This window comes from Streptomyces fradiae, assembly GCF_041270065.1.
Classification (GTDB): Bacteria; Actinomycetota; Actinomycetes; order Streptomycetales; family Streptomycetaceae; genus Streptomyces.
The window spans coordinates 3,988,241-4,217,356 of record NZ_CP065958.1 but is presented as its reverse complement, the minus strand read 5'-3'; the positions used below and the strand labels follow the sequence as shown (position 1 = coordinate 4,217,356).

The window sequence follows — 229,116 nt, the reverse complement described above, 5'->3', positions numbered from 1 at the left end:
CCGGCGAGCGGCAGGGAGTGCCCGTGGGCGCCGTGACAGACACCCGCGACCAGCGCGAAGAGCGCGAACAGCAGGAGCACGGCGGAAGCCCGCCGCCCTGCCTCGCGCCCGGCTTCGCGCACAGCCACTCGCTGATCACCCACAGTGTGCGCGACGTTACGCGGCGCGCTCGCCGACCGGCAAAGCGACGAGCACGGTTTTGGCCACCGTTTACTTCGGACGTGCTGCGACTGTGAGCGCACGACGAAGGCCCGGATCCATCATCTGGATCCGGGCCTTCGTGCTACTGAGTAGCGGGGACAGGATTTGAACCTGCGACCTCTGGGTTATGAGCCCAGCGAGCTACCGAGCTGCTCCACCCCGCGTCGGTGAACACAACCTTACGGCATGGTCACCCCGAATCGGAAATCCATATCCGGGCCGCCGCTCTCAGCAGCCGCAGTCCTCGGAGTCGACCGGCGCCGTCAGCGGGTCCGCCGCCTGCTGCGCGGGGCCTTCCCACGTCTCGTACCCGAAGCCCTCGCGCGCCCAGTACTCGAAGCCGCCCAGCATCTCCTTCACCTGGAACCCGAGCTCGGCGAGGGCGAGCGCGGCGCGCGTGGCGCCGTTGCAGCCGGGGCCCCAGCAGTACGTGACGACGGGGACGTCCTTGTCGAGGAGCTGCTCGGCCTGCTCGGCGATGAGCGCGGTCGGCAGGTGGACGGCGCCGGGCACGTGGCCCTGGTCCCAGGAGGCGGTGGACCGGGAGTCGAGGACGACGAAGCCGGGGTCGCCGCCGGTGGCGCGGGCCTCGGCGAGGGCGGAGGCCACGTCGGAGACGTCGGCGTGGAAGGCGAGGCTGGCGGAGAAGTAGGCAGCGGCGGCGGCCGGGGAGGCGGGCGGCGTCCGGAGCACGGGGTTGATCGGCTGCACGGGGTTGACCTGGGGCGTTGTCGTCGTCATGGTCATCAATCTAGGGACGGTGATCATCGTTCTGAAGGGACCATCCACGGCGGTCGGGGGCCTCGGCCGGGGATTCCCGGGTGTTCGGCGACGTGCGGCGCGGATCTCACGTACCGGAACCCGTCACATTCCCGGACGCCGGTCCGTCATGTCGGTGTGGACCACAAAGAAGGGGAAGCGCTGGTGACGGAGAAAGACCTGGATCGGAAAGACCTGGATCAGGATGCGCTGGCGGCACGGTTCGAGGCGGACCGCGGGCATCTGCGGGCGGTCGCGTACCGGATGCTCGGCTCGCTCAGCGAGGCGGAGGACGCCGTCCAGGAGGCCTGGTTCAGGCTCAGCCGCTCCGACGTGAGCGAGGTGCACAACCTCAGCGGCTGGCTGACCACCGTCGTCGGCCGGGTCTGCCTGGACCTGCTGCGCTCCCGCGCCGCCCGGCGCGAGGATCCGCTCGAGTACTACATCCCCGACCCGGTCGTACGGGAGGAGGGCGCCGCCGACCCCGAGCGGGAGGCGCTGCTCGCGGACTCCGTCGGGCTCGCACTCCTTGTCGTCCTGGAGACCCTGGCCCCGGCCGAGCGCCTCGCCTTCGTGCTGCACGACATGTTCGCGGTGTCCTTCGACGAGATCGCCCCCATCGTCGACCGCACCCCGGCCGCCACCCGCCAGCTCGCCAGCCGCGCCCGCCGCCGCGTCCAGGGCGCCACCCCCGCCCCGGCGCCGGACGCGACCAAGCAGCGCGAGGTCGTGAACGCCTTCCTCGCCGCCTCCCAGGCCGGCGACTTCGAGGGCCTGCTCGCCGTCCTCGACCCGGACGTGCTGCTGCGCGTCGACGGCGGCGTCCTGACCGCGGCCGCCACCAAGCTGATCCGCGGCGCCGAGGCGGTCACCGCCCAGGCCCTCACCTTCTCCAAGTTCCGCCACTCCGCCCGCCCGGTCACCGTCAACGGCGCCGCCGGCCTGGTCTCCCTGACGAACGGCGTCCCGGTCGGCCTCATGGCCTTCACCATCGTCGAGGACCGCATCGTCACCATCGACATCGTGGCGGACCCGGAACGCCTGGCGGCACTCGGCGTGCACTGAGCCCCAGGCGCCGGTGGAGCTCGCCCGTGTCAGCCACGGGCTGGAACGCAAAAGCCCCCTGTGTCGGTCTGACGGACCGACACAGGGGGCTCACGGGTAGGCCGTGTGGGACTCGAACCCACAACCAATGGATTAAAAGTCCACTGCTCTGCCAATTGAGCTAACGGCCCGTGGCACGGGCACTCCCGTGCAGCATAGCCGGAGAGCTTCCCGAAACCGATCGGGTATCGGCCCCGGAGCGCCGTGCGGCGCGCCGGGGCCGACGGGATCAGTTCAGGTAGTAGCCGGCGATGTCCGCGATGAGATGGACCGAGCCGGCGTGGTTGTAGAAGGTGACCTTGCCGTCCTTCACCGGGACCACGACCAGGTTCGGAACGGTCTGACCCGCCGTGAAGTTCAGGTTCGAAGCCGCCGCCCGCTGTGTCCCGTACGGATACACGGACACGAAGCTCGCGGACGTCGGACCCGTCGCCGTCACGTTCAGGACGACCGCCGACGCACCGGGGCGGTCGATCTTCAGGTCGACGGTGCCGCCCGCGCCGAGCGCGGCCTGGGGGACGCCGAGGCCGGAGCGGGTGTCCATGAGGCGCTCCGGGGTGACCGGGCGGTATTCGGCGCCGGTGGCGCCCGGCTTGAAGTAGCCGGCGACATCGGCCAGCAGATCGACCGAGCCGGCGTGGTTGTAGAAGGTGACCTTGCCGTCCTTCACCGGGACCACGACCAGGTTCGGAACAGTCTGACCCGCCGTGAAGTTCAGGTTCGAAGCCGCCGCCCGCTGCGTCCCGTACGGATACACCGACACGAAGCTCGCAGACGTCGGACCCGTCGCCGTCACGTTCAGGACCACCGCCGACGCGCCCGGCTCGGTGACGGGAAGGGTGACGGTACCCGCGGGGCCGACCTTCCCCTGGCGGACACCCAGACCGGAGCGGGTGTCCATGAGACGGGCCGGGGTGACCGGGGCGTAGGTGGTGCCGGTGCCGGCGGCCGTGTAGTAGCCGGCGACATCGGCCAGCAGGTCGACGGAGCCGCTCTTGTTGTAGAAGGTGACCTTGCCGTCCTTCACCGGAACCACGACCAGGTTCGGAACAGTCTGACCCGCCGTGAAGTTCAGGTTCGAAGCCGCCGCCCGCTGCGTCCCGTACGGATACACCGACACGAAACTGCCGACCGTCGGAGCGGTGGCCGTCACGTTCAGGACCACCGCCGACACGTTCGTCGCCGGCACGCCGCCGACACCCGTCACCGCCAGGGAGACCGTGGCGCCCGGGCCGACCTTGGCCTTGGGCACGCCGAGGCCGGAGCGGGTGTCCATCAGACGGGTCGGCGTCAGCGGCGCGAACGTGCCGTACGGCGAGGCCAGCGCCCCGCTCAGCAGCATCTCGCCCTGCTCCTGGAGGGCGGCGCCGGAGCCGTCGGCCGGGGTGGCCGTCAGCTTCCAGGTGTACGAGCCGTTGACGGCGAGCGCGCCCGCGTCGTCCTTGCCGTCCCACGCCGCCGCGAGCACGCCGCGCGCCTCGCCCCCGGTCAGGGTGCGCACGACCGTGCCGGTCGACTTGTGGGTCAGGGTCAGCGTCCAGGACGCGGCCGGCTTGGAGAGCCACCAGCGGGGCTGCCAGGACGCGGCGCCACCAGCCACGGTCGCGGCGCCGGTGACGGCGGAGTCGATGATGGAGACCGGCGGCGCGAGGACCCCGGTGTTGACGATGCGGACCTGCTGGTCGGTCCCGGCGTAGGCGACGTGGCCGCCGAAGCGGTCGACGGTCCAGTCCCTGCGGGCCCGGGCCCCCGGGCCGAGGTCGGCGGCGCTCGCCAGCGTCCGCTGCGGCACGTCGGCGGCGGAACCGGAGGCGGGGAGCCCGGCATGGAGGTCGTAGAGGCGCAGACCCGCCTCCTCGTCCTGCCGGACGAGGTAGCCGTCGCCGAGCAGCACGTTGCCGAGGTTGCGGCCGGGGACGTCCATGGTCCGCCCGGTCTGCCGGTCGTAGACGCCGGAGCCCCGCACAGGACCCCAGTCGGCCTCGTCGCAGGACCAGTACACCCAGCGGCCGGCGGCCTGGAGCTGGGCTGGCACGCACGCGTTGCGAGTGGTGAAGGACGGGCCCGCGGCGCCGGACGCCAGCGACTTCGAGCTGATCTTCGGGCTGCCCTTGGCGACGCTCCACAGGGTGGATCCCCACAGCGCGGCGACGCGGTCGGTACGCCGTTCGAGGACGGCCCCGCCACCCGACTTCCGGAATTCGACGACGTACGGGTCCTCGAAACCGGGGGTGATGGCGTTGTCGACCAGGCCGAACCGGCCTGAGAGGTCGGTCAGTTCGGGGCTGCTCATGCCGGTGGCGACGCGGGGCCCCCAGGTGCTCGTCCCGTTCTCGTACAGCACGGTGGCGTTGTCGTACGTGGCATCCCGACGCCCGTGGAAACCGTCGCCGCTCGCCAAGAGCACGGCGCAGCGCCCGGCGATCACGTGGCATTCGCCGTCCTCGCCACGCATCAGCCCGTCCACGGTCGTGCGGACCGGCTGCGGCTGCCCGGCGGCGGTCAGCCAGGTGGAACGGTAGGCGCCGTAGTAGCCGCTCGGCTGGAAGTAGGTGCTGTTCTCGGCCCGGGTGAGGATGCCGCTGCCTAGGGAGAGGCCGTAGATCCGTGCCGGCATGGGCTCGACGGTGGCGAGGCGGCGCGTCTCCACACCGCCGCCGGCGGTCGGTACGAGCCGGTGCACCGCCCAGTCGATGTCGCCCTGCGGCTCGGCGGCCTTCGCCCCGGCGATCAGCGCGCTCCCATCCGGCGCCAGGACGACCTGTTCGTCAGCCAGTTGCAGCACAGGAGGCTCCGGGCCGTCCTCGTCCTCCGCGGGGAGGATCCACACGGACGAACCGCGGTACTCGTTGTTCCCGCGGTTCTGCCGGTTGACGGCGAGGACGGTCGTGCCCACGGTGGCGAAGGTCGCGTCGGACGAGACGAATCCGGACTCCACCGTGCGGATCGGGGTTCCCGGCGCGGCGCGGTCCAGCACGTCGATCTTGGACCGACCGGTACGCAGCCGCAGGATGGTTCCGGCGCCAAGCCGGAACCCGTTTACCTCGAAGGGGTCGTCCTGGGGCTCCGGAAGCGTCTCGGCTGTCCCGTCCGCCAGGTCCACAAGCGCCCAGTTCCCCCACCCCTCGGTGGAGTTCTTGTAGCGGAGCACGAGCGAGCGCGCGTCCCCGTCCTCCACCCCGGTGGGCACGGCCCCCTCTGGTAGACCGGTGACCGGCGTGTCCGTCACCTTCTCAGCCCCGGCCCGCAGCAGGTGGAAGCCGGTGGGGGCGTTCGCCTCGCCGGTACTGGTCAGCACGGTGTCGCCGTAGGTGCCCACGTACACCTGGCCCTCGGGGATCACGATGTCGGCGAAGACCGCGCCCGCGCCCTTCTGGAGGGTCACGTGCGGGGTAGGGGCGGCGGAGTACACGGCGACCGTGTCGGAGCCGTGGCCCCAGTGGGCGCCGTCCGCGATGTGCAACCCCTGGCGCCAGTCCCAGTAGCCGTTCTCGTAGTCGTAGCGGGGCGCCTCGGGCAGGGCGACGGCGAGCGGCGTCGCCGTGCCGGTGGCGTAGTCGATCCACTGGAGGCGGGTGTCGTCCTCCTGTGCCAACAGGTAGCCGGTCTGGCCGGCGTTGAGGATCGAGGTGGCGCGCGGCGAGAAGCGCGGCGCGGCCGGCAGCACGGTGGTCTGCGGCGCCGTGTCGGCGACCGCAGGCGGCGCCGTGATCCCTGCGGACGTCGCCGCCGTGACCGTAGTCAGTGCCAGGACGAGGGCGGCGCGCGTGCGGGTCCGCCGCGCGGGTGCGGTACGAGACAAGAAGGCCCCTCCCCGGGGGTGATCCATCGGTACGGCGGGCACCGAACACGCGTGCGTCACCCATGTGCCCCCGTACGAGACCGTTCCGGCGGCCTGACGGTTGTACGGCGCGGTCGACGGATGTGACGGGAACAGCGAACCCCCGTGGCATCGGGTGCCACGGGGGTTCGTCGTCTGTCAGGTCACGTGTCGGAACACGCGGCCTGGCCGTCAGCCGTTGCGCTTCCAGCGGGGCTTGTCGTCGCGGCGGAAGCCGTTGCGGTCGTCGCGGCGGTGGTCGTCGCGGCGGCCGATGGGGCGCTCGTCGCGGCGGTCGCGGTTGAACGACGGGCGCTCGTCGCGGCGGTCGCGGTTGAAGGGGCGGTCGCTGCCGCGGTGGCCGCCGGAGGGACGGTCGTCGCGGCGGAAGCCGCCTCGGTCGTCGCGACGGTCGAAGTCGCGGCGCTCGTCGCGGTTGAAGGACGGACGGTCGTTGTCGCGACGGAAGCCACCGCGGTCGTTGTCACGACGGTCGCGGTTGAACGACGGACGGTCGTTGTCACGACGGTCCCGGTTGAACGACGGACGGTCGTTGTCCCGGCGGAAACCACCGCGGTCGTTGTCACGACGGTCCCGGTTGAACGACGGACGGTCGTTGTCACGGCGGAAGCCACCGCGGTCGTTGTCACGGCGGTCGTTGTCGCGACGGAACGACGGACGGTCGTTGTCCCGGCGGAAGCCACCGCGGTCGTTGTCACGGCGGAACGGCGGGCGCTCATCGCGACGCTCCTCGCGGCGCTCCGCGTCGCGGCGCTCCTGGCGGGCGCGCTCGGCCTCGGCGGCGGCAGCGGCCGCGGCGAGCTCGGCCTCGGCGGCCTCGGCCACCTCGGCGACGGCGGCGTCCGGGTCCTCGCCGCGCTCGCGGGCGGCGCGGGCGACCAGGCGGTCGGCCTCCTCGCGGAGCTCGACGGCGCGGCGCTGCAGGCGCTCCAGCTGCTTGGTCAGGTCGGCGACCTCGCGCTCGGCCTGCTTGGCGGCGTTGTTCGCGGAGTCGGCCTGGACCTCGGTCAGCGAACGGGCGCCGGTGATCTCGGCGACCTCGGGGTCGAAGGCGCCGGCGCCGCCGACGATGTGGCGCGAGGCGTCGACGCCCGCGTCCTCCATCAGACGGAAGATCTGGCGGCGCTGGTGCGGCAGGGCCAGGGAGACGACCGTGCCGGACTGGCCGGCGCGGGCGGTACGGCCCGAGCGGTGCAGGTAGTCCTTGTGGTCGCCGGCCGGGTCCACGTTGAGGACCAGGTCGATGCCGTCGACGTGGATACCGCGCGCGGCGACATCGGTGGCGACGAGGACGTTGACGTAACCGTCCTTGAAGTCGGCCAGGGTGCGGGTACGCGCGCCCTGGGTCATGCCGCCGTGCAGCGCGTCGGCCTTCACGCCCGACTCGCGCAGCTGCTCGGCGACGCGGTCGGCGCCCAGCTGGGTGCGGACGAAGATGATGGTGCGGCCCTTGCGGGCGGCGATGGCGGCGGTGACCGGGGCCTTGTCCTTCGGCTTCACGACCAGGACGTGGTGGGTCATGGTGGTGACGGCGCCGGCGGACGGGTCGACCTCGTGCGTGATCGGGTTCACCAGGTAGCGCTTGACCAGGCTGTCGATCTCGTTCTCCAGCGTGGCGGAGAACAGCAGGCGCTGGCCGCCGGCCGGCACCTGGTCGAGCAGCTCGGTGACCTCGGGCAGGAAGCCCAGGTCGGCCATCTGGTCGGCCTCGTCGAGGACGGCGACCTGGACCTGCTCCAGGGAGCAGGCGCCGCGGTTGATGATGTCGCGCAGCCGGCCCGGGGTGGCGACGAGGATGTCGACGCCGCGCTCCAGGGCGTAGATCTGGTTGCCCATCGACGTACCGCCGCAGACGACCTTCATACGGAGGCCGAGCACGTCGCCGTACGGCTGGAGGGCGTCCGCGACCTGCATCGCGAGCTCACGGGTCGGGGTGAGGATGACGCCGCGGGGCTTCTTCTTCTCGGTCTGGCCGTCGGCCAGGGTGGCGAGCAGCGGGAGGCCGAAGGAGAGGGTCTTGCCGGAGCCGGTACGGCCGCGGCCGAGGATGTCCTTGCCGGCCAGGGCGTCCGGGATGGTCGCGGCCTGGATCGGGAAGGGGGTCGTCACGCCGTTCTGGGCGAGCTTGCGCACGACGCCCTCGGGGAGACCCAGGTCACCGAAGGTGATCTCCGGGACCTCGGCGGTCTCGTCGGCGTCGGTCGCGCCGGCGTCGGTGTCGGCGTCGAGCTCAGCGTCGAGGTCGAGATCGGTGTCGAGCTCGGCGTCGAGGTCGGCCTCGACGGCCGCGGCCGTGTCGACGATCTCGTCGTTCTCGGGCATGACGGCGTGATCAGAAAAAATGGACATGCGAAATGCGAAACCTTCCGGAGTCTCGGCACGCGCCCGTCAACTCCGTGTTTCGCACTACGGACCGCCTCAATGCGGTCAGCCACGGCAAGGGAGAGTACGCGCCAGTCACGGCGCTCTTCGGTCTTGGCGCCGGGCAAATGGGATCAAACGATCTACCACCATACGCACTCTCCCCCACCCAAGGCAAACCGATCCCCGTCACACCGGTCCGGCCTGCGGCGATGCCTCCGGCTCCTTGGCCCGGCCCGGCCCGTCGGCCGCCCGCATCGCACCCAGATGGGTGTCCGCGCCGGGCGTCGTCGTCGGCGTCTCGGAGACGGTCGGCTCGGGCGTCGGCTCCTGCGTGGGCTCCGGGGTCGGCTCCTGGGTCGGCGAAGGCGTCGGGTCCACCGGCGGCGGGGTCTCCCCGCCCGGCTCGCCCGAGCCGCCGCCCGCCGTCGTGGCGCCCGTCTCCCCGCCCGGCGGCTGCTGCGGCTTCGGCGCCCCGCCGGGGCCCTGCGCGCCCGGCGCACCGGACGGCGTGGCCGACGCGCTCGGCGAGCCGCTCGGCACCGGCGTCTCCGTGGCCTCGCCGTCCGGGTCCGGGCCACTGCGGCCCGTACGGTCGTAACCGCTCCCGCTGTGGCCGCCGGACAGGCCGCCGTCGGCCGCGGTCCCGGCCGCCTCGCCCCGCTTCCCCGCGGACGTGCTGGGCGCCGGCTTCGCCCCGTCGTCGCTCACACTCATACAGCCGCTCAGGCCCGCGCAGGCGGCGACCGCCAGCGCGGCGGCGGCCCATCGAACGGGGGTGGGCAAATGGCGCACGGAGGCACCTCCAGGACATGACAGGCAGGAACGGGACGCTGGTCGAACGCGTTGCCCTGCCCAACTCCCCCGGCGCCGCAAGGGACACGCCCGAAAAGCACCCCTCTCGCCCGGGTACGCGCCAGCCGGCTCCCGCCCGCCTGCCCGGTCCCGGTCCAGTCCGGCCCCGCCCGGTCAGCCGTAGCCGAGCGCGTGCAGCCGCTCGTCGTCGATGCCGAAGTGGTGGGCGATCTCGTGCACGACGGTGATCTCGGTCTCCGCGACCACGTCCTCGCGCGACTCGCACATCCGCAGCGTCGGCCCCATGTAGATCGAGATCCGGTCCGGCAGCACCCCGGCGTACCACTCGCCGCGCTCGGTCAGCGGCGTCCCCTCGTAGAGGCCGAGCAGCTCGGGGTCGTCCGGCGAGGGCTCGTCCTCGACGAACACGGCGACGTTGTCCATCAGCCGGGTCAGTTCGGGCGGGATCCGGTCCAGGGCTTCGGCGACGAGCTCCTCGAACTCCTCGCGCGTCATCTCCAGCACGCGCCCATTCTCCCCCGCCGGGAAACCGTTTTGGCGATAGCGGCTGCCATCCCATATGCTTCTCACGTCCCCGACGCACTGAGAAGTGCGCAGGTGAGCCTCTAGCCCTCATCGTCTAGTGGCCCAGGACGCCGCCCTTTCAAGGCGGTAGCACGGGTTCGAATCCCGTTGGGGGCACGCATGACCGTGTGCGACACTAGTGATCGCGCACAAGCTTGGCTCTGTGGAGCAGTTGGTTAGCTCGCCACCCTGTCAAGGTGGAGGTCGCGGGTTCAAGTCCCGTCAGAGTCGCTGAAGCTGGAAACAGCTTCGTGGCTGGGTAGCTCAGTTGGTACGAGCGATCGCCTGAAAAGCGATAGGTCGCCGGTTCGACCCCGGCCCCAGCCACAACCGGAAGGCCCCGTTCTCGCGAACGGGGCCTTCCTCGTTCCTAGACCTCCTCGATCGCCTCCGCCTTCTCGGCCTTCTCGGCCTTCTCGGCCTCTTCGTCCTGCCGAGTCCCCCGCCGGGCGCGCCACGCGAGCGCGCCCGCCACCACCGCGACCACGGCCGCCAGCAGGGCCCAGTCGGGGACCGAACGGCCGAGGTCGGAGACGCGCTCCTCCACGGCGAAGGAATCGTCGACCGACAGCAGCCCGGGCAACGCGGTCGTGCCGTCGAAGACCAGGAAGAGGGTGCCGAGGGCGATGAAGAAGAAGCCCGAGAGCAGCGAGGTCGAGTGGGCCTCGAAGCGGCCGATACGGATCGGGCGGCCGCGCAGCCAGCGCCGCCGCCCCAGCTCGTAACGCTCCCAGAGCAGCGCGAGCACGAACAGCGGGACGGCCATGCCGAGCGCGTACACGGCGAGCAGCAGACCGCCGTAGACCGGGTTGCCGCCGAGCGCGGCCACGGTGAGGACGCTGCCGAGGATGGGGCCCGCGCAGAAGCCGGCGAGGCCGTAGACCAGGCCCAGGGCGTAGACGGAGAAGGCCGTCGTGGGGCGGATCCGGCCGCTGACCTCGCTCATCCGGCGGGAGGCGAAGCCCAGGCCGAGGATCTGGAGCACGCCGAGGGCCACGATCGTCCAGCCGCCGAGGGCGACCAGGAGATCGCGGTGGCCGTAGAAGAGGCGGCCGGCGAAGGAGCCGGCCGCGCCGAGCGGGACGAGGGTGGTGGCCAGGCCCGCGTAGAAGATCCCGGTCCGGGCCACCAGCTTGGCCCGGGTGTCCATGGAGTACGCGAAGAAGGCGGGCAGCAGCAGGGCGCTGCACGGGCTGAGCAGGGCGAGCAGCCCGCCGAGGAAGGCCGCGAAGTAGCCGATGCCGGAGGTCACTGCTTGCCCTTCTCGGCAGCAGGCTTCTCGGCGGCGGGCTTCTCGGCGGCGGGCTTCTCGGCAGCCGCCTTCGCCGCCGCCTCGATCGCCTGGGTGAAGGCCTCCATGGGCTGGGCGCCGGCGATCGGGCGGCCGTTGATCAGGAAGGACGGGGTCGACGTCGCGCCGATGGAGTAGCCCTGCTCCTGGTCCTTGCTCACCGCCGCGCGGGCCGCCGAACCGTCCGCGTCGCGGGCGAACCGCGCGAGGTCGGCGACCCCGGCCTCCTTCGCGAGGGCGGTCAGGCGCTCCTTGCCGAAGCCCTTCTCCTTGGCCCCCGGCGCGTACGCCGCCTTGTGGAACTCCCAGAACCGGCCCTGCTGCCCGGCCGCCCACGAGGCGCGGGCCGCCGCCTCCGACTCCTCGCCGAAGATCGGGAAGTTGCGCCACTCGATGCGCAGGGTGCCCGCGTCGACGTACTTCTTCACCAGCGCGGGCTCGGTGTCGCGGGCGAACTTCCCGCAGAAGCCGCACTTGAAGTCGGCGTACTCGATGAGCACCACCGGCGCGTCGGCCCGGCCCATCGCGAGCTTGTCGGCGGCGTCCCGGCGGGCGTACGCCTCCAGCTCCGGGTAGACGCCGTCGGCCGGGTCGGCGGACACCTCGGCGACCGCGCCACCGCTGCCGGAGGACGCGGAGGGCGAGGACGGCTTGGTCGTGGCGTACGAGGCGAGGCCGAGCAGCGTCGCGGCGAGCACGACCCCGGCGACGATCACCACGGGCTTGGACTTGCTGGTCTTGGACCTGTTGGCAGCGGACTTCTTGGACTTGCTGGGCTTGGACTTGGGCATGCTGAAGCGCTCCTGAGACGGGAGAAGGGAAAAGGACGGACGGCGAGGAGAGACGCCCGTCTAGACCCGCAGGATCGACAGCTCCATCGGTGACGGCGGTACGAGCTCCGGCGGCGACCGCCCCGCCCGTACGTCCACCACGTCCTGGCCCGCGCCCCAGGCCCCGCACGGCGTCCGCTCCCCCGCGAGCGCCGGCAGCAGCTCGCCGAAGGCGTGCCCGCGCGGCGGTACGGCGGGGGCGGCGGCCCCTTCCTCGGCGCCGTGGCTCTGGCCGCAGCCGGGAGCGGCCGGGCCGGCGAACACCGGGCCCACGGCCACGTGCCCCGCCTCGGGAGCGGCCGCGCTCACCGCCCCGCACACCACGAGCCCGAGCACCAGCCCCGTAAGCCCGGCAAGCGCCGCGAACACCACCAGGGCGCGCGGGACCGGAATGCGGGGCATGCGGAAACCTTTCGGGACGGTGCTGGGCGGTGTGTCCGAAATACTACGCAGAGGCGTGGCGCAGCCCTCGTAAATCGGTTCGCCGCTTCTCTGCCGCAGGTGCGATCCTGGATCCCGTATGTCTACTTCCTTCGCCGCCCTCCAGACCGTCCTGGCCGAGGTCTCGCTGCGGGACTCGCACCGGCTCGGCCGCCGTCTCGAAGGCGCCCGCCGCATCCGCAAGCCCGAGGCCCGCGAGGCCGTCCTGGACGAGATCGCCGTCGAGGCGGCCAAGGCCAAGGAACGCGTCGACGGGCGCGCCTCCCGCGTGCCCCCGGTCACGTACCCCGAACAGCTCCCGGTCTCGCAGAAGAAGGACGAGATCGCCGAGGCGATACGCGACCACCAGGTCGTGATCGTCGCCGGTGAGACCGGCTCCGGCAAGACCACGCAGATCCCGAAGATCTGTCTGGAGCTGGGCCGGGGCGTCCGGGGCATGATCGGGCACACCCAGCCCCGCCGGATCGCCGCCCGCACGGTCGCCGAGCGCGTGGCGGAGGAGCTCCGCACGCCCCTCGGCGAGGCGGTCGGCTGGAAGGTCCGGTTCACCGACCAGGTGAACCCCGACGCGACCTTCGTGAAGCTGATGACGGACGGCATCCTGCTCGCCGAGATCCAGACGGACCGCGAGCTGCGCGCCTACGACACGATCATCATCGACGAGGCCCACGAGCGGTCCCTCAACATCGACTTCCTGCTCGGCTATCTGGCCCAGTTGCTGCCGAAGCGCCCCGACCTCAAGGTCGTGATCACCTCCGCGACCATCGACCCGGAGCGTTTCTCCCGCCACTTCGGCGACGCGCCGATCGTCGAGGTCAGCGGGCGTACGTACCCGGTCGAGGTCCGCTACCGGCCGCTCCTCGAAGAGGACAGCGACGAGGCGGACCGGGACCAGATCACCGCGATCTGCGACGCCGTCGACGAGCTGCAGAAGGAAGGACCGGGCGACGTCCTGGTCTTCCTCTCCGGCGAGCGGGAGATCCGCGACACGGCGGACGCGCTCACCAAGAAGAAGCCCCGCGGCGGAGCCGCTGATGGATGGGGCAACACCGAGATCCTGCCCCTGTACGCCCGGCTGTCGCACGCCGAGCAGCACCGGGTCTTCCAGGCGCACTCCGGCCGCCGGATCGTGCTCGCGACGAACGTCGCGGAGACCTCGCTCACCGTCCCCGGCATCAAGTACGTGATCGACCCGGGCACCGCGCGCATCTCGCGCTACTCGCACCGCACCAAGGTGCAGCGGCTGCCCATCGAGCCGGTCAGCCAGGCCAGCGCCAACCAGCGCAAGGGCCGCTGCGGCCGTACGTCGGACGGCATCTGCATCCGGCTGTACTCGGAGGACGACTTCCTCACCCGCCCCGAGTTCACGGACGCGGAGATCCTCCGTACGAACCTGGCCTCCGTCATCCTCCAGATGACCGCGGCCGGCCTCGGCGACATCGAGAAGTTCCCCTTCATCGACCCGCCGGACCACCGCAACATCCGGGACGGCGTGCAGCTCCTCCAGGAGCTGCACGCCCTGGACCCGGCGCAGAAGGACCCGCGCAAGCGGCTCACGGACACCGGCCGCAAGCTGTCCCAGCTGCCGGTGGACCCGCGGCTCGCCCGGATGGTCCTGGAGGCCGACCGCAACGGCTGTGTCCGCGAGGTCATGGTGATCGCGGCGGCGCTGTCCATCCAGGACCCGCGCGAGCGGCCGTCCGACAAGCAGGCGCAGGCCGACCAGCTGCACGCCCGCTTCAAGGACGAGACCAGCGACTTCCTCGCCTTCCTCAACCTCTGGCGCTACGTCCGCGAGCAGCAGAAGGAGCGCGGATCGTCGTCCTTCCGCCGGATGTGCAAGCAGGAGTACCTGAACTTCCTGCGGATCCGCGAGTGGCAGGACATCTACTCCCAGCTGCGCACGGTCGCCAAGCAGATGGGGATCCACCTCAACGAGGAGGACGCCCCCGAGCAGTCCATCCATGTCTCCCTCCTCTCCGGCCTGCTCTCCCACGTCGGCCTGAAGGACGTGAAGGAGTCCAAGGACGCGACGAAGAGGGACGGCGGCCGGGATCCGAAGCGCGAGGGCGGCGGCGGCCGGAACGAGTACCTCGGCGCCCGCAACGCCAAGTTCGCGATCTTCCCCGGCTCCGCGCTCTTCAAGAAGGCCCCGCGGATGGTCATGTCCGCCGAGCTGGTGGAGACCTCGCGGCTCTGGGCCCGGGTCAACGCGCGGATCGAGCCCGAGTGGGTCGAGCCGCTGGCCCAGCACCTGGTGAAGAAGACGTACAGCGAGCCGCACTGGGAGAAGGACCAGGCCGCGGTCATGGCCTTCGAGAAGGTCACCCTGTACGGCGTGCCGATCGTCGCCGACCGCAAGGTGAACTACGGGCGGATCGACCCCGAGGTCTCCCGCGAGCTGTTCATCCGCAACGCGCTCGTCGAGGGCGACTGGCGCACCCACCACAAGTTCTTCGCCGACAACCGCAAGCTGCTCACCGAGGTCGAGGAGCTGGAGCACCGGGCCCGGCGCCGGGACATCCTGGTCGACGACGAGACGCTCTTCGACTTCTACGACAAGCGGGTGCCCGAACACGTCGTGTCCGGGGCGCACTTCGACTCGTGGTGGAAGCACAAGCGCCACGAGGAGCCGGAGTTCCTGGACTTCGAGCGCGAGATGCTGATCAACGAGAAGGCGGGGGCGGTCACCAAGGCCGACTACCCGGACTCGTGGCGGCAGGGCGCGCTGAAGTTCCGGGTGACCTACCAGTTCGAGCCGGGCGCGGACGCGGACGGCGTGACCGTGCACGTACCGCTCCAGGTGCTCAACCAGGTCACCGACGAAGGCTTCGACTGGCAGATCCCGGGTCTGCGCGAAGAGGTCGTCACGGAGCTCATCCGCTCCCTCCCGAAGCCGATCCGCCGCCACTACGTGCCGGCGCCGAACTTCGCCGGCCGCTTCCTCGACGCCGTCGTGCCCGTGCAGGAGCCGCTGACGGCGGCGCTCGCGCGCGAGCTGCAGCGGATGGTCGGCGTGCCGCTGACGGCCGAGGACTTCGACTGGGCCAAGGTCCCCGAGCACCTCAAGATCACCTTCCGGATCGTCGACGAGCGGCGCCGCAAGCTGGCCGAGGACAAGGACCTGGAGGCGCTGAAGCTGAAGCTGCGCCCGAAGGCCCGTCAGGCGCTCTCCAAGGCCGCCGCGGCGGCCACGGGCGGCCGGGACGGCTCCGGGCCCTCCCTGGAGCGCACGGGCCTGAAGGACTGGACGATCGGGACGCTCACCCGGGTCTTCGAGACCAAGCGGGGCGGGCAGCCGGTCAAGGCCTACCCGGCCCTGGTCGACGAGGGCGACAGCGTCGCCGTGCGACTCTTCGACACCGAGGAGGAGCAGGCGGAGGCGATGTGGCGGGGCACCCGGAAGCTGATCATGCTGAACATCCCGGTGAACCCGGCGAAGTTCGCCTCCGACCGGCTGACCAACCAGCAGAAGCTGGCCCTGTCGGCCAACCCGCACGGCTCGATCCAGGCCCTCTTCGACGACTGCGCCACCGCCGCGGCCGACCGGCTGATCGCGGACCACGGCGGCCCGGTGTGGGACGAGGAGTCCTTCCGGAAGCTGTACGACAAGGTGCGCGCCGATCTGGTGGAGCTGACCGTACGGACGGTGAGCCAGGTCCAGCAGGTGCTTGCCGCCTGGCAGGCCTGCGAGCGGCGTCTGAAGGCCACGAACAGCCCCGCCCTGCTCCGTAACCTCCAGGACGTGCGTACGCAGCTCTCCTGGCTGATGCCGGCCGGTTTCGTGACCCGTACGGGTCTGAAGCGGCTGCCGGACCTGATGCGCTACCTGGTGGCGGCGGACCGGCGGCTGCAGCAGATGCCGACGGGCGTGCAGCGGGACACCACCCGGATGGAGAAGGTGCACGAGATGCTGGACGAGTACGCCTGGCTGCTCGAACAGCTCCCGAAGGGGCGCCCGGTGCCGTCCTCGGTCACGGACATCCGCTGGATGATCGAGGAGCTGCGGGTGAGCTACTTCGCGCACGCGCTCGGCACGGCGCACCCGGTGTCGGACAAGCGGATCGTGAAGGCCATCGACGCGGCCGTGCCGCAGCCCGCCCGGTGAACCCTTGGTGAACCGGTCCGGCCGCCGGTTCGACCGCACCCCCTGACCTGCTGTACTCTTTTCCTCGCAGCCACGGTTCACCGGCTGCAAGGGCTCTGTGGAGCAGTTGGTTAGCTCGCCACCCTGTCAAGGTGGAGGTCGCGGGTTCAAGTCCCGTCAGAGTCGCAGTAGAGAAGAAGGCCCGCACCGATCGGTGCGGGCCTTCTTGCGTTCCCGGGAGCCAGGGACCAAGGTCCCCCCAAGGAGTGACCATCGCCGTGGTGGCGGGCCTCTTGGGGGTGGAAGGCTGTTCTGGGGCAAGGCTTTGACGATGTGACGGGTGTCACTCAATCAGTTTTCGGAACGGCCGAACTTACACCCCTCCTACATGCCTCAGATTTAATATGTGCAATTGCACCCGGTCTACGCGGGTGAACCGGGACATAAAAAGATCGCACCGGACCCGGCGGAGTCCAGTGCGATCGATGACGGGGGACCTGTTGGGGCAGGTCGCGCGTCGGCAGAGCTTGGGGTGAGCGGCCCGGGTTGGGGGACCCGGAAGTGCCCGGTACTGCAGGGTGTTACGGGGTGTTGCGCGTGTCGCGGGCGCCTCAGGCCTCGCTGCGCTGCTGCGGAATGCCCGCCAGCAGGGCGCGGACCTCGGCCTCGCGGTACCGGCGGTGTCCACCCAGGGTGCGGATGGACGTGAGCTTGCCGGCCTTGGCCCAGCGAGTCACCGTCTTCGGGTCCACGCGGAACATGGTCGCAACCTCGGCAGGGGTCAGCAGCGGCTCGGCATCAGGGGTGCGAGCGGTCATGAGCGGCCTCCTCGGGAGAACCGAACCATCTCGGTTCTTTCCTCTAAATTCTGCACCTTGACCCGCCTTGCCCGAAATGGCGGAAGCGGGTCGAGTCGGTTATAGGACGAACGGCTTGTCCTCGGCACTACAACTACACCATCCGTCCAGCCACGTCGGCCAAACCGATGGAATTGCCCTCGCAGGTGTTCATCAGCGGCGGAAGTCGATGGACCATGCCATAACGGACAGTCACGCCACTGTGACGATCAGTCACAGAGCGATCAGGAGTCCTCAGACCCCCCATAGAGTGCAATGTCGAGTGTTCCGCCCATACTTGGACGGAAGGAACCCTCCCCGGACTCCTTGTCCTATTTTGGCACGAGGGTGGGCGATGGGCGCAAGGGTGCGTTAAGTGCTGTCCGTCACGCTTGGGTCAAAGGCCCGGATCGGGACCAACGTCCTACCCCATGGCAGGAGCCGGCGTCCACCGATGAAGATCATTTACATCAGGTCGACATGTCCTGTCGATGATCAATTGGCGAACTGCAGGTTGTGCACGGCCTTCCAGCGCTCCGCGAACCGCCCGTAGGCCTCCTGCGCGCCCGGCCCGTCACCGGCCCGCAGCGCCTCGATCCCGGCCGCCACGTCCGCCGCCGAGCGGTCCGCGTCCAGCGCCTCCGCCGGGAGGACGTGCACCAGACCGCCGTAATCCAGCTCCACCAGGGCCCGCGGATGGAACTCCTCCAGCCAGCGCCCCACCTCGATCAGACTCTCCGTCATCGGGCCCTCCGCGATCGCCGCGCGCAGCGCCTTCAGCGCCCGCGCCAGCCGCCGCCGCGCCTGCACCATCGGCGTCCGGTAACGGAACACCGGCTCGGCACCCTCCCCCGCACCCTCCTCCGCGCCCGCGCCCGCGCCCGGCTCGTACTCCCGCTCCTCGTCCGCGAACAGCGCGAACCAGGCCGGCGGCACCCGCCACACCGTGCTGCGGATCCACGGCCGCGCGTCCGGGTTCCGCTCCAGCCACCGCTCGTGGTCCGCCGCCGCCTGGGCCCGCACCACCGGCGGCAGCATCGCGTCCAGGACCGGCGCCGGCAGCGTGCCGCCCACCAGTTCCTCCATCGCCAGCCAGCCGCGCAGCCGGGTCCGCCACGGACACACCAGGACCACCCCGTCGACCTCCGCCACGAAGGCGTCCGCGCTCTCGTGCACCGGCACCGGGACCGGCGGCACCGGCACCAAGTCCGCCAGCGAGCGGCGCAGTTCGTCCTGGACCCCCGGCGGGTCCGCCCGCCGGGCGTAGCGCGCCCAGTGGCCCCGCTCCGGCTCCGGGAACGCGGCCAGCGGCTCGTACACCCGCAGATAGGCGGCATAGGGGACGAGCACCGAGGAGGGGACCGACATGTCGCAAATCCTTCCACGCGCGTACTCCGCGAGGGGGTGATCCTCAGCACTGCGCCCCTGCTACGGCCAGGTAGGACTTACCCTCATGGCGACCTGGTCCCACCCCCACCCACAGGGGGGACCTTCCGCCGCTTCTTACTTGGGAGTCACCACCGTGACCGATGTGACCGGCGTGCCCGACGTAGTGCACACCCTGTTCCACTCCGCGCAGGGCGGCCACGAGCAAGTCGTGCTGTGCCAGGACCGCACCACGGGCCTCAAGGCCGTCATCGCCCTCCACAACACCGCCCTGGGCCCCGCCCTCGGCGGCACCCGCTTCTACCCGTACGCCACCGAGGCCGAGGCGATCGCCGACGCGCTCAACCTCTCCCGCGGCATGTCGTACAAGAACGCCATGGCCGGTCTCGACCACGGCGGCGGCAAGGCCGTCATCATCGGCGACCCGGAGCAGATCAAGACCGAGGAGCTGCTCCTCGCCTACGGCCGCTTCGTCGCCTCCCTCGGCGGCCGCTACGTGACGGCCTGCGACGTCGGCACCTACGTCGCCGACATGGACGTCGTCGCCCGGACCAACCAGTGGACCACCGGCCGCTCCCCCGAGAACGGCGGCGCCGGCGACTCCTCCGTCCTCACCGCCTTCGGCGTCTTCCAGGGCATGCGCGCCTCCGCGCAGCACCTGTGGGGCGACCCCACCCTGCGCGGCCGCAAGGTCGGCGTCGCGGGTGTCGGCAAGGTCGGCCACTACCTGGTCGAGCACCTGATCGCCGACGGCGCCGAGGTCGTGATCACCGATGTGCGCGAGGAGTCGGTGCGCCGGATCACCGAGAAGTTCCCGCAGATCACCGTGGTCGCCGACACCGACGCGCTGATCCGCGTCGAGGGCCTGGACGTCTACGCCCCGTGCGCCCTGGGCGGCGCGCTCAACGACGCGACCGTCCCGGTGCTCACCGCGACCGTCGTCTGCGGCGCGGCCAACAACCAGCTGGCCCACCCCGGCGTCGAGAAGGACCTGGAGGCGCGCGGCATCCTCTACGCGCCCGACTACGTGGTCAACGCCGGTGGCGTGATCCAGGTCGCCGACGAGCTGCACGGCTTCGACTTCGACCGCTGCAAGGCCAAGGCCACGAAGATCTTCGACACCACCCTGGAGATCTTCGCACGTGCGAAGTCGGATGGAATTCCGCCGGCCGCGGCGGCCGACCGGATCGCCGAGCAGCGGATGGCCGAGGCGCGTCAGGCCTGAGCCTGGCGGGGTTGACCTGGACTTGACAGGTCCGGCCCGTTGATCGATCAAAACGGCGTGGGCGATTCGCGGGGCTTTCGCGAGACTTCGCTCACGCCGTTCGGCGGGTCGGACCTCAAGAAGAGGTTAAAATCGCGATTGACCAGCGAGGACGGGGCACCTCGATGGTTCTGTACCGGGGTATGTGATGCGCGCGGCGTACCGTAGACCGACGGAAACAGGTACCGTTGAAGCCCTACGGACCGGTCTCTCTTTCGAGAGTCCGTTCCGGATCATGAACGCGTGTCAAGACTCTGGGGCCAGAGAGCCCCGTCACCGAGGGGGTCGAGCCATGGGGCGCGGCCGGGCAAAGGCCAAGCAGACCAAGGTCGCCCGCCAGCTGAAGTACAGCAGCGGCGGGACTGACCTGTCGCGTCTGGCCAACGAGCTGGGCGCTTCGACTTCGAGCCAGCCGCCGAATGGCGAGCCGTTCGAGGACGACGACGAGGAAGACGACCCGTACGCGCAGTACGCGGATCTCTACAACACGGACGACGAGGACGAGGACGACGAGTCCGGTCCGGCGTCCACTCAGCGTCGCGCTTGACCTTCTGAACATGGAAACCCGGTCCGGGGCAACCGGACCGGGTTTCTGCGCTGTCCGTGACCGGATGCGGAAGCTGTCCGTGACCGGATACGGAAGAGGCCACGCGGCCAACGGAAAAGGGGCCCCTGAGGGGCCCCTTTTCCGTAACGACTCCTACTTCGCGTAGTCGCCGATCAGCTCGGCGCCCGTCGCCTTGTCGCCGCGCTCGGTGATCTCGCCGGCCACCCACGCGTCGACCCCGCGGTCGGCAAGGGTGGTCAGGGCCGCGTCCACGGACTCGGCGGGGACCACGGCCATCATGCCGACGCCCATGTTCAGGGTCTTCTCCAGCTCCAGGCGCTCCACCTGACCGGCCGTGCCGACCAGGTCGAAGACGGCGCCCGGGGTCCAGGTCGAGCGGTCCACGACGGCGTGCAGGCCGTCCGGGATCACCCGGGCCAGGTTGGCGGCCAGGCCGCCGCCGGTGATGTGGCTGAAGGCGTGCACCTCGGTGGTGCGGGTGAGCGCCAGGCAGTCCAGGGAGTAGATCTTGGTGGGCTCCAGGAGCTCCTCGCCGAGCGTCCGGCCGAACTCCTCGACCTGCTGGTCGAGAGCCATGCCGGCGCGGTCGAAGACCACGTGCCGGACGAGCGAGTACCCGTTGGAGTGAAGACCGGAGGACGCCATCGCGATGACGGCGTCACCCGTACGGATGCGATCCGAGCCGAGCAGCCGGTCGTACTCGACGACGCCCGTGCCGGCGCCGGCGACGTCGAAGTCGTCCGGGCCGAGCAGGCCGGGGTGCTCGGCGGTCTCGCCGCCGACCAGGGCGCAGCCGGCCAGGACACAGCCCTCGGCGATGCCCTTGACGATGGCGGCGACCCGCTCGGGGTGCACCTTGCCGACACAGATGTAGTCCGTCATGAACAGCGGCTCGGCGCCGCTGACCACGATGTCGTCCATGACCATGGCGACCAGGTCGCGGCCGATGGTGTCGTACACGCCCATCTGGCGGGCGATGTCGACCTTCGTGCCCACGCCGTCGGTGGCGGAGGCGAGCAGCGGGCGCTCGTAGCGCTTGAGGGCGGAGGCGTCGAAGTAGCCGGCGAAGCCGCCGAGGCCGCCGAGGACCTCGGGGCGCTGGGTCTTCTTCACCCACTCCTTCATGAGCTCGACGGCGCGGTCGCCCGCTTCGATGTCGACGCCCGCGGACGCGTAGGAGGCACCGGTGGTCTGAGACATGGGGTTCAGAGCTTTCGTGTCGTTACTGCGGTACTGCGGGGGTCTTACGGGCGGCGGAGCGCGTCGGCGGCCGCGGTGGCGGCGGGGCCGGCGGCCAGCTCGGTCTCCAGGAGCTGCTTGCCGAGCAGCTCGGGGTCCGGAAGCTCCATCGGGTACTCGCCGTCGAAGCAGGCCCGGCACAGGTTGGGCTTGGCGATGGTGGTCGCCTCGATCATCCCGTCGAGCGAGATGTACGAGAGCGAGTCCGCGCCGAGCGACGTGCCGATCTCCTCGACCGACATGCCGTTGGCGATCAGCTCCGCGCGGGTGGCGAAGTCGATGCCGAAGAAGCAGGGCCACTTGACCGGCGGGGAGGAGATCCGGATGTGGACCTCGGCGGCGCCGGCCTCGCGGAGCATCCGGACCAGCGCGCGCTGGGTGTTGCCGCGGACGATCGAGTCGTCGACGACCACCAGGCGCTTGCCCTTGATGACTTCCTTGAGGGGGTTCAGCTTCAGCCGGATGCCCAGCTGACGGATGGTCTGCGAGGGCTGAATGAAGGTCCGGCCGACGTAGGCGTTCTTGACCAGGCCGGCGCCGAACGGGATGCCGGAGGCCTCCGCGTAGCCGATCGCGGCCGGGGTGCCGGACTCCGGCGTCGCTATCACCAGGTCGGCCTCGACGGGCGCCTCCTTGGCGAGCCGGCGGCCCATCTCCACGCGGGAGAGGTAGACGTTCCGGCCTGCGATGTCGGTGTCGGGGCGCGCCAGGTACACGTACTCGAAGACACAGCCCTTGGGCTTCGCTTCCGCGAATCGAGAGGTGCGGATGCCGTTCTCGTCGATCGCGATCATCTCGCCCGGCTCGACCTCGCGGACGAAGCTGGCGCCGCAGATGTCGAGGGCGGCGGACTCGGAGGCGACCACCCAGCCGCGCTCCAGCCGGCCGAGCACCAGCGGGCGGATGCCCTGCGGGTCACGGGCCGCGTAGAGGGTGTGCTCGTCCATGAAGACGAGGGAGAAGGCGCCCCGGACCTCGGGGAGGACCTTCGCGGCCGCCTGCTCGATGGTGAGCGGCGTGCCGTCCTCGTCGACCTGGCCCGCGAGCAGCGCGGTGACCAGGTCGGTGTCGTTGGTGGCGGCGACCTGGGTGGACCGGCCCTCCTTCTTGGGGAGGTCGGCGACCATCTCGGCGAGCTGCGCCGTGTTCACCAGGTTGCCGTTGTGGCCGAGCGCGATGGAGCCGTGGGCGGTCGCCCGGAACGTCGGCTGCGCGTTCTCCCACACGGAAGCCCCGGTGGTCGAGTAGCGGGCGTGACCGACCGCGATATGACCTTGAAGGGAACCGAGAGAAGTCTCGTCGAAGACCTGGGAGACAAGTCCCATGTCCTTGAAGACGAGGATCTGGGAGCCGTTGCTCACCGCGATTCCCGCGGATTCCTGACCCCGATGCTGGAGGGCGTAGAGCCCGAAATACGAGAGCTTTGCGACCTCTTCACCCGGAGCCCAGACACCGAAGACGCCACAAGCGTCCTGGGGGCCTTTCTCACCGGGGAGCAGATCGTGATTGAGTCGACCGTCTCCGCGTGGCACGTTTCCGAGTGTAGACGGGCTCGCCCACTGGTCCGAATTGAGGAAATGCGGAGGTGGGGATACTCGTGCGATCGCACGAGGAGATCAACTCCGGCTTGGAGAGGGCTACGAAGCAGGCGGGGTAAGGGATTCCGGCCCACGGGGCTCGGCGAGCGGACGCTCGTACCAGGCCCGGGGCGGTCCCGCGATGTGACGGACGCCGCAGTCCGCGTCCGCTCAGCGGGCGGTCGCGGTCGCCGTGAGGCCCTCGCCCGAGGCGTCGGTGAGGGTCAGCGTTCGGTGGTTCAGCCGATACGAGAGCGGGCCGTCGAGGAGCTCGTACAGCCGCGTCTCAAGGGCCATCTGCGGGCCCGTGCAGATCATCCGGGTGGTCGCCGCCGGGCCCTCGACGGTCAGGGTCCGGGCCTTCTCGTCGACGCGGACGGCGGCGGAGAAGTTGTTGCAGCCCAGGTTGCCGGTGGCCCGGCCGTCGGCGCCGAGGACGAGCCGCGCCTTGGTCCCGCTGCCGGCCGGCAGGGAGGAGGCGGTGCCCTCGCCGTCGTCGCCTCCCGAGACCAGGCCGTCGACCTTCCAGGTGGTGCCGAGCAGCGGTGCGTCCGGCTCGGCGGTCAGCTCCACGCTGTTGCGCCCGTCGGCCGAGGCGAGGACCAGCGAGGTCCCCGACTGCTTCCCCTTGAGCTCGCCGGTGAACGCCTTGAGCAGCGCCGTCTCGAACCGCTGCCGGTCGTCGGGGCAGCCGATGGCCGTGACCGGGCCCGGGGAGACCGTGAGGGTGTCGCCCTTCACGGCGACGTCGGCGCCGAAGCCGTTGCAGCCGGAGGTGCCGTGGGCCTGGCCGTTCTTCTCGAAGTCCAGCTGCGCGCCGGCCGGGGCGACCGAGCGGACGCCGTCCACCGTGGCCGCGGCGATCGTCCACGAGGTGCCCGCGACGGGCAGATCGGGCGAGCCGGCGGCGGCGCCGGGGCCCGTGCCCTGTCCCGTACCGCAGGCGGAGAGGGAGAGAAGGAGGAGCGCGAAGGCGGTTCCGGCGGTTCCGGCGAGGACGCGGGGCTTCTTCATGGCGGTGGGACGGAGGCCGCCGCCCTACGGTTCCGGTCCACGGTTCCGGGTCAGCCCATCAGCGGCAGCAGCCCGCCCAGATCGGCCCGCTCCCCGCTCGCCCGGACCCGCGCCGCGTCCAGCTCCGCCGCCCAGTCCGCCCGCCCGGTCGCCAGCCGCACCCAGGTCAGCGGGTCCGTCTCGATCACGTTCGGCGGGGTGCCCCGGGTGTGCCGGGGGCCCTCGACGCACTGCACCACCGCGTACGGCGGGATGCGCACCTCCACCGCGCCGCCGGGGGCCTTCGCGGCGAGGGTGTCGGCGAGGAGGCGGACGCAGGCGGCGAGCGCCTGCCGGTCGAAGGGGACGTCCGGGACGTCGGGGCCGGTCGCCGCGTTCAGGTCGTCGGTGTGGACGACGAGTTCGACGGTCCGGGTGACCAGGAAGTCGCCGAGCCGCATCGCGCCGAACCGGGTCGGGACGAGCCGCTCGTCCGAGACGCCCGCGATCGCCTCCTCGTACCGCGCGAGCGTCCGCGCGTACAGCTCCGGCAGATCGCCCGTGCCGATCGCCCGGGTGTCCTCGTCGATGCTCCGCGCCGCCGTCGCCGTGGCCAGGGGCCAGTCGACCAGGGCGAGTTCCCGCCGCGCCGGCTCGGGCTCCGTGAGCTTCCGGGCCAGGGACGCGAGCACCATCGTCAGGTGCGCCGCCAGCTCCCGAACCGTCCACTCGCCGAGCCGCGTCGGCCCCTCCAACTGCTCGGGCGTCAGCGCGCTCACCGCCTCCCGTACGTTCCGGAACTGGGCCAGGACGGCCGCCCGGGTCCGGGCGGAGTCGTAGCTGCGGGCGCGCTTCTTGGCAGGTGGCATGGGCAGAGGCTAGCCCCGAGACTGGAAAGGACGGGAGTCACTCGCAGCGAAGGCAGGCGACGGGACCATGACCCATCACGAGCACCCCGATGCCGCGTTGGTACGGCGGGGCTACGAAGCGTTCAGCACCGGAGACATGGAGACGCTCGCCTCCCTGATGACCAGCGACTGCACGCACCACTCGCCCGGCGAGAGCCAGATGTCCGGGCACTTCAAGGGCCGGGACAACGTCCTCGCCCACTACGGACAGCTCATGGAGCTCACCAACGGCACCTTCCGGGTCGAGGTGAAGGGCATCTACCCGGACGGCCGCGGCCATGTCATGTCGGTGCACAAGTGGCACGCCGACGGCACCGACCGGGGCATCGAGATGGAGGGCGGCCTCTTCTTCACCTTGATCGGCGGCAAGATCTCCGACATCGACGAGTGCGTGGCGGACATCGTCGAGTCGGACGCCTTCTGGGGCACGGGCTGACAGCACGGAGCCCCCACCGCGAGGGTGGGGGCTCCGTTCCGTACGGGGATACGGGGACCGATCAGGCCAGCAGGCCCGGGATCGTCGCCTCGTGCGCGGCGCGCAGCTCCTCCAGGGAGGCGCTGAACTCGCCCTGGACCTCCACCGAGTCGCCGTCGACGACGCCGATCCGGGTCGCCGGCAGACCCCGCGCACCGCACATGTCGGTGAAGCGGAGCTCCTCGCTGCGCGGGACGGACACGACCGCGCGGCCGGCCGACTCGCTGAAGAGGAGGGTGAAGGCGTCCAGGCCCTCGGGCACGACCAGGCGCGCGCCGTTGCCGCCGCGCAGGCAGGACTCGACGACCGCCTGGACCAGACCGCCGTCGGACAGGTCGTGGGCCGCGTCGATCATGCCGTCGCGGGAGGCCGAGATCAGGATCTCGCCGAGCAGCTTCTCCCGGTCGAGGTCCACGGCCGGCGGGAGACCGCCGAGGTGCTGGTGGATCACCTCGGACCAGGCCGAGCCGCCGAACTCCTCCTTGGTGTCGCCGAGCAGGTAGAGGAGCTGGCCCTCTTCCGCGAAGGCGATCGGGGTGCGGCGGGTGACGTCGTCGATCACACCGAGGACGGCCACGACGGGCGTCGGGTGGATCGCCACGTCACCGGTCTGGTTGTACAGCGAGACGTTGCCGCCGGTGACCGGGGTGCCCAGCTGGAAGCAGCCGTCCGCGAGACCACGGGTGGCCTCGGCGAACTGCCACATGACGGCCGGGTCCTCGGGCGAGCCGAAGTTCAGGCAGTCGGAGATGGCGAGCGGCTTGGCGCCGGAGGCGGCGACGTTGCGGTACGCCTCCGCGAGCGCGAGCTGGGCGCCGGTGTACGGGTCGAGCTTGGCGTACCGGCCGTTGCCGTCGGTCGCCATGGCCACGCCGAGGTTGGTCTCCTCGTCGATGCGGACCATGCCGGCGTCCTCGGGCTGGGCGAGCACGGTGTTGCCCTGCACGAAGCGGTCGTACTGGTCGGTGATCCAGGACTTGGAGGCCTGGTTCGGGGAGCCGACCAGCTTGAGGACCTGCTCCTTCAGCTCGGCGCCGTCCTGCGGGCGGGCCAGCTTGCCGGCGTCGTCGGCCTGCAGCGCGTCCTGCCACTCCGGGCGGGCGAACGGGCGCTGGTAGACCGGGCCCTCGTGGGCGACGGTGCGCGGCGGGACGTCGACGATCTGCTCGCCGTGCCAGAAGATCTCCAGGCGCTCGCCGTCCGTCACCTCACCGATGACGACCGCGATGACGTCCCACTTCTCGCAGATCTCCAGGAAGCGGTCGACGTACTGCGGCTCGACGATCGCGCACATGCGCTCCTGCGACTCGCTCATGAGGATCTCCTCGGGCGAGAGCGTCGCGTCGCGCAGGTGCACCTTCTCCAGGTCGACCCGCATGCCGCCGGTGCCGGCCGAGGCCAGCTCGGAGGTGGCGCAGGACAGACCGGCGCCGCCGAGGTCCTGGATGCCCGCGACCAGCTTCTCCTGGAAGATCTCCAGGGTGCACTCGATGAGGAGCTTCTCCTGGAACGGGTCGCCGACCTGGACCGCCGGGCGCTTCGTCGGCTTGCTGTCGTCGAAGGTCTCCGAGGCGAGCACGGAGACGCCGCCGATGCCGTCGCCGCCGGTGCGGGCGCCGTAGAGGATGACCTTGTTGCCGGGGCCCGAGGCCTTGGCGAGGTGGATGTCCTCGTGCTTCATGACGCCGATGCAGCCGGCGTTGACCAGCGGGTTGCCCTGGTAGCAGGAGTCGAAGACGACCTCGCCGCCGATGTTGGGCAGGCCCAGGCAGTTGCCGTAGCCGCCGATGCCGGCGACGACACCGGGCAGCACGCGCTTGGTGTCGGGGTGGTCGGCGGCGCCGAAGCGCAGCGGGTCGACCACGGCGACCGGGCGGGCACCCATGGCGAGGATGTCGCGGACGATGCCGCCGACGCCGGTGGCCGCGCCCTGGTAGGGCTCGATGTACGAGGGGTGGTTGTGCGACTCGACCTTGAAGGTGACCGCGTAACCCTGGCCGACGTCGACGACGCCCGCGTTCTCGCCGATGCCGACGAGCATCGCGTCGTTCTGCGGGGCCTTCTCGCCGAACTGCTTCAGGTGGACCTTGCTGCTCTTGTAGGAGCAGTGCTCGGACCACATGACGGAGTACATCGCGAGCTCGGCGCCGGTGGGACGGCGGCCGAGGATCTCGCGGATGCGCGCGTACTCGTCCTCCTTGAGGCCGAGTTCCTTCCAGGGCTGCTCGACGTCGGGCGTCTCGGTGGCGTGCTTGACGGTGTCGAGGCTCATCAGGCGTTGACCAGCTTCTTGAGGATCGAGGTGAAGAAACCGAGACCGTCGGTCTTGCCGGTTCCGATCAGCGGCTCGACGGCGTGCTCGGGGTGCGGCATGAGGCCGACGACGTTGCCCGCGGCGTTGGTGATGCCCGCGATGTCGCGCAGCGAGCCGTTGGGGTTCATGTCCAGGTAGCGGAAGGCCACCCGCCCCTCGGCCTCGAGCTCGTCGAGGGTGCGCTCGTCGGCGACGTACCGGCCGTCCATGTTCTTGAGCGGGACCTCGATCTCCTGGCCCTCGGTGTAGTCCGAGGTCCAGGCGGTCTCCGCGTTCTCCACCCGCAGCTTCTGGTCGCGGCAGATGAAGTGGAGGTGGTTGTTGCGCAGCATGGCACCCGGCAGCAGGTGGGCCTCGGTGAGGATCTGGAAGCCGTTGCAGATGCCGAGGACGGGCATGCCCGCCTTCGCCTGCTCGATGATCGTCTCCATCACCGGCGAGAAGCGGGAGATGGCTCCGGCCCGCAGATAGTCGCCGTAGGAGAAGCCGCCCGCGAGGACCACCGCGTCGACCTGCTTGAGGTCCTTGTCGCGGTGCCACAGCGAGACGGGCTCGGCGCCCGCGAGGCGGGCGGCGCGCAGCGCGTCCTGGTCGTCCAGCGTTCCGGGGAACGTGACGACGCCGATGCGTGCGGTCACGACTCCACCTTCACGGTGAAGTCTTCGATCACGGTGTTGGCAAGGAAGGTTTCGGCCATCTCATGGATGCGGGCGAGGGCGGCCTCGTCGACCGGTCCCTCCACCTCCAGCTCGAAGCGCTTCCCCTGGCGGACGTCGGCGATCCCGTCGAACCCGAGGCGGGGCAGTGCACGCTGCACCGCCTGTCCCTGCGGGTCGAGGATCTCCGGCTTGAGCATGACGTCGACTACGACGCGTGCCACTGGCACTCCCGGTGGTGTGTTGCGTGGGCGGTTCCCTCAGCGTACCTGCCTCCAAATTCTACGCGGGTAGAAGTCTGAAGGATCCTACAAAGGGCAGGGAAACGGCCGGGCCGATGAATTCGGGCGGAATACTCATCGCCACCCGTGACACGCGGAAACAATTGCCTGGGCTTCCCCTGCCGCACCCCTCGCTGTACAAAGGAATGCAGAGGAACGCAATTTTGTCCCCGGATCGCCGTTGCATCGGCATCGCCGCACGTCAAAGCGGTGCCAACCCTCTCAGCCGACACGCGATCCGCAGGAAAGGACCGATATCCGTGGCTCAGCGAGTAGTGGTCACTCTCTTCGACGACATCGACGGCGGAGAAGCGGCGGAAACGGTCGCGTTCGGCCTGGACGGGAAGATGTACGAGATCGACCTGAATCCCGCCAATGCAAAGAAACTGCGCAAGGCCCTCGCCCCCTACCTGGCCGCCGGCCGCACCGTTCGTGCCGCAGGTCACAGGGCCGGCGGGAAATCGGGCGCCCGGACCCCGGCGGTCCCGCTCAAGCACACCGCGCTCGCCCCGGACCCGGCGGCGGTCCGCGCCTGGGCCCAGTCCAACAAGCTGGAGGTCCCCGCGCGCGGCCGGATCCCCAAGCGCATCTACGAGGCGTTCCAGGCGGCGAGCTGACGGCCGGGGGCTCCGCGATGCCGGTCCGGGGGCGGCCCCGGACCCGGATTTGCATTGCACCCCCCATGATCCGCTAGAGTCTGGATCACGCCGAGGGGCGAGGCCGAAAAGCCAAGTCCCACAAGCAGAGCGTGCGGGTGTAGTTCAGTAGTAGAACAGCCCTCTTCCAGAGGGAAGCCGCAGTGTGCGATCCCTGTCACCCGCTCTCTGCATCACGGTTACCAACCACTCCGGTGGATCAGGTACAGTGGTGCACGCACCGCCCGGTGAAAGCCGGTCGGGAGCAATGCGGACGTGGCTCAGTTGGTAGAGCATCACCTTGCCAAGGTGAGGGTCGCGAGTTCGAATCTCGTCGTCCGCTCAGGGAGCGAAGGCCCCGGTTCTCAGGAACCGGGGCCTTCGTCGTATTCCAGGGCTGCCCCGCCGTATGACGCCTGCCGTACGGCACCTGCCCGTATGCCGCCTGCCCTTATGACATTTGTCAGTCGGGGCGATGACAGCGCGCACTGCCGACGGCCCGGCACCGGCCCGAGCCTGGTGTCATGACGAACGTGATCGAGGCGGACGGCCTCCACCGGACCTACTCCGGCGGCTTCGAGGCCGTCGGGGGCATCTCCTTCACCGTGCCGCGCGGCGAGGTCTTCGCGCTGCTCGGCACCAACGGCGCGGGCAAGACCTCCACCGTCGAACTCCTCGAAGGGCTCGCCGCGCCCACCCGCGGCACCGTCCGGGTCCTCGGCCACGACCCGTACCGCGAACGCGCCGCCGTCCGCCCCCGCATCGGGATGATGCTCCAGGAAGGCGGCTTCCCCTCCGACCTCACCGCCACCGAGACCGCGCGGATGTGGGCCGGCTGCACCACCGGCGCCCGCCCCGTCGCCGAGGCCCTGGCCACCGTCGGCCTCACCCACCGGGCCGGCGTCCGCGTCAAGCAGCTCTCCGGCGGCGAGCGGCGCCGGCTCGACCTCGCGCTCGCCCTGATCGGCCGGCCCGAGGTGCTCTTCCTCGACGAGCCCACCACCGGCCTGGACGCCGAGGGCCGCCGCGACACCTGGGAACTGGTGCGCCGGCTGCGCGACGGCGGCACCACCGTCCTCCTCACCACCCACTACCTGGAGGAGGCCGAGAGCCTCGCCGACCGGCTCGCGATCATGCACCGCGGCCGGATCGTCACCGCCGGCACCCCCGCCGAGGTCACCGCCGCCCGCCCGGCCCGGATCCGCTTCCGGCTCCCCGAGGGCGTCCCGGCCGGCCGGCTGCCGCTCGGCCTCAAGGCCGCCGCCGACGGCCCGCGCGTCGAGATCCGTACGTACGAGCTCCAGAACGCGCTCGGCGAACTCCTCCACTGGGCCGCCGCCGAAGACGTCCGGCTCGACGGGCTCGACGCCCGGTCCGCCTCCCTCGAAGAGGCCTTCCTGGAGATCGCCTCCCGCGCCGAGTCCTTCGACGCCACCGACCGTGCCGCCCTGGAAGAGGTCCGATGAACGCCGCGCCGATGAACGCCACCGCCGCCCGCCTGACCGCCCTCGGCCGGGCCGAACTCACCCTCCTCGGGCGCAACCGCAACACCCTCTTCGTCGCGCTGCTCATGCCGGTGCTGATGATCTTCCTGCTGCGTTCCTCGCTCACCGGGCTGAGCGGCGGCCCGGGCGGCGCGGAGCGGCTGCCCATGGGCATCGCCGCGGCCACCCTGGTCGGCGGCACCGGCATGATCCTGATGCTCGTCGTCTATATGAGCCTGGTCTCCACCTACGTCGCCCGCCGCGAGGAGCTCGTCCTCAAGCGGCTGCGCACCGGCGAGGCCCGCGACCCCGAGATCCTGGCCGGCGGCGCGCTCCCGGCCGTCGTCATCGCCCTCGTCCAGTGCGCCGTGCTCAGCGCGCTCGGCCCCGCCGTCCTCGACGTGGCCGCCCCGCGCCGCCCCGACCTGCTGGTCCTGGGCGTGCTCGGCGCCGTACCGCTGCTCGCCGCGCTCGCCGCCCTCACCACCGTGATCACCCGCACCGTCGAGAGCGCCGGCCTGACCACCCTCCCCTTCTTCCTCCTCTCCGCGACGGGCTCGGGCCTGATGGTCCCGGCCGACTCACTGCCCGACCCGGTCGCCGCGGTCTGCTCGCTGCTTCCGCTGAGCGGCGCCATGGAGCTCGTACGGGCCGGCTGGCTCGGCGGCGGGGACGGCAAGGAACTGCTCGGCGCGGCCCTGACGACGGTGGCCTGGATCGTGATCAGCGTGTTTGCTGTGCGGAAGTGGTTCCGCTGGGAACCGCGCCGGTAGGGGACCGGGACTGGGGCCGGGGACAACGAGGGGGGCGGGAGTCGTGTCGAGGCTGACCGGATGGTGGAGCGGGCGCAGCAGCGCGGCCAAGGTCGAGCTGTACACCCGGTGGACCTTCCACACCTTCGCGCCGCTGGAGATCGTCGCGCTCACCAGCCTGCCGATCGGCCGGGCCGCCGACAGCCCGCTCGGCACGGGAGGCGCGGCGACGCTGATCCTGCTGACCTGCGTGCACGCCGTCCTCGGCGCCGTGGTCTCCTCCCGCGCCCTGGACTGGGGCCTCGACCGGCGCGAGCACCCCACCCGGCTCGCCGGCGCGCTGGTCGCGCTGACCTCCGGCGAGGTCGTCGGCACGCTCGTCCTGCTACGAGCCGGGGTGATCCACGACGCGTCGATCGTCGCCGGCGTCTCGGTCGGGCTCGTCAGCTTCACCGTCGGCACCCTGGCGCTCTGCCTCCCCCGGGTGCGCCACATCCTGTACGCGGTCCCCGCGGCCGCGCTCGCCGTCGGCGCCCTGGGCGCACTGTGCGGCATCGGGTTCGGCCCGGCGGCCGGCCTGGCCGTCGGCGTCCTGTTCGGCGGCTACGGACTGGCCGGCGCCTGCGGCTTCTCCGGCTGGCTGGTGCGGATCGTCTGGGAGCTGGAGCGGTCCCGCGAGCTGAAGGCCCGGCTCGCCGTCGCCGAGGAACGGCTCCGCTTCGGACGCGATCTGCACGACGTCATGGGCCGCAACCTCTCGGTGATCGCACTCAAGAGCGAGCTCGCCGTGCAGCTCTCCCGGCGCGGGCGGCCCGAGGCGGCCGTGGACCAGATGACCGAGGTGCAGCGGATCTCCCGGGAGTCGCAGCGCGAGATGCGCGAGGTGGTGCGCGGCTACCGCGCGGCCGACCTGCGGACCGAACTCGAGGGCGCCCGGGGCGTCCTGGCCGCCGCCGGCATCGCCTGCGCCGTCGACGCGCCCGAGCTCGATCTCTCCGCCACGGTGGAGTCGGCCCTCGGGTGGGTGGTCCGGGAGGCCACCACCAACGTGCTGCGGCACGGCGACGCCCGGCACTGCGCGATCACCCTGGGCGAGGCGGCCGGCGCGGTGGTCCTGACCGTGGAGAACGACGGCGCGGATGCCACACCCGCGGGCACCGGGTCCGGGTCCAGGTCCGGGTCCGGGTCCGGGTCCGGCCTCGCCGGGCTCCGCGAACGGCTCGGCGCGGTGGACGGCACCCTGGAGGCCGGCCCGGCGGCCCCGCGCTCCTTCCGCGTCACCGCCCGGGTGCCGCTGCCCGCGCCGCGTATCGAAGAGGAGAGAGTCCTGTGACCGAGGCCGTGACCGAACCGCCCGTCCGTGTCCTGCTCGCCGACGACGAGCATCTGATCCGCGGCGCGCTCGCCGCGCTGCTCGCCCTGGAGGACGATCTCGTGGTCGTCGCCGAGGCGGCCTCCGGCCCCGAGGCGCTCGCGATGGCGCGCGCCCACCGGCCCGATGTCGCGGTGCTCGATCTGCAGATGCCGGGCGCCGACGGTGTGACGGTGGCCACATCGATCCGGGACGAACTCCCGGACTGCCGCACCATGATCGTGACGAGCCACGGGCGTCCCGGGCACCTCAAACGGGCCCTCGCCGCCGGCGTCCGCGGCTTCGTCCCGAAGACGGTCAGCGCCCAGCGGCTGGCCGAGCTGATCCGTACCGTGCACGCCGGAAACCGTTATGTGGACCCGGAGTTGGCGGCCGACGCGATCGCCGCCGGGGACTCCCCGCTGACCGCGCGCGAGGCCGAGGTGCTCGAACTCGCCGCCGACGGAGCACCGGTGACGGAGATCGCCGAGCGCGCCGCGCTGTCCCCCGGGACGGTGCGCAACTACCTCTCCTCCGCCGCCGCGAAACTCGGCGCCGAGAACCGTCACACGGCGGTGCGTCTCGCCCGCGCGAAAGGTTGGGTATAGTTAGCAGCGCGCTACGGCGCATGCGGACGTGGCTCAGTTGGTAGAGCATCACCTTGCCAAGGTGAGGGTCGCGAGTTCGAATCTCGTCGTCCGCTCCATACAGAAAGCCCCCGGTCGATCCGACCGGGGGCTTTCTCGTTGCCCTAGCTCCAGGCCTGGCCGGTGAGGAGCTCGTACGCCTCGGTGTACTTGGCGCGGGTCTTCTCCACGACCTCGGCGGGAAGCGCCGGCGGCGGCTGCTCGCTCTTGCGGTCCCAACCGGAGGCCGGCGAGGTCAGCCAGTTGCGCACGATCTGCTTGTCGTACGAGGGCTGGGCGCGGCCCGGCTGCCACTCGGCGGCCGGCCAGAAGCGCGAGGAGTCCGGGGTGAGGACCTCGTCGGCGAGGACCAGGCGGGCGCCCTCCGGGGTGGACTCGAAGCCGAACTCGAACTTCGTGTCCGCCAGGATGATCCCGCGCTCGCGCGCGATGTCCCGGGCCCGGGAGTAGACGGCGAGGGTCGTCTGGCGCAGCAGCGCGGCGGTCTCGGCGCCGACCTGGCGGGCGACCTCCTCGTACGACACGTTCTCGTCGTGGTCGCCGACGGCGGCCTTGGTCGCCGGGGTGAAGATCGGCGCGGGCAGCTCGGAGCCGTCGACCAGGCCCTCGGGCAGCGCGAGGCCGCAGACCGTGCGGGACTCGTCGTACTCGACCAGGCCGGAACCGGTGAGGTAGCCGCGGGCCACGCACTCGACCGGGACCATGTCCAGCGACTTGCAGATCAGCGTGCGGCCGGCCCAGTCGGCGGGCGCGCCGGCCGGGAGCTCGGTCGACAGGACGTGGTTGGGGGCCAGGTCGGCGAGCTTGTCGAACCACCAGAGCGACAGCTGGGTGAGGACGCGGCCCTTGTCCGGGATCTCGGTGGGCAGCACCCAGTCGTACGCGGACAGGCGGTCGCTCGCCACCATGACGAGGTCGCCCGCCTCGTCGCGGTACAGGTCGCGGACCTTGCCCGTGTGGAGATGGGTCAGGCCCGGGACCTGGACGGGCTCGGGCTTTTCTACGAATCCGGACACGGTTCCTCCGCGTAGGTTGATCCAGGAGCAGCTCCGATTCTCTCGCACGTCGGGGCGGGTCCGGCCGCCGGGCGGTGTGAGCCCGCGCTCAGTCCCCCGTCGTACGAGCGCGTCCGCGCTCAGCCCCGCTCAGTCCCGCTTGCAGATGCGGTCGAGGAGGTTCGCCGTGGCCCGCTGGATCCGGGGGTCCACATGGCCCGGCCGGTCGAGCGCCGGCGACCAGGCGAAGGTGCCCGAGGCGAAGACCCAGGCGCCGGACGGGGCCCGGTAGAGGCTGGTCTCCTGGTGCCGCAGCGCGCCCTCGCCGTCCCGGTAGGGCGAGTGGGCGAGCAGGATGCGGCCCTGGTGCTCGGGGAGCGCGGTGCGCGGGAAGTAGCGGTCGGCCTCGCCCGCGACCAGGCCCGGGATCTCGTCGCCCTCGCCCGCGCCGGTCGCCTCCCAGAGCCAGTGCTCCGCGTTCCGTACGACCATCGGGTGCGGTTCGGGCACCCGGCCCGCGTACTGGATGCCGAGCAGTTGCTGCTCCGGCCGGTCGACCTCCCGCCACAGCGCCGGGCGGCCGGGCCCGCGGCGTTTGCGGCAGGTGAGGAGCCGGTCGGGCGCCCCGGACGGCGAGGGGGCCAGCTCGATCTGCCAGTACATGGTGTTGGCGGACAGGAAGACGAGGGACGTGCCCTGGTCGCGGGCGAGCTCGACGGTCCGGCGCATCGGCACCGACCAGTACTCGTCGTGGCCCGGGAAGACCAGGCCACGGTAGCGACTCGGGTCCACCCGGCCCGCGTGCAGGTCGCGGGTCTCCGCGTACGCCAGGTCGTAGCCGTAGCGCTCGGCCCAGCGGATGAAGTCGTACGCGTGCCCCACGTGCAGCGGCAGGCCCGCACCCGCGTAGGGACGGTCGAAGGAGACGGTGACCGCCGCCTCCTCCTCGCCGAGCAGCCGGCCCTCCTCGTCCCAGGCGTGGTAGAGGCTGGCACCGGTCCTGCCGTCCTCCGGATAGAGGTTGTACGCCTGCCAGGTCACGTCGGGCAGCACGAGCAGCAGGTCCGCCGGGTGCCCGTCGCGGACGGTGAAGGGGATGTGGGAGCGGTAGCCGCCGACGGTGGTGAGCACGGCGACATACGCGCCGATCGACCAGTAGGAAGGGATCTGCAGCCGCCAGGACTGCCACCAGTGGTGGCAGGAGACGGTCCGGTCGGCGGTCAGCGGGGCGGGCTGGACGATCCCGGAGAGCCGCGGGCTGGTGGTGATCTTGGCGGCGCCGTCGCCGCCGTAGTGCCCGATCCGGTAGATGTCGACCGAGAACTGCTGCGGCGGGTCCACGGTGATGTGGAAGTCGAGCGCCTCGCCGGGCGCCACCGCGCCGTTGGAGACGAAGCCCTTGATCTGGCCGTGCGCGTCGTCGGCGGTGCGCGGGCCGCCGAGCCCGCCCCGGGCCAGAGTCTCGTCCGCGTACCACGGGACCATCTGGCCGGTGTCGTCGAAGTAGTTCTCGGAACCGCGCAGCCAGGGCAGCGGGCCCTGCCCGAAGGGATCCGACACGGCGTGCGCGAGCGCGCCGGACTCCCACCGCCTGATCTGCTCCGCTCCCATTGCCGCGCCCCTCCCTCGACTCCCCCGGTCGTCCGGTCCGATCCCGCTCGGTGCCTCTGGTGTCTGCCTGCCGAAGATGCCTCTGTCAGTGCCGGTCTCCAGCACATCACATAACGCACGCACTCCGTCACCCTTCGTCGTGAATTGACGAGAGTGGAAGGCAGCCCTCCGGAGGGGGCGGGTCCAGGTGTACGCCCGGGGGTACGTCCGCGGGCGCGGCCTCAGAGCAGCCGGACCGGCTTCTCCGGGCGCACCCCGGTGCGGTGCAGCCAGGCCCGCAGCGGCTCCGGGTCCCCGTCCTCCACCAGGCAGAGCACCGCCGGCACCAGGTCCGTGCTCCGCTCGCCGCGCACGAGCAGCGCCGGACCGTCCAGCCAGTCCAGACCGGGCGCCGCGTCGGCGGTGTCCACGGCGGCGCAGCAGACCATCGCGGCGACGTGGTCGGCGAGCAGGTCCCGGCCCGTACGGGGCGGCTGGAGCGGGAACAGCGGCAGCGGCCCGTCGGGGCCCTCGTCGACCGGTGCGACCGGCCGCTGCCCCTCCTCGCGGGCCGCCTGCGCGGTCAGCGCGGCGGCCAGCACGTCGGCAGCCTCGGTGCCGGGCGCCCGCTCGGGGGCGAGGTCGGGGTCGAGGTCCGGGTCGAGGGCGTCGGGGTCGAGGTCCGGGTCCAGGGCGTCGGGGGCGTCGAGCGATTCAGGGGCCGGGGCCGGCGCCGCGGCCTGGGTCGTCGTCAGGTGGGCCATGATCCGGGTCAGGGTCGGGGCCTCGGGGGCGTCCTGGTCCCGGCGCGCGGCGGGTCCGCCCGGGGCCGTGGGACCGGACGCCCCGAGCCGGTCGAGGACCTGGTGGAGGCGGGCGGCGTCGGCGCGCCACTTCCGGTCGACGACCTCCTCCGCGTACGCACTCCACTCCACCGGCGCCCAGTCCGGGCCCGGCTCGGCGGGCGCGCCGTGGAAGAGGCGGGCGGCGAGCAGCGAGGTCGCCTCGTCGACCGCGCCCGGCTCCTCCAGGAGGTCGCAGGCGGGCCGCTCGCCGAGCCGGGAGGCGAAACCGTCGGCGAGCCGGTCGCGGCGGGACAGCTCGGTGAGCGCCGACACCACGCCCGCGTCGAGACGCGCGGGCCAGCGGCCCATCCGCCAGGCGGGCAGCGCGACCCGGGTGAGCAGCCGGTCCCAGCCCGCGTAGGCGAGGCCGACCTGCTCCTGGGCGACGATCCGCACCCCGTAGTCCACGGCCTGGGCGCGCTCCGAGCCGGCCGCGGCGACGCCCCGCTCCATCTCGGCGGCGTGCCCGCGGCAGCCGCGCAGCATGATCCGGGCCAGTCGGCCCACGCCCTCCGCGCCGAGCCGGCGCACCGGGTCGAGGCCGGGGCGGCGGGGCACGGCGACGGCCGCGTCAAGGCCGCGCACGAAGCGGCGGGCGGCGGCTATGTCGGGATGCGCGGCCGGGCCCGTACCGGCGACGACCGGCGCGAGCACCGCCCGCAGCTCGGCGACCCGCATCCACCACAGGAACGGCGAGCCGATGACCAGGACGGGCGCCTCGTCGGCCCGCTCCCCACCGCGCGGGTGCGTCCGGTGCGCCGACCGGTGGGCCGGGTGCGAGCGGTCCTCCAGCCAGCTGTCGCAGTCCGGCGTGAGGGCTATCGCGGAGGGCGCGGGCACGCCGAGCCGGTCGGCGAGGTCGCGCACCATCCGGTAGAGGTCGGGGGCCGCGCTCTCGGCGAGCTCCACCGTCGGGGTCACCGCGGGCTTCGAGCGGGCGACGACCAGGGCGACGGCCGCCGCGACGAGCAGCACGACGACGGCGAGGGCGGTCACCACCCAGCGGGCGGTGTCCCAGCCGGGGCCGGTGAAGTGGCCGGTGACCCCGCCCGCGTACAGCACGACGGCGACGGCGGCGGGCAGCACCGCGAGGCCCAGCGCCCTGCCGCGCACGCGGAGCACCGCGAGCGCGCGGGAGCGGGCGGCGCGTGCGCCGAGCTCCTCGCCGGGTGCGGAACCGGTACCGGTCACGCCGTACATCACCCCCTCCTGCCCTGGTCGGGACGGCCCGTTCGGCCCGTGGCGGTGTTGCTCACTCCCCCACTGTGGCACCCGCCACTGACATCGCAAGATCGGAGGGCCAAGTGCCGGAATGCCTTCGCCGCACCCTAGTTGGGGCTTCGGCGGGCGTCATCCGGATGGGCGAGCCGTCACTCGATGGAATGGCTTTGGGCAAAGGTGATGACGGGGGCGCGGCGGTGCGGTTGACTGTGCCGCCGCGCCCCCGAGGCGCCGTGAGGCGCCGGTGCGCCTGGGACGTCAGCCCCGGGCGGCCTTCTCGGCGATGTCCGTACGGTGCTGCGAGCCGTCAAGACGGATTCGGCCGACCGCCGCGTAGGCGCGCTCGCGGGCCTGGGTCAGGTCCGAACCGGTGGCGGTCACCGAGAGCACCCGGCCGCCGGCGCTGACGACGGCGTCGCCGTCCTTCTTCGTCCCCGCGTGCAGCACGTACGCGTGCGGCGCGTCCTGCTCCGCGACCTCGGCCAGGCCCTCGATCGGGTCGCCGGTGCGCGGGGTGCCCGGGTAGTTGTGGGAGGCCACGACCACGGTCACGGCGGCCTCGTCGCGCCAGGCCAGCGGGGCCTGGTCGGCGAGGGTGCCGTTGGCGGAGTGCAGCAGGACACCGGCCAGCGGGGTCTTCAGGCGGGCGAGCACGACCTGGGTCTCGGGGTCGCCGAAGCGCGCGTTGAACTCGATGACCCGCACGCCGCGGCCGGTGATCGCCAGACCCGCGTAGAGGAGGCCGGAGAACGGGGTGCCGCGGCGGCGCAGCTCGTCGACGGTCGGCTGGAGGACGGTCTGCAGGACCTCGTCGACCAGCTTCGGGTCGGCCCACGGCAGCGGCGAGTAGGCGCCCATGCCGCCGGTGTTCGGGCCCTCGTCGCCGTCGAGCGCGCGCTTGAAGTCCTGCGCGGGCTGCAGCGGGAGGACGGTGCTGCCGTCGGTGATGGCGAAGAGGGAGACCTCGGGGCCGTCGAGGTACTCCTCGATGACCACGCGGTCGCAGGCGAGCGCGTGGGCGCGGGCCTGCTCGATGTCCTCGGTCACCACGACGCCCTTGCCGGCCGCGAGACCGTCGTCCTTGACGACGTACGGAGCGCCGAAGGCGTCGAGCGCCTCGTCGATCTCGGCGGGGGTGGTGCAGACGTAGCTGCGGGCGGTGGGCACGCCGGCGCCGGCCATGACGTCCTTGGCGAAGGCCTTGGAGCCCTCCAGCTGCGCCGCCTCCTGGGAGGGGCCGAAGACCGGAATACCGGCGGCGCGCACGGCGTCGGCGACGCCCGCGACGAGCGGGGCCTCCGGGCCGACGACGACGAGCTCGGCACCGAGCTCGGTCGCGAGCGCCGTGACGGCGGCGCCGTCGAGCTGGTCGACGGCGTGCAGCTCGGCGACCTCGGCGATGCCGGCGTTGCCGGGCGCGCAGTGCAGAGCGGTGACGTCGGGATCGAGGGAGAGGGAGCGGCACAGGGCGTGTTCGCGGGCGCCGCCGCCGATGACGAGGACCTTCACGCCAGCCAGGGTAGCCCGCGGCTGACCATGATCTTTGTGCGGGCCGCTGAGCGAGACGCTCCTACTCGTTCGTGTATTCCTCCAGGACGGTGGCCCCGAGCTCGCGCACGATCAGCTCGTGCCCGGACAGCGCGGAGTCCACGAGGTCCGGATCGTCCTCCTCCGGCACGTCGTCCTCGGGCGCCACCGGCGGCGGTCCCTGGGGTACGTGAGCGGGCGCGGGCGCCTGCGGGGCGGGCTGCGGAGCCGACGGTACGGACGCGGGGCCGGGCGCCGCCGCCTGCGGGGCCTGCTGCATCGGCGGCGGAGCCTGTACGGGGGCGGGCGCGGGCGCCTGCGGGCGCACCGGGGCCGGGGCGGACGGGCGGCCACCGCCGAAGCCGGTGGCGGCGGGCGGCGGATTGGCGCCGCCCGAGGGGTCGATGATCGCCTCGATCTTCCAGTGCACGTTGAACTGCTCGGCCAGGGCCGCCTTCAGGACGTCCTCGCTGCCGCTGCTCGCGAAGTTGTCCCGGGCGCCCGCGTTGAGGAAGCCGAGCTGGACGGTGGTGCCGTCGAAGCCCGCGACCTGCGCGTTCTGCGAGAGCAGGATCCAGGTGAAGCGGCGCCGGTTCTTGACCGCCTCCAGGATCTGCGGCCACATGTTCCGCACCTGGGCGGCGCCGGCCGCCATGTCCCCGGAGGGCGCGGCGCCCTGCGGCGCCGGGGCCTGCTGGGGAGCGGGGGCCTGTGCCTGCGGGGCGGGCGCCGCGGGTGCGGCTCCGGGCCAGGCGCCGGGTGCGGCACCGCCACCGGGGCGGGCGGCTCCGGGCCAGGCCCCGGGCTGGGGCTGCTGTTGCGGCTGCTGCTGTACGGGTGCGGGTGCCGGGGCAGGGGCGGGGGCCTGCGGGGCAGGGGCGGGGGCGGGCGGCGGGACATGGGCCTCCGCCGTCGGCACGTACCCCATCTGCGGCGCGGGCGAGGTGGTCGTGAAGACGGCGGCGGGCGGCGCGGCGGCGACCCCGCGCTCCAGCCGGTCGAGGCGCGCCTGCATCGACCGCTCGTCGTCGAAGGCGGCGGGCAGCAGCACGCGCGCGCAGATCAGCTCCAGCTGGAGCCGCGGCGAGGTCGCGCCGCGCATCTCGGTCAGACCCGCGTTCACCAGGTCCGCCGCCCGGCTGAGCTCGGCGGCGCCGAACACGGAGGCCTGCGCCTGCATCCGCTCGATGACGTCGACGGGCGCGTCGACGAGGCCCTTCTCGGCGGCGTCCGGCACGGCGGCCAGGATCACCAGGTCGCGCAACCGCTCCAACAGATCCGCGACGAAGCGCCGCGGGTCGTTGCCGCCCTCGATCACCCGGTCCACGACCTCGAAGGCCGCGGCCCCGTCCCCGGCGGCGAACGCGTCCACCACCGAGTCGAGCAGCGACCCGTCCGTATAACCGAGGAGGGACGTGGCCATGGCATACGTCACACCGTCGTCGGCGGCGCCGGCGAGCAGCTGGTCCATCACGGACATCGAGTCACGCACCGACCCGGCGCCGGCGCGGACCACCAGCGGCAGCACCCCGTCCTCGACCGGGATGCCCTCGCGACCGCAGACCTCGCCCAGGTACTCCCGCAGGGTGCCGGGCGGCACGAGCCGGAAGGGGTAGTGGTGGGTGCGCGAGCGGATCGTCCCGATGACCTTCTCGGGCTCGGTCGTCGCGAAGATGAACTTGAGGTGCTCCGGCGGCTCCTCGACCACCTTCAGCAGGGCGTTGAAGCCCGCCGAGGTGACCATGTGCGCCTCGTCGATGATGTAGATCTTGTAGCGACTGGACGCCGGCCCGAAGAACGCCTTCTCGCGCAGGTCACGGGCGTCGTCCACACCACCGTGCGAGGCCGCGTCGATCTCGATGACGTCGATCGACCCCGGCCCGTTGCGCGCGAGGTCCCGGCACGACTGGCACTCCCCGCACGGCGTCGGGGTGGGACCCTTCTCACAGTTCAGACAGCGCGCCAGGATGCGCGCACTGGTCGTCTTGCCACAGCCGCGCGGCCCGCTGAACAGGTACGCGTGATTGACCCGGTTGTTCCGCAGCGCCTGCTGCAGCGGGTCGGTGACATGCTCCTGCCCGATGACCTCGGCGAAGGACTCGGGGCGGTAGCGGCGGTACAGCGCGAGAGACGACACGTATACGAGGTTATAGGCGCCCACTGACAACCCGAGAACAATCGCCCGCCCGGCCACCTCCGGCCCGGGCCCCGTGTCCGGCCCCCGCCCGGAAACGCAAGCGCCCCCCACGCACCCGCCAGAGCCGACCTACCCTTGCTGCCTTCCGGCCCTGGGGGAGTTCAGTCAGATAGCGCCACGTGAGGGGCTCCGCCCAGAGTACCCGATCCCCACCCCCACCCGTCCCCCACCCTCCCCCACTCCCCGACCTGCACCCTTCCCCCCACCCCCCGCTCCAGATCATGTGCGCGAGCACCCCTCCCGGTCATGTAATGTTCTCCACGGAGGATTCGCCTAGAGGCCTAGGGCGCACGCTTGGAAAGCGTGTTGGGGGCAACCCCTCACGAGTTCGAATCTCGTATCCTCCGCCAGGCCGAAGGCCCGGACCACTGAGTGGTCCGGGCCTTCGGCATGCCCTGGTCTCAGTTTCGGTCTCATCTGCTGCGGACCTCGGGGCCGACGGATGCACACTTCCGGCGCAGAACCAGGAGTATGTTTTATGTAGGCGTACTTCTATTTCTGGAGCCCTCGTAAGCCTGCCGAGATGTTCGACCGGGATTACGAGTGGTCAGCGCTGAGCCGGTTCATCACCGATCCGCAGCCAGGAGCGACTCTGGGCGTGGTTTCTGGGCGCCGCCGCCAGGGCAAGACGTTCCTGCTGGATGCCGCCTGCCGCGCCGCCGGAGGGTTCTACTTCGGTGCGACCGAGGCTGCCGATGCCGAGTCGCTACGGCGGATCAGCGCAGCGCTGACCGCGCACGTCCACCCCGCCAGCCCGTTCCACTTCGCCAATTGGGCAGAAGCCGTCGACGCACTACTCGCGCTCGGCGCAGAGCGGCCCGTCCCCGTGGTGATCGACGAGTTCCCTTACCTCGCCAAGGCCAACCCTGAGCTGCCCTCGATCATCCAAGAGGCGTTGCGGCCGCTGCGTGACCAGCGCACCGGCTCCCGTACTCGGCTGCTGCTGTGCGGCTCGGCGCTGTCCTTCATGGGTCGACTGCTGTCGGGCAGCGCCCCACTGCGCGGACGGGCCGGGCTGGAACTGGTCGTCCGCCCCCTCGACCACCGCCTCGCCGCCGACTTCTGGGGCATCGCCGACCCCCACCTGGCCATGAAAGTGAACGCGATCGTGGGCGGCACTCCTGCCTACCGTCGCGAGTTCGCACGTGGGGACGCACCCACGGGGCCGGACGACTTCGACGACTGGGTGGTCCGCACCGTGCTCAATCCCGAGACCCCGCTGTTCCGCGAGGCCCGCTACCTGCTTGCCGAAGAACCCGACCTCCGGGACACCTCCCTGTACCTTTCCGTCCTGGCCGCCGTCGCCGACGGCAACGCCACCCGCGGGGGCATGGCCGGCTACTTGGAACGCAAGGCGACCGACATCGCGCACCCCATCAACGTGCTGGAAGACGCAGGACTGCTACATCGCGACGCGGACGCCTTTCGCGACAACCGCCCTACATACCGCATCGCCGAGCCACTGATCGGCTTCTACCACGCCATCATGCGCCCGGTATGGGACCAGCTCGAACGCCCCGGCAACGCGGCCCGGGTCTGGCAGGCCAGCCGTCGCCGATTCGTCAGCAACGTCCTCGGACCCCATTTCGAGCAGGTCTGCCGTGACTGGGCGCTACATCACGCCGACCCCGAGCTTCTGGGCGGTCTGCCCGCCCACGTGGGACACGGTGTCGTCCACGACTCCAGGGCCCGCACCGGCTATGAGGTCGACGTGGCAGTCGCCGGAATCGCGGATGGCGTCAAGCCACCACTCCTGGCCATCGGAGAGGCCAAGTGGAACGACACCATGGGCGCTGCCCACATCGAACGCCTCCGGCACATCCGCGGCCTCATCACCCTGGCAGGCCCGCTACGACACCACCAGCACCCGGCTCGTCTGCTTCAGCGGAGCCGGCTTCAACGACAAGGCACGCGCCATCGCCGAGGCCGACCCCAGCGTGCAGCTGATCGACCTGGCAGCCCTCTACGGCCAGATCTGACCCATGCCCTCATCCGCCCCCGTTGCCGCCTCTACACGACCCTCTCTCCGGCGAGCCAGGCTTGGCCCAAGGATGGGCGCCGCGGTCCTCTGGAGCCGCAACACCCATCAACCGCCTGCCCTTGGCCTCGATCACTTCCGAGAGGTTCGCCCAAGTAGCGAATTCATCACGTTCAAGGCCGCCTTCTGACGCTGAGCCTTCCTCGACCACACCGCTGGGCAGACCACCCCGAAGAAGAACAACGAACCCAGGACGAGGCCCGGCGCCGCCGAAATGACAGCGATCGTCTCACTTCCCTGAAAGGCCGCCGCCAAGGGGCCCGCGCTGGTCGCCGCCACGCTCGCCGGCGCAAGCCAGCGTGAGCCGCGCCTGGGAGGCACAGCACCATCCACCGCCTGAGCGGATACACCAGACACAACACTCCCCGTACCCTCGAGCATGTAGTTCTCCGTAGGTTGTCGATGGGGGCTACGCGCAATGACGGCTTCCTGTTGGCGCAGGGAGCCGTCGCTCTTTGCGGAGCTACGGCTCAGCCGGTGACGCAACGATCGCAGACCTCCACAAGCGGGAATCCCGCAGAAAACTCCGCGGGACTCATGTAGTCTCAAGTTTTGGCAGCTCAGGGGCCCTAGACGGACACTGAATGTGAGCTGCATCACGCGCGAGAGAGAGGAAAGTGTGATGCGAATCACCGTGAAAATGTGCCTCGAAGGCTGCCGCTGAGCGGGGACGGCCCCCTGGTGTCCTTCGCTCGCGCCCTTCGCGACGTCAGGGAACGGACGCAGGGCACTGTCGAAATGGCGGTGATCCGAGGCGCGTCACGGACGGCTGTCTACGCGGCCCTGAACGGCAGTCGCCTGCCAAGCGTCCAGACCTTGGACACCATGATCGGAGCCTGGACTGCCGGCGGGGAGGCGGAACTCCAGCGCTGGCGCGAACGGCGTCGTACCACTGAGGAGTCTTTGGCCGAGGTCGCACGACGGAAGGGGGCCGCCACGGCACGCCGAACACCCGAAGAGGAAGATTTCTCGGAGCAGTTGCGCGTGGTGTGGCAGGAGTGCGGCGGTCACTCGACCGAAAGGGTGGCACGGCACTGTGGCCTGAGCGCACGAACCCTCGATTCCTACTTGGAAGGCCGGACGCTACCGAATGCCGCGCGTCTTCGAGAACTCTTCGACGGGCTTTCGGCTGTGCGAGGTGACAGTGAGCCCGCATCGCCGTCGATCCGCGAAGCATTGGTCGGCGAGGCGCTCTTCCGGGCACGCACGGCCCGCAAGGAGGAACGGACACGGGTCCGGCAGTTGGCAAAAGCGCTGCCTGGGGGGCAACCAGTCACCTCGGACACCCCACTTTTCGATGGCTTCGGCGCCGTGCCAGGAGTTCACCTCGGGCAACGGTTCGACAACCGGCGAGCGCTGACCCAGGCCGGCGTGCACCGGCAGCCCATAGCCGGTATCGCCGGCAGTAGGTACCGGGGCGCGGAATCAGTCGTAATCGCTGCCTCTCACCCGGATGACGACCATGGCGACGTGATCATCTACACCGGCGAGGGCGCTCTGGACCCACTGACTGGCCGCCAGACGCACGATCAGGAACTGACTCGGGGAAACGCCGCTCTCTCGACAAGTGCCGCCACGGGCCTCCCTGTTCGGGTGACCCGTCGGATCACGATGGGACCACATGCCGGGGCGTACCGATATGACGGGCTGTACAGAGTCGAGGACTACTGGTCCGAGCAAGGCGCACACGGCTACAGGGTATGGCGCTTCCGCCTCGTCCAGCTCGCAGCAGTGGAGCAACGCGAGGCAGCCCAGCCGGCGCCCACGCCGACGGCGAAAGCGCGCGAGCGCAGCAATCGCCCCCGGTCGATGTCCTCGGTACAGCGCATCGTACGAAGCACCGCAATCGCGAACCTCGTCAAGCGCATTCACGACTACACATGTCAGGTGTGCGGCATCCGTCTCCAGGGTGCGACGGGCGCGTACGCCGAGGCAGCGCACATCCGCCCGCTGGGATTGCCTTACGACGGTCCGGACGCGGTTGAGAACGTGCTCTGTCTTTGCCCCAATCACCACGTGCTCCTTGACCAGGGCATGCTGATCATCAACGACGACCTGAGCGTCGTGAACCGGGCGGACAGCACAGTGCTCGGCCATCTCCGTGAAACCGACAATCACCGGGTCAGCAGGGAGCACCTCGCGCACCACCGAGTCCGCCACGCGCTGCCCAGGGACGAAGGCGCCCAATGATGTCCTGGGTGCGCCAGTGGCCACGGCACTCTGAGGCAGCAGTCCGAGTGCCCAGGCATCGACACTGGAACGCACGTTTGGACAACCCCTCGCAAGTTCGAATCTCGTATCCTCCGCCAGCGCCCAGCAGGGCGTACGAAGGTCCCGACCGCGCCGCGGTCGGGACCTTCGTCATTGCGTGGTTGCAGTCCTGCTTGGTTCCAGTTCCCGTCTATCGCCCGTTGAGGACGGACCGGCACACGTTGCAGTACATGGCGGCGTTCCGCCCGTAGCGCCGCATCAGCTGACCGCAGCCGGCGCACAGCCCGAGCTCCCACGGCGGGCATCCCAGCGCGGCGGAGGCGGCGGCGCGTTCCACGGTGGTGATCGGCATCGGGTCGCGGGAGCGCCGGAGCGGCATGCCGGGAAGTGTGAAGCCGCCGGTCGGCTGGTCGAGGTCACGGATCGGCCGGCCGTCGCTGACGAACCAGTCCTTCTCCCCCGCTCGGCAGCTGCGGTCGATCTCCTGCTCGGCGAAGGTGATCAGGTCGTCCTGCTCTTCGACCGGGGCCGCAGGGAGAGGCATCTTCTCACCGACGAGCTCCTGCCACAGTGCGCGGTCCTCGGCCGAAACCCACATGTGCCGACCGGCCCGGCCGTTCCCTCGGCTCGGCACGTAGACCGGGACGCTCTGGCCCGTAGCGCTCTGCAGGACCAGATCCTCGATGTGGACGGGCTTCCGCTGCGGGAGGCACAGGGCGGGCACGAACCAGTCCGCGTGAATCGCGCCGCAGTGGCCGGCGCCCTCGCTGACGAGGCAGTGGCGCTCGCTGCTCGGCACGCACTTCCAGACTTCGAGGTGCCGGTACCCGCCGCGAATCACCATCTCCTTGCCGTCGGTGATGTCCTTCCACGGCATGTCGTCGACCCGCGCCCACGGAGCCCGGTCGATCAGGGATGCCGTCCGGTCCTTCGCCACCCAGAGCGGGGTGATGCCGTGCTCCACGGCGTTGACCGAGCGCCTGTGCACGCTGCTCGGGCTGAGGTGGTGGTACTGGATCTCCCAGCCGATCCGCATGCCGCCGGGCCCGACGACGACGGCGTCCGAGACGCTGCGCCGGTTGCCGATGGGAACCTCCGCCTCGGCATCCAGGCCGTACCGCCCGGCGGTCTCGACGATCCGCTCCTTGGTGGCCTTGTGCTGGGCACTCTCGGCCGGAGTCGCCTTGTGCGTGATCGGCAGGTGCGAGGCGACGAGCGGTCGCCGGCCGCCCACGCGCCCTCGGCGGATGAACATCCAGGGCGACTTGCCGCCCGACTCCGACAGGCACTCTCGCTTGTCGTGGTGCGCCAGGCATTCGAGCAGTTGCGGGTCGCGCTCGGAGGTGCCTGCGGTGATCTCTTGGAGCAGATCCGGACGGTCTGGGTGACCGAGGTCGGGCAGGGACAGATTGATCTCTATGCCATATCCGGTGTGCCACACCCCATTTGCCATCTCTCAACGGTAAGGAGAACAGCTGACGTTCAACAGGGCACCACCGGGTCCAGCGGGCCACACGGCCGTCGATCAAACCGCTGGCCTGCGTATTCAGCCAGGCAAGTGGAGCCGTTTCCGCAACTACCCGGGCTGGTACGTCTCTTCGGCCGTGGTCCGCCCCAGGAGTCATCGCTGTTGGCAGAAACCCGCCCTGCCGACTCCCGAGGTACGCCACCATCCACACATGGACCAGGGACAAACTCGTGGGTAAGCGCGAACGCCGCCGCAAGCGGGAACGGGCCAACAAGCACCAGTCGCAACAACGAGCAGCTACTCCGCAGCCGATCATCCGGGAATTTCCGGAGGCCGCTCCCCGCATCCGCGTCATGATCAAGCACGACGCTCCCGAAGACGCCCAGAGGATCAGTGCCCTCTACTGGGAGGTCAAGGTCGACGGCACCTGGGCCCGGACTGTGAGCAGCATCGGCGCCACCAGCAACATCGGTGCGGTGGCCGCGGCACACTCTCACGCCATCCTGCTCAACTGCCCTTGCGCGAACTGCTCCGAGCCGATCAGCGTCACCAACCGGTCCTGGGCCAACAAGGTGGGCGGCAAGTACCTGGATGCCGAAGCTCCCTCGTACCTCTGCGGGGATTGCACGGCGATCCAGAGGCGCGAGGAGATCGAACGGCAACAACGCGCCGCTGAACAGAGGCGTGTCGAGCAGGAGCGTGCGCAGCAGGAGAGCGAACGAACCAAGCGCCTGATTGCCGATGCGATCAAGGATGAGGACGGAAAGAGCGAACCAACCGACCCCCTCGCGGTGGACGATCCTCTGGCCCTGGCCCTCTATGTGGCGTTGATCAGCTACGCCACGAGCAACCCGGGCAAGGCACTCCCGAGCCTCACGAGTATCGGTCCCCTGGGGTGGACCGGCGACAGCGAGCAGGACAGGGAACGTCTCCTGGCCCTCTACTACGCCAGCCTGCTCGCCATCGCACCGGAGAGCCCGACGCAGGCGTTCGCTCGTTCTCAGGATGGCGACGGTATTGCCTTCATTTCCACAGAGGTCGCCTGGCGGATCATTGGCGGCCTGGCCGACGCACAGGAACGCGCCGGGGAGATCAAGTACGTCCTCCAGACCCAGCCGGGTCCCCAGGGAGCTGCGGCACGTGATGCCTTCGCCACTCTGGTGGACCGGATGGAAGTCGCGGACGTCGCGGGCTACCTCAACAACCTGCTCACCAAGACGTACGGCTATCCCGAGGTACCCGAAGCGAGGCGCGAGGAGCTCACCGACGTCATCCGAAAGGGCTTCAAGCACGGGTACACCCCTGGTCAGATGATCTGCTTCGCGTGGCGCGCTGCCGACTCCGCCGCGGCCTGGAAGGAGCGCAACCCCCGAATGGGACCGCCGGAGGGGGCATCCGCCTCGGTGACGAGCCTCAACGGAAAGATCGACAAGGCGATCGAGCTGCACCACTCCATCCCCGAGTACCAGACCCCCCGCTGGCACAAAGCACCTCTCGCACTCGGCAGCTTCCGGCGGCTGCACGCCGACATCCGCAGGGTGTACACCCGCGAGGTCATCGATGCGTGTCCCCATTGCGACCACCAGGGCCTCAAGGAAACCGTTCGAACCGAAGCGGGGACGAGGGCCTTGTGGCGCTGCACCCATCCCGTTGAGATCCCAGCTCAACAACAAGGGCCGGAGGAGATGAGCCCCCGGGACGAGACGCCCGACCCTGCCGACGCCTGATCTCGTGGCCGTCGCATTCAGGACGAGTACGCCCCCCGGTGGACCCCCGTACGAACATTTGGAAAGGCGTTCCACCGGGCCGGCCCTGGCAGCCGGGCCTACAGCGCCAGATTCTTGACGAGGCGGGCCGTCCCGTCCGCGTCGACTTGCGGCATCGTTTGGTACCCCTCGCTCTCGTAGAGCGCGATGTTCCGCGTGCTCCGGGCGCCGGTGAAGAGCACCGCCTGGGAGCAGTCCGGTTCGGCGGCGGACTCGGCGGTGCGGAGCAGCCAGCGGCCGAGGCCCTGGCCGCGCAGGTCCGGGGCGACGCAGAGGCGGCCCACGTGCCAGTCGGTGCCGCTGCGTCGGGCCCGGGCCATGCCCAGGAGACGGCCGTCCCGCCAGAGCCCCGTGGCGTGCCAGGTGGCGAGCCAGCCGCGGACCTCCTTCGGCGACTCGTGCAGGGCCCGCACGGCCAGGGTGTCGTTCGCGAGAGCCTCGTCCACCCAGCAGCACCGCTGCAGCACGGTGACCTCGGGCGCGTCGTCGGGGGCCAGCCGCCTCGCGTACGACCCCGCCAGCGGGCCGGGCACGGTCCCAGGCCGTTCGCGCTCGCGCAGCGGACGCAGGGCATGGGCCACCCTCACCAACTCGTCCATGACCCCGTGGGCCGCACGGACGAGAGAAGGGGTGGGGCGGACGTGTCCGTTCTCCGCCACCTCGCTGAGGCGTATCGCGACCGTGGAGCCCAGCGGAACCAGCCGCAGCGTGGTCGCGACCTGCTTGGCGTGCTGCACGGCCCGGGTGCCGGCCGACGTGTTGCCGTAACTGACGAAGCCGATCGGCTTCCAGGCCCATTCCCGGTAGAGGTAGTCCAGCGCGTTCTTCAGCGTCGCCGGCATCCCGGAGTTGTACTCCGGGGTCACGACGACGAATCCGTCCGCGGCGTCCGCCATCGCGCTCCATCGTCGTGTGTGCTCGTGCTGGTACACGCCCGCCGCCGGATGTTCCTCTTCGTCGAGGAACGGCAGGCCGAGGTCGCCGAGGGCCACCGGCACGAGCTCGACGCCGAGTTCCGCGGCACGGGGCGCGAGCGCTCCGACCAGCCACTCTCCGACCGTCGGCCCGAGGGCGCCGGGACGGTTGCTGCACACGAGCACGAGGACACGCAAGCTTTTCGCTTCCATGGAAACGAAATTACTGAGTAGATTGATTACATGTCAATGAAACCGTCGGACCAGACCGCCCCTCACTGGCTGAGCCCGGACGAAGAGCGCGCGTGGCGAGCCTTCCGCCACATGGTCGCCACCGTTCAGGCCGGCACGGCACGGGACCTGGTCGAGGTCGGACTCTCCGAGCCCGACTACGAGGTACTCAGCACCTTGTCGGAACGCCCCGAACACACCGGCTCCCTCCACGAGCAGGCCGCGAAGATGAACTGGTCGCGCAGCCGCCTCTCCCGGCACGCCACCCGCATGGAACAGCGCGGCCTGCTGCGGCGCGAACCTGACCCGGCCGACGGCAGGGGCTGCTTCCTCGTCCTCACCGAACAAGGCCTCGACACCCTCACGACGGCCGCCCCTGCCCACGTCGCCTCGGTACGCCACCACTTCATCGACCGACTCACCTCCGAGGACCTCGCCGCCCTCGAAGAAATCGCCCGGAAAGTGCGGGGCCCCAGGGACTGAACCGGGTCCGCGTCGCCGTTCGGCTCCGGGCTCGAGACCGCTTCACCGCAGGCCAGGCCCCCTACGGGGATCAGGTACGGATCACGGATCCGGTACGGATCACACCGGGCAGGGCCGGTACTCCAGGCTCAGTTCGCGGTCGACGGCGTAGCTGGTGCGCATGGAGGCGTCGGTGACCTTCTCCCAGGAGCCGTACTTCGCGTACAGCTGGTCGGCCGTCGGGCCGAGGGGGTTGCCGTACTTCGCCATGTTGCGCTCCTCCAGGATGCGGACCTCGGCCGGGGTCATGCCGGCGCGGGTGATCTCCTTCGCCTGGTTGCGCATGTCGACGAGCTCGCGGGCGATCTCCTCCTCGGTGGCGCCCGCCGCCCGCATGTCGGCCTCCGTGCGGTGCATGTCCTCCAGGAGCTCGTGGTAGCGGATGCGGGTGCGCTGGGCGTCGACCTTCTCGTCCATCGGCATCACGCGGATGCGGCACACGACCGGGTCGGTGCTGGGACACGGGTCGTCGGCGGCGACGGGCGGGGCGAGCGGGGCGGTGATGATCGAACCGCAGGCCTCGGCGGCGCCCGCCGAGGCCGCGGCCCCGGTGGTGAGCAGGGCGACGGCGGTGACGAACGGTACGAGGACACGACGCGGCAGAGTCGAGGAGAAGCGCATGCGCGCATCCTCGGCAGCCGCGCCGCGCCCGTTCACGCAGGCGCACCGCCGGGGCGGGGTGATCACACCGGTGATCACCCCGGCGAGTGACGACCGCTGGGGGAGGTCCGTGCCGGGAATCCCTTCCGCCCGAGAGTCCTCAGCCCGAGAGTCCTCAGCCCGTGAGTCCTCAGCCCGTGAGTCCTCGGCCCGTGAGTTCGCGCTGGAACTCGTGCGCCTCGTGCGTCGGCAGGTATCCGAGGGCGTCGTTCACGTGCCGCATGTACGGGTTGTTGTCGGCCGTGTCCGTGACGAGCCCGCCGAGCTGCGGCTGCCGCTCGCGGGCGCGCACGATCGAGGCGGCCTTCATCCAGCGGGCAAGCCCGTGGCCGCGGTGCTCGGGGAGTACGGCGGTGCCGTAGTGCTCCCCGTCACCCGTTCCCTCCGCCGGGCTCACGAGCTCGGTGAACCCGACCACCGAACCGTCCGCCTCGGCCACCGCCGCCACCGTGTGCAGCACCTCGCCGCGCCCCTCGACCGCGCCGACCGCCGCCCGTACCCGCTCCAGGTCCCACACCACCGTGCCGTAGTCGATCGTCCCCATCGGCATGTCGTCCATCGCGCGGCGCGAGGCGACGTAGCTCGCCGCCAGGTCGTCCGGCACCATGCCCGCCCACTCCACGAGCCGGTAGCCGGCCGGCGCCTTCGCGACCTCCGCGGCGAGCGCGGGGACATCGGCCTCGGCCAAGGGCAGTCGGGCGTACGTGAGCGTCAGCGCGACCCGGAAGCCGCGCGCCGCGAGGAACGCCGCGCCCGGCGACCCCGCCTCCGCCTGCGCGACAAGACTGCGCCGCCCGGCCTCCCGCGCCGCCGCCACCGCCGCGTCGAGCAGCGCGGTGGCGACGCCCCGCCGCCGCTCGGCCGGATGGACCCGCGCGTCGAACTCGGCGAGGTGCCGCTGCCCCTCCCGCTCGAAGAGCCGCAGGAAGGCGGACCCGGCGGGCGCCCCCTCGGGCCCGTCGGCGAGCCAGGCGAGACGGCGGCCGATGGAGTTCGGCTCGGGGTCGGCGAGGGCGGTGAGGTGTATCGGCACGTCAGCTCCGTAAGCAGATCAAAAACGGGAGGGGGGAGGGAAGAGGTCAGTCGTCGAAGTTGTCGCTGGCCAGGCGCAGCGCCAGCTCCTGGAGGATCGGCTCGGTGGCCGGTACGGCACCGGAGGCGTCATGCGCGTCCGCCACGGCCTCGAACGCGAGGATGAACCCGTTCACGAGCGCGCTCAGCGGCTCCGACAACTGCGCCAGGACCGAAAGCCCGACCTCCTCCGCACTCGCGTCGGCCGGCACCGCGAACTGCCCCGGAATGACCTCGCCCAACAGATCCGAGACCAGGCTCTCGTCGACGCCGCCGCGGAGCGCCGTCAGTGCGGCGATGGCCTTGAGTTTGATCTCGTTCTCGGTCACGCGAGGAGCCTAGGAGCAACCCTGGTGCGGGGCGGCGGAATTCGCGCGACACGCGGGGGTGCGGCTTGTGTTGACGATCCGTTCGTCGGTTCACCAGATGGTGGGAAGGAAACGATCCCGCATTTCACTACGCCGAGTAGTCACCTCAATACTCATCGCGACAAGATCTTCTTGGTGGGTTGAGTTGACTGGAGGACACATGCGCATGCGCAAGTGGGTGTCGGTGGCGATCGCCGCCGGGCTGTTCCTGGGCGGGGTGGGCGGGGCGGTGGCGGATTCGTGGCACACCATTCCGAACGTGCACACCGACGGAGTCGAGTTCAAGGGTGGCTCGTACGTCTTCGAGCCGAAGAGCCGGAACCACGGCGGCTTCCACTTCAAGGGAAGCCTGAGGGACGTCTCGCCGAACGACGGCCACAACGTCTACGTCGAGGTGAAGGTCGAGGCCTACGACTGGAACCGGTTCAAGGGGACCCAGAAGAAGTACGTCTACCTCGACCGGGTCGTCTGGGACGGGGCGGCGCAGTTCACCTCGGAGGCCCGCCTCCGCGTGTGCCGCGACCGCGGCTCACTGCGGCCCGACAACTGCGTTCCCACTTTCCACTACCTCCGACAGGGGAACGGCGAGTCGTGACTGACCTTCTCCGCGCCGAGGGCGTGGATCTCTTCTACGGGGACCACCGGGCCGTCAGCGGCGTCGACTTCGCCTTGCGGCGCGGAGAAGTGGCCGCCGTCATGGGGAGCAGCGGGTCCGGGAAGTCCTCGTTGCTGTACTGCCTCGCCGGGGTGCTCGCGCCGGGTGGGGGGCGGGTGGTGTTCGAGGGGGTGGACCTCGCCGGGCTCGGGGACGAGGAGCTGAGCGCGCTGCGGCGCGAGCGGTTCGGGTTCGTCTTCCAGTACGGGGAGTTGCTGCCGGAGCTGACCGTCGAGGAGAACGCCGCCCTGCCGCTGCGTCTCGCCGGGCAGCGCAAGGCTCCCGCGCACGCGGCGGCCGGGGAGGTCCTTGGACGGCTCGGGATGACCGGGCTGCTGCAGCGCAGGACCTCGCAGCTGTCCGGCGGGCAGAGCCAGCGGGTCGCCGTCGCGCGGGCGCTCGTACACCGGCCGGCCGTGGTGTTCGCCGACGAGCCGACCGGCGCGCTCGACAGTGCCAACGCCACCGCCGTACTGGACGAGTTCCTGCGGCTCGCACGCGATCAGGACACCGCCGTGGTGATCGTGACCCACGACCGTGACGTTGCCGCCCGCGCCGACGTCACGTACGCGATGGTCGACGGGGTCCTGAACTCCGTGGCAGCGGCCGGGCGGTGACCGCGTGAACTCCTTTCTCCTCGGCCTCCGGCTGCTGTGGCGCGGCGGGCACCGGGCCCGCGCCCGGTTCCTCCTCATGACCGCCGGGTGCGCGCTCGGCGTGGCCTGCCTGGCCGCCGTCCTCACCATCCCGACGATCCTCGCCGCCAACGAGGCCCGGGACGCGGCCCGCAGTCTCCGGTACCTCGACCCCCTCGCGCGACCCCGGCCCGTCTCTACCGTCGCCGCCGCGGAACGGGAGGACGCGTACGGCTCCGAGCCGATGTACCGGGTCTTCGTCGCCCGCACCGCGCCGGGCGCGGCCCCCGTGCCCGTACCGCCCGGCCTCGACCGGCTGCCCGCCGCCGGCGAGACCGTCGTCTCGCCCCGCCTGAAGCGGCTCCTCGCCGAACGGCCCGCTCTCGCCGGGCTCGTACCCGGCCGAATCACCGGCGTCATCGGACCCGCCGGGCTCGCCGCACAGGACGACCTCTACGCGTACATCGGCCGCACCCGGGCCCAACTGCCCGCCGACGCCCACCCTCTGGTCTCGTTCGGCAAGGCGTACCCCGACCACGAGGTCGTCGAGCCGTCCACCCTCGACATCCTGCGCTTCACCCTCTCCTGCATCGTCCTGCTCCCCCTCGCCGTCTTCCTCTCCGTCTGCGCCCGGCTCTCCGCCGAGACCCGGGCCCGCCGGCTCGCCGCGCTCCGCCTCGTCGGCCTGAGCGTGAAGGACACCCTGCGGGTCAACGCCGGCGAGACCGTCGCGGCCGCCCTCCTCGGGGCTGTCATCGGGATCGCCGGATACCTCGGCTTCAACCAGGTCATGGCACGGATCGGGCTGCCGGGCCTGCACTGGTTCCCGGCCGACGGACGCCCCGAGGCGACGACGCTCGCCATCTGTCTCGTACTGTGCCCGGCGCTCGCGTGGTTCGTGGGCCGGCGGGCCGCGCGCGAGGCGGCGCTCCGGCCGCTCAACGTCCGCCGCACCGCGCAGCGCAAGCCGCCGCGGAAGTACGGAACGCTGCTCCTGCTCCCCGGCCTCGGCGTCATCGGCGGCTACTGCGTGCTCAGCGTCATCGGCCGCGACCCGAGCGGCGGCGCCGCCTCCAGCCTGCTGATCCCCGGAGCCGTGCTCCTGACCGGCGCCGGCCTCGTACTCGGACTCGCGCCCATCACCGCCTGGCTCGCCCGGCAGCTCGCGGGCCGTGTGCAGTCGCTGCCGCTCGCCCTCGCGATGCGGCGCGCCGAGGTCGAACCCGGCAGCGCGCTGCGGGTCGTCACGGGGCTGGTGCTGCTGGTGTACGCGACCTCGCTCACGCAGGGCGTGCTGGTGGAACTGGACCAGGTGAGCCGGCGCACCGCGCCCGTACAGGAGTACCAGCTGTCGACCGACGAGCTGAGCACGCAGCAGCGCGGTCGGCTGGGGCAGGTGGCCGACCTGCGTGGCCAGGCGCTCGCCACGGATTCGTGGGCACCGGAGGACGGGCAACTCCGGCCCAAGCTCACCGTCATGGTGGCCACGTGTGCCCAACTCGCCGCCTTTGTCGGCTCGTCCAGCGGGTGCGTGGACGGGAAGATGCTGCGCATCGAGGATCCCGACCTCCTTCCCGACCCAGACGCGATCCCGGGGCGCACCTACCCCTTCCGGTTCGGTGAGGGACGCGGCCTCGACATCATGGTGCCGAAGGATGCGACGACGGTGCGCGTCTACCAGCCGTCGGTCGTCGTCGGCGCCGACGTGCTCGTACCGCCCTCGCTCATCGCGCCGTACGGCACGGTCCACGGCACCCTCAGCCTCGCCACCTCCTCCGACCCCGCCACCGTCCGTGCCACCCTCGACGCCATCGGCGCCGTCGCCCCCACCGCGCACGTCGAGCCCGTCGGCATCGTCGTGACCTCGCTCCACCAACTCACCGTCATCCGCAGCCTGCTCGTGTCCGGGATGGTGCTCGGGCTCGTCGTCGGGGTGGCCGCCTTCGTCGTGTCCGTGGCCGATCGGGCGATGGAGCGGCGGGGCCAGGTGGCCGCACTCGCGCTGCTGGGGGCGCGGGGCGGGACGTTGCGGGTGGCGCAGTGTGCGCAGGTGGTGCTGCCGCTCGGGGTGGGGCTCGGGGCGGCGGTCGTGACCGGGTGGCTGGCGGAGTCGAGCTATCTGATCACCGGGGGCGGGGCCGTGCACTGGGACTGGGAGGGGCTGCCGTTGCTCGTGGGGAGCGCCGTCGGGGTGCTGGTGGTGGGCGGGGTGGCCGCGCTGCCCGTCGTGCGGCGGCATGTCGATCCCGAGCACATCCGCCGGGACTGACCACGTCGCAAGGAATCGAAAAAGATCGCGGGCGCGCCGATGACTTCTCGGCGCGCCCGACGTCTACCTCCCTGAAAGCCCCGGGACAGCCCCGGGACAGCCCAGGGGAAGCCCCGACGAGAAGAGGTCGCCTCATGTCCACCACCCCCGCCGCTCCCGCGCCCGCCGTCAAGGGTCCCGCCAGCTACTTCCCCTCCATCGAGAAGAAGTACGGGCGTCCGATCGCCGAGTGGCTGGAGATCGTCGACGGGTCACCGCTCGTCAAGCACATGGAGCTCGTCGGCTGGCTCAAGAGCGAGTACGGGCTCGGGCACGGCCACGCCAACGCCCTCGTCGCGCACGTCCTCGCCGGCCGGAACCGCTAGATCAGCGGCAGCGGCAGCGGCAGTGACAGCCACCGTCGCAGCCGCCGTCGCAGCCGCACGCTCCGTCACGCGCGCCTTCAGGGCCAGCGTCGCCGCCGAGGCGGCCACGCCTGCGACCAGGGCGGTCCACCAGAGGGTGGCGGGGCCCAGGCCGGTGTAGAGGGTGACGCCCAGGGTGAGGGAGCCGAAGCAGGCGACGCCCCAGGTCCAGCTGAAGGCGCCCTGGTAGCGGCCGCGGGCGTGGGCCGGGGCGAGGTTGGCGACGATCGCGGCGCCGATGCCGGCGACCACCACCTCGCCGAGCGACCAGACGACGACCGAGACGGCGAAGCCGGCCGTACCGTCGGCGAGTCCGGTGAGCGCGACGCCGATCGCGACGAGGACGCTGCCCGCGACGTACACCGGGAGTTGCGGCAGCCGGGCGAGCCGCGCGGTGGTGAAGGGCTGGAGCCCGACCACCAGGATCGCGTTGAGGGCCGCCATCGTCCCGTACACCGCGGGCGAGAGGCCGTTGTCGCGGATGGCGAGCGGCAGGGCGACCTCGGTGAGGGAGTAGACGAAGAGCTCGATGCCGAAGAGCGGCAGGAGGAGGACGGCGAGGCGGTCGCGCAGGACGACGCCGTAACCGAGGCCGTCGCCGGCGGGCCGGGGGCCGCGCGGCGGTTCGGTCAGGCGGGCGGAGACCACCACCGCGTACAGCAGCATCGAACCGGCGTCGACGGCGAACAGCAGCCAGTAGCCCTGCGCCGCGAGGAATCCGCCGAGGACGCCCGCGACCGCCGTGCCGATGTTGACGCCCCAGCCGAAGAGGGCGTACGCGCGCTGCCGGCGGTCCGGGTCGACGGCGTCGGCCATCAGCGCGTACGCCGCCGGGGGCACGGCCATGCCGGTGGCGCTGATCAGCAGCGCCGCGGCGGCCATCGTCCACACGCCGGGCGCCATGAACAGCGCGCCCTGCGCCGCGGCCGAGCCGAGCAGGCCGATCAGCATCGTGGGGCGGCGCCCGATGCGGTCGGCGAGGATGCCGCCGACGGCCGGGCCGACCAGGTTGCCGGCGCCGAGCGCGCCGAGGACGTACGTGGTGTCGGTGCCGGTGACCCCGCGCGAGGCGAGGAAGAAGACGAGGAACGGGGTGACGAGATAGCCGAGCCGGTTGATCACCGTGCCGGCGAACAGCGTCCAGACGACGGACGGAAGGTTCCCGAACGACGAGGAGGAGACAGGCTTGGAGGAGGGCATGGGAGGAGCTTGCGGGCGTGGCCCCAGCCCCCTCCAATGATTAAGCTCCAGCCGAATCCATCCACCCATCGGGATCGATCACGGGGGCAGGACGCACGCATGGACTCCGCGCTCAGTTTCTCCGCCGCCGACCTCGCCCAGACCCGCTTCGCCGTCTCCCCCATGTGGGAGGTCGTCACCAGCTTCCGTCTCCTCCGCAACGACAACCCGACGCCGCTCCACCGCAGTTGGGCGGACCAGGTGCGGCCCCGCTTCCAGCGGGCCGGGCTGGACCGCGGGCGCCTCGCCGCGCTCGTACCACCGCACGGCTACCTCGCCGACTTCCTGAACCCCACCCCCGCCGGGCCCTTCCCCACCCTGGAGAGCGAACTCGACGCCATCGGACGCGCACCCGCCGAACAGCTCGCCCGCGACCTGGACATGCTCGGGAGGACGGGGGTTCGCGCCGAACACGTCGACCTCGAACGGCTCCGCGAGGAGATCCTCACCTACTGGGAGATCGCCCTCGCCCCCTACTGGGCCCGCATCCGCGGCCTCCTCGAAGCCGATGTCTTCCACCGCGCCCGCCAGGTCGCCGAGCACGGATCGGCGCGCGTCCTCGGCGAACTCCACGAGACCGTGCGCTGGGACGACGGCACCCTGCGGCTCGTCCGGCGGGCCTGCGCGCTCACCCGCGACCAGGCGGGTTCGGGGCTGCTGCTCATCCCGTCCGCGTTCGCGTGGCCGCGGGTGCTGACCCGCTCGGTGGCCCCGGATCCGCCCCAACTCGCCTATCCGGCACGGGGCATCGGCAACCTGTGGGAGCCGCGCACCACCACGAACGCCACCGAGGCCGTCGCCGGCGTCCTCGGGCGGTCCCGCGCGCTGCTCCTCGCCGAGCTCGACACCCCCGCCTCCACCACCCAGCTCGCCGCCGCCTTCGGCCTGTCGGCGGCCGCGGTGTCCCAGCACCTCACCGCCCTCCGCAACGCCGGGCTCGTCACCGCGCACCGCAGCGGCCGGTCCGTCCTCTACGCCCGCACCGCCGTCGCCGACACGCTGCTCTGCCCCCGGCCGGACACCCAGTTGGAGCCCCGATGACCACTCCTGCCCCTGCCCCTGCCCCTGCCCCTGCCCCTGCCCCTACCTCCGCCTCCGCCTCCGCCTCCTCCGCGAACTGGACCGAGCACGTTCTCGTACGGCGGAGCGCGCGCGAACCCGACGGCGTACGGCTCTCGGTGCGCGACTGGGGCGGCGACGGGCGGCGGCCCTTCCTCCTGCTGCACGGGCTCGCCGGGCACGCCGGCGAATGGGACGGGCTCGCCCGCCGGCTGCGCGCCGACGGGCATCGCGTCCTCGCCCTCGACCAGCGCGGACACGGCGCGAGCGAGCGGCACCCGGCCGATGTCTCGCGCGCCGCGTACGTCGCCGACGTCCTCGCCGTACTCGATCACTTCGCACTCGACGGGACCGTCCTCCTGGGGCAGTCGTACGGCGGCCATGCCGCCCTCCTCACCGCCGGCGGCCCGGCGGCGGAAGCCCCGACCGAAGCCCCGACCGAAGGGCCGACCGAAGGACCGGCCGAAGGGCGGCCGGCCCGACTCGCCGCGGTCGTCCTCGTCGAGGCCGGTCCCGGCGCCGCCGAACCCGGCGTCCTGGACGAGGTCGGGGGCTGGCTGCGGGCCTGGCCGGTGCCGTTCCCGGACCGGGCGGCGGCCGTCGCCCACCTCGGCGGCGGACCCGTAGGGGAAGGCTGGGCCGACGGGCTCGAGCAGCGGGAGGACGGCCTCTGGCCCCGATTCGACCCCGAGGTGATGGTCGCCTCCCTCGCCGAGAACACCCTGCCCACCGGCCGTGCCTGGTGGGAGGAGTGGGCGGCGATCCGCGTGCCCGTCCTCGCCGTGCTCGGCGAGAAGGGGATCATCGGGACGGAGGAGTACGACGAGATGGCGCGGCTCCGACCCGACCGGCTGCGCGGTGTCTGCCTCCCCGGCACCGGCCACGACCTGCACCTGGAACGCCCCGAACTGCTCCACGCCCTCGTGACCGAGTTCCTCGCCGACATCGACGACCTCGACGACCTCGGCGACGTCGACGGCCTCGGCGACGTCGGCGACCTCCCCGAACTCGCTTGCCTTGGAGTGGACTCCAACACCTAGGGTGCGGCGCATGCGCTATCGGGTACTCGGCGGGACCGGGATCGAAGTCAGCACGTACTGCCTCGGCACGATGATGTTCGGGGCCATCGGCAATCGCGACCACGAGGATTGCGAGCGGATCATTCACAGCGCCCTCGACCGGGGCATCAACTTCGTCGACACGGCCGACATGTACTCGTCGGGCGAGGCCGAGGAGATCGTCGGCAAGGCGCTGCGCGACCCGCGGCGCCGCGACGACACCGTCCTCGCCACCAAGGTGTACTTCCCGGTGGGCGGCGAAGGCCCCAACCGGGGCGGCACGTCACGGCGTTGGATCATGCAGGCGGTGGAGAACAGCCTGCGGCGGCTCGGCACCGACCGCATCGACCTCTACCAGGTGCACCGGCCCGACGAGCGCACCGACATCGAGGAGACCCTCGACGTCCTCGGCGACCTCGTCACCCAGGGGAAGATCCGGGCCTTCGGCTGCTCCACCTTCCCCGCCGAACGGATCGTCGAGGCGCACGCCGTCGCCGAGCGGCGCGGCCTGCGCCGCTTCCGCACCGAGCAGCCGCCGTACTCGCTGCTCGCGCGCGGCATCGAGACCTCTGTGCTGCCCGTCGCGCAGCGGTACGGGATGGGCGTGCTGACCTGGTCGCCGCTGGCGTCCGGCTTCCTCACCGGCAAGTACCGCAAGGGCCGGCCGATGGACCTCGGCTCCGGGCGCCCCACGATCAACCCGCAGCGCTTCGACCCGGAGCTGCCGGTCACGGCCGCCAAGCTCGACGCCGTGGAGGAGTTCACGGCGCTCGCCGAGGAGATCGGCTGCACGCTGCCCGAGCTCGCGATCGCCTTCGCGGCGGCGCACCCGGCGGTCACCTCCGTCATCCTCGGGCCGCGCACCCAGGAGCAGTTGGATGGGCTGCTTAAGGGCGCCTCGCTGGTGCTGAGCGACGAGATCCTGGACCGGATCGACGCCATCGTGCCGCCCGGCACCGACGTCTACCGGGCGGACGGCGCTTGGCAGCCGCGCTCCCTCACCGACCCGACGGCACGGCGACGGCCGGCGGGCGAACGCGCCGCAGCCGACTAGGTTCCCGACTAGGTTCCCGAGTGGATCCCCGAGTGGATTCCCGCCCAGGTTCCTCGCCGGGCGCGCCACGCGAGGTCATCCTGGGCCCATGGGAGAGACCACGAGGAGAACGATCGGGCCGGAGGAGCGCCGGGCGCGGCTCGCGGTGCGGCACCGGCTGGCCGGTGCGGCGCGGGCGGGGACGGCGGAGGAGGTCGCCGATTCGCTGGTGGCGCTGCACGCGACGGACGCGGCGACGGTGTTCCTGGCCGTGGGCGCGCGGCTCGCGGACGCGCCCGGCGGGGCCCCGGACCCGGTGGCGGAGGTGGAGCGGGCGCTGTACGGGGAACGCGTCCTCACCCGGATGCACGGCATGCGGCACACCCTCTTCGTCGTGCCGTCCGAGCTCGCCGCCGTCGTCCACTCCTCCTCCACCGACGCCGCCTCCGTCCGCGAACGCACCACGCTCGTCAAGCACTTGACGGCGGGCAGCGACTACGACGCCGCGTGGCTCGCCGAGACCGAGCGGCAGGTCCTGGCCGAGCTGACGGCGCGCGGCGAGGCGACGGGTGCGGAACTCGGGGCGGCCGTACCGCGCTTGCGGGCGCAATACGTGTACGGGGTGGGCACCAACCAGGAGGGGCCGCAGTCGGTCGCGAGCCGGCTGCTGCGGGTGCTCGGGATGGAGGGGCGGATCGCCCGGGGGCGGCCGCAGGGCGGCTGGACGTCGAGCCGGTTCCGCTGGGCGCCGGCCCCGCCGTACGGCGAGATCCCGCGGGACGAGGCGCAGGCGGAGCTCGTACGGCACTGGCTGGCCGCGTACGGTCCGGCGACCGAGGCGGACCTGAAGTGGTGGACGGGCTGGAAGGTCACGGACGTACGGCGGGCCCTGGCGGCGGTCGGAGCGGAACGCGTCGCGCTGGAGGAGGGCACCGGCTTCGTCCTGCCGGACGACCTCGATCCCGTACCGCTATCCGTACCCGTAGGCGTATCGCCGTCGGACGAGCCGTGGGCGGCGCTGCTGCCGGCGCTCGATCCGACGCCGATGGGGTGGCAGTCCCGCGACTGGTACCTGGACCCGGCGCACCGCGCCGCGCTGTTCGACCGGAGCGGGAACATCGGCCCGACGGTGTGGTGGAACGGGCGGATCGTGGGCGGCTGGGCGCAGCGCGCCGACGGCGAGATCGTGTGGCGGCTGTTCACAGGCACCGGCAAGGGCACGGACCTGGGGAAAGATGCAGGGAAAGATGCCGTACGAGCGGTGGAGGCCGAGGCGGCGCGGCTGGCGGCCTGGGTCGGCGAGGTCCGGATCACGCCCCGCTTCCGTACCCCGCTCGAAAAGGAACTGAGCTCTCTGTGACCGTGACCGTGACCGCCACCGACCTGCTCCTGATATCCGCGCAGCGCACCTCCACCGCGCTCCTCCTCACCGAGGCCGCCCGGCGGCGCGGCATGGCGACCCGGGTGCTCGACGGGAGCCGGCCGGCGGACTCCGTCGTACGCCCGGGCGAGGCCGTGCACTGGCACGGCGGGCCGCGGCTCGCCGACCAGGTCGCCCGCCTGCTCGGGTCCGGGCTCGGGCTCGGGCTGCTTGAGCCGTCGGACGGCTGGCTGGCGGGGCTGCCGTGGGAGTTCACGCGGCGCCGGATCACGCTGGAGCCGTTCTCGGCCGTGTACCGCGAGGTGTTCCGGCCGGTGTTCCTGAAGCCGCCGTCGGACAAGTCGTTCCCGCCGGGGGTGTACGGCGACGACCCCGACCGCGGCCTCTCCGACCTCGCGCGCACCGTGCCGCCGCACACGCCGGTCCTCGTCTCGGACCCGGTGACGTTCACGGCCGAGTACCGCCTCTTCGTCCTCGACGGGCGGGTCGTGACCGGGAGCCGTTACGCCGTGTACGGGCGGCTCGACCCCGGCCCCCTCACGCCGGAGGCACAGCGCTTCGGAGAGGAGCTGCTGGCGGCGGTGGGCGACACGTTGCCGAGCGGGGTGGTCGTGGACGTGGGCACGGTGCAGGGCACCGGGTGGGCGGTGGTGGAGGCGAACATGGCGTGGTTCGCCCAGTGCTACGCGGCGGATCCGGATCCCGTCCTCGATGTGGTCCTGCGGGCGGCGGGCCCGCGCGAGCGGGTCGCGGAGCGGGACCGCTCGTTCCTTCGGGTGACATCCCCGACGGGATCGGGCTGACTGGCGTACGGGTGACGAGAAACGCGGCCCGGCTCCGACGTCCCCTGTGAGGGAACCACAGCGCGAGGAACAAGGAGAGCGTCATGAAGTACCTGGTGATGGTGCAGGGCTCGCAGGCCGACTACAACGCGATGAACGGCAAGGCCACGCCCGAGAGCCCGGCGTGGAGCGAGCAGGACCTGAGGGCGATGTTCGCCTACATGAACTCGATCAACGACGACCTCGCGGAGAGCGGCGAGTGGGTCGACGGCCAGGGGCTGGTCGAGCCGGCCAGGACCCGGTTCGTGACCGCCGACTCCGAGGGCCGGCCCGTCGTCACCGACGGACCGTACGGGGAGACGCAGGAGGTGCTCGCGGGCTACTGGGTGGTGGACTGCGCGAGCCTGGACCGGGTCACGGAGATCGCGGCCCGGGTGGCCCAGTGTCCGCAGCCGCCCGGCGCGCCGGAGTACCCGGTGGTGATCCGCCCGATCGACGAGGCGGGCGGCGCCGACATCGGCGCCGCCACGACGTGACCCGGCTCGATCCGTGACGCCCGAAATTCACAACTCCTCCTCAACCGGCGGTTGCGGACGTTACGGTTCCCCCGGGGCGCCTGCCGCATCGGAACTGTCCGGGGGGACACATGCACGAGTTGACCAAGGGAGCCAATGTCGGCCTCGCCGAGCTGAGCGAGGACGCGGGATCGGTGATCGTCGGTCTGAGCTGGAGCAGCGCCTCCGGCGCCGGGGACGCGGATGTGTCCGTCCTGCTTCTGGACGGCGACGGCAAGGTCCGCAGCGACGCCGACTTCTACTTCTACAACCACCCGGCCGCCGAGGACGGCAGCGTGCAGCTGCTCGGCAAGACACCCACCGAGAACGGCAGTGAGGACCGCATCGGGCTCGACCTCACGGCCGTCCCGGACGACGTACGGACCGTGGTCGTCGCGGCGAGCCAGTACGGCGGGGCCCGCTTCGGCGACCTGGACGACCTGCGGATGACGGTCTCGGACCGCTCGGGCGAGGCGCTGCTCGGCTTCTCGATCAGCGACGCCACGGTCGAGACGGCGTTCATCTTCGGCGAGTTGTACCGGCGCAACGAGGAGTGGAAGTTCCGCGCGGTCGGACAGGGTTACGAGACGGGGCTCGCCGGCCTCGCCACCGACTTCGGCATCGACATCCTCGAGGACGAGGCGGACGGCGACGGAGAGGGCGACGTCACAACCGAGGCGGCGGAGACGGGGCCGGAGACGGCGGAGGCCGCCACGGCAGTGGAAACCTCCGGACCGCCCGCACCCTCGGCACCCCCCGCGCCGACCGCGCCCGAAGCCGCACCGCCCGCCGCACCCGACCCCGCTGCCGTATCCGTCCCCGCCCCCGTCCCCGCCCCGCGCCGGCGCCCCCGCACCGCGAAGAAGAAGGTCACCCTCCCCACCACCCCCAAGAAGTCCCTCGCGGAGAACGACGCGTGGAAGCCCGCCCGGCTCTTCCCCGTCCCCTCCTACAAGAGCGACCGGGAGCGGGAGGTACGGGCGACCTCCGTGCTGCTGTCGGTGATGGCGGAGGTGCCGGAGTTCGGGCGGCGGCTCACCGCCGCGTTCGGCGCACCGGCGGGGCGGATGCAGACGTTCACGGAGGTCTCGCTCCCGCACGGGGACACCCCCAGGCGCCCGGACGGCGTGATCCGGGTGGAGCGGGCGGGCAAGCTGTGGACGGCGCTCGTCGAGACGAAGACGAACGGCAATCCGCTCAAGGCCGAGCAGGTCCAGGACTACATGGACATCGCGGCCCGGCGCGGCTACGAGGCCGTGATCACCCTCTCCAACGACGTGGCCCTGGAGGGCACCCCGCTCGTCGACGTCAAGATCGACGGCCGGCGCAAGCACAAGGTGGCGCTCCGGCATCTCTCCTGGGCCGAGGTCGCCCACCAGGCGCAGATGCTGATCCGGCACGAGGGCGTCGGCAACGCGGCACACGCCTGGCTGCTGCAGGAGCTGCTCCACTACCTCCAGCACGAGAACTCGGGCTGCCACGGCTTCCAGAACATGGGCCCCGCCTGGGTCCCCGTTCGCAACGGCATCGACGCCGAGACGCTCTGCCAGGGCGACCCGCAGGCCGTGGAGGTCGTGGAGAGCTGGGAGCGCCTCGTACGCCAGGTGTGTCTGCGGCTCGGCGGCGAGCTCGGGCAGAAGGTGCTGCCCGTGCAGCGGGCCCGGCGGGGCACCGACCCGATGTCGCGGCGCGCGGAGCTCGCGGACCGGCTGTGCGAGGAGGGCCGGCTGAGCGCGGAGGTGCGGATGGACGGCGCGCAGAGCATCCTCACCGTCACCGCCGACCTGCGCACGGGCAAGATTCGCACGTCCGTGGAGGTCGCCGCCCCGGACAGCGGCTATCCGCTGTCCGTCGCCAAGCGGCTCGTCCGGGTCCTGGCCGAGGCTCCGGCGGACCTGCACGTGGAGACCCTGGTGGAGGGCCGGAACGGGCCGCGCGGCACCCTGGAGCGGCTCCGGCCGGAGCCCGGTGACCTGCTGCCGAAGGACGGGGCGGCGATCATCGGATTCCGGCTGTCTCTGTTCAAGGGCATGGGCGCCAGCCGGGGCAGTACGGAGTCCGGGTTCATCCGCAGCGTGGACGACGCCGTGGACCGGTTCCACGGCTCCGTGGTCGCCCATCTCGGCCAGTTCGAGCGCCGCGCCACGCCCACGGCCGCGTCCGCACCCGGGACCGCGCCCGCCGCCCGGGCCTGAAACAGTTCGGCCGCCCCGCGGCCGACCTGTCTCAACCCCGCCTCAGCCCTGCCGGAGCCGGGCCAGGGTCGTGTCCAGGTCCACGGCGCAGGAGGTCGTGCGGTTGTGGGGGAGTTTGGCGAGGAGGGCGGCGAGGCCGCAGGTGTTGGTGAGGGCCGAGAAGACCAGGCCGGCCGCGATCGCCGCCGAGAGGAGCTGGAAGGCGGGGTGGAGGAGGAGGCCGAGGAGGAGGCCCAGGAGGACCAGGGTGCCGGCGGTGAGGCGGACCTGGCGGTCCATGGCCCAGGGGGTACGGGTCGGGGCGGGGCCGGCCGGGTGGGCGAGGGCGTGGCCGCGGGCGGCCCAGCCGGAGGTGCCGCCGGTCAGGTTGGTGGCCGGGATGCCGTGGGCGGCGAGGCGGTCGCAGGCGGTGCGGGAGCGGTTGCCGGACTGGCAGACGATCACGAGCTCGCCGCGGGCCGCCGCCTCCTTGAGGGCGGGGACGGCACGGTCGAGCCGGTCGAGGGGCACGTTGAGGGCGCCGGGGACGTGGCCGCCCGCGTATTCGCCGGGGGTGCGGACGTCGACGACGGTGAGCTCGGCGAGCCGGGCCCGGGTCTGGTCGGCGTCGAGGGAAGCGGGAGTGGGGGTCGGCATGGCAGGTGTCATCCTTGGTCTTCGACGGGACCCCGTGGTGGGGAGTAAATTACCCCCTGGGGTATCTGTTGAGGAGTGGCTGTGGAACTGGATCTCGCGGGCGCCGAGCTGAAGGCCGTGCTGAACCGGCTGCGCCGGGCGCAGGGACAGATCTCCGGGGTGATCCGGATGATCGAGGAAGGCCGCGACTGCGAGGAGGTCGTGACCCAGCTGGCTGCCGCGTCACGGGCGCTCGACCGGGCCGGGTTCGCGATCATCGCGACCGGGCTCCAGCAGTGCCTGACGGACATGGAGAAGGGGCAGAAGAACGGCGAGGACCCCGAGCAGATGCGGGCCCGCCTGGAGAAGCTCTTCCTCTCCCTGGCCTGAGGCCTGAGGCCCACGGCCTGAGCGCCTACACCGCCGCATCCAGCAGCATCAGCGCCGCGACCACCAGCAGCACCGCCCCGAACACCCGGCGCAGCGTGTCCGCCGGGATCCGGGAGGCGAGCCGCCGGCCGTCCCAGGCCGCCAGGACCGCCGCGCCCGTGAACGGGGCGACGACCGCCCAGTCCACCGGCACCGAGCCGCCCGCGCGGGCGAGCAGCGCGACCAGCGCGTTGACCGCGACGACCAGCAGGCTGGTCCCGACCGCCGGACGCATCCGCAGGCCGACGACCTGCACGAGCGCCGGTACGGTCAGGAAGCCGCCGCCCACGCCGAGCACCCCGGTGACGGCGCCGAGCCCGGCGCCCGCACCCGCGACCGCCGGGCCCGAGCGGCGTACGCCCGACTCCCCGGCCGAGGCCGAGCCCGAGGCCGGGGCCGGGGCCCGGCGGACCATCCGTACCGCCGCGATCCCCGCCACCCCCGCGAAGCCGAGGGTGAGCAGCCAGTCCGGCAGCCGCGCCGAGAGCAGTCCGCCCAGTGCCGCCGGCACCAGGCCGGCCGCGGCGAACAGCGCTCCCGTACGCCAGCGGACCTGGCCGTCGCGGGCGTGCCCGTACAGCGCGGTGGCGGCCGTGCCGAGCACGATCACCAGGCTGGCGGTCGCGGCCGCGCCCGGGCTGAAGCCCAGCAGATAGATCAGGGCCGGTACGGCGAGCACGCTGCCGCCGCCACCCAGCGCACCGAGCGCGAGCCCGACCACCGCCCCGGCGGCCAGCGCCGTCAGGGCGGTCAACATCGGTCGGCGGCAGGCGTGTTCACGAACGGCGCGTTGTCGAAGGAGTCGTCGATCGCGACGACCTCGTGACCGGCCGAGGCGAGCAGGGAGGCGGCGAGCGAGGCACGCAGACCGCCCGCGCAGTGCACCCACACCGGCACGCCGAGCGGTATCTCCCGTATGCGGGAGCGCAGTTCGTGCAGCGGGATGTGCCGGGAGCCCTCGACGTACCCGGCGGAGGCCCGCTCGGTGGCCCGGCGCACATCCAACAGGATCGCGCTCGCAGGGAGTTCGACCAGGTCGGCAAAGACGGCTCGGGCCAGCGTCGCCGGCCGCTCCCCGTCCCGTACCCACTCCTCCGGCGTCCCGGTCGCGGCGGCGGCCGGCCGGTCGATGCCGACCCGGACCAGCTCGCGCTGCGCCTTGGCGAGCTGCTCGGGCGACTCGGCGAGCAGGGTGACCGGCTTGCCCCAGGGGATCAGCCAGGCGAGGAGCAGGGCGAGCTGACCGCCGGGGCCCTCGCCCGCCTCGATGTTGTACGAGCCGGCCACGTGCCCCGCGGCGAACGCGACCCGGCTCCGCAGGTCGACCACCCACTCGCCGGCGGCCAGCCGCGCGGCGATCTCGTCGGCGTCGGCGACGGCCGGCGGGGTGAGGTCGACGGGCGTGGCGCCGCCACTGTTGAGCGGGCCCATGTGGGCGTAGTACGCGGGGATGTCGTCGAGCCCGGCGAGCAGGTCGGCGACGAAGGTGTCGACGTCCTTGACGAGGGCCTCGTTGACGGCGGCCTGCTCCCCGATCGTGGTCGGCTCACCGGAAGCATCGGTGGGCACGGCGCCCGCGGCGCACAGGCTGCCGAAGCCGTGGGTGGGCAGGACGGCGGTACGGTCCGGCAGCTCGGCGGCGAGCCGGTGCGCGGAGGCGTGCTGGGCCCGGGCCAGGGCGGCGGTGAGCCGCGGCTCGACCAGGTCGGGCCGGCCGACGGTGCCGATGAGCAGCGAGCCGCCGGTGAACACGGCCACGGCCTCGCCGCCCTCCTCAAGGACGTACGCGGTGTGGTGCGGCGTGTGCCCGGGGGTCGCCACGGCCCGCAGCGCGATCCCCGCGTCGACGGGGAGGACGTCCCCGTCGGTCACGGCCAGCCGCTCGTACGAGACGGGCGCGGCGGCCGGGACGACGTACGCGGCTCCGGTGATCCGGGCGAGCTCGTGGCCGCCGCTCACATAGTCGTTGTGCACATGGGTCTCGACCACATGGGAGATCCGCACACCGCGCTGCGCGGCGGCGGCGATCACCCGGTCGATGTCGCGCGGAGGGTCGATCACGACCGCGGCCGTCCGGCCGCCCGCGAGATAGCTGCGATTGCCGAGACCCGGCACTTCGACGGTGTCCACGAAGAACACGCCGTACTCCTTCCAGGAGCTTCCAGGAACATTTACCCCCCGGGGTATACAAGCGACCCTAACAGAAGTACCCCCGGGGGTATCCATCGACAGGTAAGCGGACATCTATCCGGTTTGCTGGGGGAGGGCGGGTATGCTCGAAGTCAAGGACGTATGCGATGGCCGTACGCGAGGGGGGCGCGCAGGCGGGAAAGGCAGGGAGCGGCGGATGAGCATGACGAGACGGCAGCCCGCGGACGGCAGTGCCGCACCCCTGCTCAACCTGCTGCCGAGCATCGGCGGACCCGCGCCCGAGCGGGCCGACGCCGCCCGCAACCGGCGCAAGATCCTCGACGCCGCCGCCCGGATCGTCGCCGAGCAGGGCCCCGAGTGCGTCACGATGAACCAGGTCGCCCACGCCAGCGGCATCGGCGTCGGCACCGTCTACCGGCGCTTCGGCGACGTCTCCCAGCTGCTGTGGGCGCTGCTCGACGACCGCGAGCGGCAGTTCCAGGAGGCGTATCTGGGCGGCCCGCCGCCGCTCGGCCCCGGCGCGCCCGCCGCCGAACGCCTCGACGCCTTCCTCGACGCCCTGGTCGACCGAGTGGTCGAGCAGCGCGCGATCCTGCTCGCCGCGCAGAGCGCCGCCCCTGTCGCCCGCTACACCAGCGGCGCCTACCTGGCGATGCACACCCACGTCGCCCTGCTGGTGTCCCAGGCCCGGCCCGACACCAACGCCGCCCTCCTCGCGCACCTCCTCCTCGCGCCCTTCTCGCCGAGCCTGATGCACCACCTGTCGGAGGAGCAGCAGCTCTCGGCCGCCGAACTGAAGGCGGGGATACGGCAGTTGCTCAGCCTCCGCGTACCCGGTGGCGAGCCGGCGGCGGCTCCCCCGTCCAGCCCCTGAAACACCCTGGACCCCGCCCGCCGCCCGGCGCCACGATCGAGCCATGAGCAGAGTCAGGAACACCTACCTCGTCCTCCACGGCTTCCAGAACCACCGCCCGCCCGGCCACTGGCAGCACTGGCTGGCCGGCGCCCTCGCCGAGCGCGGGCACGAGGTGCGGTACCCGCAGCTGCCCGAGCCCGACGCGCCGCTCCTCGCGGACTGGCTGGCGGCCCTGGAGGAGCACGGCAAGCGGCCAGCGGGTGAGGGCGAGACCGAGGGCGAGTTCGTCGTGCTCGCGCACAGCCTCGGCGTCCTGCTGTGGCTGCGCGCCGTCGCCGCCGGACGGGCGCCCGAGGCCGACCGGGTGCTGCTCGTCGCGCCCCCGTCGCCGCAGGTCACCGCCGCCATCCCGGAGATCGCCGAGTTCGCGGACGGCCTCGACCTCGATGCCGTACGCACCCTGACCCCGCCCGTGGTGCCGACCCGGCTCGTGTACGGCGACGGCGACCCGTACTGCCCCGAGGGCGCCGACGCCCCCTACGGGATTCCCCTGGGACTCGACCTCGACCACGTACCGGGCGGCGGGCACCTCAACCCCGACCACGGGTACGGCGCGTGGCCGGATGTCCTCTCCTGGTGCGAAAACCCGGCGGTACGGGTGCGCGGCAACCAGTAGCGTCGGCCGAATGGCCACCGCAACGGAACCCTCCCCCCGCCCCCTCTTCCCCGAGCTCGCCCCGTACGACTCCGGCCTGCTCGACGTCGGCGAGGGCCACCGCATCGCCTGGTCCGTCGCCGGCAACCCCGAAGGCAAGCCCGCGCTGATCGTGCACGGCGGCCCCGGCTCCGGCTCCTCGCCGAACGCGCGCCGGGTCTTCGACCCGGCCGTCTACCGGATCGTCCAGTTCGACCAGCGCGGCTGCGGCCGCTCCACCCCGCACGCGAGCGCCCCGGACCCCGACGACCCGGCCGCCGACCTCGCCACCAACACCACCGCCCACCTGGTCGCCGACATGGAGCGGCTGCGCGAGCACCTCGGCGTCGACCGCTGGCTGCTCCACGGCGGCTCCTGGGGATCGACCCTGATCCTGGCCTACGCCGAGGCGCACCCGGAGCGGGTCACCGAGATCGTCATCGCGGCCGTGACGACCACCCGCCGTTCCGAGACCGGCTGGCTGTACGAGGGCGTCGGCCGGTTCTTCCCCGAGGCACACGAGCGCTTCCGCGCGGGCGTCGACCACGCCGAGGACCTGCTCGCCGCCTACGCGGCCCGGATGAACCACCCGGACCCTGCCGTACGGGAGCGGGCCGCGGCCGATTGGTGCGACTGGGAGGACGCCGTCCTGTCCGGCGAGGGCCAGGGCACCCCGTACGCCGACCGGCCCGACGCCGCCCGGCTCGCCATGGTCCGGATCTGCGCGCACTACTTCTCGCAGGGTGCCTTCCTGGAGGAGGGCGCCCTGATCCGCGACGCCCACCGGCTCGCCGGCATCCCCGGGGTCCTCGTGCACGGCCGGCTCGACATGGGCGGGCCCCTGATCAGCGCCTGGGAGCTGGTCAAGGGGTGGCCGGACGCCGAGCTGTACGTGGTGGAGAGCGCCGGACACCTCGGCGGCGCCGAGACCCGTGAGCGGGTCATGGCCGCCCTCGAACGCTTCGCGAAGGGCGCGCCCAAGGGGTGAGCCATCATGCGCGCGCGGCCGTCCCGCCGGATCATCGAAACATGAGCCCCGTGAGCCCCAAGAGCCCCGTGATCCACCTCGCCCAGCAGCCCGACGCCGACGCGCTCCTTGCCCGCTCCCCGCTCGCCGCGCTGGTCGGCATGCTCCTCGACCAGCAGGTGCCCATGGAGTGGGCGTTCTCCGGCCCGTACACGATCGCCACCCGCATGGGCCACGACGACCTCGACGCGCACGAGATCGCCGCCCGCGACCCGGAGGCCTTCGCCGCCCTGCTCTCCGAGAAACCGGCCGTGCACCGCTACCCCGGCTCCATGGCCAAGCGGATCCAGCAGCTGTGCCGCTTCCTCGTCGACGAGTACGGCGGCGACGCGGAGGCGGTCTGGCGGGACGCGGCGAGCGGCAAGGAGCTGCTCGCCCGCCTGGAGGCGCTGCCCGGCTTCGGCAGGCAGAAGGCGCAGATCTTCCTGGCACTGCTCGGCAAGCAGTACGGGGTCGGGCCGAAGGGCTGGCGGGAGGCGGCGGGCCCGTACGGCGAGAAGGACTGCTACCGCTCGGCCGCCGACATCACCGGCCCGGAGTCCCTGGCGAAGGTGCGCGCCCACAAGCAGGAGATGAAGGCCGCCGCCAAGGCCGTCAAGGCGGCCAAGACTCCCAAATCTGCGGAGAACAAGGGGAATTGAGAATTCCCGATGTCAATCCTGTTCGACCTGACAGGAATCGCGTGCGATGTGTTCACAGAGTCCCCCCGGGATCGCTAACTTCCCCTCTACCTCATACGTCGTATGACGCACGTCGTACGCACCGGGAAGGACTTCTGTGAACGCATCCCAGCGCAGAGCCGCCGCAGTTCTGGCCGCCGCCGCACTCGCCACCCCGCTGGTGCTCGCCGCTCCCGCCACCGCCACCCCCGCGCCCGGCGCGGCCGAGGCCAGGGACGCCGCAAGGCTGGCCAAGAAGCTGGTCCGCGAGACGAGCGCCCAGGACGCCTTCAAGCACCTGCAGAAGTTCCAGGCGATAGCCGACTCGGCCGAAGGCAACCGCGCGGCCGGCACCCTGGGCCACGACGCCTCCGCCGCGTACGTCTACACGCAGCTGAAGAAGGCCGGCTACGCCGTCACGTACCAGAAGTTCGACTTCATCTACATCAAGACGCTCGCCGAGAAGGCCGCCGTCGTCACCCCCGCCCCGCGCGACCTGCCGATCAGGGCGATGACGTACACGAAGTCGACCCCGGTCGGCGGCGTCAAGGCCGACCTGGCCGCCGCCCCGGTCGACGCGGACGGCACCACCGGCTGCGAGCCGGGCGACTTCGCCGCCGGCGCGTTCACCGGCAAGATCGCCCTGATCAAGCGCGGCGGCTGCACCTTCGCCGTCAAGCAGGAGAACGCCGCCGCGGCCGGCGCCGTCGGCGCGATCGTCTACAACAACGTCGAGGGCGTGCTCTCCGGCACCCTCGGCGACGCGACCGCCGGGAAGATCCCGACCGGCGGCATCACCCAGGCGGAGGGCGAGAAGCTGGCCGCCGACCTCGCCAAGGGGCCGGTGAACCTCTCCTTCGAGATCCGCCAGTTCCAGGAGAAGCGGTCCACCAACAACGTCATCGCGGAGACCAAGGGCGGCAACGCCGCCAACACCGTGATGCTCGGCGCCCACCTGGACTCCGTCACCGCGGGCCCCGGCATCAACGACAACGGCTCCGGGTCCGCCGGCCTCCTCCAGACCGCCCTGGAGCTCGCCAAGTCCAAGGACAAGGTCCGCAACAAGGTGCGCTTCGCCTGGTGGTCCGCCGAGGAGGTCGGCCTGCTCGGCTCCGACCACTACGTCACCAACCTGAGCTCCCTCGGCAAGAAGGAGATCAAGCTCTACCTCAACTTCGACATGATCGCCTCGCCGAACTACGGACTCTTCGTCTACGACGGCGACGACTCCGACGGCGTCGGCTCGGGGGCCGGCCCCGAGGGCTCCGCCCAGCTGGAGCGCGACATCACGAACTTCATGGACAAGACCGGCGCCCCGCACGAGGGCACCGACTTCACCGGCCGCTCCGACTACGGGCCGTTCGTCGAGGCCGGCATCCCCTCCGGCGGCACCTTCACCGGCGCCGAGGGCATCAAGACCGCGGGCCAGGCCGAGAAGTTCGGCGGCGAGGCGGGCGTCGCGTACGACGTGAACTACCACGCCGCGGGTGACGACATCACGAACATCGACATGACGGCGTTCGACATCAACATCGACGTCATCGCCAACGCCGTGGGCACCTACGCCCACGACATCAGCTCCCTCAAGAAGCCGGTCGTCTCCGTCCCGACGACCGGTGACGCGGGCAGCGGCGGCGGCCTGCACGGCGACCACGACGAGGTCACGGAGTGACCAGCGCCGTCCGTGACTAGCGCCGGCGCTTCGCCGTACCGAAGATCGAGCGGCTGATCTCCCGGCCCAGCTGGGTGCCGACCGATCGCGCGAGCGACTTGAACAGACCGCTCCCGACGACCTGTTGGGCGAGCGAGGGCTCCTCCTTCTGCCGTGATCCGGCCCGAGGAGCCCTCGCCGCTTCCTTCTCCGCCGCGACCCGCTCCGCCGCACGCAGCGCCTCCGCCTCCGCCTCCTGCTGCTCGGCCGTCAGCTTCTCGTACGCCGACTCGCGGTCCACGGCCTCCGCGTACCGCCCGTACAGCGGCGAGCCCTTCACCGCCGCCTCCAGCTCCGCCGCCGGGATCGGCGCCATCAGGGACTGCGGGGCGCGCAGCCGGGTCGCCGCCACCGGGGTCGGGGCGCCCTTCTCGCTGAGGACCGTGATCACCGCCTCGCCCGTACCGAGGCCGGTGAGCACCTCCTCCAGGTCGTACGCCGAGTTCGGGAAGGTCCGTACGGTCGCCTTCAGCGCCTTGGCGTCGTCCGGGGTGAAGGCGCGCAGCGCGTGCTGCACCCGGTTGCCGAGCTGGGCCAGGACGTCACCCGGCACGTCCTTCGGGGTCTGCGTCACGAAGAACACCCCGACGCCCTTGGACCGGATCAGCCGCACCGTCTGCGTGATCGACTCCAGGAACGCCTTCGACGCCCCGTTGAACAGCAGATGCGCCTCGTCGAAGAAGAAGACCAGCTTGGGCTTGTCGACGTCGCCGACCTCCGGCAGGTCCCCGTACAGATCGGCGAGCAGCCACATCAGGAAGGTCGAGAACAGCTGCGGCTTGTCCTGTACGGCGGCCAGTTCGAGTACGGAGACGATGCCGCGCCCGTCGTCCGGCGAGGTGCGCAGGAACTCGGCCGTGTCGAACTCCGGCTCCCCGAAGAACGCGCCCGCGCCCTGCTGCTCGAAGGCGGTGATGGCGCGCAGGATCACCCCGGCCGTCACCGTCGACAGGCCGCCGATCCCCTTCAGTTCGGCCTTGCCGGTGTCGGAGACCAGGAAGGCGACGACGGCCCGCAGGTCCTTCAGATCGACCAGTTCGAGGCCCTTGCTGTCGGCGTAGTGGAAGATCAGGCCGAGGGACTGCTCCTGGGTCTGGTTGAGCTGGAGGACCTTGGAGAGCAGCACCGGGCCGAAGCTGGTGACGGTGGCCCGGATCGGAATCCCGGGGCTCGGGACGGAGCCGGGGCCCGTCCCGCCCAGCCCGTAGAACTCGCAGGGGAAGCCGGTCGCCGCCCACTCCTGGCCGACCTGCCCGGCCCGCTCGCGCACCTTCTCGCCGTCCGCGCCGGGCGCGGAGATCCCGGAGACGTCGCCCTTGATGTCGGCGAGGAAGACGGGCACGCCGTTCGCGGACAGCTGCTCGGCGATCAGCTGGAGCGTCTTCGTCTTGCCGGTGCCGGTCGCGCCGGCGACCAGCCCGTGCCGGTTGAGCATCGGGAGCGGGATGCGGACCTGCGCGTCCGGGTGGCACGTACCGCCCCAGAGCAGCGCGCCCAGATCGAGCGCGGGCCCGTCGAAGGCGTACCCGGCGGCGATCTCCGCCCAGGGCTGTTCGCGCTCGCGCTCGCTCATCAGCTGCTCACGCTCGCTCATCATGTGCCCCTTCGTCACGATTTGTCCCAGCATCGCACCGGGTCCGCGTGGCTGCGCCGGGAGCCGCTTGCCCGGTAGGCTTTCCGTGTGATCTTCAAGCGCATCGGAAACGGCCGGCCGTATCCCGACCACGGCCGGGAAAGCACCCGGCAGTGGGCGGACGTGGCACCGCGCCCGGTCCGCCTCGACCAGCTGGTGACCACCAAGGGCCAGCTGGACCTGGAGACGCTGCTCGCCGAGGACTCGACGTTCTACGGCGACCTCTTCGCGCATGTCGTGAAGTGGCGGGGCGATCTCTATCTGGAGGACGGACTGCACCGCGCGGTCCGAGCCGCGCTCCAGCAGCGGCAGGTGCTGCACGCGCGCGTGCTCGAAATGGACTGAGGCCTGCCCTGCAGGCCGGGCCCGACCCCTCGGGAGCCCTCGGACGCCTCTCGGATGCCTCTCGGATGCCTCTCGGGGGTGATCCTTTCGGGGCCTCTTCGCGCCCATCCGGACGCGATCACATGATCATCCAGTAGGCATCCTCCGCGGGCGGCATTACGCTGCGTTCATGAGCATGCTCACTCCCCCCGGAATGGGCGGAAAGTACCGCATCACGGGGGATGTCTATCCCCGCATGCGCCGCCCCCACCGCCGGCGCAGGATCGTCCTCGGGGCGGCAGCCGCCGTGCTCGTGCTCGGCGCGGCCGGCTGGGGGACGCTGCAGCTCGTCGACGTCTTCTCCGGCGGCGACGAGAAGACCACCAACGCCGCCGGCAAACAGGCCGACTGCAAGGCCGCGCCCAAGGCGAAGCCCACGCCCACGCCGGGCTCGCGGACCGCCGGCGGCGCCCCGCTGCCCAAGCCCGCCCAGATCACGGTCAACGTCTACAACGCGACCCCGCGCGCCGGGCTCGCCAAGACGACCGCGGACGAGCTGAAGAAGCGCGGCTTCGTCATCGGCAAGGTGGGCAACGCGCCGGTCGCCTACGACAAGAAGGTCCCCGGCTCCGCACTGCTGCTCGGCTCCCCCGGGGCCACCAAGGGCGCCTTCTCCGTGGTCGGCACGCAGCTGAAGGCGGCGACGACGAAGGTCGACGCCCGCACCACGGCGGACGTCGACCTGATCATCGGCACGGCCTTCAAGACGCTCGACCCGAAGGCGGCCGCGGACGCGGCGCTCGTCGCGCTCAACAAGCCGAAGCCGGTGCCGGGCCGCTGCTGAGCCCCTAGGGGGCTCAGGGCACTGCCGTACGGCTGCTACTCGGCCGAGCCGTACATGCGGTCGCCCGCGTCGCCGAGGCCCGGCACGATGTAGCCGTGCTCGTTGAGCCGCTCATCGACCGAGGCGGTCACGACGGTCACCGGCGTGCCCGCAAGCTCGCGCTCCATGACCTCGACGCCCTCCGGGGCGGCGAGCAGCACGACCGCGGTCACGTCGTCGGCGCCGCGCTTGATCAGCTCCTGGATGGCCGCGACGAGCGTGCCGCCGGTCGCGAGCATCGGGTCGAGCACGTACACCTGGCGGCCGGACAGGTCCTCCGGCATCCGCGTCGCGTAGGTCGACGCCTCCAGCGTCTCCTCGTTGCGGATCATGCCCAGGAAGCCGACCTCGGCGGTGGGCAGCAGCCGCACCATGCCGTCGAGCATGCCGAGACCGGCCCGCAGGATCGGGACCACCAGCGGCCGCGGGTACGACAGCTTCACGCCGGTCGTCGGCGTCACGGGGGTCTCGATGTCGACCTGCTCGGTCCGCACGTCCCGGGTCGCCTCGTAGGCGAGCAGGGTGACCAGCTCGTCGGCGAGCCGGCGGAAGGTCGCGGAGTCCGTGCGCTTGTCGCGCAGAGTGGTGAGCTTGTGGGCGACCAGCGGGTGGTCGACGACGTGGAGACGCATGCCTCAACAGTAGCCGGGACCTGGCCGAGGACTGGCGTCAACCTGGGCGAGAGGGGGAAGGTGGGGGCTACAGGGACCCGTGTCACGCGGTGGTGGGTGGTGTGTCCATGCCCGACAGACAAGCTGGACCAGCCGGACCGGACGGACCGGATGGACCGGATGGACCGGACAGGCCGGAGACGGACGCGGAGCGCCGCAGGCGCCGCGCGCAGTTCCTGCGCGAGCTGAACGAGGCCAAGGCGCTGCGCGACCGCGTCCAGCCGCGGCGCGCCCGGGCCGCGCGGATGCGGCAGGCGATGCGCATGCGCACCTTCCGCTGGTAGGCCGGTGCCGGCCCGGTGGCGAGAACGGCTCGTACACCACTCGTACGCCACTCGTACGCCCTGGTGGTGGCCGTACGGCGACGGCCCGGTGACCCCCGGGCGGCGGTCACCGTGCGCCCCCTTCGTGCGCCGGGGTCGCACGCCCGCCCGAACCGGGCGTCGTTCAGACTGATGCACGACGCAAGAGCCGAAGACCTCTCCTGACGGCGAGGTTTCTGTCACGATGCCGATTGGGCGGGGCATCAGGAGCGCGCCGCCGGATCATCACACCTCTGATCAGTGGGAGAGTCAGGTGTACTTCGCCGCACTGCTCGCGCGCACCGAAGACGGGTGGGAAGCGAGCGATATCGAGCTCGACAACGTGGAGACGCTGGCGGACCTGGCCGATCTGGCCCGTGAGTCCGCCGCCGACGACGGGGAAACGGTGATCGTCTTCATCGAGCAGGAGGACGCGTGGTTCGGCATCGTCCGCGTCGACGGCGAGGACGACCCCCGGGTCTTCGTCTCGAACGCGGCCGCCGCGGCCCGCTCCTCCTACGGGGAGATCCTCACCTCGGAACTCCTCGGTGACGACGACCGGGACGGCGCGCTCGACGAACTCACCGACCTGGACGGCACCGAGGACGGCGAGCCGGAGCACGAGGACGACGACGAGGACGACGCGGCGGCCACCGCCGGGATCGCCCCGGCCGGCCCGCTCGGCGAGGGCCGGATCCTGGCCGACCTCGGCATGACCGAGCGCGACCTGATCGACCTGACCGAGGACGCCCTCGGCGAGATCGCCGACGCCATCGGCGCCTCGGACATCCTGGAGGCCGTGCGCTAGTGGCGTTCGCGGTACGTGGCCCGGGCGCGGGCGCAGACCCCGTAGGGGACGACTCGGACCCCGTACGGGACCTGAATCCCGTAGGGGGCTCGGATCCCGTACGGAGTCCCGTAGGGGAATCGGATCCCGTACGGGACCCCTGGCGGGAGTCCATGCGGCTCGCCCTCGCCGAGGGCGAGCTGGCCGCGGCGGCCGGTGACGTGCCGGTCGGCGCGGTCGTCCTGGCCCCGGACGGCACGGTCCTCGCCCGCGGCCACAACGAGCGCGAGGCCACCGGCGACCCGACCGCCCACGCGGAGATCCTCGCCCTGCGGCGGGCCGCGGCGGCGACCGGCGAGTGGCGGCTGACCGGCTGCACGCTCGTCGTGACCCTGGAGCCCTGCGTGATGTGCGCGGGCGCGCTCGTCCAGGCGCGGGTCGAACGGGTGGTCTTCGGCGCCTTCGACGAGAAGGCCGGCGCCACCGGCTCCCTCTGGGACCTGGTCCGCGACCGGCGTCTCAACCACCGCCCCGAGGTGATCCACGGCGTCCTGGAGGCGGAGTGCTCGGACCGTCTGACCCGCTTCTTCCGGGACCGCTGACACCGCCCCGTACGCGCCCCGTACCCGGCCTGCGACCTGCCCTCCGACCTGCTGCGGGATACGGATTTCAGTCCACGGCGCCTTTGGGCTAAGCTCTCTCTCGGTAGCGTGTCCGAGCGGCCGAAGGAGCTCGCCTCGAAAGCGAGTGTGGGGAAACTCACCGAGGGTTCAAATCCCTCCGCTACCGCCAGAAAACCTCCCCGAACCGCGGAAACGCGGTTCGGGGAGGTTTTTTCATGCCTCCTCAGCCCTCCTCAGCCCTCCTCATTCCTCGCGGCAGGGCGGGTCGTAGGGCAATCCCGGGACGTACTGGGCCCATTGGGCCGGGGTGAGGACGTCGGTGCTCGCGCAGATCCAACGGGCCGCGGCCTGCGGGTCCGTGGACCAGACCCGTACGGGCAGGCCGGGCCCGCCCGCGGCGAGGGTGCGGCCGTCGGGGGCGAAGGCGAGGGCGGTGACCGGGCCGACGCCGCCGGACAGCGGGCGGGTGAGGGCCGTGGCGTTCGCCGGGTCGGCGAAGCGGACCGCGCCGTCGGCGTCCCCCACCGCGAGCACGCCGCCACCCGGGCCGAAGGCCAGGGACTCCACGTCACCGCCGCCGGTGACGGAGCCACGGGCGACCGGTCGCGCCGGATCGGCGAGGTCCCAGGTGGTGAGGGTGGCGTGGTCGGCCTTGGCGAGCGACCGCCCGTCCGCGGAGAGCGCCAGGACCTGCGGGGCCACCAGGCCAGGGTCGATGCCCGGCACCCGGACGACCGGGGACGGCCCGGTGCCCGTCCACAGCGAGAAGTCGCCGTCGTTGTGCCCGACTCCGATGACGCGCGCGCCGGAGCTGACGGCGAGTGACTCGACCCTGCCGTCACCGGTCTTCAACGGCCGGTCGGACACCGGGTCACCCGCCAGGTCCCACACCGCCACCCCGTCCTTTCCCTGTACGGCGGCGGTGCGCCCGTCAGGACTGAGCGCGGGCGCCCGCTCGCCGGCCTCGACGGCACGTTCTGCGAGCCGCCTGGGCCGGGCGGGGTCGGTGAGGTCCCAGCGGGAGACACGGTCGTCGTCCCATGAGCCCACGGTGAGGGTGCGCCCGTCCGGCCCGAAGGCCAGGGCAGCCACCTCTCCCGTACCGGCGGACAGGGTGCCGACGACCCGGGAGCGACGGGCTGGATCGGTCGGATCGCCGAGGCTCCACAGGCGGACCGTGCCGTCGCCGTCGCCGGTGGCGAGGCGCCGCCCGTCCGGGGCGTAGGCGAGCGTCCGGGTGTCGTACGCGGCGGGTGGGAGACCCGCGTCCGGCAGGCGCCAGAGCATGATGGGCCCGGTGTCCGTGCCGGCGGCCAGGGTGCGCCCATCCGGCGCGAACGCCAGTCCCCGGGCGGAGGACGGGGGCATGGGCAGGGACGGCCGCCCCTTGGGGGCCGCCGGGTCGGCGAAGCTCCACAGGCGTACGGTCCGGGCGGTGTCGGCGACGGCGAGCGTCTGCCCGTCCGGGCTGAAGGCCAGAGAGTTGGCGTCGGGCCCGGCGGTCGGCAGGTAGTAGCGCATCCGCTGCGGTCGGGCGGGGTCGGCGAGGTCCCAGACCCACACCTGGTTGCCGTTGGAGAGCGCGAGATAGCGCCCGTCGGGCCGGTACGCCACCTGGTGGTGCGTGTCCCTCGCGTTCGGCGGTACGAGGGCGGCGGGCGCGCGGTCTGGGTGGGCCAGGTCCCAGATCCGTACGGTGGAGTCGCCGCTGGTCCCGGCAAGAGTGCGGCCGTCCGGGCCGAAGGCCCTGGGGGCGCCGTTCACGGGAAGGGGCGAGCGGGGCAGCAGCACAGGGCGCGCCGGGTCGGTCACGTTCCACGCGAGCATCCGGCCCTGGGGGCTGCTGCCGAAGAGGGTGCGGCCGTCGAGGGCGAAGGCGAGCGTGCCTCCGCCACGGCTGGCCGTGCCGAGCGGCAGCTCGACGCGGACGGGCCGGGCAGGATCGGTGACGTTCCACAGCTCGGCCGAACGCCAGGGGGAGGTGGCGGTGAGGAGTCTGCCGTCCGGACTGAACCCGACCTCGCCCCCGATCCAGCCTTTGAGCGGCATACCGAGCTCTCTGGGCGGCCGGGCCGGATCGGCGACGTCCCATAGCCTGACCACACCCCCGACATCCACCGCGGCGAGCACCCGGCCGTCCGGGCGGAAGGCCGTGTCGAGCACCTGGCGCCGGAACCCGGCCAGCTGCCGCGGCAGCACCGCGTTGGCGTCCGCGTACAGGTTCATCGTCGTGGCCGGCCGCGGCGCCAGCCGGTGCGCCACCAGGTCGAGCCGGACCGCGAGCGCCGGGTCCGCCGTGCGGAGGCCGTCGGCCTGGGCGGTGATGCGGGCGGCGAGCGCGGCGCGCTGTTCCGTCTCGGCCGTGCCGCTCTGGCGCACGGCGAGGAAGGCCGCTGTCCCGGCGACCAGCGCGAGGGCGACCAGGACCGCGACGAGCCGGCGCTGCTTCCGTACCGAACGTCTCCGCAGCCGGACGGAGGCGTTCAGGAAGTCCCGCCGCAGCAGGTCGTCCTCGGCCGGGTCCGACGGCTCGGGCGCCGCCTCCAGGGCCCGGTCGAGCGGCTTGCCCCGGTAGAGCGCGTCGGGCTCGCGGCCGGCGCCGTGCCAGGAGCGGGCGGCGGCGTCGAGGTCCTGGAGGAGCAGGTTGCGGGGCCGGTCGTCGTTGATCCAGCCGTGCAGGGTGGGCCAGGCGGTGAGCAGCGCCTCGTGCGTGAGCGAGACCGTCTCGCGCTCCTGGACCAGGAGCCGGCGCGCGGTGAACGCGGCGAGGACCTCCTCGGCCGCCTCCCGGTCCGGCACCCCGGCGAGCAGCTGGTCGCGACGGATCCGCCGCCGCCCGTCGGCCAGGACGCCGCCGGATCCGACATCGCCGGAGCCGCCACCGTCACGGCCGCCCTCACCGCCGTCCTCGCCGATGGCGACCAGGCCGAGGAAGAGCCGCCGGGCGATGCGCTGGGCGGCCGCGTCGAGCCCCTCGTACACCTGCTCGGCGCTGTTGCCGAGGGCGTGCGCAACCCCACCAGTGCCGGTGTAGCCGGCGACGGTGAGCAGCCGCCCCTGCCGGTTCTGCCAGGTGGCGCGCAGGGCGTGCGCGAGCAGCGGGAGCGCGCCGGGCTCGACGAGGCCGCGGCGGGCGCCGAAGTCGGAGACGAGGAGGTCGACAAGGCCGGGTTCCAGCCGGAGGCCGGCCGCGCGGGCGGGCAGGCGGATGGCGTCGAGGAGTTCCTCGCGGGACAGCGGGCCGAGGAGCAGCTGCCCGTTCTGGACGGCGGCGCGCAGCCAGGGCAGCTCGGCGCAGTGGGCGTAGAAGTCGGCGCGCAGGGCGAGCACGACGAGGGCGAGTGGGGCGGTGTCCCTTCCGCCCGGGTCGGCGAGACGGGCGAGGAGATCGGTGAAGGCCTGTCGTTCGGCGGGGTCGGTGCAGAGGGTGAAGAGTTCCTCGGCCTGGTCGACGACGAGCAGGACGCGCCCGCCGGGGCCGAGCTTCCTCCGTAAGTGCCGGGTGAGCTCACCTAAATCGGCTGAGTCGACGTCCGGGTCCGGGAGGGCGTCGAGTTCCGCGAGCCGGGCGGTCAGTTCCCGTACGGGGTGGGCCGTAGGGGTGACCAGCAGCCGGGGCCAGTGGCGCGCGCCGGGCACCGGGACGCGGGCGCGGTCGAGGTCCTGCCACAGACCGGCCTGGAGCAGCGAGGTCTTGCCGGCGCCGGAGGGGGCGACGACGACCAGCGGGGTGCGGGCGGCATGGCACTCGGCGAGCCGTTCGCAGAGTTCGGTACGCAGCCGGGTGCGGCCGAAGTAGTGGTCGGCCCGGTCGGCGGTGAAGGCGGCGAGTCCGGGGTAGGGGCAGTCGTCATCGGTGACCGGCCCGTCGGTGAGGTGCGTCTCGGAGCCGTCGGGGTCCTGGACGTAGAGGTGGAAGTCGCCCTCGGCGACGTACATGTCGCGGCCGGAGGCGTACGCGCGGGCGGGCTCCCCGCTCCCGTATCCGTACTCGGACTCGTCGTCCTCAGGAGTGCTCGTCACACATCCGCAGCGTAGCCATGCACATGCCATGCATAAAGGGCTGCGCCGGAGGGGTTCGGCCGGGGGGAGCGGCATCGGGGGGACAAGCCGCTCCCCCCGATGAGAACCGTCCCTGCAAGTCCTGCGCCGCAGTCAGGGGGAAGCTCGCGGCGCGGGACCCCGCAGTGAGGGCCGGTTCCTCAGCCCCGCGGATTCCTGCCAGATCCGCCGGGCTCGACATCCATCCTGCGCCTCCGCCACCCTTCCGGGGGTCGGCGAAAGACCCCGATCCACGGGCCCTTGGTCCATAAAGGCCGTGCAAACAACGGCTCGGCTAGACTCGGCGACCGCTCAGGGGCGGCTCTAGGGGAGGGCAGACGGATGGCGCAGGCGAAGAAGATCGCGCTCTATGCGGTCGTGGTCTTTGTGCTGTACACGATCATCACGTCCCCGGCCCGGGCGGCGGACCTCGTCCAGGTAGGGTTCGAGGGAATATCGAGCGCCGCTCAAGGAGTGGGTCAGTTCATGACCGAGCTCGTGAATTAGGAGACGACAGTGATCCGCCATCTGGTCCTCTTCAAGCTCAACGACGGCGTGCAGCGCGACGAGCCGCGCGTCGTCGCCGGCGTCGAGGCCTTCCGCGCCCTCGGTACGCAGATTCCGGAGCTGAAGTTCTGGGAGTGCGACTGGAACATCACCGACCGGCCGATCGCGTACGACTTCGCCATCAATTCCGCCGTCGCCGACCGCGACGCCCTGCAGCGCTACCTGGACCACCCCGCGCACCAGGCGGGCGTGGGCATGTGGCGCGAGTTCTCCACGTGGGTCATCGCCGACTACGAGATCGAGGGCTGACCTCCTCGCCAACGCTTCGCCCCCCATTCGGGCCCCTCGCCGACACCGGCGGGGGGCCCGAATGCTTACCCCGCACGCCCACCCCCAACACGTCGCTATGCGGTGCTTGCACACAGTGGACATGTCTTGTGATGCTATGACCGCTTTTGACGGATGAGTCGACCGAAGTTGACGTGAAGGGGTGGCGTGAACGTGCCGGCCAGTGCAGCGCCTCAAGTCCCGCCCCAGCCCCAGAACGAGGCCGGGCCCGCGGAGACGGCTCCCCACCCCCCGGAACCCCCGCGCCCCCGCCCCCAGAGCACCCGCGGCGCCGACACCCGCGCCCTCACCCAGGTGCTCTTCGGCGAGCTCAAGAAGCTGGAGCCGGGCACCGCCGAGCACCACCGCGTCCGCGGGGCCCTGATCGAGGCCAACCTCCCCCTCGTCCGCTACGCCGCCGCCCGCTTCCGCAGCCGCAACGAGCCGATGGAGGACGTGGTCCAGGTCGGCACCATCGGCCTGATCAACGCGATCGACCGCTTCGACCCGGACCGCGGCGTCCAGTTCCCGACCTTCGCGATGCCGACCGTCGTCGGCGAGATCAAGCGCTACTTCCGGGACAACGTCCGCACCGTCCATGTCCCGCGCCGGCTCCACGAGTTGTGGGTCCAGGTCAACGGCGCCACCGAGGACCTGACCACGGCCCACGGCCGGTCCCCCACCACCGCCGAGATCGCCGAACGCCTCAAGATCGGCGAGGACGAGGTGCTCGCCTGCATCGAGGCCGGCCGCTCCTACCACGCCACCTCCCTGGAGGCGGCCCAGGAGGGCGACGGGCTGCCCGGCCTGCTCGACCGCCTCGGGTACGAGGACCCCGCGCTCGCCGGCGTCGAACACCGCGATCTCGTACGGCATCTGCTCGTCCAGCTCCCCGAGCGCGAGCAGCGGATCCTGATGCTGCGCTACTACAGCAACCTGACCCAGTCTCAGATCAGCCAGGAGCTCGGTGTCTCGCAGATGCACGTGTCAAGGCTCCTCGCCCGCAGCTTCGCCCGATTGAGATCCGCAAATCGGATCGAGGCGTAACCAGAACGGGTAGACCGTTTCCGGGCGGTTTTGCACCATCCCAAATGCCGCACACCCCTTGTTTCCTGCGGATATTCACCGGCGTCATGTCGACAAGTCACTACAGCGCGTTGCCGACATGTGACATTCTGCTGGAACCGCGTTTGGCGCAGCCCCGCCTCCGGTATTCAGGTGGAGGCTGCGTTCCTCAGATGGTCGTGGCCACCACGACCGTCCGCGACCTCAAAGGGGGTGGCATGTCCGCAGAACAGGGCAGCTCGAAGGTGCTCACGCTCACGCCCACGCTCACGCCCATGCCCACGCAGACGACGGCGCCGACCGCCGCCGACCGCTCGACGGCGGAGGGCGTAACGACGGCCGAGGCCACGCCGGACCTGGCGGGCACGACGGAGGTGGCCAGGACGGACGCGACCACGGACGCGACCACGACGGACGTGGCCGCCGACCCGGCCACGGGCTCAACTCCCGTCGCGGAGAACGCCGTCACACAGCCCGCCGTCGCGCCGGAGGCCCTCGACACCCGCACCCTCTCCCGCTCCCTCTTCCTGCGGCTGCGCGCCCTGGACGACGAGGGCGCCGCCGCGGACAGCCCCGAGCGGACCTACGTCCGCGACACCCTCATCGAGCTCAACCTCCCCCTCGTGCGCTACGCGGCGGCCCGCTTCCGCTCCCGCAACGAGCCGATGGAGGACATCGTCCAGGTCGGCACCATCGGCCTGATCAAGGCGATCGACCGCTTCGACTGCGAACGCGGCGTGGAATTCCCGACGTTCGCCATGCCGACCGTCGTCGGCGAGATCAAGCGCTTCTTCCGCGACACCTCGTGGTCGGTGCGCGTGCCGCGCCGGCTCCAGGAGCTGCGGCTCGCCCTCACCAAGGCCAGCGACGAGCTCTCGCAGAAGCTCGACCGCTCCCCGACGGTGCCCGAACTCGCCGCGGTGCTCGGGGTGTCGGAGGAGGACGTGGTCGACGGCCTCGCCGTCGGCAACGCGTACACCGCCTCCTCCCTCGACTCCCCGTCCCCCGAGGACGACGGCGGCGAGGGCTCCCTCGCCGACCGCCTCGGCTACGAGGACACGGCCCTGGAGGGCGTCGAGTACCGCGAGTCGCTGAAGCCGCTGCTCGCCAAACTCCCGCCCCGGGAGCGGCAGATCATCATGCTGCGCTTCTTCGCCAACATGACCCAGTCGCAGATCGGCGAGGAGGTCGGCATCTCGCAGATGCACGTGTCCCGGCTGCTTACGCGGACGCTGGCGCAGCTGCGCGAGGGCCTGATCGCGGACTGAAGTTCCGCGTTTCCCTTCCTCGCTGACACAGGGTCAGACACACTGACGCCATGTGGCGACGGAAGCGACAGCCGGGACTTGTGGTGGTCGCGCTCTGCCTCGGCGGGGCGCTGACCGCGTGCGGCGGCAGCGACGACGGCGAGGGTTACGCGGCGGTCGGCGCCGGCCAGTCCGGCCCCAAGGGCGCGGTGCCGCCCTCCGGCACGGTCACCCTCGTCCCCCTGGACCCGAAGGCCACCGGCCCGGACCTCACCTCCAGCACCTCCCGCCCGTCGCCACGACCGTCGGGCGGCACAGGAAGTCGTACGGGTACGGTGCCGGGCGGTACGGCCACGGCGCCGCCCCCGGTCAGCGGCGCGCCGGCCCCGCCCCGTACCCCGGGAAACCCGGCGACCACGCCCGCGACGCCCGCGAAGCCGCCGACGACGTCAGCGCCGGCCCCCGCGCCGACGACCACGGCGCCGCCGCCCACCAAACCCCCGGCGCCGGCTCCCGAGCCCGCCCTGCTCACGCTCTCCGCGCCCGTACTCACCGACACCGACAAGCGCTGGTGCGAGAACGTCACCCTCACCTTCCGCAACACCGGTGGCACGGCGGCCCGTTCGGGCACGGTCACCTTCGCCACACACGTCATCGGCGCGCTCGGCATCGACTGGGCAACCCTCACGTCGAGCCAGTCACTCCCCGCCCCGATCCAGGCCGGGGCCACCCGCACCCAGACGTACACCGTCTGTGTGGACTCGTGGCGGGTGCCGCTCGGCATGCACGTGGACACGCAGAAGGTCACGGCCGCATGGCAGTGAGCAGCAGCTCCGCGAACTCCTCCGGGTGCTCGACGCAGCCGACGTGCCCGCCAGGGAACTCGATGATCTCCGCCCCGGTCAGCTCCGCGATCCGCCGGGACGGACCGACCAGGGCCTCCTGACCCGCCGACTCCCGCCCGACGCCCAGGATCAACTTCCCGGCGGCGGCGCGCAGCCCGTCGAGGTCGGGTGCGGAGGAGGAGAAGGGGCAGAGCACGTGCTCCAGGAAGACGGGCATGTTGGCCCCCATGCGGGCGGCCATCGGCCGGATGGAGGGCGGCAGTTCGGCCGACTCGTGCTCCCTCTCGGGCTTCCGTCCGTCCGGCGTCTCCGCGAACCGGGCCATGGCCGTCGCGAGCCCCTTCGTACGGTGCAGCTCGCGCACCTCGGCGAAGTGGTCGCGGTACGGGGCGGGGTCGGCGAGCAGCTCCACGAGCGGCGGCTCGTGGGCGACGAGCCGGCGCACCCGGTCGGGCCGGGCGGCGAGCAGCGCGAGGCCGACGATGGCGCCGGAGCTGCTGCCGAAGACGTACGCGGGCTGGTCGGGTGTGACGGCGTCCACGACCGCGAGCGCGTCCGCACCCCACTCCTCGACCCGCTGGTCGGCGAGCGGCCCGTCCAGCGGGCTGCGCGAGAGCCCGCGCTGGTCGTACGAGACCACGGTGTGCCCGGCGTCCGCGAGCTGGTCGGCCATCCCCTCGAACAGCCCGGCGTCGCCCGCGCCGCCGGGGATGAGGAGGAGGACGGGCCCGCTGCCGCGGGATTCGTAGCGGAGGGTGGCGCCGGGCACCTTCACATGGCCGATGTCGTTCATTTCTGGCTCCCCCAGTTCTCGAGTGTGGTGTGCAGGGCGTCGAGCGAGCGCGCCCAGGAGGCGGCGACGGGCCGGGTGTGCTGGAAGCCGCCGCTCAGCTCGATGTGGATGAACCCGTGGAAGGTGGCACGGAGAAGGCGTCCCGCGTCGGTGAGGTCGGGCTCGCCGAGGCCGTAGCCGCGCAACATCCCGTACGTCAGCTCGACCGCCCGCTGGAAGACGGCGGTGTCCTGGACCTCGTCGAGCTCGATCCGCTGCTGGGTGGCCGCGTACCGGCCGGGGTGGGCGAGGGCGTAGTCCCGGTAGGCGTCGGCGAAGCCGACCAGCGCGTCCCGCCCGGAGCGGCCGGCCACGGCGGCGCCGATGGCCTCGTTCATCTCGTGCGAGGCGAGGAGGGCGAGCCGGACGCGCAGATCGCGGAGGTTCTTGATGTGCGAGTACAGGCTCGCGTCCTTGACTCCGAAGCGGCGCGCGAGCGCCGAGACGGTGACCTTCTCGATCCCCCCGGCCTCGTCGGCCAGTTCGGCGGCAGCGCGGACGAGGAGGTCGGGGGTGATTCCGGCTCGGACCATGGCTCGCGGGGGCTCCTTCCTAGGATTCCTAGGAAGAAAGCTAACACCCCTAGGTAAGCGGGGGCACGGGATTTTCCCGGAGTGGATGAAGGTCGGCCTGGTGACGGCGGAGGAGGACGTTCGCGTCGGTCTCCGCGCTCCAGTCGAACCGCTCCCGGGCGGCGGCCCGGGAGACCGCGAGCTCGTCGCACTCGGCGCAGCTCGGAACGGGCGCGGGCGGGCGCATCAGCTCGTACGCCGCGCTCGCCCGCTCGTTCACGGCCCGCACCCCGGCGGTGATCCGCTCGTCCCGCGTGGCCGGCCGCACCTTCTCCGGATCCGCCTGCCACTCCCGCCCGCCTCCGATCGGCCGCAACATCGCGTACGGCCCGGCCGACCCCCGGTACTCCCCCACCTTCCGCGCCACCACGTCATACAGAAAGTCCCCCCGCTCCGGCCCCTCGTACGCGCTGCCGCCGCCGCCCGTGCACCCTGCCATGTCGCCGTTCCTCCCATGACCCACTCGATCACCCGATCGGGCGATTACTCTGTGTGCTCCCAGCGTTGCTCAATGGAGAGGGCGGCCACAACGCTGATCGCGTGGCAAGGGCTGCTGTCACGAGGGGGAGTTCGGATGATCGAGCGGGGCGGGAAGGCGGGCGTGGAGCCCGCGACGACGGCGGAGATGTTCGGCGAACTGCTCAGGCACTACAGGGAGTCAGCGGGCCTGACGCAGGAGGCGTTGGCGCGGCAGGTGCCGTGCGACCGGTCGCAGGTGGCGAAGGTGGAAGCGGCGAAACGGGTGCCGACGGACACGTTCGCGAAGGCGTGCGACAGGGTGCTGGGGACGGGGCAGAAGTTATTCCACCTGTGGGAGCGGATCGACTGGTACCCGGAGGTGCAGCATCCGGACTGGTTCGAGCGGCGGGCGGAGATGGACGCGAAGGCGGTGGCCCTGCACGAGTACCAGGTTGGGGTCATGCCTGGCCTGCTCCAGGCACCGGAGTACGCACATGCCCTGTTCGCTCGCGCCATCAGCGGCGAGGAGTTGGACGAACGCGTACGTGCCAGGTTGAGCCGCCAGCAACGCTTCCTTTCGGAGGACGGCCCGCTGTACACCGTCGTACTGGACGAGAGCTGTCTGCAGACCGTGATCGGTGGGGCCGATGTCATGCGCACCCAGTGCGCCCACCTGCTGCACGTCGGCAGACTCCCCAACGTCTTCGTCCAGGTGGCACCGTTCCAGGACGCGGAACTGCACCGTCCCAACACGTCGATGTCACTGATCAGCCTGTCTGACGGGCACGAATGGATCTACTCGGAATCGCTCGACAGCGGCCACTTCAGCGATGATCCAGCCGCCTTGGCGCGGCACGCCCGGACCTATCATGGGCTGAGGGCTGACGCTCTGTCTGCCCGCGAATCCGCCACGCTGATCAGCGACTTGATGGAAGGGTACGGGCATCATGGAACGGCACGATCTGAGCGCGGCGATCTGGATCAAGAGCAGCTACAGCGGGGACAACGGCGGAAACTGCATCGAAGTCGCCCCCGGATTCCCCGACCTCGTCCCCGTACGTGACAGCAAGGCCCCGGAGGGCCCTGCTGTCGTCTTCGACCGCGCCGCATGGGCGACGTTCGTCCACAGCCTGTGAATCGTCACGCCGCCAGCGCCAGGACGGCGACCGCCGGGGCCATGTAGATCAGCGGGAACGGAACGTGTCCGTACGCGCGGGCGCGGAGGACCGTGATGACCGCGCCCGCGAAGTACAGGACGAGTCCGATCGCGGCGGCGATACCGATCGCCGGGATCGCGTACCCGACGAGGAGCCCCACCGCGCCGGCCAGCTTGGCGGCGCCGAGCAGGTTCCAGGTGGAGCGCGGGACGCCGTACTCCGCGAGCGGTTCGACGACGAACTTCGCCCGGAAGAAGATCGCCGCGCCGGAGAACCCGGCCATGAAGGCGGCGACGGCGGTCACGACGGTGGCGGTGGTGGACATCTCTGGCTCCTCGCTCGTGCGGCGACGGGCGTTTCCCGCGCTCGCACTGCACTGACACCGCTCGGGCGGTACGTGTGACCGCTGACCGCATGAATAACTCTTTGTAGCCACACTCTGAAGGTGTCGCCACTCTGCGTGGTCGCTCGGCCGGGCCGCCCCGGGTGCAGGCGGGCGGTTCCGGATGTGGACTGGGGGCGACCAGTCAGACGTGCGGACCGAGCAACCGTCCGTGCCGAGCGGAGGAACGTACCCGATGGCGTCGAAGCCCAGCATCGTCTTTGCCCATGGCCTGTGGGCCGACGGCTCCTGCTTCAGCAAGGTGATCCCCACCCTCCAGAGCGAGGGCCACGAGGTGATCTCCGCGCAGAACACCCTCGACTCGCTGGAGGGCGAAGTCGACGCCGTCCACCGCGCCCTGGACCGGGTGAGCGGGCCGGCGATCCTCGTCGGGCACTCCTGGGGCGGGTTCGTCATCAGCGCCGCCGGCAACCACGACAAGGTCGCCGGGCTCGTCTACATCGCGGCGCTCAGCCCGGAGGCCGGCGAGAGCGCCCAGGAACAGATCGGCCAGTTCCCCACGCCCGAACTGTTCTCCAACCTCCAGGAGGAGAACGGGCGGATCTGGATCGCCCGGGACGGCATCTCCTACTTCTGCGGGGACCTGTCCCCGGAGGACCAGCAGCTGGTCTGGGCGACCCAGGGCGCCCCTCGCGGGGAGATCCTCGCCGCCACCACCGACAACCCCGCCTGGAAGTCCCACCCCACCTGGTACCTCCTCACCCTCCAGGACCACGCCGTCCACCCCGACCTGCAGCGCTTCGTCTCCCAGCGCATGGGCGCCACCACCGTCGAGGTGAACAGCAGCCACGTCCCGATGCTCTCCCAGCCCAAGGTCGTCCTCGACCTCATCCGCAAGGCGGCCGACGCCGTCGCCGCAGCAGCCTAGGTCTGCCTGCCCCGAGCCCCGGCCCGGCAACTTGAGGCCCTCCGGCCCGAGCCCCCACCAAGCTTCTGGTGCGGCCGCCCTCTCCCCGAGTGTGGCCCCCTCCACCACCGCCTCAAGGGCGCCTCCGGCGTCGCTCCGCGATGGGCTGCGCCCACCCTTGACCCGGCGCCTCCGGGGGCCTTTTCACACTCGGAGGGCGGCCGGGGGCCCGGCCACGCGAAAAGCCCCGGGTATCGGCCGGCCGCCGTAGGCGGATGGCGGGCCGGTGGGTGGGGGCTCGGTTCGCGGTTGGGGTTGTCGGGGATGGCTCGTGGAGGTCAGCCGCTCTCACTGAGCGAACGAAATGAAGTCGCCCACCACGTTCAAGAGCCACGTACGGATCTCCGTCGGAGAGCTGGAACACGAGCACGAAACCCCGGCCGCCCAGCCTCCGGCCAAGGGCCTGCTACGGCGTGCGCTCGGCGGAAGCTGACACCGTACAGCAGGCCGCGCGTTCGCCCGCCCCAAGGCTCCAGTGCCGCCTACGGCCTCCCGATGATGCAAAGTCCGGAATCCCCGGCCAGGTTGGGGCGAGTGAGGCTCGTGTGACTGGTGAGGCGATCCCAGCGCGTTCCCAACCGACTTTGCACGCCGTTCGACACGGCGGCTTCGGAAGCGGCTGGCCTCTCGGGCAGGATCGGTTCCGGTCGGACTCAGGGGTGGGGTGGGGTGACGTGGGCGACTGGCGGACCGATCCGACGTTCGCGATGTGTCGGGCACTGGTGGACGGGGCGGAGCTGTCCTCGTTCGCGGGCGGGCCGTTCGACGTGCGGGCGGTGGTGGCCGGCATCCGGCCCGAGGCCAAGGACGGGTTCCTGCTCGACGAAGTGCCGTGGGAACACTTCCCGCAGGGCCAGCGCGTGAGGGATGCCGTGCGCCAGCTGCATACCGGCGACTCGCCCGTTGAAGCCGGGGCGGGCGTGGTGGGCGGCATGTGTGCCAACGACATGCGGGCCGCAGCCGCGCTCGGCGTGCCGTTCCTGATCCGGATCGCCGCCGACACCGGCCACCCTCGTCGTGTCGACGCTCTTGGCGAGATCTCCTGCCCGGCCCGCGCCCGCTACTTCGGCATCGCCTCTCGCGACGAACTGCTGCTCCATCGCGGCCTCACCCGGTACGACGACCTTTACGACGGCTACGGCGTCGAGGTGAGCGGCTATCCGGCGGGTTGGTCGGTCGCCGCCGCCCGGGCCGCGATCACCGCCGACGCCGCCCTCCTGCAGCCCCTTCTCGACGACCCCGACCCCGCGATCCGGACCCTCGCCGCCTACACCCTGGCCACCGCTGCCGACAGGACGGTCGATCGCGCCTTCCTCGCCCGGTTCGCCGTCGAGCGGGACCCGATCGTCCGCGCCGCCCTCGTCCTCGCCCTCGCCGAATCCGCCCGCTCGCACCCCCACCCGCCGACCACCGCGTGGATGCGAGAGTTGTGGCGGGAACGGGCACAGGTGTCCGAGGTCCGACTGGCCGCCGCGATCGGCTGGCTCTGCCTCACCGATGACCCCGCCCCCGACCACCTGCGCGTGGCGGTCGACGACCTCGCCACCGAGGAGTTGGCCGACGCCATGGAGGTCCTGCCCTGGATGGCCGCAGCCGGCGGGTCCGGGGAGACGGGACTGCGGCGCTGTGTGCGGAAGATGCTTCATCCCGAACAGCCCCATCCCGCGCGGTCCGACGACCCTTGGGCTCCTCGCCCATGAGGAGCGGCTACGGGAAATGCGAAAGGCGAGGAGTCCGCTCCTCGCCATGGTCAACGTATAGCGCACGGGGGGTCTTGCGGCAAGGCCCCCTCGGTGGCGCAGAATCGGCGACCGTTGCTGGTCGGACTGAGGGGGAAGCGGCATGCGAGTGGTGCTGTCGTCGTACGGGTCGCGGGGGGACGTCGAGCCGATGGTGGCGCTGGCGGGGGCGCTGCGGGGGCTGGGGGCCGAGGTGCGGGTGTGTGCGCCGGAGGACGAGGAGTTCGCCGGGCGGCTGGCCGGGGTCGGGGTGGAGTTCGTGCCGGTGCGGTTGTCGATCCGGGCGTTGGTGGCCGGGGCGAACGGCGGGGCGGCGCCGTCGATGACCGAGCGGGTGACGATGGTGGCGGCGGCGCAGTACGAGGCGGTGGCCTTGGCCGGTGAGGGGGCGGACGTGGTGGTCGCGACCGGGCTGTTCCCGGCCGTGGCCGGGGCACGGTCGGCGGCGGGGAAGCTGGGGTTGCGGTACGCATACGTGTCGTACTTCCCCGGCATGCTGCCGTCGCCGCACCACCCGCCGTATCCGCTGCCGGGCCGTCCGCTGCCGGAGGGCGTGACCGACAACCGGACGCTGTGGGAGCTGGACGTCGAGGGGCAGAACGCGGTCTACGGTCCGGGGCTCACCGCCTTCCGCGCGTCGGTCGGGCTGGCTCCGACGGCGAGCGTCCGCGACTACGCGATCGGTGGGCGGCCGCTGCTCGCGGCGGATCCGGTGCTGGGGCCGTGGGAGGTGCCGGCCGAGCTCGATGTCGTACAGACGGGTGCGTGGATCCAGCCGGACGAGCGCCCGCTCCCGGATGATCTGGAGGCGTTCCTGCGGGCCGGGGAGGCGCCGGTGTACGTGGGGTTCGGCAGCATGTCGATGCAGGGGTCGGCCGACGCGGCGCGGGTGTCGATCGAGGCGGTACGGGGACAGGGGCGTCGGGTGCTCGTGTCGCGGGGGTGGGCCGAGCTCGGGCTGATCGACGACGCCGACGACTGCCTCGCGGTGGGCGAGGCCAACCACCAGGCGCTGTTCCCCCGGGTCGCGGCGGTGGTCCACCACGGCGGCGCGGGCACGACCACGACGGCCGCCCGGGCCGGTGTGCCCCAGGTGGTGGTTCCGCAGCTGGTGGACCAGCCGTACTGGGCGAGCCGGGTGGCCGCTCTGGGCGTCGGCGCCGCCCACGACGGCCCGGTGCCGAGCGTCGCCTCCCTGTCGGCCGCCCTGGCCGCCGCCCTCGCGCCGGAGACCGGCGCCGCGGCGCGGAAGCTCGCGGGGCGGATCCGTACCGACGGGGCCGAGCTGACCGCGAAACTGCTCCTCGACGGCTTCGGCGAACCGGCGTGATGACGGCATCCCCACCACAGCTGTAGCAGATGTACATCTGCTACAGCTGCTACATTGACTGCATGACTGAGCCTGTGATCGCCTCCATGGCCGAGGTCCGCAGCCAGCTGGCGGACGTACTCGACCGCGCCCATCGAGAAGAGACCCCCACGATCATCACGCGCCGCGGAAAGCAGGAAGCGGTCGTGATCGACATCGAGGAGTATCGGCGCCTGACGCGGCTGGCCGAGGCGACCGAGGACGCCTGGCTGAACAGGCTGGCGGACGAGGCCGAGGCCGAGGGACAAGAGGGCTCCCTGTCCCTCGAAGAGATGGCCGCGCTCCTTCGCACCCATCACGCCTGACCGGCATGGGGTACGTCACTCGGTTCACGCCTCACGCTCAGCGGGATCTGTTGAAGACCCCGCGCGCCGAGGCCCTGCGCATTCTCTACCGCCTCACCGAGCTCCAGAAGGCGCTCACGGAGGCTGACACCTCGGGCTTCGACATCAAGCCCCTCCAGGGACACGACTCCCGCTGGCGCCTCCGCGTCGGCGACTACCGCGTCGTCTACACGCTGGAGAACGGCGTCCTCGTCGTCTGGGTCCTGACCGTCGGGCACCGGCGGGACGTCTACCGCGACATGTGACGGTCCCCGCGCACAGGGACCGTCGGCTTCACCCGCCGGCCGACATGCGCGGCTGTCAGCCCAGCGCCAGCCAGGCCACGCCCGCCAGGACGGCGATCGCGACGATCACGCCGACGATCACGCCGACGCGGGGGCCGGAGGACGGCGCGGCGGTCTGGTGCTGCTGCTGGCGCTGCGGGGTGCCCTCGTCGACGAAGGCGCGGAACATCTGCGTGCTGCCGGCGGGGTCGTAGCCGCCGTCGTTCGCCGGGCCCTGGCCGTACGGTGCTTGGGGGTTGTGTGCCATGGCTCCAGACCCTAGCGAACCCGGCCCCCTCCGGGTCCAGTGGGGCGCAGGGGGTTTCACAGGGCACTCACCCGACCGCCGGTTCTGTGCCCGTACCCGCGTCCGGCTTCCGCTTTGCCGATTCTTTAGGCTGCTTTGACCGAATTAGTTTGCCTGAAGCAACCATCCATCTCTATGGTTGCTCTAAGCAACAAGATCGATGGAGACGCCTCGATGCAGACGCTGAACCGGTACGAGGAACTCGCCCGCGCGGTGAGCGCCATCGGCGCCGTCAAGCGCGGCCTCGCCCGCGCGCTGCCCGTCCAGTGCCAGGGCGGAGCGGCGGCGGTGCTCGCCCTCATCAAGCACCACGGCGACATGCGGATGAGCCGGCTGGCCGAACTGATGGCCGTCGACATGTCCGTGTGCAGCCGTCACGTGGCGCACACCGTGGACCACGGCTGGGTCGAGCGACTGCCCGACCCCGACGACAAGCGCTCCCGGATCCTGCGGCTGACCGACCAGGGCGAGGCGATGCTCGGCGAGCTCGACCAGCGGGTCACCGATGCCTTCGCCCGCCACCTGGCGGACTGGTCCGACGACGACGTCGCCCGGCTGACCACTCTCCTCGCCCGCCTCCGCGACTCCTTCGGGGACTGCCGGGCCCACCACGCCCGCGACTGACGCCGGCCGCGACCGACGCCCGACCGCGACGACCGACGACGACCGACGACCGACGACCGCGACGACTTCACGCAAAGGAAATTCATGGCTACCACCGCACCTGCCACGGGTGCACGGGAGGCCCGGGCCGACAGCTCCGGCGCCCCGATGACGCACCGGCAGATCATGGAGGCGCTGTCCGGGCTCCTGCTCGGCATGTTCGTCGCCATCCTGTCCTCGACGATCGTCTCCAACGCCCTCCCGCAGATCATCACCGACCTCGGCGGCGGCCAGTCCGCCTACACCTGGGTCGTCACCGCCGCCCTCCTCTCGATGACGGCGACCACCCCGCTCTGGGGCAAGCTCGCGGACCTCTTCTCCAAGAAGCTCCTGGTCCAGATAGCCCTGATCATCTACGTCGCCGGCTCGGTCGTCGCCGGTCTCTCCCAGAACACCGGCATGCTCATCGCCTGCCGCGTCGTCCAGGGCATCGGCGTCGGCGGTCTGACCGCCCTCTCCCAGATCATCCTGGCCGCCATGATCGCCCCGCGTGAGCGCGGCCGGTACAGCGGCTACCTCGGCGCCGTCTTCGCCGTCGCCACCGTCGGCGGCCCGCTGCTCGGCGGCGTCATCACCGACACCGAGTGGCTCGGCTGGCGCTGGTGCTTCTACGTCGGCGTGCCCTTCGCGCTCATCGCGCTGTTCGTCCTGCAGAAGACCCTCAAGCTCCCCGTCGTGAAGCGCCAGGTCAAGGTCGACTGGGCCGGCGCCTTCTTCATCAGCGCCGCCGTCTCCCTGCTCCTCATCTGGGTCACCTTCGCCGGCGACAAGTACGACTGGATGTCCTGGCAGACCGTCGCCATGGTCGGCGGCTCCGTCCTCCTCGGCGCCCTGTTCCTCCTCATCGAGTCCCGCGCCGCCGAGCCGATCATCCCGCTGCGCCTGTTCCGCAACCGCACGATCACGCTCGCCTCCACGGCCTCCCTCTTCGTCGGCGTCGCGATGTTCGCCGGCACGGTCTTCTTCAGCCAGTACTTCCAGCTGGCCCGCAACGAGTCGCCGACCATGTCCGGCGTCCTCACCATCCCGATGATCGGCGGCCTGTTCGTCTCCTCGACGGTCTCCGGCATGATCATCACCAAGACCGGCCGCTGGAAGGCCTGGCTGGTCAGCGGCGGCGCCCTTGCCGCCGGCGGCCTCGGCCTGCTCGGCACGATCCGTTACGACACCGAGTACTGGCACATCGCGATCTTCATGGCGGTCCTCGGCCTCGGCCTCGGCATGATGATGCAGAACCTGGTCCTCTGCACCCAGAACCAGGTCGCCCCCTCCGACCTCGGCGCCGCCTCCTCCACGGTCACCTTCTTCCGCTCCCTCGGCGGTGCGATCGGTGTCTCGGCGCTCGGCGCGATCATGGCCCACCGGGTCACCGACTACGTCAAGGACGGCCTGACCGAGCTCGGCCCCAAGGCCGCGGCGGCCATGGGCCAGGGCGGCGGCATCCCCGACATGGACAAGCTGCCGGCCCCGATCCGTACGGTCATGGAGAGCGCGTACGGCCACGGCGTGGGCGACGTGTTCCTCTACTCGGCGCCCTTCGCGCTGCTCGCCTTCCTCGTGACCCTGTTCATCAAGGAGGTCGCGCTGAAGAGCAACACCACGGTGAAGGCCGACGAGGTGACCGACAAGGTCGCCAAGTAACGGCCACAGGACTCCCGGGCGCGCTTCGAGCGGAGGCGCGGCCGGGTACGGAACGGAGCGGCGGGCAGGGGACGGCCCGCCGCTCCGTCATGCGTCCGAGGCCTGTTCCGTACGGCTGCGCTCGACCATGACCTCGATGCCCGCGATCAGCACGTCGAGCGCGTAGTCGAAGTCGCGGTCCCAGATCTCGTCGACGCTGCCGTGCGAGGCCCGCTCGTCGAGGATCTCGGTCATCCCGTCCAGGGCGCCCATGAACTGCTCGTCCTCGCGGAAGGCCTTGATCGAGTCGTTGTAGAAGGCGTCCTGCGACATCCCGGCCTGCTGCGCGACCCGGCCGAACTGGCCCTCTATCGTGCCGTAGCCGTAGACGAACTGGAAGACCGCCGACATCGCGCTCGGCTGGCGGGAGATCGGCAGTCCGGTGTCCCGGATCGCCTCCTGGATCTTGGTCCCGACGGCGATCGCGTGCGGGCCGATGTTCAGGTACTGACCGGCGCACGGCGACATCCACGGGTGCCGCACCAGCATCTGCCGGTAGTCCTGGGCGAGGACGCGGATCCGCTCCCGCCAGTCGCCGGCGGCGTCGACCGCGCCCAGGTCGACCTCGCCGTAGCAGGTGTCGACGGCGTACTCGATGATGTCGTCCTTGGTGTCCACGTACCAGTACAGGGACATCGCGGTGACGTTCAGCTCGGTCGCCAGCTTGCGCATGGACAGCTTGGCCAGACCCTCGTCGTCGAGCATCTTGATCGAGGTGCCGACGATCCGGGCCCGGTCGAGCCCGGTCGGGCCGCCGCCGCTGCGGGCGGCCCGACTCTCCAGCCAGACGCTGGAACGCGCCGGATTCTTGGCCCTGTCGGCTGCCTTGACCATCGCGCTCCTCCGCCTGTCCGTCGTTCCTCCCATGCTATTCAGCAGCCGGTATGCGGGCCGCTTCCACCGGCTCCGCGGCCGGTGCGGCGGCCGGACGGGCCTCGGCCCGCTCGGCGCGCCGGAGCAGGGCCGCCGCGAGCAGACCGCCGGCGAAGACGGCGATCGCGCCGACCACCTGGCTGGTCTGCAGACCGGTGGCGAAGGCGTCGGAGATCTGCCCGCGCTCGGCGTCGCTGCCCGCCGCGGCAAGCGCGGCCGGCAGGGAGGTCGCGGTGACGGTGACGAGGGCGGCGAAGCGCGCGTTGAGGACCGCGCCGAGGACGGCGACGCCGAGGCCGTTGCCGAACTCCGCGAGGGTGCCGTTCACACCGGCGCCGACACCGGCCTTCTCCGGCGGGATGGCGCTCATGATCGCGTTGGCCATGGCCGGGTTGGAGACCGCGAGGCCGATGCCCATCAGGACCAGGCCGAGCAGCATGCCCCAGTAGGTGCCCTCGGTGCCTCCGCCGAGCAGCGCGATCGAGGTGAGACCGCCCGCCACCAGCGTCATGCCGACCGCGACGGTGAGCGGCGTGCCGAGCTTCATCACGATCCGCGGGCCCACACCGGAGATGTTGAGGACGACCACGGTCAGCGCGAGCGGCGCCATCCGCAGACCCGCCTCCAGCGGCTCGTACCCGAGCACGAACTGCAGGTGCTGGGTCAGCAGGAACAGCGAACCGCCCATGCCGAACATCACCAGGATCGCGCCGGCCACCGCGCCCACGAACTTCTGGTTGCGGAAGAAGTGCATGTCGAGCATCGGGTACGGGACGCGCAGCTCCCACAGCGCGAAGGCGCCCAGGACGAGGATGCCGAGCACCGCCGGGAGCAGGACCTGGGCGGAGATCCAGCCGTGCTCCGGGCCGGTGATGATCGCGTACACGACGGAGGTCATGCCGATGGTGGACAGCAGGGCGCCCACCATGTCGGGGCGCTCGCCCTGCGGGTTCTTCGACTCGGGGACCAGCTTGAGGACGGCGACCAGGCCGATCACGGCCACCGGGATGTTGATCAGGAAGATCATTCCCCACCAGAAGTGGTTGAGGATCGCGCCGCCGATCAGCGGCCCGGCCGCGAAGCCGAGCGAACCGACCGTGGCCCACAGCGCGATGGCCTTGACCCGCTCCGAGTCGTCGAAGATCTGCATGACGACGGCGAGGGTCGTGGTCATCAGCAGCGCGCCGCCGATGCCCATGCCCGCACGGGCGGCGATCAACTGCCCGGTGGAGTCGGCCAGTCCGGCGGTGAGCGAGCCCAGGCCGAACAGCGCGAGACCGATGGCGAGCATCTTCTTGCGCCCGTAGCGGTCGGCCGCGTTGCCCGCGGTGAGCAGCAGACCGGACTGCACGAGCGAGTACGCGTTGATCATCCACTGGATGTCGCTGGTGGAGGCGTGGAGCTCCGAGGTCAGCGACGGGATGGCGACGCTGAGGACGGTGTTGTCGAGCAGCACGGTGAGCTGGGCGAGGCAGATGACGCCGAGGATCAGCCAGCGCTGCGGGTGGCCGCCGGTGGGGGCGGCCTGGTCGTTCGCGGCGGTCGTCGCCGTCATGTAGACACTCCCTTACGGTGTACGAGGATCAGTTCTCGTACACCGTAAAGGAGCCCTCGTACGCTGTATAGGGATTTTTTTCGGCCGACTGCTTTCGGCCGGTCAGGCCAGGCTCGTCAGGCCTTGCCGGTCAGGTCGTAGAACGTGGCGTTGCCGACCGTGACCTTCTCGAAGGTCTCCTCGACCCAGGACGAGATCTCGCTGCCGCCGCCCATTCCTCCGCCCATGCCGCCGCCGGACGCGATGAAGTAGTGGATCTTCCCCTCGGCCACGTACTGCTTGAACTGCGCGAGGGTCGGCGACGGATCGCTGCCGTTGAAGCCGCCGATCGCCATCACCGGCTTCTCGGTGGCGAGCTGGTAACTGGCCGCGTTCTGGGCTCCGATGGCGGCGGCGACCCAGGTGTAGGAGTCGGCGTCGGCGAGGAGCTTCTCCTTGGCCTCGGTGCCGACGCTCGCGCCGTTGAGGAGACCGCCCATGCCGCCGCCGGGACCGCCCTGGTTCTCACCAGGACCGCCGGGGGTCTGGCCCATGCCCGGACCGCCCCGGCCGCCCGGAACCTGGCCCCCGGGAGCCTGCCCCCCGCCCGGCCCCGGCCCCGGCCCGTACAGGACGAACATCCGGCCGTTGCCGCCCATGCCGCCGGGGCCGCCGCGCGCCGCGCCGCTCGGGCCCGCCGTCACGATCGAGCCCTGATGCCCGTCGGCGACCGTCGCCAAGGTGTACGCGAAGGGGCCCGCGAGCCCCGCCGCGAGACCGAGGCCCGCCAGGGCGAGCCCGAACCGCCGGTCGAGCCGCCCCGCGAGCAGCAGCCCGAGGGCCGCCGCGCACCCGGCGACGAGCACCGCCCAGCGCAGCCACGGCAGCCAGTCCGGCGTACGCCCGAGCAGCACCCAGCCCCACACCGCCGTCGCCGCGACCGTGCCGGCCAGCGCCGCCGAGGCGAGCAGATGCGCCCGCTCCTCCCACAGCACGGCCGCGCCCATGCCGATGAGAGCCGCGATGTACGGGGCCATCGCCACCGTGTAGTACTCGTGGAAGATGCCGGCCATGAAGCTGAAGACGCCCGTCGTCAGGAGCAGCGAGCCGCCCCACACCAGGAACGCCGAGCGCGCCGTGTCGGTGCGCGCCGCCCGCCAGGTGACCACGAGGCCGGCGACGAGGAGGATCAGCGCGGCCGGGAGCAGCCAGGAGATCTGACCGCCGATCTGCTCGCTGAACATCCGGCCGAGGCCCGTCTCACCCCAGCCGCCGCCCCCGGCCCCGCGCCCGCCGCCCGGACCACCGGCGCCGCCCGGCAGCTCCACACCCGCCGGGAGCTCCATCGTCATGCGCCCCCCGCCGCCCCGGGCACCACCGCCGCCGACACTCCCGACCTCGTTGCCGTTGATGCGGCCCAGGCCGTTGTAGCCGAAGGTCAGCTCAAGGAAGCTGTTGTTCTGCGAGCCGCCGACGTACGGCCGGGAGGACTTCGGCCACAGCTCGACCAGGGCCACCCACCAGCCCGCCGACACGAGCAGCGCGAGCCCGCCCAGGCCCAGCCGGCCGAGCCTGCGGCCCAGACCGCCCGGCGCGCACACCACGTACACCAGGGCGAGGACCGGCAGGATCAGGAAGGCCTGCAGGGTCTTCGCCAGGAACGCGAACCCGAGCGCCACCCCGGCCCACACCAGCCACCGCCCCGCGCCCCTGTCCAGCTCCAGGGCGCGGAGCACGCAGTAGACGGCGACGGTCATCAGCAGCGCGAGCAGCGCGTCCGGGTTGTTGAAGCGGAACATCAGCGCGGCGACCGGCGTGAGGGCGAGGACCGCGCCCGCGATGAGCCCGGCGCCCGCGCCGAACCGGCGCCGGACGGCCGCGTACAGGACCGCGACCGTGGCCACGCCCATCAGCACCTCGGGCACCAGGATCTGCCACGAGCCGAGCCCGAAGAGCCGGACGGACAGCGCCATCGGCCACAGCGCGGCCGGCGGCTTGTCGACGGTGATGGCGTTGGCGGAGTCGAGCGAGCCGAAGAAGAGGGCCTTCCAGCTCTCGCCGCCGGCCTGCACGGCCGCCGAGTAGAAGGAGTTGGCGTAGCCGCTCGCGCTCAGGTTCCAGAGGTAGAGGGCGGCGGTGGCGAGCAGCAGGCCGAGGAGGGCGGGGCGCACCCAGGGTGCGTCCTCGGTCCGCCCGCGCCAGGAGCGCCGTAGACGTACAAGCGCGTTCGGGGAGGTCATCGAGAGGTCCTTGTGCCGTTGGAGCGCTCCGGGGCCGGGAAGACCCAGAGGCGGAAGAGGAGGAAGCGCACGACGGTCGCGGCCAGGTTGGCGACGATCAGTACGGCGAGTTCGGTGGAGTGGGCCGGATCGCCGGTCGCGGCGGTGAGCGCGAGGAGCGAGCCGCTGGTGAGGGCCAGGCCGATGGCGAAGACGACGAGCCCCTGCGCCTGGTGGCGGGCGGCCCGCTCCCGGCCCCGTACGCCGAAGGTGAGCCGGCGGTTCGCGGCCGTGTTGGCGACGGCGGAGACGAGGAGCGCGGCGGCGTTGGCGAGTTGGGGGCCGACGCCGAGCCGGAAGAGGGAGTAGAGCACGAGGTAGAAGAGGGTGGAGAGGGCGCCGACCACGCAGAAGCCGACCAGCTGACGGGCCAACCCGCCCGGTACGCCGGTCAGTTCGCGGTCGCGCGGGTCGTCGCCGAAGGGCCGGGCGAGCCGGTCGAGCGGCAGCGAACCGGTCGCGAGCGCCCGCCCCACCCGCCACACGCCCTTCAGGTCGTCGGTGGCGGTACGGACGATGTGCACGGTCGAGTCCGGGTCGTCGACCCAGTCCACCGGCACCTCGTGGATCCTCAGCCCGGCCCGCTCGGCGAGCACCAGCATCTCGGTGTCGAAGAACCACCCCGTGTCCTCGACCATCGGGAGGAGCTGTTCGGCCACGTCCCGCCGGATCGCCTTGAAACCGCACTGGGCGTCCGAGAAGCGGGCGGCGAGCGAGCCGCGCAGGATCAGGTTGTAGGCCCGCGAGATGAACTCCCGCTTCGGGCCGCGGACCACCCGGGAGGAGCGGGCGAGCCGCGAGCCGATCGCGAGGTCGGAATGCCCGGAGATCAGCGGCGCGACGAGCGGAAGGAGCGCGTTGAGGTCGGTGGACAGGTCCACGTCCATGTACGCGAGGACGGGGGCGTCCGACGCCGACCAGACCGTACGGAGCGCCCGGCCCCGGCCCTTCTCCTCCAGGCGCACGGAGCGCACGGAGTCCGGGAGGCGGGCGGCGAGCGCCCGGGCCACGTGGGGGGTGGTGTCGGTGGACGCGTTGTCGGCGACCGTGATCCGGAAGGCGTACGGGAAGGTGCGGGAGAGGTGGTCGTGGAGCCGCAGCACGCACGGCTCCAGGTCCTTCTCCTCGTTGTAGACGGGAATCACCACGTCGAGGACGGGCCGGCGGGGACCGGCCGCGCCCACCGGGAGGTGTTCCCGCGCGGGAAGCGTTCGCATGACACAGACGCTCGCCGGGCGCGCTGTCACGGCGGTGTGGTGAGGCTGTGGCGGGGCTGTGAGTCAGGGCTGCGAGGTCAACGCCGGTCGGGGATCGACACCGAGAACAGGGTGCGGCCGGGCGCGCTGTCGACGGTCACCTCGCCGCCGTGGGCGAGGGTGACCGCCCGGACGATGGCCAGGCCGAGGCCCGTACTGCCGGTGCTGCGCGCCCGGGAGACGTCGCCGCGCGCGAAGCGCTCGAAGACGGACGGCAGGAGGTCGGCGGGGATCCCCGGCCCGTCGTCCTCGACCTCGATGACCGCGTGGGCGCCTTGTTCGTACAGACGTGCCGTCACGGTCGTACCGGGCGGGGTGTGGGTACGGGCGTTGGCCAGGAGGTTCACGAGCACCTGGTGCAGACGAGCCGGGTCGGCGTCCGTCTTCACCGCGCCGTCGCCCTCGGGGAGTTCGAGGCGCCAGCGGTGCTCGGGCCCGGCCGCGCGGGCGTCGGAGACCGCGTCCAGGACGAGGAGGGAGAGATCGGTGCTCTCGTACGAGAGCGGGCGTCCGGTGTCGAGCCGCGCGAGCAGCAGCAGGTCCTCCACCAGGCCCGTCATCCGGGTCGCCTCGGACTCGATCCGCCCGAGGGCGTGCCGGGTGTCGGGCCCGCACTCCTCCCGGCCGCGCCGGGTCAGCTCCGCGTACCCCCGGATCGAGGCGAGCGGCGTGCGCAGCTCATGGCTGGCGTCCGCGACGAACTGCCGCACCCGGGTCTCGCTGCGCTGCCGCGCGTCGAGCGCCGAATGGACGTGGTCCAGCATCCGGTTGATCGCCGCGCCGACCTGTCCCACCTCCGTACGCGGATCGGCCTGCGCCTCCGGCACCCGGTGGTCGAGCGCCACCTCGCCGCTGTGCAGGGGCAGTCGGGACACCTGCGCGGCGGTCACGGCGACCCGGCGAAGCGGCGTCAGGGCCACCCGTACGAGCACCGTCCCGGCGAGCGAGGCGGCGAGCAGGCCGGCGGCCGTCACGCTCAACTCGACGACGACCAGGGTGGAGAGGGAGTCCTGGAGCTCGGCGAGCGGTATCCCGATGAGGAAGTCGCCGTTCTTGCCGGTGGCGTACTGCGCCCGGTAGTCGCCGAGGCCGCCCGGCAGGGACACGGTGTGCGGGTCGCCGTCGCGGGGGACGGCCGCGAGGGCGGCGCTCTGGGCGTCGTCGAGCCTGATCGACCGATAGCTCGGCCCGTACACCCCGTCCTCCGGCGGCACGGAGCGGTCCGCCGACGTGAGCTCGCCGTCCACCACCCGGGCGCCGACGGTCCCCAGCGGGGCACCCGGCCCGATGACGAAGCCGAGGGGCGTGTCGAAGCCGCCCGGGGACGGCCCGGCGAAGCTCGGCGGCGGCCCGGCGGCCCGGTTGGCGACCTCCTGCAGACGGGTGTCCGCCTGGTCGTACAGATAGGACCGGAACGCGATCGTCGTCACCGTCCCGATCACCGCGCAGACGACGGCGATCAGGGCGACGGCGGAGACCACGAGCCGGGTACGGAGGGACCACGGCCGCGACCACGTCCTACGGCGGGCAGGCACCGCTCATTCCCCGGGCTTGATCAGATATCCCGCCCCGCGCCGGGTGTGGATCATCGGGCTGCGCCCGGCGTCGATCTTCCGCCGCAGGTAGGAGATGTAGAGCTCGACGACGTTCGCCTGCCCGCCGAAGTCGTACGACCACACGCGGTCCAGGATCTGCGCCTTGCTGAGCACCCGGCGCGGGTTGCGCATCAGGAAGCGCAGCAGCTCGAACTCGGTCGCGGTGAGGTGGATCGAGTCGCCGCCGCGGGTGACCTCGTGGCTGTCCTCGTCGAGGGTGAGGTCGCCGACCGTGAGCAGCGACTCGGCGCGCGCCGCGGCGGCGCCGGAACGCCGGATGAGGCCGCGGAGCCGGGCCACGACCTCCTCCAGGCTGAACGGCTTCGTGACGTAGTCGTCGCCGCCCGCCGTGAGCCCGGCGATCCGGTCCTCGACCGCGTCCTTCGCGGTCAGGAAGAGCACCGGCACCTCGGGCAGCTCGCGCCGCAGCCGCCCGAGGACGGCCAGGCCGTCCATGTCGGGCAGCATCATGTCGAGCACGACGACATCGGGCCGGAACTCCCGGGCCCGCTTCAGCGCGCCGGCCCCGTCGCCCGCGCTGTGCACCTGCCAGCCCTCGTAGCGCAGGGCCATGGAGAGCAGCTCGGCGAGCGAGGCCTCGTCGTCGACGACGAGGACGCGGACGGCGGTGCCGTCGGGCCGCAGCAGTTCGGTACGCGAACGGGGGGTGGTCGCAGTCATGGGACCACGGAACCGGGTCCGGGTGAGACCAGCCTTTCCCTTGTCTGTGAATTCCCTGAGAAAGGGCGGGGGCGGCGGTTACCCGGGCGGGAGGCCGAACAGCCGGGCGCCGTTGTCGTGGCAGACGGCCCGGAGCCAGTCGTCGCCGAGCCCGAGCCGTTCGAGGGCGTCGAGCTGGTGCCCGTACGGATAGGGGATGTTGGGGAAGTCGGTCCCGAGCAGGATCCGCTCGCGCAGCCCGTCAAGCCGCTTGAGCTCCGCCGCCGTCGCCGGGAAGGGCGCGAGGCCCTCGCTGAAGTCGGTGAAGGCCATGGTGGTGTCGAGGTGGACGTGCTCGTACCGCTCGGCGAGGTCGAGGAAGTCGCCGTACTCCGGCATGCCCATGTGCGCGATGATCAGCCGCAGCCGCGGATGGCGGGCGAGCAGCCGCCCGATCGGGCCGGGACCGGTGTACGGCCCCGGGGCCGGCCCGGAGCCGCAGTGGATCACCACCGGGGTGCCGGCCTCCTCCAGCGTGCCCCACACGGCGTCGAGCAGCGGGTCGTTGGGGTCGTAGGCACCGACCTGGACGTGCGCCTTGAAGACCCGGGCGCCCCGGTCGAGGGCGCGCCGGACGTCGTCGGCGGCGCCGGGCTCGGGGAAGAAGGTCGCGGTGTGCAGGCAGTCGGGGACGCGGGCGGCGAAGTCGGCGGCCCAGTCGTTGAGCCAGCCGGCCATGCCGGGCTTGTGCGGGTAGAGCATCGAGGTGAAGGCCCGGACGCCGAACTCCCGCAGGAGCTCGACCCGCCGCTGCTCCTCCTCCCGGTACGTGATGGGCCAGGGGCGGCCGGTGAGCGGCCCGGCGGAGTCGAAGTAGGCCCACACCTTGTCGAGGACGTTGCGCGGCATGAAGTGGGTGTGGACGTCGACGAGCCCGGGCAGCCCGAGGCGCCCGGCCCAGGCCCGTACGCGTACCGCCTCCGCGTCAGGGGCGGACAAAGGCGTGGCTCCGCTCGACCTTCCCGATGTGCAGGCTGTAGGCGGAGTACCACTCCTCGCGCCCGCGCCGCTGCGCCTCGGCGTGCTCGGGCTCTCGCCGCCAGGCGGCGAGGCCTTCCAGGTCGCGGAAGTAGGCGACGGTGATGCCGAGGCCGCCGGGGGTGCGGGCGGACTCGTAGCCGAGGAAGCCGGGCACGTCCTGGACGAGCTCGTGCATGCGCGCGTTGGTCGCGGCGTACGCCTCGGCGGAGCCCTCGACCTCGGTGAAGTCGTCGGAGCGGAGGGAGGTGAAGACAGCGGTGTAGTAGGGCGGTTCGAGGCCCGCCACCAGGCTCTGGGTCATGTGATCACCCTGCGGGGGCGCGGCCCGGACTGTCCATGGATCACGCCCGAAGGGATCCAAGACTTTACGGTTCAGAGCTTGCGGCCGCCGGTCAGAAGAGGGGGGCCTGGGCGGCGGCGTCCTCGCAGGTCGGGGCGGGTGCCGCGGTGGTGGGTACGGTCACCGGGTGCCCGGCGGGCGCGGCGGCCAGCTCCCAGCCGGTGAGCAGCCGGGTGTCGAGGACCAGGGGCCGGGCGTCGGCGTCGAGGAGGTGCAGATCGGGCCCGGCGGCGGCCACGAGCCGGCCGGCGACGACCCCGTCGGCGACGAGCTCGGTGACGACGCGGCCGGGTGGTGAGTCCTCGAGGGCGTCGAGGGCGAAGACCTGGGCATGGTCCTGCACCTGGCAGGGCAGCGCCTGGAGGGTCTCGGCCCAGGCGGGCACGCCGGCGGCCTGCCCGTACAGCTCGGTGAGCTCGCGGGCGCGCTCCTCGGCGGGCGGCAGCGCGTACCGTACGGCGCGCTTGCGGGCGTACGGGATGCGGTCGGGGACCGCGAGCGCGTGCCGCAGCACCTCCTCGGTCCGGCGGGCGGCCATCAGCGGGCCGCGGCCGAGCCAGGCGAACGCGATCGCGCCCTGTTCGAGCAGGCGGGCGGAGCCGCGCTCCTCGCCCGTGATGCCGACCTTCACCATCCCGGGCCCGAACCAGGCGAGGTACACGCGGTACGGCCGCGGGTCGTCGGCGATCGTGTCGGCGGCCACCGAGTGCGCCCGGTCCAGGCGCGCGCACTCCGCGCACCGCCCGCCCGTGCTGCGCCCGGGCACGGCGGCGGCCAGGGGGCAGGGGTTGCCGCGCGCGCCGGAGCAGCGCCGCTCGCCGCCGGCGGCCCGGAAGCCGAGCTCCCGCCCGTACGGCAGCGGGCTGACGCGCCCGCCGGCCCCCGCCCAGCGGAGCCGGGGCGCGCCGCCCTGCCAGGAGACGCCGCTGCTTCGCCACACCATGCCCCCAGTGTCGTACCCCCCACTGACACTCACCGATGTACGGGTCGGGTCTGGTCATACGGGTCGGGTCCCGTGGGGTCTGGTCAGGGGAGGGCGTAGAGGAGTCCGCCGTCCGAGCCCGCGCCGCCGGCGTGTCGCATGCAGCCGCGCTCGACGAGGGTGCGGACGCAGTCGCGGACCCGCTCGGCGGTGAGTCCGGTACGGCGGGCCACCTCCTCCAGGCGGTAACGGACCCCGCCGCGGACGAGGGCGGGCGCGAGGTAGGCGGCGACGGCGTGCACGTCGGCGCCGACGACGGCGTTCCGCGCGGACCAGGAGTCGAGCAGCTCCTGCGGGGTGCGGGCGACGGGGACCGTCGTCTCCGTGCCGGGCCCGGCGGCGGACCCGGCGGCGGCGGACCCGGCGGCGGGGTCCGGGCCGGTGCGCTGGACGGGGAGGGAGAGCCGGTCCAGGGACTCGGCGAGCCGGTGCAGGTCCTGCCCGGCCTCGCGCAGCAGCTCGCCCCACTCGGCCTCGGGCCGCAGGGCGGCCTCCTCAAGGCGGACGAGCACGTCGAGGAGCGGCTGCGGAAGGACGAACCCGGCGGCCGCGGGGGCGGGGTCGAGCCCGTACGACCCGTCCCGCTGCACCCCGACGACCAGGTCGGCGACCCAGGCCCGGAACGGCCCGGCGGCCGCCCGCCGGGAGGCGTTCACCAGCTGCACGAGCCCTTCCAGACACACCATCCGCGTGGACTTCCGCAGCCCGTTGCGCAGGCCGCGGTTGCCCGCCAGCTCGATCGGCAGCTCGTCGACCGTCGCGTGCAACCCGTCCCCGACATACGCGCGCAGCGCCTGCCGCGCGCTCCCGAACCCGAGTTGGCGTGCCGCGTCCACGGCCGGAAACCAGTGCGTGCCGTCCGGCAGCGTGAGCCTGCGCAGCCGCGCCCCCGTGGCGGCGTGCACGAAGTCGTCGATGTCGATGGCGTCGATGGCGGTCATCTTGGCGTCACCTCCACCTGCACGCTAAGCCGAGGGCATATTCAACTGACATGGAAATCAGTCCGGTTCACCCGAAGGTGTGGGAAAAGCCCGGTTCGGGGGTGATGTGGGTGTGGGTGGGGTGATTCGGGGTAGTCGGGCCGCCTGCGCCGGGGTTGCCGATTTCAGGAGTCCTCCGGGACGAGGCTCAGGACGGGAAGAGGCTCAGGACATCCGCCTCGGTCCAGGTCCCGGCGGCACCGGGGCTGCCGGCCAGGTAGCGGGCGATCTCCTGATCGCTCCAGGCCCCCGACTCCCGCAGTCCGGCGGCGAGATGGCGCAGATACGGCTCCGAGGGCGCCCGCAGCTCGACATCGGCGACGGCCCAGGGCGCGGTGAACGTGAGCAGCGGCACCCCGTCGACCTCACCGGCGCACACCACCGTCTCGTACCGCCCGGGCCCGAACGCGAGCCGCCCGCGCGCGACGGCCTCATCCAGATCGAGCCCGGTGCCAAGGCCGGGCTCCCGGTACATCTCCAGCGCGGCGATGTCCGAGAACTGCCCGCCACTGATGAGATGCGCCCGCCCGAGCGTGCGCCCCTCCCCGTCCGGATCGTAGAAACCCCGCCCCCCGCCCCACACGGCCGACTCGGTGGCGAAATACAGCACTCCCCCCAACTCGACCGCCCGCGACTCCCGCGGCGGCGTCCGATCCCGGCACCCGGCGAGATACCGCCCCAGCCGTTCGAGATGCATGTTGGACCCGTATGCGGCGTACCAGACGTCCATGCCCCGGACGCTACCGGCGGGGCCGGCGGCGCCGGCCCCGCCGGGTGGCCCGGACCGTCACGTGCCGGGAGCCCGGTACTGGACCTGTCCGGCTTTGCGCAGGGCGTCCAGAGTCTCGTCGATGGTCAGGAGAACGGTCGTCTCGAACGAACTGAGCGCGCCGCCGCCGCTGATCGCCAGGGCGACCGCGGCCATCGAGACGTTGTCGGGGGCCTCCCACAGGTTGTAGCCGTCGCGGGTGCCGAACGCGTACCAGAAGCCGTGGAGCCTGCCGCCGACCGACTCGATGTACGCCTGAGCGGCCTGCGCACGGTTCTCGGGCTGGCCGATGAGCCTCGCCCAGGTCTCCGGCGTGTAGCTGAACCTCGATAGATAGAGCGGCATCGCGTCTCCCTTTCGTCCCGTCAAGGGGTGCCCCACGGGACGGGAAACGCTCGCCAGGACGCACACGTGTCCCCCGGACGGCCGGGGAGGACGACCGACATGGCCACCCCCGCACACCCACGCAACGCAAGAGGCCCGGACTCTCGTCCGGGCCTCTCGACTCTGTGCACTCGGCAGGATTCGAACCTGCAACCTTCTGATCCTTAGTCCCGCGCGGGTGGAGCCGGGCTGGCAGGCTGCTCTCGGGCCCTTGTTTCCCGGACGCCGGTTAGGCCGTAACCACCCCCGCGCAGACCGGGAGGTCTGCCGTTGATTCTCCAGTGCTGGACGCCTCGGTACCGGCCCCACCCATGGACACGGTAAGAGCCCCCACTGACAGCCCCGAGGGACGGGAGGGGATAACCCCTACCTGCGGCTGAGTGCCGCGCCCTGTTGGGGCCTACCGATCGCTAGTCGACTGTCAGGCTACTTGGCTTCTCGCCTCTATACGGCATCCAGCGGTATCCGGGCCGGAACGCGATGTACTCGTCGCCGAGGCCCAGCTCGCCGTGGAATCTCTCGCAGAGTACGAGCCCGTGGAGACTGCCGTCGGTCAGTTCCTCCGACCGCTCAGCCTTGAGTTCAACGGGGTCCAGCAGCGATTCCAGATCCCAGCCGACCGGCGCAGCGACGTACCCCTCGAACTTCGCGAGCAGGTCGTGCAGCTGGTGCCCCGAACACGCCATGGAGACCCTCGCCGACGAGGAGATCGAGACGGAGGAGCTCCGCCTCCTGACGCAAGACCTCACAACCGCCTTGAGGGACGCACTCCGCGTAGCCGTAAGCCGCGGGCACCGCCTCCCGACGTCGGGCCTCTCCACTCGTGACGACTCTGATGAGGGTCCGCAGCTGCAGGTGGCTGCGTTCGGTTAGCGGTCTCATCCCTCCAGCGACAGTGAAGCCCCGGGCCATCCCCGGGGTTTCATGCTTGAATCCTGCCTGTGACCTGGCGCGTCCCCGTCAAGGCATTAGCGCAGCGCTCAGCGCCCCCAAGGCGGGGCACACTTGCGCAGCCAAGCCGACGTGTATCACGGTTGCACCATGCCTTCTGGGGGTTGGGGAGTTGCTTGGACAGTCGGGTCGTTCCTGCTGGGAATCGGGGTGACACTCGGAACCACGTTCCTCAATCATCGTCACACCCTGAAGAGGGAACGCATCGCGCGGGCAGTGACACGATCGGGCAGCCTTCGTGACCGGCGAGTCGAGTTTGAGGCGACGCACTTACTCGAACTGCACAGCGCGGTGTCAGAGTTGCATGATAAATGGATCCTGATCGCTCATATACGAGGCGAAAGGCAGACTCTACGTGGGGGAGACCTCCATTCAGTAAGCGAGTCTGAGTCCAATCCTGATCTGGACCACAGGTTGACCGGGGAACTTGAGGATGCGGGACCGGTCGCCGAGAAATCTGAGCTGAGTGTTCGAATGCTAGTCGGCCTCGCACTGGACGACGAGGTGAGGGGCTACGTTCGCGATGCCATATCCAACATCGAGTCGTTCCATCGTCACTATGAGACCTTCGATCTAGCGGAGATGCTAAAGCAGGCCGACAGCATCGGGCGCGAGCTGCAGGCAGTCCGGGAAGTAATCGCAGCCCATCTACGCCATGTCTACGCGGGGATCCTGCCGACAGGAATCTGAGTCACGTCGTGGCCATGTCCTGCTTGTGGCGTCCGCTCTCTCATCCAGGGCGCCCCATCGTGGGAAGTCGTCGGCACCAGGCCCCCTTCCCTGTGAGCGCACCACACCTTGACTGCGTTCGAGCCATGCCGAACCGCCGGGGAAACCAAGCAAGCAGATCTTGCAAAACCCACGAACCGCGGACGTCTCACGCTCTAGAGTGAGGCCTATCCGTCTCAGGGAGGACTCTGTGATTCTTCGGGAATTTCTGTATGTAGACACAGACAAGGTTCGCGCAATGCTGGCGCAACTGGACGGAGGAGTCCCCGAAGAGTTCCGGCAGACGGAGCGCTCTGAAAAGAGGACCACCGTTGGCCCTCGCGTGGCAGCTCAGCACTATCAGGGATCTTGGACGGAGGCATACACCAACAAGTCACTTGGCGACGCCCTATTCCCCACATTGGAGGATGCCCTCGAAACAGAAGGATTGCTGCACGATGTTTCGCTTGAGGTTTCCAACAGGGAACAATGGGATTCAGGCGAGCTCAAGTCAAGGTTTCCTCCGGGCTCTCTCATCAGGGTAACCGGGATGGGATCGCTCTTTGACACACGCTACGTCGCAACAGCCTTCTCCGCCTTCGCCTACGTAAGCGCGGCGCTGCACGATCTAGGGCTGTCGAATGACGTGGGTGCCGCCGAGCCCCGGAAAGGCAAGCAGGGACCCAATCAGCGGCAACGCCCCCAGAAGGCAAGCGAGCCAGCGAAGGCGGACGAGCTGGAAGATAAGATCCCCGACTTTCCGGCCGTAGAAGGAATCGACGGCGCCACCCTTCGGTCGTTTGTGCGAATCGCCAGGGGGGTATTTAGCCCCGGGCTCCACATCAACCTCCACCCTGCGTCCGGCGTACTCATCAGCGCACGACTGCAGGAGGGGCGGCAGTACCTCGATAGCGAGGCCGACATCCTCCTCGCTCGATACGGTGCAGAGCCTCAGGAATGGACTCTAGTCGGCAGCATCGGTAGCTACGGAACAGAGGAGACCGAGCTTCCGGATCAAAATTTCGTCACTGGTGATAGCAGAATCGACCGAGGAGCATTCTCCGGCGCCATGAATTCCCAAATGTGCAGTCTCGGGAGGGCTGGATTCATCGATCTGCCGCAACATCCAGGCTTCTCTTTAATTCCGTTCGCAGTTTATCGAACTATTCCGCGCCCGGGCCTGGTGGCGCGACTGGAGCACCAAGGAAGCAGATAAAGGTCGCCTGCCAGCGCCCTCAAACATTGCTGCACCCACCACACTCCCGAAATCCCACCGCCACACCCCACCGGCCGGCACTCGCCCGCGGGCCCCCTCCGTCCCGGAGCCGGAGCACCCCCGCCGGAGGCATCGTCTTGAGTTGAACTCGCTTACGGCCTCAGCCACATCGCGGGATCACCCCCTATCAACCCGAGCTGCCAAGCGTGCGGCCGGCGGCCGGGGCGGAGCAGGGCGGAGACAGGAGCGGCGGCCCGGACGACGGGCCGCGCGCGCCGCGCTGGGCGCGGCGGGTGCCTTGATGAGGTAGAGAGAGTCTTACCGCTGGCCTCAGAGGGCGATCGGCTTGCGGGTCATGGCCCTGTCGACGACCTTCTCGGGCGTCAGCTCGGGTCTGGGGCCCAGAGGATGCATTCGCCGAGGTGCGGGCCGGCCAGGCCCCGTTTGAGGCTGCCAGGCCGACACACTCCGCGGACTGTGCGAGCTCGCGCGGGAAGAGGGCGCGCTCTCAGCGCAGCGGCAAGCCCGCCTGTATTCGTCAGGCTGACGCAAATCCTGGCTGGACCTAGCCCTGGCTTGCCCCCTCTCTGCGATGCTGGAGGTCGATCGAGAGGGGCCGCAGCGATGCAGTGGAAGATCCACGGGGAACGTCCGATCTACGAGAACAGCTGGGTGAACCTGTGGCTCACCGACGTCGAGACGCCGGACGGGAACCGGTGGGAGCACCACGTCGTCAAGCTCCGGCACCTGGCCGTGGCCGCCGTCGTCAACGAGCGGCGTGAGGTTCTGATGATGTGGCGGCATCGCTTCATCACGGATGCGTGGGCGTGGGAGCTGCCCATGGGCCTGATCGAGGAGGACGAGACGCCGGCCGAGGCCGCGGCCCGTGAGGTGCTGGAGGAGACCGGCTGGCGGCCCGGTCCGGTCAAGCCGCTGATCTACGCCGAGCCGGCCAACGGCATCACCGACTCCCAGCACCACGTCTTCCGGGCCGACGGGGCGACGTATGAGGGGCCGCCGACCGAAAAGAACGAGTCGGACCGGATCGAGTGGATTCCTCTGGCCGACGTACGGGGCATGATCGACCGCCGCGAGATCGTCAGCAGCGGCTCACTCGTCGGGCTGCTCTACCTGCTCATGGACGAGGCGATCCGCTGACCTGACGGGGCAGCACTTCGCGGAGCCGGGACTCGAAGGCCACCGCGGCCGGTTCCCGGCGGAAGGGCTCCAGCTCTTCGTAGAACTCCCTCAGGTGGCCGGCGACTCGTTGAGAGCTGACGGCCGCCGCCGGTGCCAGGGCGTCCATGGCCGTGTGGCACGCCTCGTCCAGCTTTCCGCGCTGGAGCTGGGTTCGGGCGAGCCAGAAGGCGTGGAAGGCGCGGCCCCGGTGGTTCGATGCGTGTTCACGGCGGAGGGCATCCGCGATGAGGGGTTCGGCGAGGGCCGTTTCGCCCAGGCGGCCGTGCGCGATGCCGGTGTCCGCGATCAGCTTCGGCTCGTCGAAATAGGCGACCCAAGCCGGGTCCGGATCCCCGGTGCTGATCCGTCCGAAGTGGGTGTGCGCTTCCGAGATCGCGGTGTGGGTCGCGCCGTGGTTCCCGAGGGTGGCATGGGCGAAGGCTTCGCGCATGGCGAGCATGGCCAGTACACGCGGTGTGGTGGCCGCCGCTGCTCGGGCCTGGTCCTGGGCGGCTGTGACGAGTGCGAGGGCGTCTCCGGGCTTGTCCTGGTAAGTGGCCTGGAGACTCATACAGGCAAGGACGTTGGCCATGAACCGGCGGTCGTCGATGGCCTTGGCCAGGCCGAGGGATTCGGTGAAGTAGGCGCGTGCCTGGTTGTACTGGCGGGCATCGAAATAGGTCCATCCGGTGAGCCGGGCCAGCTCCGCCGCGATGCTGTGCAATCCGTCCCGCAGAGGGGCTGGCCGCTGCTCCTTGAGGAGATCGACGACGTAGCGGAGCTGTCCGACGACCGCCGGCCGTAAGGTCTCGCCACCGTGCTCGTCGTCCCGGCGCCAGTAGTCCGCGATCGACGAGTGCAGCGCGTTCAGCGTCGACGGGCTGAGGTCCCGCTCGGCCGCGAGGGCGAGGATGCTGTCCACGTCCGCTCCGGGCAGTCCAGAGGCCGGCTGCCCTCCGGACGGGGCTGGTTCCTCGGCCGGTTCTCGGGGCGTGGCCGTCAGGCTGGGTGGCGTCTCCCAGGGGCGTCGGGCAAGCCCGAGCATGTGGCCAGGGATGTGCAGTCCGTCCGAGATCCGCTCGATCACGTCCATGTGCAGAAGCTGCCGTCGCCCGGCGATCACTTCGCCCACGCGGCTCGGGGTGAGGTCACAGCGGCGAGCAATCATCGACGGGTAAATACCCGCTCGTGCCTTGACCAGCTGAAAGACGCGGCTGAAGTCCCTGGCGCCGCATGCCTCGATCATCACTGGGTCCGTGAGCAGGCCGACCGGAAGTTCCTTCGCACGGGGTGGCTCGGGCATGGGACACGCTCCGACATGAGGACTACGGATCGCTGCTCATTATCAACCGAGGGTGAGGTTACCCAAGTTGGGTAATCCGCCTGGCCTTTCCGGTCAAGCCCGCCGATCGCGATGCTCCTGGCCATGGCGAACGGACAGGAAAGAGTTCGGATGACACTGCGGGTCTCCCGCGACTCCGGCCGGACGTGGGGGCCACTCACGGAGGTACGCGTGAGCGACGACCCGATACTCCCGGACAACCCCGGCCGCTTCCCGCCGTGTGCCTGTCGCCGGTGCGCGGAGGCCAAGGCCGTGAACTCCCTCCGGCTGGTGTCGTGATGCGGTGCACTCACTGGCGCCGGGTGCCGCTGGACCTGGCACGGGAAGCGCGGCAGAGGTCGGCCACGGAGTGCGTGGACCGGGCTGTGCAGTGCCAACTGCCCGTACACGTCGGCGATGACCACTACGGCCTCCTCACCGACGTCGGCGAGTACGGGACTGCGCTGTGGCTCCGCTGGCGTGGCAGTGCCGAGGCGGAGTTGGCCGTGCTGTCGGACTGCTCAGTGGTCGCCCCAGGCCCCGACCGCGACGGCTGCTGTCTTTTCGCAGGCCACTCCACGCACCACACCTGGGAAGACGCCCCGGAGGAGGTCTCGTGCACCAGCTGATCACGAGCCCACGCAGTGCCCTGCCCCCTCGCTCTCTCCCTCCCGTCAACGAGAGGTGTGGGGACTGCGGGGGCAGCGGCGCCAACTCGTCGGGCAAGACCTGCGGCACCTGCAACGGACTCGGCGAGATCCACTGCCGTGCCGACCGTCACTCCTCGCCCTCGGCGCCACGCCCCATGCCCCGGAAGGAGGGCCACCGATGGTCCACGCTCTGATCGCGTCCCCGTTCCTCGACGGCCACCTGCTCCTCAAGCCCGGGGCGAGAGCCGGCGCTCGCATCCCCGCCACCCACTACGAGGCCCTGCGGCAGGCCACCACCGCCGGAAGCGCGCTTCCCACGTGGGCCGCGCAGACCGCCGCCGACACCTGGGGCATCGACCTGAGCGGCCGACTGGCGCAGGGGACGGTGCTGGTGCGTGAACCCTCCCCGTACGGCTACTGCCGTGCCTCCTGGGAGATCAATCTCGGCTGCAACTTCGGCTGCAAGCACTGCTACCTCCCGGAGCGCCCCTTCTCCGGCCTCGGCTGGGAGGACAAGGTGCGGCTGCTCGACATCATGCGCGAGGCCGGCGTCCTCTGGCTCCAGATCACCGGTGGCGAGCCCACCCTGGACGCGGACTTCCACGACGCCTACCGGTACGCCTGGCAGGCCGGAATGATGCTCACCATCTCCACCAACGGCTCCCGGCTATGGCACCCGGATCTCCTCGAACTCTTCCGGGACCACCCGCCCTACCGGCTGGTCGTCAGCATGTACGGGGCCAGTGAGGACGCCTTCGACACGCTCACCCAGCGCCGCGGGGCGTGGAAGGGTTTCCGGCGCGGTGTGGACGCGGCGCGTGAAGCGGGTCTGCCGCTGCGGATCAACGTCGTGGTGACCCAGGACAACGCCGCCGAGGCCGACGCCATGGCCGCCCTCGCCGAGGAGTGGAACTTCGAGCACCACTCGTACACGAACATGACGCCCACGATCTCCGGTGGCGGTGAACCGCTGCTCGCCCAATCCGCCGCCCACCTGCGGCAGCGCAAGCCGTTCGCCGGCTGCAACGCCGGACACACCTTCTTCCACGCCGACCCGCACGCCAAGGTCTCGATCTGCAAGGTCGGCCGCGACGACCAGATCGACCTGATGGCCGAGGGCATCGACGGCCTCACCCGGCTCGGCGCCATCGCCGACCGCCTCATGCTTCGCACCGGAGGGTGCGGAGGCTGCGCCCTGTCCGGCACCTGCCGGGTCTGCCGCCCCCTGGCCAAGCACTACCAGGAGGCGAAAGCGCCGCTGCACAGCTACTGCCAACACGGAGACAAGGAGAACGGATCATGACCCCGCCCGTACTGGTCGATCTTCTGCCCGGCCCGCCGACCTCGGCGCGTCGCGCGGCCCCGCCCGTCGCCGCCTCCACGGTGACCGCCGTCCACGACCTCGACGTGATCGTGGAGAGCGCCGAGTGCTCTTGCGACGCCGGCGACGACAACCCCCACTGACCGACCCGACCCGACCCTCCAACTCCGTTCAGGCCCCGGCACGCTCGCGTCGGGGCCTGAGCCCTGCCGGGCTCGCCGTTAGAGTGCCGCCATGTTCTTCCGCTGGGACTGGCTACGGCCCGTGCTGACCGCACCGATCGTGCCGACCCTCGGCCCCGTCCACCCCGACGCGCTGACCGCCGACCTCTTCGAGGACACCCTCCGGGCGGCCACCACAGGGGACTTCCTGCCCTACGACAAGGATCGGCGCTGGGGCGGCGAGAAGGACGAGAGAGTCCTCCGCGAGGAAGTGGTGCACGAGCCCGAGCGCACCCTCGTCCCCACCCTGACTCGGCGCGGTCGCGGCACCGTCAAGATCTTCGCTTTCGGGCACGGCGGCGATGTCGTGGACGAGGCGGCCGAACTGGCCGCGAAGCTCGCGGCCGTGCACGACGTGGCGGGCGCCCGGGTCGTACGCCCCCTCGGCCCCGAGACCGCACATCCACGCGGAACCCGTATCCAGCTGAAGGATTTCACTGCCGGGCCTTGCCCGAACCTCAGTGGTCCGGTCCGTCCCGTCACCGACTGGCCGACCTCCGTGCGAGAGACCTTCGCCCCGTTCGCCGCTGCCATGGCCGCCGACGGCCTGGCCTTCCTCCACACACAGATGCAGGCCGGCCGGTGCGGCCCGGTCCTCGCCGCTGCCGTTGAGAACCGCATCGTGGGTGCGATCGGCCCCATGGACGTACGCCCCGACGCCATCAGCCGACGCCAGCTCATGCCCCAGTACTTCGCCGTCCTGCCCGAGGCCCGGGGCCGGGGCCTCGGCCGCGTCCTGTGGCGGGCCGCGATGCACTGGGGCCAGTCCCACGGCGCCGCCTACCAGCTCCTCCAGACCGAAGTCGACGGCCCCTCCGACAGGCTGTGCCAATCCGAGGGACTGATCTCCCTCGGCTTCACCCACACCACGTCCGCGTAGCTCCGGACGGTCGCAGTACGCGGCCCCCGCACGCCCACGCAACGCGAGAGGCCCGGACTCTCGTCCGGGCCCCTCGACTCTGTGCACTCGGCAGGATTCGAACCTGCAACCTTCTGATCCGTAGTCAGATGCTCTATCCGTTAAGCTACGAGTGCTTGTTTTGTTTTTCGTCTTCGCTCCCCGGCCTTTCGGCCCGCTCGCGGCGACAGGAAGAACATTACATGACTGCCGCCGTCATGTGAAATCCATTGGGTCCACCCCTTGTGACCTGCGGAAACGCCAAACGATCACGGTTGCCGGGCGGGGCCGGGCCGGGTGTCCCGGCGCGCTCCGGGGCCCCGGATCGCGCCAGAAGAGACCGGGGTCACATGCGGACGCGGCGAGGGGCTGGGGTGCCCGGGAACGGGCGAAGCCCCGGTCCTGGGGACCGGGGCTTCGGTGGGGCGGAGGCGGAGGGATTTGAACCCTCGATGGGCTTTAAGGCCCAAACCGCATTAGCAGTGCGGCGCCATAGACCGGACTAGGCGACGCCTCCTTCACACTCCCGCGCGGGCGCGGGTGCTGCGTGGAGATGATGACACAGACGAGGTGCGTGCCACCAATCGCTTATCACCGTACTAGGACCCGGGGGGCCAGGGCAAAGCCCCCGCCCGGCGCAGTCCGCGTTGCGCAACGCGCCGGGGCCCGGAGCGTTAGTCAGGGAAACGCCATCGCCCGCACCGCCTCACGGGAGTCCGTCATGCTGCGCCCCCTCCTCCTCGCGACCGTCGCATCCAGCGCCCTCACCGGCATGACCGGCCTCGGCGGGCTCGGGCCGCTGCCGCCGCTGCCGCTGCTGTCCGGGGCCGACTCGCTCACCGTGAGCATCGAGAAGAGCGGGCACGCCGAGGCCGACGGGACCTTCCGGCTGGAGTGCGACGGCACGCCCGGCGGGACGCACCCCGCCGCCGCGAACGCCTGCAAGCGGCTCGACCAGCTCGCGCAGGCCGGCGCCGACCCCTTCGCGGCCGTGCCCGCCGACGGGATCTGCACCCAGCAGTACGGCGGCCCGGCCACCGCGCACATCACCGGGACGTGGCAGGGCCGCAGCGTCGACGCCCGGTTCTCCCGCGCCAACGGCTGCGAGATCGACCGCTGGGAGAACCTGCGGCCCGTCCTCCCCCACGTCAAGGGGTGAGCACGTCAAGGAGTGATCGCGGCATGACCGGGTCACCGAACCTCCACCCCGTCTCCAGAGGCGGAGGCGCTCCCTCCCTTAGACTCCCTCCGTGACAGGCCGCGGCCCGAACGGCAAGATGGACGGGCACGTGCGGTGGCAGTGGGTTCAGGGAGGAAGCGTCTCGTGAGCAGCAGGCCGTCCCGAGGCGCTGCTCGCCTCGCAGCCATACTCGACGCCCTCCCCGACGGCCTCGTGCTGGTCAACTGCAACGGCACGGTCGTCAACGCCAACACCATCGCCCTCGGCATGTTCGAGACGCCCGGCACCGCCCTCGTCGGGCGCGGGCTGCTCGACCTGCTGCCGGACTTCGACTCGCGCCTCATCCCCGGCTCCATGCGCCGCCCCGAGGGGGCCGACGACCGGGGCCGCACCCGGCCGACCCGGATGATGGCCCGGCGCACCGACGGCGGCGAGTTCCCCGTCGAGGTGACCAGCGCCAGCCTGGAGGACGGGCGCGAGGCCTACGACTCGTACAGCGGCTACACCGGCGACGAGCTCCTCATGCTCGTCGTCCGCGACCTCACCGGCACCCTCGACACCGAGGCCGAACTCGCCCGCTCCCAGCGCCAGACCGAGATGATCCTGCGCGCCGCGTCCGAGGGCGTCGTCGGCACCGACACCGACGGCCGGGTCGTCCTCGTGAACCCCGCCTTCGCGCAGATCCTCGGCTACCGGGCCGGCGAGCTCGGCGGCGCCGAGCTGCACCCGCTCATCCTCCCCAAGCGCGCCGACGGCCAGCCCTTCCCGTACGAGGAGTCCCCGCTCGCCGACACCCTCAAGTCGGGCCGCAAGCACCGGGTCCGCGGACAGGTGCTGTGGGCGAAGAACGGCGACCGGGTCCCGGTCGACCTGACCACCGCGCCGGTACGGGACGGGGACCAGCTCGTCGGCGCCGTCATGACCTTCTCCGACCGCCGGCCGCACGAGCAGCTCGTCGAGGCGCACGCCGCCGAGCTCGCCGACCTCACCGAGCGGCTCACCACCGAGCTCGAACAGCAGAAGGAGCGGTACGAGGCGGAGGCCGCCGAGCAGCGGCAGCGGTACGAGGAGGAGCTCGCCGAGCAGAAGCGGCGGGTCACCGCGCTGACCGCCCGGCACGAACAGCTGACGGCCGTCCTCGGCGAGTCGCTGCGCGGCCCCCTGGAGGAGCTGCGCGCCGAGCTCGGCAGCCTCGCCGCCGACGACGCCGGACAGCTGTGGCCCGAGGCCAACCAGCTGCTCCACCACCTCTCCGCCGGCTACGGCCGGATGACCACCCTCGTCGACAACGTCCTCGGCTACCAGCGGCTCGACGCCGGCGCCGAGCACCTCGACAAGGACGTCGTGCTGCTCTCCGGGATCGTCACCGGCGGCATCGACGGGGCCGTCGAGCTGATCGGCCCCGGGCGGGCGCAGTTCGCCGTCCACGCGCCGCCGATCGAGGCCGAGGTCGACGCCACCCGCCTCACCACCGCGCTCGCGCACCTGGTCGCCGACGTCGCCGGGGTCGACGCCACCGGCAAGAGCAAGGCCGCGCCGCCGCAGGGCGGCGGCTACGCCGACTCGACGATCGTGGTCGCCGCCGCGCCGCGCGGTGACGTCGTACGGATCGAGGTCCGCGGCCCGTACGCGGGCGGCGACCCGGTCCACCAGCCGATCGTGCGCGGGATCGTCGCCGCGCACGGCGGTGTGCTGCAGACCCACGAGGTGCCGGGGACGACGGGCGGCGCGTACGTCGTCGAGCTGCCGCTCGGCGCCGGGCGCGGCACCGTGCCCGAGGCGCCGGTCCTGTCCGAGCGCGCCGAGGAGCCTCGCCCGGAGGAGACCGAGGCCGAGGCGGTGCTCGAGCCGGTGGCCGAGCAGCCCGTATCCGTAACGGCCCCGCACGTCGCCGAACAGCCCGTCGCCGGTGAACTTCCGGCGCTTCCCGCACAGCTGGCGCCCACCGACACCCCCACCGGCACCCCCACCGACACCCAGGGTGGCGGCGGTCGGCGGCGGGCGCGCCGGGCGTCCACGGACGCGTTCCTGGAGAGCCCGGTGGCGCCCGAGGGCGCGCCGGTGCCGCAGCCGACCGGGCGTCGGCGCGGCCGCGCCGGGGACACCCCCGCCACCGGCACCCCGGCCGAGCTGATCCCCGCGCAGAGCACCCCCGCCCCGGCAGCGGTGGCTGCCGCCTCCGGCACCGGCCGGCGGCGCGGCCGGCCCGCCGAAGGCGCCGTCATGACCGCCGCCGAGAGCGCGCAGGGACGTCCGGCGCTCGGCGCCGCCGTGCCGCCCCAGGGCGTCCCGGTGGACGCCCCCGCCGCCCAGGCTCCGGCCCCGGCCCGCGCTCGCGCTGCCCGCCGTCGCGTCCGCGCCGCAGGAGGCGCCCAGGGGCGAGCAGGCCGCCCCACAGCCGACCGGCCGGCGCCGCCGGGCGCTCGCGGCGGCGCAGGAGCGCGCGGCGGCGGCCGAGGCGGGACCGCGCACGCCGTTCGCGCTGCCGCCCGCCGACGCCGACCGCGCCGAACCGCACGCGGGCGATGCGCAGGCGCAGGACAGCACGCACGAGGCCGTACGGACGCTCCCGGAGGACGACCACACCCCGCCGCAGCCGCACCCGCTGCCCATCGCGCCTCCCGCGCCCTCCGCGACCGGCACCGGCTCCGTACCGCTGCCGCCCGAGGTGCCCACGGCACCCACGGCACCCGCGGCACCCGCAGGGCCGACGACGCGTGACGGCGGGACGCAGGGGCGGGCGTTCAGCGTGCGGACGCTCGGTCAGGGCGTGCCCTTCGTCCAGTCGGCCACCGCGAAGCCGGCGTCCGCCGTGCCGACACCCGCCAAACCGACCTCCGCCGTGCCGACGCCCGCCGCGCCGCTGCCCGCGCCGGCCACCCCGCCCGTACCGGCCGGTGCCACGCCCGCCACGCCCTCGGGCCGGCGGCGCAAGCTCGGAAACCCGGCGGCGGAGGGCCGGCAGCCCGCGCCCGAGGCGGCGACGGCCCACCCGCCGGTGGAGCCGCCCGTGCCCTCTCCCGTACCCATGCCCTCCCCCGTGCCCGTGCCCGTGCCCGTACCGGTGCCTGCTCCCGCGCAGGCGTCCGAGGGGCGCGCGTACGCCATAGAGGCGCCCGCCGAGGGCTCGGCGGAGGGGCCGGAGCCGTTGGACGGGCCGGGGGGCGCGGTGGAGGTGTCGAACCAGCCGCTGCCGCAGCCGGTCGACGACGAACTGCCCCCGGAGCCGCTGGACAACCCGCGCCGGCTGCTCGTCTGGCCCGCGCCGGACGTGTCCACGCAGCAGGCGCTGAGCGACCGCGGCTACCGGCCGGTGATCGTGCACTCCCGCGAGGAGGTCGACGCGCAGATCGCCGCCTTCCCGGCCGCGCTCTTCGTCGACCCGCTGACCGGGCCGATCACCCGGACCGCGCTGCAGTCGCTGCGGCAGGCCGCCGTGGCGGCCGAGGTGCCCGTGCTGCTCGCGGCCGGGCTCGGGCAGGCGACCCGGGAGGCGGCGTACGGCGCCGATCCGGCGGTCCTGCTCAAGGCCCTGGCGCCCCGGGACAGCGAGCAGCATCCGTCGCGCGTCCTGGTCATCGAGGAGCACGAGGACATCGCGCAGGCGCTCGCGGCGACCCTTGAGCGGCGCGGGATGCAGGTGGCGCGGGCGGCGACCGACACCGAGGCGGTCGCGCTGGCCCAGCAGATCCGCCCGAACCTGGTGGTGATGGACCTGATGCAGGTGCGCCGCCGGCGGGCCGGGATCATCGACTGGCTGCGGGCGAACGGGCAGTTGAACCGCACCCCGCTGGTCGTCTACACCTCGACCGACCTCGACGAGGCGGAGCTGCCGTCGCTGTCTTCGGGCGAGACGGTGCTGTTCCTCGCCGAGCGTTCGACGAGCGACGAGGTGCAGGCCAGGATCGTGGACCTGCTCGCGAAGATCGGCACCAACTAGCCCGTGAACCGGGCTGGTTGATGCCGATCGATGTCGCGATGTCCGTATGGACTACAGCTGCGTGACGTCCAGGTCGCCGTCCGCGTACTGCTTCCGGATCACCTTCTTGTCGAACTTGCCGACGCTCGTCTTCGGGACGGCCGGCACGATCGCCCAGCGCTCCGGGAGCTGCCACTTGGCGATGCCGCCCTCGGTGGCGAGGAAGGCCTTCAGCTCCTCGTAGTCGGCGCTGGCGCCCTCCTTGAGGACGACGGTCGCGAGCGGGCGCTCGCCCCACTTCTCGTCGGGGACGGCGACGACGGCGGCCTCGGCGACGGCCGGGTGGCCCATGAGGGCGTTCTCGAGGTCGACGGAGGAGATCCACTCGCCGCCGGACTTGATGACGTCCTTGGCCCGGTCGGTGAGGGTGAGGTAGCCGTCGGTGCTGATGACGCCGACGTCGCCGGTCTTGAGCCAGCCGTCCGCGCTGAACTTGTCGTCGGGGCGGAAGGGTTCGCCGTCCGCGCCGCCGTAGTAGGCGCCGGCGATCCAGTTGCCGCGGACCTCCAGCTCGCCCGCCGACTCGCCGTCCCAGGGCAGGATCTCGCCGCCGGGGCCGACCAGGCGGGCCTCGACGCCGGCCGGGAAGCGGCCCTGGGTGACGCGGTAGGGCCACTCCTCCTCCGGGGTGAGCCCGGCCGGCGGGTGGGCCATGGTGCCGAGCGGGGAGGTCTCGGTCATGCCCCAGGCGTGACAGAGGCGGACGCCCAACTTGTCGTACGCCTCCATGAGGGAGGGCGGGCAGGCGGCGCCGCCGATGGTGACCTGGGACATCGAGCTGATGTCACGGGGGTTGGCGGTGACCTCGGCGAGCAGGCCCTGCCAGATGGTGGGGACGGCGGCCGCGTGGGTCGGCTTCTCGCGCTCGATCATCTCGGCGAGCGGGGCCGGCTGGAGGAAACGGTCCGGCATCAGCATGTTGATGCCGGTCATGAAGGTGGCGTGCGGCAGGCCCCAGGCGAGCACGTGGAACTGCGGGACCACGACCAGGGTCGTGTCCTTGTCGGTGAGACCCATCGACTCCGTCATGTTGACCTGCATGGAGTGCAGGTAGATGGAGCGGTGGGAGTAGACGACGCCCTTGGGGTCGCCGGTGGTGCCGGAGGTGTAGCACATGGCGGCGGCGCTGCGCTCGTCGAGCTCGGGCCAGTCGTACGTGGTCGGGCGGCCGGCGATGAGCTCCTCGTAGTCGTGCACGCGCGGCGCGACGCCGTCGAGGACGGAACGGTCGCCGGGGCCGGCGACGACCACGTGCTCGATGGTCGGCAGGTGCGGCAGCAGCGGCGCGAGGAGCGGGAGCAGGGAGCCGTTGACGATGACGACGCGGTCGGCGGCGTGGTTGACGATGAAGGTCAACTGCTCGGCGGGCAGGCGCAGGTTGAGGGTGTGGACGATCGCGCCCATGGCGGGGATCGCGAAGTACGCCTCGACGTGCTCGGCGTTGTTCCACATGAGGGTGGCGACCCGCTCGTCGGCGGTCACGCCGAGTTCGTCGCGCAGGGCGTTCGCCAGCTGTCCGACGCGGGCGCCCGTCTCGGCGAAGGTGCGGCGCTGCGGCTCCGCCTCCCCGGTCCAGGTGGTGATGACGGACTTCCCGTGGATCCTCGTCCCGTGTTCCAGGATGCGGGTCACGGTCAGCGGTACGTCCTGCATGGTGCTCAGCACGGCGTCCTCCCGGTGGGCGCTACGTGGCAGAAAAGTGGTGCCCCAGATTCTGCGCCCGTACCGCGCGGTATGTCACTACCCGAGAGTACTGAAATTGCCAGTGATTACTGGCGTAACTAAGGGTAACGCGCTGACAGGCCTGTCGAACCGGCCCTGACGGGGTGATCCGGGTCACCGCACGGGGCAAGTTCCGGGTCACCGAACGGGGGAGAGTTCCGGGTCCTCCCGGAGTTTGCCGAGCGCCCGCGAGACGGCGCTCTTGACCGTCCCGACCGAGACCCCGAGCACCTCGGCGGTCTGCGCCTCGCTCAGGTCCTCGTAGTACCTGAGGACGACCATCGCCCGCTGACGGTCCGGGAGCTTCATCACCGCCCGCCACATCGCGTCGTGCAGCACCTGCCGCTCCGCCGGGTCGCCCTCCGGCAGCCCGGCCGGCTCCGGCAGGTCGTCGCCGCACGCGTACTCGTCGACCTTGCGCTTGCGCCATTGCGAGGTACGGGTGTTCAGCAGCGCGCGGCGGACGTAGCCGTCCAGGGCACGGTGGTCCTCGATCCGCTCCCAGGCCATGAAGGTCTTGGCGAGCGCGGTCTGCAGCAGGTCCTCGGCGTCCGAATGGTTCGCAGTCAGCGAGCGCGCGGTGCGCAGCAGGACGGGCCCGCGGGCCCGGACGTACGAGGTGAACGACGGGTACGCGGCGAACGGCGCGGGTCCGGTGGCGGCCCGGCGGCCGGCGGCCGTGGAGGCGCCGGCGCAGACGGGGCCGGAAGGCGGCGGAGTCATGCTTCCACGCTATGAGCGGGCCCCCGCCCGGGGATCGGCCCCAGGTCCCGAACCGCACTCCCCCTCAGGTTGTAGGGGTGGGGATGGCTGGACCTCCTGTGGGTGGAGCCCCGGGGAGGCGGCGTCAGGGTCTCTCGGGGTCGCTGACCGGGGCCAAGGGCCCGGAGAGCGAGGGCCCTCAGCCCGCCACCCGCGCGACCGGCGCGTCGACGAGGCTGCGGTCGACCCGCATGCGCCGCCCGCCGTGGGTCTCGGTGACGTTGCCGGCGTACTGGTGGATGCGGCCGTGCGGGCGCCAGGCCCGGGGGTGGAGGGTGCGTTCCGTGTCGAGGGCGGGCGGGACGCGCCAGCGGGCGAACCAGACGGCCGCCGGGAGGTCCTTCGTACCGGCGGCCCGCTCGCGTTCCATCTGCCGGATGCCGGTCTCGGCGCTGCTGTAGAAGCCGGGCAGGTAGCCGAACCGCCGCACCTCGCGGTTCCACGCCCGGACGAACCGCACGGTCGTCGCGGTGCACCGGGCGTCGCCCGGGCGGTACGCCTCGATGTCCAGGTAGAGCGGGCTGCCGGCCGCGAAGCCGACGGCCCGGGCGGCCCGCACCGCCTCCGCGCCCTCCCGGGTGCCCTGGAGCCAGGGGCTGCGCCCGATCGCGTACCGCCGCTTGGCCTCGGCGAGCACGCACGGCGGCTGCGAGCCGACGAACAGCGGCAGCATCCGCCAGCCCTGCGCGTGCACGGCGGCCACCCACCCCCGGTTCAGCTCCCGCTGCGCGCGGCAGCCCCGGCCGCGGCCCCCGAAGTAGACGCCGACGGCGCGGTACGGGGAGGAGCGCCAGGCCCGCATCACGGCGAGGGACGGCGCCTCACAGGTGTCGAAGGCCCGGCCGGTGAAGTAGCGCGGCGCGGCGGCGGCCTCCTGCCGCGCCGGGGCCCCGTGAGCGGGTGCGGCGAGCAGGGCGGCGGCCGCCACGAGGGCCACGGCGGTGATGCGGACGGTACGGATCCTCATGGCGCGAGTGAAGATCGCCCCGGCCCGACCGGCCACCGCTGAAGCCCTGCCGTCAGCCGTCCGTGCCCAGGATCAACCCGGACGTGGGAACCCCGGTGCCGGCCGTCACCAGCGTCCTGGCCGCCCCCGGCACCTGGTTCACCGAGGTCCCGCGCACCTGCCGGACGGCCTCCGCGATGCCGTTCATGCCGTGCAGATACGCCTCGCCCAACTGGCCGCCGTGGGTGTTCAGGGGCAGCGCGTCCGCCGCCACGAAGTCGGCCGCCTCGCCCGGCCCGCAGAAGCCGAACTCCTCCAGCTGCATCAGCACGAAGGGCGTGAAGTGGTCGTAGAGGATGCCGACGTCGATGTCGCCGGGCGCGAGCCCGGAGGTCCGCCAGAGCTGGCGCGCCACCACGCCCATCTCGGGAAGGCCGGTGAGCCCGTCCCGGTAGAAGCTGGTCATCGCCTCCTGGTTGCGCCCGGCGCCCTGGGCCGCGGCCACGATCACGGCCGGCGGGCGGCGCAGGTCGCGGGCGCGTTCGGTGGAGGTGACGACGATCGCCTGCCCGCCGTCGGTCTCCTGGCAACAGTCGAGCAGCCGCAGCGGCTCGGCGATCCAGCGCGAGGCGGCGTGCTCGGCGAGGGTGATCGGCTTGCCGTGGAAGTACGCGGCCGGGTTCGTGGCGGCATGGCGCCGGTCGGTCACGGCGACGTGCCCGAACGCCTCCGGCGTCAGCCCGTACGCGTACAGATAGCGCTGGGCGATCATCGCCACCCAGGAGGCCGGGGTGAGCAGCCCGAACGGCAGCTGCCAGCCGAGCGCCGCGCCCTCGGCGGACGGCTCGCGCCGCTGCACGCCGGAGCCGAAGCGGCGGCCCGAGCGCTCGTTGAACGCCCGGTAGCAGACGACGACTTCGGCGATCCCGGTGGCCACGGCGAGCGCGGCCTGCTGCACGGTGGCGCAGGCCGCGCCCCCGCCGTAATGGACGCGGGAGAAGAAGGACAGCTCGCCGATGCCGGCCGCCTGGGCGACGGTGATCTCGGGGCTGGTGTCCATGGTGAAGGTGACCAGGCCGTCCACGTCGGCGGGGACGAGCCCGGCGTCGTCGAGGGCGGCGTGCACGGCCTCCACCGCGAGGGTGAGCTCGCTGCGGCCGGAGTCCTTGGAGAACTCGGTGGCGCCGATGCCGGCGACGGCGGCGCGGCCGCCGAGCGCGTCGGGGGAGTGGAGGCTCATCGGGCGGCCTCCGCCGTCACGGTGACCGTCACGGTGCCGGTGACGTGGTGCCCGATCCCGTTGGCGCCGACGACTTTCACCTGGACCGTGGCGCCGTCGACCTCCGTGACGGTCCCGGTCAACGTCATCGTGTCCCCGGGGTAGTTGGGCGCGCCGAGCCGGATCGCGACCTTGCGGAGGACGGCGGTCGGGCCGAGGCGGTCGGTGATGTAGCGGCCGACCAGGCCGTTGGTGGTGAGGATGTTCATGAAGATGTCCGGGGAGCCCTTCGCCCTGGCCAGTTCGGCGTCGTGGTGCACGTCCTGGTAGTCGCGGGAGGCGATGGCGCCGGCGACGATCAGGGTGCGGGTGATGGGGATGGTGAGCGGCTCCAGCTCGTCTCCCGCGTTCATGCCGTGTCTCCCTTCGCGAGCACGTCGCCGAGTTCGGCGAGGAGTTCGGTGCCGCAGCCCAGATACGCGTCGAGCTGCCGTCCCCAGAGGAAGTGCCGGTGGACCGGGTGGTCGAGGTCCGCGCCCATGCCGCCGTGCAGATGCTGCCCGGCGTGCACGACCCGCTTGCCCGCCTCGGCGGCCCACCAGGCGGCGGTCAGCGCGTGCTCGGCGACCGGCAACCCTTCGTCGTAACGCCAGGCCGCCTCGTACGCCGTCACCCTGATCGACTCCGTGTCCATGTACGCGTCGGCGGCCCGGAGTTGGACGCCCTGGTTCGAGGAGAGCGGGCGCCCGAACTGCTCGCGCACGGAGGTGTACGCGACGGCGCGCGCCAGCGACCCGGCGCAGACCCCCGCCTGGAGGCCGGCGAAGGCGATCCGGGCGGCGGCGAGCACGTCCTCGTACGCGTACGGGCCGGGGCCGCCGATCCGCTCCCCGGAGCCGGGATCGAGGGCGGCGGCCCGGACGGCCCGTCCGGCGGCCCAGGGCGCGGTGAGTTCGACGGGCTCGACGGCGTCGCCGGTGTCCGGGACGGGAACGAGGTGCAGGGTTCGCGTCTCGTCCGGTACGAGGACGTGCGTGGCGTCCCGCAGCCAGGGGACCCACTCCTTCTGCGGAAAGGCCGCGGTCACGACGGTCGTACCGGCCCTCAGCCCGGGCAGCAGCCGGGCGCGCTGCTCGTCCGTGCCGTGCCGGGCCACGGCGAGCAGCCCGTACACCGCGCTCGCCGTGAACGGCACCTGCGCCGTCGTGCGCCCCTGCTCCTCGGCGAGCAGCACCAGGCCGAGCAGTCCGGTCTCCTCGACGGCCTCGACGAGCCCGGCCGCGCACAGCGCCTTCCACAGCTCGGCGTCCGAGCCGGTGCCGGCGGCGGCGAGCCGTTCGGGGGTGGCGAGGTCGCCGAAGACGCGGGCGGCCAGGTCGCGGGCGGCGGCCTGCTCCTCGGTGGGATCGAAGTCCATGTCCGCCCTCAACTCCCGCTCTCTGCCCGCCACATGGGCAGTTCGAGGTCCTCGTCCACCCGCGTGAACTCCAGCCGGACCGGCATGCCGATGCGCACCTTGTCGTACGGGACGCCGACGACGTTGCCGATCATCCGTACGCCCTCGGCGAGTTCGACGAGCGCGACGGCGTAAGGGGGATCGAAGGCCGGGAAGGGCGGGTGGTGCATGACGACGTACGAGTAGACCGTCCCCGCGCCGCTCGCCTCGACGGTGTCCCAGGCGCACGAGCCGCACGCGTTGCAGCCGGGCAGCCACGGGAAGCGGAGGGTCGCGCAGTCGGCGCAGCGCTGGACGAGGAGGCGGTGCCCGGCGACGCCGTCCCAGAAGCCGGCGTTGTCGCGGTTGACGACGGGGCGGGGCCGCTGGGGTTTCGTTTCTCCTTTCTGCTGGGCGGGGGCGTACTTGAGGACGCGGAAGCGGTGGGTGCCGGCGAGTTCGCCGTCGGCGCGGATGTCCATGCGGGTGGTGATGAAGTGCCCGGTGCCGAGCTTGGTGGTCTTGCGCGGCGAGACGGACTCGATGACGGCGTCGAAGGTGATCGTGTCGCCGGGGCGGAGCGGGCGGAGGTACTCCTGCTCGCAGTCGGTGGCGACGATCGAGGTGCAGCCGGCGGCGTCGAGGAGGGTGGACAGCTCCTCGTACGCGCCCGCTCGGTCCGGATGTCCGGAGAGCCCGCCCATGGTCCACGCCTGCAGCATGGTGGGCGGCGCGACGGCGTCGGGCCCGCGATAGGCGGGATGGGCGTCGCCCATGGCCTCGCACCAGTGCCGGATCATGGGCTCGTTGACGGGGTCCTTGCCGAGGGAGGCGGCGGAGGTGGAGCGCCCCTCGAAGCCCTTGAGCGCCTCGTACAGCGCGTCGACGTCGTCGGTGCTCATCGGCGCCGCCCCCTCCCCTTCATCCCGAGCCGCATCATGGCGACGATCTCGCGCTGCACCTCGCTCACTCCTCCCCCGAAGGTGTTGATCTGGGCGGCCCGGTTCATCCGCTCCAGTTCGCCGCCGTCGAGGGCGCCCGGCGAGCCGGTGCGGACCAGGGCGGCCGGGCCGGCGATCTCCTGGCACATCCGGTAGACCTCGACGGCCGATTCGGTGCCGGCGAACTTCACGCCGCTCGCGTCGCCGGGCGCGAGCCGCCCGGCGCCGACATCGCCGACGAGGCGCCAGTTGAGCAGCCGGGTGGCGGCGAGCCGGGCGTGCGCCTCGGCGGCCCGGAGCCGTACCCAGGGCTCGTCGATCCGGCGGCGGCCGGTGTCCGGGTCGGGCGTGCGGGCGGCGGCGAGCGCGACCTCGTAGAAGTCCTCGGCCTGCATGCCGATGGCGGCGAGGGCGACCCGCTCGTGGTTGAGCTGGTTGGTGATCAGCCCCCAGCCGCCGTTCTCGGGACCGACGAGGTTTCCGGCCGGGACGCGCACGGAGTCGTAGTAGGTGGCCGTGGTGGTCAGCCCGCCGACGGTCTCGATGGGGGTCCAGGAGAAGCCGGGCGCGTCGGTGGGGACGAGGATGATCGAGATGCCGTGGTGGCGCGGGGTCTCGGGGTCGGGCGCGGTGCGGCAGGCGAGCCAGATCCAGTCGGCGTTCTGGGCGTTGGAGGTGAAGATTTTCTGCCCGTCGATCACCCAGGAGTCGCCGTCCCGGACGGCCTTGGTACGGAGCGAGGCGAGGTCGGTGCCGGCCTCGGGCTCGCTGTAGCCGATGGCGAAGACCGCCTCGCCGCGCAGGATGCGGGGGAGGAGGGTGGCCTTCTGGTCCTCGGTCCCGTACTTCATGAGGGTGGGGCCGACGGTGTTGAGCGTGACCATGGAGACGGGGGCACCGGCCCGGTAGGCCTCGTCGAAGAACACGAACTGCTCGTCGGGCCCGCGGCCCTGCCCGCCGTACTCCTCGGGCCAGCCGAGTCCGAGCCATCCGTCGGCGCCGATGCGGCGCAGCAGGGCGCGCTGGTCGGCGGTGGCGGTGGCGGGCGGGGGTCCGTCGGGCATCACGTCGCGGAAGTACGCGCGGAGCTCGGCGCGCAGCCGGAGCTGCCGTTCGGTCGGGGCGAGGTGCACGACGACGACCTCTCTTCCAGATTTCTGACTGTCCGTCAGATTCCTTCAGTCGAAGGTCCACTGTCAAGCACACGGGTCACAGGAGCGAGAAACGGGAACGGCCCGCACGGCCGGTACCGAAGTACCGCCGTGCGGGCCGTCGTTCACCCCGCTACCGCTCCCCCGTCGGGCCGGTCACCACCACGGGAAGAAGTTGACCACCGCGTTGGACTGGTCGATGTGGGTGAAGGCGGAGCCGTTCACGCTGGCGGTGTTGTTCTGGTTGGAGGCGCCGGAACCGGTCGCCACCTGCTGGGTGGTGGTGGAGTTGCCGTGGTTGTTGCCACCGACACCGCTGCCGATGATCGTGGCGACGCTCGCATTCGATCCGTCGTTCGCGAATCCACCGTTGTCGGCCTGGGCCACCCCCGTGAACAGCGCGGCGGCGAGGGGCAGGGCGGCGGCAGCGGCGAGAACGCGGGCGGTACGGATGCTTGCCATGTCTGTTCCTCCAGGAACTGAAGCTTTGAAGTGCGTCAACTGCTGTGCTGACCTGGGCAGTTGGCCGACCGCCCCGGTCGTTGTGCTCGACGTCGCGAGACCAGAGTTGCCCACCGAATCCCCGGCGAACCACCCCGGAGTGGTCGATTCCCTCGCAAGCGTGAGGACAAGTCGATAAACCCCCTCAGCGAGAAGAAAGCCGCAGCTCAGCCGGTACGGAGCCGGGTGGGGCCGGGGAGGCCGTGCGGGACAAGAGGCGAAGCGTTTCGGCACTTTTCAGTCAATCCGCCCCTCAGCTTTTCAACCCTTCAAGTCGGGGCCGAATCACCGGCCCACCCTTCCCTTTATCGAACCCATGTACGAAAATGAATCCATGGCCGCTTCTGCCCGGCAGACCGCCGCCCTGGCTCTCGCGCACGCCCTGACGGCGGCGGAGCGCGGGCTCCCCGTCATCCCCCTGTCCCGCACCAAGCTCCCGGCGCTCCGCTCGCCGCACCGGGGCGAACACCGGTCGGTGACATGCCGGGGGGAGTGCGGGCGGCCGGGCCACGGCGTGTACGACGCGACGACGGATCCGGCGGCGGTACGGGCGCTGTTCGCGGCGGCTCCCTGGGCGACCGGGTACGGGATCGCGTGCGGGCGCCCGCCGCACCGGCTGATCGGGGTGGACCTGGACGTGCGGGAGGGCGGCCCGGACGGGGTGGCGGCGCTCGACGCGCTGGCGCGGCGGCACGAGTTCGCCGTCCCGCCCACGGTCACGGTCCTGACGCCCGGCGGCGGCCGGCACCTCTGGCTGACGGGCCCACCGGAGACGGTGGTCCCGAACTCGGCGAGCCGGCTCGCGCCCGGCGTGGACATCCGGGGCGCGGGCGGCTATCTGGTGGGCCCTGGCTCGCTCGGCGCACACGGCACCTACCGCCTGGCCCCCGGCACCGAGCACCTCTCGCCGGCCCCGTGCCCGGAGGCCCTCCTGAACCTGGCGGCCCCACCGGCCTCCTCGCCCCCGGCCCGCACCGGAACCGCGTCCGCCGCCTCCCTGACGTCCTTCGTCCTCGCCTCCCCGCGCGGCCAGCGCAACACCCGCCTGTTCTGGGCGGCCTGCCGCGCCTACGAGTCCCCGTCCCCCTCGCCCATCCTGACCGCCCTCACCGAGGCCGCCCTGACCACCGGCCTCCCGGAACCGGAGATCCGCGCGACGCTCGCCTCGGCGGCATCAATCACGGCACGGACCACCACCGGCCCCTGAACCCTCGCCGCCGCGAGGTCGAACCCCCACGCAGAACGGCCCCTGACCGGGACTTCCCGGTCAGGGGCCGTTCTGCATCTCGCGCGGTGGGTGTGGGATTTGAACCCACGGTGACATCGCTGCCACGACGGTTTTCAAGACCGTTCCCTTAGGCCGCTCGGGCAACCCACCCTCGCCCCGCCTCACCAGGCGCGGAGCGGGCTACAGCCTACCGGCTGTGCGCGCCGTCCACGGAAGCCCGATCACAGGGCGATCACGAGCGGTCAGAGCTGACCACGGAGGCGGCTTTCACGAGTCTGCCACGCGCCGGACTCGCCTCAAGTAGATGTCCAGAGGATCTTGGGGGTCGTCACGGCGCCCCACGGGCCAGGGTTACCGTATGCCTGAATCAGGGGATGCCACGGCGCCGACCTGCATGTTTCCCGAGCTCACGGCCTTGCGTAACAGCGTGACGGGTGTGACGCCCCCAATGATTCAGCCACCCAGGCGAATAGGCAGCAAGCTACAACGCGCCGGAACTACCGGCGGTCGTATGGCTCTACGGATCCTTGATGTGCCGTCGCATACCTGGGCAGACTACGGCGGCTTGCCCAGGCACACGACGACCTCAGGTCCTGTCTATGCCAGGTGCTTCACGGTGAGCCAGGTCGATCCGCCGACGGGGACTGTCATGCCGGAGTCGATGTCACCCGTGCCATTGCCCTTGTAGAGGTGAAGGGTGCCGTTACCCCAGATGGCCATGATGTCCGCGGTGCCATCGGCGTTGTAGTCGTCGCCGGCCATCAGCTTCACCGTTGACCAGGTATTGCCGCCCCATGCGGGCTTCTGGGAGTTGAACGTTCCGTCGCCGTTGCTCTTGTAGAAGTGGAGCGTGCCGTCGCTCCAGACCGCCATGAGGTCCGCGATGCCATCACGGTCGTAGTCACCCCCGACGAACTGCTTGATGGTGCCCCAGGTGGATCCGCCCATGGCAACCGTGGTTCCGTCGGTGATGTTGCCCTTGCCGTCACCCCTGTAGAGGTGCAGGGTGCCGTCGTTCCAGACGGTCAGCAGGTCACCCCAGCCGTCGCCGGTGAAGTCGGCGGCGGTCATCTGCTTGATGGTGCCCCAGGTGGATCCGCCCATGGCAACCGTGGTTCCGTCGGTGATGTTGCCCTTGCCGTCACCCTTGTAGAGGTGCAGGGTGCCGTTGCCCCAGATGGCCATGACGTCGGCCACGCCGTCGTTGGTGAAGTCCGCCTTGGCAAGCTGCTTCATGGTGAGCCATCCGGTGCCACCAAGCTGCTGCGTCTGTGCTCCGCTGAGGCCCTGGGCGGCACTGCCCGTGTAGACGTGAAGGCTGCCGTCGGTCCAGACCGCAGCAAGGTCGGCGACCTTGTCCCCGGTCAGGTCACCCTGCGGCGCGAAGACGGTGTCCGCGATCCAGCCTCGGAGGTCGTCCACGCGGACTCCGACCGCGTCTGTGCGCGTCTCAGCTGCGTCGGTACCCAGGCAGCCACCCTGCCAGGAACGACTTGCCACGGCTACGACTTCGACAGCACCATCCTTCTGACGCAGGAGCGGCCCACCGCTGTCTCCCTGGCAAATGACGGCATCCGCCGATGCTGCGAGGGCGACCGTCGTGGCATCACTGGAAGTCGTGATGAACTCGCCGGTGTGCAGCTTGTCAGGCACCCATGCCGTCTTTGTCCGGCCGAAGCCGGCCGCGTTCAACGGTTCACCATCGGAAGGGGCAGTGGTGGCGACAGCGGCGGGGGCAACACCGTTGACGCGGCTGGCGAGCTTGACCAAGACGACATCGCGATCCGTACGAGGCACAAGGCGTATGGCCTCAACAGTGGCGCCGGTCGTGGTCTGGGTCAGATCCGTCCGGCCCACAGTCACCATCGTCTTCGCCGTCGGCTTGCCACTAGCAACCGCACCCGCCGCATCAGCGAAACAGCTGGCAGCTGAGAGGACCCACCTCGGATCAACGAGGACACCTGTGCAAGCGCGGTCGGAATCGCCAACGACGATCTTTGCGGTGTAACCGAATGCCGCGCCGGCGTCAGTGCCCTGCAATGCCTGGGACGGCGTACTGACCAGGACGCCTGACCCCACAACAGCGGCGGCCATGGTTGCTATCCATCGTGAACGTCGCCTTATAGCCGACACACAAACTCCTTGAAATGGTTCAAAACTGTGGGCCCGGAACGATCCGCCCTGGTTCAACCGTTGACGCCCCCTGGCCAGTTACTGGCGGCGCCCACGCGATGTGCCTAGGGGCTGCGCGGGCGCCGGGGGATCAGACGGTGATGCCTCCAGGGACTGCGGACCAGGTCTCGCTCCAGCGACCGGTGTTGTAGTTGGCGTCGATGCCGTACACCTTGCCGTCGGTTCCGGCGGCATAGATGTGGACGACGTTGTCGACGACAGCACTGGCGATGGCCTTGAGGGGCTTCGCGTCGATGCGGGTCCACTTGCCGGCCCACGTTCCGGTGCCGTAATTGGCATCGGTGGTGTGCAGGGCACCGTCGGGGCCGATCATCTGCAGGTGGACGGTGCTGCCGGTGACCGAGGCAGTCAGGGCGCGGGCGCCAGTGGCGCCGCCAGGGACCTCGTTCCAGGCGGTGAACTTGCCGGTGTTGTAGTTGGCGTCGATGCCGTACACCTTGCCGTCGGTTCCGGCGGCATAGATGTGGACGACGTTGTCGACGACAGCACTGGCGATGGCCTTGAGGGGCTTCGCGTCGATGCGGGTCCACTTGCCGGCCCACGTTCCGGTGCCGTAATTGGCATCGGTGGTGTGCAGGGCACCGTCGGGGCCGATCATCTGCAGGTGGACGGTGCTGCCGGTGACCGAGGCAGTCAGGGCGCGGGCGCCAGTGGCGCCGCCAGGGACCTCGTTCCAGGCGGTGAACTTGCCGGTGTTGTAGTTGGCGTCCTTGCCGTACACCTTGCCGTCGGTTCCGACGCCATACATGTGAACGACGTTATCGACGACAGCACTGGTCAGCGAAATGAGATCGGGGCCGTCCAGCCTCGTCCAGCTTCCGGTCCACGTTCCGGTGCCGTAGTTGGCGTCGGTCGTGTGCAGCACACCGTCCAGGCCCGCAGCGCTGAGGTGGACAACCTTGGCGGTGGGCGATGCCGTGAGCACAGCGTCGGAAGGAGAGCTGTCAATCGTCTCCCGCATCCAGGCGCGTGTGTCGTCGACGCGGGTGGACAAAGCTCCGGTCCGGGTTTCGGTGGCAGGCGAGCCGAGGCAACCGCCCTGCCAGGAGCGGCTCGCCACGGCCACGAGCTGCGCTGTCCCACCTGTCTCGCGAAGGACCGGCCCGCCCGCGTCGCCCTGGCAGATGGCAGCTCCGTTGGTCGAGGCCAGGCTGATGGTCGTGGCGTCGGTCGCATGGGCGGTGAAGGTCGCACTGTGCATGCGGCTGGGCACCCAGACCGTCTTGGTGCGTCCGTAGCCGGTGACGGTCAGATTCTCCGTGGCCGAGGCGGGTGTCTCGGCCACGGACACAGGCCGCACGTTGGTCACGCGGTAGGCGAGTTTCACCATGACCAGGTCGCGGTCGGGGTGGGGTACGAGTTCCGAGACCGGGCGGGACGCACCTGCGCCGGTCTGAGTGAGATCGGGACGCCCCACTGTCACGGTCGTCGGAGTCTCAGGAGCCCCGGGCTTCACGTCCCCAGCGGCATCGGCGAAGCAGTCGGCCGTGGTGAGAACCCAACGGGGATCGACAAGCGCTCCGCTGCATGCCCGTTGACTGTCGCCTACAACAATCTTGGTGGTGAACGAGTGGGCGGACTCCTCGGCCCCCTCGACGGCCGCGGACTCGGTAGCGACAAGACCTGCGGAGATCGCGGCCGCGACAGCAGCGCCGCTGATCAGGATTCTTCGACCGCGCGTGCTTCGCACTAGGGCCTCCAGTTCTGTAACCAGGAAAGAGTCAGGACGGTGTGCTCAGCCCGGAACGTGGACACGGCAGGGTGTTCCGGGCGTTTACTGCGATGGCACAAGGCGCAGCAAGGCGGCCTGCCCCTGCTGCGCTTTGCATGCGGGTTAGTTCCAGCTGCCGGTGATGGCGAGGCTGGTGGGGTTGGCGGGGGCGCCGGGCGGGGTGTCGGCAGGCTCCCAGGTGCCGTTGATGTGGCGCATGGTGTGCTTGATCGTTCCGCCCGTGATGATCGCGGTGTGGAACTCGTTGTCGACCGTGGCTGCGCCAACGCTGGTGACGGGGCCGGTGCCGAGGATGGGGCCGAGGTTGCCGAATGCGCTCCAGGTGCCGTTGGCGAAGCGGGCGACGTGCTTGATGCCGCCAGTGGGCTCGGTCAGGACAGCCTGGAGGTCGTTTCCGGTGCCGGCGAAAGCCATGTTGCTGACCTTGGAAGGAGCTCCGGAAATCTTGGTGATCTCACCCCACGTGCCCCAGGTGCCGTTGCTATTGCGGATGGTGTGGAAGGTCCGGCCTTCCACTGTGACAACGCCGACGTGGGTGGTGTCGCCGATCTGCGCGACGGTGATCTCGGCGGGCGCGGGGTTGGTACCGGTCAGGGCGCCGACGGCGGTGGTGACATCGCCCCACTTGGACCACTTGCCGGCGGGGTCGCGCGTCGCGTGGTAGACGCGGCTGTTGGTGACGGCGACGAGCCCGAGGCCAGTGCCGGTCGAGGTGACGGAGATCTTCTTGATGCCGGTAAGGGTGCCGAGTTCGCTGGTGAGTGCGCGGAAGGCGACCCAGGTGCCGTTGGGGTTGCGGGTGGCCTGGTAGACGACGCCGTCGCCCCCCAGGGCGAGGACGTGGTTGGTGCCGGAGATCGCGGCGTCGGCGGCGACTTCGACCTCGCCGATGCTGCCGGCGGCCTTCTCGACGTCACCGAAGACCGACCAGTCCCAGTTGCTGTCGCGGACGGAGTGGAAGAGGTCCTTGTTGACGGTCGCGACCATCTGCAGGCGCCACGGGGTGAGCGTGGAGGCGGTCGACTGCTTGATCCAACCGGCAAGGCCGTCGACGCGGGTCGCGGCAGCGCCGGTACGGGTCTCCGTCTCGGGCATACCGAGGCAGCCGCCCTGCCAGGACGCCGTCACGACGCCGGCAAGCTCGCGCACGCCGTCCTTCTCGCGGATGACCGGGGCGCCGGTGTCACCCTTGCACACCGCAGTGCCGTCGATCAGCAGACCCGTTGCCGTGACCTCCCCGGTGGTAAACGCTCCGGCGTGCAGGGTGTTGGGCACCCACGTGTCCTTGGTCCGGCCGTAGCCGGCGCCCTTGAGGCCCTCGCCCTGGACGGGCGAGGTTCCGCTGGCGCGCAGCGGCAGGATGCCGCGGACCGGGGTGTCGAGCTTGGCAAGGACTAGATCGCGGTCGGTGCGCGGGACGAGCTCTACGACGTTGCGGACCTGACCGCCGGTCGAATCGAGCTGGGTGCGGCCGATCGTCGCGGTCGTCTTCCACTTCGGAGCGCCGGCAGCAACCGTGTATCCGGTTGACGGGTCATCGGCGAAGCAGCGGGCTGCGGTCAGCAGCCACTGGGCGTTGATCAGGGTTCCGCTGCAGGACCGGAGGGTGTCGCCGATGGCCAGCTTCGCGGTGAAGGCGTAAGAGGTGTCGGACGCGGCCGTGCCGTCCAGCGCCTGAACAGGCGTGGCGACGAGAACACCGGACGCGGCGACAACGGCGGCCAGTGCACCACCGAACACGACACGCTTACATGGGTTTTTCATGAGAGAGCTTTCGCTGAGTCGAGATGGCCCCGGTCGTTCACGGAGGATGCCGTGGAGGGGGGAGGGGCGACATGGGCGGCCCACACGAGCGGGGCGGAGCCCGAGGCGCGGAATGCCCCCCCAAGGGCGGAATGAGGATGTAGGCCCATCCACAGCGCACGCCCACTTGCAGGCCATCCTGGGAACCAAGAACCGCCAGGGCCAAGCCATCTGTAGGCATTGACCATCACTCAGTGGACAGCCATGGTCACGCTACGCGGGATCGGAGGGTATGACCGGGCGCTAGTGGCGAAGCCTGGTTCATCATCAGCCGGTGAGGCAGGATTTCCTCCCGCCATGATTGGCTGCGTACCACTCAGCCCGTGAGTCGCATCTCCACGAGGACGGAGCGCAATCCACTGTCCCCCGTCTCGCCGACCGGCTTGTACTCGTTGGCAGGCACATTGATGATTGTCTCTGCGCCGCTGGCGGTGAGAGTGGCCTCGACGGGATGGTCCTCGGTCCACACGCCGTAAGCGTCGGGCAGCTCCAGCGTGAGGAATCCGCTCGTCGAGGTCGTCTTGAAGCAGTAGCCGTTGATGTCCAGGCGGGACTCGATCTTGATGTCCCACGCCTCTGAACACGGAACCAAGGTGATGTGTCCGTCACCTCGCTTCAGGGTGATGTGTCGGTCCTGAAAGATCTTTTCGGCGTTCGGGTAGCTGAAGTCCTCGACTGCTACCGGCATCTCAGTGGCAACGTCCGTGGTGGCTGCAGCCTGCGGAGCCGCCTGGGCACCTGTAGTCAGGGCCACCGCTCCAACCGCCGCGGCAATGACGCCCGAGGCCCCGATCAGGAGCGCCCTGCGGGCACGAGATATCGCCATGTTCTTCCTCCCCAATGAAGCCAAGACAGGGGACTCCCCCCTTCCGCTTGGCGAAAGTAAAGCACATGTAAGGTTCCTGTGAACATGCTCTACAACTCCCCCTCACCTGCGGAGATGGCGGGCCGTGTTCGCAGATCCGGGGGGCTTCTCGCAATCGATCTTGGCGATCGCACCGCCCTCATCGAGGTTCTCCACGAGTGATCATGTCCGTCTTGCGTGGATCTTGGCGTGATGTATCCCCCCGGGCATGCTTTTCCGACTTGGAGGATTGCTCAGGTGAAGCACCAGTCACGCCCCAGATGGATGGGGCGTAAGCGAATTGACAGACTCGCAGAGCGGCCCCCGGGCTCGGCCGCCCGCCGCGTATGCGCCGGTCTGCTGTCCACGGCCATGGTGACCGGGCTGTTGGGGACAGCACCAACTGCATCCGCTGTCGATGCCAGCGAGGGCACGGATCGCGCGCTCGTAGTCGAGTACTGGACGACGGGTGGGCCGGGGGTCAAGGAAGCCGCCGAACACGCACTGCTTGGCACGGATGCGGACATCACGCAGTTCCTTGCGAACCAGAGCTTGATCCAGCAGGTCGATGATCGCGTGGACGTCAGTCGCATCATCAATGCTGGTGGTCCGTCAGTGCGTGAGGCCGCCATGGCTGCGCTGAAGGGCACGCCGGCCGACGTGCAGGCGTTCTTGACAGACGGATGGAAAGCTCCGTACCAGCTGGATCAGCGGGTCGAGGCCTCCAAAGTCATCAACTTCGGCGGGGTCGGAGTCAAGGAGGCCGGCGAAGCAGCCCTCCGGGGCACGCCCGATGACGTCGAGACGTTCCTGAAGGAAGGCCAGTACGCCGCTCGCCAGACCGACGACCGGGTTCAGGTTTCGAAGATCTACAACTCGGGTGGCCCGAACATCCAGGCGGCCGCCAAGCTCGCCCTCCAGGGCAGCTACGACGACCTGGTCGAATTCCTGGAAGTGGGCCAGTTCGTCGCCCGCAACCGCGACCAGGAACATGCCACCATCGCGCAGCTCACCGAGCAGGTTAAGCGGGCCGGCAAGCAGGCAGAGGACGCGACCAAGTCTGCGGAGGAGGCCTCCGCACGGGCGATTGTCGCCTCGGAGCTGGCCAAGCAGGCAGCCCAGAAGGCCGCGCAGGAGACTGAAGCAGCCAAGAACGATGCGACGCGTGCCGCTGTCAAGTCCAGGCAGGCCGCTGATGCTGCAAGGGCTGCTGCCGAAGCAGCCCAAACCGCAATCGGTGCAGCCAATGCCGCAAACCAGTCCGCGAAGATCGCGGCACTGGCCGCTGCGCAGACCGCGAACGCGGCAGCGGCGGCTGCCGACGCCGCGAACCGCGCCTACAATGCGTCCATCGCCGCGGGCAAGGACAAGGGACAGGCCGCCAACGCGGCCCAGCAGGCCCAGGCAGCACGCGCGGCAGCGAGCCTCGCCACAGAGTCGGCGAAGGCCGCTGACCAGGCAGGTAAGGCATCGCTCGCCGCCGCCAGCGCGGCCGCCGCGTCCAGAAGCGCTAGCAATAACGCCGATCTCGCTGCCGACGCAGCAGATCAGGCCGCTGGCTACGCGGACGCCGCCGGTGTCTCGTCTGCCGAGGCCAGGGCGGCAGCGGCGGAGACCCGCCGCCACGCGACCGAAGCCAACCGAGCCGCCACCGCTGCGGAGGCGCTGGCCCGTAAGTCCGCCACCGCCGCCATGGAGGCACGTGATGCGGCGAACTCGGCCGCCGCACATGCCAACAACGCGGCTACCGCTGCCGAATCCGCAGCCGCACACGCGGGAGAGGCAGCGGACTACGCGGCGGAGGCCACCAAACAGGCCAACGCCGCCAAGGCTGCCTCAGATACAGCAACTGCTGCGGTTGCGACCGCGAAGAAGACCTTCGATATTGCCCGGGAGGTCGAGGCCGAAGACTTGACGACTCGCACAGCTGCCGCTGTCGAGCGTGCCAGGACCAATAAGGCAACCGGGGATGAATTCGTCAAGGAAGTCTCCGCCAGTGTGGTCGAAGGCAGGGAGATCGAGGAAGACACCAAGGCGCTGGCCAGCCAGCTCAGTCAGCCGGGCGCGGACACAACTGCGATCGCCGCAGAAGGTCGCAAGCTCGCCCTGAGGGCGATGAGGCACTTCGGCTCTTGGCGTCAGGAAGCGGCAGCTCAGGCCCTGGGCGGCACCAATGAGGATGTACTGGACTACTTGCGCACCGGTTGGCAGTCGGCCCAGCAGTACGAGATACGCCAGCAGGTCTCCGACCTGGCCTCAAACAGCCCCTACGAAGCGGTACGCACCGCAGCCGCCAATGCACTGACCGGCACACCTGGGCAGATCGCCGACTTCTACACCACCGGCCAGCACACCGTCGCAGGTGTCGAGTACCGCGTCTTGGTCTCGAAGATCCACAACGAGGGCGGGGTAGGGGTAAAGGAGGCCGCAGAGGCGGCACTTGCCGACGGCAGCACCCAGGCCATGCTGGCCTTCATTAACAGCGGTCAATACACCGCACGCCACTCCGACGAGCGAGTAGAAGCCAGCAAGCTGTTCAACGACGGTGGGCCCGAACTCAAGGCTGCAGCCAAGGTCGCCCTGGCCGGGCCAGCAGACGAATTGCACACCTTCATCCGGGCCGGCCAGTATGTGGCAGACCGCAAGGACAAACTCGCCGACAATCACATTGCTCAGGTCCAGCGTCTGATCGCCGAGGGCGGCGTTATCGCTGCCAAGGCTCTGCAGAACCGCTGGCTCGCAGCCAAGGCTGCGGCCGAGGCCAACCAGGCCGCCGCCGAAGCCGAAGCCGCAGCCACCGAAGCGCAGAAGAGCGCCAGTCAGGCAGCCCAGTACGCCACCCAGGCCGCCGCCGCGGCCAACGCCGCCGCAATCAGCGCCACCCAGGCCGCCGCATCCGCCACTACCGCCCGCAACGCCGCCAATCGCGCACAGCAGGACGCAGTGGCCGCTGAAGAGTCTGCTGCCCAGGCGGAATTCTCCGCCAGCTACGCTCGAAACTCAGCGAAGCAGGCTCGGGGTTCAGCGGATGAGGCTCGCAAATCTGCTCTGGCCGCCGGAAAGAGCGTCACCGAGGCCGAGAGTGCCGCTTCTGACGCCTGGAATCAGGTAGTCGAACTACGCGAATCCGAAGCAGCGGAGACGCGCCGCGCTGCTGAGGAGCAGCGAAGCTTCAAGCGGGACGAAGGGAACAAGCCTAGCTGCATTATCAATATCTACCGGGACCACCTTCCGGCGTGCGCAATGGCCCCCAGCCACTTCGATGTCGTGGTTCCTCGAGCAGATCCTGCCAGCGCACAACTGGCCATGGACATGTTCGGAATTACCGATGCCATCGCCTGTGCTGAGAACCCCACCCTTGGCCAGTGCCTCATGGCAGGCCTGATGCTCCTTCCGATTGGCAAGCTCAAGCTGATTGAGAGGGGCCTTAAGTCCGTCGACAAGATCGCTGACGCCACTCGAGCCGCCAGGGCAGCCAAGTGCGCCACTTGTTTCCTCGCCGGCACCAAGGTGCTCATGGCCGATGGATCAGCAAGGAACATCGAGCAGGTGAAGCTGGGTGATGAGGTCATCGCCGCTGACCCGTATGGAAACCAGGCGGGCTTGCGAAGGGTAACCAACCTCATTATCACCGAGCGGGACAAAGACTTCAACGAACTCACCATCGCCACCCGTAAGGGCTATGAACGCATAACAGCAACCCACGAACACCCTTTCTGGTCGCCATCCGAGAAGAAATGGGTGACGGCAAGTTCTCTCCGTGAGGGCACGACCCTGCGTGCTGCTGACGGAAGCACAGTCGCCGTAGCGAAGAATCGTTCGTTCAGAAAGGATGCTCGAACCTACAATCTGACGGTCGACAGCCTGCACACGTACTTTGTTTTCGCGGGCGGCACTCCTGTCCTGGTGCACAATGCAGGATGTAAGATCGCCTGGCTGAGCGGAAAGCTTCCTGCCGCCGAGGAAGCAGGCCTCGCTAGCACCCTGTCGCACATCGTTGCCGGCACAGTGCCGACCGGGCCAACTGCTACTAGATGGGGTATTCAGTTCAAGAACTGGGCTGGGGATCTCCCGGGTGAAAAGGGGCTTGGATCTCCGTACCTGGAGTATCGCGTCCCCAATCCATACGGCAGCGGCGCAGGCCCACTTCGCGTGGTGCGAAACAAGGAAACTGGCGAGACTTACTACACATGGACTCATTACGGAGATGCGGGAGACCCGCCCTTCGTTCGAATACGGTGAGCGATATGCATTTGAGCAATGGCCTCACGGTCATTTCCCCGGCCGAGGTTCAGGAGGTCCTCAGCGAGGCGGTCCGGCAGGAGGTCCCCGTGTTCGTTCTTACGACAGGAGGCCAAGCCGACCGGGACTCCTTCTTCCGGGAAGTGCGTAAAGCATTGCCGCTAGATCCTCCGCTTTCGAGCTCGAGGAGCTGGGATGCGCTGTCCGATTCTCTATGGGAAGGCCTGCGTCTGCATAGCTCTCAGCGCATGGTCATCCTGTGGGGCGACGCCGGCCCACGAGACAGCAGGACAGAGGAGGAATTCCGGATCGCCCTGGAAGTTCTTCGTGACGTTGCCGAAACACTGAGCGACCCTGTCATTACCAACAGCAGGCCAAAGCAGTTGTCTGTCTATGTCGCCACCGAGCCGAGTAGTGGCTCTATGGATGGCGCTACCGAAACCCCGACCTAGTCGATAAGTAGAGGCCCCGTCATTCAAGACTGACGGGGCCTCTACTTATTTGAAGGGTCTGCCCTCGTCCTTGCGTCAGCGGCCTGATCCGAGCGCGAATTCTTCTGCGTAGTGCGTCAAATACTGTGGGCGAGCTGAAGCTTTCGAGCTCCAACAGGCGGGACGCGCTCTCCGGCCGGAAAGCGCCAGCCGAACTCGGCCAGCTTCTCCGCCTGCGCCTGAACGACCGCCATCCGCGCGTCCCGCTCCTCCGCCTCCGTGTGAGACGGCTGGCTCGTCGCCTGTCCGGGCCACTTGCGGTACAGGAGACCCACCTCGGCCGAGAACCAGCCGCGGCTCGTCGCGTGGCTACGAAGTGAAGACCTTGAGTGTCCGCAACCAGCCGAGCAAGTCGTCACCGTTCCAACTCCGCTGGAAGGGCGGTCCTGAGGTTCACCGCCTGGTCTTCGCGAACAAGACGCCGGCGGACGGCCACCGTTCCCGCCTCATGTCGGCCCAACACAAAGGCAAGCGGTTCAACACAGAGATCGGTCTCCCCGCGTCCGAACTGCGTACGCTCGACTCCCCCCTGGTTCGTGCACGCCTGCGCGTACGCCCAGATGAATTGAGCCAGTGCTGCGGCAAACACCGCGTCGGCATCGCCGGAAACCTGACCAACATCACTCCGGCGCTTACGACGAGCCAGAAGGGAGCGCCGGAGGCCAGGACGCTCCGCCTGTCCCTGCGTAACTAGGCGTTCCAGATGGTCAAGGACGACGAGGGCGAGTGGACGCCGAGGAAGGACGTCCAGGAGCCGCCGGAGGAGGTGGCTGCCGCGCTCGATTGGATCGCGGCAAACTCGCTCAAGGTCAAGACCTGGCCGTGTAGGACAAGCTTCACCCCGCGCTCAAGACGATCTCGCTCACGCTGAAGGGCAAGAAGGCGGCGGACAACACGGTCGCCCGAAAGCGGACCGTACTGAGCAACGCGCTCCGGTACGCGGTCGAGCGGGACCTCCTCGACGGTGAACCCGCTCACCCGCATCGACTGGAGTGCACCGGAGACGGACGACGAGGTCGACTTCCGGTACGTCCCCGAGCCGAAGATGGCCCGCGAGCTCATCGACGCCGTCCGCGCCCAGGGCCCGCGCGGCGAGCACCTGTACGCCTTCCTCGCGTGCATGTACTACGCCGCGAACCGTCCGTCGGAGGTGGCCGACCTGAAGAAGTCGGACCTCGTCCTGCCGGAGGAGGGGTGGGGCGAGATGATCCTTGCCGGCAGCCGCCCGGAGGTCGGCTCCGGCTGGACCGACGACGGCAAGCCGTACGAGGAACGGGGCCTGAAGCGCCGCGCCCGCCGCGCCACCCGCCCCGTACCCATCCCGCCGGTTCTCGTCCAGATGCTCCGCGACCACATCAAGACCCAGGGGGCTCGCCCCTGACGGCCGCCTCTTCCGGGCCGTGCGCGGGGGCCGGGTCCGGTCGAACGAGTACACCGAGATCTGGCAGTAGGCCCGCCGCAAGGTGCTCTCCGAGCAGGAGGTGACCACCCCGCTCGCCGACGTGCCGTACTCGCTCCGCCACGCGTGCGTCTCGCTCTGGATCAAGGCCGGTGTCGACCCGGTCGAAGAAGCCCGTCGCGCCGGCCACAGCATCGCGGTCCTGTGGCGCTTCTACGCGAAGATCCTCCGGGGCCAGCAGCACAAGGCGAACGAGCTGATCGACGCCGCCCTGGACAACTGAGCCAGCACCCACACCTCGGAGCCCTCGCGTCTAGCGGGGGCTTTGCGTTCCGTCACTCGGTTCAACGCCGGGCGCTACCACTCAGGGAGAGGTCACCATGTCGGCATCGTCGATCCAACGAGCAAGGATGCTGAATGCAGCCAACTGCTCAAGTGCTTCGTTCTCCTCCAGCTCATGATCAAGCTCGTGAGCGATGGGGTTGCGGATCGCCGAGTAAACGCCGCGGGCGAAACTGCCAGCACCATCGTGGCGACTCCGAAACGTGTCACTTCCGTCGTCCGGTCCGAGCCGGAGTCGGGGCTGTCCGCTGGCTGGCGGCTTCACGGAGAACGCGTCTGACAGGAGCTTTGCCTCAGAGAGGTCCTTCCGGCCCAGCTTCGCCTGCGCCTGGGCGTTGATCGCTTTGGCTGCCACACCCACTGCCTCTCGAAAGTACCCGCTACTCCAGAGGCCCTGGACACTTCCCCAGACCCAAGGGTGGAACGTTGCTGCGTCGAGCTGAGGAGCGCCGCTGCCAAGGTTGTCGATCAGCTCTTGCTCAGCTTCCAGCTGCGAAATGGCCCTGTGCGTCGCCTCCCGCTCCCGCCAGTACGGCTGCTTCTTCCCCTCCGGCCAATCAGCGGTGCGCCATTCCGGCAGGACGCGGTCCAGGATCTGCTCGGTGACCTGGGCGGCTGCCTGCACCTCGGCCTTGGGCCGGTCGAGCTTGTAGTGCCAGAAACCAAAGGTGTTGGGAGCATCTGGCACGTAGGTGATGGAAGCGATCTCAAGGAACGACCTGAGCTTGTTAATCGCCCACTCGCGGTTCATCTGGCTCATCGCTCAATGATCCAGGTCGCTCATGCAGACCGACAATGGTTTCTCACGCAGACGCAACGCTGCGAGGGAGCAAGAACGGGGACTGGCCGGGCGGCCGGGAGCTGACCACAGTTTGACCACACGCACTGATCCACAGTGGGACTGGGTTGGACACGGTGGGACAGCAGGAAACGTCGAAAGGGCTGCCGATCTACTCGGGAGCCACTCTCACGTGCAGCTTTGTCAGCTGCGGAAAGTCTCTGGTGGTGGCCCGGACCGCCCCGCGAAGCTGATCGCGGTTTCAAGACCGTTCCCTTAGGCCGCTCGGGCAACCCACCCTCGCCCCGCCTCACCAGGCGCGGAGCGGGCTACAGCCTACCGGCTGTGCGGGGCCGGGCTGTAAGAGCGGCGTAAGCGGTGGGAGACCGGTCAGCTGTCGCCCGTGCGTTCGCCCAGGGTGACCGTGGTCGTGGTGGGCTTGCCGTTGCGTTCGTAGGTGATCTTGACCGTGTCGCCGGGCTTGTGGGTCCAGATCTCGCTGATCAGGGTGGGGCCGCTGTCGATCTGGCGGTCGTCGAAGGTGGTGATGACGTCGCCCGGCTTCAGGCCGGCCTTGGCGGCGGGGCCGTTGGGGGTGAGGGAGGGGGTGCCGCCGGAGCCGGTGTCGGCGATGACGGCGCCCTCGCCGCGGTCCTGCATGTTCACCGTCGCGCCGATGACCGGGTAGACGGGCTTGCCCGTCTTGATCAGCTGCTGGGCCACGTTGTTCGCCTGGTTGACCGGGATCGCGAAGCCGAGGCCGATCGAACCGGCCTGGGACTGGCCGAAGCCGCTGCCCGCCGACTGGATCGCGGAGTTGATGCCGATCACCGCGCCGCTCGCGTCGAGCAGCGGGCCGCCGGAGTTGCCCGGGTTGATCGAGGCGTCGGTCTGCAGGGCGCTCATGTACGAGTTCTTGCCACCGCCGCCGTCGCCCGAGGCGACCGGGCGGTTCTTGGCGCTGATGATGCCCGTGGTGACCGTGTTCGAGAGGCCGAAGGGCGCGCCGATCGCGATCGTCGAGTCGCCGACCGCGACCTTGTCGGAGTCGCCCAGCGGCAGCGGCACCAGGTTCGACGGCGCGTTCTTCAGCTTGATGACCGCGACGTCGTAGCCCTCGGCGCGGCCGACGACCTCCGCGTCGTACGTCTTGCCGTTGGAGAAGGTCGCGGACAGCGTGCCGCCGTCCGCCGCCGACGCCACCACGTGGTTGTTGGTGACGATGTGGCCTTCCTTGTCGTAGACGAAGCCGGTGCCGGTGCCGCCCTCGCCCTCCGAACCGCCGGACTTGGCCTGGATGGTGACGACGCTCGGCAGCGCCTTCGCCGCGACCGCGGCGACCGTGCCGGGGTCGCGCTTGAACGAGGAGGGGGCGTCGCCCGAGGAGACCGTGGTCGAGCCGGCGGTGTCGCCGTCCCGCTGGGACGCGGCCCAGTAGCCGATGCCGCCGCCGACACCGCCGGCGACGAGCGCCGCGACGAGGACGGCCGCGACCAGTCCGCCGGTGCGCTTGCGCGGTGCCTCCGGGCCGGGCGGCACCGGCGGCGCACCCCAGGCGGGGGTCACCGGCGGGGCCGGCGGCCAGCCGTCGGCGCCCTGAGCGCCCTGAGCCGCAGGCGCTGCGACGGTCGCCGGCGCGGGCGCCACGGGCGGCGCCACCGGCGCGGGAGGCGTGGGAGGCGTGGGAGGCGCCGCAGGGGCGGACGGGGCAGCCTGCTCCTCCGGAGCCGCCGGAGCCGCCGGGCTCGCCGGAGCCGCCGGAGCAGCGGGGGTCGCCGGAGTCGCCGGAGCTGCCGCCGGGGCCGCCGGAACCTCCGTGCCCTGGTCCTCGTTCTCGGTGCTCACAGCTCTCTCCTCGTTCACTGCGCGGGCCGTCGCGGTGGAATCGTGCTGCGGTCAGCTTTTCCCACAGCACGTCAGGCCACTGTAAGCCGGAGCTGTGCGTCCGCACCCCATTGTTTACATGGGGTTATAACGGACACCCGTACCATGTCGCGGTGACCCACGCACCGCAGCCGCCGAGCCACCGCAGCCCCGTCCAGGTGGTCGCCCACCGCGGCGCCTCCGAGGACGCCCCCGAACACACGCTGGCCGCCTACATGAAGGCCATCGAGGACGGCGCCGACGCCCTGGAGTGCGACGTCCGGCTCACCGCCGACGGACACCTCGTCTGCGTCCACGACCGGCGCGTCAACCGCACCTCCAACGGCAAGGGCGCCGTCTCCGCCCTGGAGCTCGCGGACCTCGCCGCGCTCGACTTCGGCACCTGGAAGGGCCGCGACGAGGCGGGCGAGAGCCCGGACTGGGGCGACCCGGAGGCCACCTCCGTCCTCACTCTGGAACGCCTCCTGGAGCTGGTCTCCGACGCCGGCCGCCGGATCGAGCTCGCCATCGAGACCAAGCACCCCACCCGCTGGGCGGGCCAGGTGGAGGAGAAGCTGCTCGAGCTCCTCGGCCGCTTCGGCCTCGCCGAGCCGGCCACGCCCGAGGACTCCCCGGTCCGCGTCATGAGCTTCTCGGCCCGCTCCCTGCACCGCATCGCCACCGCGTCGCCGACCATGCCGACCGTCTCGCTCTCCCAGTTCGTCACCCCGCGGCTGCGGGTCGGCGGGCTGCCGGCCGGCGCGCGGATCGCCGGCCCCTCGGTCCGGATCGTGCGGCACAACCCGGCGGTGATCCTGCGGCTCCAGAAGGCCGGCCACCAGGTCCACGTCTGGACCGTGGACGATCCGGAGGACGTGGAGCTGTGCGTACGGCTCGGCGTGGACGCGATCATCACCAACCGGCCCAAGCAGGTCCTCGCCCACCTCGGCCGCGCCTGAGCCCGAACCGCCCAACCCAACCCAACCCAACCAAACCCCCTTTCACCCCTTTTGACCCAGCCGCACCACCGGTGCGGGGTGTGCACCGGCGCGTTCGGGACGTACGCGATCGTCACGAGTGCGTCACCGGAGGCGTACTGGCCGGTTTCCGGTCCAGGCCATTGGGGCATTCACCACGTGGCGTGGGGCAAAGGAGGTCTCGGGGGTGGCGTTGGTGGTGGCACAGGAGGTGCCCACGTCGTCGAGCATGGCCGTACCCCATGGCCCTGCGGGCGTGGGTGAGGCACGGCACCGGATGCGGGAGCAGTTGAGCCGCAGCGGAATGGCCGAATCGGTCGTCGACGACGCGGTACTGATCCTTTCCGAATTGTTGAGCAATGCCTGTCGGCACGGCAGACCGCTGGGCTGTGCGGACGTGGGCGACGGAGATGTGCGAGCGGCCTGGAGCATCGACCGGTCCGGCGGACTCACGGTGGAGGTCACGGACGGCGGCGGTCCCACCCGTCCCGTTCCGGCCACTCCGTCGGTCACCGCGCGCGGCGGCCGCGGGCTGAACATCATCAGCGCGCTCGCCCAGGACTGGGGCGTACGGGACAGCGCGACCGGCGAGGTCACCGTCTGGGTGCAGGTCACCGGCGGCCACCGCGGCGAGGACTTCGCCGCCCGGGTCGGCGGCGGCTCCGGATTCGGTTTCCTCGACGCGTACGACGACCTGGAATGACGACCCGGAATGACGACCTGGAATGACGACCTGGAATGACGACCGGGGGTACGGGGCGGGCAGGACGTAGCGGACACCCGCCCCGCTCCCGGCGCTCCCAGCACTCCCGGCCCCCTGGTGGCTCCCCGAGGCTCCAGGCCCCTCCCGGGGGACGCCGCACCGGCATACCCGCGTCGCGGTCCCCGTGCGGCTAGGCTCGCGCCCGAGACAGCACCGCCGCGATCGGGAGAAAGCCACACCATGGCCAAGAAGCGCCCCCAGACGAAGCCCGGCAAGGCCGGCAGCACCGGCCAGGCACAGGTCACGAACGGGGAGATCCCGGTCGTCGGTGCGCGCGAGCCGTGCCCCTGCGGTTCCGGCCGCCGCTACAAGGCGTGTCACGGGCGGGCCGCCTCGCACGCCGCGACCGAGCTGGTCCAGCGGCCCTTCGAGGGGCTGCCGGGCGAGTGCGACTGGGTCGCGCTGCGCGAGCTGGTGCCCGCCGCGACCGTGCCGCTCACGCTGAAGGCCGGGCTGCCCGAGGGCGTGCCGTCGGTGACGCTCGCGACCGTGCTGCCGATGGCCTGGCCCGCGCTGCGCCGCGACGACGGCTCGGTGCTGCTCGCGCTGCAGAACGACTCGTCCTCCGGCGACCTCGCCCGCGACCTGGCCGACACCCTGGAGCGCGCCCTCGTGGCCGAGCCGGGTACGCCGGTCGAGCCCCGGCGCGTACCGGCGGAGGGTCCGCGCCTTCAGGATCTGCTCGACGCCGACAGCGATTTTTCGCCTGTCGTGCACTCGGGATTCGAATTCTGGATTCCGGAGTCCGCGGACAATTCCAACCCCGAGGTCGCCGCCTCCCTGGAGCGGGCCAACGCCGCCGCCATCCCGACCGTGAAGCTGACCGGCGTCGACTCCGCCTACTGGTGCGAGACGCCGGACAAGAACCACCTGCGCTGGGTCATGCCGCACCCGGAGGAGAAGCTGCTCGACGCGCTCGCCCGGCTGCAGGCCGCGGGCACCTCCTCGCTCGGCCCGGACACCCGCCTCGTCGGCTCCTTCCGGGCCCACGGGCTCATGGTGCCGGTGTGGGACCTGCCCACCACGATGACGGCGGAGGACTGCGAGAAGCCGGCCGCCGAATTCGCCGAGCGGCTCGCTGCGGCCCTCGCCTCGGACGCTCCGCTCACCACCGAGGAGCGCCGGGCGCGCGGCGGTCTCACCAACCGTCAGGTGACGCTCAGCTGATACCCGGGGTGGTATCCGTGACTGATCGGTGACTGATCGGTGACTGACAGACCGACCAGTCGGTGATGTCCGCCACAACCCCTCCTCGGAAGGGCGAAATCCCTGTCCGAATAACCGAGATCGAATTTGCGAACGGCCAATCTCTTGTTACCGTTCTGGAAGCCCGGTCGCTGGTGCATCCCCCGTCGCCAGCGACCGGGCGTTCTCATGCCCGGACACTGATGCGTCTCTGATCCGGAAGACCTTGATCCGCATTCTTCGGATCAAGCGGTGATCAACTGCTCTCCGGCTCCGCCGTGTTGCTTCCCGAGCGCAGCAGCAGCGGCGCATTGCCGTCCTCGCCTGTTCCCGCGAACTCCGCGACCGCCGTGTACGCGTCGGCCGCGCCCCGGCTCCGCTCCCTCGGCGTCTCGCACGTTCCCGGCTCATCGTGCGCCGCGATGGCACAGCGCACCTGTACGGTCCGCCCGCCGGGCGCCATCAGGGTGAGTACGGCGTCGAGCTCCCTGCCCGTCGCGTTGCGGTAGTACGTACGCGCCCAGGCGTCCGGCGCCTCGGCCACCACACAGGTCTGCGCCTCCACGCCGTCGGGCGAGGCGAGTTCGGGCCCGCAGCGGGTGACGGCCGGCGGCTCGGCGGCGGCGGCCTCGGGAACGGCGTCCGCGGTACGGGACGGAGTCAGGCCCAGGTCCTGGAGCAGCCCCTTCGGCTTCGCGTCCCCGCCCCCGCTCCCGCTCCCGTCACCCGCCGGTCCCGCCGACGCCGCGACCGGCACCAGGACCGCGATCAGTACGGCGGCGCCGAGCCCCAGGGCGCGCAGGCGCGCGGGACCGATACGTGCCGGACTCCTGCGCCCACTCTTGCGCGCCATACTCGCTCCTCGGGAACGGATCCTGCCCGCGAAGATAGCCGCGGCCGGCGGACTCCCGGCCGGCCGCGCGCGCGTTTCTGCTGGATGGCGGGCCGTTCCACACCCGTTCGGGTGAACGCCCCCCGGCCCACGAGGGCCGCCCCTCAGTACGCGAGCCGGCTGCCGCCGCCCGGCATGCTCGTGCTCGCCTCGACCAGCGCGTCCACGACCGCCTCCACGTCCGGCAGCCACGGCCGGGCCGAGCCCGCCAGCGGCGCACGCTCCCAGCGCACCTCGCCGGTCCCGGCGGTCGAGGGCGGCAGCGGCAGGTAGCCGCCGTCGCCGTGGAAGCGCAGCGAGGCGGGCACGCTGTCCTTGGAGTGGAGGAGTTCGCCGAGCCGTTCGAGGCCGTACGGGGCGACGAGGATCGCCCAGCGGGTGGGCGTGGCCACGACCGGGCCGAGCCGCATGCCCTGCGCGTCGAGCACGGCGAGCGCGTGGGCGCCGGCGACGGCCGGGAGGCTGACCGCGCAGGGGGCGCGGCCGCCGGTGGCGAGGAGGACCGGGGCCTCGGGGCGCCGGGTCCACCACCAGCGGATCATGCGCGCGTCGGTGGTGGCCGCGAGCAGACCCGGGTCCAGGGGGTGCGCACCGGGCACGACGCACTGGGGATCGGGACACGCGCAGTCCACGACGGCGGGCAGCGGCCCGGCCCCGGGTGCCGCCCCGGGCGATGGCGCGGTGAGCGCCCCTGACAGGGAGCCGGCGGCCACCGCCGCCCACAGCCCGCCGTTCCGGGCGCGCTCCCGCGTACGCCCGCGCGCCCACCACGGCACCCTGCTCCGTACGACGGGAGCGACGGGGGCGACGGGAGCGACGGGGGCCACCGTGCCGACCTCGGCCCGGCCCGCCTCGTCCACGTCGTCGACCTCGTGCACCTCGTCCACCCGCAGGCCCACGCCGGGCACCACCGGCCAGCCCCACTCGGTGCCGAACAGCAGCGCGGCGTCACGCCGCGCCCGCTCCCGTACCTCCGTCGAGGCCCGCACATCCGCCGGGCCCTGCATGCCCTCCGTGCTCGCCCCGCGCTTGCCGCGCCCGAACCGGAGCCTGCGTCGCCTTCCGAGGATCTCGCGCATGAGCGCTCGTTCCTTTCCGTTGAACGCCGAATCCACGCACCACAGGGACGTCACCCTACGTGGTGCTGCTTTCACCGTACGTATCTCTCGCGCACTCGCTGCGCGTCCAGGCGCTGACGAGCCTTGCCCAGCCCGTGCGGGCGCTCTCTGCGAGCGGCGGGCGTTCGGGCGGCGATCCTGCCGGAACACGTTCCCCGCCACTCGGGGTAGGGGTGCGGCCTGCGGTGATGAGGACGCTCGGGTTCCGCGTCCGTATTCAGGGGCGTCTCCAACTGCCCCTGCCCGTCACCGATTACGTACCCGTCACGCTCAAAATGACGCGCTTTCAAACGACGCCAGTCGACCGCAAATGGTGCACACCGGGGTCAATTTTCGGCCAACTTCCCCTAGTCTTCAACCCTCTCGCCGCATCTCACGGACACCAGAAGTCCCATGGTGACAATGCTGGACATCGATCCTCTTGTGCGTGTAGATGTGGATCGATGGGTAGCTGCGCAGAATGACTTGGGGGTTTGCGATGCTATTGCATGAAACGCGCAGGTCGGAAAGCGGAATGCCATGAGTACACCGCGTGCGCCGAAAGTGGCCGGAATCGATTCCACTGTCCCTCCTCCCCCGCACACTGCCGCCCCCACGGCGGCCCACACCGCGGCCCCCTTCGGCGCGCCGCTCCCCCCGCCCGCCTCCGCCGTGGCCCTGCAGGACCGGCTGGCCGGCTGGGTCTCCGATCTCACCCTCCTCCACGAACTCACCGAGTCCCTGATCAGGACCGCCTCGCTCGACGGCGCACTGCGCGAGGTGCTGCGCGCCGGAGCCGCCCTCGTCGGCGCCCGCCGCGGCATGGCCGTCCTCGAACCCGCCGACGGACAGGGCCCGGCCCTCACCGTCGGCCTCGGCCTCGCCCACGCCGAACTCGGCACCATCGAGACCGTCCCGCGCAGCGTCACCTCGTACGGCCGGATCCTCGACGGACTCGACCCGCTCCCCGAGGGCGCCCTGCCCCGCCCCGTCGCCCACCCCGACCTGCGCTCCGAGGAGGACCTCGACCCGCGCCACCGCGAGGTCGCCGCCCGCCTCGGCTACGCCGCCAGCTACGCCCTGCCGCTCGTCACCGAGGAGGCCGGCAAGCTCGGCGCCGTCGTCTGGCTGTACGACGAGCCGGCCGAGCCCACCGAGCGGCAGCGCCACCTGATCGGGCTGTACGGCCGGTTCGCCACCGAGCACCTGGCCCGCCTCCTGGAGGTCGAGCGGGCCCGCGCCCGGGTCGCCACCGTCGCCGAGGAACTGCTGCCCAGCCGGCTCCCCCGGGTCCCCGGCGTCCAGCTCGCCGCCCGGCACCGCACCGGCCCGCGCGGCGGCGGCGACTGGTACGACGCGCTGCCGCTGCCCGACGGCGCCCTCGGCCTGGCCGTCGGCTCCGTCTCCGGCAGCGGGCCGAGCGCCCTGGCCGCGATGGGCCGGCTGCGCGCCAGCCTCCGCGCGTACGCCGTGATGGAGGGCGAGGACCCGGTCGCCGTCCTCTCCGACCTGGAGCTGCTGCTCCGCCTCACCGAGCCCGCCCGCTCGGCCACCGCGCTCTTCGCCTTCTGCGAGCCGGCCGCCCGCCGGATCGTGCTCGCCGGGGCCGGACACACCCCGCCGCTGGTCATCGGCGAGCACCGCACCGAGTACGTGGAGACCTCGCTGTCCGCGCCGCTCGGCATGCTGTCCTGCTGGGAGGCGCCGAGCGTCGAGCTGTCGCCCGCCCCCGGAGAAACGGTGCTTCTCTACACCGACGGACTCCTCCGGCGCACCGGTGACGCCATGGACCGGGCCTTCGCCCGGCTGCACGCCGCCGCCGCGAGCGTGCCCAGGGCGGACCGGGCCGATCCGGGCGCGGTCGCCGACCACGTGCTGCGGACCGTGCTGCCCGAGGGCCTGGACACGGGCGGTGCCGACGGCGAGGACGTGGTGCTGCTCGCCGCCCGCTTCGAGTGACGCCCGTCGCCCTGACCCGCCGGTAGGACCCGGCAGGACTCGGTAGGACCCGGGTGAGAGCTGTCATGGGTCTTACGACTCTTGGCTCCTGACCGCACGCCCGTACGATGGTGGTGGTTCAGTGTCGTACCAAGAGGAGGCAGACCCGTGGCCGAGGAGCTCACGACGGAGAACCCGGAGACCCCGGAGGAGTCCGAAGAGCAGGCGATCAAGCAGCGCAAGAACGGCCTGTACCGGGGCGTCTCCGACGAGCTCGCCGACAGCATGAAGTCCGGCTGGGCCGACACCGAGCTGCACGGCCTCGCCCCGATCGCCCAGGCCGCCCACACCGCTGCCCGCCGCGCCGCGCTCTCCGCGCGCTTCCCGGGCGAGCGCCTGGTGATCCCGGCCGGCAACCTGAAGACCCGGTCGAACGACACCGAGTACTCCTTCCGCGCCTCCACCGAGTACACGTACCTCACCGGCGACCAGACCCAGGACGGCGTGCTCGTCCTGGAGCCCGCCGCCGACGAGGACGGCCACGAGGCCACGATCTACCTGCTGCCGCGCTCCGACCGCGAGAACGGCGAGTTCTGGCTGGACGGCCAGGGCGAGCTGTGGGTCGGCCGCCGGCACTCCCTCGCCGAGGCGGAGCAGCTGCTCGGCATCCCCGCGCAGGACGTCCGCGAGCTGCCCGAGCGGCTCAAGGAGGCCACCGGCCCGGTCCGCGCCGTGCGCGGCCACGACGCCGGCATCGAGGCCGCCCTCACCGACAAGGTCACCGCCGAGCGCGACGAGGAGCTGCGGGTCTTCCTCTCCGAGGCCCGCCTCGTGAAGGACGCCTTCGAGGTCGCCGAGCTGGAGAAGGCCTGCGCCTCGACCGCCCGCGGCTTCGAGGACGTCGTCAAGGTCCTCGACAAGGCGCAGGCCACCAGCGAGCGCTACATCGAAGGCACCTTCTTCCTGCGCGCCCGCGTCGAGGGCAACGACGTCGGCTACGGCACCATCGCCGCCGCCGGCCCGCATGCCTGCACCCTGCACTGGGTCCGCAACGACGGCCCGGTCCGCTCCGGCGACCTGCTGCTGCTCGACGCCGGCGTGGAGACCACCGAGCTCTACACCGCCGACGTCACCCGCACCCTGCCGATCAACGGCCGGTTCACGGAGATCCAGCGCAAGATCTACGACGCCGTGTACGAGGCGCAGGAGGCCGGCATCGCCGCGGTGAAGCCGGGCGCCGGCTACCGCGACTTCCACGACGCCGCCCAGCGCGTGCTCGCCGAGAAGCTCGTCGAGTGGGGCCTGGTCGAGGGCCCGGTGGAGCGCGTCCTGGAGCTCAACCTGCAGCGCCGCTGGACCCTGCACGGCACCGGTCACATGCTCGGCATGGACGTCCACGACTGCGCCGCCGCGCGCACCGAGGCGTACGTCGACACGACCCTGGAGCCGGGCATGTGCCTGACCGTCGAGCCCGGGCTCTACTTCCAGGCCGACGACCTGACCGTGCCGGAGGAGTACCGGGGCATCGGCGTCCGGATCGAGGACGACATCCTCGTCACCGAGGACGGCAACCGGAACCTCTCCGACCAGCTGCCGCGCCGCTCCGACGAGGTCGAGGCGTGGATGGCCGGCCTGCTGGGCTGACCTCTCCCGTACGTACGAAGGGCCCTCGCCGGCATCGGTCGGCGGGGGCCCTTCGCGTTTCACGTGCTCGCGTGCTCAGCTGCTCACGTCAGCGCGAGCGGCGCGTCCGCGCGCCACTTCAGCAGCTTGTCGAAGCTGACGAGCGCGCCGCCCCGCCCCGTACGCCCGAAGTGGACGTGGTCGGCGAGCTCCTCGATCAGCCGCAGGCCGCGCCCGTTCTCGGCGTCCGGGGCCGCGGCCGGAACCAGTGCGGTGCCGGAGAAGCCGGGGCCCGCGTCGGCCACCTCGATCCGGCAGGTCTCGCCGTCGAGGTAGGCGGTGACGCGGTACGCCTCCGAGGTCCGGCCGCCCCGGCCGGCGACGGCGCCGCCGTGCTCGACGGCGTTCGCGCAGGCCTCGGTGAGCGCCACCGACAACTCGTACGACACGTCCGGATCGACCCCGGCCGTCTCCATCGTGCCGAGCAGCAGGCGCCGGGCGAGCGGGACGCTCGCGGCCTCGCGCCGCAGATGCAGGGACCACCAGATGCTCATGCTCCAGCCTCCTGGCTGCGGCTCGACATGCTGCGGCACGACATACCGATACGTATTGCCGTACGGGGTGGTCCATAAGCCCCCTCCCCCCGCAACAGCGCCCGTTCGGCGGATGCGGGGACGCGTCCGCCGGTGTATGTCGCCCCGAAGACCGCCAGAAGACCCCCGGAAGATCCCTCAGAAGATCCCTCAGAAGATCCCCAGAAGGCACCCCGAAGACCCCCAAGGGTGACCTTCCGGACCTGCCGTATGGCGGGGGTGGGCCTGGTGCGATGATGGGCCCCGCCATGTCTGCCCCCGCGCTCGCACCACGTCTGCTGAGGGCCGCGGTGTTCACCGCGGTCTGCGTCGTGCTGTCCGGGCTCGGCCACGCGCTCGCCGCCTGTGCGGGGATCGCGCTGTGGTCGCTGGTCGCCGGTTTCCTCGGCGTCTTCGGGGTCATCGTGCTCTTCACGGGCCGGGAGCGCTCGCTGCCCGCGATCGTGACCACGCTCGCCGGCGGACAGCTCGCCCTGCACGCCCTGTTCGGGCTCGGCCAGCGCCGGCTCGTGACCGGCCCGCAGGCCGACGAGGCGCTCCTCCGGCTCGCGGCCAAGCTGGTCTGCGGGGGCGGCGCCGCCACGCTCAGCCCCGCCGACGCGGCCCGGATCGTCAGCGACGCCGGGCTCGCCCCCGTCGCCCCGGCCGGTGGGGTGCACGCGCACATGGCCGGCATGGCGGACACGGCGGCCGGCCAGGCCGGTCTCGCCTCCCTCGTCCCCAGCCTGCCGATGGTGCTCGGCCACCTGCTCGCCGCGCTGGCGACCGGCTGGCTGCTGCGCCGGGGCGACCTCGCCCTCCGCCGCCTCATGACGCTCTCCGCGCAGGGTGCCGTCGAGCTCGCCGAGTGCGCGCTCGTCCGCTCGCTGCGCGGGGCGCTCGCGCTCGTACGGGCGCTGTTCGCCGGGCTGCCGGGCGCTCCGGCCACCGGGCCGCGCGGCCCGTCCCGTACCGCCGCCGACTCCTCGCCGCCGCCGGTGGCCGAGGCACTTCAGCACATGGTGATCAGGCGCGGCCCGCCGGCCGCCGCCCGCTGCGTCCTCGCAGCCTGACGCGGACCGCTCCAGCCACATCGAGAGACCTCGGGGGGGGCGGGTCCGCAGCGTCCGCGCGTGTGCGCGGACCGCACCCACCTGTCTTCGTACCTCTCCTCTTCCGAGAGGTACCTCCCATGAGCTGGAGAGTCTCCGTCATGAGCGTTTCCCGTACCTTCTCCCGGACCTTCCTCGCCCGTGCCGCCGTCGCCGGCGGGGTCGCCGCCTCCTCCGTCCTGCTGCTCGCCGGCACCGCCTCCGCGCACGTGAGCGTGCAGCCCGTGGGCCAGGCGGCCAAGGGCGGTTACGCGACCGTCAACGTGAAGGTGCCGAACGAGCGCGACAACGCCTCCACCGTCAAGGTCGAGGTCAACTTCCCGACCGACCACCCGCTGGCGTCCGTAATGCCGCAGCCGGTGCCCGGCTGGAAGGTCGAAGTCACCAAGGCCAAGCTGGCCAAGCCGCTGGAGCTGCACGGCAAGAAGATCGACCAGGCGGTCGCCAAGGTCACCTGGACCGCCGACGGCTCGAAGATCGGACCGGGCCAGTTCCAGCAGTTCCCGCTCTCCCTCGGGCAGCTGCCCGAGGACACCGACTCGCTCGTGCTCAAGGCGATCCAGACCTACGACAACAACGAGGTCGTGCGCTGGATCGAGGAGCCCAAGGAGGGCGCCGCCGAGCCCGAGAGCCCGGCGCCGGTCCTGAAGCTGTCCGCCGCGTCCGACGACCACCACGGCGGTGCGGCCGCGGACAAGGCCGACGACAAGGCCGGCCACGACACCAAGGACGGCGCGCACGAGGCCGCCGCCGACACGACCGACACCGCGGCGCGCGTGCTCGGCGTGGTCGGCATCCTCGTGGGCATCGCCGGAATCGCCTTCGGCGTCCTGGCCGGGCGCCGCCGCTCGGCCTGACGGCCGTCACCCTCACGGAAAGAATCAGCATGTCCGACACCAAGTCCGACACGACTTCCGAGAAGAACTCCGAGAAGAACTCCGCCGCGAAGGACGGTGGCCGCCCCGGCCGCCGGGCCCCGCTGATCATCTCCGCGGCCGCGATCGTCGCCGCCATCGGCGTCACCGCGGCCGTGGGCCTCGGCGGTGGCGACGACCCGAAGGCCGGCACCGGCAGCAGCCCGGTCGCCGAGGTCTCCGGCGGCTCCGACAACACCAAGGCCGCCACCGTCCTGGACCGGCCCTTCAGCAAGCCCGACCTGGTCCTGACCGACAGCAAGGGCGAGAAGTACGACCTGCGCGAGCGCACCAAGGGCAAGCCGACCCTGCTCTACTTCGGCTACACCCACTGCCCGGACGTCTGCCCGCTGACGATGAGCAACATCGCCATCGCCCGCAAGGCGCTCCCCAAGGCCGACCAGGACAAGCTCCAGGTCGTCTTCGTCACCACCGACCCGGAGCGGGACACCGCCGCCGAGCTCGGCAAGTGGCTGCCCGCCGCCGGCGACCCGTCCTTCACCGGACTCACCGGCGACTTCTCGGCCATCCAGGCCGGGGCCCGTTCCATCGGCATCGGCATCGACCCGCCCCAGAAGGAGAAGGACGGCTCCGTCGTCTCCATGCACGGCGCCCAGGTGATCGCGTTCTCGCCGACCACCGACCAGGGCTATGTGCTCTACGGCGAGGACACCACGTCCGACCAGTACGCCGCCGATCTGCCGAAGCTCATCAAGGGGGAGAACCCGTGAACCGCCGCACCACCGCCCTGTCCGCCGCCGTGGCGCTCGCCGCCGCGCTCGCGCTGACCGGGTGCTCGTCCGACAGCGACAAGCCCGAGCTGAAGGTGAGCGGCGCGTTCATGCCCCAGCCGGTGATGGACATGGCCGGCGGCTTCCTCACCATCACCAACAGCAGCGGCACGGCCGACAAGCTCACCTCCGTCACCAGCGGTCTCTCGGACGACATCACGATCCACGAGACCAAGAACCAGAAGATGCAGCAGGTGACGTCCTTCGACATCCCGGCGAACGGCGAACTGAAGCTCGAACGCGGCGGCAGCCACATCATGTTCATGGAGCTGAAGAAGCAGCCCAAGCAGGGCGAGAAGGTCGACATCGAGCTCCACTTCGAGAAGTCCGACCCCATCAAGGTCACGCTTCCCGTCGAGGCGCCCAACCACAACCCCAAGCAGCACTGAGCTCTTTGAGGGAGTGACACACACGATGACAACCACCGCCCCGCGCCTCGGGCCGGCCCCCGGACGGGGACACGCCCTCGTCCGGCTCGTCCGGCTGCTGCTCGTCGCCGCCGCGCTGCTCGGCACGGTGCTCGCCGCCGCGGGCCCCGCGTCCGCGCACGCGGCGCTGACCGGCAGCGACCCGCAGGACGGGGCGGTGGTCGCCACCGCCCCCAAGGAGGTCAACCTGACCTTCTCGGAGGAGGTCGCCATGAGCGACGACTCCATCCGGGTCCTCGACCCGGCCGGGAAGCGGGTCGACACCGGCGAGATACAGAACCTGTGCAGCGGCTCGGTCATCCGCTACGGCGTCGCCCTGCTGCCCGGACTGCCCGACGGCACCTACACCGTGGCCTGGCAGACCGTCTCCGCCGACAGCCACCCGGTCTCCGGCGCCTTCACCTTCTCCGTCGGCGCCCCCTCCACCACCTCCGTCGCCCTGCCCGACACCCCCGTCGGCGGCGGCCTGGTCGGCGCGCTCTACGGCATCGCGCGCTACCTCTCGTACGCCGGATTCGTCGTCCTCGTCGGCGGCGGGGCCTTCGTCCTGGCCTGCTGGCCGCGCGGCGCCGCCGTGCGCCCGGTGCAGCGGCTCGTGGTCCGGGGCTGGCTCACGCTGACCGCGGCCACCCTGGCGCTGCTGCTGCTCCGCCACCCGTACACCAAGACCGGAAAGCTCGGCGACGTCTTCGACCTGGGCGGGCTCCGGGCCGTCCTGGAGACCAAGACCGGCGCCGCGCTCTCCTCCCGGCTGCTGCTGCTCGGCGCCGCCGCGCTGTTCGTCGCCGTGCTGTTCGGCGCCTACGCCCGGCGCCGCGACGAGAAGGAGCACAAGGACCTCACCTTCGGCCTCGCGCTCGGCGGCACCGTCGTCGCGGCCGGCATCGCCGGTACGTGGGCGCTGGCCGAGCACGCCTCGACCGGGCTCCAGCCGGGCATCGCGATGCCGGTCGACATCCTGCACCTGCTGGCCGTCGCCGCCTGGCTCGGCGGACTCACCGCCCTGCTCGTCGCGCTCTACCGGGCACCGTCGGTCGAACGGTCCGCCGTCGAGCGCTACTCGAACCTGGCCTTCGGCTCGGTCGTCGTCCTCGCCGCCACCGGCATCTACCAGACCTGGCGGCAGGTCGGCACCTGGTCGGCCCTGACCGACACCCGGTACGGACAGCTGCTCCTGGTCAAGGTCGGCCTGGTGGCCGTCCTGGTCGGCATCGGGTGGGTGTCGCGGCGGTGGGTGCGGCGGCTCGCGGAGCGGCCGGTGGGGGCGGAGACCTCCGATGCGGCGACCTCCGATGCGGCGACCTCTGAGGACGAGGTCTCTGAGGACGAGGTCTCCGCAGAGGTGGCCGCCGAGCCGGAGGCCGACGAGCGGGAGGCCGACCCCGAGCGGGCCGCGCAGCTCGCCCGGCAGCGGGCCGCCGTCGCCACCGCGCAGCGGAAGAAGGCGCGGGACGCCGACCCCGAGCGGGCCGGGCTGCGCCGCTCGGTGCTCACCGAGGCCGCCGTGGCCGTCGTCCTGCTCGCGGTGACGACCGTGCTCACCTCCACCGAGCCCGCCCGTACCGAGGAGGAAGCCGGCCGGGGCCGCGCGACCGCGGGCGCCGCCGCGGTGCCCAACCGTCCCGTCGACGTCCGGCTGCCCTTCGACACCGGCGGCGTGGACGGCAAGGGCACCGTCCAGCTCACCCTGGACCCCGGTCGTACGGGCGCCAACGCGCTGCACATCTATGTGCTGCGGCCCAACGGCCGGGCGCTCGACGTGCCCGAGGTGAAGGTCTCCTTCACCCTCAAGGCGAAGGACATCGGCCCGCTGCCGGTGCTGCCCGACCGCATCCAGACCGGACACTGGACGGCGAGCGGCGTCCAGCTGCCGATGGCGGGCGAGTGGCTGATGCAGGTCACCGTCCGTACCTCCGAGATCGACCAGACCACCATCGAGAAGAACGTGAAGATCGGCTGAGCCCCGTGAGCGACAACAACCTTGAGATCTCCCGCCGACGGGTGCTCGGCACCGTGGGCGCGGCCGGCGCCGCCGGACTGGTGATCGGCGCGGCCGGCGGTGCCGGCATCTCCGCGGCGGTGTCCGGGGACGGTTCCGAGACCGGCAAGGCCGGCTCCGGCGGTTCGACGGCGCTCAGCACGGTCGGTGCGACCGAGGTGATGTTTCACGGGAAACATCAAGCGGGGATCACCACTCCGCTTCAGTCCCGGGGCCATCTGGTCGCCTTCGACCTCGCGCCGGGCGCGGGCCGCAAGGAGGCCGCCGCGCTGCTCCGCCGCTGGTCGGCCACGGCGAAGGCGCTGATGGCGGGCCGGACGGCGAGCGGGGCCGCCGACACCGGGATCGCCCTCGACGCGGGCCCGTCCTCCCTGACGGTGACCTTCGGCTTGGGCCGCACCTTCTTCGACCGCACCGGTCTCGCCGCGCGCCGCCCCGGCCAGCTCGATCCGCTGCCCGCCTTCTCCTCGGACGCGCTCGACCCGAAGCGTTCGGAGGGCGATCTGTGGGTGCAGATCGGCGCGGACGACGCGCTGGTCGCCTTCCACGCGCTGCGCGCGCTCCAGAAGGACGCGGGCGAGGCGGCCCGGGTGCGCTGGCAGATGAACGGCTTCAACCGCTCGGCCGGCGCCACCGCCCGACCGATGACCGCCCGCAATCTGATGGGCCAGGTCGACGGCACCAACAACCCCAAGCCGGCCGACCCCGACTTCGACAAGCGGATCTTCGTGCCGCAGGGCGCGACCGGTGCCCAGGACTGGATGGCGGGCGGCTCGTACGCGGTCGTCCGGCGGATCCGGATGCTGCTCGACGACTGGGAGCGGCTGTCCCTGGACAAGCAGGAGAAGGTGATCGGGCGGCGGAAGTCGGACGGCGCGCCGCTGTCCGGCGGGACCGAGACGACTCCGCTCGACCTGAACAAGATGGGTCCGGACGGCAAGACCGTCATCCCCGACAACGCCCATGCCCGGATCTCCGCCCCCGAACAGAACGGCGGGGCGGCGATGCTGCGCCGGCCGTTCTCCTTCCACGACGGGATCGCGGCGGACGGCACACCGGACGCCGGGCTGCTCTTCGTCTGCTGGCAGGCCGATCCGCTGCGCGGCTTCGTGCCCGTGCAGCGCAAGCTGGACCGGGGCGACGCGCTGTCGCCGTTCCTGCGGCACGAGGCGAGCGGTCTGTTCGCGGTGCCGGGCGGGCCGGCGGAGGGCGAGTACGTGGGGCAGCGCCTGCTTGAGGCGTAGCGCGCCTAGTACCTCTCCCGGAGTCGTGGCGGGCCCGCTCGGTGCGTCGTAGCGAACCCGCCGGCTCCGGGCCCTCCATTAGGGTGACCGTATGTCCGCCAACCGGTATACGTATCTCGGTCCCGAAGGCACTTTCACGGAGGCCGCGCTGCGTACGCTGCCCGAGGCCGCGACGCGGGAGCTCGTCCCGATGGTCTCGGTGCCGGCCGCCCTGGACGCCGTGCGCAACGGCGACGCCGCCGCCGCGCTCGTGCCGATCGAGAACTCGGTCGAGGGCGGGGTGACCGCGACCCTCGACGAGCTGGCCTCCGGCGAGCCGCTGATGATCTACCGCGAGGTGCTGCTCCCGATCGCCTTCGCCCTGCTCGTACGGCCCGGGACGAAGCTGTCGGAGATCAAGACCGTCACCGGTCACCCGGTGGCGCAGCCGCAGGTGCGGAACTGGCTGCGGGCCCATCTGCCGGACGCACTGTGGGAGTCGGCCGCGTCCAACGCGGACGGCGCCCGGCTGGTCCAGGAGGGCCGTTTCGACGCGGCCTTCGCGGGCGAGTTCGCGGCGGCGACGTACGGTCTCGAACCGCTGGTCAGCGAGATCCACGACGCCGAGAACGCGGAGACGCGTTTCGTGCTCGTGGGCCGGCCGGCCCGGCCGGCGGCACCGACCGGCGCGGACAAGACCTCGGTGGTGCTGTGGCTCGGCGACGACCACCCGGGTGCGCTGCTCGAACTCCTCCAGGAATTCGCGGTGCGCGGGGTGAACCTGATGCTGATCCAGTCGCGGCCGACCGGCGCGGGCATCGGCAACTACTGCTTCGCCGTCGACGCGGAGGGCCATATCGCGGACCGGCGGGTCGGCGAGGCGCTGATGGGCCTGAAGCGGATCTGCCCGAAGGTGCGGTTCCTCGGCTCGTATCCGCGCGCGGGGGTGGCGGTGGAGGACGTCCGGCCGCTGCGGCGCGGGACGACGGACAGCGAGTTCACCGAGGCCTCCGACTGGCTGGCCCGCGCCCAGGACGGCCGGGCCTGAGCCACCGGCCTGAGTTATCCACAGGGTCGAGCCGAGGCCTGGGGACAAGTCGACAAGGCCGCGCACACGGGTCGACAAATCGTCGTCACCCCAGGTCCGGGGCCCCACACTTTGGAGCGAGCAATTCCCACTCGAAGGAGTGGGAAAATGCCGTGAAGATCGACGGGCGGCGCTCGTCCACAGATCTTTCGCACAGCCTGTGGATAAGTCACCCTCGCTGTGCAGAACTCCGGAGAACCCCGGAGAACCCCAATGAACTGCGAATGGGGAATTCACCGGAAAACAAAGCAATTCGGGCAAAGCGACACGCAAACCTATATCGGGTAGGGCGCTCCCGGCCGCACCGGTAGCCTGGTGGGGTGATTGACCTTCGCCTGCTCCGTGAGGACCCCGACCGTGTTCGCGCCTCCCAGCGCGCCCGTGGAGAGGACGTCGGCCTCGTCGACGCCCTGCTCTCCGCCGATGAGCGGCGCAGGTCGTCCGGCGTCCGCTTCGACGAACTCCGCTCCGAGCAGAAGGCGCTCGGCAAGCTGATCCCCAAGGCCTCCCCGGAGGAACGCGCCGAGCTGCTGCAGAAGGCGGAACAGCTCAAGGTCGACGTGAAGGCCGCGGAGGCCGAGCAGAACGAGGCCGACGAGTCGGCCCGCGCGCTGCTGCTCCAGCTCGGCAACATCGTCCACCAGGACGTCCCGGTCGGCGGCGAGGAGGACTTCGTCGTCCTCGAGACCCACGGCACCATCCGCGACTTCGCGGCCGAGGGCTTCGAGCCCAAGGACCACCTGGAGCTCGGCGAGGCGCTCGGCGCCATCGACGTCGAGCGCGGCGCCAAGGTCTCCGGCTCGCGCTTCTACTACCTGACCGGCGTCGGCGCCCTGCTCGAGCTCGCCCTGGTCAACGCGGCGATCGCGCAGGCCACCGAGGCCGGCTTCACCCCGATGCTCACCCCGGCCCTGGTCCGCCCGCGCGCCATGGAGGGCACCGGCTTCCTCGGCCAGGCCGCGGAGAACGTGTACCACCTGGAGAAGGACGACTTCTACCTGGTCGGCACCTCCGAGGTCCCGCTCGCCGCGTACCACATGGACGAGATCATCGAGGCCGACAAGCTGCCCCTGCGGTACGCCGGCTTCTCGCCGTGCTTCCGCCGCGAGGCCGGCACGTACGGCAAGGACACCCGCGGCATCTTCCGCGTCCACCAGTTCGACAAGGTCGAGATGTTCTCGTACGTCGCACCGGACGACGCCGAGGCCGAGCACAAGCGGCTGCTCGACTGGGAGAAGCAGTGGCTGACCGCCCTGGAGCTGCCGTTCCAGGTGATCGACGTCGCCACCGGCGACCTGGGCGCCTCCGCCTCCCGCAAGTTCGACTGCGAGGCGTGGATCCCGACCCAGGGCAAGTACCGCGAGCTGACCTCGGCCTCCAACTGCGACGGCTTCCAGGCCCGCCGCCTCTCCGTCCGCATGCGCGACGACAAGGACGGCAAGAAGGTCGTACAGCCGCTGGCCACCCTGAACGGCACGCTGTGCGCCGTCCCGCGCACCATCGTGGCGATCCTGGAGAACCACCAGCTGGCCGACGGCTCGGTGCGGGTGCCCGAGATCCTGCGCCCCTACCTCGGCGGGCGCGAGGTCCTGGAGCCGATCTCCAAGTGAGCACCGGCTTCCCCTACCGCCTGGTCGCGACGGACCTCGACGGGACGCTGCTGCGGCCCGACGAGTCCGTCTCGGACCGGACGCGCGAGGCACTGGCCGCGGCGACCGCGGCCGGCGCGGCGCACATCGTCGTCACCGGGCGGGCCGTGCCCTGGACCCGGCACATCCTCGACGACCTCGGCTACGAGGGGATCGCGGTGTGCGGGCAGGGCGCGCAGGTCTACCACGCGGGCGAGCGCCGGCTGCTGACCTCGCTGACCCTCGACCGGCAGCTCGCCGGGCTCGCGCTCTCCAAGATCGAGGCGGAGGCCGGGCCGCTGGCCCTGGCCGCCAGCCGCGACGGCCTGGAGGGCGAGGTCCTGATCGGCCCCCGCTACCGGACCCAGGGCGGGCCGCTGCCGTACGTGCCGTACGAGGACCCGGCCGCGCTGTGGGCGGCGCCGCTCACCAAGCTCTACATCCAGCACCCGGTGCTGAGCGACGACGAGCTGACCCGGCTCGCGCGGGAGACCGTCGGCGGTCTGGTCGACGTCGTCATGGCCGGTCCGGGCATCGTGGAGATCGTGCCGCTCGGGCTCAGCAAGGCGACCGGGCTCTCGCTCGCCGCGCGCCGGCTCGGCGTGAAGGCGGCGGAGACGATCGCCTTCGGCGACATGCCCAACGACATCCCGATGTTCGGCTGGGCGGCCCGCGGCGTGGCCATGGCCAACGCCCACGAGCAGCTGAAGGCAGTGGCCGACGAGGTCACCGGCTCCAACGAGGAGGACGGCATCGCCGTCGTCCTGGAGCGGCTGCTCGGAGCATGAGGCTCTAGGCACTGGTACGAGGAGCGGGGCGGCCCGCGCGGTTCGCCTCCGCGCGCTCGAAGCGGCCGCCCCGTTCCCGTACCCCCTCAGTGTGCTCCCGGCGTGTGGCCGCCCACCAGGGATTTTTCCGGGCCGGCCCCCGGGCCGGAGCCTTCTCTGGTGAACGGCCAGAAGGCCAGACCGATCACCAGCGAGACCGCGTGGCCGAGGTCGGTGTACGTGCGGTCGGTGATCAGCGGGACCGCGAAGAAGGCCACCGCGCCGGCCAGGTAGAACCAGCGCCAGGGGCGCGGCAGCCGGTAGGTGAGGATGCCGACCGAGGCGGCGAGGCCGTAGCTCACCCCGATGTCGACGACGTGCGCCATGCTGCGCGGCACGTCGTGGTCCCTGATGGCCTCCAGGACGACCTTCTGGCTGACGAGCGTGGCGGCGACGTGCGCGGTGCCGACGACGATCAGCCATTTCAGAGTGCCGAGCCAGCGCTCGACGGGTGCGTGGAAGACCTCGAAGAGGACGGCGTAGAAGGGCAGGCTCGCCGGGTTCTCGATCCAGAAGGCGCTGCCGAGCAGGGCCCGCATCGGGTGCCGGGAGAGTTCGTGGAGATTGCTGCTGTTGCGGTGCAGCAGATAGTGCTCCAGGCCGTCCGGGGACAGCGCGATGACCAGGCTGGTGAGCGCGATGACGGCCAGCCAGATGTGCGTACCGGGTGACGAACGCACCCACGACCTGATCGGTCGGGACGGTTCGCCACCCGGCGCACGGGACGCACGAGGCGCTCGGGGAGAGGTTTCGCGAGGCACGAGTCCGTGCCTATCACCCCTTTATGGGGGAAACCCGAGAGAAATACCCCGAAACCCGGAAACCCGGAACCCGAAACCCGGAAGCCCTGATCAGAAATTGATCATGTGTCCGGCGATGCCGTGGATCGCTTCCTTCACGGCCTCGCCCAGGGTCGGGTGGGCGTGCACGTTGCGGGCGACCTCGTGCACGGTCAGGTCCCACTGCTGGGCCAGGGTCAGCTCGGGCAGCAGCTCGGTGACGTCCGGGCCGATCAGGTGGGCGCCGACGATCTCGCCGTACTGGGCGTCGGCGACGATCTTCACGAAGCCGGTCGAGTCGCCGAGGCCGTGCGCCTTGCCGTTCGCCATGAACGGGAACTTGGCGACCTTGACGTCGTAGCCCTTCTCGCGGGCCTGCGCCTCGGTGTAGCCGAAGCTCGCGATCTGCGGCTGGCAGTAGGTGGCGCGCGGGATCATGACGTAGTCGAGCTCCATCGTCTCGGCGTCCGCGATGGTCTCGGCGGCGATGACACCCATGGCCTCGGCGGTGTGCGCGAGCATCAGCTTCGCGGTCACGTCGCCGATCGCGAAGATGTTCGGCACGGAGGTGCGGCAGCGGCCGTCGACGTCGATGGCGCCGCGCTCGGTGAGGGCGACACCGGTGTTCTCCAGGCCGTAGCCGGCGACGTTCGGGGCGAAGCCGATGGCCTGCAGGACCTTGTCGGCCTCCAGGACCTTCTGGGAGCCGTCCTTGGCGGTGACGGTGACCCGGACCTGCGGGCCGGACTCGTCGATGGCCTCGACGCGGGTCGAGGTGAGGACGTCGATGCCGAGCTTGCGGTACTGCTTCGCGAGCTCCTTCGACACCTCCTCGTCCTCCAGCGGGGCCATCCGGTCGAGGAACTCGACGATGGTGACCTTGGTGCCGTAGTTGTTCAGGACGTACGCGAACTCGATGCCGATCGCGCCGGCGCCGGCGATGATGATCGACTGCGGGGCGTCCTCGGCGAGGATCTGCTGCTCGTACGAGACGACGCGGTCGCTGAGCGCGGTGCCGGGGAGCAGTCGCGGGGTGGCGCCGGTGGCGATGATGCAGTTGTCGAAGGTGATCGTCTGCGTGGTGCCGTCGGACTTCGCCACCTGGAGGGTGTTCGCGTCGACGAAGGTGCCCCGGCCGTCGAACTCGGTGATGCCGTTCTTCTTCATCAGGAAGTGGACGCCCTTGACCCGGCCGTCCGCGACCGTGCGGCTGCGGCTGAACGCCTCGCGGTAGTCGAAGGACACCGTGCCGTCGACCTTGATGCCGAAGGTCTTGGCCTCGTGGTTGAAGATGTGGGCGAGCTCGGCGTTGCGCAGCAGCGCCTTGGTCGGGATGCAGCCGACGTTCAGGCAGACACCGCCCCAGTACTTCTCCTCGACGACCGCGACCCGCTTGCCCAGCTGGGCGGCGCGGATGGCGGCGACGTAGCCGCCGGGGCCAGCTCCGAGTACGACGACGTCGAAGCGGTCTGACATGACTGACTCCCGAGGGTGGTGAGGGTGTTCGGCACACGTACGAGCCCACAGTAGTCCGGTCCCTGCGGACCGGCCGGAGAGGCGAGCGAGGTCACATCCGCGCAGTTGTAGGATGACTGGGCAACCGGGCGAATAGGGGTTTTCGATGGCACTGAAGGCGGCGGGGCGGACCTCGCTGGTGGACTCCGTGGTGACGCAGCTGCGCGCCCAGCTCGCCGAGGGCGAGTGGGCCGTCGGCGACCGCATCCCCACCGAGCACGAGCTGGCCGAGCTCCTCGGCGTGGGCCGCAACACGGTCCGCGAGGCCGTCCGGGTGCTCGTCCACGCCGGGCTCCTGGAGTCCCGCCAGGGCCACGGCACCTTCGTCCGGTCCACCGCCGACCCGGCCGCCGTGCTCCACGGCGTACGGCACGCGGGCGCGCTGGACGTCCTGGAGCTGCGCACCGCCCTGGAGGCGGAGGCCGCCCGGCTCGCGGCGGCCCGGCGCGACACCCACGACCTGCTGCGGCTGCGGGCCGCGCTCGCCACCCTGCGCGAGGAGGGCGACCGGGACGCGGACGCCGACCTCGCCCTTCACCTGGCGGTCGTCGAGGCCACCCACAACGCGGCCTTCCGCGAGGTCTACCGCTTCTTCTCCACCCAGGTGCACGAGGTCCTGGTGGAGGCGCTGGGCGACCGGGCGATGCCGCCGGTCGACATCGACGCCCACGAGGCGCTGGTCGCCGCCATCGAGGCCGGGGACGCCGACGCGGCCGAGGCCGGGGCGCGCGAGCTGCTGCGGGTGCCGAGGGAGACGGTCACGGCGCTGCTTGAGCGGGAAGCGGGCGACAAGTGACGACCGGCCCCGGCCCCGGCCTTATGGACGCAGCCCCGCCGGTTGTCGAGGCGGAGGCCGGGACCGGGGGCGCTGCTTCCCGGTGGGCGCTGCTGCGGCACCCGGCGCTCCTGCTGGTCGGGATCGTGCTGGCCTCGCTGAACATGCGGGCCGCGCTCGCGAGCGTGTCGCCGCTGGTGAGCGAGCTGGCGGAGACGTACGGACTGTCCTCGGCGGCGAGTTCCCTGGTGACCTCGGTGCCGGTGCTGTTCCTGGGGCTCGGCGCGCTGGTGGCGCCCTGGCTGGGCCGGCGTTTCGGCGCCGAGCGGGTGCTGTTCGCGGCGCTGCTGCTGCTCGGCGTCGGCATCCTGGTGCGGATCCTGCCCTCGGCGGCCGCGCTCTACGGCGGCGGCGTCCTGGTCGGCACCGCCATCGCCCTGCTCAACGTGCTGATGCCGGGCCTGATCAAGCGGGACTTCCCGGACCGCGCCGCGTCCATGACCTCCGTCTACACGGGCGCCATGATCGCGGGCGCCACCGTCGTCGCCGCCGCCTCGGTCCCCCTGGAGCGGTCGCTCGGCGGCTGGCAGGCCTCCCTCGGCGTCTGGTCGCTGCTCGCGGCCGTGGCGGCGCTCGCCTGGCTGCCGCAGGTGCTGGTCGCCCGGGGCGGGACGGGGCGGGCGGCCGAGCCGGTACGGGCCGTCCCGGCCGACGCCGCCCGGCCGGTGAACGTGTGGCGCTCGGCGCTCGCCTGGCAGGTGACCCTGTTCATGGGCCTTCAGTCGCTGTGGTCGTACGTGCTGATCGCCTGGATGCCGACGATCTTCACCGACCACGGGATGAGCCGCTCGACGGCCGGGGTGATCTTCGCCTTCAACAATCTGATCCAGGTCGCGGGCGCCTTCGCGGTGCCGCTGCTCGCCGGGCGGATGCGCGGTCAGCGGCCGCTGATCGTCCTGGTGACGACGCTGGTCGCCGCCGGATACGCGGGCCTCATGGTGGCCCCGGTGCAGGGCGCCTGGCTGTGGTCGGCGGTGCTCGGCGTCGGCCAGGGCGGGGCGGTGGGCCTGGCCCTCACCCTGATCGTGCTGCGCTCGGGCGACGCGGCGACCGCCGCCCGGCTCTCCGGGATGGCGCAGACCGTCGGCTATCTCCTCGCCGCGGCCGGCCCGCTGGCCGCCGGCGCCCTCCACCAGGCCACCGGCTCCTGGACCCCGCCGATCGCCGCCGTTCTCGGCGTCTGCGCGGCGGCCCTCGCCCTGGGCCTGCTCGCGGCCCGGAACCGTACGGTCTGAACCACCGTCCGGTTCCGGACCCCGGGTCCGGCTACTCCTCGCCCGCCAGCGTCAGCGTGCGCAGCTTGTGGCCCGCGAACCAGGTGGCGCCGATGGTCACGGCGACAAGCAGCGCTATCGCGGTGGGCAGGGACACCTCGGAGCTGATCAGGCTGTCGCCGGTGACCTTCTCCGCGAGGGCGAGCGCCCACTGCTGGACGCTGAGGGTGCGGGCGCCCGAGATGAGGGAGCCGAACAGGGCCTCCCACACCAGCGCGTAGACCAGTCCGATCACCACGGCGTGCCGGCTGACCGTGCCGAGCAGCAGGAAGAGCGCGCTGTACGCGATGGAGGCCACCAGGGCCGCCACGGTGTAGGCGACGGCGACCTGCTGCCCGTTGCCGTTGAGGACGAAGCCGGCGATCAGGGTGGGCACGGCGGAGAAGACCATCGTGACCGCGATGGCGACGATCAGCTTGGTGAAGATGATCGTGGGCCGTTTCACCGGCTTGGACAGGAGATAGACGATCGAGCCGTCGTCGATCTCCGGGCCGATCGCGCCGGTGCCGGCGATCACGCCGATCAGCGGCACCATGGTGGCGAGCGCGAAGCCGCCGAGGACATCGGCCGCGACCTGGTCGTCCGCGCCGTTGAAGGCGCGGATCGCCGCGGCGATCAGGATGAGCAGCGCGGGCAGCGCGAACAGGATCAGCGCCCGCCGGCGGCCGAGCAGGGCCCGGTAGGTGAGCCGGGCGACAGTGGGGTTGTACATCGGTCGGGGCTCCTTTCAGGCCGCTACGAGATACGAGAAGACGGATTCGAGGGACTCGTCCGAGGGCGAGACCGTGAGGAGCCGGATGCCGCGCTCCTTGGCGACCTTCGGCAGCAGCTCGGTGAACCGGCCGAAGTCCACGGCCTGGATGCGCAGTCCGCCCTCGGCGCCGTGCTCGACCTCGATGCCGGCCGTCGACGGGTCGGCGATCAGCGCCGCCGCGAGCTCCCGGTCGTCGCTGGAGCGGACCAGATAGCGGTGCGGCCGGTCGGTCATCAGGCGGCGGATCCGGCGGAAGTCGCCGGAGGCCGCGTGCCGGCCGGCGACGATCACCTCGATGTGCGAGGCGAGCTGCTCGACCTCCTCCAGGATGTGCGAGGAGAACAGCACGGTGCGGCCCTCGGCGCCCATCCGCCGCAGCAGCTCCATGAGTTGCATGCGCTGGCGCGGGTCCATGCCGTTGAACGGCTCGTCGAGCAGCAGCACGGACGGCTCGTGCACGAGGGCGGAGGCCATCTTCACGCGCTGCCGCATGCCCTTGCTGTACGTGGCGATCTTGCGGTCCTGCGCGTACTCCATCTCCACGGTGGCGAGGGCCTTCTGGGCCTCCGCGTCGCCGAGGCCCTGCAACTCGGCGTTGGCGACGACGAATTCGCGGCCGGTGAGGAAGTCGTACATCGCCTCCCGCTCGGGGACGACGCCGATCTGCCGGTAGACCGACTCGTTGCGCCAGATCGCCGCGCCGTCGAGGGTGACGGTGCCGGTGGAGGGGGCGAGGAAGCCGCCCATCATGTTGATCAGGGTGGACTTGCCGGCGCCGTTGGGGCCGAGCAGGCCGGTGACACCGGGACCGACGGTCATGGTGACGTCGTTGACGGCCACGACGTTGCCGAACCAGCGCGAGGCGTGGTCGATGTTCAGGGTGGTCACAGCCCGACCTTTCGGTAGCGGCGCATCAGCACGCCGTACGAACCGGCGATGAGCGCGAGGACGACCAGCAGGTAGACCACGCCGACCGCGGTGCCGGGGGCCGCGGCCTCCCCGCCGGGGGCCTGGGTGGGCGCGCCGAGGAAGGCGTCCTGCACGCCGCCGATGAGGGTGATCGGCGAGAACAGGCCGATCCACTTGACGGCGCCCACGTTGTCCGTGCCGTAAGCGATGCCCTGGAGGGTGGAGACCGCTCCGTAGGTGATCACCAGGGCGGCGATGACGGCGGCGACGCCGAAGCCGCGGCGCGGGGTGAGGGCCGCCATGACGAGGCCGATGCCGCCGAAGAGCAACGAGAGCAGCGCCACGGACACCAGGCCCTGGCCGAACATCTGCGTCTGGTCCGCGAAGTCCATCTTGGCGAGCAGCGAGCCGATCCACATGATCAGCAGCGGTGCGGCGGTCAGGATGAACAGCGCCGAGGCCATCGCCCCGTACTTGGCGAGGACGTAGTCCACGCGCTCGATCGGGCGGGCGAAGTACAGCGGCACGGTCCGGAAGCGCAGGTCGCGGGAGACGGACTGCGGGGCCTGGGCGGCCACGAAGATCCCGATGACCATCTGGAGGAAGATCGCGTACTGCGTGTACTCGATCGACAGCTTCGAGGACTTGGTGACGACGGCGACCGCGACGATGATCAGCGCGGGCACGCACATCACCGCGAACAGCAGCATCGGCAGCACCTTGGACTTGGCGCTGCGGCCGAGGCCGTAGGCGCCGCGCAGCGACTGCGAGAACAGGGCGCGGCGGGCGGCGGAGCGGCCGAGCCGCGGTCCGTCGTAGCTGCGGTAGCCGATGTTGTGGATCCGGCTGGTGTCGGTGGCCTGGACGGGCCCGGGGGTCTGGGTGCTCATCGCGCCGGCACCTCCTCCTGCTCCTGCTGCTGCGTCTTGAAGACCTCGGCGATGTGGTGGCGGCGCTGCTCCATGCGCACCAGGCCGAGGCCGAGGCCGGCGACGGTGTCGCGGACCAGGTCGTAGGTCTCGTCGCCGGAGGCTTCCAGGAGCAGGATGTGCCCGGCGCCCGGCAGGCCGTCCTCGACGCCGGGGTGCAGGGTGACGCCGGCGGCGGTGAGGGCGGCGCGCAGCGCCTCCGTGCCGTCGGGGTGGGCGTCGGAGTCGGTGACCTCGACCGCGAGGGTCGTGGTGGTGCGGGTGAAGTCGCTGGTGGAGCTGGAGCGGAGCAGCCGGCCGCCGTCGATGACGACGACGTGGTCGCAGGTGCGCTCCAGTTCGCCGAGCAGGTGCGAGGTGACGAGGACGGAGATGCCGAAGTCGGTCCACACCCGGCGGATCAGGCCGAGCATGTCGTCGCGGCCGACCGGGTCCAGGCCGTTCGTCGGCTCGTCGAGCAGCACCAGCTGCGGGTCGTGGACCAGGGCCTGGGCCAGCTTCACCCGCTGCTTCATGCCGGTCGAGTAGCCGCCCATCGGGCGGTAGCGCTCCTCGTACAGGCCGACATGGCGCAGGGTGTCCGCGGTGCGCTCGCGGGCGGCGGCCGGCGGGAGCCCGGACATGCGCGCCATGTGCACGACGAACTCGGTGGCCGAGACGTCGGGCGGCAGGCAGTCGTGCTCCGGCATGTAGCCGACCCGCTCGCGGATCTGGGCGCCGGCGGTGGCGACGTCGAGTCCGAGGACTTCGGCGCGGCCCTCCGTGGCCGGGGACAGACCGAGCAGGATTTTGATCATCGTGGACTTGCCGGCTCCGTTGGCACCCACCAGTCCGGTCACACCGGGCCCGATGTCCAGGGAGAGCCGGTCGAGAGCGGTCACCCGGGGGAACCGCTTGCTGAGGCTTTCGGTGGCGATCACAGTCACGCTTCGACGGTAGTGGTGTGCGTCACGCGAGTCGTCAGACCAACGGCTCGATCCTTGTCCGACTCCAGGAGTACAAGCCCGTACGGGAGCGACGACGAAGGTCTCGTTTTCCACAGGGGCGGTGCACACCCCTTGACGCAGCCGCCGGGCATTGTCACATTCATCGATGTCAAGTTACGGACGCGTAGGGCTACCGGATGCTCACGCGCGCTCACACACGGACGGGCGGGGTGGCATGGCATCGGCAGGTGCGGTGATGGGCGGGCTCACCACGGAACTGCGGGGTTTCAGAGAGGTCCAGCGCCTCTCGTACGAGTGCGCGGAGGCCGTCGCGGCCCAGCTCAAGCCCGGTGTGACCGAGCGCGAGGCGGCCCGGATGCAGCGCGAGTGGCTGTACGCGCGAGGGGTGAAGGACTGGTTCCACCGCCCGTTCGCCTGGTTCGGCGACCGCACGGCCTTCGTCGACTTCAAGATCCCGCTGCAGTTCTTCCCCACGAACAAGCGCCTTGAGGCCGGGATGCCGTTCATCCTCGACATGGCGCCCGTCTACAAGGGCCACACCGCCGACATCGGCTACTCCGGCTGCCTGGGCCTCAACCCGGTCCACGACAAGCTGCTCGCCGATCTGAAGGACCACCGCGAGCTGATCCTGCGTGAGGTGCGCGAGCGCCGCACGCTGCGGGAGATATACGAGGACGTGGACCGGCTCATGGTCCGCCAGGGCTATGCGAACCGGCACCGGGCCTATCCCTTCGGCGTCATCGCCCACAAGATCGACCGGGTCAAGGAGCGCCGCTGGGCGCCGACCCTGTTCGGCTTCGGCACCCAGTCCCTCAAGGGCCTGGCGAGCGACGCCCTGCACGGCCACCGCGACGGCTGGTCGCCGCTCTGGTCGCCGTACAAGTTCTCCGACCACCCGCCCAGGCCGGGCCTGTGGGCGGTCGAGCCGCACCTCGGATTCCGGGGTACGGGCGCGAAGTTCGAGGAGATCCTGGTCGTCACCGACTCCAAGGACCCCGAGCAGAGCGCTTTCTGGCTGGACGACGACCTGCCGCACGTGCGGCGCTGGAACGAGGAAGGGACGGCAGCCTGATGGCGGGGATCGCAGGGCTGAACGAGGCGCGCGAGCGCCGGGTCCGCACCGGCGGGATCGAGCTGTGCGTGGCCGAGCTGGGGGACGCGGACCGCCCCACGGTGCTGCTCGTGCACGGCTACCCGGACTCCAAGGAGGTCTGGTCGGAGGTCGCGACCCGGCTCGCCGAGCGCTTCCACGTGGTGCTGTACGACGTGCGGGGCCACGGTCGGTCGACCGCGCCGACCCCGCTGCGCGGCGGCTTCACCCTGGAGAAGCTGACCGACGACTTCCTGGCCGTCGCGGACGCGGTGAGCCCGGACCGGCCGGTCCACCTGGTCGGGCACGACTGGGGCTCGGTGCAGTCCTGGGAGTTCGTGACGGTGCCCCGCACCGAGGGCCGGATCGCCTCCTTCACCTCGATGTCCGGGCCGTCGCTCGACCACTTCGGGCACTGGATCAAGACCCGGATGACCCGGCCCACCCCGCGCCGGGTCGGCCAGCTCCTCGGCCAGGGCGCCAAGTCCTGGTACGTGTACATGCTGCACACCCCCGTGCTGCCCGAGCTGGCCTGGCGCGGGCCGCTCGGCAAGCGCTGGCCGAAGCTCCTGGAGCGGATGGAGAAGGTCCCGGCCGGCGCCTACCCGACGCCCTCGCTGCCCGGCGACGCGGCCACCGGAGCCTGGCTGTACCGGGACAATGTGCGGGCCCGGCTGACCCGGCCGCGCGCCGACGCCTTCGCGCACGCGCCCGTGCAGCTGATCACGCCGACCGGCGACGCCTTCCTCTCCGAGCGGCTCTACGACGACCTGGCCGACTGGGTGCCGGACCTGACCCGCCGCACCCTGCCCGCCAAGCACTGGGTGCCGCGCACCCGACCCGACCAACTGGCCGCGTGGATCACCGAGTTCGTCGAGGCGAACGAGGACCCGGCGACCAGGGCCCCGCGCCCGGCGCCGAAGGGCGACGTGCGCCCGGAGTACGCGGAGCGCTTCGGCGGGCAGCTGGTCCTGGTGACCGGCGCGGCCAGCGGCATCGGCCGGGCCACCGCCTTCGCCTTCGCGGAGGCCGGCGCCCGGGTGATCGCGGTGGACCGGGACACCGAGGGCGCGGCCCGTACGGCCGAGATGTCCCGGCTGATCGGGGCGCCGGAGGCCTGGGGCGAGACCGTCGACGTCTCCGACGAGCAGGCGATGGAGAAGCTGGCCGCGAAGGTGGCGAGCGAGTACGGCGTGGTGGACGTGCTGGTCAACAACGCGGGCATCGGGCTCACCGGCTCGTTCTTCGAGACCACCAGCGAGGAGTGGCAGCGGGTCCTCGACGTCAATCTGTGGGGCGTGATCCACGGCTGCCGGATCTTCGGCGGCCAGATGGCGGCGCGCGGCCAGGGCGGCCACATCGTCAACACGGCCTCGGCGGCGGCCTTCCAGCCCTCCCGCGCGCTCCCGGCGTACAGCACGTCGAAGGCGGCGGTGCTGATGCTGAGCGAGTGCCTGCGGGCCGAGCTGGCGGAGCAGGGCATCGGCGTCTCGGCGATCTGCCCGGGCATCGTGAACACCAACATCACGTCGACCGCGCGGTTCGCCGGGGTGACCGACGAGGCCGAGGAGAAGCGGCGGCAGCAGAAGGTCTCGCGCCTCTACGGGATGCGCAACTACCCGCCGGAGAAGGTCGCGGACGCGATCCTGCGCGCGGTGCTGCGCGACGAGGCCGTCGTCCCGGTCACCCCGGAGGCCCGCGGCGCCCATCTGCTGTCCCGGTTCGCCCCGGGCGCCCTGCGGGCGCTCGCCCGGGTGCGGCCGCCGGCGTAGGGCGCAGGACGGGGCGGGGCGGAGCAGGAGGGGACGGGGCGGGACGGGGTCGGGCGGGGCAGTCGTACCATCCCTCGACGGGTGAAGGGAGCGGGCGATGGGAACGGGTTTGTCCGAGCGGGCGGCACAGCCGGAGTACCGGATCGAGGATCTGGCCCATCACAGCGGGGCCACCGTGCGAACGATCCGCGCCTACCAGGACCGCGGACTGCTGCCCCGCCCGGAGCGGCGGGGCAGGTCGAACGTGTACGGGGACAGCCATCTGGCCCGGCTGCGCCAGATCGCCGACCTGCTCGACCGCGGCTACACCCTGGCCTCCATCAAGGAGCTCCTGGAGGCCTGGGACACCGGGCGCGGACTCGGCGGGGTGCTCGGCCTGGTGGCCGAGGTCGACGGCCCGTGGACGGACGAGGAGGCCGACCGGATCTCCCGCGCCGACCTCGACGCCCGCTTCGGCGGCACCCCCGACGAGGACGCGGTCCGCGAGGCGATCGAGCTCGGGGTCCTGGAGCGCATCCCGGACCGGGAGACCGAGGAGTACCTCGTGCCCAGCCCCCAGGAGCTGGCGGTGGCGGCCGAGTTGTACGCGGCGGGCGTTCCGCTCGCCGCAATCACCGGCCATCTTCGGGAACTTCGCGGTCAGGTCGAGCACATCGCCTCCCGCTTCCTGGAGTTCACCAGCGAGCACGTCTTCGCCCGCTATCTGGAGCACCGCCCGCCGACGGACGCCGACGCGGCCGAGGCGGCGACCCTGGTACGGCGGCTGCGGCCGCTGGCCCAGCAGACGGTGGACGCCGAACTGGCGCGGGCGATGCGTCTGTTCGCCACCCGGCACCTCCAGCACCACCTGTCCTGGGACAACCCGCCGCCGGAGGGGCGCGAGCCGCGCGCGGTGACGCTGCCGACGGAGACGATTCGGGCCGTGGAGAAGCTGGTTGGCGCGGAGAACGTGGCGGCGTTTGTCACTGCGGCGGCCGAACGAGAGGTACAGACAAGAACATTGGATACCCTTGCCTCAAACGCCGTAAAGGATAGCCAAATCACCCAATAGGCCTCATTCCGCAGGGCCGTTGTCCACAGAATCGCCAACTACCCTGTGGAAAAACCCACTTGGCTGTGGAACAAACCTACGGCTTCAATGGATTTCATGAACGACGAAAAACACCCCGTGGACGAGAGACGCACCGTAAAGGTGTCGAAGTACCTCTCGAAGCATCTGCGTCACCAGCCCGAGCGCATCGGACTGGTCCTCGACCCGCACGGCTGGACCGAGATCGAGACGCTCCTCGCGGCCGCCGCCGCGCACGGCTTCCCGATCACCCGCGCCGAGCTTGACCACGTCGTCGCCGCCAACGACAAGAAGCGCTTCGCGATCGAAGGCACCCGGATCCGGGCCAGCCAGGGCCACACCGTCCCGGTCGACCTGGACCTGCCGCCCGCCGAGCCGCCCGCGTACCTCTACCACGGTACGGTCGCCGACCGGCTCCCCGCCATCCGGACCGAAGGCCTGCGCCCCATGGCCCGCCACCACGTCCACCTCTCGCCCGACCGCGAGACCGCCACCCGGGTCGGCGCCCGCCGCGGCCGCCCCCTCGTGCTCAGCGTCGACGCGGGCGCGATGCACCGGGCCGGCCATGTCTTCCACATCAGCGCCAACGGCGTCTGGCTCACCGACTCCGTACCGCCGGAGTTCATCCGCTTCCCCGGCTGAACCCGCCCCCGGCCGGCCGTCGGGCATGATCGTTCCCATGGGACGACACCGGCACCCGCACCTGCCCACGACCGAATCGGCCGTCGGAGCGATCCGCGCCGTCGCCGAGGAACTGAACCTGGAGATGACGGTCACCGACGACATCGGCGCCGACCAGACCTCCCGCCGCACCTCCGCCGGCGTCTTCACCGTCCTCGACCCGGACGGCTCCCTCCCTCACGAGGCCTTCGTCGAGCTCGGCGGCTCCCCCTCCGTCACCGTCCGCCTCTACCCCGAGGACGACGCCCAGATCACCGTCGACGGCATCGTCTTCGACGACATCCCGCGCGACTCCGCCCCCGCCTTCCTCCGCTCCGTGCACGGCGGCCTCGCCCACGTGAAGGGCCGTTTCCTCCCGCCCGGCTGGTGGCTGATCGTCCCCCTCCCCGGCGACGAGACCTACAAGGAACTCGTCCTCCGCGGCACCCTCACCCCCTGGCTCTCCCGGCAGGTCCGCTGACCTCCCGCGCCGCGGGACGGGAACGCAGCGTCATGATCACGGCGGTGATGCCTGCCGCGAGCACGAGGATGCGGGGCAGCGGCTGCGCCTCGCGCGGCAGCAGGCCGAGGGCGATGACACCACCCAGGGTGACGGCGATCGTCAGGAAGACGACGAGTATGCGACGACGCACGGGAACTCCTCGACAGCTGTTGGTGGGGGTGGACGGAGGCGGACCGGCCGGCCGGACATGGCCGCCGGACAGGACGTAGCCGCCGGGGCGGACGGGGTCAGGCGCGGGAGACCAGGCCCTCGCGCCACAGCAGGCGGACGACGTCCTCGCTCACGGCGGAGCCGCCGTCGGCCGTCGGCTCGCCGAGCGTGAAGCGCTCCCGGCACAGCAGGGCCTCCAGGGCCGGAGCCGCGGTCACCGGCAGTGCGAGCACGCGGTCGGCCAGCCGGAGCAGAAGCCGCTCGCCGTCCCGTTCCGCGCCGAGGACGGCGTCGCGATGCACCGTGAACACGGTCCCCTCCGGCAGCGCGTCGTCGCTGAGCACCGCGGACACCTGGCGCGGCGGCGCCGGGAACTCCCGGATCGCCGCCGTCCGCAGAAAGCTCGCGATCTCGTCGTCCGAGCTCTCCTCGAACCAGTCCGCGAGACCGCGGCGCAGCGCGGCCACCGCCTCCGCCGCCGTCCGCGGGTCCCGTACGAAGTCGGCCGGCAGCGCCGTCCGCCCCGGTACGTCCACGATCCGCGAGAGCAGCTGCCCCACGGCCCAGTGCTCGGTCCACGCGGTCAGGCTCAGCGTGAGGTGCAGCGACGAGACGCCCTCGCTGCGCGCCGAGTGCACCCAGCCGCCCGGCAGCCACAGCACGTCACCCGGTTCGAGGAGCACCTCCCGCCACGGCTCCAGGGCCTCCAGGCGCGCCGTGTCCCACTCGCCGCGCTCGCGCAGCCGGTCCCACGACTCGTGGGCCAGCGGCCGCCGCAGCACCGGCTCCCGCAGCGTCCACCGCTTGGTCCCCGCCACCTGCACGATGAAGGCGTCACGCGGGTCGAAGTGGTCGGCGAAACCCTGTGACTTGGGCGGCGTGACGTAGGCGTTGACGTGCACCGGACGGGCCATGTCGTGCGCCAGCGCGCGGGTGAACCGGGCGATCGGCTCGCTGTACTCCTGGAGGCCCTGCATCACCAGGGAGGCTCCCTCGGCGAGTTCGCCGGCGGTCTTCCGCACGTCCGGGGCATCCGTCCGCATCAGGGTCGCGCGGGTGTACCGCTGCTCGGCGATCTGGGCGCCGTCCCGGATGACCCGGAACTCCGGCACCCGGCGGCCGCCGTCGGCGAGTACGGAGTCGAGCGCCGCCCAGCCGAACAGGTCGGCGAAGCCCTCGGCGCACCGGAAGACCACCGGCTCGGCGGGCGGGGCGGCCCGGAAGGCGGCGGGGTCGGCCGTCAGCCTGCCGAGCGCGTCGAAGACGGGCGCGGAGAGACGGGACAGGGCGGTGGGGGTGGTGGCGGTCATGCCGTCCTCGCAGCGGTCGGAAGGGAAGGGCTCGGGAGGGAAGGGCTCGGGAGGGAGATCGGGGAAGAAGTGGATGGGGAGGCGGAGGCGGATGCGGAGGCGGATGCGGAGGCGGACCCGGCCAGGAGCAGATAGCCGCGCAGCTCGTCGAGCGTGCTCAGGCCCAGCCGGTTGTGCAGCATGTGGACGTGGGAGAACACGACCCGCGCGGTGCGCGGGTCGGCCGGGTCGTGGCGCTCGACGACGTTCTCGGCGAGGGACTCCCGCCAGGCCCGCAGCGGGCCCAGCGCCCCGGCCGCGGCGCCCTCGGCGAGCGGATCGCGCCCGGCGGCGGCCAGCCGCTCCGCGGCAGCGGCGCATTCCGCGTCCACCGCCCGCAGCGCCGCCTCCGGGTATCCGGCCCGGCCCGCCCACTCACGCCACGAGGCCGCGCCGAATGCGGCGAACCGCGGCGCGTCGAGCAGCGAGGCCGCGCAGGCGACGGCTCGCAGCGCGAGCCCCGAGCGGGCCCGGTCCGAGGGCCGGGCGCGCAGGAACGCCAGGCACAGTTCGCTCGACGTGCCGAACAGCGCCTCGGACGCGGCCATGTGGGCGGCTCCGCCGTAACGCTCCTCCTCGGGGACGTACGGGCTCGGGTGCACGCCGGGTGGCAGCAACTCCCGTTCCTCGACGGGGACACCGCCCTCGCCGGCGGCGGCGAGGCGCCGCGACTGACCGGCGAAGCGCTCCGGGTCGAGCGGATCCTCGCCGTCGCGCAGCGCACCCGCCTCGGCGAGGCGGTCCGTGAGGCCGGCCCGCAGTCGGCGGGCACCCGCCTCGTCCAGATCGCGGACGCGCAGCCGCAGGTGCGGCCCGGCCTGCCAGTAGCGCACGAAGAACCAGCTGCCGGAAGGCAGTCCGGCCACGGCGGGACCCAGCACGTCGGTGACGACGCGGTCGGCGACCGCCCGGTCGGCGGACGCCAGGTGAAGATGCCAGGAATTCCAGTTCGTGTCGCGGCTCGGGTCGGCGCTCGTGTCGCCGCTCGTGTCGCTCCTCGTCTCATCGCTCATGTCACAGCCTCAGATCCAGGGGCAGCCCGGCGAACCGGGGCGTGCCGCTGATGACCGACAGCAGCACCGTCTCGTCCGGCGCGAGTCCCAGCGGCCGCTGGACGGCCAGGCCGTCGAAAGCCCGCACGGGGCGCGCGTACAACCCGTGCGCCGCTGCGTTCAGGCACAGGCCCTGAGCGACCCAGCCCGCGACGTACTGCGCGAGGGTCCAGGCCCCGGGGCCGAGTTCGTCGACCAGCTCGTGCTGACGCACCGAGCAGAACCACACGGCGGACGCGTGCCGCACGTCGCAGCCGTTGCCCGGGGCCAGTCCGTAGCCGTAGTCCCGCTCCAGGACGGCCGGAACGCCGGAGGCGAGCCGGTGGGGCACCAGGGCGGCGGCCCGGTCCCCGCCCGCGCCCTCGCCACCGAACCCGCCGCCGTGCAGCCGGTACACGCCGTCCTCGAAGCCGTCCGTCTCCTGGACCGCGACGGTGACCCGTACCTTCTCCGCGACCCGGCGCAGCAGCTCGCCCGGCGGCGGCACGGCCGCCCACGCGACGGCCCCGCTCAGCGAGCCCTCCGGGACGCGGCGGAGTCGTCCGGACATCCCGGTGAGCCCGCGCGGCATCCGGCCGGACCCGCGCTCCCACAGGACCTCGGCCCAGGACGGCTCGCGACCGGCGGTGGACCGGCCGACGGCGGCGGAGTGGGCGATCGCGGCGGCCGGCGGGTCCGCGAGCGGACGGGCCGGGGCGGCCTGGGCCCGGTTGACCGCGAGCACCTCGTCCAGGGACGCGTCCCCGGTGAGCGGCCCGGCGGTACGGGGTGCCACGGCCGCCGCGGGGTGGTCCGGGCTCCCGGGCGCCGTCACGTCGAAGGCGAGCGGCAAGGTCCACTCGGTCTCCGTGGCGAGCCCCAGCTCCGCGAGCGCCTCGCCGGACGTCGGCAGGGTCAGTCGGCCGTCGAGCCCGAACAGCTCCGTCGCCACGGCCAGGGACCGCAGCGAGATGCCCAGTTCCAGCTCGACGAGCGTGCCGCGCAGCGGACCGTAGAAGGCGGGCAGCCGGGTGTACCGGCCGGCGAGCAGCACCCGCCCGGCAGCACCGGCAGCACCGGCATCGGCGGCGTCAGCAGTGTCATCGGCGTCACCGGTCCCGGCGACCTCGACGGCCGCGGCGGCCTCGGCGGGACCGGGCAGCTCCACCAAGGCGTGCCGGTGCACGTCGAGCACCCGCGGCCGCCCCGCGCGCCCCGCGCCGGTCAGGAAGGCGTGCACCGGGAAGAGGCTGCGCACGGAGGGCAGCGAACGGTGCTCGAAGTACGGGTTGGTCAGCTCGGCCCGCTGCAGCCCGAAGGCGGTGATCAGGGCCCGCTCCAGCGGACGCGTCACCGGCTCCGGCAGTCGGCCCGCCGGGAACGCGACGCGCTCCAGCAGCTCCGCCGTCCCGTACGGCAGGGGCATGGCATCCGCCGAGGTCGCGGCCGCACCGTCCGCACCGTCCGCACCGTCCGCACCGTCCGCACTGTCGGCACTGTCGGCACTGTCGGCGACGGACGAGCGGGCGAGCTCGTCCGGCAGCGCGTCGGCCGTCGGGCCGGACGAGGAGACCGCCGGGAAGCGGGAGCGGCCCGTGCCCTGGGCGTGCGCGTAGCGCAGCACACGGCGGGACAGGGCGTCCGTCGTCATCGGATACCGCATCGGATACCGCCTCTCGGTCTCAGGGGAAGGGATGGGGGTCGTAGGGCGCCTGCCGGTGCTCCTGCGGAGTGCCGCGCAGCGCGGCGGTGAGCCGGGGCAGTCCGACCAGCCGCTGCTGGCTGTGGCCGAAGCACATCGGCAGGATTCCGGGGACGACCGCCTTGGCCACGGCGAGGCCGAGGTCGGTGTGGTCGCGGCTCGACTGGTCGACCAGCACGACACGATCGAGGCCCGCCGCCGCGAACCGCTCCCGCACGAACTCCAGGGCGCCGCGCACGGTGCCGCCGGCCGCGCGGACCAGGCGGTCCGGCCAGCCGGGAAACGCCTCCGCGAGCGTGACTTGGAGACCGCCGAGGACCGCGGTGACCCGGGGAAGGGTCTCCGGACGGTTGTAGAGGTCGACGTGGTCCTCCAGAAGGTCCACCTGCCACGGGTCGTCGACCATCGCCGCGCCCGCGGCCGGGTCGCCCGGCGGTCGGGTGACCATCTGGGTGAGTTCCCACAGCGCCGCGCGCACGGCGTCCTCCGGGTCGGCGCCGGAACCGGCCGCCGACCAGCTCGCCGGGTGCCCGCCGGTACGGTTGACGGCCAGCGCCCACACCAGCGGCACGTCGATGTCGTACGTCGTGACGAGCAGATGGGCGTCGTAGCCGTGCACGTCGATGACGTCGAGCAGTCGGCGCGACACCGGATCGCGCACGCTCGCCGGGTCGATCGCCGGCAGCGGTACGGCCCGGTGCCAGGCGATCAGGAAGGCATCGCGCTCGGCGAGTTCGAGCAGCGAGTGCAGGGCCGCCTCGGTGAGCCCGGAACCCAGGGCGCAGCCGCTGGAGGAATCGGGGAAGTGGCTGCGCCGGCGGTCCGCGCCGTGGTCGCGGCGGGCGCCGTGGCGGTCGTGCCGGTGCAGGTACTCGTAGCGGTAGAAGCCGACCTCGGCCGGGACCAGGACCGGTTCGCCGGTGGCGAGGTCGTGGCCCCAGACCCAGTCCAGCGGGGTCTCGGGCGTGCTCGGGAGGACCCGGGAGAGCGGATGGGCGAGCTGCTCCTCGGTGTAGGTGCCGAGCAGGGCGGGGTCGAGCGCCCGGTCGGCGACGTCCCGGTACGCGAGCCCGGTGAGGACCTGCCCGTGGTGCGGGAAGCTGCCCATCCGCTCGTACGCCTCCAGGACCGCCACCGGCTCGGCGCGGCTGAAGGTGAGAGCCCGGCCGTAGCCGTGCGCGGGAGACTCCGGCAGGACCGCGTTGCTCATCGCGTACGGCGCGTCGAGGTCGCGCATGATCTGCAGCACCGGTCCGAAACGCGGGTCGACGAGTCGTCGGCGCAGCGCGCCGGGGGCCAGGAGACCGGCCCCCGCCGTACCGCGCACCGGGTCGTCGGGCGAGGCCGCCGGGTCGTCGAGGACCAGCCGGGCCGGCCGTTCGGCCGGGTCGGGGCGAGGCGCGGGCGGAGCGCACACGGGGCAGTTGAAGGTGCGGGGGACGCGGTGGCGGGAGACGCCGTCGCCGTTCACGGCGAGCAGCTCGCCGGGCGCGAGCGGGGCGTCGGCGAGCCCGTCGAGCGCCGCCGTGACGAGTTCGGGCAGGAAGGGGGGCGCGGGCCGGGACGGGTGGCGCGGCTCCTCCAGCCGGTCGACGAGCGGGTGGTCGACGGCGATCCGAGCCCGGGTCTCGGCGCAACCGGGGCAGCCCGAATCGGTGCCCGGTGCCCACAGCGGGCCGATGAGCGCCTCGTCCCCCGTCACGCGCAGGGACAGATACGGCTCGCCCGCTTCCTGGGCCCTGCGGAACAGGGCCCGTTCGCGGTCGAGGTCCCAGGTCCCGTGCACCGTGGCCGTGGCCGTGGCCGTGGCACCGGCGGACAGCCCGAGCGCTCGTGCGCACCGGTCCGCCCAGGAGTCGGAGAGGGCAGGGGCGGGGGAGACGGTCACGCCTGTCACGCCAGGACCTCCTCGGCGACGGCGGGGAGGAGAGGGTGAGCCGGGGTGGAGTCATCCAGGGCGGGTGCCTCGACGGCCGTCACCGTGCCGTACCAGAGACCGGTCACGCCCTTGACCGGGTCCGCGCGGCGCACGCCGCGGACGGCGACCCGCGACCGGAGGCCGGCGGCCAGGACGGCGACCTCGGCATCGGCGGCGTGCAGCAGGAGTGTGGTGTCGGGCCGCGTGCCGACGAGGTCGTGGCCGCGCAGCCGGAGTGCCTGTACCCGGGTCAGCGCGGTGCTCAGCGCGGCGAGGGCCGCACGGTCGGCGTCGGGCCCCCAGGCGGAGGCCACGTCGTCGCCGGCACGTGCGTCACGGACCCGGGCGAGCACCCAGCCGGTCCCGGACAACCGGGTCAGGTCGAGGGCGACCGGAGTGAACTCGTCGTCCTCCAGAATCCGCCAGAGGACGCGGGCGGCCTTGTCCAGATCGTCGAACGCGGGCGATTCCACCGGCTCCGTCCCCTGGCCGGCCCCACGGGCCAGCAGCCGGAGCGCACCGTCGAGCAGCCAGCGCTCCTCGGTCGTTCCGGCGGCAGCGGTACCGGTGCCGGTGCCGGTGCCGGTGCCGGTGCCGGTGCCGGTGCCGTCGGCGGTGCCGTCCGTCGCGTCGCACTGCGCACGCAGGGCCGCGAGGGCGGCGGCCACCGAGGCGGACCGCTGGTCCGCGCCCCAGGCCGCGACCGAACCGGTCCGTCCCGAGCGGAGCACGACCTCCGCGGTCACCAGCGGCAGTTGCGGCAGGTCCTCGGGCGTCACCAGCTCGAACGGGCCGGTCCACCGCGTCGCGAGGTCCTGGACGAAGACGACGGCCTCGTCCAGGTCGGCGGCGCCCTCGCCCGGCCGAGCCGGGGAGAGGTCCACCCGGGTGGCGATCAGCTCGGGGCCGTGGACGACGTAGGCCGTCCCGTCCGGCCCACCGGCCGACACCGTGGTGTCCGTCGTGTTCGTGGTGTCCGTCGTGTTCGTGGTGTCCGTCGTGTTCGTTGCGTCCGTCGTGACCATGGCGTCCGTCGTGTCCGTGAGGACGCGGTAGGCGAGTTGAGCCGCGAGCGCTCCCGCCAGGGCGAGGGCCGCCTCGCCGAGGGCGCCCACCGGGGACGGCGTGGCGTCCGCCCAGCGCGCGACCCGTTCGGCGATGCCCTCAAGGCGTTCGGGATCGGCGGTGGTCGCGGGGCCGACCAGGTGGTGGCGCGCGTCCTCGCGTACGGGTACGACGGGGCAGCCCGGCGGCAGCAGAGCCGCCTGCCGGGCCACCGCCTCGGTGAGGCGGTCGGCCGGCGCGCACAGGACCGCCGCGTCGGCCCGTACCTCCGCACCGTGCGGCGACAGCGGCACGCAGCGGGCGCCCAGCCGGTCGGCGGTGGCGGCGACGGCGCCGGCGTCCCGGTCGGGCACGGCGATCACGAGGCGGTCCACCCCGGCCCGGGCGAGGCCACGGGCGGCGGGCAGGACGAAGGAGGCCGGACCGGACACGAGGACGGTGGCCGCGCGCAGCCGGGCGAACGCCGCGTACGGGTCGTCGTGCACCGTCTCCAGGTCGGCGAGCACCTCCCGGTACCGCTCACGCGTCTCCGCGTCCGGCTCGGGGACGCCCAGACGGTCCAGGTCGAGCAGCAGCCCATGGGCCCGGAAGGTGTCGAGGAGGCGCCGTACGACGGGCCGGGCCTGCTCGGCACCGAGCGCCGCGACGAGGGAGTCCTCGCTCGCGCCGTCCTCCAGGAGCGGCACACACACGTCGGCCACCCGGAACAGGGCCGCGGGCCCCCGGACGACGAACGACGTCCGCTCGGCTCCGAAGTACACGCCCTCCCGCACGGGTGCGTAGTGCAGGGCGGGACGGAGTCTCATCCGCATGCTTGCTCTCCCAGGTTCGTGGGGTGTGTGTAGGCGAACCGTCCGCCGGACGTCCGGCCGATCTCGACGGCCCACTCGTACGCGTGCGGCGACGCGCCCGCCGCGGGAAGGGCCTCCTCGACGAAGCCGCCGCCGTCGCGCTCCAGGAAGCGCGGGAGGGCCCGGGTGAGGAGGGCGCTCGTGAGGTCCACGTACTGCGGCTTGCGCTGTCGTGCGGAGGGCCCGGTCGTCCCGGCGCCACCGGCCACCACGGGCATGGGCTTGAGCACGACCTCGGCCGGCACGCCGTGGCGGGCGCGCCACCGGGTGAGCGCGAGCATCCGCTCCGCCTCGTCGCCACCCGGACGTACGGCCCGCTCGAACTCCTCGGCCGGATACCAGCGTCGGCGCTGGAGCACCACGGAACCGGCGCACAGCCGTGCCGTGGCCAGGCCCGCGAGCGCCGCCTCGGGCCGCCCACCGGCGCCACCGGCACCACCGGCACCACCGGCACCACCGAAACCACCGAGACCACCGGGCATGCCGAGGTCGGGCAGCAACCGTCCGCCGCTGACCAGCCAGTTGACCAGACGCAGCGGGGGCGGCAGCAGCTCCGGATGGCCGGTGCCGAGGGTGAGGACGTGCGGCAGGCGCCCGTCCGCGTCCTCGACCCGCAGCCGGTCGGTGTCCCGGTCGTGGACCAGCCGCAGCCGGTACCAGTCGTCGGCGTACAGCCGCTCGTCGAGGACGGGCGGGTGGGCGTTGACGCTGACGCCGTGCAGGCCGCGGTCCTCGACCGGGACGCGGCCGTCGGCCTCGTACCGTTCGGCCAGCCGTCCGCGCAGCTGCGCGAGCGCCCGCCCGCCCAGCTCGGCGTCATGGCCGAGGAAACGGCCGTAGAGCATGCCGTGCCCGGGATACGAGTCGTTGAACACCCAGCGGTCACCGGCGGGTTGGACGAGCACGCCGTACGAGACGGCGTCCTCGCGGAACCGCTCGGGCAGCGGCTCGGCGAGCTGCGCCAGCCACTCGGCCGGCCACACCACCTCGGTGGCGTCCTCGCCCACCGCGCTCCGGCGGGCGAGGTCGGCGCGCAGCTCGGCGAGGAGCCGGGTGCGCAGGGCGCGGAGCGGGACGAGCGCGTCGCAGCCGGCCACCACGCGCTCGTTGACCGCGTCCACCAGGGAACGGGCGTGTCGGGCCAGCGGCACGGTCGCGCCGGGTCCGAAGCGGGACACGAAGACCTCGGTGAGCACGGCGCGGGTGTCGTGCAGCCGGTCGAAGACCGACAGGAACTCCATGGCGTGGGCGAGATCGCGCAGGTGACGGCCGTGGCCGGCGGTGGTCACCGCGACCGGCGGCAGGACGAGGTCCTCCGACACGGTCAGTGCGGCCGGGCGGCGGGCGACCCGGCTCAGCTCCGCGCCCAGGTCCGTGAGGACACGCAGGGCGCGGGGGCGCTCGGCGTGCGGGGTATCGGCCAGACCGGACAGGGCGTCCCGAAGGGCGTTCGCGGTGTCGGTGACGGTGCCGGTGCCGGTGCCGGTGCCGGTGCCGGTGTCGGTGCCGGTGACTCCACGGCCCGACGTGGCGAGACCGGTCAGCGGGTCGTCGGCGCAGTCCTCGGGTCCACGGGCGGTGTGGAGTATCCCGGCGCGCAGTGCGCCGACGACGAGACCGACGGCCTGACCGGGCGCGCAGCCGAGGTCCGCGGCCAGGTCGGCGGCGACGGCCCCGATGGTTCGGGGCCCCATGTCGGTGAAGTCCAGGAGCCTGCGCAGATGTTCGGTGAACGGCGTCGACAGGCGCCGGGTGCCGTCGGCTCCGGTCCGTACGAAGGACAGCTGGTCCGGCTCCGGGCCGGGCGAGAGGGTCGGCGACTGGCGGACCCAGGTGTGCGGCCCGTACGGGGCGGGACCGCCCGTACCGTCGTCGCTCGCACCGTCACCGGCCGTACCGGCTCCGCCCGCGACGTAGGCCAGCATCGCGTGGTCGAGGTGCGGGAAGGCGCGGGCGGCGGCGAAGCCGGGCCCGTCGAGCGCCGGGGCGTCCGGCGGGAGGCCCTCACGGGCGGGGACGGCGAGACCCACGGCGGTGAGGCGGGCCAGCGGACTGGTGCGCATCATCGCCCGGGTGACGTACTGGAGCAGGCCGCGCTCGGACTTGGCGGCGCGGCTCGCGGTGCCCTCCCGGTACTTCACGGCGGCCCGGTGGACCTCGGGGGCGAGCAGCGCGAGGGACCGCAGCAGGTTCTCGTCGCCGAGCAGCCGGGTGAGTTCGGCGCGCTCACGCGTCAGCGCGTCCGGGTGCGCCCGCGCGGCCTCGGCGCGCAGGAGGTCCCGCCTGGCGCGCAGGTCCAGCCAGCGCGCGTAGCCGGCCGGCGCCGGCTCGGGCGGCGCGGCGGGCACCCGGTCGTTGTGCACGGCGCGGCGTACGGCGACGAGGGCGGCGCGCTCGGCGCCGGTGGCGGTCCCGATCCGCTCGTACAGCGCGTCGCAGCAGGCGGTGGCCGCAGCGGCGAGTTCGGCCTCGGCCGCGGCGAGGGCGTCGAGGGCGCGGGCGAGCGCGGGGTCGGCCAGGCGGTCGCGGCGCAGCGGGTTGGCGCGGAGCATCCAGACCGGCTCGGCGGGCGCGGCGGAGCTCCTGTCGGCGGGAGCCCCGCTCACCCCTTCCCGTACGGACGGGGGCACGGTCGCGGTCACGGTCGGGGGCGCGGTCTCGGTCGCGGTCGGGGGCGCGGTCTCGGTCGCGGTCGGGGGCGCGGTCTCGGTCGCGGTCGCGGTCACCGGAAGTCCTTCCTGATCCGGTGGACGCGCGCGGCGACGGCCAGCACCAGGCCGCCGACGATCCAGGCGGTCAGGACGAGGGCGACGCGGCCGAGTTCCCAGTCGTGGGCGGGTTCGAACTCCGCCATGGAGTCCGGCAGCAGCGCCGCGCGCATGCCCTGGGCCATCCACTTCAGCGGGAAGAGCGCGCCGATGCGCTGGACCGATTCGGGCAGTCCGGCGAACGCGTAGTAGACGCCGGACACGAACTGGAGCAGCACGAACGGGAACTGCACCGCCGCGGTGACGGTCCGGCGGTCGGTGATGAGCGAGCCCACGGTGATGCCGAGCAGCGCGGTGGCCGCCGAGCCGAGGACGAAGACCCAGCCCAGGGTGAACAGCCTGCCGGGCTCGGTGGGCGGCGTGAAGTCGAAGACGACGACGGCGAGGCCCAGGACGACCACCGACTGCACCGCGGCGATGACGAGGACGAGGAGCGTCTTGGCGAGGAAGTAGGAGACCGCGGCGAACGGGGTGCCCCGCAGCCGCTTGAGGGAGCCGTCGCCGCTCTCGAGGGCGATGCCGGTGGCCATGACGCCGAACGCGGCGGACATGACGCCCGAGGCGAGCACCCCGGCCACGACCACGTCGTGCAGCGGCAGGGTGCGGCCTCCGGACTTCATCGTGAAGATCGAGCCGAAGAGCAGCATGAGGACCACGGGCAGGGCCATGTTCATGGCCACGGCGGTCCGGTTGCGGAAGAAGACCCGCAGTTCGGCTCCGGCCCGGTGCAGGCCGGTGCGGACCACGCCGGGCAGCGGCCGGCCAGTGCCGGCGCCGGCGGTCGCCCGCCGCGGCGGCGTGCCGGCCGTGCGCCGCGGGGACGGGGCCGAGGTCGGGGCCGAGGCCGGGGCCTGGGCCGGGGTCGGCGTGCGCGTCATCGGTTCCCGCTCCTTCCAGGGGTGTCGCCGTCGGGACCGCGGTCCCCGGCGGGGTCGATCAGCCGCAGATAGCGGCTCTCCAGCGACGGGCGCCGGATCTCCAGGCCGGGCACGTCCGCGCCGAGCCGCTCCCGCAGCTCCGCCAGGACCGCTCCGACGTCCGTGGCCGTGACGCTCTTGGTCCGGCCGTCCTCCCACCACGAGATCTCGGTGCCCGCGTCGGGTCCGCCGAGCGCGGCGGGCGCGGCGACCTCGCGGATGCGGCCGCCGACGAGGACGGCGACCCGGTCGGCGAGCCGCTCGGCCTCGTCGAGGTAATGGGTGGTCAGGAGGACGGTGGTGCCGTCGGCGCGCAGCCGTTCGATCAGGTCCCAGCAGGCGCGTCGGGCCTGCGGGTCGAGACCGGTGGTCGGCTCGTCGAGGAACAGCAGCTCGGGGCGGCCCACCACGGCGAGGGCCAGGTCGAGGCGGCGGCGCTGGCCGCCCGACAGGTCGCCGAGGACCGCCTTGTGGCGATCGGCCAGGTCCACCAGCTCCAGGGCCTCGGTGGTCGGCAGCGGATCGGAGTAGCAGCGGGCGATCTGCTCGACGAGCTCGCCGACCCGCCAGCCGTCGTGGTCGGTGCCGCTCTGCTGGACGATGCCGATGCGGTCGCGCCAGGCCCGGCCGGCCCGGCCGGGGTCCTGGCCGAGGACGTCGACGGTTCCTCCGCTGCGGCGACGGAAGCCCTCCAGGATCTCGATGGTGGTGGTCTTGCCCGCTCCGTTGGGGCCGAGCAGGCCGAACACCTCGCCCCGGTGGATCTCCAGGTCGACGCGGTCGACGGCGACGCGCGGACCGTACTCCTTGCGCAGTCCGGCGACCCGGACCGCCGGACCCTGATCGCCGGTCGCGGTACCGGTCGCGGTACCCGCCGCAGTACCCGCCGCCGTGCCCGTCGCGTTCCCTGCCCGAGTGGTGGTCGGCGTCGTCATGCCGCCCTCCGTCCGACGGTGCGGTCGAGACGGTCGCGCCAGCTCTCGCCGTACACCTCGTCGACGGTCTCGGCGAGGGCGAAGCAGAGGTAGTACCGCTGGACGGGCGTGACGCCGAGCAGCGGAAGCCGGCTGTAGAAGAGGTTGATGAGCAGTCGGTACGAGGCGAACCAGCCCGGGGTGTCCTGGTCGAGGCCGGCGGCGGCGATCGCCGAGTGGAACTCGCTGCGTCCCGCGCTGACCGGGCCGTCGAGTCCGGGCGGGCCCATGCGCTCGCGGTCCACGGCCGGCGTGAGCGCGTCGAGTACGTCGCCGCTGAGTTCGCCGCGGTCCACGGTGGCGTCGAAGACGCCGGTGGAGTACGCGAAGGCGGCGCGCCACTCGGCGGCTCCGGCGCTCTCCCCGCCGTCCCGTACCCGCTCCACCAGCGCCCGCAGCACGGGCGCGTCGGCGGCCAGCCGGCGGCGGAACGAGGGGCGCGGGTCCTTGGCGGCGCTCGCCCAGTGCAGGAACGCCTCGGCGTGCGAGCGCAGCGAGAACACCCCGTGGGCCAGCCCCCGGGGGTGGGCCGTGCACAGCGCGAGGAAGGCCTCGGCGACGGCCGTCACGGGAACGCCCGTGGCGCGGTCGGCGGCGAGGTCGAGGGTGCGGGAGAGCGGGCCGAACATGCGTGTCAGGGCCAGGTCGCGGGGGCCCTCCAGGGCCGCGGGCCACGGTGCGCCGGAGCGTCCGGGCAGGTCCTCGATCCACGTGACGGTGCCCCGCGGGTGCAGCGGCAGATAGGGCGGCTCGACGCGCTCCAGCCGGCCCAGTTCGCGGGCCTGCGCCAGATATTCCTCCCCGGTCATGGGCTCGGGAAGTCCGTCCGCCTGCCAGTCGATTTCCCCGGCGATTTCCTGCCAGGGAATGTTCTGCGGGCCGCGCGCCACCAGGTCGATGTGCGGCCCGTGTTTCCAACCCCGCCCCAGATAAGCCACGGAGGCGTTGTGCTCGGCCCGCAGGGTTCGCACCACGGGGACCATCACCCGTGAAATCCAGCGGGGTCCGATCGGTGATTGCGCATGAAAGCGCAGGCCGATCGTGCGCTCGGTCGGCGCACTCTTCATGGGTGTCACCTCTCGTGTGGGGCAGGCGCCCGCCCGCCGTCCCGGAGGACGGCGAGCAGGCGTCCTTGCTCAGGCGTGCCTGAGTCGTGCCGTGTCGTCCGGTGTCAGCAGCAGGACGAGGAGGACGACGAGGAGCAGCACAGCCAGTCACCGCTGGAGGCGCCCATCTCGGGGAGGGCGACGCCGTCGGCCACGTCGAGGACGTCCAGCTCCGCGAGCTCGAAGGAGGCGAAGTCCTCGGTGGTCAGACCCTGGTTCATGTGAATCACCTTTCGTGTCTTCCGAATTCCAGCCGGTCGGCCGGACGAGATGAATACTTGCCGGGGCCCGATGAATTCCGCCAGCTTTCCGGCCACTCCTCTGACGCCGGTCACGGTCCCCCATGACATCTGTCACGACCCACCGTGACCCCCGTCAGGAAAGCGCTCCGATTCCTTGCCCGCTCTCTTTCCGCGCACCGAACATGGGACGGAATCGGAAGCACAGGGAGCGGATTCGCGTGACCGGACGATCGACGACGCAGAGCGCACCGGGCCATTACGTCACCCGGATACTCGACGTGCTCGCCCGCGACCCGCGGGCGCCGCGCGTCCACACGCGGTGGGGCCGGCTCGACGGAGCGGCCGTCATCGGCGCGGTCCGCGCGGCCCGCGCCGAGCTCGCGGCGGCGGGTGCCGGGCCGGGCACGACGGTGGGCATCCTCACCGCGACCAACCATCCGCTGACCTTCACCGCGCGCTACGCCGCCCATCTGCTGGGCACGACCGTGGTCTACGTACGCTCCGCCAACCCGGGCGCGGACGTGCTGCTTCCGGCGGCCGAGCAGGCCGCGCTCCTGGAGGAGTGCGGGGCCGAGGTGCTGGTGGTCGACCCGGCGCACGCCGCGCGAGGCGTGGAACTGGCCGGAGTGCTGCCGCGCCGTCCCGCCGTACGCGTGCTCGACATCGGACCGTACGAGGAGCACGACGCCGAGTACGACACCGAACCCGCCGCCGAGCACGAGGCCGCGGCCGCCGGCGCCGGGCCTGCCGCCGAGCACGAGGCCGCCGCCACCGGCGCCGGGCCTGCCGCCGGGCCGGAGTGCGCGGTGATCACGTACACCAGCGGAAGCGGCGGTCGTCCCAAGGGAGTCCGGCAGTCCTTCGCCGCCTGGAACCGGCTCGTCCTCGACGACGCCGCCGCGCTGGCCGCGGAACCCCGGGAGCCCGCCGCGCGGATGCTGGTCGTCACGCCCACCAGCCACACCGTGGCGGTCATGGCCGACGTCGTGCTCGCCGCCGGCGGTTCGCTCGTCGTCCACGAGCACTTCGACGCCGGCCGGGTCCTCGCGGACATCGGCGAGCTGCGGATCACCCGCGGCTACCTCACGGTGCCGCAGCTCTACCGGCTGGTGGACCATCCCGGTGCCGCCACCGCCGAACTCTCCTCGCTGCGCCAGCTCGTCTACAGCGGCTGCACGGCCTCGCCCGCGCGGCTGGCCGAGGCGTTCCGCCTCTTCGGCCCGGTCCTCGTGCAGTGCTACGGCTCCACCGAGGCGGGCCGGATCACCCTGCTCGACGGCCTCGACCACTTCGAGACGGAGCTGCTGCCCAGTGTGGGCCGGCCCTTCCCGGGCGTCGAAGTGCGCATCCTCGCCTCCGGGACGGGCCGGTCGGACCACGAGGTCGAGATCGGCGAGATCGGCGAGATCGTGGTCCGCTCCGCGTACCTGATGAGCGGCTACCAGGGCGATCCCGCGCTGACCGCCGGCACCCTGCGCGACGGCTGGCTGCGCACCGGTGACCTCGGGCGCTGGGACGCGTACGGCCGACTGCACCTCGTCGACCGCGTCGGACGGGTCGTCAAGACCGCCGGGGTCAAGGTCCATCCGGCCGACGTGGAGCGGGCGCTGCTCACCCACCCCGCCGTCGCCGACTGCTCGGTGTACGGACTGCCGGACCCCGTCACCGGCGAGGCGGTGCACGCGGCGGTGGTGCTACGGGCCCCGAGCACCCCGTCCGAGCTGCGCGCCCATGTCGCCGCGGCCCTCTCCCCCGCCCACGCGCCGGACCGCTTCGTCCGGTGGCCCGAACTCCCCCTGACCGACTCCGGGAAGCCCGACCAGCGGCGACTGCGCGATACGGCGCCCGCGGCCGGCCCCGGCCTCTCGACCTCCGATGAAAGCGAGCCGACATGGTGACGACGACCCTGCCCACCCGACCCGCGCACCTGGCGCACTTCCTCGCCCGGGCCGCCGAACCGGAAGCCGCCGAGCGGGAGTTCCTGGAGCTCGGCCGCCGGGCCGGACGCTTCCCGCATGCCGCCGCGGCAGCGGTCGCGGGCCCCGGTGCGGCGCCCCGCGAGATCACCGTCTGGTGCAGCAACGACTACCTCGGCATGGGCCAGCACCCCACCGTCCTCGCGGAGATGCGCGAGGCCGTCGCCCGGTACGGCGCGGGCTCCGGCGGCTCCCGCAACATCGCCGGCACCAACCACCTGCACGTCCGGCTGGAGGAGGAACTCGCCGCGCTGCACGGCAAGGAGGCGGCCCTGCTGTTCACCTCCGGCTACACCGCGAACGACGGGGCGCTGACCGTCCTGGCCGGCGCGGTCCCCGACTGCGTGGTCTTCTCGGACGAGCTGAACCACGCCTCCATCATCGACGGTCTGCGGCACAGCGGCGCCGACAAGCGCATCTTCCGCCACAACGACACCGGCCACCTCGCCGAACTCCTCGCGGCCGAGGCGCCCGAGCGCCCCAAGCTGATCGTCCTGGAGTCGGTCTACTCGATGTCGGGCGACATCGCGCCACTGCGCGAGGTCACCGAGCTGGCGCGCCGGTACGGGGCGACGATCTATCTGGACGAGGTGCACGCCGTCGGCATGTACGGGCCGCACGGCGCCGGGATCGCCGCCCGCGAGGGCCTGGCCGCCGACATCACCGTCGTCATGGGCACGCTCGGCAAGGGGTTCGGCACCGCCGGCGGCTACATCGCGGGCCCGGAGGCGATGATCGGCGCCGTCCGGGCGATGTCCCGGCCGTTCGTCTTCACCACCTCCCTGCCTCCGGCGGTCGCGGCCGGCGCGCTGGCCGCCGTACGCCACCTCACGACGTCCGAGACGGAGCGGGCCGCGCTGCACCGCAACGCCCGGCTGCTGCACCGGCTGCTGCGGGAGCGCGGCATCCCGTTCCTCTCCGACGAGTCCCACATCGTGTCGGTCCTGGTCGGCGAGGACACCGCGTGCAAGCGGGTCTCCGCACTGCTGCTCGACCGCTACGGCTACTACGTCCAGCCCATCAACGCGCCCAGCGTCCGGACCGGCGAGGAGATCCTGCGGATCGCGCCCGGCGCCGTGCCCTCGCCCGAGGACGTGACGCGCTTCGCCGACGCACTCGACACGGTGTGGGGCGACACCGGCCTCGCCCGGACCGGCGGCTGATCCCCGTGGCGGACTCCTGCTCGGTCGCGTCCGTCCTCGAACGCTCGGCGACGCGCCGTCCCGCCCACCCGGCCCTCGTCTTCGACGGCGTCTCCCTGTCCTACGCCGAGCTGTGGACCGGCGCGCTCCGGTACGCCGCCGCGCTGCGCGCGCGGGGGCTGGCGGCCGGGGACAAGGTGGCGCTGCTGCTGCCGAACGCGCCGGTCTTCCCCCTCGCCTACTACGGGGCGCTCGCGCTGGGCGCCGTCGTCGTGCCCGTGCACGCCGGGTCCCGTACCCCGGAGATCACCCATGTCCTGCGGGACTCCGGGGCGAAGGCCCTGATCTGTTCCCGTTCTCTGCTCGCGCACGGCGCTCCCGCCGCGCATGCCACCGGTACGGCGGTGCTGGCCGTCCACGACGCCGGTACGGGGGCGGGCGGCGGGCCCGAACCGGCCCCGGACGGAGGGCCCGAACCGGCCGCGGGCGGCGGGCCCGCACCGGCCGCGGACGAATGCGGATTCCCGCTGCTCGACCGGGAGGCCGAGGCGGCCCCGCCGCTGCGGGGGCCCGTGCCGCGCGGCGAGGACGACATCGCCCTGGTGCTCTATACCTCCGGGACCACGGGCACCCCCAAGGGCGTCATGCTCACGCACCGCGGTGTCCTGGCGAACATCACAGTCAGCGCCCGCACCCCCTTCGCCTTCGAGGACGACGACGTGCTGCTCGGCACGCTGCCGCTGTCCCACACCTTCGGCCAGATCTGCGGAATGGGCGTCTGCTTCCACTCCGGAGCCACACTCGTCCTGATGGACCGGTTCGACGGCCCGCGGGCGCTCGACCTCGCGGTGACCCACCACTGCACCGTGGTCATGGGCGTGCCCACCATGTATCTCGCGCTGCTCGACGCCGCCGCGTGCGACACCCGCCGGCCACCGCTGCGGCGCGCCTACTCGGGCGGCTCCTCACTGGCGCCGACGGTGCTCGCCCGGGTCGAGGCCGAGCTGGGCTGTCCCGTCTACGAGGGGTACGGGCTCACCGAGACGTCGCCGAGCGTCAGCTACAACCAGCCGGGGCTGCCCCGCCGGCCCGGCACCGTCGGCCTGCCGCTTCCCGGCGTCGAGGTGGCCATCGCGGACCCGGACCCGGACTCGGCAACGGCAACGGGACCGGGACCGGCGGGCCGGATCAGGCTCCTGCCGGACGGCGCACGCGGCGAGATCGTGGTCCGGGGCCACAACGTGATGGCCGGCTACCTGGGCCGGCCCGAGGCCACCGCCGAGGTTCTGGTCGACGGCTGGCTCCGCACCGGCGACATCGGGGCCAAGGACGCCGACGGCTGTCTGCGCGTCCTCGACCGCAAGAAGGACGTCGTCATCAGCGGCGGCTACAACGTCTACCCGCGCGAGGTCGAGGAGGTCCTGCTCGGCCATCCGCGGGTGGCCCAGGCGGCGGTGTTCGGAGTGCCCCACGACACGCTCGGGGAGGCCGTCCACGCCGTCCTGCGTGTGGCGGCCCCGGAGAAACCGGAGGAGCTGGCCGAGGAGATCCTCGCCTGGACCCGCCACCGCCTGGCCCGGCACAAGTGCCCGCGGCGGGTCACCTTCACCGACGCGTTCCCGGTGGGCCCCACCGGAAAGGTCCTCCGCCACCGACTGGCCGCCGACTGGTCGCCGAACTCGACTCCGGCGACCCCTAGGTGACGAGTCCTCCGCCGTCCGCTCGGCAGGGCCGCCTCCGTACGAAAGGATGGACGCGGGGGCGGCGACGGCCCCGTACGACCGCACACCAGAGAGGCACACCCACCGTGGAACAGACCACCCCCCACCCCGGTTTCAGCACACGTCGCGACCAGCTCCGCAACGGCGGCCGCGGCGCGCTGATCGGCACCGCCTTCGGCGTGATGTGGTTCTCGCTCGGCCAGTCCGCCGTGCACGGCGCCGTCCGGACCGTGGTGCTCGCGCTCGCCGCGCTGCTCCTGCTGGCGAGCGTCGCCGCGGTGATACACCTGTTCCGCTCGGCGCGGCTGACTCCCGCCGACCAACCGGGCGCACCGGTGGCGCCCGGCGGCGGCGGGCCGCGTTTCCTCCGGATCGTGCTCATCGAGGCGGTGGTCCTCGGCGTGGGCAACAACCTGCTGCGCACCACCTTCCACCGTCCCGAACTCATGCTGACCTGGTCAGCGCTGGTGGTGGGGGCCCACTTCTTCCCCATGGCCCGCACCCTGCGCGCACCGCTGCTCCGGGTGATCGGCTCGGCGATGATCGCCACGGTGGCGGTCGCCGCGCTGCTCTCGCTGCTGCCCGGCGCGAGCGCGGACGTCTGGCAGGCCGTCCCCGGAATCGGCTGCGCGGCCGTGCTGTGGGCCGCTGCCGCCGGAACGGCCGTACGGGCCGGGCGGACGCCCGGCCCGAAGGCGGTCGGATGAGGCGGGGCCGGTCTCAGATCCAGCCCTGCTCCACGGCGATGCGCGCCGCGTCGAAGCGGTTGCGGCCGCCGAGCTTCTTGATCGAGGCGGAGGCCACGTTGCGGACGGTGCCGGCCGCCAGATAGAGCTCCGCCGCGATCTCCTTGACGGTCGCTCCTCCGGCGGTGAGCCGCATCACCTGGGACTCGCGGGCGTTGAGCGGAGCACCGCCTCCGCCCGCACCGCCCATCCCGTCCGTCCCGCCCATCCCCTCGATCAGCGAGGGCGCCACCGTCACACAGCCGGCCGCCACGCCCCGTACCGTCGCGATCAGCCGGGGCAGGCCCGCGTCCATGGGCACGATGCCGTGCACCCCGGCGGCCATGGCCCGGCTCACGGCCCCCGGCCGGGAGCCCGGCGTCATCAGCGCGATGCCGCAGGACGGAACGCGGTCGCGCACCGCCGACGCCAGGCGCAGCACATGATCGCTTCCCGGGGTGTCCTCCAGCAGAAGGACGTCCGGGGAATGCCGGTGCACCTCGGCGAGAATGTGCCGGTGGTTCGACTCGGCGCCGAGGACCACAATGCCCTCTACGGATCTCAGGGCTTCGGCGAGCGCGTCGAGAAACAACGCCCGCGCACTTCCCACGACGACTCTGACGGTGGAGTCGGCCATGTTTTCATCCCCCTCGTGCTTTCCTGTGAAAGGCGCCGGCTCACGGTCTGAGCGTCGGCGCGGCGTCCTGTTGCTCGGTGCCCACGGTCCAGCCGCCGAGCTGCCGGGCCAGGCGCAGGGCCCTGCGGCAGATCGCGGCTCCCGTGGCCGGAGCTCGCGGTGCTTCGCGCACCGTCTGGAAGAGGACCAGCTCGATCGCCCGGTCGGCCTGCCGGACGGCCACGTGCTCCAGCCCGTCGTCGGGTACCGCCACGGCTCTGACCAGCGAGGCGAGCAGCTGCGGATCGGGCCGGTCGGGCGTCGTCGCATCGGGTGCGCGCAGGACGACGGTCGTCATCAGCATGGATCGGATCAGTCCCAGTTGAGGTTGTCCAGGGTGGCGCGGACCGTCGCCAGCGGCTCGTCGAGGTCGGGCGCGACGATGTCCCAGTTGAGGTTGTCCGCGGCGGGGACGGTGGACCTCTGGTCCGCGTTCCACGCGGTGTGAGCGGTGCCGGAAAGAACCAGCGCGGCGGCGAGGGCGGCGAAGCAACAGGCGCTGGAGTAACGGCGGAAGAACAGCATGCGAAATCCCCCTGGAATGGTGCGGCGATCCGTGCTCCCGGGAGGTCGGACCCCCGGGGCGGTTCGTTTCTGTGCCCAGTTTGCTCGGGGCACCGAGGGAATCGGAAGCAAATCCGTTGGCAGGAAGGAACACGTGGCACCTCAGTGCCAGACGGCGACGGGTGCCCGGCGCATTCCCAAGACCTTCTGGTGAATCCCCCAAGATCCCCCAAGTTCCGGCACACGGACTGGCGGTCGCTCCGCACGGCTCTTAGATTGATCGCCTCGGCGGTGTTCGAAGGATGTTCGCCTGCCGAGGGAGTGAACGGGGAAACGGGGATGCTCGACCTTCTGGGCCTGGACGAACAGGCGGCCGCGGTCTACGAACTGATGCTGGTGAACCACGCCTGGGGGGTCGCGGAGATCGGCCGGCGGCTGAAGCTCTCCACGGCCGAGGTACGGGCCGCCCTGGAACGGCTCACCGACCTCCGGCTGCTGCGAAGATGCCCCCGAGGTGACGAACTCCAGCCGAGCGATCCGGCCCTGGGTTTGCGCGAGCTGCTCAACCAACGCAAACGCGAACTGGAGCAACACCAGGAGGCGGTCGCGCGCTGTGAGGCCGACATGGCCGAGCTGGTCAGCTCCTACAGCAAGCTGTACGCGGGGCCCCGGCACCGGGTCGCCGAGCAGTTCATCGGCATCGACTCGGTACAGCAGCGGATCGGCGAACTGGCCGCCGCGGCGACCTCCGAGTGCCTGACGTTCAACCCCGGTGGCGCCCAGTCCCGCGCCAGCCTGGAGGCGAGCAAGCCGCTCGACCGCCAGACCCTCGCCCGCGGCGTCCGGATGCGGACCGTGTATCTGGACAGCGTGCGCAACGACGCCGTCACCACCGAGTACGCGGAGTGGCTCACCGAGCTGGGCGGCGAGGTGCGCACCGTGCCGTCGCTCCCCCTCCGCATGATCATCTTCGACCGCGAGACGGTCATCGTTCCCGCCGACCCGGACAACACCCGCAAGGGCGCGGTGCAGCTGACCGAGCCGGGGGTGGTCGTGGGGCTCGCCGGGCTCTTCGACCAGATGTGGGCGTCAGCCGCACCCCTGGGCGCCGGACACGACCGTGACGACCGCGGACTGACCCGCCAGGAGAAGGAGCTGCTGCGGCTCCTCGGCAACGGTCTCACCGACGAGGCGGCCGGCAAACAGCTCGGTCTGTCGCTGCGCACGGTCCGCCGGATGATGGCCGACCTGATGCGCCGGCTGGGCGCGAGCAGCCGCTTCGAGGCGGGGCTGCGCACCGCGCAGCGCCAGTGGCTGTGAGGCCGCGTATGGTCGACCCATGCGCCTGAGCACCGTGATCCTTCCCGTCTTCCGCTGGCACGAGGGCGGCCGCGCCGCCTGGCAGCGGGCCGAGGAGCTGGGCTTCCACACCGGCTACACCTACGACCACCTCACCTGGCGTTCGTTCCGCGACCGCACCTGGTTCGGCGCGCTGCCGACCCTCACCGCCGCCGCCGGCGCGACCGAGCGACTGCGCCTGGGCACCCTCGTGACCTCGCCGAACTTCCGGCACCCGGTCACCCTCGCCAAGGAGCTCATGTCGCTCGACGACATCTCCGGCGGCCGGGTCACCCTCGGCATCGGCGCGGGCGGCAACGGCTTCGACGCCACCGCGCTCGGCCAGGAGGCCTGGACGCCGAAGGAGCGCGCCGACCGGTTCGCCGAGTTCGTGCCGCTGCTCGACCGGCTGCTCACCGAGGAGTCCGTGACCGAGCGGGGCACCTTCTACACCGCGGACGAGGCCCGCGCGATCCCCGGCTGCGTCCAGCGGCCCCGGCTGCCCTTCGCGGTCGCCGCGACCGGGCCGCGCGGTCTGAAGCTGGCGGCCCGGCACGGGCAGGCCTGGGTCACCACCGGCGACCCGAAGCTGTTCGAGACGGGGACGCCCGAGCAGTCCCTCGCGGCGCTCCGCGGCCAGATCGAGAAGCTCGGCAAGGCCTGCGCCGAGACCGGCCGGGACGTCACCGAGCTCGACAAGATCCTGCTCACCGGCTTCACCCCGGAGCAGAACACCGTGCTGCGCTCCCTCGACGCCTTCGTCGACTTCGCCGGCCGCCACCAGGAACTCGGCTTCACCGAGATCGTCGTCCACTGGCCGATCCCGGACTCCGACTTCGCCACCGACCAGGCGGTCTTCGAGCGCATCGCCACCGAGGCGCTCGCCCAGCTCGGGAGCTAGCGCGGCCCGAGGGGGCGCAGCATCCGCGGCGTCACGGAGTGACATATCGGTTACTCAAATGTGCGCCCCCTCGCACGCCCGTGCAGGTTGTGCGGAAGAATGGTGCGGTGACCTCATCCCACTCCGCGCGCTCCGAAGCCCCGGCCGTCCGGCTGATCGCCACCGACCTCGACGGCACCCTCCTGCGGGACGACAAGTCCGTCTCCGAGCGCACCATCGCGGCGCTCGCCGCAGCCGAGCGGGCGGGCATCGAGGTCTTCTTCGTCACCGGCCGCCCGGCCCGCTGGATGGACGTCGTCAGCGCCCACGTCCACGGTCACGGCCTCGCCATCTGCGCGAACGGCGCCGCGGTGGTGGACCTCCACGCCGGAGGAACGTTTCTGGAGGTGCGTCCCCTGGAGCGCCCCGTCGCCCTGGAGGTCGTACGGGCGCTGCGCGCCGCCGCCCCCGGCACCAGCTTCGCCGTGGAGCTGACCACCGGCATCCACTACGAGCCGAAGTACCCGCCGTTCTTCCTCGACCCGGGCGCCACCGTGGCCACCGCCGAGAAGCTCCTCTTCGAGGAGGCCCCGGGCGCCGCCGCCCCGGTCATCAAACTGCTCGCCCAGCACCCCGAGCTCGACCCGGACGTCTTCCTCGCCACCGCCCGCGAGGCCGCCGGCGACCTGGCCTCCTTCACCCGCTCCAGCCCCACCGCGCTCATCGAGATCAGCGGCCTCGGCGTCTCCAAGGCCTCCACCCTGGCGCACTGCTGCGCCGAGCGCGGCATCGCGCCCGAGGAGGTCGCCGCCTTCGGCGACATGCCGAACGACATCGAGATGCTCGCCTGGGCCGGCCGCTCGTACGCCATGGGCAACGCCCACCCCGACGTGATCGCCGCCGCCACCGGCCGCACCGCCGGCAACAACGAGGACGGCGTCGCGGTGATCATCGAGGAGCTCGTCGCCGAAGCCGTACGGGACAGGTAGCGTCAGCGCAAGGGCGCCGCTACAGCGGGGCCTCCCACACCACCGTCGTGCCGCCGCCGTCCTCGCCGATGCCCGGGTCGCACCAGCTCGCGCCGCCCAGCGACTCGGCGCGGCGGGCCAGGTTGCGCAGACCGCTGCGTCGGCCGCCCTCCGGGAGGCCGACGCCGTCGTCGGCGACCGACAGGCGCACGCCGGGGGTGCCGTCGGGCAGGGTCACGGTCGCGTCCACGACCACCTCGATGCGGCCCGCCCCGGCGTGCCGGAAGGCGTTGGAGAGCGCCTCGCGCAGCGCAGCGATGAGGTTCTTGCCGGTGAGGTCGCCGACCGTCGCGTCGATCGCGCCGAGGAAGCGGTGCGCGGGCTTGAAGCCGAGCGGCACGGCCGCCATGTTGATCTCCCGGAGCACCCGGGTGCGCAGCCCCGACGGCGCCTCGGCCGGGCCCTGCTGGAGCGCGAAGATCGCTGTGCGGATCTCCTGGATGGTCACGTCCAGCTCGTCGACGGCCTTGCCGACGCCCTCGCGCACGGCCGGCACGATCGACTTCCGCTGGGCGCTCTCCAGCATCATCCCGGTGGCGAACAGGCGCTGGATGACCAGGTCGTGCAGGTCCCGGGCGATCCGGTCGCGGTCCTCGTAGACCGCGAGCCGCTCCCGGTCGCGCTGGGCCTCGGCCATCATCAGGGCGAGCGCCGCCTGCGAGGCGAACTGCGTGGCCAGGGTCCGTTCGGCCTCCGTGAACGGGCGGTCGCCGCGCGCCCGCGGGGTGGCGAGGGCGCCGAGCACCCGCCCGCCGCTCTGCAGCGGCAGCAGCATCGCGGGCCCGTACTGCGCGGAGAGGCTGCTGAGCATCCGCGGGTCCGTGGAGGCGTCGTCGACGAACACCGCCTCGCCCTCCAAGAGCAGCTCCACCACCGGGCTCTCCGGCGGGATCACCACCCCGAGGGACTTGCTCGCGTGCGCCGAGCAGACGGCCACGATCTCCAGACCGCCCTCCTCGGCCGGCAGCATGACGATGCCCGCGGCCGCGTCGGCGAGCCGGCGGGCCTGTTCGGCGACGACGGTGAGCGCGTCGTCCGCGTCGCCGCCGGAGAGCAGCGCGGTGGTGACGGCGACCGAGCCGTCGATCCAGCGCTCGCGCTGCCGGGCGGCCTCGTAGAGCCGGGCGTTGCCGATGGCGATCCCGGCCTCGGTCGCGAGCACCCGGACCATGTGCACGTCGTAGTCGTTGAACTCGCCGCCGCCGTTCTTCTCGGCGAGGTAGAGGTTGCCGAAGATCTCGCCCTGGACCCGGATGGGGACGCCGAGGAAGGTCTTCATCGGCGGGTGCCCGGGCGGGAAGCCGGCCGAGCGCGGGTCGCCCGACAGATCGGCGAGGCGGATGGTCTGCGGCTCCCGGATCAGCGCGCCGAGCAGCCCCGCGTGGCCGTCGGGGCGCCGCCCGATGCGGCGGGCGACCTCCTCCCCGACCCCGTAGGTGACGAAGTCGGAGAGTCCTTCGCCCTCTTCGTCGATCACGCCGATGGCGGCGTAGCGGGCGCCCGCGAGCTCGGCGGCGGTCTCGCAGATCCGGTCGAGCGTGGTGTGCAGTTCGAGGCCGGTGCCGACGGAGCGCATCGCCTCCAGGAGCTGCGGCACGCGCGCGGTGAGCTCGGTGGAGAGGCCGTGCAGGCTGCGGGTGGCCTGGGTCGCGGCTTCGAGCGGGTCCGGGGCGTCGGGCACGGCGGCTGTCATGGTCGTGAGCCTAGTTAGTCCTATTTGGAGAGAAAAGTCGGACGGTCAGAGGTGGCTGCCGTGGTCGTGGTCGACGGGGCGAGCAGCAGATCGCTCTCCCGCTCCTGTTCCAGCATCCGCCGCAGCGGGCCGTCGGCCGCCGCGAGCTCGGCGTAGCTCCCGCGCTGCACGGTGCGGCCGCGGTCCAGGACCACGACCTCGTCGACGGCGTCGAGACCGCGCAGCCGGTGGGTGATGAGGACGGTGGTGCGGCCCTCGGTGACCCGCAGCAGGTCGTCGGTGAGCGCGTCGGCCGTCGCCAGGTCCAGGTGCTCGGCCGGCTCGTCGAGGACCAGGACCGGGAAGTCGGCGAGCAGCGCCCGGGCGAGCGCGAGCCGCTGCCGCTGCCCGCCGGAGAGCCGGGAGCCGTGCTCGCCGACGAGCGTGTCGAGCCCGTCGGGCAGCGCGTCCACCCACTCCAGGAGCCGCGCCCGGCGCAGCGCCTCGCGCAGCTCGGCGTCGTCCGCTCCGGTCCTGGCGAGCCGCAGGTTCTCGCGCAGTGTGCTGTCGAAGAGGTGCGCGTCCTGCGCGCACAGGCCGACGAGCCGGCGCACGGCGTCGCCGTCGAGCTCCGCCGCGTCGGCTCCGCCGATCCGGTACGTGCCGGACTCGGCGTCCAGGAAGCGAAGCAGCACCTGCGCGAGCGTGGTCTTGCCGGAGCCGGACGCGCCGACCACGGCGACCCGGCGCCCGGCCGGGAGGGTGAGCGCGAAGTCGGCCAGGGCCGGCCGGTCCTGCCCGGCGTGCCGCGCGGAGAGCCCGGCCAGTTCCAGCGGGAACGGACTCGCCGGGGGAGTGGCGGGCGTCGCCGGCTCGTGTACGGGCACGGGCGCGTCGAGCACGTCGAGCACCCGCTCGGCGCTGCGCCGCACCCGCTGGCGGTACTGCACGGCGAGCGGCAGTCCGTTGACGGCCTCGAAGGCGGCCAGCGGGGTGAGCACCACGACGGCGAGCGCGACGCCGTCGAGGCGGCCGTCGCGGACCCCCTGCACGCCGACGAGCGCGGCGGCGGCGACGGTGAGGCCGCCGACCAGGGCCGAGAGCCCGGCACCCAGGGCGGTGGCGGCGGACTGCCGGGAGGCGATGCCGGTGAGGGTACGGTCGGCCCGCCCGGCGCGCGCCAGGCGGGCGTCCAGGGCGCCGGCCACGGTGAGTTCGGCGCAGCCGCGCAGCAGGTCGACAACGGCGGTGGTGAGCAGACCGCGCGCGGGCGCCAGTTGCCGCTCGGCCCGCCGGGCGAGCGCGCCGCCGGCCATCGGGGCGAGGACGCCGGCGACCAGCAGGCCGGCGGCGAGCACCGCCCCGGCCTCGGGCAGCAGCCAGGCGAGGAACCCGACCGACCCGGCGCCGACGACGACGGCCGCGCCCGCGGGCAGCAGCCAGCGCAGCCAGTAGTCCTGGAGCGCGTCCACGTCCTGCACGAGCCGGGCGAGCAGATCGCCGCGCCGGGTGCGGCGCAGTCCGGCCGGGGCGATCCGCTCGAGCCGCCGGTAGACCGCGACCCGGAGGTCGGCGAGCATCCGCAGCACGGCGTCGTGCGACACCAGCCGCTCCGCGTACCGGAACACGGCCCGCCCGATACCGAAGGCGCGGGTCGCGGTGACCGCGACCATCAGATAGAGCACCGGCGGCTGCTCGGAGGCCCGCGAGATCAGCCACCCGGACACCGCCATCAGCCCCACGGCCGACCCCAGCGCCAGACTCCCGAGCCCCAGCGCCAGCCCCATCCGCCCCCTGAACCGCCCGGCCATCCCCCGCACCCGCCGGAAGACGGACCACGCGCCGTTCACCGCGGCTTCGGCCGCCGCCGGGGCGCCCGACGCGGGAGCGCTGTCCGGGACGGCGGCACCCGGCTCCGCCCGGACGAGACCCTCGGCCCTCGTGGCGGTCGCGGGAGCGCCGTCCGGCAGCAGCCCGGCCACCTGCGGATGCCCCACGGCACCGGCACCGCCCACAGCCTCCGCCGCCCCGCCCGCGCCCTCGTCCGCCCGCACCGCCGGGGCCAGGTGGACCACGCGGTCGGCGACGGCGAGGAGGGCGGGGCGGTGGACGACCAGGAGGACGGTGCGGGTGGTGGAGAGGCGGCGGACGGCGTCGACGACGGCCGCCTCGGTCTCGCCGTCGAGCGCGGCGGTCGGCTCGTCGAGCAGCAGGACCGGCCGGTCGGCGAGGAAGGCCCGGGCCAGGGCCAGGCGCTGGCGCTGGCCGGCCGAGAGGCCGGCACCGTCCTCGCCGAGGGCGGTGTCCGCGCCGTCGGGCAGTTCGGCGACGAACGCGTCGGCGCCCGCGTCGCCGAGCGCCTGCCGTACCGCCTCGTCGGAGGCGTCGGGCCGGGCGAGCCGTACGTTCTCGGCGATCGTCCCGGCGAAGAGACAGGGCCGCTGCGGCACCCAGGCGATCCGGGAGCGCCACTGCTCCAGGTCGAGGGAGGCCAGGTCCTGGCCGCCGATCCGGACGGTGCCCTCCTCGGGGGCGGTGAAGCCGAGCACCACGTCGAGCAGGGTGGACTTGCCGACACCGCTCGGCCCGACCAGGGCCACGGTCTCGCCGGGCTCCACGGTGAGGGAGGCGGCGTCCAGGGAGGGCGCGGCGCGCCCCGGGTGCCGGACGGTGACCCGGTCGAGCTCCAGGCGTACCGACGCGGGCACCGCCCCCGTACCGCCGGCCGGCAGCGGGCTTTCGACGACCTCGAAGATCTCCTCGGCGGCGGCGAGCCCCTCGGCGGCCGCGTGGTACTGCGTGCCCACCTGCCGCAGCGGCAGATACGCCTCGGGCGCGAGGACCAGGATGACGAGCCCGGTGTAGAGGTCGAGGTCGCCGTGGACCAGCCGCATGCCGATCGCGACCGCGACCAGCGCGACCGACAGGGTCGAGAGCAGCTCCAGGGCGAAGGAGGAGAGGAACGCGATCCGCAGCGTCCGCATGGTCGCCCGCCGGTAGTCGGCGGTGATCGCCCGGATGTTCTCGGCCTGGGCCTTGGCCCGGCCGAACACCTTCAGCGTGGGCAGGCCGGCCACCACGTCCAGGAAGTGGCCGGAGAGCCGGGACAGCAGCTTCCACTGCCGGTCCATCCGGGCCTGGGTGTACCAGCCGATGAGGATCATGAAGACCGGGATCAGCGGCAGGGTCACCACGATGATCGCCGCCGAGATCCAGTCCTCGGTGACGATCCGGGCGAGCACCGCCACCGGCACCACGACCGCGAGCCCCAACTGGGGCAGATAGCGGGCGAAGTAGTCGTCCAGGGCGTCCACGCCCCGGGTCGCGAGCGCGGCCAGCGAACCGGCCTTCTGCCCGCCGAGCCAGCCAGGGCCGAGCCGCGCGGCCCGCTCGAGCAGCCGGCCGCGCAGTTCGGACTTGACCGCCGCGCTCGCCCGGTGGGCCGCGAGCTCGGTGAGCCAGGAGACCAGCGCCCGCCCGACCGCCACCGCGGCGAGCAGCAGCAGGGGCGTGCCGAGCCCGGAGACCGACAGACCCTTCTGGAAGGCCCCCACCACGACCTCGGCGATGAGCATCGCCTGGCCGACGATCAGGGCCGCCCCGACCAGGCCGAGACCGACCACCGCGAGCAGGAACAACCGGGTGGCCCGTGCGTAGCGCATCAGACGCGGATCGATCGGTTTCACGTGAAACATGCTCCCCGGTGAGCGGTGGCTGGTGTGCGGTGGCTAGTGGGCCGGTTCCGCGCCGTGCTGCGTAGCGATGTGCTGCGTACCGATCCGCTTGCGGAACACCCAGTAGGTCCAGCTCTGATAGAGCAGCACCAGCGGGGTCGCCACGGCCGCGCACCACGTCATGATCTTGAGCGTGTACGGGCTCGACGAGGCGTTGGTGACGGTCAGGCTCCACGCCGGGTCGAGCGACGACGGCATGACGTTCGGGAAGAGCGCCAGGAAGAGCATGGCCACCGCGGCCGCGATCGTGACACCGGAGAGCGCGAACGACCAGCCCTCGCGCCCGGCCCGGATCGCGCCGATCGCACCGACCAGGGACACCACCGCGACCAGCATCGCGGCCAGGCTCCAGGCGTCGCCCGTGTCCAGCTGGGTCCAGCCGAGGAAGCCGAGCGCGAGCACCGCCGTGACCAGACCCAGCTTCAGCGCGAGCGCACGGGCCCGGACCCGGATGTCCCCCACCGTCTTGAGCGAGGCGAACACCGCGCCGTGGAAGGTGAAGAGGGTCAGCGTGACCAGACCGCCGAGCAGCGCGTACGGGTTGAGCAGGTCCCAGAAGTTCCCGACGTACTCGAGGCTGCCGCCGACCTTCTCGATCCTCACTCCGCGCACGATGTTGCCGAAGGCCACGCCCCAGAGGAACGCGGGGACGAGCGAGGTCCAGAAGATGGCCTGCTCCCAGTTGCGCTGCCAGTTCTCCTCCGGCCGCTTCGCCCGGTACTCGAAGGCGACACCGCGCACGATGAGGCAGACCAGGATGAGCAGCAGCGGCAGGTAGAAGCCGGAGAACAGGGTCGCGTACCACTCGGGGAAGGCGGCGAAGGTCGCGCCGCCCGCCGTGAGCAGCCACACCTCGTTGCCGTCCCAGACCGGGCCGATGGTGTTGATGAGGACCCGCTTCTCGGCCCGGTCGCGGGCGAGCAGCTTGGTCAGGACACCGACCCCGAAGTCGAAGCCCTCCAGGAAGAAGTAGCCGGTCCAGAGGACGGCGATGAGTACGAACCAGACGTCGTGGAGTTCCATTGCCTCGGTCTCCTGAGCCTCAATACGAGAAGGCCATGGGGCGGTCGGCGTCGCGGTCCCCGCCGATCCGGGTGGGCGGGTGGAGGTCGTCCTCGGTGAGCTCCGGCGGGCCGGCCTTCACGTACTTGACGAGCAGCTTGACCTCGATCACGGCGAGGACGGCGTAGAGCAGGGTGAAGACGATCATCGAGGTGAGCACCTCGCCCTGGGAGACCCCGGGGGAGACGGCGTCACGGGTGCGCAGCACGCCGTAGACCACCCACGGCTGACGGCCCATCTCGGTGAAGATCCAGCCCCAGGAGTTGGCGATCAGCGGGAAGAGCATGGTCCACAGGGCGACGATCCAGTACCACTTGCCCAGGCGGGGGCTGAGCGCCTTCCGCCGGAACAGGACCAGATGCGGCACCTCGTCCTCGCCGGTCCGCAGCCCCGGCGCCAGCATGAACTTCTTGCGGGTCAGCCAGAGTCCGACGACGCCGACGGCCAGGGACGCCATGCCGAAGCCGATCATCCAGCGGAAGCCCCAGTAGGCGACCGGGATGTTGGGCCGGTAGTCGCCGGGCCCGAAGCGCTCCTGCTCCGCCTTGTTGACGTCGTTGATGCCGGGGACGTACGAGCTGAAGTCGTCGTTCGCGAGGAAGGACAGCAGGCCCGGGATCTCTATGGCGACCTTGTTGTGGCCCTTCTCGACGTCGCCGTAGGCGAAGACGGAGAACGGAGCCGGCGCCTCGCCGTCCCACAGGGCCTCGGCGGCGGCCATCTTCATCGGCTGCTGCTTGAACATGACCTTGCCGAGCAGGTCTCCGCTGATCGCGGTGCCGAGACCGGCGATGATCAGCGTGATCAGGCCGAGCCGCAGCGAGGTCCGCATCACCGCGACGTGCTTCTTGCGCGCCAGGTGGAAGGCGGCGATGCCGACCATGAAGGCGCCGCCGACCAGGAAGGCCGCGGTGATGGTGTGGAAGAACTGGGTGAGGGCGGTGTTCTGGGTGAGCACGTGCCAGAAGTCGGTGAGCTCGGCCCGTCCCCGCTCGGCGTTGATCCTGTAGCCGACCGGGTGCTGCATCCAGGAGTTGGCGGCCAGGATGAAGTACGCGGACAGAACGGTGCCGATCGACACCATCCAGATGCAGGCGAGGTGGATCTTCTTGGGGAGCTTGTCCCAGCCGAAGATCCACAGACCGATGAAGGTCGACTCGAAGAAGAAGGCGATCAGGGCCTCGAAGGCCAGCGGAGCGCCGAAGATGTCACCGACGAAGCGCGAGTAGTCGGACCAGTTCATGCCGAACTGGAACTCCTGCACGATGCCGGTGACGACACCCATCGCGATGTTGATCAGGAAGAGCTTGCCCCAGAACTTCGTCGCCTTGAGGTACTTCTCCTTCTCGGTGCGCACCCAGGCCGTCTGGAGACCGGCGGTGAGGGCGGCGAGGGAGATCGTCAGCGGTACGAAGAGGAAGTGGTAGACGGTCGTGATGCCGAACTGCCAGCGCGCCAGAGTCTCCGGCGCCAACGCTAGATCCACGTCGTCTCTCCTTACATCGCCGTGGTCACAACGGCAGTTTGCCCCTTTGATCCGACCCATTTCGGGAGGAACAGGGACACGCTTGTGAACGCGTTCACATTCACAAGCATTATGGCTCATACGAAATCCGTACGTACAGGCGGGGTCCCTATGTCGGAGGTCACCCCTTCCCAGGACCTTCAACATATTGTTGAATCCGGGCATGACCCTTCGGATACGCATCTCATGGCCCGCCGGCCACACCACCGCCACCATCGAGGAAACCCCCACGAGCAAGGCGCTCGCGGGGGCTCTCCCGATCTCCTCCACCGCCCGGACCTGGGGCGAGGAGGTCTACTTCGACACTCCGGTCTCCGTGCCGCTCGAGTCCGACGCCCGGCAGGTCGTCGCCCCGGGCACGGTGGCCTTCTGGACGGAGGGCGACGCGCTCGCCCTCCCCTACGGCCCCACGCCGATCTCACGCGGGGACGAACCGCGACTCGCGAGCCCCTGCAACATCCTGGGCGCGCTGGACGCGGACCCGCGGATTCTGGCCACCGTCAGGGACGGCGACCCGATCCGCGTCGAACTCGTGGACTGACCCGCCGGCTCAGCCGTCCTTGCGGAAGCCCTCCGCCGTCTTCAGGAACAGATCGTTCGCCTCGCACTCACCGATCGTGACGCGAACGCCCTCCCCCGCGAACGGCCGCACGACCACGCCGTGCCGCTCGCACTCCGCCGCGAAGTCCATGGTCCGCTCGCCGAGCCGCAGCCAGACGAAGTTCGCCTGGGTGTCCGGCACGGTCCAGCCCTGGGCCACGAGCCCCGCATGGACCCGCGCGCGCTCGGCCACCAGCGAGCCGACCCGCCCGAGCAGCTCGTCCTCCGCCCGCAGCGAGGCCACCGCCGCGTCCTGCGCCAGCTGGCTCACCCCGAACGGGACCGCCGTCTTGCGGAGCGCCGCCGCCACCGGCTCGTGGGCCACCGCGAAGCCCACCCGCAGGCCGGCCAGGCCGTACGCCTTCGAGAAGGTCCGCAGCACCGCCACGTTCGGCCGGTCGCGGTAGATCTCGATGCCGTCCGGTACGTCGGCGTCGCGGACGAACTCCTTGTACGCCTCGTCGAGCACCACCAGGACGTCGGAGGGCACCCGGTCCAGGAAGCGCTCCAGCTCGGCGCGGCGCACCGCGGTGCCCGTGGGGTTGTTCGGGTTGCAGACGAAGATCAGCCGGGTCCGGTCGGTGATCGCCGCCGCCATCGCGTCGAGGTCGTGCACCTCGCCCTCGGTCAGCGGCACCCGCACCGAGGTGGCCCCGCTGATCTGCGTGATGATCGGGTACGCCTCGAAGGAGCGCCAGGCGTAGATCACCTCGTCGCCCGGGCCCGCCGTCGCCTGCAGCAGCTGCTGGGCCACGCCGACCGATCCGGTGCCGGTGGCCAGGTGCGAGACGGGCACGCCGAAGCGGTCGGCCAGCTCCTCCATCAGCCCCGTGCACGCCATGTCCGGGTAGCGGTTGAAGTTCGCGGCGGCGGCCAGCGTGCTCTCCATGACGCCGGGCAGCGGCGGATACGGGTTCTCGTTGGAGGACAGCTTGAAGGCGACCGGACCGCCCGCGGCGGCCGGCTTGCCCGGCTTGTAGGTGGGGACGCCGTCCAGCTCGGCGCGCAGCCTGGGGCCCGACGCGCTCGTCCCGCTCGTCCCGCTGGTCTCGCTCACTCTGTGTCCTCCTCGACCTTCCGTACCACCAATACTCCTCACCTTATGAGGATTCGGCTCCGCTGCGAATGGGCTGTGGACAAAAGGTCCGCCACGACCCTCGGCCCGGTCGCCCCTGTGGACAACCCAGGGGACGACCCAGGGGGGAGCGCGCGGCGGGGTGGCGCGCGCCGGTGGCGAGCGCCGTGGCGCGCATCCCCCGTAGAGGTGAGTTGAGACCTCTTCGAGACCTCGCCCCCACGCCAGGCACACGGGCACCCGGGACCCCAGGTCCCATGGCTCTGACCTGAACTTTCTTTGTTTCCAAGGCCCTTGGTGCTTTTCGATCATGCAGAAACGTGCCTGTCAACGCCTGCATATGCGACCGGCTCTACCCACCCCCATCGCCCTACTATCGGCTCGCCATGACAGCAGCAGGGAAGCACCAGGTGAGCCGGGCACAGACCCGGGGAAGCCGGCAGGGCCGAGCGGGCATCCGGGACGTGGCCGCCGCCGCCGGGGTCTCCATCACGACTGTCTCCGACGCGCTCAACGGCAAGGGCCGGCTCCCGGACGCCACCCGCCGTCACGTCCGCGAGGTCGCAGACCGGCTGGGCTACCGCCCGTCCGCGGCGGCCCGCACGCTCCGTACGGGCAAGTCGGGACTCATCGGCCTGACCGTGACCACATACGGGGATGAACCTTTCACCTTCACCGAATTCGCGTACTTCGCGGAGATGGCGAGAGCCGCCACGTCCGCCGCGCTCGCCCGCGGCTACGCCCTCGTCATCCTCCCCGCCACCTCCCGCCACGACGTCTGGTCCAACGTCGCCCTCGACGGCACCGTCGTCATCGACCCCTCCGACCACGACCCGGTGGTCACCGAACTGGTCCGCCAGGGGCTGCCCGTCGTCTCCGACGGGCGCCCCGCCGGCACCCTGCCGGTGACGGCCTGGGTCGACAACGACCACGAGGCCGCCGTCCTCGACCTGCTCGACCACCTGGCCGCGGCCGGCGCCCGCCGGATCGGCCTGCTCACCGGCACCACCACCGACACGTACACCCGCCTGTCCACCACCGCCTACCTCAACTGGTGCGAACGGGTCGGCCAGGACCCGGTCTACGAGGCCTACCCGGCGCACGACCCCTGCGCGGGGGCCGTCGCCGCCGACCGGCTGCTCGCCCGGCCGGACCGCCCGGACGCCGTGTACGGGCTCTTCGACCCCAACGGCACCGATCTGCTCGCGGCGGCCCGCCGCTACGGGCTGCGGGTCCCGGACGACCTGCTGCTCGTGTGCTGCAGCGAGTCCACGGTCTACGCGAACACCGAGCCGCCGATCACGACGCTCTCGCTCAAACCGCGCCGGATCGGCACCGCCGTCGTCCAGCTGCTCATCGACGCCATCGAGGGCATCGAGACGGACGGCCCGGTCGAGCAGGTGATACCGACGGAGCTGATCGTCCGCACCTCCTCGCAGCGCCGCTCGCCGCGGACGACGGTCAGCCCGCCGCGCTCTCCCTCGAAGGACTGACCCCGAGGGGGGAGCGGAAGGGGGGCGCGGGGAACCGGCCGCGCGCGGGGACGCGCGGCCGGAAACGGGGGTCGGGAACGGGGCGGGAACGGGGGCCGGGGTCGGGGCCAGAGGTGCGGGGCGGGGGCCGCATCTCTGGCGCGGTCCGGGGCCAAACCTCGGCGCGCCCCGGTCCCGTCCCTGGCCTGGACCTTCCCAATTCGGGCGAAACAACCGGTGAACCCGGAGTGGACCCGGATTCACCACCCCTGGTGCGTCACACAGGAGGACGCTCATTCCTATGATGGGCGGACGACACCGCGGGCCACCCCGACCAGGACCGGTCCGCGATGTGCAGGGCATCGCGACGGTGGTGGAGGGGTCGATGACACAGGGGGCCGGGCAGGAACCCGTGGTGCGCACGGCGACGTTGCGTGACTTCCGTGTACCTCCGTACGCGCGAGTGCCCGTCCAGGGCCATACGGGCGAGCCGTTCCCGGCCGAGGTCCCCGCACCCCCGGCCGCGACCACACAGGCACCCGCACCGGCGCCCGCGCCCGCCGATGCCACGCTGCACCTCGGATCCCTCGCGCCCCAGCATCCCCTGGCGAGCGCGCCCCAGGCGGCGTACGAGCCCTCCTACGGCGCTCCGGCCGGCGCCCCGGCCCCGGCGGCGCCCGCAGCCCCCTCGGCTCCCGCCGCCTCCGGCCACCCCGGCAACGCCTACCCGGACGACGCGCCGCCCGAGGGCTACACGCCGACCGAGCGCGACCTGCCGGTGATCAAGCGGACCGACACCCTCCAGGTCCCGGTCGCCACGGCGCCGCTGCCCGCCCCCGCCGCGCCCGACGGCCGCGGCCCGCTCTACGTCGTGGGCGACGTCCACGGCTACCTGGACGAGCTCCTGGAGGCGCTGCGCGCCCAGGGCCTCATCGACGAGAACGGCAGCTGGGCCGCGGGCAACGCCCGCCTGTGGTTCCTCGGCGACTTCACCGACCGCGGCCCCGACGGCATCGGGGTGATCGACCTCGTGATGCGCCTGTCCGCCGAGGCCGCCGCCGCCGGCGGCTACTGCAAGGCCCTGATGGGCAATCACGAACTGCTGCTCATCGGCGCCAAGCGGTTCGGCGACACCCCGGTCAACTCCGGCGCCGGCACCGCCACCTTCCAGGCCGCCTGGCTGCTCAACGGCGGCCAGAAGCACGACATGGACCGCCTCACGGACATGCACCTGCAGTGGATGTCCCGGCTCGACGCCGTGGTGGAGCAGGACGGACACCTGCTGCTGCACTCGGACACCACCGCGTACCTGGAGTACGGCCAGACCATCGAGGACGTCAACGACAAGGTCCACGAGATCCTCACCCGGAACGACGCGGACGAAGTCTGGGACCTCTTCCGGAAGTTCACCAAGCGCTTCGCGTTCCGTGACGAGGCGTCGGGCCCGCAGGCCGTGCAGGAGTTGCTCGGCACCTACGGCGGGCGCCGGATCGTGCACGGCCACAGCCCCATCCCGTACCTCCTCGGCCAGGTCGGCACGGAGGACGGCGAGGAGGGCGAGCGCCCGGTCGTGGACGGCCCGCACGTGTACGCGGACGGGCTCGCCATCGCGATGGACGGCGGAGTGACCATGGCCGGAAAGCTGCTGGTCGTCCAACTCCCGCTGCCCGCCTGACGCATAACACTCCGCATCCGGGGAAGTCGATTTCCCGAAACACCCTGTCACCACGTGCCGTGGCCGCCCTACCATCGGCTCATCCGTAGCAGGCTCTCCTCCGTTTCCGCCTGAACCGCCGTCCCGTCACGGTCGGTTCCGGCCCGTACGGAGCATCGGGGGATGCGAATGAACGTGGCTCCGCACCTGCTGACCGAGGACCGCGCCGAGTTCGAGCGGGTCCTCGACGACGCACTGCGCAACGCGCACGCCCACCCGGACCTCGCCGAGGCCGGGACCCGGCTCAGCACGACCCAGCTGCGCGCGATGGCCCTGAACGCGACCGCGCTCATCACCACCGCCGCCGCGACCGAGTACGACCACTTCGTGAAGGTCCGCGAGCAGACCCGCGAACAGGTGCGGGCGACCGCCGCACCGGACCCGGCCGAGACCCGGACCGGCGGCCCGGACGGAGCGGGCGTCGTCGCCGTCGTGACCGTCCTCGCCCCGCTCCTCGCGGGCACCGCGGCCGTCATCTTCCTGCTGGTCGGCGCCGTCCTGAAGATGCTGGACCCGGCCCCGGCCTTCGCCGACGCGCTGCTCACCGCAGGCCTGTTCTTCGGCTCCGTCGCCGCGGCCGGCCTGCTGTGGGCCGGGGCCGGCCTCCTCGTCACCGCGCTGCGCAACAGCGCCACCGAGGTCCCGGCCGAGGCCCCCGACGACGAGCTGACCCGCGCCCGGGCCGCCTGGCGCGCGGCGCTCCTGGAGCGGGGTGTGCTCCCGTTCCTCCGCGACGCCCTCGCCGCGACGCCGCCGCCCTCCGTACCCGAACAGACCCCGCCCCCGGCCGGCCGGATCCCCAAGGTCGGCTACAGCGGCCCGGACTTCACCAGCCCCAACGAGGGCGCCTCCGACATCCGCCCCACCTACAGCAGCCCCGACTTCACCAGCCCGGACTTCGGGTCGCCGGAGCGACAGCCCGACTAGCGGTCGGACAGAGGCCGGGGGTCAGAGGATGCCGGCCTGGCGCGCTGCCGTGATCCAGCTCGGGAACTCGGAGAGCAGCCGGTCGTAGAGCTCCGCGTCGGGGACCGTGCTGATGTCGTCGACGGCGAAGAAGCCGACGTTGTCGACGCGGCGGCCGGGCAGCGTGTCGAACCGTTCGAGCACGCCGTAGTCCGACCGCCCCAGGCCGACGAACTGCCAGAAGACCGGCTCCTCCACCGCCGCGCGCAGCTCCTGCTCGATCTCGGCGTTGCGATAGACCCCGCCGTCGGAGAAGAACAGCACCAGGGTGGGGACGGGAGCGGGGTTCTGGGCGACGTACGAGCGCACCTCGGCGATGACGCGCTGCTCCTCGTTCTGGATGCCGACCGTCCGCATGTCGACCTGGCCGGGTTCGAGACCCCTCGGCCTCTTGTTGCGGCGGAAGAGGCCCACCTGCCCGACGCGTACGTGCAGCCGCAGCCAGTCGGGGAGCTCGCCGAGCCGCAGGTCGGGCAGCCGGGCCGGCTGGGAGGCGAAGGTCCAGGCCTGCATCTCGCCGTCGTCGTCGAGCTGCGCGGCGACCGCGGCCATCCGCTCGACCACGTCGGCCACGACGCCCCGGGTGTACAGAAAGCTCATGGAACCGGAGGCGTCGAGCACGAGCACCACCCGCGCGACGACCCCCTCCGCCCCGTGCTTGCGCAGACTGACCGCGACCTGTTCCTTGCGCAGCGACAGCCGCTTGCGCATGTCCACGGGCAGCCGCTCCTCGCCCTTGGTGAGCCGCGTTCCGGCGGCCGACGCCTGCGCCGGCGCCGACGCCGGTACGGGGGCGGGCGGAGCGGCAGCGCCCGTGGCCGGCTCGTCGACCGTGATGCCGAACTCCGTGGCGAGACCGGCGAGTCCCGCCGCGTACCCCTGCCCCACGGCCCGGAACTTCCACTGCCCCTGCCGCAGATACAGCTCGCCGCAGATGAACGCCGTCTCGGTCCCGGCCGTCATCTCGAAGCGCGCCACCTCGCCCCCGGAAGCCGCGTCGAGCAGCCGCATCATCAGCCCGGGCACCTGCCCGAACGTCCCCCCGTCCGCCGACGCGCACAACACGACCCGCTCGACCCCGGCCTCCAGCGAGCCGAGATCCACCGCCAGGGTGTCCTTCATGCCACCGGCCGCACTCTGCTTCCCCAGATGCGCCACGGCCCCGGACGCATGCCGCGGCTGGTTGTAGAACACGAAGTCCCCGTCGTCCCGCACCCGCCCGCCCGACGTCAGCAGCAGCGCCGAGGCATCGACATCGGGCACCCCCGCCCCCTGGCTCCAGACGAGCTCGACGCGCAACGCCGAGGACTCCACGGCCACGTTGGCACCCTTGCTGAGGGATCTCGCTGTCATGGACTCAGTCTGCCGAGTGCACGGCCCGAATGGCTTGTTCTTGCCGTTCTTGGTGCTCCCGGCGGTGGTCCCGGCAGCGGGCGAGGCTCTGGGACGGCAGGGCCTCGCCCACCTCTTACGTCTCCCGGACTCACTCCGCCATCGGCAGGTACACCCGGTTGCCCGCGGCCGCGAACTCGGCCGACTTCTCGGCCATGCCCGCCTCGATCTCCTCCGCCTTCAGGTCGCCACCGTGCTCGCGGCGGATGTCCTGGGAGATCTTCATCGAGCAGAACTTCGGGCCGCACATCGAGCAGAAGTGGGCCGTCTTCGCGGGCTCCGCCGGGAGCGTCTCGTCGTGGAACTCGCGGGCCGTGACCGGGTCCATGGCGAGGTTGAACTGGTCCTCCCAGCGGAACTCGAAGCGCGCGTCGGACAGCGCGTCGTCCCATTCCTGGGCGCCCGGGTGGCCCTTGGCGAGGTCGGCGGCGTGGGCGGCGATCTTGTAGGTGATGACGCCGGTCTTCACGTCGTCCTTGTTCGGCAGGCCCAGGTGCTCCTTGGGCGTGACGTAGCAGAGCATCGCGGTGCCCCACCAGGCGATCATCGCGGCGCCGATGCCCGAGGTGATGTGGTCGTACGCCGGGGCGACGTCCGTGGTCAGCGGGCCGAGCGTGTAGAACGGCGCCTCCTCGCAGATCTCCTGCTGGAGGTCGATGTTCTCCTTGATCTTGTGCATCGGGACATGGCCCGGGCCCTCGATCATCGTCTGCACGTCGTGCCGCTTGGCGATGGTGTTGAGCTCGCCCAGGGTCTTCAGCTCCGCGAACTGCGCCGCGTCGTTGGCGTCCGCGATCGAGCCGGGCCGCAGGCCGTCGCCGAGCGAGTACGTGACGTCGTACGCCGCGAGGATCTCGCAGAGCTCCTCGAAGTTCGTGTAGAGGAAGTTCTCCTTGTGGTGCGCGAGACACCACGCGGCCATGATCGAGCCGCCGCGCGAGACGATGCCGGTCTTGCGGCGCGCGGTGAGCGGCACGTACGGCAGCAGCACGCCGGCGTGCACCGTCATGTAGTCGACGCCCTGCTCGGCCTGCTCGATGACCGTGTCCTTGTAGATCTCCCAGGTCAGCTCCTCGGCCTTGCCGTCGACCTTCTCCAGGGCCTGGTAGAGCGGCACGGTGCCGATCGGCACGGGGGAGTTGCGCAGCACCCACTCGCGGGTGGTGTGGATGTTGCGGCCGGTGGAGAGGTCCATGACCGTGTCGGCGCCCCACTTGGTCGCCCAGGTCATCTTCTCCACCTCCTCCTCGATGGAGGAGGTGACGGCGGAGTTGCCGATGTTGGCGTTGACCTTCACCAGGAACCGCTTGCCGATGATCATCGGCTCGATCTCCGGGTGGTTGACGTTCGCCGGCAGCACCGCACGACCCGCCGCGATCTCCTCCCGTACGACCTCGGGGGAGACGTTCTCGCGGATCGCGACGTACTCCATCTCCGGGGTGATCTCGCCCCGGCGGGCGTACGCGAGCTGCGTCACCGCCTGGCCGTCGCGGCCGCGGCGGGGCAACCGCGGGCGCCCGGGGAAGACCGCGTCGAGGTTCTTGAGCCCGCCGCCGCGCGGCGAGGTGTGCTTGATGCCGTCGTCCTCGGGCCGGACCGGGCGGCCCGGGTACTCCTCGGTGTCGCCGCGCGAGATGATCCAGTTCTCGCGCAGCGGCGCCAGGCCCCGCCGGACGTCGGTCTCGACGCTCGGGTCGGTGTACGGGCCGGACGTGTCGTACAGCGTCACGTCCTTGCCGTTGGTGAGGTGCACCTGCCGCACCGGCACCCGGAGGTCGGGGCGGGAGCCCTCGACGTAACCCTTGTGCCAGCCCGGCGTGCGCTCGCCCTGGCCGCCCTGCGGGGCGTTCTGGTCGGAGGCAGGCGTGTGTGCATCCTGAATGGTCATGAGACCGATCTCCCTACGCCGGCATTACCCGGTAACAGGTTCGGCGGTCGGCGCAGCGAATCGTCAGCGCCCTCTCAGCCCGGTGCTCCGAGCTCCCGCGTGTGCAAAGGTGTCACCACGCTAGCGGCATCCCGGGCGTGCTGAACAGTGGGGGTCTCGACGTTCTTGCGATGATCGGTCGGTGACTTCCTCCGAGCAGCCCCCCGAACCGCACGGCCACGAGCACGGCCACGAGCGCGGCCATGAGCACGGGCCCGAGCACGGCCATGGGCATTCCCATGCGCACGGTCACGGCCCCGCCGCGCCGGTCTCCCGGCATCTGCGCAAGGTCATCGCGGCCGTTCTGATCCCCTTCGCCACCGCCGTCGTCGTCGGGCTCGTGGTGCTGTGGCCGGGCGCCACGCCCGCGCACCAGCGCACCGGCGTCGGCTTCGACCGGCAGACCGAGCAGGGCACGGTCGTCTCCGTCGAGCACGTCGACTGCAAGGACGTGAACGCCGCCCAGGTCCCGCCGACCGGCGACACCTCCACCCCGCAGGGCCGCGAGGCGGTCAACGGGCAGCAGGGGCAGTGCGCGAAGGCCACCGTCGAGGTCACCACCGGCCAGGACAAGGGCCGCAGGTTCGTCGAGGTCGTGCAGCCGGACGCGCCCCGGCAACTCCACGAGGGGCAGGGCGTGGTGGTGGCGTACGCCCCCGACGCACCGCGCGACCTGCAGTACTCCGTCACCGACGTGAACCGGAAGGTGCCGATCGCGGTGCTCGCCGGCATCTTCGCGCTCGCCGTCGTGATCGTCGGGCGGATGCGCGGCGTGATGGCGCTGATCGCGCTCGCCATCAGCTTCCTGGTGCTGACCCTGTTCATCCTGCCGGCGATCCTCGAGGGCTCGAATCCGCTGGTCGTCGCGGTCGTCGGATCGAGCGCGATCATGCTCATCGCGCTCTACATGTGCCATGGCCTCTCGGCCCGCACCTCGGTCGCGGTGCTCGGCACCCTCGTCTCGCTGCTGCTGATCGGGCTGCTGGGCTCGGTCTTCATCGACTGGGCCTCGCTCAGCGGCAACACCGACGACAACACCGGCCTCATCCACGGGCTCTACCCGCAGATCGACATGTCCGGTCTGCTGCTCGCCGGGATCATCATCGGCTCGCTCGGCGTGCTCGACGACGTGACCGTCACCCAGACCTCCGCGGTCTGGGAACTGCACCAGGCCGACCCGGGCATGGGGCCGCGACGGCTCTACGGGGCCGCGATCCGGATCGGCCGCGACCACATCGCCTCGGTGGTGAACACCCTGGTCCTGGCCTACGCGGGCGCGGCGCTTCCGCTGCTCCTGCTGTTCTCGATCGCGCAGAGCAGCGTGGGCACGGTGGCCAACAGCGAGCTGGTCGCGGAGGAGATCGTCCGGACCCTGGTCGGGTCGATCGGTCTGGTCGCCTCGGTGCCGATCACCACCGCCCTGGCGGCGCTCGTGGTGTCGGCGGACCGGCCGGGACCGGAGGCAGCGAAGGCCGGCGCGGGCCCGGGTAACGGCCGCGCGGGCCGGGGCGGGCGGGCTGCCGGGGGCGGCGGCCGTCGGCGCCGCGCCAAGTGACACGTATCGAAGGGGCGGTTGTACGGGCCGGGTGGGCGCTGACCCGTACGGGGGCGGGTGCCGGGGGCGACGGGCCGCGGGCGGGGACAAACGCCGGGGCGCGTGCTCAACGACCCTTCCGTCAGCCCGCGTTCTCCTCGGCGAGGATCCGGCCGAGCGCGGCCTCGAGGTGGTCCTCGAAGTCACCCTGGGTACGTTCCTGACCGAGCGGGACGAGCTTGTCCGTACGGTCGAGGAACGCGACCAGCGGCGGCGCGCTCGCGCGGAACAGGGCGCGGTCGCCGCCGACCTGGAGCCGGATCATCACGTCGGAGAGGCCCTCGGGGTCGGTGGGGGCGATGTGCACATCGCCGTCCCCGCTCGGCCGGTTGATCCCGTCGAGGAGCAGCTCCCGGCCGAAGGCCCAGGTCACCGGCGCATCTCCGGGGAGGTGGAACGTCATCCTCACCGCGTAGGGATCGCGGGTCTCGTATCGCAGTTCCACCGGGATCCTGAAGGAGAGCTCCTCGGAGACGAGGAAGCTCATCAGGACTTCGGCCTGAACCGTCTCTCGCATCATGTACCCCGCAGTTGATGAGCAGTTGTGTAAACACGCTGCTGAAAGCTGTGGTCGAAACGGCCAGGAATGATCCCCCATGGCCCTCTTGACGCAATCGTGCTGTAAGCGCTAGCAGATCACAAGGAGTGATTTTTCAGATACTGATAGAGAACGCGAGTGAACTGAAGAGCCTTCCGATCTCATTCTGTAGCCGAGCGATAGCAGGTAGCAACCGTTCTTCCTGGTGAAGTGGGAGTGAAATCGCCATCGCGGCCGCTGTTGACCCCGCGGTGATGGGGATGGCGGCACAAACTGTGCCGAGCGCATATTCCTGACGCTCCACCAGGGGCTCCATTCGCCCCATACCGCCCAAACGGTCCAAAAGGGCACGGCGATTACGCAGCGTATATGGCGTGATGGCTTCCACCGGGTGCCGGTCGAGGTGGTCTTGACGACTCCTCAGATCCAGTTGACTGAGCAGACACTGCCCGATGGCGTGCGCGTGACCGGTCTCCCGGAAGTCCGCCCACTCCTCCACGGCGGGCGCGGCGGGGGTGTCGGCGACGGAGACGAGCTCGATCTCGCCCTCGCGGTAGATGGCGAAGTAGACGGGGACGCCGATGGAGTCCCGCCAGTGGGCGAGAGAGTCTTCGATCTTGGTGCGACGATTCTGCAGAACTCCGCCGCCGACCAGACGGCCGGCCGCGTCGCCGAAGACGAACACACCCTTCTCACGGCGCAGATAGCCCTCGTGCGTCAGGGTGCGGAGCAGGTGGTACGCGGTGGGAAGCGGAAGTCCCGCCTCGCGCGCGAGCTGTTTGGCGGGGGCCCCGTCCTCGTGGGAACCCACGGCCTCCAGAAGTCTCAGCGCCCGCTGAACCGAACCGATCAGGGTTGGCGCAGCGGGCTGCGAAGCAGTGGCCAAAGGTCACCCCCAGGCGTGTCGACGAGTGCGTCGCACCCGCCCGCGGGGGCCGCCCCCGCGCGCCCGCCGCGACCCGGGACCGGTGGATCCCGTGGGGCCTACGCCTGTGGTTCCCGGGGCGGCGGAGGTTTTCCACCCTAATGGCGCCTCAGGGGGCACACCGGGTTTCCACCTGCGCGTTCCCTCTGCCGGGCTAATACCCGACAGGGCATTCATACCGGCGGGTAACCCTTGACGGACCAGAGCCTCCCGGCCGGGTCTACCAGTCGCCCCGAGAACCGGACGAGGACGTGAACTTGCGGACCAGATAGATCAGACCACCGACCAGCGCCACGAACACCAGGAGCTTGAACAGCAGACCGACCACGAAGGTCAGAACGCTGGTGATCAGGCCGCCGAAGACGACCAGTGCGATGACGGGTATGGCGATCCACTTCACCCACCACGGCATCCCCGCGAGAATCTCCTTCACCGCCATTGCGCTTACCTCATCTCCGAAGAGTGCGAGCCCGAAGGGCTCAGCCACCGGGTCCGTGGGCGCTCCCTGCGCCCGACACCTCGATGCTAGGGCCGGGCACCAAGCCCGCGGGGCCCTCCCGGCCCCCGCTCTTCCCTGATCCGCCCCCTAAGGGACCCGGGGGCTCCGGGCCGGAGCGGATCAGGGTCCACGGGACTCCGTGACTCTGGGACTGCACGACTCCGGGGTCACGCCTCCGGCGGCGAGAAGACCACCATGACCCGCAGGTCCTCGGTGATGTGGTGGAACTTGTGCGGCACCCCCGCCGGCACATAGACCACACTGCCCCGCGCCACCTGGGTCGTCTCCGCCCCCACCGTGATCGCCCCCCGGCCGCTCACCACGAAGTACACCTCGTCCTGGCCGTGCGGCTGCTGCGGATCGAGCGCCCCGGCGTCGAGCGCGTACAGCCCCACCGACATGTTGCGCTCGCGCAGGAACTGGAGGTAGGCGCCGTCGTTGGCGGCGCGCTCCGCCTCCAGCTCGTCCAGTCGGAATGCTTTCATTGCTCGTCCGCCCCTGTTTCTGGCCAGATCATGTCTGCCACGATCTGACACATGAAGAATTTCGTAGTCAAGACGCTCGCGAACGCGGGCGCACTGGCCGTGGCCATCTGGCTGCTGCAGGACATCACGCTGACCGGTGACAGCACCGGCAAGAAGGCCTGGACCCTCATCCTGGTCGCCCTGGTCTTCGGCCTGGTGAACTTCCTGGTCAAGCCGGTCGTGAAGCTGCTCACGTTCCCGCTCTTCATCCTGACCCTCGGTCTGATCACCCTGGTCGTCAACGCGCTGATGCTGCTCCTGACGTCCTGGCTGGCCGATCAGTTCGACCTCAGCTTCCACGTGGAGGGCTTCTGGACCGCCGTGCTCGGCGGCCTGATCATCTCCGTCGTCTCGTGGGCGCTGAACATCGTGCTGCCCGACGGCGACTGAGGCCCGCCCGGTCTCGACGTACCGGACCCCTATTACGGTGACCGGGGCGGCTTCGAGGAGTGCCCGGAGATGGTCGAGGCGGCGAGCGCGGGACTGCTCGCCGCCGTGCGCGAGCAAGTGAAGGAGCGGACGGCATGAGCAGCGACGCGACGCGCGGTGCGGACGACATGATCGGGGACGGCACCCTGGCCGTACGGGCGGGGCTGCCCGAGCCCGTGAAGTACGAGCCCACCCTGCCCGGCCCGGTCTTCGCGGCCCACTTCCACCTGCCCGGCGAGCCGACCGGCCCGTACACCTACGGCCGGGACGAGAACCCGACCTGGACCCATCTGGAACGCGCCATCAGCGCCCTGGAGGCACCGGGGGAGAGCGGCGTCGAGACGCTGGTCTTCGCCTCCGGCATGGCCGCCATCTCCGCCGTCCTCTTCTCCCAGCTGAAGGCCGGCGACGTGGTCGTCGTCCCCTCCGACGGCTACCAGGCCGTGCCGCTGGTGCACGAGCAGCTGCGGGCGTACGGCGTCGAGGTGCGGTCCGCGCCGACCGGCGGCGACGCCCAGCTGTCCGTCCTGGCGGGCGCGAAGCTGCTGTGGATCGAGACCCCGTCCAACCCCGGGCTCGACGTGTGCGACCTGCGCCGTCTGGCGGACGCCGCCCACGAGGCCGGGGCGCTCGTCGCGGTCGACAACACCCTGGCGACCCCGCTCGGCCAGCGGCCGCTGCTGCTGGGCGCCGACTTCTCGGTGGCCAGCGACACCAAGGGCATGTCCGGGCACGGCGATCTG

Annotated in this window: 200 protein-coding genes, 14 tRNA genes, 1 other RNA gene, 5 pseudogenes and 1 riboswitch (2 of these 221 only partly in view); of the genes and pseudogenes, 110 read left to right on the top strand and 110 right to left on the bottom strand. The window is 71.6% G+C overall.

What is annotated here, in order from left to right; all coding sequences use genetic code 11:
- From JAO84_RS19185 to JAO84_RS19175, 3 genes are all read right to left on the bottom strand, one after another.
- Positions 1–128: the 5' portion of a hypothetical protein gene (locus tag JAO84_RS19185; protein WP_370413969.1), read on the bottom strand. Its footprint begins 271 nt before the window's first position; the window shows 128 of its 399 coding nt (coding positions 1–128); its start codon is at positions 126–128; its stop codon lies beyond the left edge, outside the window.
- 163 nt (positions 129–291) lie between these two features.
- Positions 292–365: transfer RNA gene (locus JAO84_RS19180), tRNA-Met, on the bottom strand.
- Positions 366–429: 64 nt separating this feature from the next.
- On the bottom strand, positions 430–942 hold the full coding sequence (locus JAO84_RS19175; RefSeq protein WP_370413968.1) for a rhodanese-like domain-containing protein: 513 nt from the start codon (positions 940–942) through the stop codon (positions 430–432).
- Between the two features lie 183 nt (positions 943–1,125).
- Here JAO84_RS19175 and sigJ point away from each other — a divergent pair, with 183 nt between their 5' ends.
- Positions 1,126–2,025 carry an RNA polymerase sigma factor SigJ gene (sigJ, locus tag JAO84_RS19170; protein ID WP_370413967.1) on the top strand — a complete coding sequence of 300 codons (900 nt, stop codon included), beginning with the start codon at positions 1,126–1,128 and terminating at the stop codon, positions 2,023–2,025.
- A gap of 97 nt (positions 2,026–2,122) precedes the next feature.
- Here sigJ and JAO84_RS19165 read toward each other — a convergent pair.
- From JAO84_RS19165 to JAO84_RS19145, 5 genes are all read right to left on the bottom strand, one after another.
- A tRNA-Lys gene (locus JAO84_RS19165) sits at positions 2,123–2,195 on the bottom strand.
- Positions 2,196–2,293: 98 nt separating this feature from the next.
- On the bottom strand, positions 2,294–5,866 hold the full coding sequence (locus JAO84_RS19160; protein ID WP_370413966.1) for a FlgD immunoglobulin-like domain containing protein: 3,573 nt from the start codon (positions 5,864–5,866) through the stop codon (positions 2,294–2,296).
- A 210-nt stretch (positions 5,867–6,076) separates the two neighbouring features.
- The gene (locus tag JAO84_RS19155) at positions 6,077–8,227 is read right to left on the bottom strand and encodes a DEAD/DEAH box helicase (protein ID WP_370413965.1); all 2,151 of its coding nucleotides are present in this window, start codon (positions 8,225–8,227) and stop codon (positions 6,077–6,079) included.
- 228 nt (positions 8,228–8,455) lie between these two features.
- On the bottom strand, positions 8,456–9,061 hold the full coding sequence (locus JAO84_RS19150; protein ID WP_370413964.1) for a hypothetical protein: 606 nt from the start codon (positions 9,059–9,061) through the stop codon (positions 8,456–8,458).
- Between the two features lie 174 nt (positions 9,062–9,235).
- Positions 9,236–9,586 (bottom strand): metallopeptidase family protein, encoded by a 351-nt coding sequence (locus JAO84_RS19145; protein WP_265861177.1) that lies wholly within the window; start codon positions 9,584–9,586, stop codon positions 9,236–9,238.
- A gap of 104 nt (positions 9,587–9,690) precedes the next feature.
- On the opposite strand from JAO84_RS19145, the gene JAO84_RS19140 reads away from it, so the two are divergent.
- The 3 genes from JAO84_RS19140 to JAO84_RS19130 all read left to right on the top strand — a co-directional run bounded on the left by JAO84_RS19140 (position 9,691) and on the right by JAO84_RS19130 (position 9,973).
- Positions 9,691–9,763: transfer RNA gene (locus JAO84_RS19140), tRNA-Glu, on the top strand.
- Positions 9,764–9,803: 40 nt separating this feature from the next.
- A tRNA-Asp gene (locus JAO84_RS19135) sits at positions 9,804–9,877 on the top strand.
- Positions 9,878–9,899: 22 nt separating this feature from the next.
- Positions 9,900–9,973: transfer RNA gene (locus tag JAO84_RS19130), tRNA-Phe, on the top strand.
- A 43-nt stretch (positions 9,974–10,016) separates the two neighbouring features.
- On the opposite strand, the gene JAO84_RS19125 is transcribed toward JAO84_RS19130, so the two are convergent.
- The 3 genes from JAO84_RS19125 to JAO84_RS19115 are packed head-to-tail and all read right to left on the bottom strand — an operon-like array spanning position 10,017 to position 12,169.
- Positions 10,017–10,898, bottom strand: coding sequence for a cytochrome c biogenesis CcdA family protein (locus JAO84_RS19125; RefSeq protein WP_370413963.1), 882 nt, complete (start codon positions 10,896–10,898; stop codon positions 10,017–10,019).
- Positions 10,895–11,728 (bottom strand): DsbA family protein, encoded by an 834-nt coding sequence (locus JAO84_RS19120; protein WP_370413962.1) that lies wholly within the window; start codon positions 11,726–11,728, stop codon positions 10,895–10,897. The genes JAO84_RS19125 and JAO84_RS19120 overlap by 4 nt, the downstream gene beginning before the upstream one ends.
- 60 nt (positions 11,729–11,788) lie before the next feature.
- Positions 11,789–12,169, bottom strand: a complete 381-nt coding sequence (locus JAO84_RS19115) for a hypothetical protein (RefSeq protein ID WP_370413961.1) — start codon at positions 12,167–12,169, stop codon at positions 11,789–11,791.
- A gap of 118 nt (positions 12,170–12,287) precedes the next feature.
- Between JAO84_RS19115 and hrpA the strand changes: the two genes are divergently transcribed.
- On the top strand, positions 12,288–16,316 hold the full coding sequence (hrpA, locus tag JAO84_RS19110) for an ATP-dependent RNA helicase HrpA (RefSeq protein WP_370413960.1): 4,029 nt from the start codon (positions 12,288–12,290) through the stop codon (positions 16,314–16,316).
- A 91-nt stretch (positions 16,317–16,407) separates the two neighbouring features.
- Positions 16,408–16,481: transfer RNA gene (locus tag JAO84_RS19105), tRNA-Asp, on the top strand.
- Positions 16,482–16,906: 425 nt separating this feature from the next.
- Here the strand turns inward: JAO84_RS19105 and bldC are convergent.
- Both bldC and JAO84_RS19095 read right to left on the bottom strand, forming a co-directional pair.
- Positions 16,907–17,113, bottom strand: coding sequence for a developmental transcriptional regulator BldC (gene bldC, locus JAO84_RS19100; protein ID WP_003949541.1), 207 nt, complete (start codon positions 17,111–17,113; stop codon positions 16,907–16,909).
- 513 nt (positions 17,114–17,626) lie between these two features.
- Positions 17,627–18,499, bottom strand: a complete 873-nt coding sequence (locus JAO84_RS19095) for a hypothetical protein (protein ID WP_370413959.1) — start codon at positions 18,497–18,499, stop codon at positions 17,627–17,629.
- 154 nt (positions 18,500–18,653) lie between these two features.
- Between JAO84_RS19095 and JAO84_RS19090 the strand changes: the two genes are divergently transcribed.
- On the top strand, positions 18,654–19,742 hold the full coding sequence (locus JAO84_RS19090) for a Leu/Phe/Val dehydrogenase (RefSeq protein WP_370413958.1): 1,089 nt from the start codon (positions 18,654–18,656) through the stop codon (positions 19,740–19,742).
- A gap of 331 nt (positions 19,743–20,073) precedes the next feature.
- Positions 20,074–20,328, top strand: a complete 255-nt coding sequence (locus JAO84_RS19085; protein WP_265861184.1) for a DUF3073 domain-containing protein — start codon at positions 20,074–20,076, stop codon at positions 20,326–20,328.
- A 153-nt stretch (positions 20,329–20,481) separates the two neighbouring features.
- On the opposite strand, the gene purM is transcribed toward JAO84_RS19085, so the two are convergent.
- From purM to JAO84_RS19065, 4 genes are all read right to left on the bottom strand, one after another.
- Positions 20,482–21,549 carry a phosphoribosylformylglycinamidine cyclo-ligase gene (gene purM / locus JAO84_RS19080; RefSeq protein WP_265861185.1) on the bottom strand — a complete coding sequence of 356 codons (1,068 nt, stop codon included), beginning with the start codon at positions 21,547–21,549 and terminating at the stop codon, positions 20,482–20,484.
- Between the two features lie 44 nt (positions 21,550–21,593).
- Positions 21,594–23,120 (bottom strand): amidophosphoribosyltransferase, encoded by a 1,527-nt coding sequence (gene purF, locus JAO84_RS19075; protein ID WP_370413957.1) that lies wholly within the window; start codon positions 23,118–23,120, stop codon positions 21,594–21,596.
- 216 nt (positions 23,121–23,336) lie between these two features.
- Positions 23,337–24,179 (bottom strand): META domain-containing protein, encoded by an 843-nt coding sequence (locus tag JAO84_RS19070; protein WP_370413956.1) that lies wholly within the window; start codon positions 24,177–24,179, stop codon positions 23,337–23,339.
- 50 nt (positions 24,180–24,229) lie between these two features.
- Positions 24,230–25,027 carry a sterol carrier family protein gene (locus JAO84_RS19065; protein WP_370413955.1) on the bottom strand — a complete coding sequence of 266 codons (798 nt, stop codon included), beginning with the start codon at positions 25,025–25,027 and terminating at the stop codon, positions 24,230–24,232.
- 67 nt (positions 25,028–25,094) lie between these two features.
- Here JAO84_RS19065 and JAO84_RS19060 point away from each other — a divergent pair, with 67 nt between their 5' ends.
- A complete protein-coding gene (locus tag JAO84_RS19060) occupies positions 25,095–25,502 on the top strand; it encodes a nuclear transport factor 2 family protein (protein WP_265861192.1) in 408 nt (135 codons plus the stop codon).
- Between the two features lie 61 nt (positions 25,503–25,563).
- Here the strand turns inward: JAO84_RS19060 and purL are convergent, their stop codons facing one another.
- From purL to purS, 3 genes are read right to left on the bottom strand one after another with little or no spacing between them, the layout of a single operon-like run.
- On the bottom strand, positions 25,564–27,813 hold the full coding sequence (purL, locus tag JAO84_RS19055; RefSeq protein WP_370413954.1) for a phosphoribosylformylglycinamidine synthase subunit PurL: 2,250 nt from the start codon (positions 27,811–27,813) through the stop codon (positions 25,564–25,566).
- Positions 27,813–28,493 (bottom strand): phosphoribosylformylglycinamidine synthase subunit PurQ, encoded by a 681-nt coding sequence (purQ, locus tag JAO84_RS19050; protein ID WP_265861196.1) that lies wholly within the window; start codon positions 28,491–28,493, stop codon positions 27,813–27,815. Before purQ ends, purL begins: the two co-directional genes overlap by 1 nt.
- Positions 28,490–28,735 (bottom strand): phosphoribosylformylglycinamidine synthase subunit PurS, encoded by a 246-nt coding sequence (gene purS / locus JAO84_RS19045; RefSeq protein ID WP_137994413.1) that lies wholly within the window; start codon positions 28,733–28,735, stop codon positions 28,490–28,492. The genes purQ and purS overlap by 4 nt, the downstream gene beginning before the upstream one ends.
- 317 nt (positions 28,736–29,052) lie before the next feature.
- On the opposite strand from purS, the gene JAO84_RS19040 reads away from it, so the two are divergent.
- The 8 genes from JAO84_RS19040 (at position 29,053) to JAO84_RS19005 (ending at position 33,720) form a co-directional block, all read left to right on the top strand.
- Complete coding sequence (locus JAO84_RS19040; RefSeq protein ID WP_370413953.1) at positions 29,053–29,409, top strand: Lsr2 family protein; 357 nt, start codon at positions 29,053–29,055, stop codon at positions 29,407–29,409.
- A gap of 133 nt (positions 29,410–29,542) precedes the next feature.
- Positions 29,543–29,614, top strand: a tRNA-Gly gene (locus JAO84_RS19035).
- Positions 29,615–29,697: 83 nt separating this feature from the next.
- Positions 29,698–29,770: transfer RNA gene (locus JAO84_RS19030), tRNA-Gly, on the top strand.
- 181 nt (positions 29,771–29,951) lie between these two features.
- Positions 29,952–30,893, top strand: a complete 942-nt coding sequence (locus JAO84_RS19025; RefSeq protein WP_370413952.1) for an ABC transporter ATP-binding protein — start codon at positions 29,952–29,954, stop codon at positions 30,891–30,893.
- Positions 30,890–31,684: an ABC transporter permease gene (locus tag JAO84_RS19020; protein ID WP_370413951.1), complete on the top strand. Its 795-nt coding sequence runs from the start codon at positions 30,890–30,892 to the stop codon at positions 31,682–31,684. Before JAO84_RS19025 ends, JAO84_RS19020 begins: the two co-directional genes overlap by 4 nt.
- Positions 31,685–31,727: 43 nt before the next feature.
- The gene (locus JAO84_RS19015; protein ID WP_370413950.1) at positions 31,728–32,996 is read left to right on the top strand and encodes a sensor histidine kinase; all 1,269 of its coding nucleotides are present in this window, start codon (positions 31,728–31,730) and stop codon (positions 32,994–32,996) included.
- An 8-nt stretch (positions 32,997–33,004) separates the two neighbouring features.
- Entirely contained in the window at positions 33,005–33,622 is a 618-nt protein-coding gene (locus JAO84_RS19010; protein ID WP_370416807.1) for a response regulator, read from the top strand.
- Between the two features lie 22 nt (positions 33,623–33,644).
- Positions 33,645–33,720: transfer RNA gene (locus JAO84_RS19005), tRNA-Gly, on the top strand.
- A gap of 45 nt (positions 33,721–33,765) precedes the next feature.
- Here JAO84_RS19005 and JAO84_RS19000 read toward each other — a convergent pair.
- From JAO84_RS19000 to ffs, 6 genes are all read right to left on the bottom strand, one after another.
- Positions 33,766–34,677: a phosphoribosylaminoimidazolesuccinocarboxamide synthase gene (locus JAO84_RS19000; RefSeq protein ID WP_370413949.1), complete on the bottom strand. Its 912-nt coding sequence runs from the start codon at positions 34,675–34,677 to the stop codon at positions 33,766–33,768.
- A gap of 129 nt (positions 34,678–34,806) precedes the next feature.
- Positions 34,807–36,267, bottom strand: a complete 1,461-nt coding sequence (locus JAO84_RS18995) for a N,N-dimethylformamidase beta subunit family domain-containing protein (RefSeq protein WP_265861203.1) — start codon at positions 36,265–36,267, stop codon at positions 34,807–34,809.
- Positions 36,268–36,488: 221 nt separating this feature from the next.
- Positions 36,489–38,291, bottom strand: coding sequence for a hypothetical protein (locus JAO84_RS18990; RefSeq protein WP_370413948.1), 1,803 nt, complete (start codon positions 38,289–38,291; stop codon positions 36,489–36,491).
- A gap of 279 nt (positions 38,292–38,570) precedes the next feature.
- Positions 38,571–39,821 carry a phosphoribosylamine--glycine ligase gene (gene purD, locus JAO84_RS18985; RefSeq protein WP_370413947.1) on the bottom strand — a complete coding sequence of 417 codons (1,251 nt, stop codon included), beginning with the start codon at positions 39,819–39,821 and terminating at the stop codon, positions 38,571–38,573.
- 61 nt (positions 39,822–39,882) lie between these two features.
- Positions 39,883–41,976, bottom strand: coding sequence for a DNA polymerase III subunit gamma and tau (locus tag JAO84_RS18980; RefSeq protein ID WP_370413946.1), 2,094 nt, complete (start codon positions 41,974–41,976; stop codon positions 39,883–39,885).
- Positions 41,977–42,069: 93 nt separating this feature from the next.
- Positions 42,070–42,168: signal recognition particle sRNA small type (ffs, locus tag JAO84_RS18975), an RNA gene on the bottom strand.
- Between the two features lie 130 nt (positions 42,169–42,298).
- Between ffs and JAO84_RS18970 the strand changes: the two genes are divergently transcribed.
- The 3 genes and pseudogenes from JAO84_RS18970 (at position 42,299) to JAO84_RS18960 (ending at position 46,264) form a co-directional block, all read left to right on the top strand.
- Positions 42,299–42,386 (top strand) — tRNA-Ser (locus JAO84_RS18970).
- 173 nt (positions 42,387–42,559) lie between these two features.
- Positions 42,560–44,015: pseudogene (locus tag JAO84_RS18965) on the top strand (ATP-binding protein).
- Between the two features lie 884 nt (positions 44,016–44,899).
- Positions 44,900–46,264: a YDG/SRA domain-containing protein gene (locus JAO84_RS18960; protein ID WP_370416806.1), complete on the top strand. Its 1,365-nt coding sequence runs from the start codon at positions 44,900–44,902 to the stop codon at positions 46,262–46,264.
- Positions 46,265–46,475: 211 nt separating this feature from the next.
- On the opposite strand, the gene JAO84_RS18955 is transcribed toward JAO84_RS18960, so the two are convergent.
- Positions 46,476–47,738: a hypothetical protein gene (locus JAO84_RS18955; protein ID WP_370413945.1), complete on the bottom strand. Its 1,263-nt coding sequence runs from the start codon at positions 47,736–47,738 to the stop codon at positions 46,476–46,478.
- Between the two features lie 245 nt (positions 47,739–47,983).
- On the opposite strand from JAO84_RS18955, the gene JAO84_RS18950 reads away from it, so the two are divergent.
- The gene (locus JAO84_RS18950) at positions 47,984–49,480 is read left to right on the top strand and encodes a hypothetical protein (protein ID WP_370413944.1); all 1,497 of its coding nucleotides are present in this window, start codon (positions 47,984–47,986) and stop codon (positions 49,478–49,480) included.
- A gap of 98 nt (positions 49,481–49,578) precedes the next feature.
- Here the strand turns inward: JAO84_RS18950 and JAO84_RS18945 are convergent, their stop codons facing one another.
- Positions 49,579–50,646 carry a GNAT family N-acetyltransferase gene (locus JAO84_RS18945; RefSeq protein ID WP_370413943.1) on the bottom strand — a complete coding sequence of 356 codons (1,068 nt, stop codon included), beginning with the start codon at positions 50,644–50,646 and terminating at the stop codon, positions 49,579–49,581.
- Between the two features lie 30 nt (positions 50,647–50,676).
- Here JAO84_RS18945 and JAO84_RS18940 point away from each other — a divergent pair, with 30 nt between their 5' ends.
- Positions 50,677–51,147 carry a MarR family winged helix-turn-helix transcriptional regulator gene (locus tag JAO84_RS18940; RefSeq protein WP_370413942.1) on the top strand — a complete coding sequence of 157 codons (471 nt, stop codon included), beginning with the start codon at positions 50,677–50,679 and terminating at the stop codon, positions 51,145–51,147.
- Between the two features lie 99 nt (positions 51,148–51,246).
- On the opposite strand, the gene JAO84_RS18935 is transcribed toward JAO84_RS18940, so the two are convergent.
- From JAO84_RS18935 to JAO84_RS18925, 3 genes are all read right to left on the bottom strand, one after another.
- Complete coding sequence (locus tag JAO84_RS18935; RefSeq protein ID WP_370413941.1) at positions 51,247–51,807, bottom strand: hypothetical protein; 561 nt, start codon at positions 51,805–51,807, stop codon at positions 51,247–51,249.
- Positions 51,808–51,976: 169 nt separating this feature from the next.
- Positions 51,977–52,879, bottom strand: a complete 903-nt coding sequence (locus JAO84_RS18930; RefSeq protein ID WP_370413940.1) for an N-acetyltransferase family protein — start codon at positions 52,877–52,879, stop codon at positions 51,977–51,979.
- Between the two features lie 46 nt (positions 52,880–52,925).
- A complete protein-coding gene (locus tag JAO84_RS18925; protein ID WP_265861213.1) occupies positions 52,926–53,246 on the bottom strand; it encodes a hypothetical protein in 321 nt (106 codons plus the stop codon).
- 199 nt (positions 53,247–53,445) lie between these two features.
- Here JAO84_RS18925 and JAO84_RS18920 point away from each other — a divergent pair, with 199 nt between their 5' ends.
- From JAO84_RS18920 to JAO84_RS18905, 4 genes are all read left to right on the top strand, one after another.
- Positions 53,446–53,880 carry a hypothetical protein gene (locus JAO84_RS18920; protein ID WP_370413939.1) on the top strand — a complete coding sequence of 145 codons (435 nt, stop codon included), beginning with the start codon at positions 53,446–53,448 and terminating at the stop codon, positions 53,878–53,880.
- Positions 53,877–54,557, top strand: coding sequence for an ABC transporter ATP-binding protein (locus JAO84_RS18915; RefSeq protein ID WP_370413938.1), 681 nt, complete (start codon positions 53,877–53,879; stop codon positions 54,555–54,557). The genes JAO84_RS18920 and JAO84_RS18915 overlap by 4 nt, the downstream gene beginning before the upstream one ends.
- Positions 54,558–54,561: 4 nt before the next feature.
- A complete protein-coding gene (locus JAO84_RS18910) occupies positions 54,562–56,844 on the top strand; it encodes an FtsX-like permease family protein (protein ID WP_370413937.1) in 2,283 nt (760 codons plus the stop codon).
- Between the two features lie 134 nt (positions 56,845–56,978).
- On the top strand, positions 56,979–57,209 hold the full coding sequence (locus tag JAO84_RS18905; protein WP_370413936.1) for a DUF4287 domain-containing protein: 231 nt from the start codon (positions 56,979–56,981) through the stop codon (positions 57,207–57,209).
- Positions 57,210–57,269: 60 nt separating this feature from the next.
- Here the strand turns inward: JAO84_RS18905 and JAO84_RS18900 are convergent.
- Positions 57,270–58,448: pseudogene (locus JAO84_RS18900) on the bottom strand (MFS transporter); the annotation flags it as partial.
- Positions 58,449–58,547: 99 nt separating this feature from the next.
- On the opposite strand from JAO84_RS18900, the gene JAO84_RS18895 reads away from it, so the two are divergent.
- The 7 genes from JAO84_RS18895 to JAO84_RS18865 all read left to right on the top strand — a co-directional run bounded on the left by JAO84_RS18895 (position 58,548) and on the right by JAO84_RS18865 (position 66,549).
- Positions 58,548–59,528, top strand: a complete 981-nt coding sequence (locus tag JAO84_RS18895; protein WP_370413935.1) for a DUF5937 family protein — start codon at positions 58,548–58,550, stop codon at positions 59,526–59,528.
- Positions 59,525–60,586: an alpha/beta fold hydrolase gene (locus JAO84_RS18890; protein WP_370413934.1), complete on the top strand. Its 1,062-nt coding sequence runs from the start codon at positions 59,525–59,527 to the stop codon at positions 60,584–60,586. Before JAO84_RS18895 ends, JAO84_RS18890 begins: the two co-directional genes overlap by 4 nt.
- Before the next feature lie 10 nt (positions 60,587–60,596).
- Positions 60,597–61,658, top strand: a complete 1,062-nt coding sequence (locus tag JAO84_RS18885) for an aldo/keto reductase (RefSeq protein ID WP_370413933.1) — start codon at positions 60,597–60,599, stop codon at positions 61,656–61,658.
- An 88-nt stretch (positions 61,659–61,746) separates the two neighbouring features.
- Positions 61,747–62,997 (top strand): winged helix DNA-binding domain-containing protein, encoded by a 1,251-nt coding sequence (locus JAO84_RS18880; RefSeq protein ID WP_370413932.1) that lies wholly within the window; start codon positions 61,747–61,749, stop codon positions 62,995–62,997.
- Positions 62,994–63,821: an ATP-grasp domain-containing protein gene (locus JAO84_RS18875; protein WP_370413931.1), complete on the top strand. Its 828-nt coding sequence runs from the start codon at positions 62,994–62,996 to the stop codon at positions 63,819–63,821. The genes JAO84_RS18880 and JAO84_RS18875 overlap by 4 nt, the downstream gene beginning before the upstream one ends.
- Positions 63,822–63,904: 83 nt before the next feature.
- A complete protein-coding gene (locus JAO84_RS18870; protein ID WP_370413930.1) occupies positions 63,905–64,336 on the top strand; it encodes a YciI family protein in 432 nt (143 codons plus the stop codon).
- 119 nt (positions 64,337–64,455) lie between these two features.
- The gene (locus tag JAO84_RS18865; RefSeq protein ID WP_370416805.1) at positions 64,456–66,549 is read left to right on the top strand and encodes a TerD family protein; all 2,094 of its coding nucleotides are present in this window, start codon (positions 64,456–64,458) and stop codon (positions 66,547–66,549) included.
- 42 nt (positions 66,550–66,591) lie between these two features.
- Here the strand turns inward: JAO84_RS18865 and JAO84_RS18860 are convergent, their stop codons facing one another.
- On the bottom strand, positions 66,592–67,185 hold the full coding sequence (locus tag JAO84_RS18860; protein WP_370413929.1) for a rhodanese-like domain-containing protein: 594 nt from the start codon (positions 67,183–67,185) through the stop codon (positions 66,592–66,594).
- A gap of 81 nt (positions 67,186–67,266) precedes the next feature.
- Here JAO84_RS18860 and JAO84_RS18855 point away from each other — a divergent pair, with 81 nt between their 5' ends.
- Positions 67,267–67,554 (top strand): metal-sensitive transcriptional regulator, encoded by a 288-nt coding sequence (locus JAO84_RS18855; RefSeq protein ID WP_370413928.1) that lies wholly within the window; start codon positions 67,267–67,269, stop codon positions 67,552–67,554.
- Positions 67,555–67,579: 25 nt separating this feature from the next.
- Here JAO84_RS18855 and JAO84_RS18850 read toward each other — a convergent pair whose 3' ends face one another.
- On the bottom strand, positions 67,580–68,350 hold the full coding sequence (locus tag JAO84_RS18850) for a sulfite exporter TauE/SafE family protein (protein WP_370413927.1): 771 nt from the start codon (positions 68,348–68,350) through the stop codon (positions 67,580–67,582).
- Entirely contained in the window at positions 68,344–69,732 is a 1,389-nt protein-coding gene (locus tag JAO84_RS18845) for a rhodanese-like domain-containing protein (protein WP_370413926.1), read from the bottom strand. The genes JAO84_RS18850 and JAO84_RS18845 overlap by 7 nt, the downstream gene beginning before the upstream one ends.
- Before the next feature lie 208 nt (positions 69,733–69,940).
- Here JAO84_RS18845 and JAO84_RS18840 point away from each other — a divergent pair, with 208 nt between their 5' ends.
- The 5 genes from JAO84_RS18840 to JAO84_RS18820 all read left to right on the top strand — a co-directional run bounded on the left by JAO84_RS18840 (position 69,941) and on the right by JAO84_RS18820 (position 74,652).
- A complete protein-coding gene (locus JAO84_RS18840; protein ID WP_370413925.1) occupies positions 69,941–70,618 on the top strand; it encodes a TetR/AcrR family transcriptional regulator in 678 nt (225 codons plus the stop codon).
- A gap of 43 nt (positions 70,619–70,661) precedes the next feature.
- Positions 70,662–71,276: an RBBP9/YdeN family alpha/beta hydrolase gene (locus JAO84_RS18835; protein ID WP_370413924.1), complete on the top strand. Its 615-nt coding sequence runs from the start codon at positions 70,662–70,664 to the stop codon at positions 71,274–71,276.
- 10 nt (positions 71,277–71,286) lie between these two features.
- Positions 71,287–72,282, top strand: coding sequence for a prolyl aminopeptidase (gene pip / locus JAO84_RS18830; protein ID WP_370413923.1), 996 nt, complete (start codon positions 71,287–71,289; stop codon positions 72,280–72,282).
- 41 nt (positions 72,283–72,323) lie between these two features.
- On the top strand, positions 72,324–72,962 hold the full coding sequence (locus JAO84_RS18825) for an HhH-GPD-type base excision DNA repair protein (RefSeq protein ID WP_370413922.1): 639 nt from the start codon (positions 72,324–72,326) through the stop codon (positions 72,960–72,962).
- Between the two features lie 136 nt (positions 72,963–73,098).
- The gene (locus tag JAO84_RS18820) at positions 73,099–74,652 is read left to right on the top strand and encodes a M28 family metallopeptidase (RefSeq protein WP_370413921.1); all 1,554 of its coding nucleotides are present in this window, start codon (positions 73,099–73,101) and stop codon (positions 74,650–74,652) included.
- A 16-nt stretch (positions 74,653–74,668) separates the two neighbouring features.
- Here the strand turns inward: JAO84_RS18820 and JAO84_RS18815 are convergent, their stop codons facing one another.
- On the bottom strand, positions 74,669–76,285 hold the full coding sequence (locus JAO84_RS18815; RefSeq protein ID WP_370413920.1) for a helicase HerA-like domain-containing protein: 1,617 nt from the start codon (positions 76,283–76,285) through the stop codon (positions 74,669–74,671).
- Positions 76,286–76,372: 87 nt separating this feature from the next.
- Here JAO84_RS18815 and JAO84_RS18810 point away from each other — a divergent pair, with 87 nt between their 5' ends.
- Complete coding sequence (locus JAO84_RS18810; RefSeq protein WP_009067182.1) at positions 76,373–76,669, top strand: type II toxin-antitoxin system VapB family antitoxin; 297 nt, start codon at positions 76,373–76,375, stop codon at positions 76,667–76,669.
- A gap of 169 nt (positions 76,670–76,838) precedes the next feature.
- Entirely contained in the window at positions 76,839–77,492 is a 654-nt protein-coding gene (locus JAO84_RS18805) for a LytR C-terminal domain-containing protein (protein WP_370413919.1), read from the top strand.
- Positions 77,493–77,527: 35 nt separating this feature from the next.
- On the opposite strand, the gene upp is transcribed toward JAO84_RS18805, so the two are convergent.
- Positions 77,528–78,163 (bottom strand): uracil phosphoribosyltransferase, encoded by a 636-nt coding sequence (upp, locus tag JAO84_RS18800; protein ID WP_073811943.1) that lies wholly within the window; start codon positions 78,161–78,163, stop codon positions 77,528–77,530.
- A gap of 107 nt (positions 78,164–78,270) precedes the next feature.
- Between upp and JAO84_RS18795 the strand changes: the two genes are divergently transcribed.
- The 4 genes from JAO84_RS18795 to JAO84_RS18780 all read left to right on the top strand — a co-directional run bounded on the left by JAO84_RS18795 (position 78,271) and on the right by JAO84_RS18780 (position 80,083).
- The gene (locus JAO84_RS18795) at positions 78,271–78,486 is read left to right on the top strand and encodes a hypothetical protein (RefSeq protein ID WP_370413918.1); all 216 of its coding nucleotides are present in this window, start codon (positions 78,271–78,273) and stop codon (positions 78,484–78,486) included.
- Positions 78,487–78,778: 292 nt separating this feature from the next.
- On the top strand, positions 78,779–79,312 hold the full coding sequence (locus tag JAO84_RS18790) for a hypothetical protein (RefSeq protein WP_265861248.1): 534 nt from the start codon (positions 78,779–78,781) through the stop codon (positions 79,310–79,312).
- A 152-nt stretch (positions 79,313–79,464) separates the two neighbouring features.
- Positions 79,465–79,893: a tRNA adenosine(34) deaminase TadA gene (gene tadA, locus JAO84_RS18785; RefSeq protein ID WP_370413917.1), complete on the top strand. Its 429-nt coding sequence runs from the start codon at positions 79,465–79,467 to the stop codon at positions 79,891–79,893.
- Positions 79,894–79,995: 102 nt separating this feature from the next.
- A tRNA-Ser gene (locus JAO84_RS18780) sits at positions 79,996–80,083 on the top strand.
- A 74-nt stretch (positions 80,084–80,157) separates the two neighbouring features.
- On the opposite strand, the gene JAO84_RS18775 is transcribed toward JAO84_RS18780, so the two are convergent.
- A complete protein-coding gene (locus tag JAO84_RS18775) occupies positions 80,158–83,937 on the bottom strand; it encodes a hypothetical protein (RefSeq protein WP_370413916.1) in 3,780 nt (1,259 codons plus the stop codon).
- Positions 83,938–84,297: 360 nt separating this feature from the next.
- On the opposite strand from JAO84_RS18775, the gene JAO84_RS18770 reads away from it, so the two are divergent.
- The 5 genes from JAO84_RS18770 to JAO84_RS18750 all read left to right on the top strand — a co-directional run bounded on the left by JAO84_RS18770 (position 84,298) and on the right by JAO84_RS18750 (position 87,925).
- The gene (locus JAO84_RS18770) at positions 84,298–84,462 is read left to right on the top strand and encodes a hypothetical protein (protein ID WP_164986384.1); all 165 of its coding nucleotides are present in this window, start codon (positions 84,298–84,300) and stop codon (positions 84,460–84,462) included.
- 9 nt (positions 84,463–84,471) lie between these two features.
- Complete coding sequence (locus JAO84_RS18765; RefSeq protein ID WP_265861253.1) at positions 84,472–84,771, top strand: Dabb family protein; 300 nt, start codon at positions 84,472–84,474, stop codon at positions 84,769–84,771.
- Positions 84,772–84,963: 192 nt separating this feature from the next.
- Entirely contained in the window at positions 84,964–85,836 is an 873-nt protein-coding gene (locus tag JAO84_RS18760) for an RNA polymerase sigma factor SigF (protein WP_370413915.1), read from the top strand.
- Between the two features lie 236 nt (positions 85,837–86,072).
- Complete coding sequence (locus JAO84_RS18755) at positions 86,073–87,122, top strand: RNA polymerase sigma factor SigF (RefSeq protein WP_370413914.1); 1,050 nt, start codon at positions 86,073–86,075, stop codon at positions 87,120–87,122.
- Between the two features lie 50 nt (positions 87,123–87,172).
- The gene (locus JAO84_RS18750; RefSeq protein ID WP_370413913.1) at positions 87,173–87,925 is read left to right on the top strand and encodes a hypothetical protein; all 753 of its coding nucleotides are present in this window, start codon (positions 87,173–87,175) and stop codon (positions 87,923–87,925) included.
- On the opposite strand, the gene JAO84_RS18745 is transcribed toward JAO84_RS18750, so the two are convergent.
- The 3 genes from JAO84_RS18745 to JAO84_RS18735 are packed head-to-tail and all read right to left on the bottom strand — an operon-like array spanning position 87,906 to position 89,789.
- Complete coding sequence (locus tag JAO84_RS18745; RefSeq protein ID WP_370413912.1) at positions 87,906–88,739, bottom strand: alpha/beta fold hydrolase; 834 nt, start codon at positions 88,737–88,739, stop codon at positions 87,906–87,908. The genes JAO84_RS18750 and JAO84_RS18745 overlap by 20 nt on opposite strands.
- Complete coding sequence (locus JAO84_RS18740) at positions 88,736–89,311, bottom strand: TetR/AcrR family transcriptional regulator (protein ID WP_370413911.1); 576 nt, start codon at positions 89,309–89,311, stop codon at positions 88,736–88,738. The genes JAO84_RS18745 and JAO84_RS18740 overlap by 4 nt, the downstream gene beginning before the upstream one ends.
- Positions 89,312–89,360: 49 nt before the next feature.
- Complete coding sequence (locus tag JAO84_RS18735) at positions 89,361–89,789, bottom strand: hypothetical protein (RefSeq protein ID WP_370413910.1); 429 nt, start codon at positions 89,787–89,789, stop codon at positions 89,361–89,363.
- A 135-nt stretch (positions 89,790–89,924) separates the two neighbouring features.
- Here JAO84_RS18735 and JAO84_RS18730 point away from each other — a divergent pair, with 135 nt between their 5' ends.
- Together JAO84_RS18730 and JAO84_RS18725 are read left to right on the top strand one after the other, a co-directional pair.
- Positions 89,925–90,872 (top strand): Scr1 family TA system antitoxin-like transcriptional regulator, encoded by a 948-nt coding sequence (locus tag JAO84_RS18730; protein ID WP_370413909.1) that lies wholly within the window; start codon positions 89,925–89,927, stop codon positions 90,870–90,872.
- A complete protein-coding gene (locus JAO84_RS18725; RefSeq protein WP_370416804.1) occupies positions 90,829–90,945 on the top strand; it encodes a DUF397 domain-containing protein in 117 nt (38 codons plus the stop codon). Before JAO84_RS18730 ends, JAO84_RS18725 begins: the two co-directional genes overlap by 44 nt.
- Before the next feature lie 4 nt (positions 90,946–90,949).
- Here the strand turns inward: JAO84_RS18725 and JAO84_RS18720 are convergent, their stop codons facing one another.
- On the bottom strand, positions 90,950–91,291 hold the full coding sequence (locus JAO84_RS18720) for a DoxX family protein (RefSeq protein ID WP_370413908.1): 342 nt from the start codon (positions 91,289–91,291) through the stop codon (positions 90,950–90,952).
- Positions 91,292–91,544: 253 nt separating this feature from the next.
- Between JAO84_RS18720 and JAO84_RS18715 the strand changes: the two genes are divergently transcribed.
- From JAO84_RS18715 to JAO84_RS18695, 5 genes are all read left to right on the top strand, one after another.
- Positions 91,545–92,237 (top strand): alpha/beta fold hydrolase, encoded by a 693-nt coding sequence (locus JAO84_RS18715; RefSeq protein ID WP_370413907.1) that lies wholly within the window; start codon positions 91,545–91,547, stop codon positions 92,235–92,237.
- Between the two features lie 713 nt (positions 92,238–92,950).
- Positions 92,951–93,976, top strand: coding sequence for a hypothetical protein (locus JAO84_RS18710; RefSeq protein WP_370413906.1), 1,026 nt, complete (start codon positions 92,951–92,953; stop codon positions 93,974–93,976).
- 142 nt (positions 93,977–94,118) lie between these two features.
- Positions 94,119–95,345: a glycosyltransferase gene (locus JAO84_RS18705; protein ID WP_370413905.1), complete on the top strand. Its 1,227-nt coding sequence runs from the start codon at positions 94,119–94,121 to the stop codon at positions 95,343–95,345.
- Between the two features lie 62 nt (positions 95,346–95,407).
- Entirely contained in the window at positions 95,408–95,689 is a 282-nt protein-coding gene (locus tag JAO84_RS18700; protein WP_370413904.1) for a type II toxin-antitoxin system Phd/YefM family antitoxin, read from the top strand.
- Positions 95,690–95,694: 5 nt separating this feature from the next.
- Complete coding sequence (locus JAO84_RS18695) at positions 95,695–95,973, top strand: type II toxin-antitoxin system RelE/ParE family toxin (protein ID WP_370413903.1); 279 nt, start codon at positions 95,695–95,697, stop codon at positions 95,971–95,973.
- 55 nt (positions 95,974–96,028) lie between these two features.
- Here the strand turns inward: JAO84_RS18695 and JAO84_RS18690 are convergent, their stop codons facing one another.
- The gene (locus JAO84_RS18690; protein ID WP_265861266.1) at positions 96,029–96,259 is read right to left on the bottom strand and encodes a hypothetical protein; all 231 of its coding nucleotides are present in this window, start codon (positions 96,257–96,259) and stop codon (positions 96,029–96,031) included.
- A 213-nt stretch (positions 96,260–96,472) separates the two neighbouring features.
- On the opposite strand from JAO84_RS18690, the gene JAO84_RS18685 reads away from it, so the two are divergent.
- Positions 96,473–96,922: a MarR family winged helix-turn-helix transcriptional regulator gene (locus tag JAO84_RS18685; RefSeq protein ID WP_370413902.1), complete on the top strand. Its 450-nt coding sequence runs from the start codon at positions 96,473–96,475 to the stop codon at positions 96,920–96,922.
- Positions 96,923–97,006: 84 nt separating this feature from the next.
- Positions 97,007–98,602, top strand: a complete 1,596-nt coding sequence (locus tag JAO84_RS18680) for an MDR family MFS transporter (RefSeq protein ID WP_370413901.1) — start codon at positions 97,007–97,009, stop codon at positions 98,600–98,602.
- A gap of 87 nt (positions 98,603–98,689) precedes the next feature.
- Here the strand turns inward: JAO84_RS18680 and JAO84_RS18675 are convergent, their stop codons facing one another.
- The 13 genes from JAO84_RS18675 to JAO84_RS18615 form a co-directional block, all read right to left on the bottom strand.
- Positions 98,690–99,475, bottom strand: coding sequence for a TetR/AcrR family transcriptional regulator (locus tag JAO84_RS18675; RefSeq protein WP_370413900.1), 786 nt, complete (start codon positions 99,473–99,475; stop codon positions 98,690–98,692).
- 34 nt (positions 99,476–99,509) lie between these two features.
- Positions 99,510–101,069 carry an MFS transporter gene (locus JAO84_RS18670; RefSeq protein WP_370413899.1) on the bottom strand — a complete coding sequence of 520 codons (1,560 nt, stop codon included), beginning with the start codon at positions 101,067–101,069 and terminating at the stop codon, positions 99,510–99,512.
- A 116-nt stretch (positions 101,070–101,185) separates the two neighbouring features.
- Positions 101,186–103,288: an ArnT family glycosyltransferase gene (locus tag JAO84_RS18665; RefSeq protein ID WP_370413898.1), complete on the bottom strand. Its 2,103-nt coding sequence runs from the start codon at positions 103,286–103,288 to the stop codon at positions 101,186–101,188.
- Positions 103,285–104,544 (bottom strand): glycosyltransferase, encoded by a 1,260-nt coding sequence (locus tag JAO84_RS18660; protein WP_370413897.1) that lies wholly within the window; start codon positions 104,542–104,544, stop codon positions 103,285–103,287. Before JAO84_RS18660 ends, JAO84_RS18665 begins: the two co-directional genes overlap by 4 nt.
- 77 nt (positions 104,545–104,621) lie before the next feature.
- The gene (locus tag JAO84_RS18655) at positions 104,622–106,118 is read right to left on the bottom strand and encodes a sensor histidine kinase (protein WP_370413896.1); all 1,497 of its coding nucleotides are present in this window, start codon (positions 106,116–106,118) and stop codon (positions 104,622–104,624) included.
- A gap of 3 nt (positions 106,119–106,121) precedes the next feature.
- On the bottom strand, positions 106,122–106,859 hold the full coding sequence (locus JAO84_RS18650) for a response regulator transcription factor (protein WP_274709927.1): 738 nt from the start codon (positions 106,857–106,859) through the stop codon (positions 106,122–106,124).
- Positions 106,860–106,937: 78 nt separating this feature from the next.
- Positions 106,938–107,837, bottom strand: coding sequence for an amidohydrolase family protein (locus JAO84_RS18645; protein WP_370413895.1), 900 nt, complete (start codon positions 107,835–107,837; stop codon positions 106,938–106,940).
- Positions 107,824–108,180 carry an antibiotic biosynthesis monooxygenase gene (locus JAO84_RS18640; protein WP_370413894.1) on the bottom strand — a complete coding sequence of 119 codons (357 nt, stop codon included), beginning with the start codon at positions 108,178–108,180 and terminating at the stop codon, positions 107,824–107,826. Before JAO84_RS18640 ends, JAO84_RS18645 begins: the two co-directional genes overlap by 14 nt.
- A gap of 91 nt (positions 108,181–108,271) precedes the next feature.
- Positions 108,272–109,162, bottom strand: a complete 891-nt coding sequence (locus JAO84_RS18635) for a DUF2797 domain-containing protein (RefSeq protein WP_370413893.1) — start codon at positions 109,160–109,162, stop codon at positions 108,272–108,274.
- 83 nt (positions 109,163–109,245) lie between these two features.
- Complete coding sequence (locus JAO84_RS18630) at positions 109,246–110,142, bottom strand: BRO family protein (protein ID WP_370413892.1); 897 nt, start codon at positions 110,140–110,142, stop codon at positions 109,246–109,248.
- A 187-nt stretch (positions 110,143–110,329) separates the two neighbouring features.
- On the bottom strand, positions 110,330–110,911 hold the full coding sequence (locus tag JAO84_RS18625; RefSeq protein ID WP_370413891.1) for a histone deacetylase: 582 nt from the start codon (positions 110,909–110,911) through the stop codon (positions 110,330–110,332).
- Between the two features lie 57 nt (positions 110,912–110,968).
- Positions 110,969–111,295, bottom strand: coding sequence for a GYD domain-containing protein (locus JAO84_RS18620; RefSeq protein ID WP_370413890.1), 327 nt, complete (start codon positions 111,293–111,295; stop codon positions 110,969–110,971).
- Positions 111,296–111,744: 449 nt separating this feature from the next.
- Positions 111,745–112,155 (bottom strand): hypothetical protein, encoded by a 411-nt coding sequence (locus tag JAO84_RS18615; protein WP_370413889.1) that lies wholly within the window; start codon positions 112,153–112,155, stop codon positions 111,745–111,747.
- Positions 112,156–112,435: 280 nt separating this feature from the next.
- Between JAO84_RS18615 and JAO84_RS18610 the strand changes: the two genes are divergently transcribed.
- The 3 genes from JAO84_RS18610 to JAO84_RS18600 all read left to right on the top strand — a co-directional run bounded on the left by JAO84_RS18610 (position 112,436) and on the right by JAO84_RS18600 (position 115,367).
- The gene (locus tag JAO84_RS18610) at positions 112,436–112,975 is read left to right on the top strand and encodes a hypothetical protein (RefSeq protein ID WP_370413888.1); all 540 of its coding nucleotides are present in this window, start codon (positions 112,436–112,438) and stop codon (positions 112,973–112,975) included.
- Positions 112,976–113,252: 277 nt separating this feature from the next.
- Positions 113,253–114,209, top strand: coding sequence for a hypothetical protein (locus JAO84_RS18605; protein WP_370413887.1), 957 nt, complete (start codon positions 113,253–113,255; stop codon positions 114,207–114,209).
- Between the two features lie 624 nt (positions 114,210–114,833).
- Positions 114,834–115,367, top strand: a complete 534-nt coding sequence (locus JAO84_RS18600) for an NUDIX hydrolase (protein ID WP_370413886.1) — start codon at positions 114,834–114,836, stop codon at positions 115,365–115,367.
- On the opposite strand, the gene JAO84_RS18595 is transcribed toward JAO84_RS18600, so the two are convergent.
- Entirely contained in the window at positions 115,345–116,691 is a 1,347-nt protein-coding gene (locus JAO84_RS18595) for a hypothetical protein (protein ID WP_370413885.1), read from the bottom strand. The two genes, JAO84_RS18600 and JAO84_RS18595, sit on opposite strands and share 23 nt — an antisense overlap.
- A gap of 392 nt (positions 116,692–117,083) precedes the next feature.
- Here JAO84_RS18595 and JAO84_RS18590 point away from each other — a divergent pair, with 392 nt between their 5' ends.
- The 4 genes from JAO84_RS18590 to JAO84_RS18575 all read left to right on the top strand — a co-directional run bounded on the left by JAO84_RS18590 (position 117,084) and on the right by JAO84_RS18575 (position 119,781).
- A complete protein-coding gene (locus JAO84_RS18590; protein ID WP_370413884.1) occupies positions 117,084–117,338 on the top strand; it encodes a hypothetical protein in 255 nt (84 codons plus the stop codon).
- A 199-nt stretch (positions 117,339–117,537) separates the two neighbouring features.
- Positions 117,538–118,662: a radical SAM protein gene (locus tag JAO84_RS18585; protein ID WP_370413883.1), complete on the top strand. Its 1,125-nt coding sequence runs from the start codon at positions 117,538–117,540 to the stop codon at positions 118,660–118,662.
- Entirely contained in the window at positions 118,659–118,823 is a 165-nt protein-coding gene (locus JAO84_RS18580; protein ID WP_370413882.1) for a hypothetical protein, read from the top strand. The genes JAO84_RS18585 and JAO84_RS18580 overlap by 4 nt, the downstream gene beginning before the upstream one ends.
- Before the next feature lie 91 nt (positions 118,824–118,914).
- Positions 118,915–119,781: a GNAT family N-acetyltransferase gene (locus JAO84_RS18575; protein WP_370413881.1), complete on the top strand. Its 867-nt coding sequence runs from the start codon at positions 118,915–118,917 to the stop codon at positions 119,779–119,781.
- 82 nt (positions 119,782–119,863) lie between these two features.
- Here JAO84_RS18575 and JAO84_RS18570 read toward each other — a convergent pair.
- Positions 119,864–119,936 (bottom strand) — tRNA-Arg (locus JAO84_RS18570).
- Between the two features lie 289 nt (positions 119,937–120,225).
- Positions 120,226–120,316 (bottom strand) — tRNA-Ser (locus JAO84_RS18565).
- 204 nt (positions 120,317–120,520) lie between these two features.
- Between JAO84_RS18565 and JAO84_RS18560 the strand changes: the two genes are divergently transcribed.
- Both JAO84_RS18560 and JAO84_RS18555 read left to right on the top strand, forming a co-directional pair.
- Positions 120,521–120,958, top strand: coding sequence for an SSI family serine proteinase inhibitor (locus JAO84_RS18560; protein WP_370413880.1), 438 nt, complete (start codon positions 120,521–120,523; stop codon positions 120,956–120,958).
- A gap of 165 nt (positions 120,959–121,123) precedes the next feature.
- A pseudogene (locus tag JAO84_RS18555) lies at positions 121,124–124,919 on the top strand (PAS domain-containing protein).
- A 51-nt stretch (positions 124,920–124,970) separates the two neighbouring features.
- Here the strand turns inward: JAO84_RS18555 and JAO84_RS18550 are convergent.
- The 9 genes from JAO84_RS18550 to JAO84_RS18510 all read right to left on the bottom strand — a co-directional run bounded on the left by JAO84_RS18550 (position 124,971) and on the right by JAO84_RS18510 (position 133,596).
- Positions 124,971–126,623, bottom strand: a complete 1,653-nt coding sequence (locus JAO84_RS18550) for a long-chain fatty acid--CoA ligase (protein WP_370413879.1) — start codon at positions 126,621–126,623, stop codon at positions 124,971–124,973.
- A 195-nt stretch (positions 126,624–126,818) separates the two neighbouring features.
- Positions 126,819–127,403 (bottom strand): SigE family RNA polymerase sigma factor, encoded by a 585-nt coding sequence (locus JAO84_RS18545; protein WP_265861282.1) that lies wholly within the window; start codon positions 127,401–127,403, stop codon positions 126,819–126,821.
- A 178-nt stretch (positions 127,404–127,581) separates the two neighbouring features.
- Entirely contained in the window at positions 127,582–128,409 is an 828-nt protein-coding gene (locus JAO84_RS18540) for a DUF1906 domain-containing protein (protein WP_370413878.1), read from the bottom strand.
- A gap of 52 nt (positions 128,410–128,461) precedes the next feature.
- Positions 128,462–129,628, bottom strand: coding sequence for a lipid-transfer protein (locus JAO84_RS18535; protein WP_370413877.1), 1,167 nt, complete (start codon positions 129,626–129,628; stop codon positions 128,462–128,464).
- Complete coding sequence (locus JAO84_RS18530; RefSeq protein WP_370413876.1) at positions 129,625–130,020, bottom strand: MaoC family dehydratase; 396 nt, start codon at positions 130,018–130,020, stop codon at positions 129,625–129,627. Before JAO84_RS18530 ends, JAO84_RS18535 begins: the two co-directional genes overlap by 4 nt.
- Entirely contained in the window at positions 130,017–131,024 is a 1,008-nt protein-coding gene (locus JAO84_RS18525; protein ID WP_370413875.1) for an acyl-CoA dehydrogenase family protein, read from the bottom strand. The genes JAO84_RS18530 and JAO84_RS18525 overlap by 4 nt, the downstream gene beginning before the upstream one ends.
- Before the next feature lie 8 nt (positions 131,025–131,032).
- Complete coding sequence (locus tag JAO84_RS18520) at positions 131,033–131,944, bottom strand: bifunctional MaoC family dehydratase N-terminal/OB-fold nucleic acid binding domain-containing protein (RefSeq protein ID WP_370413874.1); 912 nt, start codon at positions 131,942–131,944, stop codon at positions 131,033–131,035.
- Positions 131,941–133,116 carry an acyl-CoA dehydrogenase family protein gene (locus tag JAO84_RS18515; RefSeq protein ID WP_370413873.1) on the bottom strand — a complete coding sequence of 392 codons (1,176 nt, stop codon included), beginning with the start codon at positions 133,114–133,116 and terminating at the stop codon, positions 131,941–131,943. Before JAO84_RS18515 ends, JAO84_RS18520 begins: the two co-directional genes overlap by 4 nt.
- A 174-nt stretch (positions 133,117–133,290) precedes the next feature.
- The gene (locus JAO84_RS18510) at positions 133,291–133,596 is read right to left on the bottom strand and encodes a hypothetical protein (protein WP_265861292.1); all 306 of its coding nucleotides are present in this window, start codon (positions 133,594–133,596) and stop codon (positions 133,291–133,293) included.
- 373 nt (positions 133,597–133,969) lie between these two features.
- Here JAO84_RS18510 and JAO84_RS18505 point away from each other — a divergent pair, with 373 nt between their 5' ends.
- A complete protein-coding gene (locus tag JAO84_RS18505; protein WP_370413872.1) occupies positions 133,970–134,842 on the top strand; it encodes a bifunctional DNA primase/polymerase in 873 nt (290 codons plus the stop codon).
- Between the two features lie 84 nt (positions 134,843–134,926).
- On the opposite strand, the gene JAO84_RS18500 is transcribed toward JAO84_RS18505, so the two are convergent.
- From JAO84_RS18500 to JAO84_RS18480, 5 genes are all read right to left on the bottom strand, one after another.
- Positions 134,927–135,013, bottom strand: a tRNA-Ser gene (locus JAO84_RS18500).
- A 447-nt stretch (positions 135,014–135,460) separates the two neighbouring features.
- Positions 135,461–136,957 (bottom strand): FG-GAP-like repeat-containing protein, encoded by a 1,497-nt coding sequence (locus JAO84_RS18495; RefSeq protein WP_370413871.1) that lies wholly within the window; start codon positions 136,955–136,957, stop codon positions 135,461–135,463.
- A gap of 169 nt (positions 136,958–137,126) precedes the next feature.
- The gene (locus tag JAO84_RS18490; RefSeq protein ID WP_370413870.1) at positions 137,127–138,746 is read right to left on the bottom strand and encodes a trypsin-like serine protease; all 1,620 of its coding nucleotides are present in this window, start codon (positions 138,744–138,746) and stop codon (positions 137,127–137,129) included.
- 144 nt (positions 138,747–138,890) lie between these two features.
- Entirely contained in the window at positions 138,891–140,528 is a 1,638-nt protein-coding gene (locus tag JAO84_RS18485; protein ID WP_370413869.1) for a trypsin-like serine protease, read from the bottom strand.
- 379 nt (positions 140,529–140,907) lie between these two features.
- The gene (locus tag JAO84_RS18480; RefSeq protein WP_370413868.1) at positions 140,908–141,417 is read right to left on the bottom strand and encodes a hypothetical protein; all 510 of its coding nucleotides are present in this window, start codon (positions 141,415–141,417) and stop codon (positions 140,908–140,910) included.
- A 390-nt stretch (positions 141,418–141,807) separates the two neighbouring features.
- Here JAO84_RS18480 and JAO84_RS18475 point away from each other — a divergent pair, with 390 nt between their 5' ends.
- Both JAO84_RS18475 and JAO84_RS18470 read left to right on the top strand, forming a co-directional pair.
- Positions 141,808–145,677, top strand: a complete 3,870-nt coding sequence (locus JAO84_RS18475; protein ID WP_370413867.1) for a polymorphic toxin-type HINT domain-containing protein — start codon at positions 141,808–141,810, stop codon at positions 145,675–145,677.
- A 5-nt stretch (positions 145,678–145,682) separates the two neighbouring features.
- The gene (locus tag JAO84_RS18470) at positions 145,683–146,129 is read left to right on the top strand and encodes a barstar family protein (protein ID WP_370413866.1); all 447 of its coding nucleotides are present in this window, start codon (positions 145,683–145,685) and stop codon (positions 146,127–146,129) included.
- Between the two features lie 116 nt (positions 146,130–146,245).
- Here the strand turns inward: JAO84_RS18470 and JAO84_RS18465 are convergent.
- Positions 146,246–146,485, bottom strand: a pseudogene (locus JAO84_RS18465) (hypothetical protein); the annotation flags it as partial.
- An 8-nt stretch (positions 146,486–146,493) separates the two neighbouring features.
- Here JAO84_RS18465 and JAO84_RS18460 point away from each other — a divergent pair.
- From JAO84_RS18460 to JAO84_RS18450, 3 genes are all read left to right on the top strand, one after another.
- Positions 146,494–146,862, top strand: a complete 369-nt coding sequence (locus JAO84_RS18460) for a hypothetical protein (protein ID WP_370416962.1) — start codon at positions 146,494–146,496, stop codon at positions 146,860–146,862.
- A gap of 270 nt (positions 146,863–147,132) precedes the next feature.
- Entirely contained in the window at positions 147,133–147,549 is a 417-nt protein-coding gene (locus JAO84_RS18455; RefSeq protein WP_370413865.1) for a hypothetical protein, read from the top strand.
- A gap of 82 nt (positions 147,550–147,631) precedes the next feature.
- On the top strand, positions 147,632–147,850 hold the full coding sequence (locus tag JAO84_RS18450; RefSeq protein WP_370413864.1) for a hypothetical protein: 219 nt from the start codon (positions 147,632–147,634) through the stop codon (positions 147,848–147,850).
- Positions 147,851–147,931: 81 nt separating this feature from the next.
- Here JAO84_RS18450 and JAO84_RS18445 read toward each other — a convergent pair whose 3' ends face one another.
- A complete protein-coding gene (locus JAO84_RS18445; protein ID WP_370413863.1) occupies positions 147,932–148,669 on the bottom strand; it encodes a TIGR02391 family protein in 738 nt (245 codons plus the stop codon).
- 408 nt (positions 148,670–149,077) lie between these two features.
- Positions 149,078–150,532 (bottom strand): S1C family serine protease, encoded by a 1,455-nt coding sequence (locus JAO84_RS18440; protein WP_370413862.1) that lies wholly within the window; start codon positions 150,530–150,532, stop codon positions 149,078–149,080.
- A 152-nt stretch (positions 150,533–150,684) separates the two neighbouring features.
- Here JAO84_RS18440 and JAO84_RS18435 point away from each other — a divergent pair, with 152 nt between their 5' ends.
- The 3 genes from JAO84_RS18435 (at position 150,685) to JAO84_RS18425 (ending at position 153,457) form a co-directional block, all read left to right on the top strand.
- A complete protein-coding gene (locus JAO84_RS18435; protein ID WP_370413861.1) occupies positions 150,685–151,509 on the top strand; it encodes a glycerophosphodiester phosphodiesterase in 825 nt (274 codons plus the stop codon).
- A 118-nt stretch (positions 151,510–151,627) separates the two neighbouring features.
- Entirely contained in the window at positions 151,628–152,230 is a 603-nt protein-coding gene (locus tag JAO84_RS18430; protein WP_370413860.1) for an ATP-binding protein, read from the top strand.
- 240 nt (positions 152,231–152,470) lie between these two features.
- Positions 152,471–153,457, top strand: coding sequence for a DUF5926 family protein (locus JAO84_RS18425; protein WP_265861297.1), 987 nt, complete (start codon positions 152,471–152,473; stop codon positions 153,455–153,457).
- A 274-nt stretch (positions 153,458–153,731) separates the two neighbouring features.
- Here the strand turns inward: JAO84_RS18425 and JAO84_RS18420 are convergent, their stop codons facing one another.
- Positions 153,732–154,328, bottom strand: a complete 597-nt coding sequence (locus JAO84_RS18420) for a hypothetical protein (protein ID WP_370413859.1) — start codon at positions 154,326–154,328, stop codon at positions 153,732–153,734.
- 143 nt (positions 154,329–154,471) lie between these two features.
- The gene (locus tag JAO84_RS18415) at positions 154,472–155,092 is read right to left on the bottom strand and encodes a bifunctional DNA primase/polymerase (protein ID WP_370416803.1); all 621 of its coding nucleotides are present in this window, start codon (positions 155,090–155,092) and stop codon (positions 154,472–154,474) included.
- A gap of 912 nt (positions 155,093–156,004) precedes the next feature.
- On the opposite strand from JAO84_RS18415, the gene JAO84_RS18410 reads away from it, so the two are divergent.
- Both JAO84_RS18410 and JAO84_RS18405 read left to right on the top strand, forming a co-directional pair.
- Complete coding sequence (locus JAO84_RS18410; RefSeq protein WP_370413858.1) at positions 156,005–157,423, top strand: PP2C family protein-serine/threonine phosphatase; 1,419 nt, start codon at positions 156,005–156,007, stop codon at positions 157,421–157,423.
- 147 nt (positions 157,424–157,570) lie between these two features.
- On the top strand, positions 157,571–159,046 hold the full coding sequence (locus JAO84_RS18405) for an aminopeptidase P family protein (protein WP_370413857.1): 1,476 nt from the start codon (positions 157,571–157,573) through the stop codon (positions 159,044–159,046).
- Between the two features lie 83 nt (positions 159,047–159,129).
- On the opposite strand, the gene JAO84_RS18400 is transcribed toward JAO84_RS18405, so the two are convergent.
- Positions 159,130–159,579 carry an ATP-binding protein gene (locus tag JAO84_RS18400; protein ID WP_370413856.1) on the bottom strand — a complete coding sequence of 150 codons (450 nt, stop codon included), beginning with the start codon at positions 159,577–159,579 and terminating at the stop codon, positions 159,130–159,132.
- A 287-nt stretch (positions 159,580–159,866) separates the two neighbouring features.
- Between JAO84_RS18400 and JAO84_RS18395 the strand changes: the two genes are divergently transcribed.
- From JAO84_RS18395 to JAO84_RS18355, 9 genes are all read left to right on the top strand, one after another.
- Complete coding sequence (locus tag JAO84_RS18395) at positions 159,867–160,670, top strand: hypothetical protein (RefSeq protein WP_370413855.1); 804 nt, start codon at positions 159,867–159,869, stop codon at positions 160,668–160,670.
- A 140-nt stretch (positions 160,671–160,810) separates the two neighbouring features.
- Positions 160,811–161,566, top strand: coding sequence for a YcnI family protein (locus tag JAO84_RS18390; protein WP_370413854.1), 756 nt, complete (start codon positions 160,811–160,813; stop codon positions 161,564–161,566).
- Between the two features lie 29 nt (positions 161,567–161,595).
- The gene (locus JAO84_RS18385) at positions 161,596–162,354 is read left to right on the top strand and encodes an SCO family protein (RefSeq protein ID WP_370413853.1); all 759 of its coding nucleotides are present in this window, start codon (positions 161,596–161,598) and stop codon (positions 162,352–162,354) included.
- Positions 162,351–162,803: a copper chaperone PCu(A)C gene (locus JAO84_RS18380; protein ID WP_370413852.1), complete on the top strand. Its 453-nt coding sequence runs from the start codon at positions 162,351–162,353 to the stop codon at positions 162,801–162,803. Before JAO84_RS18385 ends, JAO84_RS18380 begins: the two co-directional genes overlap by 4 nt.
- Positions 162,804–162,828: 25 nt before the next feature.
- A complete protein-coding gene (locus tag JAO84_RS18375) occupies positions 162,829–164,802 on the top strand; it encodes a copper resistance protein CopC (protein ID WP_370413851.1) in 1,974 nt (657 codons plus the stop codon).
- Positions 164,799–166,085 (top strand): iron uptake transporter deferrochelatase/peroxidase subunit, encoded by a 1,287-nt coding sequence (efeB, locus tag JAO84_RS18370; RefSeq protein ID WP_370416802.1) that lies wholly within the window; start codon positions 164,799–164,801, stop codon positions 166,083–166,085. Before JAO84_RS18375 ends, efeB begins: the two co-directional genes overlap by 4 nt.
- Before the next feature lie 91 nt (positions 166,086–166,176).
- Positions 166,177–167,112: a prephenate dehydratase gene (gene pheA / locus JAO84_RS18365; RefSeq protein ID WP_370413850.1), complete on the top strand. Its 936-nt coding sequence runs from the start codon at positions 166,177–166,179 to the stop codon at positions 167,110–167,112.
- Positions 167,113–167,471: 359 nt separating this feature from the next.
- The gene (gene serS / locus JAO84_RS18360; RefSeq protein ID WP_370413849.1) at positions 167,472–168,761 is read left to right on the top strand and encodes a serine--tRNA ligase; all 1,290 of its coding nucleotides are present in this window, start codon (positions 167,472–167,474) and stop codon (positions 168,759–168,761) included.
- Complete coding sequence (locus JAO84_RS18355; RefSeq protein WP_370413848.1) at positions 168,758–169,567, top strand: HAD family hydrolase; 810 nt, start codon at positions 168,758–168,760, stop codon at positions 169,565–169,567. Before serS ends, JAO84_RS18355 begins: the two co-directional genes overlap by 4 nt.
- A gap of 86 nt (positions 169,568–169,653) precedes the next feature.
- On the opposite strand, the gene JAO84_RS18350 is transcribed toward JAO84_RS18355, so the two are convergent.
- On the bottom strand, positions 169,654–170,286 hold the full coding sequence (locus JAO84_RS18350; protein ID WP_370413847.1) for a rhomboid-like protein: 633 nt from the start codon (positions 170,284–170,286) through the stop codon (positions 169,654–169,656).
- A 171-nt stretch (positions 170,287–170,457) separates the two neighbouring features.
- Positions 170,458–171,861 carry a dihydrolipoyl dehydrogenase gene (lpdA, locus tag JAO84_RS18345; RefSeq protein ID WP_265861316.1) on the bottom strand — a complete coding sequence of 468 codons (1,404 nt, stop codon included), beginning with the start codon at positions 171,859–171,861 and terminating at the stop codon, positions 170,458–170,460.
- A gap of 145 nt (positions 171,862–172,006) precedes the next feature.
- Between lpdA and JAO84_RS18340 the strand changes: the two genes are divergently transcribed.
- Both JAO84_RS18340 and JAO84_RS18335 read left to right on the top strand, forming a co-directional pair.
- Positions 172,007–172,696, top strand: a complete 690-nt coding sequence (locus tag JAO84_RS18340; RefSeq protein ID WP_370413846.1) for a FadR/GntR family transcriptional regulator — start codon at positions 172,007–172,009, stop codon at positions 172,694–172,696.
- Between the two features lie 23 nt (positions 172,697–172,719).
- On the top strand, positions 172,720–173,970 hold the full coding sequence (locus tag JAO84_RS18335) for a CynX/NimT family MFS transporter (protein ID WP_370416801.1): 1,251 nt from the start codon (positions 172,720–172,722) through the stop codon (positions 173,968–173,970).
- A gap of 31 nt (positions 173,971–174,001) precedes the next feature.
- Here JAO84_RS18335 and JAO84_RS18330 read toward each other — a convergent pair whose 3' ends face one another.
- From JAO84_RS18330 to JAO84_RS18315, 4 genes are read right to left on the bottom strand one after another with little or no spacing between them, the layout of a single operon-like run.
- Positions 174,002–174,721, bottom strand: coding sequence for an ABC transporter permease (locus tag JAO84_RS18330; RefSeq protein ID WP_370413845.1), 720 nt, complete (start codon positions 174,719–174,721; stop codon positions 174,002–174,004).
- 15 nt (positions 174,722–174,736) lie between these two features.
- Positions 174,737–175,651: an ABC transporter ATP-binding protein gene (locus tag JAO84_RS18325; RefSeq protein ID WP_370413844.1), complete on the bottom strand. Its 915-nt coding sequence runs from the start codon at positions 175,649–175,651 to the stop codon at positions 174,737–174,739.
- Complete coding sequence (locus JAO84_RS18320) at positions 175,648–176,562, bottom strand: ABC transporter permease (RefSeq protein WP_370413843.1); 915 nt, start codon at positions 176,560–176,562, stop codon at positions 175,648–175,650. Before JAO84_RS18320 ends, JAO84_RS18325 begins: the two co-directional genes overlap by 4 nt.
- The gene (locus JAO84_RS18315) at positions 176,559–177,521 is read right to left on the bottom strand and encodes an ABC transporter ATP-binding protein (RefSeq protein WP_265861883.1); all 963 of its coding nucleotides are present in this window, start codon (positions 177,519–177,521) and stop codon (positions 176,559–176,561) included. The genes JAO84_RS18320 and JAO84_RS18315 overlap by 4 nt, the downstream gene beginning before the upstream one ends.
- Positions 177,522–177,762: 241 nt before the next feature.
- Between JAO84_RS18315 and JAO84_RS18310 the strand changes: the two genes are divergently transcribed.
- The 5 genes from JAO84_RS18310 to JAO84_RS18290 all read left to right on the top strand — a co-directional run bounded on the left by JAO84_RS18310 (position 177,763) and on the right by JAO84_RS18290 (position 182,620).
- Positions 177,763–178,620 carry a M24 family metallopeptidase gene (locus JAO84_RS18310; RefSeq protein WP_370413842.1) on the top strand — a complete coding sequence of 286 codons (858 nt, stop codon included), beginning with the start codon at positions 177,763–177,765 and terminating at the stop codon, positions 178,618–178,620.
- Positions 178,620–180,410, top strand: a complete 1,791-nt coding sequence (locus JAO84_RS18305; protein ID WP_370413841.1) for an SDR family oxidoreductase — start codon at positions 178,620–178,622, stop codon at positions 180,408–180,410. The genes JAO84_RS18310 and JAO84_RS18305 overlap by 1 nt, the downstream gene beginning before the upstream one ends.
- Before the next feature lie 97 nt (positions 180,411–180,507).
- Positions 180,508–181,461: a MerR family transcriptional regulator gene (locus JAO84_RS18300; protein WP_370413840.1), complete on the top strand. Its 954-nt coding sequence runs from the start codon at positions 180,508–180,510 to the stop codon at positions 181,459–181,461.
- Between the two features lie 117 nt (positions 181,462–181,578).
- Entirely contained in the window at positions 181,579–182,121 is a 543-nt protein-coding gene (locus JAO84_RS18295) for an RNA 2'-phosphotransferase (RefSeq protein WP_370416800.1), read from the top strand.
- 37 nt (positions 182,122–182,158) lie between these two features.
- Complete coding sequence (locus tag JAO84_RS18290; protein WP_370413839.1) at positions 182,159–182,620, top strand: hypothetical protein; 462 nt, start codon at positions 182,159–182,161, stop codon at positions 182,618–182,620.
- Here the strand turns inward: JAO84_RS18290 and JAO84_RS18285 are convergent.
- The 11 genes from JAO84_RS18285 to JAO84_RS18235 form a co-directional block, all read right to left on the bottom strand.
- Complete coding sequence (locus JAO84_RS18285; RefSeq protein ID WP_370413838.1) at positions 182,589–182,792, bottom strand: hypothetical protein; 204 nt, start codon at positions 182,790–182,792, stop codon at positions 182,589–182,591. The genes JAO84_RS18290 and JAO84_RS18285 overlap by 32 nt on opposite strands.
- 97 nt (positions 182,793–182,889) lie before the next feature.
- Complete coding sequence (locus tag JAO84_RS18280) at positions 182,890–184,122, bottom strand: JmjC domain-containing protein (RefSeq protein WP_370413837.1); 1,233 nt, start codon at positions 184,120–184,122, stop codon at positions 182,890–182,892.
- On the bottom strand, positions 184,119–185,174 hold the full coding sequence (locus JAO84_RS18275) for a thiopeptide-type bacteriocin biosynthesis protein (RefSeq protein WP_370413836.1): 1,056 nt from the start codon (positions 185,172–185,174) through the stop codon (positions 184,119–184,121). The genes JAO84_RS18280 and JAO84_RS18275 overlap by 4 nt, the downstream gene beginning before the upstream one ends.
- A gap of 1 nt (position 185,175) precedes the next feature.
- Positions 185,176–186,843: a hypothetical protein gene (locus JAO84_RS18270; protein WP_370413835.1), complete on the bottom strand. Its 1,668-nt coding sequence runs from the start codon at positions 186,841–186,843 to the stop codon at positions 185,176–185,178.
- Positions 186,844–186,874: 31 nt separating this feature from the next.
- A complete protein-coding gene (locus JAO84_RS18265; protein WP_370413834.1) occupies positions 186,875–188,791 on the bottom strand; it encodes a TOMM precursor leader peptide-binding protein in 1,917 nt (638 codons plus the stop codon).
- Positions 188,788–190,689 carry a hypothetical protein gene (locus JAO84_RS18260; RefSeq protein WP_370413833.1) on the bottom strand — a complete coding sequence of 634 codons (1,902 nt, stop codon included), beginning with the start codon at positions 190,687–190,689 and terminating at the stop codon, positions 188,788–188,790. The genes JAO84_RS18265 and JAO84_RS18260 overlap by 4 nt, the downstream gene beginning before the upstream one ends.
- Positions 190,680–193,454 (bottom strand): hypothetical protein, encoded by a 2,775-nt coding sequence (locus tag JAO84_RS18255; RefSeq protein WP_370413832.1) that lies wholly within the window; start codon positions 193,452–193,454, stop codon positions 190,680–190,682. Before JAO84_RS18255 ends, JAO84_RS18260 begins: the two co-directional genes overlap by 10 nt.
- The gene (locus JAO84_RS18250; protein WP_370413831.1) at positions 193,451–194,374 is read right to left on the bottom strand and encodes an ABC transporter permease; all 924 of its coding nucleotides are present in this window, start codon (positions 194,372–194,374) and stop codon (positions 193,451–193,453) included. Before JAO84_RS18250 ends, JAO84_RS18255 begins: the two co-directional genes overlap by 4 nt.
- Positions 194,371–195,348 (bottom strand): ABC transporter ATP-binding protein, encoded by a 978-nt coding sequence (locus JAO84_RS18245; RefSeq protein WP_370413830.1) that lies wholly within the window; start codon positions 195,346–195,348, stop codon positions 194,371–194,373. Before JAO84_RS18245 ends, JAO84_RS18250 begins: the two co-directional genes overlap by 4 nt.
- Positions 195,345–196,370 (bottom strand): hypothetical protein, encoded by a 1,026-nt coding sequence (locus tag JAO84_RS18240; protein ID WP_370416799.1) that lies wholly within the window; start codon positions 196,368–196,370, stop codon positions 195,345–195,347. Before JAO84_RS18240 ends, JAO84_RS18245 begins: the two co-directional genes overlap by 4 nt.
- A 188-nt stretch (positions 196,371–196,558) precedes the next feature.
- Positions 196,559–196,714, bottom strand: coding sequence for a thiazolylpeptide-type bacteriocin (locus JAO84_RS18235; RefSeq protein WP_370413829.1), 156 nt, complete (start codon positions 196,712–196,714; stop codon positions 196,559–196,561).
- A 239-nt stretch (positions 196,715–196,953) separates the two neighbouring features.
- On the opposite strand from JAO84_RS18235, the gene JAO84_RS18230 reads away from it, so the two are divergent.
- From JAO84_RS18230 to JAO84_RS18215, 4 genes are all read left to right on the top strand, one after another.
- Positions 196,954–198,633, top strand: coding sequence for a class I adenylate-forming enzyme family protein (locus tag JAO84_RS18230; protein ID WP_370413828.1), 1,680 nt, complete (start codon positions 196,954–196,956; stop codon positions 198,631–198,633).
- Complete coding sequence (gene hemA / locus JAO84_RS18225; protein ID WP_370413827.1) at positions 198,627–199,874, top strand: 5-aminolevulinate synthase; 1,248 nt, start codon at positions 198,627–198,629, stop codon at positions 199,872–199,874. Before JAO84_RS18230 ends, hemA begins: the two co-directional genes overlap by 7 nt.
- 5 nt (positions 199,875–199,879) lie before the next feature.
- Positions 199,880–201,556, top strand: coding sequence for an AMP-binding protein (locus JAO84_RS18220; protein WP_370413826.1), 1,677 nt, complete (start codon positions 199,880–199,882; stop codon positions 201,554–201,556).
- Between the two features lie 104 nt (positions 201,557–201,660).
- The gene (locus JAO84_RS18215; protein ID WP_370413825.1) at positions 201,661–202,281 is read left to right on the top strand and encodes a hypothetical protein; all 621 of its coding nucleotides are present in this window, start codon (positions 201,661–201,663) and stop codon (positions 202,279–202,281) included.
- Positions 202,282–202,294: 13 nt separating this feature from the next.
- Here the strand turns inward: JAO84_RS18215 and JAO84_RS18210 are convergent, their stop codons facing one another.
- From JAO84_RS18210 to JAO84_RS18200, 3 genes are read right to left on the bottom strand one after another with little or no spacing between them, the layout of a single operon-like run.
- Complete coding sequence (locus tag JAO84_RS18210) at positions 202,295–202,936, bottom strand: DNA-binding response regulator (RefSeq protein WP_370413824.1); 642 nt, start codon at positions 202,934–202,936, stop codon at positions 202,295–202,297.
- 40 nt (positions 202,937–202,976) lie between these two features.
- Positions 202,977–203,273 carry a hypothetical protein gene (locus tag JAO84_RS18205; protein ID WP_370413823.1) on the bottom strand — a complete coding sequence of 99 codons (297 nt, stop codon included), beginning with the start codon at positions 203,271–203,273 and terminating at the stop codon, positions 202,977–202,979.
- Between the two features lie 14 nt (positions 203,274–203,287).
- Positions 203,288–203,500: a hypothetical protein gene (locus JAO84_RS18200; protein ID WP_370413822.1), complete on the bottom strand. Its 213-nt coding sequence runs from the start codon at positions 203,498–203,500 to the stop codon at positions 203,288–203,290.
- A 318-nt stretch (positions 203,501–203,818) separates the two neighbouring features.
- Between JAO84_RS18200 and JAO84_RS18195 the strand changes: the two genes are divergently transcribed.
- The 3 genes from JAO84_RS18195 to JAO84_RS18185 all read left to right on the top strand — a co-directional run bounded on the left by JAO84_RS18195 (position 203,819) and on the right by JAO84_RS18185 (position 206,686).
- Entirely contained in the window at positions 203,819–204,799 is a 981-nt protein-coding gene (locus JAO84_RS18195; RefSeq protein ID WP_370413821.1) for a LuxR C-terminal-related transcriptional regulator, read from the top strand.
- A 19-nt stretch (positions 204,800–204,818) separates the two neighbouring features.
- Positions 204,819–205,718, top strand: a complete 900-nt coding sequence (locus JAO84_RS18190; RefSeq protein WP_370413820.1) for an LLM class flavin-dependent oxidoreductase — start codon at positions 204,819–204,821, stop codon at positions 205,716–205,718.
- Between the two features lie 107 nt (positions 205,719–205,825).
- Positions 205,826–206,686 carry a Cof-type HAD-IIB family hydrolase gene (locus tag JAO84_RS18185; protein WP_370413819.1) on the top strand — a complete coding sequence of 287 codons (861 nt, stop codon included), beginning with the start codon at positions 205,826–205,828 and terminating at the stop codon, positions 206,684–206,686.
- Positions 206,687–206,705: 19 nt separating this feature from the next.
- On the opposite strand, the gene JAO84_RS18180 is transcribed toward JAO84_RS18185, so the two are convergent.
- Genes JAO84_RS18180 through JAO84_RS18165 form a run of 4 tightly spaced genes read right to left on the bottom strand, consistent with a single transcriptional unit; the run spans position 206,706 to position 214,679 of the window.
- On the bottom strand, positions 206,706–208,418 hold the full coding sequence (locus tag JAO84_RS18180; protein ID WP_370413818.1) for a GAF domain-containing protein: 1,713 nt from the start codon (positions 208,416–208,418) through the stop codon (positions 206,706–206,708).
- Positions 208,419–208,438: 20 nt separating this feature from the next.
- A complete protein-coding gene (cydD, locus tag JAO84_RS18175; protein WP_370413817.1) occupies positions 208,439–212,083 on the bottom strand; it encodes a thiol reductant ABC exporter subunit CydD in 3,645 nt (1,214 codons plus the stop codon).
- A 42-nt stretch (positions 212,084–212,125) separates the two neighbouring features.
- On the bottom strand, positions 212,126–213,154 hold the full coding sequence (gene cydB, locus JAO84_RS18170) for a cytochrome d ubiquinol oxidase subunit II (RefSeq protein ID WP_370413816.1): 1,029 nt from the start codon (positions 213,152–213,154) through the stop codon (positions 212,126–212,128).
- A 19-nt stretch (positions 213,155–213,173) separates the two neighbouring features.
- Positions 213,174–214,679, bottom strand: coding sequence for a cytochrome ubiquinol oxidase subunit I (locus JAO84_RS18165; protein WP_370413815.1), 1,506 nt, complete (start codon positions 214,677–214,679; stop codon positions 213,174–213,176).
- A 202-nt stretch (positions 214,680–214,881) separates the two neighbouring features.
- Here JAO84_RS18165 and JAO84_RS18160 point away from each other — a divergent pair, with 202 nt between their 5' ends.
- Entirely contained in the window at positions 214,882–215,259 is a 378-nt protein-coding gene (locus tag JAO84_RS18160; RefSeq protein WP_265861338.1) for a cyclophilin-like fold protein, read from the top strand.
- A gap of 9 nt (positions 215,260–215,268) precedes the next feature.
- On the opposite strand, the gene hisC is transcribed toward JAO84_RS18160, so the two are convergent.
- Positions 215,269–216,375 carry a histidinol-phosphate transaminase gene (hisC, locus tag JAO84_RS18155; RefSeq protein WP_370413814.1) on the bottom strand — a complete coding sequence of 369 codons (1,107 nt, stop codon included), beginning with the start codon at positions 216,373–216,375 and terminating at the stop codon, positions 215,269–215,271.
- A gap of 404 nt (positions 216,376–216,779) precedes the next feature.
- On the opposite strand from hisC, the gene JAO84_RS18150 reads away from it, so the two are divergent.
- The 3 genes from JAO84_RS18150 (at position 216,780) to JAO84_RS18140 (ending at position 220,506) form a co-directional block, all read left to right on the top strand.
- Complete coding sequence (locus JAO84_RS18150; protein WP_046908646.1) at positions 216,780–217,886, top strand: LacI family DNA-binding transcriptional regulator; 1,107 nt, start codon at positions 216,780–216,782, stop codon at positions 217,884–217,886.
- Positions 217,887–218,250: 364 nt separating this feature from the next.
- The gene (locus JAO84_RS18145; protein ID WP_370413813.1) at positions 218,251–219,540 is read left to right on the top strand and encodes a metallophosphoesterase; all 1,290 of its coding nucleotides are present in this window, start codon (positions 218,251–218,253) and stop codon (positions 219,538–219,540) included.
- Between the two features lie 162 nt (positions 219,541–219,702).
- Positions 219,703–220,506, top strand: coding sequence for a hypothetical protein (locus tag JAO84_RS18140; RefSeq protein WP_370413812.1), 804 nt, complete (start codon positions 219,703–219,705; stop codon positions 220,504–220,506).
- 21 nt (positions 220,507–220,527) lie between these two features.
- Here JAO84_RS18140 and JAO84_RS18135 read toward each other — a convergent pair whose 3' ends face one another.
- On the bottom strand, positions 220,528–221,898 hold the full coding sequence (locus tag JAO84_RS18135; RefSeq protein ID WP_370413811.1) for a VWA domain-containing protein: 1,371 nt from the start codon (positions 221,896–221,898) through the stop codon (positions 220,528–220,530).
- Positions 221,899–222,028: 130 nt separating this feature from the next.
- Positions 222,029–223,825: a phosphomethylpyrimidine synthase ThiC gene (gene thiC, locus JAO84_RS18130; RefSeq protein WP_370413810.1), complete on the bottom strand. Its 1,797-nt coding sequence runs from the start codon at positions 223,823–223,825 to the stop codon at positions 222,029–222,031.
- Positions 223,819–223,934, bottom strand: a riboswitch (TPP riboswitch). (Overlaps the previous gene by 7 nt.)
- Before the next feature lie 72 nt (positions 223,935–224,006).
- Between thiC and JAO84_RS18125 the strand changes: the two genes are divergently transcribed.
- Entirely contained in the window at positions 224,007–225,419 is a 1,413-nt protein-coding gene (locus JAO84_RS18125) for a YibE/F family protein (protein ID WP_370413809.1), read from the top strand.
- A 121-nt stretch (positions 225,420–225,540) separates the two neighbouring features.
- On the opposite strand, the gene JAO84_RS18120 is transcribed toward JAO84_RS18125, so the two are convergent.
- The 4 genes from JAO84_RS18120 to JAO84_RS18105 form a co-directional block, all read right to left on the bottom strand.
- Entirely contained in the window at positions 225,541–225,975 is a 435-nt protein-coding gene (locus JAO84_RS18120; protein WP_370413808.1) for an SsgA family sporulation/cell division regulator, read from the bottom strand.
- A gap of 136 nt (positions 225,976–226,111) precedes the next feature.
- Positions 226,112–226,882: an IclR family transcriptional regulator gene (locus JAO84_RS18115; protein WP_306806228.1), complete on the bottom strand. Its 771-nt coding sequence runs from the start codon at positions 226,880–226,882 to the stop codon at positions 226,112–226,114.
- A gap of 259 nt (positions 226,883–227,141) precedes the next feature.
- Positions 227,142–227,354: a DUF5326 family protein gene (locus JAO84_RS18110; RefSeq protein ID WP_265861348.1), complete on the bottom strand. Its 213-nt coding sequence runs from the start codon at positions 227,352–227,354 to the stop codon at positions 227,142–227,144.
- Positions 227,355–227,587: 233 nt separating this feature from the next.
- Entirely contained in the window at positions 227,588–227,905 is a 318-nt protein-coding gene (locus JAO84_RS18105) for a cupin domain-containing protein (RefSeq protein ID WP_265861350.1), read from the bottom strand.
- Positions 227,906–227,956: 51 nt separating this feature from the next.
- Between JAO84_RS18105 and JAO84_RS18100 the strand changes: the two genes are divergently transcribed.
- The 3 genes and pseudogenes from JAO84_RS18100 to JAO84_RS18090 form a co-directional block, all read left to right on the top strand.
- A complete protein-coding gene (locus tag JAO84_RS18100; protein WP_265861351.1) occupies positions 227,957–228,334 on the top strand; it encodes a phage holin family protein in 378 nt (125 codons plus the stop codon).
- Positions 228,335–228,346: 12 nt separating this feature from the next.
- Positions 228,347–228,472, top strand: a pseudogene (locus tag JAO84_RS18095) (low molecular weight phosphotyrosine protein phosphatase); the annotation flags it as partial.
- A protein-coding gene (locus JAO84_RS18090) for a cystathionine gamma-lyase (protein ID WP_370413807.1) crosses the window boundary here: on the top strand, positions 228,469–229,116 show its 5' portion. The gene runs 516 nt beyond the window's last position; 648 of the gene's 1,164 nt are visible here — the first part of the coding sequence; the start codon lies at positions 228,469–228,471; its stop codon lies off the right edge, out of view. The pseudogene JAO84_RS18095 and the gene JAO84_RS18090, both read left to right, overlap by 4 nt.

Coding starts and splice junctions, on each gene's coding strand:
- JAO84_RS19175 (WP_370413968.1), bottom strand. CDS start 942: ATGACGACGACAACGCCCCAGGTCAACCCCGTGCAGCCGATCAACCCC.
- JAO84_RS19155 (WP_370413965.1), bottom strand. CDS start 8,227: ATGCCCGAGAACGACGAGATCGTCGACACGGCCGCGGCCGTCGAGGCC.
- JAO84_RS19120 (WP_370413962.1), bottom strand. CDS start 11,728: ATGCCCAAGTCCAAGCCCAGCAAGTCCAAGAAGTCCGCTGCCAACAGG.
- JAO84_RS19115 (WP_370413961.1), bottom strand. CDS start 12,169: ATGCCCCGCATTCCGGTCCCGCGCGCCCTGGTGGTGTTCGCGGCGCTT.
- hrpA (WP_370413960.1), top strand. CDS start 12,288: ATGTCTACTTCCTTCGCCGCCCTCCAGACCGTCCTGGCCGAGGTCTCG.
- bldC (WP_003949541.1), bottom strand. CDS start 17,113: ATGACCGCTCGCACCCCTGATGCCGAGCCGCTGCTGACCCCTGCCGAG.
- JAO84_RS19095 (WP_370413959.1), bottom strand. CDS start 18,499: ATGTCGGTCCCCTCCTCGGTGCTCGTCCCCTATGCCGCCTATCTGCGG.
- JAO84_RS19085 (WP_265861184.1), top strand. CDS start 20,074: ATGGGGCGCGGCCGGGCAAAGGCCAAGCAGACCAAGGTCGCCCGCCAG.
- purM (WP_265861185.1), bottom strand. CDS start 21,549: ATGTCTCAGACCACCGGTGCCTCCTACGCGTCCGCGGGCGTCGACATC.
- JAO84_RS19070 (WP_370413956.1), bottom strand. CDS start 24,179: ATGAAGAAGCCCCGCGTCCTCGCCGGAACCGCCGGAACCGCCTTCGCG.
- JAO84_RS19065 (WP_370413955.1), bottom strand. CDS start 25,027: ATGCCACCTGCCAAGAAGCGCGCCCGCAGCTACGACTCCGCCCGGACC.
- JAO84_RS19060 (WP_265861192.1), top strand. CDS start 25,095: ATGACCCATCACGAGCACCCCGATGCCGCGTTGGTACGGCGGGGCTAC.
- purL (WP_370413954.1), bottom strand. CDS start 27,813: ATGAGCCTCGACACCGTCAAGCACGCCACCGAGACGCCCGACGTCGAG.
- JAO84_RS19025 (WP_370413952.1), top strand. CDS start 29,952: ATGACGAACGTGATCGAGGCGGACGGCCTCCACCGGACCTACTCCGGC.
- JAO84_RS19020 (WP_370413951.1), top strand. CDS start 30,890: ATGAACGCCGCGCCGATGAACGCCACCGCCGCCCGCCTGACCGCCCTC.
- JAO84_RS18995 (WP_265861203.1), bottom strand. CDS start 36,267: ATGGGAGCGGAGCAGATCAGGCGGTGGGAGTCCGGCGCGCTCGCGCAC.
- JAO84_RS18990 (WP_370413948.1), bottom strand. CDS start 38,291: ATGTACGGCGTGACCGGTACCGGTTCCGCACCCGGCGAGGAGCTCGGC.
- JAO84_RS18960 (WP_370416806.1), top strand. CDS start 44,900: ATGATCGGAGCCTGGACTGCCGGCGGGGAGGCGGAACTCCAGCGCTGG.
- JAO84_RS18955 (WP_370413945.1), bottom strand. CDS start 47,738: ATGGCAAATGGGGTGTGGCACACCGGATATGGCATAGAGATCAATCTG.
- JAO84_RS18945 (WP_370413943.1), bottom strand. CDS start 50,646: ATGGAAGCGAAAAGCTTGCGTGTCCTCGTGCTCGTGTGCAGCAACCGT.
- JAO84_RS18940 (WP_370413942.1), top strand. CDS start 50,677: ATGTCAATGAAACCGTCGGACCAGACCGCCCCTCACTGGCTGAGCCCG.
- JAO84_RS18935 (WP_370413941.1), bottom strand. CDS start 51,807: ATGCGCTTCTCCTCGACTCTGCCGCGTCGTGTCCTCGTACCGTTCGTC.
- JAO84_RS18920 (WP_370413939.1), top strand. CDS start 53,446: ATGCGCATGCGCAAGTGGGTGTCGGTGGCGATCGCCGCCGGGCTGTTC.
- JAO84_RS18905 (WP_370413936.1), top strand. CDS start 56,979: ATGTCCACCACCCCCGCCGCTCCCGCGCCCGCCGTCAAGGGTCCCGCC.
- JAO84_RS18895 (WP_370413935.1), top strand. CDS start 58,548: ATGGACTCCGCGCTCAGTTTCTCCGCCGCCGACCTCGCCCAGACCCGC.
- JAO84_RS18890 (WP_370413934.1), top strand. CDS start 59,525: ATGACCACTCCTGCCCCTGCCCCTGCCCCTGCCCCTGCCCCTGCCCCT.
- JAO84_RS18885 (WP_370413933.1), top strand. CDS start 60,597: ATGCGCTATCGGGTACTCGGCGGGACCGGGATCGAAGTCAGCACGTAC.
- JAO84_RS18880 (WP_370413932.1), top strand. CDS start 61,747: ATGGGAGAGACCACGAGGAGAACGATCGGGCCGGAGGAGCGCCGGGCG.
- JAO84_RS18870 (WP_370413930.1), top strand. CDS start 63,905: ATGAAGTACCTGGTGATGGTGCAGGGCTCGCAGGCCGACTACAACGCG.
- JAO84_RS18860 (WP_370413929.1), bottom strand. CDS start 67,185: ATGCCGACCCCCACTCCCGCTTCCCTCGACGCCGACCAGACCCGGGCC.
- JAO84_RS18850 (WP_370413927.1), bottom strand. CDS start 68,350: ATGTTGACCGCCCTGACGGCGCTGGCCGCCGGGGCGGTGGTCGGGCTC.
- JAO84_RS18840 (WP_370413925.1), top strand. CDS start 69,941: ATGAGCATGACGAGACGGCAGCCCGCGGACGGCAGTGCCGCACCCCTG.
- JAO84_RS18835 (WP_370413924.1), top strand. CDS start 70,662: ATGAGCAGAGTCAGGAACACCTACCTCGTCCTCCACGGCTTCCAGAAC.
- pip (WP_370413923.1), top strand. CDS start 71,287: ATGGCCACCGCAACGGAACCCTCCCCCCGCCCCCTCTTCCCCGAGCTC.
- JAO84_RS18825 (WP_370413922.1), top strand. CDS start 72,324: ATGAGCCCCGTGAGCCCCAAGAGCCCCGTGATCCACCTCGCCCAGCAG.
- JAO84_RS18815 (WP_370413920.1), bottom strand. CDS start 76,285: ATGAGCGAGCGTGAGCAGCTGATGAGCGAGCGCGAGCGCGAACAGCCC.
- JAO84_RS18805 (WP_370413919.1), top strand. CDS start 76,839: ATGAGCATGCTCACTCCCCCCGGAATGGGCGGAAAGTACCGCATCACG.
- upp (WP_073811943.1), bottom strand. CDS start 78,163: ATGCGTCTCCACGTCGTCGACCACCCGCTGGTCGCCCACAAGCTCACC.
- JAO84_RS18795 (WP_370413918.1), top strand. CDS start 78,271: ATGCCCGACAGACAAGCTGGACCAGCCGGACCGGACGGACCGGATGGA.
- tadA (WP_370413917.1), top strand. CDS start 79,465: ATGCGGCTCGCCCTCGCCGAGGGCGAGCTGGCCGCGGCGGCCGGTGAC.
- JAO84_RS18770 (WP_164986384.1), top strand. CDS start 84,298: ATGGCGCAGGCGAAGAAGATCGCGCTCTATGCGGTCGTGGTCTTTGTG.
- JAO84_RS18755 (WP_370413914.1), top strand. CDS start 86,073: ATGTCCGCAGAACAGGGCAGCTCGAAGGTGCTCACGCTCACGCCCACG.
- JAO84_RS18750 (WP_370413913.1), top strand. CDS start 87,173: ATGTGGCGACGGAAGCGACAGCCGGGACTTGTGGTGGTCGCGCTCTGC.
- JAO84_RS18745 (WP_370413912.1), bottom strand. CDS start 88,739: ATGAACGACATCGGCCATGTGAAGGTGCCCGGCGCCACCCTCCGCTAC.
- JAO84_RS18740 (WP_370413911.1), bottom strand. CDS start 89,311: ATGGTCCGAGCCGGAATCACCCCCGACCTCCTCGTCCGCGCTGCCGCC.
- JAO84_RS18735 (WP_370413910.1), bottom strand. CDS start 89,789: ATGGCAGGGTGCACGGGCGGCGGCGGCAGCGCGTACGAGGGGCCGGAG.
- JAO84_RS18730 (WP_370413909.1), top strand. CDS start 89,925: ATGATCGAGCGGGGCGGGAAGGCGGGCGTGGAGCCCGCGACGACGGCG.
- JAO84_RS18720 (WP_370413908.1), bottom strand. CDS start 91,291: ATGTCCACCACCGCCACCGTCGTGACCGCCGTCGCCGCCTTCATGGCC.
- JAO84_RS18715 (WP_370413907.1), top strand. CDS start 91,545: ATGGCGTCGAAGCCCAGCATCGTCTTTGCCCATGGCCTGTGGGCCGAC.
- JAO84_RS18705 (WP_370413905.1), top strand. CDS start 94,119: ATGCGAGTGGTGCTGTCGTCGTACGGGTCGCGGGGGGACGTCGAGCCG.
- JAO84_RS18700 (WP_370413904.1), top strand. CDS start 95,408: ATGACTGAGCCTGTGATCGCCTCCATGGCCGAGGTCCGCAGCCAGCTG.
- JAO84_RS18695 (WP_370413903.1), top strand. CDS start 95,695: ATGGGGTACGTCACTCGGTTCACGCCTCACGCTCAGCGGGATCTGTTG.
- JAO84_RS18690 (WP_265861266.1), bottom strand. CDS start 96,259: ATGGCACACAACCCCCAAGCACCGTACGGCCAGGGCCCGGCGAACGAC.
- JAO84_RS18685 (WP_370413902.1), top strand. CDS start 96,473: ATGCAGACGCTGAACCGGTACGAGGAACTCGCCCGCGCGGTGAGCGCC.
- JAO84_RS18680 (WP_370413901.1), top strand. CDS start 97,007: ATGGCTACCACCGCACCTGCCACGGGTGCACGGGAGGCCCGGGCCGAC.
- JAO84_RS18675 (WP_370413900.1), bottom strand. CDS start 99,475: ATGGTCAAGGCAGCCGACAGGGCCAAGAATCCGGCGCGTTCCAGCGTC.
- JAO84_RS18670 (WP_370413899.1), bottom strand. CDS start 101,069: ATGACGGCGACGACCGCCGCGAACGACCAGGCCGCCCCCACCGGCGGC.
- JAO84_RS18665 (WP_370413898.1), bottom strand. CDS start 103,288: ATGACCTCCCCGAACGCGCTTGTACGTCTACGGCGCTCCTGGCGCGGG.
- JAO84_RS18660 (WP_370413897.1), bottom strand. CDS start 104,544: ATGCGAACGCTTCCCGCGCGGGAACACCTCCCGGTGGGCGCGGCCGGT.
- JAO84_RS18650 (WP_274709927.1), bottom strand. CDS start 106,859: ATGACTGCGACCACCCCCCGTTCGCGTACCGAACTGCTGCGGCCCGAC.
- JAO84_RS18640 (WP_370413894.1), bottom strand. CDS start 108,180: ATGACCCAGAGCCTGGTGGCGGGCCTCGAACCGCCCTACTACACCGCT.
- JAO84_RS18635 (WP_370413893.1), bottom strand. CDS start 109,162: ATGGTGTGGCGAAGCAGCGGCGTCTCCTGGCAGGGCGGCGCGCCCCGG.
- JAO84_RS18630 (WP_370413892.1), bottom strand. CDS start 110,142: ATGACCGCCATCGACGCCATCGACATCGACGACTTCGTGCACGCCGCC.
- JAO84_RS18625 (WP_370413891.1), bottom strand. CDS start 110,911: ATGGACGTCTGGTACGCCGCATACGGGTCCAACATGCATCTCGAACGG.
- JAO84_RS18620 (WP_370413890.1), bottom strand. CDS start 111,295: ATGCCGCTCTATCTATCGAGGTTCAGCTACACGCCGGAGACCTGGGCG.
- JAO84_RS18605 (WP_370413887.1), top strand. CDS start 113,253: ATGCTGGCGCAACTGGACGGAGGAGTCCCCGAAGAGTTCCGGCAGACG.
- JAO84_RS18600 (WP_370413886.1), top strand. CDS start 114,834: ATGCAGTGGAAGATCCACGGGGAACGTCCGATCTACGAGAACAGCTGG.
- JAO84_RS18595 (WP_370413885.1), bottom strand. CDS start 116,691: ATGCCCGAGCCACCCCGTGCGAAGGAACTTCCGGTCGGCCTGCTCACG.
- JAO84_RS18585 (WP_370413883.1), top strand. CDS start 117,538: ATGGTCCACGCTCTGATCGCGTCCCCGTTCCTCGACGGCCACCTGCTC.
- JAO84_RS18580 (WP_370413882.1), top strand. CDS start 118,659: ATGACCCCGCCCGTACTGGTCGATCTTCTGCCCGGCCCGCCGACCTCG.
- JAO84_RS18575 (WP_370413881.1), top strand. CDS start 118,915: ATGTTCTTCCGCTGGGACTGGCTACGGCCCGTGCTGACCGCACCGATC.
- JAO84_RS18560 (WP_370413880.1), top strand. CDS start 120,521: ATGCTGCGCCCCCTCCTCCTCGCGACCGTCGCATCCAGCGCCCTCACC.
- JAO84_RS18545 (WP_265861282.1), bottom strand. CDS start 127,403: ATGACTCCGCCGCCTTCCGGCCCCGTCTGCGCCGGCGCCTCCACGGCC.
- JAO84_RS18540 (WP_370413878.1), bottom strand. CDS start 128,409: ATGAGGATCCGTACCGTCCGCATCACCGCCGTGGCCCTCGTGGCGGCC.
- JAO84_RS18535 (WP_370413877.1), bottom strand. CDS start 129,628: ATGAGCCTCCACTCCCCCGACGCGCTCGGCGGCCGCGCCGCCGTCGCC.
- JAO84_RS18530 (WP_370413876.1), bottom strand. CDS start 130,020: ATGAACGCGGGAGACGAGCTGGAGCCGCTCACCATCCCCATCACCCGC.
- JAO84_RS18525 (WP_370413875.1), bottom strand. CDS start 131,024: ATGGACTTCGATCCCACCGAGGAGCAGGCCGCCGCCCGCGACCTGGCC.
- JAO84_RS18520 (WP_370413874.1), bottom strand. CDS start 131,944: ATGAGCACCGACGACGTCGACGCGCTGTACGAGGCGCTCAAGGGCTTC.
- JAO84_RS18510 (WP_265861292.1), bottom strand. CDS start 133,596: ATGGCAAGCATCCGTACCGCCCGCGTTCTCGCCGCTGCCGCCGCCCTG.
- JAO84_RS18505 (WP_370413872.1), top strand. CDS start 133,970: ATGGCCGCTTCTGCCCGGCAGACCGCCGCCCTGGCTCTCGCGCACGCC.
- JAO84_RS18495 (WP_370413871.1), bottom strand. CDS start 136,957: ATGGCCGCCGCTGTTGTGGGGTCAGGCGTCCTGGTCAGTACGCCGTCC.
- JAO84_RS18480 (WP_370413868.1), bottom strand. CDS start 141,417: ATGGCGATATCTCGTGCCCGCAGGGCGCTCCTGATCGGGGCCTCGGGC.
- JAO84_RS18475 (WP_370413867.1), top strand. CDS start 141,808: ATGGTGACCGGGCTGTTGGGGACAGCACCAACTGCATCCGCTGTCGAT.
- JAO84_RS18470 (WP_370413866.1), top strand. CDS start 145,683: ATGCATTTGAGCAATGGCCTCACGGTCATTTCCCCGGCCGAGGTTCAG.
- JAO84_RS18445 (WP_370413863.1), bottom strand. CDS start 148,669: ATGAGCCAGATGAACCGCGAGTGGGCGATTAACAAGCTCAGGTCGTTC.
- JAO84_RS18425 (WP_265861297.1), top strand. CDS start 152,471: ATGGCCAAGAAGCGCCCCCAGACGAAGCCCGGCAAGGCCGGCAGCACC.
- JAO84_RS18420 (WP_370413859.1), bottom strand. CDS start 154,328: ATGGCGCGCAAGAGTGGGCGCAGGAGTCCGGCACGTATCGGTCCCGCG.
- JAO84_RS18410 (WP_370413858.1), top strand. CDS start 156,005: ATGAGTACACCGCGTGCGCCGAAAGTGGCCGGAATCGATTCCACTGTC.
- JAO84_RS18400 (WP_370413856.1), bottom strand. CDS start 159,579: ATGAGCATCTGGTGGTCCCTGCATCTGCGGCGCGAGGCCGCGAGCGTC.
- JAO84_RS18395 (WP_370413855.1), top strand. CDS start 159,867: ATGTCTGCCCCCGCGCTCGCACCACGTCTGCTGAGGGCCGCGGTGTTC.
- JAO84_RS18390 (WP_370413854.1), top strand. CDS start 160,811: ATGAGCGTTTCCCGTACCTTCTCCCGGACCTTCCTCGCCCGTGCCGCC.
- JAO84_RS18385 (WP_370413853.1), top strand. CDS start 161,596: ATGTCCGACACCAAGTCCGACACGACTTCCGAGAAGAACTCCGAGAAG.
- JAO84_RS18375 (WP_370413851.1), top strand. CDS start 162,829: ATGACAACCACCGCCCCGCGCCTCGGGCCGGCCCCCGGACGGGGACAC.
- pheA (WP_370413850.1), top strand. CDS start 166,177: ATGTCCGCCAACCGGTATACGTATCTCGGTCCCGAAGGCACTTTCACG.
- lpdA (WP_265861316.1), bottom strand. CDS start 171,861: ATGTCAGACCGCTTCGACGTCGTCGTACTCGGAGCTGGCCCCGGCGGC.
- JAO84_RS18340 (WP_370413846.1), top strand. CDS start 172,007: ATGGCACTGAAGGCGGCGGGGCGGACCTCGCTGGTGGACTCCGTGGTG.
- JAO84_RS18335 (WP_370416801.1), top strand. CDS start 172,720: ATGGACGCAGCCCCGCCGGTTGTCGAGGCGGAGGCCGGGACCGGGGGC.
- JAO84_RS18330 (WP_370413845.1), bottom strand. CDS start 174,721: ATGTACAACCCCACTGTCGCCCGGCTCACCTACCGGGCCCTGCTCGGC.
- JAO84_RS18320 (WP_370413843.1), bottom strand. CDS start 176,562: ATGAGCACCCAGACCCCCGGGCCCGTCCAGGCCACCGACACCAGCCGG.
- JAO84_RS18310 (WP_370413842.1), top strand. CDS start 177,763: ATGGCATCGGCAGGTGCGGTGATGGGCGGGCTCACCACGGAACTGCGG.
- JAO84_RS18305 (WP_370413841.1), top strand. CDS start 178,620: ATGGCGGGGATCGCAGGGCTGAACGAGGCGCGCGAGCGCCGGGTCCGC.
- JAO84_RS18300 (WP_370413840.1), top strand. CDS start 180,508: ATGGGAACGGGTTTGTCCGAGCGGGCGGCACAGCCGGAGTACCGGATC.
- JAO84_RS18290 (WP_370413839.1), top strand. CDS start 182,159: ATGGGACGACACCGGCACCCGCACCTGCCCACGACCGAATCGGCCGTC.
- JAO84_RS18280 (WP_370413837.1), bottom strand. CDS start 184,122: ATGACCGCCACCACCCCCACCGCCCTGTCCCGTCTCTCCGCGCCCGTC.
- JAO84_RS18275 (WP_370413836.1), bottom strand. CDS start 185,174: ATGAGCGATGAGACGAGGAGCGACACGAGCGGCGACACGAGCGCCGAC.
- JAO84_RS18270 (WP_370413835.1), bottom strand. CDS start 186,843: ATGACGACGGACGCCCTGTCCCGCCGTGTGCTGCGCTACGCGCACGCC.
- JAO84_RS18260 (WP_370413833.1), bottom strand. CDS start 190,689: ATGCGGATGAGACTCCGTCCCGCCCTGCACTACGCACCCGTGCGGGAG.
- JAO84_RS18250 (WP_370413831.1), bottom strand. CDS start 194,374: ATGACGCGCACGCCGACCCCGGCCCAGGCCCCGGCCTCGGCCCCGACC.
- JAO84_RS18245 (WP_370413830.1), bottom strand. CDS start 195,348: ATGACGACGCCGACCACCACTCGGGCAGGGAACGCGACGGGCACGGCG.
- JAO84_RS18240 (WP_370416799.1), bottom strand. CDS start 196,370: ATGGTCCCCGTGGTGCGAACCCTGCGGGCCGAGCACAACGCCTCCGTG.
- JAO84_RS18235 (WP_370413829.1), bottom strand. CDS start 196,714: ATGAACCAGGGTCTGACCACCGAGGACTTCGCCTCCTTCGAGCTCGCG.
- hemA (WP_370413827.1), top strand. CDS start 198,627: ATGGTGACGACGACCCTGCCCACCCGACCCGCGCACCTGGCGCACTTC.
- JAO84_RS18210 (WP_370413824.1), bottom strand. CDS start 202,936: ATGGCCGACTCCACCGTCAGAGTCGTCGTGGGAAGTGCGCGGGCGTTG.
- JAO84_RS18205 (WP_370413823.1), bottom strand. CDS start 203,273: ATGACGACCGTCGTCCTGCGCGCACCCGATGCGACGACGCCCGACCGG.
- JAO84_RS18200 (WP_370413822.1), bottom strand. CDS start 203,500: ATGCTGTTCTTCCGCCGTTACTCCAGCGCCTGTTGCTTCGCCGCCCTC.
- JAO84_RS18195 (WP_370413821.1), top strand. CDS start 203,819: ATGCTCGACCTTCTGGGCCTGGACGAACAGGCGGCCGCGGTCTACGAA.
- JAO84_RS18190 (WP_370413820.1), top strand. CDS start 204,819: ATGCGCCTGAGCACCGTGATCCTTCCCGTCTTCCGCTGGCACGAGGGC.
- JAO84_RS18180 (WP_370413818.1), bottom strand. CDS start 208,418: ATGACAGCCGCCGTGCCCGACGCCCCGGACCCGCTCGAAGCCGCGACC.
- cydB (WP_370413816.1), bottom strand. CDS start 213,154: ATGGAACTCCACGACGTCTGGTTCGTACTCATCGCCGTCCTCTGGACC.
- JAO84_RS18160 (WP_265861338.1), top strand. CDS start 214,882: ATGACCCTTCGGATACGCATCTCATGGCCCGCCGGCCACACCACCGCC.
- JAO84_RS18150 (WP_046908646.1), top strand. CDS start 216,780: ATGACAGCAGCAGGGAAGCACCAGGTGAGCCGGGCACAGACCCGGGGA.
- JAO84_RS18145 (WP_370413813.1), top strand. CDS start 218,251: ATGACACAGGGGGCCGGGCAGGAACCCGTGGTGCGCACGGCGACGTTG.
- JAO84_RS18140 (WP_370413812.1), top strand. CDS start 219,703: ATGCGAATGAACGTGGCTCCGCACCTGCTGACCGAGGACCGCGCCGAG.
- JAO84_RS18135 (WP_370413811.1), bottom strand. CDS start 221,898: ATGACAGCGAGATCCCTCAGCAAGGGTGCCAACGTGGCCGTGGAGTCC.
- thiC (WP_370413810.1), bottom strand. CDS start 223,825: ATGACCATTCAGGATGCACACACGCCTGCCTCCGACCAGAACGCCCCG.
- JAO84_RS18120 (WP_370413808.1), bottom strand. CDS start 225,975: ATGCGAGAGACGGTTCAGGCCGAAGTCCTGATGAGCTTCCTCGTCTCC.
- JAO84_RS18105 (WP_265861350.1), bottom strand. CDS start 227,905: ATGAAAGCATTCCGACTGGACGAGCTGGAGGCGGAGCGCGCCGCCAAC.
- JAO84_RS18100 (WP_265861351.1), top strand. CDS start 227,957: ATGAAGAATTTCGTAGTCAAGACGCTCGCGAACGCGGGCGCACTGGCC.